The organism is Rhodopirellula sp. UH5, from assembly GCF_056839225.1.
In genome coordinates this window covers 3689043-3919728 of sequence record NZ_CM166390.1, presented here as the reverse complement: position 1 = coordinate 3919728, position 230686 = coordinate 3689043, and the positions used below count along the sequence as shown (strand labels likewise).

The 230686-nt window shown below is 57.6% G+C and carries 169 protein-coding genes, 1 tRNA gene and 4 pseudogenes (2 of these 174 only partly in view); 89 read left to right on the top strand and 85 right to left on the bottom strand.

Annotation, left to right across the window (positions count from 1 at the left end; translation table 11 throughout):
• The 3 genes from accC to UH5x_RS13995 form a co-directional block, all read right to left on the bottom strand.
• Positions 1–352, bottom strand: partial view of an acetyl-CoA carboxylase biotin carboxylase subunit gene (accC, locus tag UH5x_RS14005; RefSeq protein WP_482632744.1) — the 5' portion only. Its footprint begins 1001 nt before the window's first position; 352 of the gene's 1353 nt are visible here — the first part of the coding sequence; its start codon is at positions 350–352; the stop codon falls past the left edge of the window.
• Positions 353–355: 3 nt separating this feature from the next.
• Entirely contained in the window at positions 356–853 is a 498-nt protein-coding gene (gene accB / locus UH5x_RS14000) for an acetyl-CoA carboxylase biotin carboxyl carrier protein (RefSeq protein ID WP_047815821.1), read from the bottom strand.
• 93 nt (positions 854–946) lie between these two features.
• Positions 947–2053: a M24 family metallopeptidase gene (locus UH5x_RS13995; RefSeq protein ID WP_047815946.1), complete on the bottom strand. Its 1107-nt coding sequence runs from the start codon at positions 2051–2053 to the stop codon at positions 947–949.
• A 241-nt stretch (positions 2054–2294) separates the two neighbouring features.
• Here UH5x_RS13995 and alaS point away from each other — a divergent pair, with 241 nt between their 5' ends.
• Positions 2295–5132, top strand: coding sequence for an alanine--tRNA ligase (gene alaS / locus UH5x_RS13990; RefSeq protein ID WP_047815820.1), 2838 nt, complete (start codon positions 2295–2297; stop codon positions 5130–5132).
• A gap of 192 nt (positions 5133–5324) precedes the next feature.
• The gene (locus UH5x_RS13985; protein WP_482632743.1) at positions 5325–6362 is read left to right on the top strand and encodes a nucleoside monophosphate kinase; all 1038 of its coding nucleotides are present in this window, start codon (positions 5325–5327) and stop codon (positions 6360–6362) included.
• 550 nt (positions 6363–6912) lie between these two features.
• On the opposite strand, the gene UH5x_RS13980 is transcribed toward UH5x_RS13985, so the two are convergent.
• The 4 genes from UH5x_RS13980 to UH5x_RS13965 all read right to left on the bottom strand — a co-directional run bounded on the left by UH5x_RS13980 (position 6913) and on the right by UH5x_RS13965 (position 10579).
• Positions 6913–7974 carry a M42 family metallopeptidase gene (locus tag UH5x_RS13980; RefSeq protein WP_482635994.1) on the bottom strand — a complete coding sequence of 354 codons (1062 nt, stop codon included), beginning with the start codon at positions 7972–7974 and terminating at the stop codon, positions 6913–6915.
• 1 nt (position 7975) lies between these two features.
• Positions 7976–8404, bottom strand: coding sequence for a GNAT family N-acetyltransferase (locus UH5x_RS13975; protein ID WP_173442707.1), 429 nt, complete (start codon positions 8402–8404; stop codon positions 7976–7978).
• Positions 8405–8688: 284 nt separating this feature from the next.
• Positions 8689–9612 (bottom strand): hypothetical protein, encoded by a 924-nt coding sequence (locus UH5x_RS13970; RefSeq protein ID WP_482632742.1) that lies wholly within the window; start codon positions 9610–9612, stop codon positions 8689–8691.
• Between the two features lie 385 nt (positions 9613–9997).
• On the bottom strand, positions 9998–10579 hold the full coding sequence (locus tag UH5x_RS13965; protein ID WP_047815818.1) for a type 1 glutamine amidotransferase domain-containing protein: 582 nt from the start codon (positions 10577–10579) through the stop codon (positions 9998–10000).
• Positions 10580–10677: 98 nt separating this feature from the next.
• On the opposite strand from UH5x_RS13965, the gene tatC reads away from it, so the two are divergent.
• The 3 genes from tatC to UH5x_RS13950 all read left to right on the top strand — a co-directional run bounded on the left by tatC (position 10678) and on the right by UH5x_RS13950 (position 16108).
• Positions 10678–11823, top strand: a complete 1146-nt coding sequence (gene tatC / locus UH5x_RS13960; protein ID WP_047815817.1) for a twin-arginine translocase subunit TatC — start codon at positions 10678–10680, stop codon at positions 11821–11823.
• Positions 11824–11883: 60 nt separating this feature from the next.
• Entirely contained in the window at positions 11884–12477 is a 594-nt protein-coding gene (locus tag UH5x_RS13955) for an RNA polymerase sigma factor (RefSeq protein ID WP_348201701.1), read from the top strand.
• A 76-nt stretch (positions 12478–12553) separates the two neighbouring features.
• The gene (locus UH5x_RS13950) at positions 12554–16108 is read left to right on the top strand and encodes a serine/threonine protein kinase (RefSeq protein ID WP_482632741.1); all 3555 of its coding nucleotides are present in this window, start codon (positions 12554–12556) and stop codon (positions 16106–16108) included.
• On the opposite strand, the gene UH5x_RS13945 is transcribed toward UH5x_RS13950, so the two are convergent.
• Together UH5x_RS13945 and UH5x_RS13940 are read right to left on the bottom strand one after the other, a co-directional pair.
• Positions 16083–17567: a class I adenylate-forming enzyme family protein gene (locus UH5x_RS13945; protein ID WP_482632740.1), complete on the bottom strand. Its 1485-nt coding sequence runs from the start codon at positions 17565–17567 to the stop codon at positions 16083–16085. The two genes, UH5x_RS13950 and UH5x_RS13945, sit on opposite strands and share 26 nt — an antisense overlap.
• Complete coding sequence (locus UH5x_RS13940) at positions 17554–18363, bottom strand: TrmH family RNA methyltransferase (RefSeq protein ID WP_482632739.1); 810 nt, start codon at positions 18361–18363, stop codon at positions 17554–17556. The genes UH5x_RS13945 and UH5x_RS13940 overlap by 14 nt, the downstream gene beginning before the upstream one ends.
• A 178-nt stretch (positions 18364–18541) precedes the next feature.
• Between UH5x_RS13940 and UH5x_RS13935 the strand changes: the two genes are divergently transcribed.
• Both UH5x_RS13935 and UH5x_RS13930 read left to right on the top strand, forming a co-directional pair.
• Entirely contained in the window at positions 18542–19609 is a 1068-nt protein-coding gene (locus UH5x_RS13935; RefSeq protein ID WP_482632738.1) for a hypothetical protein, read from the top strand.
• A 106-nt stretch (positions 19610–19715) separates the two neighbouring features.
• Positions 19716–21791 (top strand): TolC family protein, encoded by a 2076-nt coding sequence (locus UH5x_RS13930; protein WP_047815815.1) that lies wholly within the window; start codon positions 19716–19718, stop codon positions 21789–21791.
• 21 nt (positions 21792–21812) lie between these two features.
• Here UH5x_RS13930 and UH5x_RS13925 read toward each other — a convergent pair whose 3' ends face one another.
• Together UH5x_RS13925 and UH5x_RS13920 are read right to left on the bottom strand one after the other, a co-directional pair.
• Positions 21813–23414 carry a DUF4332 domain-containing protein gene (locus UH5x_RS13925; RefSeq protein ID WP_482632737.1) on the bottom strand — a complete coding sequence of 534 codons (1602 nt, stop codon included), beginning with the start codon at positions 23412–23414 and terminating at the stop codon, positions 21813–21815.
• Positions 23414–23719 carry a hypothetical protein gene (locus UH5x_RS13920; RefSeq protein WP_236696432.1) on the bottom strand — a complete coding sequence of 102 codons (306 nt, stop codon included), beginning with the start codon at positions 23717–23719 and terminating at the stop codon, positions 23414–23416. The genes UH5x_RS13925 and UH5x_RS13920 overlap by 1 nt, the downstream gene beginning before the upstream one ends.
• A gap of 566 nt (positions 23720–24285) precedes the next feature.
• Here UH5x_RS13920 and UH5x_RS13915 point away from each other — a divergent pair.
• Together UH5x_RS13915 and UH5x_RS13910 are read left to right on the top strand one after the other, a co-directional pair.
• Complete coding sequence (locus UH5x_RS13915; protein ID WP_482632736.1) at positions 24286–25632, top strand: homoserine dehydrogenase; 1347 nt, start codon at positions 24286–24288, stop codon at positions 25630–25632.
• A 766-nt stretch (positions 25633–26398) separates the two neighbouring features.
• A complete protein-coding gene (locus UH5x_RS13910) occupies positions 26399–27655 on the top strand; it encodes a PQQ-binding-like beta-propeller repeat protein (RefSeq protein WP_482632735.1) in 1257 nt (418 codons plus the stop codon).
• A 48-nt stretch (positions 27656–27703) separates the two neighbouring features.
• On the opposite strand, the gene UH5x_RS13905 is transcribed toward UH5x_RS13910, so the two are convergent.
• A complete protein-coding gene (locus UH5x_RS13905) occupies positions 27704–30010 on the bottom strand; it encodes a hypothetical protein (protein ID WP_482632734.1) in 2307 nt (768 codons plus the stop codon).
• 355 nt (positions 30011–30365) lie between these two features.
• On the opposite strand from UH5x_RS13905, the gene UH5x_RS13900 reads away from it, so the two are divergent.
• Together UH5x_RS13900 and UH5x_RS13895 are read left to right on the top strand one after the other, a co-directional pair.
• The gene (locus UH5x_RS13900) at positions 30366–30728 is read left to right on the top strand and encodes a hypothetical protein (RefSeq protein WP_482632733.1); all 363 of its coding nucleotides are present in this window, start codon (positions 30366–30368) and stop codon (positions 30726–30728) included.
• A complete protein-coding gene (locus UH5x_RS13895) occupies positions 30647–31573 on the top strand; it encodes an ISAzo13 family transposase (protein ID WP_482635993.1) in 927 nt (308 codons plus the stop codon). Before UH5x_RS13900 ends, UH5x_RS13895 begins: the two co-directional genes overlap by 82 nt.
• A gap of 160 nt (positions 31574–31733) precedes the next feature.
• On the opposite strand, the gene UH5x_RS13890 is transcribed toward UH5x_RS13895, so the two are convergent.
• The 4 genes from UH5x_RS13890 to UH5x_RS13875 all read right to left on the bottom strand — a co-directional run bounded on the left by UH5x_RS13890 (position 31734) and on the right by UH5x_RS13875 (position 37935).
• Positions 31734–33134 (bottom strand): arylsulfatase, encoded by a 1401-nt coding sequence (locus tag UH5x_RS13890; protein ID WP_482632732.1) that lies wholly within the window; start codon positions 33132–33134, stop codon positions 31734–31736.
• Positions 33131–34276 (bottom strand): sialidase family protein, encoded by a 1146-nt coding sequence (locus UH5x_RS13885; RefSeq protein ID WP_482632731.1) that lies wholly within the window; start codon positions 34274–34276, stop codon positions 33131–33133. The genes UH5x_RS13890 and UH5x_RS13885 overlap by 4 nt, the downstream gene beginning before the upstream one ends.
• Positions 34277–34974: 698 nt before the next feature.
• Positions 34975–35865 (bottom strand): polysaccharide lyase, encoded by an 891-nt coding sequence (locus UH5x_RS13880; protein ID WP_482632730.1) that lies wholly within the window; start codon positions 35863–35865, stop codon positions 34975–34977.
• Between the two features lie 549 nt (positions 35866–36414).
• On the bottom strand, positions 36415–37935 hold the full coding sequence (locus tag UH5x_RS13875; RefSeq protein WP_482632729.1) for a deoxyribodipyrimidine photolyase: 1521 nt from the start codon (positions 37933–37935) through the stop codon (positions 36415–36417).
• 81 nt (positions 37936–38016) lie between these two features.
• On the opposite strand from UH5x_RS13875, the gene UH5x_RS13870 reads away from it, so the two are divergent.
• The 4 genes from UH5x_RS13870 to UH5x_RS13855 all read left to right on the top strand — a co-directional run bounded on the left by UH5x_RS13870 (position 38017) and on the right by UH5x_RS13855 (position 46611).
• Positions 38017–39285, top strand: a complete 1269-nt coding sequence (locus UH5x_RS13870; protein WP_482632728.1) for an A24 family peptidase — start codon at positions 38017–38019, stop codon at positions 39283–39285.
• 97 nt (positions 39286–39382) lie between these two features.
• A complete protein-coding gene (locus UH5x_RS13865; protein ID WP_047815804.1) occupies positions 39383–40018 on the top strand; it encodes an RNA polymerase sigma factor in 636 nt (211 codons plus the stop codon).
• Positions 40019–40559: 541 nt separating this feature from the next.
• Positions 40560–41747 (top strand): BON domain-containing protein, encoded by a 1188-nt coding sequence (locus tag UH5x_RS13860; RefSeq protein WP_047815802.1) that lies wholly within the window; start codon positions 40560–40562, stop codon positions 41745–41747.
• A gap of 265 nt (positions 41748–42012) precedes the next feature.
• A complete protein-coding gene (locus UH5x_RS13855; RefSeq protein ID WP_482632727.1) occupies positions 42013–46611 on the top strand; it encodes a hypothetical protein in 4599 nt (1532 codons plus the stop codon).
• A gap of 888 nt (positions 46612–47499) precedes the next feature.
• On the opposite strand, the gene UH5x_RS13850 is transcribed toward UH5x_RS13855, so the two are convergent.
• Together UH5x_RS13850 and UH5x_RS13845 are read right to left on the bottom strand one after the other, a co-directional pair.
• Positions 47500–48396 (bottom strand): phosphatidylserine decarboxylase, encoded by an 897-nt coding sequence (locus tag UH5x_RS13850; RefSeq protein WP_482632726.1) that lies wholly within the window; start codon positions 48394–48396, stop codon positions 47500–47502.
• 106 nt (positions 48397–48502) lie between these two features.
• Positions 48503–49897 carry a DUF3472 domain-containing protein gene (locus UH5x_RS13845; protein WP_482632725.1) on the bottom strand — a complete coding sequence of 465 codons (1395 nt, stop codon included), beginning with the start codon at positions 49895–49897 and terminating at the stop codon, positions 48503–48505.
• Positions 49898–50127: 230 nt separating this feature from the next.
• On the opposite strand from UH5x_RS13845, the gene UH5x_RS13840 reads away from it, so the two are divergent.
• A complete protein-coding gene (locus UH5x_RS13840; protein ID WP_047815937.1) occupies positions 50128–50409 on the top strand; it encodes a peptidylprolyl isomerase in 282 nt (93 codons plus the stop codon).
• A gap of 16 nt (positions 50410–50425) precedes the next feature.
• A complete protein-coding gene (locus UH5x_RS13835; RefSeq protein ID WP_482632724.1) occupies positions 50426–50968 on the top strand; it encodes an AlkZ-related protein in 543 nt (180 codons plus the stop codon).
• Between the two features lie 108 nt (positions 50969–51076).
• On the opposite strand, the gene UH5x_RS13830 is transcribed toward UH5x_RS13835, so the two are convergent.
• Together UH5x_RS13830 and UH5x_RS13825 are read right to left on the bottom strand one after the other, a co-directional pair.
• Positions 51077–52531, bottom strand: a complete 1455-nt coding sequence (locus UH5x_RS13830; RefSeq protein WP_482632723.1) for a high affinity choline transporter 1 — start codon at positions 52529–52531, stop codon at positions 51077–51079.
• 14 nt (positions 52532–52545) lie between these two features.
• Positions 52546–53712: a type III PLP-dependent enzyme gene (locus tag UH5x_RS13825; protein ID WP_047815797.1), complete on the bottom strand. Its 1167-nt coding sequence runs from the start codon at positions 53710–53712 to the stop codon at positions 52546–52548.
• Positions 53713–54468: 756 nt separating this feature from the next.
• Here UH5x_RS13825 and UH5x_RS13820 point away from each other — a divergent pair.
• Positions 54469–54972 (top strand): Fur family transcriptional regulator, encoded by a 504-nt coding sequence (locus UH5x_RS13820; protein WP_007338703.1) that lies wholly within the window; start codon positions 54469–54471, stop codon positions 54970–54972.
• 73 nt (positions 54973–55045) lie between these two features.
• Here the strand turns inward: UH5x_RS13820 and UH5x_RS13815 are convergent, their stop codons facing one another.
• The 6 genes from UH5x_RS13815 to UH5x_RS13790 all read right to left on the bottom strand — a co-directional run bounded on the left by UH5x_RS13815 (position 55046) and on the right by UH5x_RS13790 (position 60149).
• Complete coding sequence (locus UH5x_RS13815) at positions 55046–55516, bottom strand: hypothetical protein (RefSeq protein WP_047815794.1); 471 nt, start codon at positions 55514–55516, stop codon at positions 55046–55048.
• 8 nt (positions 55517–55524) lie between these two features.
• Positions 55525–55986, bottom strand: a complete 462-nt coding sequence (locus tag UH5x_RS13810; RefSeq protein WP_047815793.1) for an acyl-CoA thioesterase — start codon at positions 55984–55986, stop codon at positions 55525–55527.
• Between the two features lie 12 nt (positions 55987–55998).
• A complete protein-coding gene (gene rpsR / locus UH5x_RS13805; RefSeq protein ID WP_233215804.1) occupies positions 55999–56277 on the bottom strand; it encodes a 30S ribosomal protein S18 in 279 nt (92 codons plus the stop codon).
• 288 nt (positions 56278–56565) lie between these two features.
• A complete protein-coding gene (locus UH5x_RS13800; protein ID WP_482632722.1) occupies positions 56566–57159 on the bottom strand; it encodes a Uma2 family endonuclease in 594 nt (197 codons plus the stop codon).
• A 44-nt stretch (positions 57160–57203) separates the two neighbouring features.
• The gene (nadD, locus tag UH5x_RS13795) at positions 57204–57848 is read right to left on the bottom strand and encodes a nicotinate (nicotinamide) nucleotide adenylyltransferase (RefSeq protein ID WP_482632721.1); all 645 of its coding nucleotides are present in this window, start codon (positions 57846–57848) and stop codon (positions 57204–57206) included.
• Positions 57849–58256: 408 nt separating this feature from the next.
• Complete coding sequence (locus UH5x_RS13790) at positions 58257–60149, bottom strand: thioredoxin family protein (RefSeq protein WP_482632720.1); 1893 nt, start codon at positions 60147–60149, stop codon at positions 58257–58259.
• Between the two features lie 256 nt (positions 60150–60405).
• Between UH5x_RS13790 and UH5x_RS13785 the strand changes: the two genes are divergently transcribed.
• The 7 genes from UH5x_RS13785 to UH5x_RS13755 all read left to right on the top strand — a co-directional run bounded on the left by UH5x_RS13785 (position 60406) and on the right by UH5x_RS13755 (position 70011).
• Positions 60406–61656: an Nramp family divalent metal transporter gene (locus UH5x_RS13785; RefSeq protein WP_482635992.1), complete on the top strand. Its 1251-nt coding sequence runs from the start codon at positions 60406–60408 to the stop codon at positions 61654–61656.
• Between the two features lie 102 nt (positions 61657–61758).
• On the top strand, positions 61759–63714 hold the full coding sequence (locus tag UH5x_RS13780) for a sulfatase-like hydrolase/transferase (protein ID WP_482632719.1): 1956 nt from the start codon (positions 61759–61761) through the stop codon (positions 63712–63714).
• 452 nt (positions 63715–64166) lie between these two features.
• Positions 64167–64808: a hypothetical protein gene (locus UH5x_RS13775; protein WP_482632718.1), complete on the top strand. Its 642-nt coding sequence runs from the start codon at positions 64167–64169 to the stop codon at positions 64806–64808.
• Between the two features lie 49 nt (positions 64809–64857).
• Positions 64858–65094: a DUF1003 domain-containing protein gene (locus tag UH5x_RS13770; protein WP_482632717.1), complete on the top strand. Its 237-nt coding sequence runs from the start codon at positions 64858–64860 to the stop codon at positions 65092–65094.
• Between the two features lie 355 nt (positions 65095–65449).
• On the top strand, positions 65450–67840 hold the full coding sequence (gene priA, locus UH5x_RS13765) for a replication restart helicase PriA (RefSeq protein ID WP_047817114.1): 2391 nt from the start codon (positions 65450–65452) through the stop codon (positions 67838–67840).
• A 531-nt stretch (positions 67841–68371) separates the two neighbouring features.
• Positions 68372–68998 carry a hypothetical protein gene (locus UH5x_RS13760; RefSeq protein WP_047817113.1) on the top strand — a complete coding sequence of 209 codons (627 nt, stop codon included), beginning with the start codon at positions 68372–68374 and terminating at the stop codon, positions 68996–68998.
• Positions 68995–70011, top strand: coding sequence for a hypothetical protein (locus UH5x_RS13755; protein WP_482632716.1), 1017 nt, complete (start codon positions 68995–68997; stop codon positions 70009–70011). The genes UH5x_RS13760 and UH5x_RS13755 overlap by 4 nt, the downstream gene beginning before the upstream one ends.
• Here the strand turns inward: UH5x_RS13755 and UH5x_RS13750 are convergent.
• Positions 69959–71002, bottom strand: a complete 1044-nt coding sequence (locus UH5x_RS13750; protein WP_482632715.1) for a helix-turn-helix domain-containing protein — start codon at positions 71000–71002, stop codon at positions 69959–69961. The genes UH5x_RS13755 and UH5x_RS13750 overlap by 53 nt on opposite strands.
• 503 nt (positions 71003–71505) lie before the next feature.
• On the opposite strand from UH5x_RS13750, the gene UH5x_RS13745 reads away from it, so the two are divergent.
• The gene (locus UH5x_RS13745) at positions 71506–72420 is read left to right on the top strand and encodes an endonuclease/exonuclease/phosphatase family protein (RefSeq protein WP_236696692.1); all 915 of its coding nucleotides are present in this window, start codon (positions 71506–71508) and stop codon (positions 72418–72420) included.
• Positions 72421–72556: 136 nt separating this feature from the next.
• Positions 72557–73516, top strand: coding sequence for a GyrI-like domain-containing protein (locus UH5x_RS13740; protein WP_047817109.1), 960 nt, complete (start codon positions 72557–72559; stop codon positions 73514–73516).
• On the opposite strand, the gene UH5x_RS13735 is transcribed toward UH5x_RS13740, so the two are convergent.
• From UH5x_RS13735 to UH5x_RS13725, 3 genes are all read right to left on the bottom strand, one after another.
• Positions 73498–74217: an SIR2 family NAD-dependent protein deacylase gene (locus UH5x_RS13735; protein WP_482632714.1), complete on the bottom strand. Its 720-nt coding sequence runs from the start codon at positions 74215–74217 to the stop codon at positions 73498–73500. The genes UH5x_RS13740 and UH5x_RS13735 overlap by 19 nt on opposite strands.
• Positions 74218–74308: 91 nt before the next feature.
• Complete coding sequence (locus tag UH5x_RS13730; protein ID WP_482635991.1) at positions 74309–76603, bottom strand: ribonuclease R family protein; 2295 nt, start codon at positions 76601–76603, stop codon at positions 74309–74311.
• A 77-nt stretch (positions 76604–76680) separates the two neighbouring features.
• Positions 76681–77316: a thymidine kinase gene (locus UH5x_RS13725; protein ID WP_047817107.1), complete on the bottom strand. Its 636-nt coding sequence runs from the start codon at positions 77314–77316 to the stop codon at positions 76681–76683.
• A gap of 82 nt (positions 77317–77398) precedes the next feature.
• Between UH5x_RS13725 and uvrB the strand changes: the two genes are divergently transcribed.
• The 7 genes from uvrB to UH5x_RS13690 all read left to right on the top strand — a co-directional run bounded on the left by uvrB (position 77399) and on the right by UH5x_RS13690 (position 85484).
• Positions 77399–79525: an excinuclease ABC subunit UvrB gene (gene uvrB / locus UH5x_RS13720; protein ID WP_482632713.1), complete on the top strand. Its 2127-nt coding sequence runs from the start codon at positions 77399–77401 to the stop codon at positions 79523–79525.
• 307 nt (positions 79526–79832) lie between these two features.
• Entirely contained in the window at positions 79833–80669 is an 837-nt protein-coding gene (locus UH5x_RS13715; protein WP_482632712.1) for a glycosyltransferase, read from the top strand.
• A 104-nt stretch (positions 80670–80773) separates the two neighbouring features.
• The gene (locus UH5x_RS13710) at positions 80774–81514 is read left to right on the top strand and encodes a glycosyltransferase family 25 protein (RefSeq protein ID WP_047817103.1); all 741 of its coding nucleotides are present in this window, start codon (positions 80774–80776) and stop codon (positions 81512–81514) included.
• A 102-nt stretch (positions 81515–81616) separates the two neighbouring features.
• Entirely contained in the window at positions 81617–82597 is a 981-nt protein-coding gene (locus UH5x_RS13705) for a GDP-L-fucose synthase family protein (protein WP_482632711.1), read from the top strand.
• A complete protein-coding gene (locus UH5x_RS13700; RefSeq protein ID WP_482632710.1) occupies positions 82594–83904 on the top strand; it encodes a DegT/DnrJ/EryC1/StrS family aminotransferase in 1311 nt (436 codons plus the stop codon). Before UH5x_RS13705 ends, UH5x_RS13700 begins: the two co-directional genes overlap by 4 nt.
• Positions 83905–83907: 3 nt before the next feature.
• Entirely contained in the window at positions 83908–84846 is a 939-nt protein-coding gene (locus UH5x_RS13695) for an alpha-1,2-fucosyltransferase (protein WP_482632709.1), read from the top strand.
• 134 nt (positions 84847–84980) lie between these two features.
• Complete coding sequence (locus tag UH5x_RS13690; RefSeq protein ID WP_236696688.1) at positions 84981–85484, top strand: DinB family protein; 504 nt, start codon at positions 84981–84983, stop codon at positions 85482–85484.
• Positions 85485–85905: 421 nt separating this feature from the next.
• Here UH5x_RS13690 and UH5x_RS13685 read toward each other — a convergent pair whose 3' ends face one another.
• From UH5x_RS13685 to guaA, 5 genes are all read right to left on the bottom strand, one after another.
• The gene (locus tag UH5x_RS13685; protein ID WP_047817098.1) at positions 85906–88398 is read right to left on the bottom strand and encodes a glycogen/starch/alpha-glucan phosphorylase; all 2493 of its coding nucleotides are present in this window, start codon (positions 88396–88398) and stop codon (positions 85906–85908) included.
• Between the two features lie 601 nt (positions 88399–88999).
• On the bottom strand, positions 89000–93205 hold the full coding sequence (locus UH5x_RS13680; RefSeq protein ID WP_047817097.1) for a hypothetical protein: 4206 nt from the start codon (positions 93203–93205) through the stop codon (positions 89000–89002).
• A 127-nt stretch (positions 93206–93332) separates the two neighbouring features.
• A complete protein-coding gene (locus UH5x_RS13675) occupies positions 93333–93704 on the bottom strand; it encodes a hypothetical protein (protein WP_482632708.1) in 372 nt (123 codons plus the stop codon).
• An 87-nt stretch (positions 93705–93791) separates the two neighbouring features.
• Entirely contained in the window at positions 93792–95471 is a 1680-nt protein-coding gene (ettA, locus tag UH5x_RS13670; RefSeq protein WP_047817095.1) for an energy-dependent translational throttle protein EttA, read from the bottom strand.
• A gap of 98 nt (positions 95472–95569) precedes the next feature.
• A complete protein-coding gene (gene guaA / locus UH5x_RS13665) occupies positions 95570–97162 on the bottom strand; it encodes a glutamine-hydrolyzing GMP synthase (RefSeq protein ID WP_047817150.1) in 1593 nt (530 codons plus the stop codon).
• A gap of 266 nt (positions 97163–97428) precedes the next feature.
• On the opposite strand from guaA, the gene UH5x_RS13660 reads away from it, so the two are divergent.
• From UH5x_RS13660 to UH5x_RS13635, 6 genes are all read left to right on the top strand, one after another.
• The gene (locus UH5x_RS13660; protein ID WP_482635990.1) at positions 97429–99468 is read left to right on the top strand and encodes a c-type cytochrome domain-containing protein; all 2040 of its coding nucleotides are present in this window, start codon (positions 97429–97431) and stop codon (positions 99466–99468) included.
• An 18-nt stretch (positions 99469–99486) separates the two neighbouring features.
• The gene (gene trhO, locus UH5x_RS13655) at positions 99487–100446 is read left to right on the top strand and encodes an oxygen-dependent tRNA uridine(34) hydroxylase TrhO (protein ID WP_482635989.1); all 960 of its coding nucleotides are present in this window, start codon (positions 99487–99489) and stop codon (positions 100444–100446) included.
• 134 nt (positions 100447–100580) lie between these two features.
• Positions 100581–100853 (top strand): hypothetical protein, encoded by a 273-nt coding sequence (locus UH5x_RS13650; RefSeq protein WP_482632707.1) that lies wholly within the window; start codon positions 100581–100583, stop codon positions 100851–100853.
• Positions 100854–100939: 86 nt separating this feature from the next.
• Complete coding sequence (locus UH5x_RS13645) at positions 100940–102163, top strand: M20/M25/M40 family metallo-hydrolase (protein ID WP_482635988.1); 1224 nt, start codon at positions 100940–100942, stop codon at positions 102161–102163.
• Between the two features lie 251 nt (positions 102164–102414).
• A complete protein-coding gene (locus tag UH5x_RS13640) occupies positions 102415–103848 on the top strand; it encodes a PP2C family protein-serine/threonine phosphatase (RefSeq protein WP_482632706.1) in 1434 nt (477 codons plus the stop codon).
• 19 nt (positions 103849–103867) lie between these two features.
• Complete coding sequence (locus UH5x_RS13635) at positions 103868–104947, top strand: succinylglutamate desuccinylase/aspartoacylase family protein (RefSeq protein WP_482632705.1); 1080 nt, start codon at positions 103868–103870, stop codon at positions 104945–104947.
• 183 nt (positions 104948–105130) lie between these two features.
• Here the strand turns inward: UH5x_RS13635 and gatC are convergent, their stop codons facing one another.
• Complete coding sequence (gene gatC / locus UH5x_RS13630; protein ID WP_047817091.1) at positions 105131–105448, bottom strand: Asp-tRNA(Asn)/Glu-tRNA(Gln) amidotransferase subunit GatC; 318 nt, start codon at positions 105446–105448, stop codon at positions 105131–105133.
• Positions 105448–105720 carry a 50S ribosomal protein L28 gene (gene rpmB, locus UH5x_RS13625; protein ID WP_047817090.1) on the bottom strand — a complete coding sequence of 91 codons (273 nt, stop codon included), beginning with the start codon at positions 105718–105720 and terminating at the stop codon, positions 105448–105450. Before rpmB ends, gatC begins: the two co-directional genes overlap by 1 nt.
• A gap of 699 nt (positions 105721–106419) precedes the next feature.
• Here rpmB and UH5x_RS13620 point away from each other — a divergent pair.
• Both UH5x_RS13620 and UH5x_RS13615 read left to right on the top strand, forming a co-directional pair.
• Positions 106420–107628: a porin gene (locus tag UH5x_RS13620; protein ID WP_047817089.1), complete on the top strand. Its 1209-nt coding sequence runs from the start codon at positions 106420–106422 to the stop codon at positions 107626–107628.
• Between the two features lie 354 nt (positions 107629–107982).
• Entirely contained in the window at positions 107983–109326 is a 1344-nt protein-coding gene (locus UH5x_RS13615; RefSeq protein ID WP_482632704.1) for a porin, read from the top strand.
• An 86-nt stretch (positions 109327–109412) separates the two neighbouring features.
• On the opposite strand, the gene purB is transcribed toward UH5x_RS13615, so the two are convergent.
• Positions 109413–110849, bottom strand: a complete 1437-nt coding sequence (purB, locus tag UH5x_RS13610; protein ID WP_047817087.1) for an adenylosuccinate lyase — start codon at positions 110847–110849, stop codon at positions 109413–109415.
• 150 nt (positions 110850–110999) lie between these two features.
• On the opposite strand from purB, the gene UH5x_RS13605 reads away from it, so the two are divergent.
• On the top strand, positions 111000–113063 hold the full coding sequence (locus UH5x_RS13605) for a hypothetical protein (RefSeq protein WP_047817086.1): 2064 nt from the start codon (positions 111000–111002) through the stop codon (positions 113061–113063).
• Between the two features lie 1477 nt (positions 113064–114540).
• On the opposite strand, the gene queC is transcribed toward UH5x_RS13605, so the two are convergent.
• Complete coding sequence (gene queC / locus UH5x_RS13600; RefSeq protein ID WP_482632703.1) at positions 114541–115278, bottom strand: 7-cyano-7-deazaguanine synthase QueC; 738 nt, start codon at positions 115276–115278, stop codon at positions 114541–114543.
• Entirely contained in the window at positions 115275–116240 is a 966-nt protein-coding gene (locus tag UH5x_RS13595; protein WP_083435167.1) for a 3'-5' exoribonuclease YhaM family protein, read from the bottom strand. Before UH5x_RS13595 ends, queC begins: the two co-directional genes overlap by 4 nt.
• Positions 116241–116585: 345 nt before the next feature.
• On the opposite strand from UH5x_RS13595, the gene UH5x_RS13590 reads away from it, so the two are divergent.
• The 9 genes from UH5x_RS13590 to UH5x_RS13550 all read left to right on the top strand — a co-directional run bounded on the left by UH5x_RS13590 (position 116586) and on the right by UH5x_RS13550 (position 128219).
• Entirely contained in the window at positions 116586–118718 is a 2133-nt protein-coding gene (locus UH5x_RS13590; protein WP_482635987.1) for a protein kinase domain-containing protein, read from the top strand.
• A gap of 99 nt (positions 118719–118817) precedes the next feature.
• Entirely contained in the window at positions 118818–119720 is a 903-nt protein-coding gene (locus UH5x_RS13585; protein ID WP_482632702.1) for a hypothetical protein, read from the top strand.
• Between the two features lie 161 nt (positions 119721–119881).
• Positions 119882–121933 carry a flagellar biosynthesis protein FlhA gene (flhA, locus tag UH5x_RS13580; protein ID WP_482635986.1) on the top strand — a complete coding sequence of 684 codons (2052 nt, stop codon included), beginning with the start codon at positions 119882–119884 and terminating at the stop codon, positions 121931–121933.
• Positions 121933–123270 carry a flagellar biosynthesis GTPase FlhF gene (gene flhF, locus UH5x_RS13575; RefSeq protein ID WP_047817083.1) on the top strand — a complete coding sequence of 446 codons (1338 nt, stop codon included), beginning with the start codon at positions 121933–121935 and terminating at the stop codon, positions 123268–123270. Before flhA ends, flhF begins: the two co-directional genes overlap by 1 nt.
• Before the next feature lie 178 nt (positions 123271–123448).
• Entirely contained in the window at positions 123449–123718 is a 270-nt protein-coding gene (locus tag UH5x_RS13570; protein ID WP_236696683.1) for a hypothetical protein, read from the top strand.
• A 121-nt stretch (positions 123719–123839) separates the two neighbouring features.
• Positions 123840–124658, top strand: a complete 819-nt coding sequence (locus UH5x_RS13565; RefSeq protein WP_047817082.1) for a FliA/WhiG family RNA polymerase sigma factor — start codon at positions 123840–123842, stop codon at positions 124656–124658.
• A gap of 8 nt (positions 124659–124666) precedes the next feature.
• Positions 124667–125932, top strand: a complete 1266-nt coding sequence (locus UH5x_RS13560) for a glycosyltransferase family 4 protein (RefSeq protein WP_482632701.1) — start codon at positions 124667–124669, stop codon at positions 125930–125932.
• A gap of 379 nt (positions 125933–126311) precedes the next feature.
• Positions 126312–127256 (top strand): serine/threonine-protein kinase, encoded by a 945-nt coding sequence (locus UH5x_RS13555; RefSeq protein WP_047817080.1) that lies wholly within the window; start codon positions 126312–126314, stop codon positions 127254–127256.
• A 3-nt stretch (positions 127257–127259) separates the two neighbouring features.
• Positions 127260–128219 (top strand): acetyl-CoA carboxylase carboxyltransferase subunit alpha, encoded by a 960-nt coding sequence (locus UH5x_RS13550; RefSeq protein ID WP_047817079.1) that lies wholly within the window; start codon positions 127260–127262, stop codon positions 128217–128219.
• A 316-nt stretch (positions 128220–128535) separates the two neighbouring features.
• Here UH5x_RS13550 and UH5x_RS13545 read toward each other — a convergent pair whose 3' ends face one another.
• The gene (locus UH5x_RS13545; protein ID WP_047817078.1) at positions 128536–129348 is read right to left on the bottom strand and encodes a CvpA family protein; all 813 of its coding nucleotides are present in this window, start codon (positions 129346–129348) and stop codon (positions 128536–128538) included.
• Between UH5x_RS13545 and UH5x_RS13540 the strand changes: the two genes are divergently transcribed.
• A complete protein-coding gene (locus tag UH5x_RS13540) occupies positions 129347–130561 on the top strand; it encodes a metal-dependent hydrolase (RefSeq protein WP_482632700.1) in 1215 nt (404 codons plus the stop codon). The genes UH5x_RS13545 and UH5x_RS13540 overlap by 2 nt on opposite strands.
• A gap of 47 nt (positions 130562–130608) precedes the next feature.
• On the opposite strand, the gene dtd is transcribed toward UH5x_RS13540, so the two are convergent.
• Positions 130609–131046: a D-aminoacyl-tRNA deacylase gene (gene dtd / locus UH5x_RS13535; RefSeq protein ID WP_047817141.1), complete on the bottom strand. Its 438-nt coding sequence runs from the start codon at positions 131044–131046 to the stop codon at positions 130609–130611.
• A 92-nt stretch (positions 131047–131138) separates the two neighbouring features.
• Here dtd and UH5x_RS13530 point away from each other — a divergent pair, with 92 nt between their 5' ends.
• Positions 131139–132062 carry a DUF1559 family PulG-like putative transporter gene (locus tag UH5x_RS13530; RefSeq protein WP_047817077.1) on the top strand — a complete coding sequence of 308 codons (924 nt, stop codon included), beginning with the start codon at positions 131139–131141 and terminating at the stop codon, positions 132060–132062.
• 147 nt (positions 132063–132209) lie between these two features.
• Here UH5x_RS13530 and UH5x_RS13525 read toward each other — a convergent pair whose 3' ends face one another.
• A complete protein-coding gene (locus UH5x_RS13525) occupies positions 132210–133424 on the bottom strand; it encodes an argininosuccinate synthase (RefSeq protein ID WP_482632699.1) in 1215 nt (404 codons plus the stop codon).
• Between the two features lie 123 nt (positions 133425–133547).
• On the opposite strand from UH5x_RS13525, the gene larB reads away from it, so the two are divergent.
• On the top strand, positions 133548–134408 hold the full coding sequence (larB, locus tag UH5x_RS13520; protein WP_047817075.1) for a nickel pincer cofactor biosynthesis protein LarB: 861 nt from the start codon (positions 133548–133550) through the stop codon (positions 134406–134408).
• A 30-nt stretch (positions 134409–134438) separates the two neighbouring features.
• On the opposite strand, the gene UH5x_RS13515 is transcribed toward larB, so the two are convergent.
• Positions 134439–135530 (bottom strand): potassium channel family protein, encoded by a 1092-nt coding sequence (locus tag UH5x_RS13515; RefSeq protein ID WP_482632698.1) that lies wholly within the window; start codon positions 135528–135530, stop codon positions 134439–134441.
• Positions 135531–135698: 168 nt separating this feature from the next.
• Between UH5x_RS13515 and UH5x_RS13510 the strand changes: the two genes are divergently transcribed.
• The 4 genes from UH5x_RS13510 to UH5x_RS13495 all read left to right on the top strand — a co-directional run bounded on the left by UH5x_RS13510 (position 135699) and on the right by UH5x_RS13495 (position 139636).
• Positions 135699–136643, top strand: a complete 945-nt coding sequence (locus UH5x_RS13510; protein ID WP_047817140.1) for an NAD(P)H-hydrate dehydratase — start codon at positions 135699–135701, stop codon at positions 136641–136643.
• 78 nt (positions 136644–136721) lie between these two features.
• A complete protein-coding gene (locus UH5x_RS13505) occupies positions 136722–137693 on the top strand; it encodes a bifunctional riboflavin kinase/FAD synthetase (RefSeq protein WP_047817073.1) in 972 nt (323 codons plus the stop codon).
• Between the two features lie 15 nt (positions 137694–137708).
• On the top strand, positions 137709–138701 hold the full coding sequence (locus tag UH5x_RS13500; RefSeq protein ID WP_482635985.1) for a DHH family phosphoesterase: 993 nt from the start codon (positions 137709–137711) through the stop codon (positions 138699–138701).
• 374 nt (positions 138702–139075) lie between these two features.
• A complete protein-coding gene (locus UH5x_RS13495; protein WP_482632697.1) occupies positions 139076–139636 on the top strand; it encodes a hypothetical protein in 561 nt (186 codons plus the stop codon).
• A 412-nt stretch (positions 139637–140048) separates the two neighbouring features.
• Here the strand turns inward: UH5x_RS13495 and UH5x_RS13490 are convergent, their stop codons facing one another.
• A complete protein-coding gene (locus UH5x_RS13490; protein WP_482632696.1) occupies positions 140049–141920 on the bottom strand; it encodes an ATP-binding protein in 1872 nt (623 codons plus the stop codon).
• 334 nt (positions 141921–142254) lie between these two features.
• Between UH5x_RS13490 and UH5x_RS13485 the strand changes: the two genes are divergently transcribed.
• Positions 142255–143055, top strand: coding sequence for a tetratricopeptide repeat protein (locus UH5x_RS13485; RefSeq protein WP_047817137.1), 801 nt, complete (start codon positions 142255–142257; stop codon positions 143053–143055).
• Between the two features lie 238 nt (positions 143056–143293).
• Here the strand turns inward: UH5x_RS13485 and rsmH are convergent, their stop codons facing one another.
• From rsmH to UH5x_RS13470, 3 genes are read right to left on the bottom strand one after another with little or no spacing between them, the layout of a single operon-like run.
• Positions 143294–144268 (bottom strand): 16S rRNA (cytosine(1402)-N(4))-methyltransferase RsmH, encoded by a 975-nt coding sequence (gene rsmH / locus UH5x_RS13480; RefSeq protein ID WP_482632695.1) that lies wholly within the window; start codon positions 144266–144268, stop codon positions 143294–143296.
• Complete coding sequence (locus UH5x_RS13475) at positions 144265–145320, bottom strand: sugar phosphate isomerase/epimerase family protein (RefSeq protein WP_482635932.1); 1056 nt, start codon at positions 145318–145320, stop codon at positions 144265–144267. Before UH5x_RS13475 ends, rsmH begins: the two co-directional genes overlap by 4 nt.
• A 37-nt stretch (positions 145321–145357) precedes the next feature.
• Positions 145358–145750 (bottom strand): acyl-CoA thioesterase, encoded by a 393-nt coding sequence (locus UH5x_RS13470; protein WP_482635931.1) that lies wholly within the window; start codon positions 145748–145750, stop codon positions 145358–145360.
• A 241-nt stretch (positions 145751–145991) separates the two neighbouring features.
• Here UH5x_RS13470 and UH5x_RS13465 point away from each other — a divergent pair.
• Positions 145992–149694, top strand: a pseudogene (locus tag UH5x_RS13465) (bifunctional proline dehydrogenase/L-glutamate gamma-semialdehyde dehydrogenase).
• 7 nt (positions 149695–149701) lie between these two features.
• Positions 149702–150025, top strand: a complete 324-nt coding sequence (locus tag UH5x_RS13460; RefSeq protein ID WP_173442726.1) for a DUF167 domain-containing protein — start codon at positions 149702–149704, stop codon at positions 150023–150025.
• Between the two features lie 1029 nt (positions 150026–151054).
• On the opposite strand, the gene UH5x_RS13455 is transcribed toward UH5x_RS13460, so the two are convergent.
• From UH5x_RS13455 to UH5x_RS13435, 5 genes are all read right to left on the bottom strand, one after another.
• Positions 151055–152080: a hypothetical protein gene (locus tag UH5x_RS13455; RefSeq protein WP_482635930.1), complete on the bottom strand. Its 1026-nt coding sequence runs from the start codon at positions 152078–152080 to the stop codon at positions 151055–151057.
• A gap of 693 nt (positions 152081–152773) precedes the next feature.
• Positions 152774–153196 carry a hypothetical protein gene (locus UH5x_RS13450; protein WP_482635929.1) on the bottom strand — a complete coding sequence of 141 codons (423 nt, stop codon included), beginning with the start codon at positions 153194–153196 and terminating at the stop codon, positions 152774–152776.
• 865 nt (positions 153197–154061) lie between these two features.
• Positions 154062–156251, bottom strand: a complete 2190-nt coding sequence (locus UH5x_RS13445) for an amino acid permease (protein WP_482635928.1) — start codon at positions 156249–156251, stop codon at positions 154062–154064.
• Positions 156252–156500: 249 nt separating this feature from the next.
• Entirely contained in the window at positions 156501–158279 is a 1779-nt protein-coding gene (aspS, locus tag UH5x_RS13440) for an aspartate--tRNA ligase (RefSeq protein ID WP_482635927.1), read from the bottom strand.
• 198 nt (positions 158280–158477) lie between these two features.
• Positions 158478–159218 (bottom strand): dienelactone hydrolase family protein, encoded by a 741-nt coding sequence (locus UH5x_RS13435; protein WP_047817063.1) that lies wholly within the window; start codon positions 159216–159218, stop codon positions 158478–158480.
• A 237-nt stretch (positions 159219–159455) separates the two neighbouring features.
• Between UH5x_RS13435 and UH5x_RS13430 the strand changes: the two genes are divergently transcribed.
• Positions 159456–160190, top strand: coding sequence for a CAP domain-containing protein (locus tag UH5x_RS13430; protein ID WP_482635926.1), 735 nt, complete (start codon positions 159456–159458; stop codon positions 160188–160190).
• A gap of 1903 nt (positions 160191–162093) precedes the next feature.
• Here the strand turns inward: UH5x_RS13430 and UH5x_RS13425 are convergent.
• The 6 genes from UH5x_RS13425 to UH5x_RS13400 all read right to left on the bottom strand — a co-directional run bounded on the left by UH5x_RS13425 (position 162094) and on the right by UH5x_RS13400 (position 168275).
• On the bottom strand, positions 162094–164553 hold the full coding sequence (locus UH5x_RS13425; RefSeq protein ID WP_047815753.1) for a YidC/Oxa1 family insertase periplasmic-domain containing protein: 2460 nt from the start codon (positions 164551–164553) through the stop codon (positions 162094–162096).
• A gap of 120 nt (positions 164554–164673) precedes the next feature.
• On the bottom strand, positions 164674–165381 hold the full coding sequence (locus UH5x_RS13420; RefSeq protein ID WP_482635925.1) for a hypothetical protein: 708 nt from the start codon (positions 165379–165381) through the stop codon (positions 164674–164676).
• A 22-nt stretch (positions 165382–165403) separates the two neighbouring features.
• The gene (locus tag UH5x_RS13415; RefSeq protein WP_047815755.1) at positions 165404–166000 is read right to left on the bottom strand and encodes a peroxiredoxin; all 597 of its coding nucleotides are present in this window, start codon (positions 165998–166000) and stop codon (positions 165404–165406) included.
• A 55-nt stretch (positions 166001–166055) separates the two neighbouring features.
• The gene (locus UH5x_RS13410) at positions 166056–166367 is read right to left on the bottom strand and encodes a Dabb family protein (RefSeq protein WP_482635924.1); all 312 of its coding nucleotides are present in this window, start codon (positions 166365–166367) and stop codon (positions 166056–166058) included.
• Between the two features lie 109 nt (positions 166368–166476).
• The gene (locus UH5x_RS13405) at positions 166477–167532 is read right to left on the bottom strand and encodes a ferrochelatase (RefSeq protein WP_482635923.1); all 1056 of its coding nucleotides are present in this window, start codon (positions 167530–167532) and stop codon (positions 166477–166479) included.
• Between the two features lie 230 nt (positions 167533–167762).
• The gene (locus tag UH5x_RS13400; protein ID WP_047815758.1) at positions 167763–168275 is read right to left on the bottom strand and encodes an acetolactate synthase; all 513 of its coding nucleotides are present in this window, start codon (positions 168273–168275) and stop codon (positions 167763–167765) included.
• Positions 168276–168600: 325 nt separating this feature from the next.
• On the opposite strand from UH5x_RS13400, the gene UH5x_RS13395 reads away from it, so the two are divergent.
• From UH5x_RS13395 to UH5x_RS13385, 3 genes are all read left to right on the top strand, one after another.
• A complete protein-coding gene (locus UH5x_RS13395) occupies positions 168601–169638 on the top strand; it encodes a hypothetical protein (RefSeq protein ID WP_482635922.1) in 1038 nt (345 codons plus the stop codon).
• A gap of 438 nt (positions 169639–170076) precedes the next feature.
• Positions 170077–170262: a hypothetical protein gene (locus UH5x_RS13390; protein ID WP_236696423.1), complete on the top strand. Its 186-nt coding sequence runs from the start codon at positions 170077–170079 to the stop codon at positions 170260–170262.
• Positions 170263–170356: 94 nt separating this feature from the next.
• Positions 170357–171532 (top strand): DUF1559 domain-containing protein, encoded by a 1176-nt coding sequence (locus UH5x_RS13385; protein WP_047815927.1) that lies wholly within the window; start codon positions 170357–170359, stop codon positions 171530–171532.
• A gap of 58 nt (positions 171533–171590) precedes the next feature.
• Here the strand turns inward: UH5x_RS13385 and metX are convergent, their stop codons facing one another.
• The 3 genes from metX to UH5x_RS13370 form a co-directional block, all read right to left on the bottom strand.
• On the bottom strand, positions 171591–173402 hold the full coding sequence (gene metX / locus UH5x_RS13380; RefSeq protein WP_047815761.1) for a homoserine O-acetyltransferase MetX: 1812 nt from the start codon (positions 173400–173402) through the stop codon (positions 171591–171593).
• A gap of 101 nt (positions 173403–173503) precedes the next feature.
• On the bottom strand, positions 173504–174823 hold the full coding sequence (locus UH5x_RS13375; RefSeq protein WP_047815762.1) for an O-acetylhomoserine aminocarboxypropyltransferase/cysteine synthase family protein: 1320 nt from the start codon (positions 174821–174823) through the stop codon (positions 173504–173506).
• Between the two features lie 70 nt (positions 174824–174893).
• A complete protein-coding gene (locus UH5x_RS13370; RefSeq protein ID WP_047815763.1) occupies positions 174894–176009 on the bottom strand; it encodes a pyridoxal phosphate-dependent aminotransferase in 1116 nt (371 codons plus the stop codon).
• Positions 176010–176324: 315 nt separating this feature from the next.
• Between UH5x_RS13370 and UH5x_RS13365 the strand changes: the two genes are divergently transcribed.
• From UH5x_RS13365 to UH5x_RS13350, 4 genes are all read left to right on the top strand, one after another.
• Positions 176325–176921 carry a DUF4416 family protein gene (locus UH5x_RS13365; protein WP_047815928.1) on the top strand — a complete coding sequence of 199 codons (597 nt, stop codon included), beginning with the start codon at positions 176325–176327 and terminating at the stop codon, positions 176919–176921.
• A 152-nt stretch (positions 176922–177073) separates the two neighbouring features.
• Complete coding sequence (locus UH5x_RS13360) at positions 177074–178843, top strand: ABC transporter permease (protein ID WP_047815764.1); 1770 nt, start codon at positions 177074–177076, stop codon at positions 178841–178843.
• Between the two features lie 130 nt (positions 178844–178973).
• Positions 178974–180824 (top strand): ATP-binding cassette domain-containing protein, encoded by a 1851-nt coding sequence (locus UH5x_RS13355; protein ID WP_482635921.1) that lies wholly within the window; start codon positions 178974–178976, stop codon positions 180822–180824.
• 9 nt (positions 180825–180833) lie between these two features.
• The gene (locus UH5x_RS13350) at positions 180834–181613 is read left to right on the top strand and encodes a CPBP family intramembrane glutamic endopeptidase (RefSeq protein WP_047815766.1); all 780 of its coding nucleotides are present in this window, start codon (positions 180834–180836) and stop codon (positions 181611–181613) included.
• On the opposite strand, the gene UH5x_RS13345 is transcribed toward UH5x_RS13350, so the two are convergent.
• Positions 181550–182770, bottom strand: coding sequence for an amidohydrolase family protein (locus UH5x_RS13345; protein ID WP_482635920.1), 1221 nt, complete (start codon positions 182768–182770; stop codon positions 181550–181552). The two genes, UH5x_RS13350 and UH5x_RS13345, sit on opposite strands and share 64 nt — an antisense overlap.
• On the opposite strand from UH5x_RS13345, the gene UH5x_RS13340 reads away from it, so the two are divergent.
• Both UH5x_RS13340 and UH5x_RS13335 read left to right on the top strand, forming a co-directional pair.
• On the top strand, positions 182758–183459 hold the full coding sequence (locus UH5x_RS13340) for a DNA-3-methyladenine glycosylase (RefSeq protein WP_482635919.1): 702 nt from the start codon (positions 182758–182760) through the stop codon (positions 183457–183459). The genes UH5x_RS13345 and UH5x_RS13340 overlap by 13 nt on opposite strands.
• Before the next feature lie 91 nt (positions 183460–183550).
• A complete protein-coding gene (locus UH5x_RS13335; RefSeq protein ID WP_482635918.1) occupies positions 183551–184183 on the top strand; it encodes a phosphoesterase in 633 nt (210 codons plus the stop codon).
• Between the two features lie 62 nt (positions 184184–184245).
• Here the strand turns inward: UH5x_RS13335 and UH5x_RS13330 are convergent.
• The 3 genes and pseudogenes from UH5x_RS13330 to UH5x_RS13320 all read right to left on the bottom strand — a co-directional run.
• Positions 184246–184344, bottom strand: a pseudogene (locus tag UH5x_RS13330) (hypothetical protein); the annotation flags it as partial.
• A gap of 248 nt (positions 184345–184592) precedes the next feature.
• Positions 184593–184766, bottom strand: coding sequence for a hypothetical protein (locus UH5x_RS13325; protein WP_236696425.1), 174 nt, complete (start codon positions 184764–184766; stop codon positions 184593–184595).
• Between the two features lie 111 nt (positions 184767–184877).
• A complete protein-coding gene (locus tag UH5x_RS13320; RefSeq protein WP_047815770.1) occupies positions 184878–186110 on the bottom strand; it encodes a DUF1559 domain-containing protein in 1233 nt (410 codons plus the stop codon).
• A 748-nt stretch (positions 186111–186858) separates the two neighbouring features.
• Here UH5x_RS13320 and UH5x_RS13315 point away from each other — a divergent pair.
• Positions 186859–189564: a DEAD/DEAH box helicase gene (locus UH5x_RS13315; protein ID WP_482635917.1), complete on the top strand. Its 2706-nt coding sequence runs from the start codon at positions 186859–186861 to the stop codon at positions 189562–189564.
• On the opposite strand, the gene UH5x_RS13310 is transcribed toward UH5x_RS13315, so the two are convergent.
• The 9 genes from UH5x_RS13310 to UH5x_RS13270 all read right to left on the bottom strand — a co-directional run bounded on the left by UH5x_RS13310 (position 189551) and on the right by UH5x_RS13270 (position 205868).
• Positions 189551–190330, bottom strand: coding sequence for a hydroxypyruvate isomerase family protein (locus tag UH5x_RS13310; RefSeq protein ID WP_482635916.1), 780 nt, complete (start codon positions 190328–190330; stop codon positions 189551–189553). The two genes, UH5x_RS13315 and UH5x_RS13310, sit on opposite strands and share 14 nt — an antisense overlap.
• Positions 190327–191424: a hypothetical protein gene (locus UH5x_RS13305; protein WP_482635915.1), complete on the bottom strand. Its 1098-nt coding sequence runs from the start codon at positions 191422–191424 to the stop codon at positions 190327–190329. The genes UH5x_RS13310 and UH5x_RS13305 overlap by 4 nt, the downstream gene beginning before the upstream one ends.
• Positions 191421–193844, bottom strand: coding sequence for a hypothetical protein (locus tag UH5x_RS13300; protein WP_482635914.1), 2424 nt, complete (start codon positions 193842–193844; stop codon positions 191421–191423). Before UH5x_RS13300 ends, UH5x_RS13305 begins: the two co-directional genes overlap by 4 nt.
• Positions 193841–197779, bottom strand: coding sequence for a coiled-coil domain-containing protein (locus UH5x_RS13295; protein ID WP_482635913.1), 3939 nt, complete (start codon positions 197777–197779; stop codon positions 193841–193843). The genes UH5x_RS13300 and UH5x_RS13295 overlap by 4 nt, the downstream gene beginning before the upstream one ends.
• The gene (locus UH5x_RS13290; RefSeq protein ID WP_482635912.1) at positions 197760–199874 is read right to left on the bottom strand and encodes a BatA domain-containing protein; all 2115 of its coding nucleotides are present in this window, start codon (positions 199872–199874) and stop codon (positions 197760–197762) included. The genes UH5x_RS13295 and UH5x_RS13290 overlap by 20 nt, the downstream gene beginning before the upstream one ends.
• Positions 199871–200791 (bottom strand): DUF58 domain-containing protein, encoded by a 921-nt coding sequence (locus UH5x_RS13285; RefSeq protein ID WP_482635911.1) that lies wholly within the window; start codon positions 200789–200791, stop codon positions 199871–199873. Before UH5x_RS13285 ends, UH5x_RS13290 begins: the two co-directional genes overlap by 4 nt.
• Before the next feature lie 118 nt (positions 200792–200909).
• Complete coding sequence (locus tag UH5x_RS13280) at positions 200910–201905, bottom strand: AAA family ATPase (RefSeq protein WP_047815776.1); 996 nt, start codon at positions 201903–201905, stop codon at positions 200910–200912.
• Between the two features lie 73 nt (positions 201906–201978).
• Positions 201979–203007: a DUF4159 domain-containing protein gene (locus UH5x_RS13275; protein ID WP_482635910.1), complete on the bottom strand. Its 1029-nt coding sequence runs from the start codon at positions 203005–203007 to the stop codon at positions 201979–201981.
• Positions 203008–203126: 119 nt separating this feature from the next.
• Positions 203127–205868, bottom strand: a complete 2742-nt coding sequence (locus UH5x_RS13270) for a tetratricopeptide repeat protein (protein ID WP_482635909.1) — start codon at positions 205866–205868, stop codon at positions 203127–203129.
• A gap of 225 nt (positions 205869–206093) precedes the next feature.
• Between UH5x_RS13270 and UH5x_RS13265 the strand changes: the two genes are divergently transcribed.
• The 5 genes from UH5x_RS13265 (at position 206094) to UH5x_RS13245 (ending at position 210906) form a co-directional block, all read left to right on the top strand.
• On the top strand, positions 206094–206792 hold the full coding sequence (locus UH5x_RS13265; protein ID WP_047815932.1) for an AIM24 family protein: 699 nt from the start codon (positions 206094–206096) through the stop codon (positions 206790–206792).
• A gap of 8 nt (positions 206793–206800) precedes the next feature.
• The gene (locus UH5x_RS13260; protein ID WP_482635908.1) at positions 206801–207559 is read left to right on the top strand and encodes an exodeoxyribonuclease III; all 759 of its coding nucleotides are present in this window, start codon (positions 206801–206803) and stop codon (positions 207557–207559) included.
• Positions 207556–208257 carry a hypothetical protein gene (locus UH5x_RS13255; RefSeq protein ID WP_047815780.1) on the top strand — a complete coding sequence of 234 codons (702 nt, stop codon included), beginning with the start codon at positions 207556–207558 and terminating at the stop codon, positions 208255–208257. The genes UH5x_RS13260 and UH5x_RS13255 overlap by 4 nt, the downstream gene beginning before the upstream one ends.
• Before the next feature lie 82 nt (positions 208258–208339).
• Positions 208340–209434 carry an AAA family ATPase gene (locus UH5x_RS13250; RefSeq protein ID WP_047815781.1) on the top strand — a complete coding sequence of 365 codons (1095 nt, stop codon included), beginning with the start codon at positions 208340–208342 and terminating at the stop codon, positions 209432–209434.
• Between the two features lie 14 nt (positions 209435–209448).
• Positions 209449–210906: a DUF2201 family putative metallopeptidase gene (locus UH5x_RS13245; protein WP_482635984.1), complete on the top strand. Its 1458-nt coding sequence runs from the start codon at positions 209449–209451 to the stop codon at positions 210904–210906.
• Between the two features lie 6 nt (positions 210907–210912).
• Here the strand turns inward: UH5x_RS13245 and UH5x_RS13240 are convergent, their stop codons facing one another.
• Positions 210913–211332, bottom strand: a complete 420-nt coding sequence (locus UH5x_RS13240; RefSeq protein ID WP_047815934.1) for an RrF2 family transcriptional regulator — start codon at positions 211330–211332, stop codon at positions 210913–210915.
• A gap of 111 nt (positions 211333–211443) precedes the next feature.
• On the opposite strand from UH5x_RS13240, the gene UH5x_RS13235 reads away from it, so the two are divergent.
• The gene (locus UH5x_RS13235) at positions 211444–212781 is read left to right on the top strand and encodes a hypothetical protein (protein WP_047815782.1); all 1338 of its coding nucleotides are present in this window, start codon (positions 211444–211446) and stop codon (positions 212779–212781) included.
• 372 nt (positions 212782–213153) lie between these two features.
• Here the strand turns inward: UH5x_RS13235 and UH5x_RS13230 are convergent.
• Positions 213154–213226: transfer RNA gene (locus tag UH5x_RS13230), tRNA-Glu, on the bottom strand.
• A gap of 164 nt (positions 213227–213390) precedes the next feature.
• Entirely contained in the window at positions 213391–213603 is a 213-nt protein-coding gene (gene csrA / locus UH5x_RS13225; protein ID WP_007327053.1) for a carbon storage regulator CsrA, read from the bottom strand.
• A gap of 282 nt (positions 213604–213885) precedes the next feature.
• On the opposite strand from csrA, the gene UH5x_RS13220 reads away from it, so the two are divergent.
• The 4 genes from UH5x_RS13220 to UH5x_RS13205 all read left to right on the top strand — a co-directional run bounded on the left by UH5x_RS13220 (position 213886) and on the right by UH5x_RS13205 (position 216927).
• Positions 213886–214275 carry a hypothetical protein gene (locus tag UH5x_RS13220; RefSeq protein WP_236696693.1) on the top strand — a complete coding sequence of 130 codons (390 nt, stop codon included), beginning with the start codon at positions 213886–213888 and terminating at the stop codon, positions 214273–214275.
• Positions 214276–214536: 261 nt separating this feature from the next.
• A complete protein-coding gene (locus UH5x_RS13215) occupies positions 214537–214752 on the top strand; it encodes a hypothetical protein (protein WP_047817116.1) in 216 nt (71 codons plus the stop codon).
• Positions 214753–214870: 118 nt separating this feature from the next.
• Positions 214871–216592 carry a TlpA family protein disulfide reductase gene (locus tag UH5x_RS13210; protein ID WP_482635907.1) on the top strand — a complete coding sequence of 574 codons (1722 nt, stop codon included), beginning with the start codon at positions 214871–214873 and terminating at the stop codon, positions 216590–216592.
• A gap of 107 nt (positions 216593–216699) precedes the next feature.
• Entirely contained in the window at positions 216700–216927 is a 228-nt protein-coding gene (locus tag UH5x_RS13205) for a hypothetical protein (protein WP_047817118.1), read from the top strand.
• Between the two features lie 51 nt (positions 216928–216978).
• Here UH5x_RS13205 and UH5x_RS13200 read toward each other — a convergent pair whose 3' ends face one another.
• Positions 216979–218298 carry a replication-associated recombination protein A gene (locus UH5x_RS13200; protein ID WP_482635983.1) on the bottom strand — a complete coding sequence of 440 codons (1320 nt, stop codon included), beginning with the start codon at positions 218296–218298 and terminating at the stop codon, positions 216979–216981.
• 64 nt (positions 218299–218362) lie between these two features.
• Between UH5x_RS13200 and UH5x_RS13195 the strand changes: the two genes are divergently transcribed.
• Positions 218363–218839, top strand: coding sequence for a DUF1499 domain-containing protein (locus tag UH5x_RS13195; protein ID WP_482635906.1), 477 nt, complete (start codon positions 218363–218365; stop codon positions 218837–218839).
• A 95-nt stretch (positions 218840–218934) separates the two neighbouring features.
• Here UH5x_RS13195 and ilvE read toward each other — a convergent pair whose 3' ends face one another.
• From ilvE to UH5x_RS13175, 4 genes are all read right to left on the bottom strand, one after another.
• Complete coding sequence (gene ilvE / locus UH5x_RS13190) at positions 218935–219792, bottom strand: branched-chain-amino-acid transaminase (RefSeq protein WP_047817120.1); 858 nt, start codon at positions 219790–219792, stop codon at positions 218935–218937.
• 76 nt (positions 219793–219868) lie between these two features.
• A complete protein-coding gene (locus UH5x_RS13185) occupies positions 219869–220702 on the bottom strand; it encodes an SDR family oxidoreductase (RefSeq protein ID WP_047817121.1) in 834 nt (277 codons plus the stop codon).
• A complete protein-coding gene (locus UH5x_RS13180) occupies positions 220699–221214 on the bottom strand; it encodes a 3-hydroxyacyl-ACP dehydratase FabZ family protein (RefSeq protein ID WP_482635905.1) in 516 nt (171 codons plus the stop codon). Before UH5x_RS13180 ends, UH5x_RS13185 begins: the two co-directional genes overlap by 4 nt.
• A gap of 371 nt (positions 221215–221585) precedes the next feature.
• The gene (locus tag UH5x_RS13175; protein ID WP_482635904.1) at positions 221586–223169 is read right to left on the bottom strand and encodes a lipopolysaccharide biosynthesis protein; all 1584 of its coding nucleotides are present in this window, start codon (positions 223167–223169) and stop codon (positions 221586–221588) included.
• 299 nt (positions 223170–223468) lie between these two features.
• Between UH5x_RS13175 and UH5x_RS13170 the strand changes: the two genes are divergently transcribed.
• From UH5x_RS13170 to UH5x_RS13150, 5 genes and pseudogenes are all read left to right on the top strand, one after another.
• Positions 223469–223924: a GntR family transcriptional regulator gene (locus UH5x_RS13170; protein ID WP_482635903.1), complete on the top strand. Its 456-nt coding sequence runs from the start codon at positions 223469–223471 to the stop codon at positions 223922–223924.
• Positions 223925–224051: 127 nt separating this feature from the next.
• Positions 224052–224969 (top strand): ABC transporter ATP-binding protein, encoded by a 918-nt coding sequence (locus UH5x_RS13165; protein ID WP_482635982.1) that lies wholly within the window; start codon positions 224052–224054, stop codon positions 224967–224969.
• The gene (locus UH5x_RS13160; RefSeq protein ID WP_482635902.1) at positions 224953–227652 is read left to right on the top strand and encodes an ABC transporter permease; all 2700 of its coding nucleotides are present in this window, start codon (positions 224953–224955) and stop codon (positions 227650–227652) included. Before UH5x_RS13165 ends, UH5x_RS13160 begins: the two co-directional genes overlap by 17 nt.
• Positions 227653–227719: 67 nt before the next feature.
• A pseudogene (locus UH5x_RS13155) lies at positions 227720–227947 on the top strand (DUF1589 domain-containing protein); the annotation flags it as partial.
• Positions 227896–228129, top strand: a pseudogene (locus tag UH5x_RS13150) (hypothetical protein); the annotation flags it as partial. The pseudogenes UH5x_RS13155 and UH5x_RS13150, both read left to right, overlap by 52 nt.
• A gap of 32 nt (positions 228130–228161) precedes the next feature.
• On the opposite strand, the gene UH5x_RS13145 reads toward UH5x_RS13150, so the two are convergent.
• Together UH5x_RS13145 and UH5x_RS13140 are read right to left on the bottom strand one after the other, a co-directional pair.
• Positions 228162–229109: a DUF6263 family protein gene (locus tag UH5x_RS13145; RefSeq protein WP_482635901.1), complete on the bottom strand. Its 948-nt coding sequence runs from the start codon at positions 229107–229109 to the stop codon at positions 228162–228164.
• 124 nt (positions 229110–229233) lie between these two features.
• Positions 229234–230686: the 3' portion of a cryptochrome/photolyase family protein gene (locus UH5x_RS13140; RefSeq protein ID WP_482635900.1), read on the bottom strand. It continues 119 nt past the right edge of the window; only the last 1453 of its 1572 coding nucleotides appear in the window; its start codon lies off the right edge, out of view; the stop codon is at positions 229234–229236.

The window sequence follows — 230686 nt, the reverse complement described above, 5'->3', positions numbered from 1 at the left end:
TGTTTTTGTCGCCCAGTTTGTCCATCGCCGTTGGCGAGGGGCCAATGAATTCGAACCCGCTGCTTCGGCATTGCTCATTGAATTGAGCGTTTTCCGCCAAGAAGCCGTAGCCGGGATGGATGGCATCGACGCCGGCGACTTCTGCCGTGGCGATGATGCGATCGATTTTCAGGTAGCTGTCTGCGCTGCGGTTGGTGCCAACACAGTACGCATGGTCCGCCAATTTGACGTGCATGGAATCTTTGTCGGCTTCGCTGTAGACGGCGACCGACTCAATGCCCATTTCACGACAAGCGCGAATCACACGCAGCGCAATCTCGCCTCGATTGGCGATCAGAATTCGTTCGAACATGGATCAGCCGTCCACCTGGACGCGGAACAAAGGTTTGCCGAAATCAACGGCTTGTTGGTCGCTGACGAGCACTTCGACGATTTTTCCGCGGCACTCCGCGGGGATTTCGTTGAAGACCTTCATCGCTTCGACGATGCAAATCACGGTGTCTTCGTTGACGACATCGCCCACTTTGACAAACGCGGGGGATTCCGGGTTGGCCTTGGAATAAAAGGTGCCCACCATCGGCGAATTGATCGTGATGGTGCCGGCCGTGTCAGCCGAGGCATCGTCACCGGAGGCAGCGGGCGCCGCTGCAGCCGCAGGAGCGGCTGCGACGGGAGCTGCCGCAACGGGGGCGGGAATCATGGCTGGAGCCGTTCCACCCCGCGTCAGTTTGATGCGATCATCACCTTGTTGCAGGTCCACTTCGTTCAGTTCGTGTTGTTCCATCAACTCGACGATCTGGCGAATCCGATCGATGTCAAACACATCCCCGCCGTCGGGTGTTTCCGATTTCATACGAAGTCCGATACCTGCAAAGTCCAATGTTTTTCGAATCCAGAAGGGATCCGATCCACTCGTTTTCAGAGTGAAGAATAAGATCGCAACGTTTTACACAACAAGTCGACAATCATCGAGACCCTTCGGAAGGGTACTCAGACGTTCAAACCCATCGGCGGTGACGAGGATGTCGTCCTCGATCCGAATTCCAAATTCGCCTTCGAAGTACACGCCTGGTTCCACGGTAATCACCATCCCTTCGCGAAGCACCTCGGTGGACATCGGTCCCATGCGTGGATCCTCGTGAATTTCCAAGCCAAAACCGTGTCCGAGTCCGTGTTTGAAGGCGTCGCCCAAACCTGCTTTTTGCAGGACCTGGCGAGCGGCTCGGTCGACTTCGATGGCTTCCACCCCATCCCGAATCGCTGAAATGGCGGCTTCTTGCGATTCCAAAACGGCCTGGTAAGCGGCTTCAAATCGAGCGGCGGTCGCGGACCGAACCTCGGCTTTGTGCAGGGTTCGCGTGAGATCGCTGCAGTAACCATCGACACTTGCCCCCCAGTCGATGAGCAGGGTGCGGCAGTCCGCCAAGGCAATGTTGCGGGGGTGATAGTGGGGCAGGGCACCGTTGGGTTCGGCGCCCGCGATCACATCGAAGCTGACGCCGGAGGCACCCAGACTTCGCATGGTCGCTTCCAATTCGTGAGCGATTTGCAGCTCGGTCATCTGCGGGGTCAGCTTGTTCGTGACGCTGAGAAAACTTCGCTCGGCGATCGCGATGGCTCGCCGGATGGTGGCCAGTTCGTCGGCGTCTTTGATTGAACGCAGCGTTTCGACCAGGCCGCTGGTTTCGGTCCACTGGACTGATTCGATCTGTTCCTGCCACTGACGCAGCGTGGAAACTTGCACGTGATCGGCTTCGAACCCGATCGTTTGGAGCGACAAATCGCCCAAATATTCCGCCAGCAAAGCCACCAATGTCTGGCTGGGCGGTCGAATGGCGTTTTCTAAATTCGGGCATTCGTCGGCGATTTGCGTTTCGTAGCGACGGTCGGACAGCAAGGTGGCTTTGCCATCGGGACGGACCAGCAACCAGGTGCTGTCGCCGGTGAAACCGCTGAGATACCGCACGTTGACTTCGTTGCAGATCAAAATCGCGTCCATCGGCTGGTCCGAATTGGCGAGGGATTGCACAAGTCGTTCAATACGCTGAGTCATGAAGTCAAAATCCGTGGGTGTGGTCGAGGCGGCAAAAGGATTGAAACGGCGGTCAGCGGTGGGGGCGTTCTCCGCGCGGCCGAACGGCAGGCAACGCTCTCGTTCGGTGGCAGGTATTGTGGGCTGGGAATCGGCACCTGTCACCCGTTGGGGATCGACTGATATCATGCCGGCGATGGAACGCGAGCCCCATGGCTTCCTCCCCGATCCTTTCCCTTGTTCAAGCCACCCGCACATCCCGATGAAAACTGACGAACTCCGCGAAAAATACCTGGCGTTCTTTGAGACCAAAGGTTGCGTCCGCCAACCCAGTGACGTGCTCGTTCCGGCTTGGGATCCATCGGTTTTGTTCACCCCCGCGGGGATGAACCAGTTCAAAGACCACTTTCTGGGCAAGGTCAAACTGGATTTCACTCGCGCGACCACGTGTCAAAAGTGCTTGCGGACGGGTGACATCGAGAATGTCGGCCGGACCGCATTCCACCACACGTTCTTTGAAATGCTGGGTAACTTTTCGTTTGGCGATTATTTCAAAGAAGAAGCCATCCACTGGGCATGGGAATTTTTGACGGACAAAAAGTGGCTCGGCATTCCCGGCGAGCGACTGACGGTCACCGTTTACAAAGACGACGACGAAGCGTTCGGCATTTGGCACGATAAGATCGGGTTGCCAAACCAACGCATCACACGCATGGACGAGGATGAAAACTTCTGGCCTGCGTCGGCGCCCAGCGAAGGCCCGGACGGAGTTTGTGGTCCCTGCAGCGAAATCTATTACCAGTTGGAAGACGGCAGCGACGTCGAAATCTGGAACTTGGTGTTCACCCAGTTCAATCGCGTGGGAACGCCTCCAGACAACTTGCACCCGTTGCCCAGCAAGAACATTGACACCGGCATGGGGCTGGAACGAACCGCCAGCGTCCTGCAGGGCGTGCCAACCAACTTCCACATCGACAGCCTGTTCCCGATCGTCGAAGCGGCATCGGAAGTCTGTGGTGTGAAGTACGAATACGAGAGCGACAACGGGCGGCGACTGCGTCGGATCACCGACCACGCACGAGCCAGTGTGTTCGCGGTCCACGAAAACGTGTATCCCGGCCCCAAGGACGCTCGCTCGGTCATCCGCCGTCTGATCCGCCGTGCGGTGCTGGACGGTTATCAGATGAATCTGCGCGAGCCATTCCTGTACAAGTTGGTCGAAGCCGTTGCGGATGCGTCCAAAGCCGCATATCCAGAACTGGGGCAGACGACTCAGCGTGTCAGCGAAGCGATCGAGTCGGAAGAAAAGGCGTTTTTCTCGACAATCGATGGCGGGATGAAACGCATCCATCGTTTGTTCGAAGAGATGAACGACGAAGCATCCGTGATGGTGCCTGGTGCCGATGCCGCGGATTTGTTGACCACCTATGGCGTGCCGCCGGAGTTGGTTCAAACGCTGGCCGCCGAACAGAATTTCACGTTCGATTGGTCGGGCTTTCGCGAAGCGATGGACAAACACGCCGATGAGAGCGACGGCGGACAACGTGTGTTGTTCCAAACCGGACCCCTGGAAACTCTGAAAGAGGCTCTGCGGGAAACCCCGTTTGTGGGTTACGAACAGACAGAAGCAACGGCGATCGTCAAAGGCATCATCACTGGGGATGGCAAAGGCAAAGGAGACGACGGACAACTGCTCAGTCATCTTGATCGTCCTGAAGACGCGGTTCTGCGATTGGTGCTCGATCACTCGCCGTTTTATGGTGAATCCGGTGGCCAAGTCGGCGACATCGGCGTGATCTTCAACGACAACTTCGAGTTTGAAGTCATTGACACTCAGCGACACGCATCGTTGATCGTTCATCACGGTCGATTGGTGCGAGGCAAAATCTGCGAAGGAGAAACGTGCACTGCGAAGGTTGATGTTGAGAATCGCACGGCGCTCGCACGAGCCCACAGCGCGACTCACATTTTGCACCACGCATTGCACACACACGTTGGCCGGCACGCTGAGCAGCAGGGCAGCAAGGTCGAACCAGATCGCTTGCGATTTGACTTCACCAACCCCAAGGCCATCGACGACGAGACGTTGGTCAAAATCGAACAGGATGTGCTCAGCATGGTTGGCGAAGGCGACGAGATTCGCTGGGACACCGTGTCACTCGCCGATGCTCGTGAAGCTGGCGCGATGATGCTGTTCGGTGAAAAGTATCCCGATCCATGTCGCATGGTTTCGATGGGAACGTTCAGCCGTGAATTGTGCGGTGGGACTCACCTGACCAACACCAAGCAAGTGGGCTCGTTTGAGGTCGTGGTCGAGGAAAGCGTTTCCACGGGGACACGCCGCATCGAAGCTTTGACAGGTGATCGGGCCAAGGAACACCGCGAGCAAACTCAAGCGTTGCTGAACGAGGTGGCCGATCAATTGAATTGCGATGCCTCGGTGGCTGCCGCGGCCACGGTGGCCTTGATCGAAGAGGTTCGTCGATTGAAGAAGGAACTGTCGTCTGGCAAAGCGGCCGACTACCCCGCTGAGTTTGTCTTTGACGGCAAAGCGGCCAAAGAGGAAACGACAGACATCAGCGACTACAACGCGGTGCGTGCGGCGGTTCGTGGTTTGACCCGTCGTTTGAACGTCGCGATCACCGATGTGCTCAGTCGATTGGAGTCGTTGTTGGCGGATCGATCGAAGTTGGTCGAACAACTCAAACAAGTCACCGCCGGCGGGAAGATCTCGGCCGATGACCTGATCGCGGATGGAACCCAAGTTGGCGACACGTTGTTGATCGTTGCCGAAACACCCGGTGCCAATCCAAACATCATGCGTGGTTGGATCGACCAAATTCGCAAGAAGAGCGATACGCCGACTGCGGTGCTGTTGGCTTCGGCGATGAACGACAAAGTCATGTTGGTTGGCGGGTTGAGCCGAGATTTGGTCGATCGCGGATTGAAAGCGGGGGACTGGGTTGGTGCGGCGGCCAAGGTGGTTGGCGGCAGCGGCGGTGGACGGCCTGATATGGCCCAGGCCGGTGGCAAAGACGCCAGCAAGTTGCCCGAAGCGCTTCAGCAAGCTCGCGAAACGATGACTGAGAAACTGGGCTAAGCAGGTCGGCAGAATTCTTTCGGCATTGGAACTGTCATGGCAAACGCAACGGTTCCCACGTACAACCGGGGCCAACGCCCAAACGGCTCACATGATTCTGCCCGATCATTCCTGCCTACCTGCTTGAGAGCTCGCTCTTGCTTGCCTTTCATTTCCTGCCTCGGCCACCAAAGACGGGATGCTTTGCTCCTCATGAATGAATCAAACGAGTTGACTCCCAATACGTTCTATATCGAGGTGACCGGTGCGGGACTTCCCGAAGTGGACGGGCTCTTTGTGCCCTCCACGGCGCCGCCAGCCGAGTCGGAATCAGGCACGGTCTCCAGCTTGGGATATTGGAACGGCAAGCTGGCGTGGGATCGTGCCGATGGAAAATCCGCCCGAAGCCCTGCGTTGTCTTATTCCAACACGTATCGGTCGTGGAGGATTTGTCGGCTGGATGGGCATCTTGCCTATGACATCACTTGCGAAGATGAGTTGCCGCCGACGGACAGGCCTTGGCATGTCTACAAGAAAGGCGTGGCACCCGCACCCAAGGTTGTGATCCATCACCACGATCCACGGCAACCCTGCCCGAAACCCAATGTGGTGTTTGTGCTCGGCGGCCCTGGTGCCGGGAAGGGAACGATGTGTGAATTGGCCGAGTCGCAACTGGGGTGGACTCACCTGTCGACAGGCGACTTGTTGCGAGCTGAACGCGAAGCCAATGGACCGCATGCGGCGACCATCGAAGAGATCATCACAGCGGGGAATCTGGTCCCCAGCACGATTGTGGTGAAGCTGCTGCAAGACGCGATGGAAAAGATCACGCGACACACCGGCAACCGGAACTTCTTGCTCGATGGGTTCCCACGATCGCAGTCAAACTTGGACGCGTGGTGTGAGGTCTTCGGCCGAGAGGCCGAACTGCCCAAGATGCTGTTCTTCGAGTGCCCGTACGAGGTTCTGGAAAAACGCGTTTTGGCTCGCGCCAAGTACACCGGACGACAGGACGACAATTTGGTGAGCTTGAAGTCGAGGTTCGACACCTTCAAAAAAGAAACGCTGCCGACCGTCCAGTTTTTCAAGAGCCAAGAGCGGTGCGTCGAATTGGACACCAGTCTGGATCGCCAGGCTGTTTACCAGCTTGTCTGCGAGCAGCTTTCCGAGCACACCGATTGCACGTTGGCAAACCAACCGTTGTCCGAGAGAGCCGAGATGTTGCTCGGATTGAGACCCTTCCCGAATTGATGCGACCTCCAGACCCGTCTCACGGCGGTCCCCGCCGTGAGATGTTGGGTTTTGATTGAACGCTTCGATCCTAACCAGGCAGGCGTCTTCGGGAATGTGAGCCGTTTGGCGTTGGCCACGGTTCCCATGCGCAACCGGGTTAACGCTGGACTGCGAAATGTTTGCTATTGGCGCTCCAACAGCGGATGCAATTTTTCTTCCGGCTCCTGTCTTTCTTCATCCCTACCGGGATGAAAACTTGCGCAAACGAATGCGTTCCATAACATCAAACATTTGGCAGTCCAGGCGAACGCCCAAACGGCTCACATGGTTTTTCCTGCCAGCCTGCTTGCGTGGGCTTCTAAGCAGGTACGCAGGTGTCATCGGGTATGTGAGCCGTTGGCGTTAGCCACGGTTTTCACGCGCAACCGGGGCTAACGCCCAAACGGCTCACATGGTTGTGCCCGATCATTCCAGCCGACCTGCTTAGGATAGCGATTGCTCCTCTGCCGGGAGATCAGATTCGTCTCGGTGGAGACCACCGAGCGACAGCTTGTTCCGCCCCCTTGGATCAACCGGGGATGAAGTCGCATTCCGGCGTCAGCGATTGAGCGAACAGCGTCAGCAACTTCGCGATCGCTTCGATGTCGCCGAGGCTGATCGTTTCGACGGCCGAGTGCATGTAGCGGTTGGGGATCGCGACCAATCCGGTGGCGACGCCTGAGCCGGAGATCTGCAGCACATTGGAATCGTTGGGTGCGGCTCGCCCGAGCGCGGCGGGTTGGTAGGCGATGTCGTTGTCATCGGCCAACTTCATCAATCTCGCCGCGACTTTTGCGTTGATGTTGGGGCCACGGAAAATCACCGGGCCGCCACCAATTTTGATATCGCCTTGTTGTTGTTTGTCGATCGTTGGGCAATCCGAGGCATGCGTGACGTCGACTGCGATGGCCACGTCAGGGTTGATGCGTCCGGCGGCAGTCCTGGCTCCCCGCAGCCCGATCTCTTCTTGCACGGTCGCGACGCTGTGCAGTTCGCACTGCAACGCTTGGTCGGAGGTGGCACAACGACGGGCCGTTTCAATCACCGTCCACATGCCGGTTTTGTTGTCCATGCCGGGGCCGCTGACCAAGTCGCCCAGCAATTCACGGTAGGCGAGGTCCAACGTCACGCAGTCGCCGATGCGGACCTTTGATTTGGCTTCTTCGCCATCTTTGGCTCCGATGTCCAGCCACATCTGTTCGAGCTTGACCACTTCGCCGCGTTCTTGCTGGGACAGAAGGTGAATCGGCTTGCGACTGATGACCGCGGAGACAGGGCCGTCGTCGGTCCACACCGTCATGGACTGGCCAATCAGTTGCTGTGGGTCCCAACCGCCGATCGTTTGGGCGTACAGGAAACCTTGTTCATCGATGTGCGAGATGAGCATCCCGATTTGGTCGCAGTGACCGGCCAGCATCAATTTTGGCGTCCCGGCCTTGCCGACTCGAGCGGTCAGGTTGCCGTGCACGTCGATGGAGACTTCTTCGCTGTGCGGTTTCAGGTACTGGCTGATCAGTTTCTGAATGGGTTCTTCGTAGCCCGAAGGGCTGGGTGTCAGAATCGATTGCTTGAAAAATTCGAGCGGTTGCATTTCAGTGGTCATCGAAGTTGCGAGGACGGAGTTGGCAGAACAGGGCTTTCTTCTGGTCAGGCAACGAGTAATCGAAGCCACATGATTTGAGGAAGTCTTCGGAGGAGCTGATCGCAAGGATTTCCATCACCCCGAGAGTGCGGGCTCGTTCGATGCAGTGGCCGACTAATTTGCGTCCCAGACCCAGTCGTTGAGCTTCAGGGTGCACGGCCAAACACTGCAGTTCGGCCAGTTTTGTGCTGTAGACCTCGATCGCCGCAAAACCGATGCAGCGTGGGCCGACCATGGCGACATAGCCGTGGCGAGTCAGTTCGATGATTTCGGCTTCGGTGCGAGAGAGCAGCAGGTGCTGTGAGACGAACGGACGCATCAAAGCATGGATGGCCTGGGCGTCCAGCGGGGTGGATTGTCGGACGGTGACTTCGTCCATCGACAGCGATTCGCCGGGTGGCGAGACCGGGGGCGCGTCAACGATCGGGGCGGGATCGGGAGAGGGAGTGTCAGCCAAAGCAAGCGTCTTTCATGAACGAAGTTCCACCGGTTCAGATGCGATCAGCAGTCATCGAAAACAGAAGTTTAGCAAATGGTGGCAAACCTTCGCGGGGGCATCCCGGAATCACGCCGTGTCCCGCGCGGGAAGGGCGGCAAGTTCAGCCCCAGCAAGCGTCAGCGGAGACAAACCGGAGAGACGATCTGCACAGCGTGAGGGGGGGCTCAGGACGAGGGCAGGTCATCGACCCGCAGCAACAGAATGACATGCTGGTCGTCTTGAAGGTGATCCGCGTCCCGAAGCATTTGGCGAGCCAGTCCGAAGGTGGGTTCGGTTTCGTCCGGTTGGTGCACGGGGGCGATCAGCAGTGTCAGATGGGGATTGGCCACCCATGACAGGTTCATCTCCGGCAATTCCCAGGTCGAGCGACCGGTCGCCAAGCGTGTGGCAGCTTCGCTGCTGATGAAACGTTGCTGGACCGATCCATGCTGGACCTCGGGGCGAATTTCCAAGGTGGCTTGGCCTGGGCCAGGCCCCAAGGTTGGGGTGAGTGACAGCGACATCTGGGGCGAGTCCAACGATCGGCCTGTGAGTTTGCCGTTCTCGTGAGCCAGCACCACATGAGAACCATCCAGCACGGTGGAGACAGGAAGTTCATGTCGCTGCGACGAACGCAGGGGAATGGTTTCGACTCCCGACGGACTGCGTCCCAGCACCCCGGCGGTGGAAAGCAATCGATTGATGGGGTCATCGTTCGCAGCAAGATTGTCTTCTGCCGTCTCGGGCAACGCATCGGGAGTGGCGATCAAACCAATGCGAAATCCGTTGAGCAGCCAGGCTTCGCGAATTTTCGGTGGGAAAGCGGTTTCGTCGACATGCTGCCAGAGCGATTCATCGAGGTCTTGGGTGCTGACGTGACGAAAGTCTGCCTGCAACGAAATGGTGTTGCGGCTCTTGTGAGTCAGCTTGGAAACCTGAGTGTGCTTGGATCTGGGGTGCGACTCGTCCAGGGACCCGTCGTTCCAAGCGCCGTTTGGGAAAAGCGAGCATCCCGAACCGAGCGTCGTGATCGCCAGCAGCGCGCAAAGCGTCCACCAACACCGCATCGGTGTCGTGATGGAGACTCGTTCAGAGGAACGAAAAAGCACGCGGAAATGCCGTCCTACCAAGTCGGAAAGAACCAGGGGAGTGTCGAATGAGCCGACCCTACGAATCCGCGACAAACGATGTCAAGTCAACTCTGGCAAGGAATCGCGACGCTTCAGTTTCACAGGATGCGATCGTTCTCAAACAACCGGTCGTGAGGCGGTTCCCGCTGTGAATTTGTGCTGGTCTCGGTGGGGGACCAGAGTAGAACAATTGTCCCCAATTGTTCCGTCTCGTCGCATTCAAAAGCCGAGCAGCGCCGCATCGGTTCACACCCGAACACCGTCCGCGTAACGCTTGGAAACACGTCCACCTGGGCAGGCAAACGGTTGGGGACACCCGTTCTACTCTCGTCTTGGTGGGTGACCACCGAGCGACCGATTTCGTTCAAGCCAGCAGGGCGATGAAGTGGCGGCAGAAATCGGGCAGGTCGTCGGGGCGGCGGCTGCTGACGTGGTGCCCGTCGACGACGACGGAGGCGTCTTCGAAGATCGCCCCTGCATTGACCAGGTCATCCTTGATGCCCGGGGATCCGGTCACGCGGACGCCTCGGTAGACGCCTGCTGAAATGGGGATCCAGCCACCGTGGCAGATCGCGGCGATGGGCTTTTTCGCCGCATCAAAGTCTCGGACGAGTTGCAATACCTTGGGATCTCGCCGCAATTTGTCGGGCATGAACCCGCCAGGAACCAGCAATCCGTCAAAGGAATGGGCTTCGCAGGCCTCGATGGCCAGGTCGCTGACGCAGGGGTAGCCCAGTTTGCCGTTGTATTTTTCTCCCGCTTTCGGGCCCGCGACAAAAAATTCCGCTCCGGCTTCGATCAGGCGGAGTTTGGGGTACCACAGTTCCAAGTCCTCGTAGATTTCGCCCACAAACGACAGAACTCGTTTGCCCGTGAGGGTCTGCGGCGAAACGGAATCGACGGAAACCGAGGTCGCGGGTTTGGAAGAGGAAGTTGGATCGGTCATGAATGGCACCGTGCGAGATTGGATTGGTCAGTTAGAATGGTCCGGCACTGAGTAGTTCAGCACAATGGTACCCTCCCTCCCCTGGTGGATAGAAACTCGTGGAAGCACTGTCGCGACCCAAAGACGATTTGTTCGACAATTCGACGATGACGTTCGGGGAGCATCTCGAAGAACTCCGAGGCTCTCTGGTCAAAGCAATCATTTGGTTGTTGATCGGATTGGCTGTTGGTCTGATGTTTGCCAACCGAGTGGTGCGTTTCATCCAGGAACCGCTCAAGCAAGCGATCATCGAGTACAACGCCGATCGCGACTTGAAGGAAATGGGGCTGCCGGACCGCAAGGAAGACCCGCAAGTCAGTCGTTTCTACGAATTCCTGACGTCCAATTCTCTGGTCGCGGACGTGGTGTACACATTGCCATCGGCCAGCGTCCCGGTGCCGACGGGAATTCCGTTGGCGGAGGCGGATGCGGCCGCCGATTTAGCCGTCGAATCGGAAGCGGGCGAGGAAGCCAGTTCCGATGCCGAAACCGGGGTGGAAGACCCAGCATCGCTGGCCATTCCGGAGAGAATCACGACGGCGGAATTGATGAAATCCATGGGGACCATCCCCAACCCGGATGAATTGGTGCCCATGATCCAGCTGCGTCGCAGCGAACGCGGATTGAGCTCGTTGAAGATCGAAGAGCCCTTCATGATTTGGGTGAAAGCCGGATTGATCGTCGGCGCGGTGCTCGCTTCACCGATGATCTTCTATCACCTGTGGTCGTTTGTTGCCGCTGGGTTGCACAACCACGAACGCCGCTACGTGTATGTGTACCTGCCGTTCAGCGTGGTGCTGTTTGTCTCGGGCGTCGTGCTCGCGTTTGGGTTGGTGTTGCACTACGTGTTGACGTTCTTGCTGCAATTCAATGGTTCGATGGATGTCGCCGTGGAACCTCGGCTGACGTACTACGTCAACTTTGTGTTGATGTTGCCGCTGGGATTCGGCGTCGCGTTCCAACTGCCATTGGTGATGTTGTTCCTGCAACGCATCGATTTGGTCCAAACGGAAGACTACATCAGCAGTTGGCGAGTCGCGGTGCTGGTGATCTTTGTGATCTCGATGATTGTCACACCGGCGGACGTGACCAGCATGATCGCGCTCGCGGTACCGCTGTTGTTCTTGTACTTCCTCGGGATCGTGATGTGCGCCTACATGCCACGGGGCAGGGGACTGGGCAGCGAAGCCTACGACCCCGCCTGATTGGATCGTTATACTCGGTCGTGGAACATTAACCCTTCTCCGCGACCGAGGTCTTCCAAGTTGACTGCCATAGTGGAACCGACGACCCATCCTTCGTTGCTGATGGCAACGCGCGATGGGTCCGCGGAAGCTTGGGGACGGTTTGTCCATTTATATGGACCTTTGATCTATCGTTGGACGCGGCGAAGTGGGCTGCAGAGCAGCGATGCGGCGGATGTCACCCAAGAGGTGCTGGTGTCGGTCTCAAAGGATTTGGGCAAATTTGATCCGCAACGAGCGGACGCGACTTTTCGAGGTTGGTTGTGGACGATCACACGACGCCGAATCGCCGATGCGGCCCGACGCGCCGACGATCAACAGTTGCTCGGGTCATCGGTCGATGAAATCGTTGCTGTGACCAAGCACGATGATCCTCCGACGGACGCCAATCTGGACCAGCAAACGCTGATCCGCCGCGCCGTCGCCGTTTATCGGGATCGATTTGATCCGAAGACCTGGCATGCGTTCTGGGCAACGGTGGTGGAGGGACGACAACCGGACGAAGTCGCTGAATCAATGGGAATGAGTCGTTGGAGTGTCTACAAAGCTCGGGCAAGAATCTCGCAGCGGCTGCGGGCAGAGTTGGCAGGTTTGCTTGAAAAGTCGAGTGATTGAACCGACAGGTGTCCAATCACTCGCGATGAAAGGGTGAAGACATCCTGTTTGTCACTCCAATCTGGAATTCGCGTCGATGATCGCCACCTCCTCATCAGCCTGTTTGTCGGAACAAGAAATCCGAGCGTTCTCTGCTGGGCGACTGCCTGAACAGCGATTCGGAGACGCCTTGGAACACCTGGATGTCTGTCCTGAATGCCAGCAACGAGCCGTCGTTGGCACGGATGATTCGGACCCGTTGTTCGCGGCGTTGGCCCAGAAGTCGTCGTCGGTGGACGATCCGATTTTGGCTGAACCAGATTGCCAGGTCGCGTTGATGCGAGCCCTGACCCGTCGCGTCGGTTCGCTGGATGGTGTGATGCCACCGATTGAAGTGTTGGGGCCCTATCGGTTGATCCGTCCATTGGGATGTGGCGGCATGGGAGCGGTGTACCTCGCCGAGCATCAACGACTGCGGCGTCAGTGCGCGGTGAAGTTATTGCCGAAGGAACGAGGTCTCGATCCCGATTGGCTGCAACGCTTTGAACGAGAGATGCAGGCCGTCGCGTCCCTTCAACACCCCAATATCGTGGCGGCGACCGATGCGGGGGACGCCTGTGGTTGGCACTACTTGGTGATGGAGTACCTCGACGGACTGGATCTGGCTGCCGTCGTTCGTCGATTGGGGCCGCTCAGCACCGGCATGGCCACCACCATTATGCGAGAGGCCTGTCAGGCTCTGGCGGCGCTACACGCGGCGGGTTTGGTACATCGCGATGTCAAGCCTTCCAACGTGATGTTGACTCGAGATGGTCAAGTCAAATTGCTCGATCTGGGGTTGGTGTTTGATGGTCAAGCAGCGGCGAATTTGCGAGTCACGACCGTGGGGCATGTTTTGGGGACTTTGGTGTTCGCCGCACCGGAGCAATTGTCCAACCGGTCCACCGTGGATCAAAGGGCGGATTTGTATGGTGTCGGCGCAACTCTATTCCAATTGCTCTGTGGTGAATCGGCTCATCAATCCAATCAAGGTGTCGCAACACTGGTGATCGAAAAGACCACCCAGCCCGCTCGGTCGCTGAGCAGCGTGGTGCCGAGTGTTCCAAAGGAACTGGATCAAGTTGTCGCGGATCTGTTGCAGCGACAAGCCGCTGATCGCCCCAACTCTGCGGCCGAAGTGGCGGATTCACTCGTTCGATTTGCCGATGATCCAGAACTCAGCGACCGAAGGGGTTTGAAACGCCTGATCGCTCAAGCGTTACGAAACGATGATCCTGAACCGCCCGCTTGGTCCACAGCAGTAGTGCCTGCACCCGATCCGTCGCGGTCACCCCCACGTCGATTCAATCGAACTTGGATGTTGGGACTCGGCGGCTGCTTTTTGTGTTTGTTGGCGGCGATCGTGGTGACCATCCAGACTGACCGGGGCACGTTGGTGATCGAAAGCCCACAAGATGATCTGCAGATCGAAATTGCGCGAGGCGATCAGGCGGTGGAAGAACTCGAAGTGGAAACGGGAGGCAACGCGATCACGCTTCGCAGTGGCACCTACAACGTGCAACTGAAAGCGAAATCCGATGGGATCACGCTGAGCCACAACCAAGTGACGGTTCGAAGAGGGGAAGAAACGGTCGTCCAAGTTCATCAAAGCACGTCACCGGTCACTGAGCTGACTGCAGAGGCAGCCTCGACGGCGGGCAAAGGTAAACTGTTTCAGGGGCTCCCTTTGTCACACTGGGTGAGACAAATGGAGGTGGAACGCGACGTCGATACGTTGGTCGTTGCGATGAACGCAATCGCCGGTTTGGTTGACTCAGAAGATGTGGATGCGGCGCATGCCATTCTGCGTGCGTCCCGTCGGCTGGGTGGATGGGTCGCCGGAACCAATGACCCATCGGGTCGCTTCATGGAACAGATCAACGATCCTTTTCGGCAGATGTTTCCACAACCCGGCATTGCGGCGATCAGTCGTGAATTTCCTGAATCGAATGCAAGCAGTCGAGCCGCTTGTTTATGGTTGCTGAACAACTTCAGCACTGACGAAGCGAGCTACAACGCGTTGCACGACTGGGCCGAAGAACAAGCCGCGAAGTCCACTCCGGCACAACCGAAACGATTGCATGACCGTTTGCAGGAACTGCTTCAGGCGGCGGGAAACCTGGACTCTCAAAGTCATGCCGCGGCAATCGGTATTTCGCTTCAATTGGCGATCGCCATGCAGTTACCGCTTCGGCAAGAGCACGAGTTGGAAGAACACTTGCGAGGTCAAGTTGCAAAACTGACTGCTGAGTCGGATTTGAAGATACCTCTTAAGAAGCGGTTGGGATGGCTTCGCGATGAACTGGCGAAGTCGAATGTCGATCAGTTGTCTTCGGTGTCGTATCCATCCCTCAATCCTTGGGAAATCCTTGCCGCGATTGATCTGGGGATCGATATGAACTCCAGTTTGCTTGTCAATTCATTGCTATTTGATGTTGGCAATTGGAATTCAGGTCCTGCTCCACTGCAAAACAAGCGAAATCGAGAGTATTGGGAGCGGTTGGAATCCGAGCCAGAAACAATCGCCGATGAGACGATCGTTTGGTTGGCAACATACAATCCGCAAATGGCCGGTGGGAATCAACATCTCACGAACACGCTTTGCCGAAACGAAGGTTTCTGGATCAAAACCTTGCCGTTGATTTCACAACATACCGGTGACCCGTCGAGTTGGACGCGGCTTCTTCGGATGGTTCGCGTGCCGGAAGACGCGAAGGATGAACGCTGGAAGCCGACGCAAGGCTCTGGTGAATTCTGGGGCACCGCTTCACCGGAGTTGCACTCAGCGGTTCAACAAGCAATCGAAATTGCCGAGCAGCGCGTGCAGGACCATTTTGCAGATCGGACGCTGGAGGACCTGCGGTCGATCCAGTTGCCTGACAGTGCGGATCCATTGTATGAAGCCGAGTCCCCTGACGCCCGTTATATTGCGTTCGTCGGGGCGGTCCTCGATTCGGACGGCCGACGACAAGGTTTGTTTTGTTATGACCGGATCTTGAGCAACCTACAGCTCTTGATACCCGAAGCACTCAAGACTCGTCCAGCTTGGTCACCTGATTCAAAGCAGTTGGCGATCGGAAAGGCTGAGGGCTACGTCAGCAGCTATCCACTGGTGATCGTCAACATCGAAACGGGGGATGTTGATGAAACCGGGGTGGAAGGTGCGGGCGCTGCATGGTCGCCCGACGGACGATGGGTGGCGGTTTCCACTGCCTTTGATGGAGGTGGGACTTGGCTGGAAGGTGTGCCGATCAGTGGTCAGTTGGCGATCTGGGACACCCAAAACCGCAAACTCATTTCGGTCGTCACGGGGGAAGATGGTTCGGGGAGCATTCAGCCTCAATGGGCCCCTGAGGGCGACTACTTGGCTTGGTATCAAACCGATCGAGCAAAAACAGACAAGCGAACCGGTGGGAAGCCGAAACGCCGTTCGGATGTGTGGGGTGCTCGCGTGCAGCGGGGCAAGACGGCCGATGCCCAACCTGTTGTCGGTCAGCCGGAGTTGCTTTTGCAGGACGTTCAGAAATTTGAATGGTCCGACGATGGAAGCGGTGTCGTCGCCATTGGGAGCGATGGATTATTGGTGATTAGAAAAGTCGGCGTTGACGGATGATTGGGCGGCGTGGGGTTCCCTTGGCGGTAAGTTCGCCGGTTTCGATGGACAATGGTTCGGATAGCTCGAGTTGCTTCGCCTTGGTTCCTGGTGGAAGGATCTCGGCCAAGCATGATTCGATGGCATCGCGGCCGGGTTGGGCATCAGCGGTTGTCTGCGAATGATCACGCGAGAGCAGCAACCAAAGCTCGCCTTGGTGATGCAGCAGGACCGCTTGTTCGATTCCCTGCAACTGCAACAGTTGGCGTTCGATGGTGGCGGGAAAGACTTTGAAGCCATTGTCCAGCACGATCACATCGTCGGCTCGACCCAGGATTTGAAATTGGCCATCGTCGTGGATCTCAATCAGGTCACCGGTGTCGAGCCAACCGTCCGGTGAAATCTTCTGCCGTGTTGCGGATTCATCATCGAGGTAGCCGAGCATCACGCCCGGACCTCGGACATGCAGGCGTCCTTCTTTCACTTTGGATTCCCAACCCGCGACCAGCGGTCCGACGCGATTGGGAGTCGCGTTGTCAGGCGACGCACTGCAGATCACCGGTGACGATTCCGTGCAGCCGTAACCTTGGATGACGCCGATGTTGTTTCGTTGGCATCGCTCGAATTGCTCGGAGGACATCGCGACGCCGCCACAGCCGAGCAACCGCAAAGCTTGCAGATTGGATGGCCCCGATTCGATTCGGTTCAGAATGTCATCGATCAACACGGGCACAGCGTTGATCAATGTCGGCGAGAGCGTGTCGGGGAGCGAACGCCAGGTTGACCGGCCTCGGCCGAGACTCCATCGGCATCCCGAAAGCAACCACGTCCCCATGTCGCTGGTTCGAGCGTAGGCGTGAGCGATGGACAGCAACGACAGTCGCAGGTCCGAGGTCTGTTGGGGGACCGCCAGCAGTTTTGCCTTCGCGTTGGTCGTGAGATTGTGCTGGGAAAGCATCACGCCACGAGGTTTGGCTGTCGTGCCGCTTGTCCACAGAACCAGCGAAGGTGAGTGAAGGTCAACTTCGCGGGCGGATGCTTCAAGATTTGAGATCGCCTCACTCAGGCTGGTGGCGCAAGTGGCTGCGTGATGACTCTCGTGGTCCCAGTGCTTCTCGTGGTCCCAATGCTTCTCGTGGTCCCAGTGCAACGCTTTCGATCGTTGGACCAGGGTTTTCTGTTGAGGTTTCGGCAGGAACGCATCGATGGGGATCTCGGTGACGCCTGCAGCGATGCAGGCCAAGGACAACACCACCTCGTTGGGGTGGTTGGTGCACGAGTACGTCATGCGTTTGGGCGAGTCGCTCCAGGGCAATTCCGTTCGCAGTACGCTCGCGGTCGTGTTGACCCTGCGGGCCAGTTCACCCCAGGTGCAAGTCGCATCTCCCGTTCGGGAATCGAGCACAGCGACCTTGTCGGGTTGCTGTTTCGCTTGCTGCAACAACGCCGAGAGCAAGTGTGGGACTTCAGCCGTTTTCATGATCGGCGTCCTGTGCTCGAGTCAGCTCGTACAGGAAAATGGCCGAGGCGACTCCCACGTTGAGACTGTCCGTGTTGTTTCGCATCGGCAGCGTGCTGCGGTGGGTGGCTGCTTTGGCAACCTCGGGTGGCAAGCCCTTGGCCTCGTTGCCGACGATCAAGATCCGTCGCTTGGACGTGACCGCTTGGGGGAGATCAATCAGAGGAATCGCAGTGTCATCCAACAGGGTGGCGATCGAGGCGAATCCGGCGGTCGCCAGGTCACGCAATTGTTCGGCGGGTTGGTCAAATTGATAGAAGCGATGGCGAAACACCGACGCCATGCTGACTCGGATCACGCGTCGTGTCATCGGCGAGATTGTTCGCGGTCCCAGAAGAATGTCTCGCACGCCCAACGCAGCGGCGGAACGAAGCAGGCTGCCCACGTTTTCAGGATCGCTCAGGCCGACCAGAGCCAACGCCAATGATGGCTGGGCTGTGTCGCGAAAGTCCTCCATCGGGTGGATGGTGGGGCTGACACCATGCGCCAGCACGCCCCGGTGAAAGTCGTAGCCGGCAAGCTGTTTGCCGAGTTCCCGGGCGATCAGGTAGACGGGCACACCTTTGGGAATCAGAGGCAAGAACTTTGCTTCACGCCCCTCGTGGATCAGCACGGACCGAACCCCCAGATCGCTTTGCAACAAACGGCGTACGACCACGCTGCCTTCGGCGATGAATCCTTCCTCCGCTTCACGATGCCGCAAATCGCGGTAAGGCGAGAGCCGGGGGTCATCGAGGTCCCTCATGGTTTCGGTCAAGCGTCTGGTTCCGTTTGTGCGGGTTGTGCGGGATTTGTGTCGATCCAGCGGCGCAATTGTGCCAGGAGGCTCAACTGATTTGGAGTGAGTGTTCGTCACGACCCGAAGGATGCACGGGAAGGTCGTTGTTTGAACGAGCTTTCACTTTTTGCATGACCCGTCAAGGAAGACGACCGCAATGCTGGAATCTACATGGGATTGGTGGTTTGGTGACGCCCCCTCGCTTCGTCGCACCACGCTGAGACTCCCCTCCACGCTGAGACTCCGCTGCACGCGGGGACTTCGCTGCACACCGAGACATTTTGCCGAAATCTCGGCAAAGCGTTTGAGCGAAACGATGCGTTGGATCCGAGGGATTCAGCCAAGTCGGCGAACGTTTGCTTGGGTCTTGTCTGGGTGTCTGGTCTCGACCGCTTCGGTCAGTGTTGCTGACGATCCGTTGGCATTGACTGCCGCGGATGCCCAGGTGGCGTCGCTGCCCAGTGGCTTTTTTGCCGCGGCCGGATTCGCGATGATCAATGATGATGAAGTCGCTGACGCGGCGGAGGTTGCCGATGCGGCAAGCCAAGCGGAATCAGCGAACGCTGACGAAGCTCGCCGGCAACGTTTGCGGGACCTGCTTCGCAACGATGCGGAAACCGATCGGGCAGAAGCCAACAACGACAAGGACCGAATGTCGTTGCGGGATGAGATCATTGCCGACGCGAAAGAAGATGAAAAGGATGAGGGCGGCATGTTCTCGCAACCATTCATCAGCGAACGGTTGCCCGATGTCACCAACGGCCGCATCGAGTTGCCATCGCTGCGAGCGGTGTCGTTGGACAAGTCGTCGATTGGCAATGGTCGTTTGCCGGACGATTTTGACTCGCAAGAAGACGGGGTTGTGATCCCTCTTCCCGAGGAACCGTTTGCTCGTGGCATGGTCGCGGCCGGAGCGGTTTTGCCTTGGGCTGCACCGAACACGTATTCGCATCCGTTGTACTTCGAAGACCGAATGTTGGAACGACACGGTCACGAACGATGGGGATGCATGCAACCGATCGCCGCCGGGGCTCGGTTCTTCACGACGATTCCGATGCTGCCTTACCTGGCAACGATTCAGGAACCGTGTGACATCGTTTACAGCAAGGGCTATTTCCGAGCTGGATCATCGGCACCTTGCGTGATGCAGCGACCGCCGCTGGAACGGCGTGCTGTTGTGGTTGAAGCCGCCGCGATTGCGGGCGGAATCATCGCTCTGCCTTAGTGGCCGAGTGATTTGGTGAACGAAACTATCCGCCTCTGCGGCTGGGCACTGACAAGGATGTCGGTGCGAGCAGAGGGAACCATCCTGATATGGAATCGAGATTGCCATGGATCGGCAAACGTCTCTCTCTTTGCGCAAACAAACCCGTCGTCGTCGCTTGGCCTCATGGCTGGGCGTCGCGGTGGCGGCATCCACGCTGACCAGCGGATGCCATTGGGCGCAGAAAATCCCGGACGGTCCGCACGACACCAAGACGTCGTACCACGACCATTCGGCGATGCGGATCGAGTATCCCGAGGTGGCCCAGTGTGCCACGCCGGTTGTGTCGGCGGCGGTTTCCGCGGCTCAGCCCAACACGCTGGAAGACCCCGCGAATTTGCCCAGCGTCGAGCTGACGCTCGAACAAGCGGTTCAGCAGGCGTTGCGTTCCAGCCCGGTGCTGCGAACGATTGGTGGCACGGTGGTGAGTGCTCCAACATCCGCGACGACGGTCTTCACGCCAGGTCTGGCAAACGCCGATCCGCTGGGCGGTGTGGAAGCGGCACTGGCCAACTTTGATGCTCAGTACAGCCAATCGTTGTTCTGGAACAAAGTGGATCAGCCCCAGAACATCGCTTCGGCAGGTTTGGGAGCGGCATTCACACCGACCACCTCTCAAGCCACCCAAGCCACGTTCTCCAACGAACTGTCCAAACGCACCGCCACCGGTGCCCAGTTCGCTTTGCGGAGCAACATTGGTTACGACCGAAACAACCGACCATTTCGTCAGTTCCAAAGTGATTTCATTGGCTACCTCGAAGCGGAGTACCGTCAACCTTTGATGCGAGGTGCCGGGACAACTTACAACCGGATCGCGGGATCGGCTGGGGCCAACGGCGTGGTCGGCCAGTACAACGGAGTTTTGATCGCTCGGGTCAACGAAGACGTTGCCTTGGCTGATTTCGAGGCCGCGGTGATCCAGTTGGTTTCCGATGTGGAGCAAGCCTACTGGGACCTGACGACTTCGTACCGATTGTTGGAAGCGACCGCGAAGGGCCGGGAATCGGCGTTGCAAACGTTCCAGTACCAACAGGTGCGATTGGAAGTCGGCACGGGCCGGCGTGACGAGGAAGCTCAAGCTCGTTCGCAGTACTACCAATTCGAGGCTCAAGTCAAATCCGCTTTGGCGGGCGAGAACGGTTTGTACGCTCGCGAACAAGCCTTGCGTTATCTGATTGGCTTGCCTGCGACCGACGGTGCTTTGTTGCGTCCGACCACCGATCCACTCAACGCGAAAGTCGTGTTTGATTGGCAAAGTGCGTTGGGACAAGCGCTTGATCGCCGCGTCGAAGTGCGTCGCCAAAAGTACACGGTCAAACGCCGTGAAATGGAACTGCTGGCGTCGCGTTTGAACCGTCGACCGCAAATGGACTTCGTCGGCCAATACCGCTGGCGAGGTTTGGGAGACAACTTGATCGGACCTGGCGATCAAGGGCTCAACGACAACTTGGTCGATTCGATCACGGGCGGGAACTACCAGGAGTGGACCGCCGGCGTCGAGTTTTTGGCGCCGATCGGATTGCGTGCCGCCAGTTCCGCCGTGGCTCATGCCAAGCTGAACCTGCAACGTGAACGTGCCGTTCTGGCCGAAACCGAACTGCGGATCAGCCACGATTTGTCCGATGCGGCTCGTTCCATTGACCTGACATTTGAATTGGTGGAAACCAATTACAACCGCTACTTGGCGGATTTGCGTCAGGTGGAGGTGCTGCGTCGCCGCTATCGTGACGGGACCGACAACATCAACTTCTTGTTGCAAGCCCAGCGGCAGGTGGTCACCAGCGAATCGGAGTTCTACAGCTCGATCAGCGACTACAACCTGGCCATTCGAGATTTCCACCAAGAGAAGGGATCGTTGTTGGCTTACAACCAAGTCAACTTGACCGAGGGAGCTTGGTGCCCAGGTGCCGAACGCGATGCGTATGAGCTGGGACGATTCCTCGAACCACGTCGTCATCCCGAGAAGGTCTCCGCACCACGTCCATTGACGTCGGGGCAGTTTGATCCGACCGCGGTTCAGTCGACGATGGGAGCGACTTCCTACGAAGCCACGCAGCCTGCACCGGCAACGTCGGAAATCGCTCAGCCGGTGCCCATGGCACAAGACGGCATGATCGAAGTTGAGGTCACGCCAAGCAATTGAGCTGGCGTCTCGATCGGACGATCAGGCGGCGCGTCGCTGGGGTGACTGCCTCGCCTGATTGGTCGTGGGATTGGGGCGTTGATCCGCCTTGCTTGAATCGGTGCTCCCCGATTCGTCGCGGTGCATCGCGTTGTCGCGTTTGAGTTTGACCATCGCGTGAGCGGCGTCGCCGATCATGACTTCCAGTCGATCGATGGTCGGAGGCTCGGCACCACGAAGGTATCGGCGGCCCGAATAGGTCGCCGCGTAGGCTTCCACCGCGGCATGCAACGTCGTGGCATCGGTTTTCGCGAGTGCATCGGTGGTCATGTAGCCGGCACCCACGAGCAGTTGGACTTCACGAGCCAACATGGATGGCAGTTGGCACATCAGCATCGTCTGGCAACGCCAGGCATGCAGCGTGGCCAACGTGATCCAGCGCGTGTCCAACCGACGTGTCATCATTGTCTCGTCGGCTTTCAAAAAATCGCCCACGCTGTGAATGCCGATGCCGGCAAACCGAGCGGCGGTCTTTTTGCCGATCGACGGTGCATCCACCAGCGGATCGGTCACCTGCAAGCGGACGTTGGCTTCGGTGCTGACAAACGGCAACAGGTTCGCTTCAGCGGTTTGAGATTGACGCTCGGTTTCTTCGGCGGCCAGCAAGGATTCGCGGGCGGCGGCCAATTTGGCCTTCGTTTGGCGGTACTCCTTTTCGCGATGGTAGATCACTCGCACCCGTTGCAGGACACGCACTTCGCTGGGCAGGTGTTGTTCCACGTCGCCGGTGCGTCGGAATTCATCGATCAGCATTTGGACCTTGGCACGCTCGGTTTGGTGCGTGATCCTTCGTAGCCACAATCGGTCGGGGACCCGGATGGTCGACAGCACCGTTGGCAGGGTCAGCCCCGCGGTGGGAATGGGACGACCGCTGCGTTGTTCGGCATCGAAGGCGGCTCGTTCGATGATTCTCGCCAGACCGGTCACTGACAGACCGATCAACTGAGAAATGATGCGGCGGGAAACTTCATTCAGACCGCGTTTGGAATCGGATTCCGACGCAGCCAAGTCAAAGTTGTCCAGCAGTGTTTGGTAGTGACTGTGGGCCAAGCGAGCGGATTGCAGGATCGCTTCGCCGAGCCAGCCAGGTTGGTCGGACAATTGGAAGACGATTCGTGTCGGATCCTGTTGCCACTGAGCAAACAGATCCGCGTAATTTTGGGTGATGCACCATTCGATCGGACGGTGCAGAACCTTTTCCATCGGTGTTTGTGCTGTGTGCAGCGGCTGGATCGGGTCGGTCACGTAGTGGCTGAGGACACCGGCGGCGTGGGCGGCGTCGTCAAAACGTGATTGGTGCAGGTACCGCTGCAGTCGGTCGTACCACTGGTGAGCGACGCGAGGTGCGCCGCCCCAGTAGCCGTCATCGACGTGAACCACGTGATTTTGAAAATCACGAAAACGCACGTCGGGATCTTTGGCGCCGCTGAAATAGCGGGTGTGATGCCGTCGCAATTGGGAAACCAAACGCTTCCCCGAATCGGTTTGAACCAATTCGGTCGCGTCCAGGGCGAAGTGATGATGGGTGCTACGACAGTGGGCAGCACGCAAAATCTGACAAAGCATTTGGCCTCGATCGTTCATCAGGCAGCGTTGGTTTTGTTGAGTGTTTGGCTCAAGGGATCCACGCCGTAGGCTGCCGCTTGGCGTGACAATCGTGTTCGGAAAGCCGCACCGACCGCGCTCGGAAGCGAGTCGTAGTGCAGCACTCGTTGCACAAACGTTTGGCGTCTCAGCGGACGGAATTCGCAGTGCCCCTTGGGAGGCGGCGTGCTGCCGTATTGAGATTGCAAACGAAACACGTGGTCTCGTTCAGCAATGGCGTGGTAGAGGTCGTACAGGCGATCGATCGACAACGTGGAGGTGTCGGTCAGGGGGCCGATTGCCATCGGAGCATCCTTGCAGCGGCGGAAGCGATTGGTCGGGAAACTTCGAAACGAAAAGTTCCGAATCTGCCTCAAGTTTCTCAAAGCAATGCGCTCGGTCACAAGATCGAAAGTGCATAAATCTGGATTGGGACGACCTGAATTGCCATAACCGTCAAGGTCAACCAACGTTGTTCAACGAACTCGTCTTTCTAGCCGGATTCGCATTCGTTCGAGGCTCGGTTATGCCGAACATTACGACTAGCCGGCGTGGTCAACCGAGTGGAGGACCCGACGCTATGGCCGAGACGGACAGACGGGGGGAAATGTCGTGGTGTGGGATTGCGGCACGGAGACCCGAATGCATGTTTCTTGCGATTGAAAATGAGAACGGCGGGACAGCGTATGGGCACGTTGCTCCGCCGTTTTCTTTTGATTGCCACCCAAATCGGCTTTCTTCGCAGGCGGCTCCCTTTCTGGGGCCCGGCGAGCCCTCCTGACCGGAATCGCTGTCCGGTCCCGCAGACTTCTCGCGGATTCTGGATGCCCCCCGTGTTCAATGATCGTGGGCTCTGATTACCATCCCCCACATGAATGCAACACCCACCAAGCAAAAATCACCGGACCGGACCAACGTTGCCATCATCGGAATGGGAACTGTCGGTGCCGGAGTCGCCCAATTGTTGATCGATCACGGCGATCGAACCGCTCGGCACGCAGGCAAAACGATTTGGCTGTCCAAGGCCGTCGTCCGCGATCTCAGCAAACCCCGCGGCATCGAGCTGCCCGAAGGCGTCCTGACCGATTCGATCGACGATGTTCTGAACGACCCTGAAATCGACGTCGTCATCCAATTGATGGGCGGGCTGTCCCCGGCTCGCGAAGTCATGCTGCGGGCGATGGAAGCCGGCAAAGACATCGTCACCGCCAACAAAGCGTTGCTGGCCGAACATGGTGCTGAATTGTTCACCCGAGCACGCGAACTGGGACGCAGCATCGCGTTTGAAGCTGCCGTCGCTGGTGGGATTCCGATCATCGCGAATATCAGCCAGTGTTTGTCGGCCAACCAAATTGAATCGCTCGAAGGCATTCTCAACGGAACCAGCAACTTCATCGTCTCGCAAATGGACGAACAGGGGGCCGGCTACGACGAGACCGTCAAACGGGCTCAGGAACTGGGCTACGCCGAAGCCGATCCAGCGATGGACGTCGACGGGACCGACGCGGCTCAGAAACTGGCAATCCTGTCACACTTGGCTTTCGGAGCCACCGTGGATTGGCGGGACATCCCTCGCCAGGGCATCGATGGGCTGGATCCAGCCGATCTGGTTTACGCTCGCCAGCTCGGGTACCGAATCAAATTGCTGGCGACGGCTCGCTTGGTCGATGGCGAACTGGAATTGTCCGTTGCACCGACGTTGGTCGCCATCGGCACCCCGATGGCCGAAGTCCGCGACGCCTTCAATGCCATTCGCGTGGTGGGTGATGCGGTTGGACCCGTCTTCTATCACGGTCTGGGGGCAGGGCAGATGCCGACGGCGTCCGCTGTCGTCGCCGATGTCATCGACACTGCCGTGGGACGCACCCCGATCACGTTTGAAACCCTCGAGTACTTTTCGGCCGAGCGTCCTCCTCGAACGGCTCAGCGAGATGTCGATCGGCTGCGAGGCCGGTACTACTTGCGATTGCGAGTGGCCAACGACCCAGGAACTCTGGCCGCGATCGCCGGCGTCTTGTCCAACCAATCGATTTCCATCGCTTCGGTCATCCAGCACGAACCGAAATCGAAGGATGAAGCGAGTTCGTCGGACAACACCGTGCCGTTGGTGATCATGACTCACGAAGCCAGCGAAGGCGCTGCTTCACGAGCGACCACCGACATCGAAGCTCTGCCCGCCATCAGCGGCAGCGTCGTCCGAATGCCCGTCCGAGCCTGACTCGTTGGCGTTGCCGGGAGTCTGGCGAGAGCATCCGCCAGACACCATTTCAGGAGTTCGGACGGCATTTTGAAATGCGGGTCTCGCAACCTCTGGCAAACCTTGCCCGTTGAAAGAGGTCGTGCAGGTTAGCTTCACCCTCCCTTCGGACGTTCGAAAAATAAATGGCGGCTAGCGTCTGGGTTTCGCCCCGGATGGGGCCGTCGTGGGAGTTGGGGGCGTCCCTTGCTCACGCTTCGGGTTGTGATTGGTGGTCTTGGCCGACTCTGACGGGGCAAGAGTGCCCGTCCTACATTCGTTGAAACGTCGTTGAGGACTGAGTCGACAAGCCGTCACCATTGACGCTCTGATTGCGGATGCCAATTTTATTCCTGGATTGCACCTTGAGAGACGCTTGGCAATACGGCACCAAAAACGGCATGACTTCTAAGTCCACCGGGGCCAATGACTTTTGCCGAAATCGGACGTCCGGCTTCCCCAAAAACGCCACTGCCCAGCGAATGCAATTTGCACTTTGAAATTGTCAATTGAACTTTTTCAATCGCTCACACGCGATTCTGACACACTCTGCCCATCCCGCGTTGTGAATCGTCCAGGACAGAACATTAGCGTCCTGAAGTTTTGAGATCGTCCAGGCGGAGCCAAAAAGACAGGGCGGCTCGGTCGTCCCAATGTTCATCCACCCTACAATGACGACGATTTGTTTTTTTGACCCTCGAGAAAGCACGCGCCGGTCCAGGCTCGCTTTCGACCTTTGGTGGATTCCATGATGAACGGTTCCCGATCCGGCTTGGTGCTGCTGGCTTGCACGCTGATCCCCGCGATGAACTCAATGCAAACGGCGACTGCGGAGGACGCGTGGACCGGTTGGCTGGGGCCGCAGCGGAACGGCTGGGTGGCCGATTTTTCGCCCCCCGAGTCGTGGCCCGAGGAACTGTCTCCGGCATGGAAGATCGAAGTCGGCGAAGGTTACGGGACGCCCTTGGTCAGCGGCGACCGAGTCTACCAGCACGCTCGTCAGGGCGATCTGGAAGTGCTCGCGTGCTTCGACCTCTCGTCGGGGGACGAGATTTGGAAACGGTCTTGGCCGGTGCCCTTTGAAATCGGTGGTGGCGGTGAGCGGCACGGGGCAGGGCCCAAATCCAATCCCGTGATGGCGGACGGTCGTCTCTTCACCGCCAGCATCAACGGCGTCGTGACGGCCTGGGATGCGGAATCGGGCGAACAGATCTGGCAACGTGACGAGCGACAGCGGTTTTCAATCAATCATCCAAAATGGGGTGCCAGTTGCTCACCCGTCGTGGATGGGAATCGTCTGCTGATTCATTTGGGGAATGACGAAACCGGTGCCCTGTACGCCTTCGATGTTGCCTCGGGAGAAACAATTTGGTCGCAGGGCGACAAGCCGATTTCGTACTCGTCCCCGTTGGTGGTGGAGTTGCACGGCGTTCGCCAAGTCATCGACTGGAATCGTGACGACGTTGCCGGCGTCGATGTCGAGACCGGGGAATGGCTGTGGTCGTATTCGTTGAAGCATGTCGACCCGGACCAGAATTCGCCGACGCCAGTCCAGCATCGCGACACGATCATCATCGGTGCCGAGAACCGTGGGATTCGCTCGTTGCGTCCAACCAAGACAGACGATGGATGGAAGGTGGAGGAGGCCTGGGTGCTGGAAGACTTGGCAATGAACATGTCGACCGCGGTGATGAATGACGGTCGCCTGTTTGGTTTGTCTCACTACGACAGCGGCCGTTTGTTCTGCATCAGCCCTGACGACGGGAGCATCCTTTGGCAAGGCCGGCCGCGGCTGGGTGATCACGCCACGTTCTTGGCGATTCCCGGCCACGTGATCACGCTGACCGACAGTGGCGAATTGCGTGTCATTGATGCGGCCGCGGATGAATACCAAGTCAAGGCGACCTACTCGGTGTCCGATTCACCGACATGGGCGGCTCCCGTGTTGGGGACCAAGTACTTGCTGATCAAAGATCGCGAGCACCTCACTCGCTGGAATTGGTGAGGTGCTGCGATCGTGGTCAATGGATTTGCCAAGCAGCAATGCTGGCTCTTACTTTGCCGCCGGTTGTAGCGTCGGCACCTTGATCACGTACTGCGTGACGACCGAGTTGTCTTGCACGTACGTGGCATGCGTGTAAGAGGGAATCTGCCTTAGCAAATCAATCGCGATGGCGACCAGTTCGGCCGTTTCTTCCATGTTCGGCGTGTTGCTTGGCTCTGCATCCAAACCAGGTGGCCCTTGGTTGCGATTGATTTGCCTCACCATTGGCATCACATCCTTCATCCAGGCTTGCGCGGCGTCTGCGAATTGCAGGAGATCGATGTGTCCCGCCGCGATCAAAGGTCGGTTGAGATCGTTCAGAGGTGGTGGGAACGAGGGCGAGTTCGCTTGGACGAAGTTGGTGGCTTGTCCTTGAAACAAGGTGTAGACCGCCCAGTCAGAAGTGAGCGCCAGCCCAGGTGAAAACTGAGGGTCGGCACCGAGCATTGGAACGCCGGGCACCTGCAGGTAGACGCCGCCGGGAATCGCTGATTCCGTCGCCTCGGGCAACCCTTGTCCGGGCGGCAGACCCATCAACGGACCAAACGCCGCAAACAACGGATTGATGGTGCCAAAATAGCGACGCCAGGCGCGGCGATGTCGTTCGGCATCATTGAGCTCGTAGACGAGTGCAGGGGCGGGGAACGGCAAGGCGTCCGCGGACGGTGGGACGATGGGATGCCACTGTCGGCTTCGCTGCTCGAAGTCGAGCACAAAGGCTGCTTCCTTGCCCACCGACGGCAGGAGATCGTCTTTGGTGGCCAAGAACAATTCCGAGAGTCCGGCTGCAATCGCAGGGTCCATTTCGCTGGTCGGCGAAGCGCCCCCAGACTCGGCAGCGAGATCCATGGCCTGCTTGGCTCGCTCTTGGATCCGGTTCAACCATTTGTCCAGCGTCCCATCGTCGTCCCAGTCCGCTGCTGCACTGAACAGCGCCGGGTTCTCTCCGATGTGTTGCAACGATTTCAGAGGCTGAGCTTGGACGCGGATCGGGTTGGTGTGATGATGATATTGATAGCCAGCAATTCCACCCTTGAAAAAGAACGCAAACGTCAGTTCCTCGCCCAGGGGATTGTAAAGCCGGTTCAAATCCGCCAGCAGCATCTCAGCATCTTCATGGAGGTTGGCCAGCAACGGTTGGTAGGAAAGCGGATCCAGTTCGGAATCCGAAAGCATCTTCTCAGCGAAGGTTGGAATGAGTTGCAGGTACATGGACCATTGTGTGACCCAAGACGTTTGCTGTTTCAGCGTGCTGTTTTGATAACCCACTCCCGAGAAGGCTTTGCCGCGATTTTCTAGCAATGGCTGGAAGACATCGCGTCGATAAAGAGGTCGCTCCACTTTGGCTGGGGCAACCACCTCACGATCGTGACCCACCGACGCGTACAAGTAGCCGTCTGCAAACCCAATGCTGAGGACCACTGATTTACCAGCAGTGCGCTCGCGGATTGTGGCGAATCGCTCTTCCAGTTCAGCGATCTCTTCAGGTTCCGCGTCGACGCTCATTCGCTGGATTGCCGCGTCCCACGGGAAGTCATCTCCGGTCAGTTGCATCACCCACCTTTCATCGACCTGGCCCACATTCTGGTGGGCCAGAGAATCCAGGATGTATTGGTTTTCGGCCTCGGAGAGTTGCAGCAACTCATTCCGAAACTTTTCTTCCAGCATGTTCAGAAGTTCTCTGGTTCGCTGCTGCTCGGGCGCTCCCGACATTTTAGCCCCTGCCACAATGCGAGGGATTTGCAGGCTGTCGAGGAAGTCCTTGTTCTCGGGTGAATCCGTCAGGGAGTTGAAGGGCTCAAGTTCGTCTGAACTCGCGTCCCGATCAAGGTCGATCTCTGATAGTTGCTCCGACATCATCCTGTTGAAGGCAGCATATTGTTCGGCGAGGCTTTTGTCGGCAAACACGAAGACTTCACGCGAAGCCAGGTCCGCAATCGTGGGCAGGTAGGCTTGTCCTTCTTCACTGCTCCAAAACTCATAGGAAGAGCGAACCCAGGCGGGTGTGTCGGCGCCATCGAGATCGTTTTGGATGTCCGACAGGATTTTGTCACGAGCATCCGCGATGCCGCGTTGAACCACTGGCATCGCCAGCAATCGTTGAACCGTCGCGTTTTCAGCGACCGCATCCCACTTCAGGCGATTGTTCAGCAAAGCGTAGTAGAACGACGCGTCCTCCGAAGCGAATTGCAGCGACGGCGGCAGTCCCACTTGGATTGACGGGGCAGTGGATTGGGCGTGCGCGGCAGTGCCGTTGACGCTTGTGAACAAGGCGACCGCGAGCAACGCGATGCGAGAGCACTTCGGGAGAAGCATGTTGGACGACCTAGGAAGGGGGTGCGGAGTACTTCGGCGGAAGAACCAAATCCTAATTCAAAACCCTTGCCGCCGCAGACCGCTGGAGCGAAAGATCGCGAGCGGGCAGTTGATGGGTATCCACCTTGCGTTTGGGACTACGAACGACCTGATGCGGGCTTTGAGCAGGTCGGCAGGAATGATCAACCACAATCATGTGAGCCGTTTGGGCGTTCGCCCCGGTTGTGCGTGAAAACCGTGGCTAACGCCAACGGCTCACATACCCAATGACACCTGCGTACCTGCTTAGGACCCGTTCGGAAACAACTTCGGGAAACGTGTAAACTGATCTCGTCACTTTTCACGGAGGCCAGCGATGAAGAATGTTTACGGATTCGATGTAGAAACGCAAATGCGGAACTTGTACGAATCGCTCAGCGAGAAGGACCGACGACGGTATGCGGCCATTGAAGCGAGCAAGTTAGGGCATGGTGGGATCGCTTACATCGCCGAGTTGTTCGATTGTCATCCCGATACGATCACGCAGGGCAAGCGTGACTTGCAACACTTGCCCCATGATGAGGCCCAAGGACGAGTCCGTAAAAAAGGGGAGGCCGTCCATTTGCTAGCAAAAGCCAGCCGGGGGTCGTTGAGGCGATTGAAGCTGAAGTCAAGACGCAAACAGCTGGATCGCCGGTCCGCGACGGTCAAGTCTGGACCAACATCGGGCTGCGAGTGATTGCCTCGGCCATCGATCGACTTGGGTTTTCGCTCTCACCGGGCGTGATCGCTAATATCCTTCGTAGAAACCTGAAGCTGGGCCGTCGCAAGATTTCCAAAGACATTCCTTTGGGTGCCAGCGAGTTTCGCCAGTCACAGTTCGACCGGTTGCAGCACCTTCGCCAGGAATACGAACGACTCGGTTGGCCAATCCTGAGCGTGGACACGAAAAAGAAGGAGTTAATCGGTCAGTTTTCCCGCAGCGGACGCGCTTGGACGGATGGATCGCTTCATGCTTTTGACCATGACTTCGGGACCTACAGCAGCGATCCAAAAGCAATTCCCTACGGCGTCTACGATACAGTTGCCAACGAAGCGTTTGTATATTTGGCGACGGGCGCTGACACCGGTGAGTTAGCTGCTGATGCGGTTCGCCGGTGGTGGCATCGAATGGGACGAACCCGTTACGCCGATGCCGGGGGAATGCTGCTCTTGGCCGACTGTGGTGGCAGCAACGGCTACCGCGTTCCGCTTTATCGCGAACGTCTGCACCGCGTGGCGGTCACCCTTGGAATCCCAATTCGCGTCGCTCACCTGCCTCCGTATTGCAGCAAATACAACCCGATCGACCATCGCCTGTTCTGTCATCTCACACGAGCGATCAGCGGACGGCTCATCGAATCACTCCCATGGATGCAGACGCTGATTTCGAAAGTCTGCACTCGCACCGGCTTGAGGGTTGTCTGCGAGTTGGCTCGCAAAGTCTATCAATCTGGAATCAAGGTAGAGAAAGCATTCAAAAACAACGAACCGACTCAGCGGGACTCAAGCCTCAGCAAATTCAACTATGTTGTGCCGTGTTGAAATCCCGAAGTTGTTTCCGAACGGGTCCTTAGCGACGCACAATCAATTCCTGGCGTAGTGGATGAGGCCACGAATCCCCATGCACGGGACTCGTAGCCTCGGCGACTACGAAACCCGCCACTTATTCATCGTGCGTGGCTTACCGGAGGTGTCAGTGCGCTCACTGTCCTCGTTTCCAAAGGGCGGAGCCCCGGTAGGAGGTGCCGACTTGATAGCGAGCGTTGGGCGTGAAGGCTTGATCCATCAGCTCGCCAATCCGTTTCACGATTTTCGGATGGGCATCCGCGACGTCTGTTGTTTCACTCAGGTCGTTGGCAAGGTTGTAAAGTTCGAGGACATCACCGTTCTTCTTGGAACGGATTCCTTTCCAATCGCCCCACCGGACCGCCTGGGCATATTGGTTGCCGCGGCAGTGGCCATAGTCCCAGTAGAGCACGCGTTGCTGGTTGTTGATCGAGCCACCTTTCAGGGCGTCCAGCACCGAGATGCCATCCAGATCGGGCGGGATCGTGGTGCCGGCAAGTTGGGCAAAGGTGGGGAGCATGTCTTGGAACGCGATCACTTGATCACTGGTGCGGCCAGCGGGGGCGACGCCGGGCCAACGGGCGATGAACGGGACCCGGATTCCGCCTTCGGTGAGGTCGCGTTTGTACCCGCGCAAGGGGCCGTTGGTGTCAAAGCGTTCGTGGATGGTTCGATGGCCGCCATTGTCACTTGTGAAGATGATCAGAGTGTTTTCGCGAAGACCCAGGTCATCGATGAGTTGGGTGATCTTTCCCACGTCTTGATCAAGCATGTGGACCATGGCCGCGTATTTTTTAGACGCCAGATCCCAATCACGATCAGCATAAGGTTCGGTCGTTGGGACAGTGAATCCATCTGGGTCTTCGGTTCTCGCTGAAAAATGCGGGAGAGCATAAGCACCGTAGAAGAAAAACGGAGCGTCCTTTGATTCGCGAATGAAGTTGAGTGCTCGTTCGGTGAGCAGATCATGGGAGTAGTGTTCGCGCGATTCGGTGTTCCCGGTCAACTCCAGCCGTTGCTCGTCATCATCGAGGTACTCCGGGTAATAGTAGTGGGCATGATCCTGGTTGAGATAACCAAACCAACGGTCGAAACCCTGCGCGGTGGCCCGGCCCTCGGTGTCGGCATCTCCGAGGGACCATTTGCCAACACCGCCGCATCGGTAGCCGGCCTTTTGCAGCACTTCCGCAAGAGTCAGGTCGGAATCATGCAAGTACGTGTGATAGTGCGGGACGTTGTCACGAGCGACGGTGTGGCCGTTGTGCAGACCCGTCATCAGGACACTGCGTGCGGCAGTGCAGACGGGCCCGCCCGAGTAGGCCTGGGTGAAACGGAGGCCTTCGTCAGCGAGTCGGTCCAGGTTGGGTGTTTGGATCGTGGTCCCACCATAGGATCCAAGGTCACCATAGCCCAGGTCGTCCGCCAGGAGGAACACAATGTTCGGGCTGGGATCCGCCGCGAATCCTCGACCGCTGAAGGCCAACAGCACTAGCAGCGAACAAACGGTTCGCCCAATCGGAATGCGGGCGATGTTCATAGCTTGCTCGGGTCGACGACCGCGTGTTTGACGCCTTCCCGGTTGTACGTGTAGACCATGTTGAGCATCCCGTCGGAGGTTTGGATGATGGCCGGGTAGCTGTACTCACCGAAGTGCCGTCGGCGATCCGCGTCCTTGGGGTGAGGTCCGGTTTCATTTTCCAGGGTCAGGACAGGCTTCCAGGTTTTGCCATCGGACGAAATCGCCAAATTCAGAATCCGGCGAGGCTTCAAGTCCGGGGCGTCTTTTCGTCTCACGATGCCTTCGGAGTGGTTGTAGATCAAGACTTGTCGTCCGTCTTGAAGAGTCACCGCATCGGTGCCGGAGTTGGGATTGGGCAGTTCGGTGGCGGTGAGTGTGCTCCAGGTTTTTCCGCCGTCCTTGGACCAGCTTTCGACAATGCGTTTCTCTTTGCTGCGGCAAAGGATCTGCAGACGGTTGTCGGGATAGGTCAAGACACTGGGCTGAATCGCATGGAAGGTTTCCCCGGTCTGGATCGGCCCGATGACCTCCCAAGTCTTGCCGAGATCCTTGGTGACTTCGAAGTGAACCCGCCAGTGGGAGGATCCATCCGCGTACTCGATTTCGGTGCTCGATGGACACAGAATTGTTCCATCGGCGAGCTCAATCGGCTTGTTTTTGACTGGCCCAAGGAGGTGGCCGATCGTGTGGGCTTCGCCCAGTTTCGTTGGCCACGACCAGGTTTTGCCGCCATCTTCGGACGTCGTTAGCATGCCCCACCATTCCCGTGGATTGGGGCCAACTTTGTAGAACAACATCAACGGGCCTTCGGTGGGCTGAAACAGCACCGGGTTCCAAGTGGGATAGCGGAGCGTCGATGACTGGACTCCGTTGACGACCTCGGCCGGTTCAGTCCATTGGCCGTTCTCGTTGCGAGAGACGCGAATGCCGACATCGGGGTCACGCTCCCGAGTGCCCGCGAACCAAGCCGCGACCAGACCGGTTGGAGTCTCGACGAGGGTGGACGCATGGCTCTCTTTGGTGGGCTTGTCGGTCAGGTCGAAGATCTGTTGCGACGAAACCAACGCACCATCACCCGCGACGGCGACAGCAGGAAGTTCTTCAGCCTGGATGGAGATGGTCAGGGTGAGTGCCAAGAAGACCGCAAGTGATACTTTCATGATGCTTCGGGAGTCTCAGGTGGATGCGCGACATGATGGAATTCAAAGAGGTTGCCCTGGAAGAGCGAACCTAATCTAACCGAAACGCGGAGGCCAATTGGGGGTGTCTGTCTTGCAATGACGTGCCAAAACCAATTCACAGCATCGATCAGTAAACGCGGCCAAAGGCCACGACATGGCGGCAGGCTTTCGACATTCGCGTCAGCCGACGAAAATCCGCTCCGCGGTTGTGCCTCCTCATTTCAGTCGCGGCGCGACGGCATCCGGCCAGCCTTGGGTTTCAACCCAAGGACCATCAGCGCCCAACCATCTCCCCAGTCGCGGCGCGACGACAGTTGATCGCGTTTCGCAACCACCTGTCGCCACTCCGCGGCTTTTCAAATGGGGCGGCACAACTCAAACCTCGGGTTGAAACCCGAGGCTGGCAGATTTCACCGCTCCGCGGTTGCGTCTCCTCACTTCAGTCGCGGAGCGACGGCATCTGGCCAGCCTTGGGTTTCAACCCAAGGACCATCAGCGCCCAACCATCTCCCCAGTCGCGGCGTGACGACAGTTGATCGCCTTTCCCAACCATCTGTCGCCACTCCGCGGCTTTTCAAATGGGGCGGCACAACTCAAACCTCGGGTTGAAACCCGAGGCTGACAGATTTCACCGCTCCGCGGTTGCGCCGCGATGACGACTCACGGAAGTCTTGGATTCAGGGCAGGTCGCTGAATTTGACCGTTGAAATGATGAAATCGTCCAGCGTCAGATAGCTGGTTTCGGCGGCTGCAAAACTGGAATCGCCGCCGCCGTGAAACGGTGCCACGAACATCGATTCCGTTGTTCCGCGACCCTTGGTTCCAAATCGTAGGTCGCTTCGATCGACCACCAGCCTTGGCGGTTCGCCGTTCTCACTGGCCCACACTTGCAAGATGCCGTTTGGGTCGCTGCCCGTGTTTGTCTTGACACGCTGCGTGAGCGTGTAGTCGACACCGGTTTGAAACTTGAAACCCAGCTTCACGACGTCTCCGTACTTGCTGCGTTGATCCATGTGGTACAGATACATCGCGGCCGCCTGTTCACGATCCCAGATGAAGCGGGACGTGTAGCCTTGCCCTTCTCGCGGAACGTTTCCGCCACTCCAATGAGCACCACTTCCCAGCCCCACAATTTTCCCCGTTTTGACGAATGAGAACCCTGGTTCGAAACGGATGGTCACCCGTTGGTAAATTTCGTCGTGTGTCCCAATGGAAACAGCGGCGTTGCCGCCCGTGTGTTGGTGACCGAACTTTCCCTTGGGAAACTTCAGCCGGAGTTGATGGTCACCATGATGATCGATGATCTCCGCTCGACCGTGATAATTCGCCCACAGGACTTTGCCCCAGTCGCGGTCGGCTTTGAAGGTGACGTCTGTGTAGGGACCGATCGATTCATCGGAGAAGTCATTGCTAAGAATGATTGCTCCCCCGACCGACACGGATTTCGATTCGTTTGTCTGTGGTTGGTCCGCACGGAGTTCTCCGCCTTGGTCGATCGCTGCCGTCATGCAGACGAAGCAGAGCGTGGCAAGCTTCAGGGCTGTCTCGGAGTGGTGATTTGCGTGCACGAAGAAAGTTTCCTTGGTGTTCGGAGTTTGTGGTCCAACAAGCCACACGAGGATTTGACGCCCGATTCCTCGCGGACTTGCTTGGAGATGGCGCTTCTTCGCTCTGTGGCCAAAGGCAGAGTCAAACTCGTCGTGTTTGGGTTGCGGGGCGCATCATAGTGTCATCGGGATGGTGTCATCCACTTGTCGGGGCCCGCAACCAGTCGCGGAGCGACGACAGCCGAAAGCCTTGGGTTTTCAACCCAAGGTCAACCGTCGACACCCAGGCCCCCCCAAGTCGCGGAGCGACGGCAGTTGTTTGCCGCCCGTCGCCAGGCGATTCCCATTTCACGTGCCCGTGCGATGGTTTTCTAAACCTGTCGACCACAGTGTCCGGAAGGTGCCAGCCACTTTTCGGGTTCCTTTGGATTTTGAGGGTCGCGTCTTCTGCCGGAATTCACTTCGTTCGGTCCGTCTTCCTTGAACGGTGAAAATGTGGCGTCGGCTTCTAACCTGTGTTCCGCGCAATCACAGGCTGGAAGCCTATGCCACTTGATTTTCGCTCTGTCCTTACTTCTTGTTTGATCCGGCGAACCGTTGGAGATACTTGCTGAGCTTGAGCTTTTTGCGGGTGCTGTCGCTGGTCATGTAGCGGACGCTGCCGAAGACGGGACGCTTGGGACCCCAGGCTCGGTCGGTGCGTCCGAGCACCCAAAGGATGCCGCAGTACGAGTTTGGATCGCGACCGTCCAAGCCATACTTGTTGTTCAGGTGGATCATGAACTCGAGGGCTTCTTCGGGCGTCCTTGTCCAATGCAAAATCTTCTTTCCCCACAGCATTCGCATGTAGTTGTGCATCTCGCCGGTTGCCACCAATTCACGCTGCGCCGCGTTCCAAAGCTCATCGTGCGTTTGCGAGTTTTCAAACTCCGACAGCGTGTAGAGATGGGGCCGCTCGTCATCACGCGTTTCATTCAACGTCTTCTTCGCCCAGTCCGGCAATGATTCCAATGAGTCGTAGATGTCTGGGTTTTGGAACGACCAGTTGAATCCGATCTCTCGCCAGGTCAGCAACTGATCGAGCAAGGCTTCCGCGTTTTCGCCGACATTCCAAAAGCCATGGTTCTTGCCGTTGGGTAGGGACGTTTGGTCGGCGGACCAGCCCTCGTGTTCCAGCAACGAAGAAACCATCTCGTGCACTGAAATGTGACCGAAGTGAAGGTGAGGGCTCAGGCCCGTCGTGGCGTGTTCATCGGGTTGGTTGCGGTCGTCGTTGTACCGCGACAGTTTCTGGTTCAAGAATTCGTGCCAGCGACGGGAGGCTTCCACCGTTCCGCCGGGGGTCGCTTGGGACGGACGAACCGAATGATCGATCGGGATTTTCGACAAGCCGTCTTCGCTGAGCAGCTTTTCCAAATCAGCGGCTGGCCATTTGGAAAGGATTTTGGCCGGGAGCAATTCCTTTCGACGCTCCGCCATCGATTCGCCATCGGGGCAGGGCAGGGCAGGGTGGTCGTCCGCGGACAACGGGTTTGCGAGAGGCAAATGTTCGAGAGCGGGCAGGATGTTCTTCTGCATGAACCGGCGGTAGCTGTGTGCGACCGTGTAAGTCTTCTCCGCCGCTCGCAGTGGGAGCACGCCGTTGGAGTCGATCAATTCCAAGCGGGCGGGCAGTTTGTCTTTGACCGCGTCGATCATGTGGGGCAGAAAGAAGCACGGGTATTCGTCGGTGACGACCGTGCAAGCTCGTTTGGCCAATCGATGAAGCAGTGGCGCGCCGGCTCCCGGACGCGGTTCGACGTACGGGTAGTAGACCACCGGCAAAGATTCGGCGGCGGCCGCGTTGTCTAGCATGCCTTCGATGATGAATCGGTGGATCCGGTCGCTGGCCCATTGGTAGCGAACTCGCAGGGGTTCGAAGATCAGCAATGGTTTTTCGAACTCAAGTGCCCGATCGATCGCATGCTGCAAGGCGAAATTCCAGTGCAGTCGCCGTTGGGCGATCATCCAGTAGACGACGTAATCGCCCTCGTGCCGGGGCGGGTGGTCGTTGGCGAATTGGTGCCGCTGGGGAGGGAGCGGGGAAGTCATGGGCAGCGGTCATTGGGATGGGAGTCGTCAGTTCGGGGCTTGGCTAGTAGAGTGTGCGGACTCGCCAAGGGCCATGCAATTTTGTCGCGACGACGCTCACCGTATCGAATTCTCGCTGTCTGCTTGCTGATCGGGTATCTGCTCGCATCGGTGGCTTATGTGTGGGGGGCTGCGCTCTGGGTGACCCGTTGGCATCCTCATTTCCGGGTGACGGATCTGTTGTTACCGCGAGCCAATGACGTGGTCATCTTCACGTTTTTCTTGGTGGTTGGGGCCAGCGTCGGCAGTTTCCTGAATGTGGTCGTGTGGCGATTGCCTCAGCGTTTGAACGTCAACGGCCATTCATTCTGCCCGCGATGTCGCAACCAGCTTCGAGCTCGTGACAATGTGCCGATCTTCGGTTGGCTGTGGTTGAGAGGGCGTTGCCGAGACTGCCGGCTTCCCATTTCGTCTCGTTATCCGATCGTTGAAACGTTGGTCGGGATCACGTTCGCGGTGGTGGGGGCAACCGAATTGACGCGTTGGAGTCTGCCCTACGTGGGTGATTCCGTGCGGCCGAATTGGTTGTCGACCCCGTTCGTTGACGCGGATTTGTTGACGCTGATTTTGTATCACGTGGTGGCGCTAGCGACCGCCTGGGCGGCGGGGCTGATCCGGTTCGACGGGAATCCTTTGCCACCTCGATTGACATTGTTCGCGGCGGTGACGCTGATCGGCGGGATGTTCGCATTGCCGCAGGCGATGGTGGTTCCGTGGCAGCTTGTTGGCGATTCACTGCCGTTGATGGTTGGTTCTTGGCCGCCGACCGGATGGATGACGACCGGTGGTGACTGGTCCGTGACCTTGGTCCAGATTGGATTGCGGTTGTTGACGTCGCTGGTGGCGGCGGGCTTCTTTGCTCGCGTGCTGGCGAAGAGCTTTTGTCCTTCGGCGGACATGAAGATGGACCCGCTCGGTTCATCAACGCGGCGGCTGGTTGATTTGATGGTCTTGATCGCGGTCCCAGCGATCGTGGTGGGCTGGCAAGCGGTGATGGGGGTGATTCTGATCGCGGCGATTTTAGCGAAGATTCTCGAGATGTTTGCATTCGCTCAGTCCCGTGATTCCTTGGGCCGTTTTGCGGTCAGTTTGCCGGTTGCGACGAGCGTGCAATTGTTGCTGTGGCGGGGGCTGGTGGCGTCCCACGTTTGGCCCAGCGAGCAGGCATCGCAACTTGGTTTGATTGTTTCGTTTTTCGGGGTTCTAGCGATTCCGTTGTGGTTGGATGAAAACGGGGAATCGCTCGCTCCAATGGGCGATGAGAAGGATATCGGCGAAATCACGGACCATTTCGATGAGGACGTTCGGTAGGCTCCGGCGTTGGGGAATGCCCCAAAATGCTTTGCAACAGGGCGACTCGTTTGAGTTAAACTGATCACCCAGCGAACGATCATCAAGTTGAGGGGAAGTGGACGCAGCCAACTCGAACCGAAACGAAAACGCCACGGCGAATCCTGCGTCGGCGGACGAAGTGGCGCTGATCGAAGCGGCGTTGTCGGGTGACGCGTCCGCGTTTGAGAGCTTGGTGATCCGTCACCAGGACCGGCTGCATCACGCCATGATCCACGTCACCGGTTCGGTTCACGATGCCGAGGAAGTGACGCAAGAGGCTTTCATTCGGGCGTTCATCAAACTGGACACGTTTCAGCAAAACAGCCAGTTTTTCACGTGGCTGTATCGGGTCGCCTTCAACATCGCGTTGTCGCGAAAACGGCGTCAGAAGGTTCGTCTGTCGCTGGACCAGCAACGTGAAGAAATCGGCGAAGAAGTCGTTTGTGGGGGCGAGGCCGTGGATGCGAACATGATTCGCCAGGACGACGTTTCGTTGGTGCAAGTGGCTCTGCAGCAACTCAGTGATCAGCACCGCAGCATTCTTGTCTTGCGAGAAATGGAGGAATCTTCTTATGAGGAAATGGCGGAGATTTTGGAGCTGTCCATTGGCACCGTTCGCAGCCGTTTGAACCGGGCTCGCAAACAATTGCGGTTGGCGATTGAACAGCTGCGAGAACCCGAGTCAGAATCTTCGGGCGAACCAGGTCCCTGACACTTCTTTCCCGTTCATGGCTTACGAGGGAGACAACCATGGTCGATCCCACGCCTCAACGAAGCGTAGGCAGTCACTTCGATGTTGTGCACGATGCGCGTGGTGGTTCGGGCACAGCACGTACGAATTTGGGGGCGGATGGCACGCCGGGAAACCCGCGTCCGTTCTTGGGCATTCAGTTTCGGTGTTGCCAAACCTACGGTCGCATCTACCGAAATGATCAGCAGACCGCTTACCGGGGTGGATGCCCCAAATGTGGCGCTCGGGTGGAGGTGCCGATTGGCAGTGGGGGGACGAACAAGCGGTTTTTCACAGCTGGCTGAGTTTGGGAACGGTTTGTGGCACGCGGTCTCTTGGCAGGCTGTTCAACCCGAATTGTGTGGATTTATCCACAAAATCGGAAAAAACCTGCCGGCTAGGCCTCGTTACAACCGAAACAGTCCATAGCACCGATCGGACCGGCTGTTGGCTGGTCCTTTTTTTCCGCGAGTAACGCGGTCGGTGAATGACACCTCACAAAGGACTGTAGGGAGGCATTTCCATGCGACGCAAATATTTTGGACTGGCGCTGGCCGCGATCGCCACGCTGGGGCCTGCTCAGGCCTTTGGCGGTGATCGCGAGATCGCACAACAAGTCATGCAGCGGCTCAAAGTCAGCCGTGATGCAGGTCAACTGAAGAACTTCAACCTTGACATGAAAGTCAATGACGGAGTGGTCGTGTTCCGCGGCACCGTCGATGGCACCGAGCAACAAGACCTGGTCTTGGCGGCTTTGAAGGATGTCGATGGCGTTGTCAATGTTGTCAACGAACTCGAAGTTCTCGAAGCAAAGCTTTACAAGCCCAAGGCCGCTGCGATTGCAGCGGTGAAGCCTGCGGAAGCGTTCGACTTCAAGGGAGCTTTGGAAACCGAAGTTCAAGAAGTGGTTCCTGGTTCGGTGGCACCTGTTGCCGGCGAAGAAGCCGCTGACTCGCAAACCCGCACTGTTGCGGCTTGGGAAGATGCTGGTGGAGAAGCCGGTTCGGACGAAGCGATCACTCGTTCCGTCGCCGCTGCCTTGGGCAAAGCGAAGTCCGTCGGTCACCTGAAAGACTTCGGTGTGGACGTCAACGCTTACGACGGCATCGTGGAGATCACCGGCGAAGCTGCTTCGGCATCCCAGCGAAAACTGATCGCTGAAATCGCCCGTCATGCTCCTGGAGCACGCGGCGTCCGCGATCTGATGACCGTCAAGGCTGGATCAAACCCAGGCTTGGTTGCCACGCCTGCCACGCATCGCACCGGTGGGTTGCAGCCTTTGCCACCTGCCAATCGTCAGGTCCAAGCTCGTCCCGTTTCGTACGGGCAAATGGGCGGCCAAGTGGGCGGACAAGTGATCAATGGCGAAATGGTTGTTCCCGGCAGCATGATGACTCATGGAGCCGCCGGCATGCAGGGAGCACCAGCACCGATGGCTCAGGCACCGATGATGGGACAACCTGTTCCCATGGCGCCTGCCGCACCTGCCGGAGCACCTCGCTACGACACCCCGAACTTGCCGAACTACGCTTGGCCAGGCTACGCAGCCTATCCGAACTACGCCGCACTGACGTACCCACAGCAGTACAGCCCATCGGCGTTCCCCTACATCGGACCTTTCTACCCCTACCCACAAGTTCCTTTGGGATGGCGGAAAGTGTCGCTCGAATGGGATGACGGCTGGTGGTTCTTGGACTTCACTGACAAGTAGTCTGATAGGTGATCCAACGGATCACCTGAACAGAACGAATGAACGAAAAACCCTCGCAAGTATTCTTGCGAGGGTTTTTTCGTTGTTGGAAGTAAATTGGCGGAACGCTTGAAATCAAAGAAATAAAGGAACTGTTACGGCGAAAAGGCATCAGAAATGGAGATGCCAGCGGTTGGAATCGGATGCCTGTTCGGCGCGATTTCATGGGCGCCGCGAGTTTTGCTGACTGATAAAATTGTGTTGCACTGCATGATGCTCGGTCGCGGTGCATTCACTCGATCTATTCTTGATTTTGGTGGCTGGAATGAAGGGCGACTCCCTTTTTGAACGTTTGGTTTTGTCGCTGGTATTCCTCTTGTGTTTGGGGGCGTCAGCTCACGCTCAATTGCCGAGCGGCCTGAACCCGTCCGCGATCGCTGATGGTGCCAAAATCGTTTTGACGGACCGAGTGAACGATGCTCCGAAGGTCACGGAAGCACGGGAGTGGCAATTGCAGGATCGAGAACCGATTCAGGGACGATTGGTCCAATGGATTGGTCCAGATGATTGGATCCATCTTGAGGTACGCAGTCGAAAGTTCCAGTCGTTTCCGTTGAGGCAGTTCAGTGACTCCGATCGCGAATTCATTGAGAAGACATTGGAGCCTTGGCGGTCGCTGGTGGATCGGCTTCGCGAGGCGTTTCCCATTCGCGATGCAGGTGACCAGGCGTGGATGCAAGGTGACCGGGAGCTGAACAATGCGTCTCTGTTGTTGGTCGAAGACGACATCTCGTATTGGAACATTCAACAACAGTTGATTGCCATTCCGCTGGCGTCATTCCGGGGCGAACAACGTGATCTGATGCGCGAGCGTCTGAACGTTCTCGACAAGTTGTCGAAATGGCAAACTGCGGTTCCTGGGGTGGAGTTTCGAGCCGCATTGCTTGGCCAAGTGAACGACGCCTTTGTCTTCGGACGCATTTGGAAGCCATATGCTTCGCACCCCGTGATGGCTCGATTTCGTGTTCGCAAAAGCATGCTCGCGGAAGCTGATCGCGAACGAGCGGCGGATTGGTTGAAGACTGGAAAAGTGAAACAGGTACCAAGCCTCGAGCAAACCGATCTTTGGTGTTGGCCTGGGCGACTGGGGATGCTCGGACCTGGGAAGCCGCTTGAAATCGTCGAAGATGAGTCGGATCCTTCCAAGAGCAAGGTTGCATGGTTCGTTCCTGATCATCGACCCGAACGAGCTCGCTTTCGGAAGTATCGAATCAAACGCTGGGAGTCGCTCGGTTCGTTCACCGGTCCTTCGGAATTGGATCTGCGGCGCGTGCTCTTGGAAAGGAAGATGAATGAGCTCGATGAAGAGGTTGCTCCTACGCAAATCGCCAAGTCTTGGGATGAACGGCGGCGAAAACTGGTTGATTCTGATCCGTTTCGCTACCTCAACACGTGCGGGGCTTGGCGACTCAAAGACACCGCGTCCAATACCCGATTCACGGCGACGCTGATTGGCGAAGAACACCCGTATTACGTCTATCGGTTTGATGCCGAAAACTCGACGGTCGCCATCTTGAAAGCCGAATTGACAGAACCGTGGAGAGCGGCGGCTGAACAAAGCGTCCGGGGGCTGAACGAGTATTTCGAGGCTCACCCCAAGGAGAAGCGTCCCTCTTTGCATGCCGAGTATTTTCTCGTCCGACGTTCCCATTCCATGGTGTTGGCGATCAAACCATTGGAGATGACGAACGAGACCTCTTTGAAGGTCAAAATGGCCAACCGTGACACGCCGGTGGGGTTGCCTGTCGATCAACTGCATTTCGTGGACGCGATGGAAATGAAGTTGATGATGCTCGAAGCCGATCCAACCGCATCGACCAAGGGACTGCCGGAGCTTGCCAAAACCTCTCGCGAGGATCGGATCCAGTGGATCAAACTGCAGGAACATTTTGAGAAGAAGATCATTTTTGAAATGCAGCTTCCCTCTGCGAAAGCGATGGAAGACTGGTTGGCGAGCTGGCACAAACAGCCGTATCGGGCTCAGGTTGGTTTTGACGGCGTTGTCGTTGGTCAACACCTTGATAGTTGGATCATGCGTGATGGGACGGTCGATTTCCTGGTTGATAGGGAGCTTTTGACAGACCGTGCCAATGAACAAGCTTCCCAGCAATGGCAGGCTCTGAAGGAGCAGTTTCCTAACCAGGCCATCCCGATCGCGATTCCGACTCTGCGAATCTACGGGTTGATAGGGAAGCAACCATTGCCGCCGGCAGAGGATCTAAGCTGGAACGACAGCGATCAATTCCTGTTCACCGATGAGGAGGGGAAGCGTCAGACGATCCCTGGAACAGCCTTTTCGCACCTGGAAAAGCTTGAGCTGGAGGTGCAATTGCGTTCGGAAGCCGAAGTGCGGCAAACCGTTTCAACCGACGACGAGTACGCCGCGACGCAAGAAGTCGACCAGTTTCAAGAAAACCTCCGGCGAGAGTTGGAAGAAAAACTCCGCTATCTGCCGAAGCCGCCAAGCTTTCTGACCTGGAAGTTGGTGGACTCGAATCAGTTGTTTACCGCTAACTTTGACCGTTTTGACGGTGACGACGCGATCATGCGCGGGATGGTAGGCGGCCACTTCCGCATTGCACGCTCGTTGTTTGAGGAACACGATTGGAAGAAAATGGAGGAGATGGCCGCCGAGTTTCGTGAGCAGGGCAAAGCAGGCAGCACAGATGGGCTGGACCCGTCCACGATCACCCATCGCGTGATTCGACGGGCCGACGGTTGGACCACTTTGCCCGCCACGCCGGTCCGTGCGAATCGCTACTACATCTATTTTGAGGGCGAGAACGAATCCGTGATTCGTTTGTCTGTGGATGAACTTCATCCGGTTGACGGACCGAAGTTGCGGGGTGAGTTGTACCGACGTGAACATGGCATCGAGTGGGACGACCAGGTGGATGAGCGGTTGGCTCAGCCTGTCACGGACGACGAAATCATTGCTCGTCCTGCCACGTTGGATGCGGAATACCGCGAGCGGTTGGAATTGCTGCGTCGTGGCTTCTCACGCCAGTGGAAAGAAACACGTCTGGCACTCAGCCCCGGGCAGACGGTGCTGCAGATGTCAGTGGACGGGGCGTTCTTGTTGATCGCAGGAAACAATCCTGCCGTGGTGGATCGAAGCGGGAACATCGTCCATCGAATTCCAAGTCGATTGGACGGACAGCACCCAGTTTATCTGTCGCCGGATGGCAATCGATTGATCGGTTTTGAACGTGGGGTGCTGGCCCTTTGGGATCTGCAACAGGGAACCAAATTGGCGAGCTATCAGGCAGTGAAGCCACCCTTGGCTTCGGCGCAATCTGCCGATGGGGATCGAATCTTTTTCACGACCCACGATGGGTGGATCTACTTGTTGGATCTGGCATCGTTGGAAGTCAAGCAATCACGCATCGAGTTGCTCGATGGGGAACGAATGACTTCCGAGCTATGGTGCTCTCGCGACGGTGCGAATTTCATCGCGACCAGCAATCAAAACATGTATTTGTTGAAGGTCGATGAAACCACGGGGAAGATCGCGAATCAAGCTCAACTGACGAGGCTTCCGAAGGTCCGCGCACTGGCGGTGTTGGACAAAAGGGCCTGGGTCAGCACGGATGAGAAACCTTGGGCAATCGACTTTGGCGTCGAAGAGGGAGAGGTGGTTCATGCCACTCGTCGGCTGAGCATCGTTCCTTACTGGATGGACAACGTTCCCGTCGAAGAAGGACTCTCGCAGATTCGAGTCATGGGGATGCTGCCAGGATTGGCGGGCTCCCCAGATCCTTTTGCCTTCATCGCGAACTTCGATTTGAATGGCGATCGGATGGGGATAGTTGAATACGTGAACTGTGACTTGACTCAACCGGCCATGATCGCGGCGAGTGGAAAGGCGATGGTATTTCGTCGAGGTGATGAGTGGATTCATGCCGCCGCTCCGGAACGTATCCGTGTGTCTCGGATCCTTCGAGTCTTGGCGGAGGATCTGGTGGACCGCGACCAGATCGATCAGTTGGACGCTGCGTTTGCGTATCTGCGAACGCCCGCGATCGCGGCGGTCAGTGAATACCCCGATGAATTGAGCGAGGAGTTTCTAAGTGCGCTGGACATCGTGTCCAAAGAATATGGCTGGGTGCACGGTGGCGATGCTCGAATCCGCAAAGAGTTGTGGCTGAAGCGAGCCGGGGAACGGATGCCGCGGTCCATCGTGATTCCGATGCTGCGTGCTCAGCATCATCGAGACCTGGCTTGGGAGGCTCGCGGAACCGGTTTTGTGAACACGGTTTCGAGGGATGACATGCGAGTCTTTCATGAACAGTTGGGTGTCGCACTGGAACACCTCAAGCCGCTGCTGAAAAAACAGCAACCTGCCACACGTGTGTTCTCCCTTGCGCTCGGGATTTCAATGGGATTGTCCGCCCCAAAGAGTGCCGTGGGTGAGCTGACCAAGCGTGCCATGCAGAGTCCCGCCAAGGGAAGTTTGTCCGTGCACTCCTCGGCGGTGACTTATTTGTTACCGCGTTGGTACGGCAACCCCGGTGATTTCGAAAACTACATCGAGGCGGTCTGCGATCAATTGGGTGGTGCCGAGGGCGACGCGATGTACAGTCGGTTGATGGTCAGCACGGCTCGCTTTTACCCTCGTGGGCAACCCGCCAGTGATTTCATGCGAGTCGATCCAGAACGGGTGTTGGCCGGAATGGATGCGTACTACGCCAAAGAAAAGACAAGCGTCCATTGGTTCGAATTGGCAGAAGAGTTCTTCCAGCGGGAAGTGGATGCCGACCGACTGTCCAAGCTCCGGCAACTGATACATCGTCACCGGATCTATTTATTCAAATGGTCGCGATGAATACAAAATTCTGTTGACGTGGAAAAGTGTCAACGCGAAACCAGGTGAAGTCGTGTTTTCAGACGAACGGTTTTTTCGTTTGATGGAGAGTGAAGAACGGATTGATTGAGAAGAGAGCGTATCGTGACTCGAAGTCGTGATGGCTCAATCTTCATTGCATGTGCACTTTGCAGGTGAGAACCCCGCCCGCGGAGCGGGAGGGGTCGGAAAGCGAGCGTTCAGCGAGATTTCCGGGGGAGGGCGATCCTGGGCTGTCAAAAGGTTGGTATTGACACGGAAAATGCGACGTTGATTTTGGTCTGTCCTACGCCCCAACGGGGCAGCTCTAAGATAGCCCCAGGCATCGCCTGGGGTTTCGTGACGGAGATTCCGACACCAGCCCCAACGGGGCGGCCCTAAGAAAGACTCCCCAAAACCCGCTAGGACCGCCCCGTTGGGGCTTTGTAATCTTGGTCCCGCCACACCCAGGGCGTTGCCCTGGGCTGGCATAGGGCTGCCCCGTTGGGGCGAAGTCGAGGAACAAAACCTGCGCAGCCCAAAGCGGTGTCAATACCGACATTTTGACAGTCCAGGGCAATCCGCGCCGCTTCCCATGCTCGGCCCCCTCCCTCACGTACGCCTGAACGGCGTCGCGCGACCTCCCCAAAAACTTCGTTTCGAGAGAGGTCCTCAAATGCTGGAACCCGCTGAAACGAGGCCAAAAAGCCGGTTTGCTGTGAATCGCCCCCTCACCCGAACAGGGCCTCCATCGACCTGTTCGACCTCTCCCCCAGCAAAGCTGAGGGAGAGGTGACTTGTTGATGCGAGGCAGAAACTTGCGCGCACCAGAAACGCTGCAACCCCAAAGATTGAACAGCGCAGGGCTGGCCTCATCGGATCTCGGTGGTGTTACGGCAGGCGTGTTCCCAAGTGGTCGCCCATGCGAGCGTAGAGTTCGCGGTGTTGGCGTGAGTTTTCAATGAGGTCCGCATCGAATTGGATTCGGCCTGGTTCAAACAGGACCATCGTCGAGGAACCGCCAAATCGGAAGTAGCCTTTTTCGTCGCCCTTTGAGATGGATTCACCAGGTGAGTAGGTTTGTCGAATGCTGCCCACGCAGGTGGCACCAATCTCGAGCAACAACACCGTTCCGAAGGACTCCGTCTCGAGCGGCGTGAGGCAGCGTTTGTTGCTGGTCAGGATGTGAATGTTCTGACGCAGGGCAATTGGATTGACCGAGTACAGCGGTCCGTTGATCAAGCAGCTCTCACCAGGCACGCCGGCGGCAGGGAAGTGAAAGCGGTGGTAATCGACCGGGCACAGTCGCGAAAGCAGCAGGCTGCCGCTCGCGTAGCGATCCGCGAGGGCAGAGTCTTGCAGCAGTGTCGGCAGATCGAACATCTCGCCTTTGACAAACAGCCCTTCGCATTTCGATAGGTCGGGAACGCAAAGATGCCGGCCGTCCGCGGGGAAGACCACCGAGTTCGGATCCGCATCGATCGGGCGAGCTTCGGGTTTCAGCTTGCGAAAGAAGAACTCGTTGAAGTTGGCGAACTCACCCACGTCACGCACGAACTCATCCGCATCGAGTTCATAGTCTTGGATGAACGGAGCGATCTTGTCGCGTGTCTTCGGTTGGTCCATTCGCCAACCGTACCAATGCGAGAACAGCGTTCGTTTCACAACCAAGGAAAGCGAGAGACGCCCGGCGATGCTGCCATACGTCCAACGCAATGCTTTGTCGCCATACACCTTTTCGATGCGGTCTTCGCCGGTGTATCGGTCGTGATAGACGATTTCATCCATGAGTGGTACTTGTTTGAATGGCAGTGGACGAGGCCACGAGTCCGGTCGCACGACCCACGCGTGGGATTCTATGCTTCGTCCACTACGAGAGTGAAGTTGCGATGGATCAGCGTGGTAACTGATCCCAGTCGATCTCAGGCTGCTGGTCGGCGGTGGATTCTCGCTCGAAAAGCTGGTCAAGGGCGACGGAATCGGAGAAGAAGCCACAGTTCTTCAAGAAGAAGTGGTCGTCTTGGCTTCCACCGGCATAGTCCAGTCGATGACGACCGCGAGCGGTGTTGTCGCCGGTCAGTTTGGCTCGCGTGATTTCGTGCCACTCGCCGTTGACGTCACAGACCCATTGGTTGCCATAGTGAGCTGAACGTTGCAGGTGGCCTTGTTCTGGCGAGAAGTTTTCGAGGAAAGAGTGGAAGCCGGTCAGATGCTTGTCAGTCTTGGGGCGTCGAAAGCTGGCCACCAAACGCCATTCGTTCTTCGCTTTGTCGCCGAACCAGGACGTGTACAGCGTGTTGCCATTGCCATCGGGTTTGACTTCGGTCAGGAATCGATAGGTCTTGCCGGCTTCCCATGGGTAGCGAAAGAAGCTTTGGCCGCCGGAGCCTTCGTTGCCAAAGTCTTTGGCGATGACGTCGTCGCCTTTTGCAAGCGTTTCGACTCGGTCTTCGTCTGGGATCTCGTTGGGGTTGTCCGTGCGGAAGGGGCTCCAGATTGAAAACAGAACTCGCCGTTCCGTGGGGCTGTTGACCTGCATGCCGAAGTACCCTTCGCCGAAACCATTGGCCATGAAGTAGGTGCCCATTTGATCTTGGCCGTCGGGGACGGTGATCTCGCTGTAGGCGTACGTCAGGTCGGTTGCCTTTGGCAGGCGGTAACCCAAGTGAACCGACGGCCCGCGACGTCCCCAGTAGAACATGTTGCCGTCATTGGTCTGGATGTAGTCGAGTTGCAGATCGTCGTTGGAGGGCGTGACGACCAAGTCGGCGATGTTCACCGAGTGGTTAGTTTGGCCGTTCGTAGCAGCTGTCAGTTGCAGGTCGACCCGGACGTAGCCCGCTTCGGTAACTTCGATTTCGCCGAGCGGGTAAGTCTTTGCAGGTGCCGGGTGCAATTCGCAGGAGAGCTTGGTTTCGCCGATGCTCGCTTGGACCGTTGTGGGGTGGTTGCGGGCGTTGCCTTTCAGGCCAAGCTGAAGCGTGTCGCTTCCGCTGACATGGAAGTACACCGAATGGACTTCAGCAGGGTCACGGAGCTGGAGTGTGCCATCTCGACGGAGCGATCGACCGCCGGGTTCGGGTTGCGTGCGGAAGGCGTTGCCGCCCACCGGCACCGACCATTCTTTCGCGGAGGAGAGTCCGGGCGAAGACAACAAGGTTGCCAAGCTGATCACGAGCGTTGGGAGGACAAATCGACAATTCATGGTGTGGATCTTGAAGTACGGGCGGTTGGACAGAAGCCGAGGAACGTTTTCGCGAGTCAGGAAAGAGGCTGCGTTGGAATCCATTTGAGACCGGATTTCATCGAGCCCGCCACTCTTTCGCTCTTTTATTGGGTCTCGCGACGTTCGAACCTATCCCATATCGAAACCATTCTGCAAGCAGGTGGGAAGGTTGGCAGCAGGGGTTTTCGAACTGCATCGAGCAGGCGACGATGGTGGCCGAAGCTGGCGGACGACATTGGTCGTCTACCAGGCACCCAATCAACCCACAACGGAATCGAACCCCAGAGATCACCATGGCCACCGCAAGTGCACGACATATCCTCGTTGAAACCGAAGAAGCCTGTCAGGATCTGAAAGATCAGATCGAAAAAGGACAAGATTTCGGTGCCATCGCCGCCGAGTTTTCCTCCTGTCCCTCTGGTAAATCCGGTGGTGCGTTGGGGACGTTCAGCCCCGGCCAAATGGTCAAGGAGTTCGACGAAGTGGTGTTCAGCGGTGATTTGGGCAAAGTTCACGGCCCCGTCAAAACACAGTTTGGCTATCACTTGATCGAGATCACGCAGCGCGTCGATTGATTCAAAAGGCTGTTCCATGATCCAGACGTTTGGACAGGCTTATCAGTTTGTGCTGAAGAGCAAAGTTTGCACCGTCTTCGGCAGCAAGAACTCGCCGTACCCGTCGTTGTGGGACAACACCGATTTATCGGAGGACAAACCCAAGACGGGCGGTTGGAGCCCCAAGGTGATGGCCGTCTGGGATTGGAAGACTCGCATCCCGCAAACCTATCCCGCGGAAGTTTTCTACGGGAAGGTGAGCGGCGGCGACGCCGTGTTGATGGAGATGCAGCACTTTCGTGAGGTGCATTACGCCGAGGCGTACCAGCCCGTCCACGAATTGGATGTTCTCCCGCAAGAGATCTTTGAGCTGATCCGTTTGCAAGCGGACTACACCGGTCCGCTTCGCAAGCGAGCCATCGAGCGATTGGCGTGCACGAAGAGCCAGTTCGACACCGCACTGAAGAAGCTGCAGGTGAGCTTGAACATCGTGCGTTCCAACGACCCCAAGTTGAAGAACGACTTCTGGTTGCCCATGCGAGAAGTCCACCTCGATATCGTGCAACAGCACGAGCGATGAAGCCCGACCTCCGTAGGTCAGGTTGTACCTGACGTTCCCGCCGATGCTTTGGAACAAAGCGAGTCGGGAACCTGATCGCGAAAATAGCGAACACCCATGATCAGCAAGTCAGCGCTGCACAGCAACAGGCCGAGCGTTTTCCGACTTGTCCAGCAGCGAAACGACCACCATCGCGAGAAAGCTGGCGGCGAGCCCCATCAGTTGCGATGGGATCAAAAACTCCGTCCGCACGTATTCAAACGCTAGCCAGGTTGCCACACCGGACACGATCGATGCCATCGCTCCGAGAGTGGTCGCTCGTTTCCAATACAGCCCGACGGCCAAGGGGACCAACGCACCAACAAGCGGAACGCTGTACGCCTGCTGGATCATTTCGTACATCGTGTTGTTGCTGGTCAAAGCCTGGTGCAGAGCCAAGGCACCAAATATCAGCAGAACGATCCGTAGCCAACGCAACATGTTTTGATCGTTGAGATCGGACCGAAATGGACGAATCACATTTTCGACAATCAGACTGCTCGGCGCAAGCAGCGTTCCGCTGGCGGTGGACAGAATCGCCGACACCAATGCGCCCAAGAAGACCGTCTGAACCCAGAACGGTGTGGACTGCATGACCGCGTGCGGAAGTGTTCGCTGGACTTCACGCAAGTCTTCGCTGTTGAATTGTTGCAGGTGATCTGGATCGATCACCACCGCGGCGTAAGCGATGAACATCGGCACAAACGCGAACATGCAGTAGAACATCCCGCCCAGCAAGGTGCCCGTCATGGCGGTGCGTTCGTCTTTGGCACTGGTGACACGCTGAAAGACATCTTGTTGTGGGATCGAACCCAGGGCCGCGGTCAGGAAGCCGCCGATGTAGATCCACCACTCGGCGGATTGACCCCAGTCGGGAAAGACCTGCAGACGCCCCGATTCGCGAGCGGAATCGATGACGACGGAAACACCGCCGGCCGCATGAGCCATGTAGACCGACACCACCAACAGGCCGATGATGATCACAAACGTCTGAATCATGTCGGTGAGCGCCACTGACCACATGCCGCCCATCACGGTGTAGAAGGCGACAATGGTGAAGCCGATCGCGATGCCTTGGTTGGTGGTCAGCGCATCGTAGCCGATGCCTTTGCCCAGGACGGATATCACCAGGCCAAGTGCGGTGAGCTGAGCCGCGGCCCAGCCAAGGTACGAAGCGGAGATGACAACGGACGTCAAAACTTCGATCGAGCGACCATAGCGTTTGCGATAAAAGTCGCCAATCGTCAGCAAGTCCATTCGGTAGAAAGCTCGCGCGAAGAACAACGCCACGAGCACCAGACAGACAGAAAAACCAAACGGATCGCCGGGGATAGCACGCAGTCCCTGCCCGGCAAAGGTCGCCGAAACGGACAGCACGGTTTCGGCACCAAACCAGGTCGCAAACACGCAGGCAAAGTTCATGTACAGCGGAAGCGAACGCCCCGCGACCATGAAGTCTTGCGCATTGCCAACGCGTCGGGCTGCGAACAACCCGATCGCGATCGTGAGAAACAAGTAGGCCAGGACGGCAGCGATCAATCCCATCGGCGTGTCGTCCGTCAGTCGATGGCGACGCTGTTGGCCATTGGCAGCCCGTTGAATGGCGATGCGCTGGCCGCAGCGTAAGCACCCATCGACGGAACCAAGACCAATTCACCGACTTCCAAATCGGGGAGCCATTGATCACGCGAAACGATGTCGGTGGAGTCGCAGGTGGGGCCCGCAACCACGCACGGAACGGTCTCCCGTGAACCATCGTTTTCGACCAGCAACGGGAAGTCTGTGTGGTCGAAAATCTTGCCTGAAAACGAACCGTAGATGCCATCGTCGAGGAAGAACCAGGGCAAGTCCCAGCGACGGTTTTTGCCGATCACGCGAGTGATCAGGGTGACGCTTTCGGTGCACAGCCCGCGACCTGGTTCGGCGATCAAACGAATCGGCAAATCGCCGAACATCTCGCGTAAACCTTGCGTGATGACTTCACCGAAGGTTTCAATCGAAGGAGCGTCCTCACGATACGGGGCAGGGAATCCACCGCCGATATCCAAGACTTCCAGTTGGTGTCCCGCTTGGGTGGCTTCGTCCCAAACTGCGCGAACGCTGCGAAGCACTTCGACGTAGTCGTGCGGGTTGAGGCACTGGCTGCCGACATGGAACGAGAACCCACGAACGTTCAGGCCTTTGGACTTTGCCGCCGCCAGCAGTTCCATCGCTTCGTGCATCGGGCAACCGAACTTGGCCGACAGGTTGATTCGGCTGGACGCGCCGGTGGTCGCCAGACGCAGCAACAGGTTCACGTCCGGTGTCAGTCGGCGGATCTTTTCCGCTTCGATCGCGTTGTCAAAAACGAACCAATTCACACCGGCTTGTGCGCATTCCCAGAGGTTTGCATCGGTCTTGCATGGGTGAGTGTGCAACATCCGATCCGGCGTGAAGCCAGCCGCCAGTGCGGCCTGCAATTCGCCAGGAGAGCAGACGTCAATGAATGCGTTTTCGCCGTTGAGCGTTGACAAAAAATGCAGGTCGGGGTTGGCTTTCGCCGCATAGTAAAGATCGACACCAGGCAGGGCATTCTTCATTGCCCAGTAGGTCTCGATGGCTTTGGATCGTGACACCACCAACAAGGGAGTGCCGTGTTTCTCAGCGAGCTCTTTCGCGAGGTCAAAGGAAAGGTTCGGCTGTGCCGTTCGGGCGTTGGGTGCGCGCAGAATGGTCGATGCGATCATGCGGCTGGGGTGCCTCCAGAAGGGGACCAAGGTCAGTTGAAAAACGAAATGCAGTCAAAACTTCGAAGCCACGTGGCTTCGTCTGAGGGTTCTCGTGAACCCTGGCCGACTTCTTCTTCGCTGTTATCGAGCCGCGTCCTGGGCGCAATAACGTGTTGACCTTGGGGAGATCGCAATGGAGGTTGCGGCACCTTGCGGTATGGCAACGTTGTGCGTTTGGAGTGGGCGATTCCGCTAGGAAACGTCCTGCCAACACACTTCCGCCGCGCCCGGATTGGGCGAGACCTGGTGTCGTGCTGATTGATCCGCGGTGGGTGGCTGAGCGTCTTTTAAAACGCGAGTGAACCAGCACCGTTTTTCAATCGGTTGCGGAAGATATCGACCGCGAATCCAAAAGTCGAGAGCGGAAATGACGATTTGGATCGATTGTGTCCTTGCAGCGTGATCCACCCAGTCCTGCGGACGGAGGCCGGCCCACATGTCGGCTTTTGATGTTGCGAGTATTGCCACGGGAGTGGCGACACTGTGAATCCAGCGGGGATTTGTTGCAGCGTTTCGGGTCGGTAATGACCGGGGCGATGTTGGCACTGTGTCCGGTGCCTGACGGCACCAGCCAGGGCTGTGCCGGCCCTTCGGGCTTTGGCACGATTCGGCAGCGTTTTCGCGGGCCACAGCTCGGGACAAATCTGGACAGGGCTGCTATAGTGGCTCAGCAAGCATTTCTTCTCTCCATTGCAGCGGTCCGTTTTGTCTGACGTGTCTTCGGTTCCCGAATCTCTTGAACGTCTCGAGGTGGCTTTGACCCCTCAGGAGCGTTTTGAGGAGTATTTGCAGAGCAAAGGCCAGCGACAGACCAAGCCACGCAAGTTCTTGGTCGAGAAGATTTTCTCTCAGCACGCTCACTTTGATGCGGATGAGCTGATCGAGAAACTGCCTCGCAAAGGCGAGCCCAACTATGTCAGTTCCGCGACGGTGTATCGTTCGCTGCGTGAATTTGTCGACGCTGGGTTGCTGAATTGCTTTCAGCTCGATGGCCGCACGGTTTACGAGCTGGATTACGGCTACCCGCCCCACGATCATCTGTACTGCACGCGTTGCCGCAAACTGATCGAGTTCCGCAGCGAGGAGCTGATCGCGACGCGAGACGAAGCGGCGGCGAAGCACGGTTTTCGCGTTTCTGGACACCGAATGCTGGTCAGCGGTGTGTGCCGCGAATGTGGCAAGAACCGACGTAAAAAGCGGAAGCAAGACTTGGTTTGATGCGGCTGGTCGTGATTGGGGGCGTTGCCGATCACCTTTCGCCGATCAAGCTTGGCCGCACACGCCTCGCTGGTCAGGCTTCTTCAGGAAGCTCGGCCATCCGGATCTGTTGCAGAATCGCGTTGAAGACAGGTTCCGCGGCTTCGAAGTCGGCCAGTTCAGCTTGGAACTGAGCCAGGATGCGTCCCGCGATCGGCATTTGTTCGCGGGTCGGGGCAGGGGCGTCCAGCAGCACCACACGTGAGATCACGACCAGGTCCAAGTAGTAGAACCGCAGGTCGACGGCTCGCTCGCCTTCGGAGGCCCCAGGGAGCGTGATGTTGTCGCGTTCCAGGTCTTCGTATTGTCCCCGGAGCATCTGGTCAATTTCGCCCAGGACGACTTCGTCTTCTCGGGTGATCGGCAGTGTTTCCAACGACACGAATCCGCCACCGGGCAGGTCGAACGTGGCGCCCTGGTCGCCTTCGTCTTCGGCTCGCTCGACCAGAGTCCAGTTGTCTGGGTACAGCAGTTTCAGGCCGAAGCCTTCGAAAGTCGCGGGCATTTCTTGGTTCAGTCGTTTTGGGGGCCGGACAATCGCTGGCGAAGGTCATCGGGCACGTTGGTTTTGACCAGTTTGCCGCCCGCTTGCAGGTCGCAGCACACGGCAGTGATTTTGCCGGTGGCGATACGTCGGCCTTCGCAGGTCAATTCGAAGCGATAGCTGATACTGGATTGTCCAATCCGGTCGACGTGCAAATCAATTTGCAGGATGTCTTCAAATCGGGCGGGGCCGTGAAAGTCACAGCTGGCGGCGACTCGGGGCCAAGTCAATCGTTCCTCGGACTCATGGTGCGGCATCACGGGGATGCCGACCGAACGCAGGAACTCATGTTCGGCCGCTTCCATCATGGGGAAGAAGGCCGAAAAGTGGACGATTCCAGCCGCATCGGTGTCTCGAAACTCGACGCGGCGTTGGGTCTGATAAAGCGGAGCCCGCTGGTTGAGGGCTCCGTCAGAGGCTGGATCGTTCACTGAGTTGACGAATTATTCGCCGACGTATGGCAGCAAGGCCATGAAGCGGGCGCGTTTGATGGCTGAGGTGACAGCGTGTTGGCTGGCAGCGGTGCAACCACTCTTGCGACGGCCCATGATGCGTCCTTGGCGGTTGACCATCTTGGACAGCAATTCGAGGTCCTTGTAGTCAACGTACATCGGACGCGGACGGTGGCCATCGACGAAGATGGGGTCCTTGCGGCGGGTACGGCTGCGGACTCGGGAGCGTTTGCGGGCACGACTACGCGTGCTCATTGGACGTGGAGGCATGAAGCTTTTCGAAGGAAATCGAAGGCGAATGGACTGATTCGGCCGGAAAACCAATGTCTCCGGCTCGCCAATGGGTCCCGTGAACGCAAAAAGGTTGCGATCGCGGGCCACACAGTGTGCCGAGATCGGCGTTTCCACGCAATCCCTTTTGCCTATTCTGCCTGATAAAGCTTTTCTTGGTCGATCAGTGTCCTCACAGGGTGCGGGACCTGAAAACGGATGCTCCGTCCAGAGCAGACTCGCTGGTGAGGGGCAGACTCGCTGGCGAGGGTCGCTTTGAGCTCTGAGTCATTTCACCAACGGATCGGGGCGATCGAACTGGACCCGGTGATAAATTTCTGCCATCGACAGGTTCAGCTTCAAGGCGTCGATCCGCAATTCGTTCTCCAGTCCCCCCGCTTCACGAAGCGTCCATGTGTGGTCGTCTCCACGGGTGAATGATTCAACCGCTGGTCGATCTTGCGCGACGAGCACGTATCCTTTCAAAGATGGAATGCGTCGGTAGTGTCTCGACTTGGTGCCTCGATCGTAAGCCTCTGTGCTTTCCGAAGCGACTTCGATCAACAGAGTCGGATTTTGCAGGGTGTCCAGTTGGTCGTCGCGAAATTTGGGTTCGTCGCAAGCTACGACCACATCGGGGTAGGTGTACAAACCAGTGGCTTCAATCTGGACCCGCATGTCGCTGGGGTAAACTTCGCAGGGACCATCGAGCAGCGCGTTGCTTAGAACCCGGATTAGGTTTGTCACGATCAAGTTGTGTGCTCGCTTCGCGCCGCCCATTGCAAAGGTTTCGCCGCCGAAGTACTCGCTCTTGAACGAAGCCTTTCGTTCTTGGTCAAGGTATTCCTGTTCGGACAGCAGTGGGATCGGATTGGTCGACATAGCAGATCTCAGTTTCGACACGCGGGGAATCGCAGGCAACTTTGCTATCGTACCCGGTACATCTTTTCATTGTCGATCAACGTCGCGACCGGGTGTGGCACGCGGAACCGGATACTCCGTCCGGTTGCGATGCGATTCCGAAGGTCGCTGCTGCTGATTTCGATCTGGGGCATCTGGATCTGCGACTCGCGAATCCTTCGAATTTGCGTTTCGTCAGTCATGCCGTCCAGGATCGAGTAGTCCGGTGGAGGGTCGCCGCCGCGAGCGATCACGGCCAGGTGGCACCGTTTTAGGATTTGCTCGGGTTCTCGCCAACGATCGAACGAGGCCAACGAATCGGCCCCGATGATCAGATGCAGCTGGCGGTCTGGAAATTGTTCTTGCAAATGTTCCAGGGTCAGCAGGGTGTAGCTGACGCTGTCTTGCCGGAGTTCCCAGTCGTCGATGACGTGCCCGGATTGGCCACTGAGTGCCAATCGCAGCATTTGCAGACGGTGCTCGTTGCTGGCCACCGGCCCGTGGGGTTTGAGCGGACTGGTCGCCGTCGGGATCCAACGCACATGCTCAATCGGCAATTGTTCCAGTGCCGATTCGGCCATCCAAAGATGCCCGACATGAAGCGGGTCGAATGACCCACCCAGGATTCCGATCCCTTGAGGTGAACGGGGGGAGGTTTCAGTTGCTGACACGGAACGACCTTCAATGGTTTCTAGCTTGGTTCGCTCCCAAGCATAACTTCGTTCATGGTTCGTTTGTCTTTCTTCATCCCGGTAGGGATGTCAGATGGTAGCCGGGGGTTGCTGCGAAGCAGCGTACCCCCGGAAAACGAGACCCAAAAAAATCTCCATCCCGGCGTGGCCAATGGCCACGCCGGGATGGAGAGTGGTGGCGTGGGGGCTGCATGTCCATCGGTGGCGCTGTCGCTTACCGACGGCTACCATCTGACATCCCTACCGGGATGAAAACTTGTGCAAACGAATGCGTTCCACAACACCAACCATTTCGCAGTCCAGGCGAACGCCCAGGCGGCTCATGTGGTTGTGCCCGATCATTCCTGCCGACCTGCTGAAAGCCGGGGCGAATCTCTGTCCGGCCGACTATTGTCGATCGGCGATGTGTTTCTTTTGGTGCCGAATCAATTCGTTCAGTTCACCCATCGTCTCGCAGGTGCATTGGAAATGACAGATCAACATTTCATCGGTGGAGTCGGCACCCCAGGACACCGGCTTGGGCGGCGAGTTCGGGTTCAGCGGGTTGTTGGCTGAATTGTCATACCAAGCGTCCACGTGAAGAATCGTTCCCTTTTTCAAACGCACGGGTTCGGCAAACGAATACTTGCCTTGCCAATTGAAATCCCAATCTTTGATCCACAACAACGGCTTGGTCTCGCCCTCGGGTGACTTCGACCAGACTTTCATTTCGCGGCCAAAAATATGCATGTGTGGCACCGTGTCCAGCAGCACTGTGTCCACGGGCAACGTGTACGTCGCGCGTTGCAAATGATGACTTTCACCCGGCGGGATACGGATTCGTTTGTTGCCGACCTGGACTTCGGTGACGATCTTCTTGGCCGACGACGGGGCGAAGTAAATCCCGATCTTCGACTTGTCTTGATGTGGTTTGCCGGTCGTGACGTAGTGGATTTCCGCCACGATGTCGCTGTCCTTTGGCACAAAACGTCCCATCCCCTCGGGCAATCGTCGGGGGCTCATTCCCGGAAACCAACTGCTCAGCGTGCCTTCGGGTTCAAAGCGCGGCCCGCCAAAGCTGGAGTACCCCGGCGCTGGATCCGATTGGTCCAGTCGCCGCCCCTTTCTTTTGGTGTCCAGGAAGAAACTGGCGTGGTGAACGGACTGAGGCGTCCCCGGATGAAAATCGATCGCGTTGACCAACCGGTGTTGCTTCAAACCGGTTGGGATGACGAAGTACTGGCGAAGGTCAGGGCCGCTGGATGGGATCGAGAACGTTTCGTTCATTTCCAGAATCAAATCCGGTTCACCCAGTGGCCAACCACTCGATGGCGGAACAGGGGCCGGAAGATCCTTTGGGTCGCCTGCCGGTTTGCCATCGCGAACCCAAACGTTCAACAGAGACATTTCGTGATTGGTCAATCGCAGTTCGTCTTGGAAACGCAGGAACCCGGCGGCCGGTTTCCATGGCGGCATGAAACGCGAATGGGTCACTTCCAAAATTTGATTGGCATGGCCGCTGACGTCGTTGTAACTCAACAACGGAAACGGAGCCGATCCGTTTCGACAATGACACCCCGCGCAGTTCGCTTGGATCACCGGCGCAACATCGCGTGCGTAAGTCACCTCGCCTTCGATCGCTTTGTTTGGCGGATCCTCCAGCAGGCAACCGATGGGTTTGGTTTTTGGCACATCCACCGGACGTCGAGCGATGACTGCGCGGATCGCATCTCGCAAATAGGGTTTGGCGGCGTGATCTTTCTTGCGGCCGACTTGAACATGCCGATCGTCAATCGCACCGTTGTAAAGCATTTTGCCGGTCGGCCGAATCAACATCGCTTGGGGCGTGTGGGTCGGCGAAAGAGCCAAACGCAATTCGCCTGAGCCGTCGAACAGCACCGGGAACTCAACTCGGTAATCGACGCTATGCTTTTTCGCATCCGAACGTGTCACCGACGGATCGGAAATCACACCGACCAATTCAATGCCTTGTCCGCCGTATTCCGATGCGTAGTCATTGAGCAACGGCAGATAACCGTTGCTGATCGGACAATGCGTGGACAAGAAGACGACCGCGACGGCGTTGGTGTCGTTGGACTGTCCCAATCGAATCAAGCGACCGTCTAGGTCGAGACCTTTCAGCACGCCGGTGTGCGAAGTGTCTTGAGCCAATCCTGGATTGGAGACGAACGGCGACAGCATGCCGACCAAAAGCATGCAAACAACGTTCGCGAGTTTCAAGCCACTGCGTCGATCGCGAAACGAACCGACCGCGGTCCCTTGGATTTGATCGGGAACCATGCACCCACTTCCTGTTGGCGGCAACGGGACACGCCGAAAGGCATGCAAGACAAGGCTGGGTAGTGTACAGGACTGGCGCGCGCGATTGGGCAAAGAACGCGATAACTGCTACTGGCCATAGAAACCGCTCGCCTCACTGCTGAGGAGCGTGACCATTGGCAGCCGGCGGTTTGAGCGATGTGAACCCCTCAAATGACGTCACCAAGATGGCGGATGCCTTGGGACGTGTTCGATGTCATTCGTTACCTTAACGGGCATGAAACTTCCCAAGTTCTTTCGTCGTTTCGGTCCCGGCTTGCTCGTCACGGCAGCCTTCATCGGGCCGGGGACCGTCACCAAAGCCACGACCGCAGGTGCCAACTTTGGCCACACGCTGTTGTGGGCGGTGGGGTTCTCTGTGATCGCAACGATCATTTTTCAAGAAATGGCGTCGCGACTGGGGATCGTCACCGGGCGTGGTTTGGGAGAGGCGATCCGTCCAACCATCCCCAATGCGTTCGCCCGAGGATTGGCCATTGTGCTGGTCGTCTCGGCAATCATCATCGGAAACGCTGCTTACCAAGCGGGTAATATTGCCGGCGCCGCTGTGGGCGTTTCAGCCGCAACGGGAACGCAGCAACAAACTGTGGTGTCGATTGCGATCGGTGTCGCAGCATGGGGCATCTTGATGATCGGTCACTACCGATCGCTTCAGCGGATTTTGGTTGCGTTGGTGGTGACGATGAGCAGCGTGTTTTTGTTGACCGCGTTCAGTGTTCCAATCGACTGGCGATCGTTCGCAATGGGTTGGATCAAACCGACCATCCCGGAAGGCGGATTGAAAGAAGTCTTGGCGATCATCGGCACAACGGTCGTGCCCTACAACCTCTTTCTTCACGCCACCGCATCGGCCGAGAAATGGTCCAGCGACAAGACCGAATCCGTCAGCGACGAAACCGTTCGTGACGCGATCCAGCAAAGCCGCGGCGACACAATTCTTAGTGTGGGCTTGGGCGGATTGGTGACCGCCGCCGTGATGGCCACGGCCGCCGCCGCTTTCTTCAGGAGTGACGCCGGATTCACGAACCTTGCCGACGCCGCCCGACAGCTCGAACCGCTGCTTGGCAACCATGCACGCTGGCTGTTCGGTGTGGGGCTGTTCGCCGCGGGGTTGACCAGCACCATCACCGCGCCGCTGGCCGCCGCCTACGCCGCTGCCGGTTGTTTTGGCTGGCCCATCGATCTGAAAGACTGGCGGCTGCGAACGGTCTTCACCACCGTGATTGTGTTTGGCATTTCGTTCGCTGCCAGCGGTTCCAAGCCCACGGACATCATCACGTTTGCTCAAGTCGCCAACGGATTGCTGCTGCCTCTGCTCGCCATTTTCTTGCTCGCGGTCATGAACAATGCCACGCTACTCGGCAAGCACCGCAATCACTGGATTGCTAACACGCTCGGCGTGCTAACGGTTGTCGTCGTCACCGTTCTTGGATTGCGTAGCCTCGGCAGCGTTCTCTTCTCGGGATGATCTTTCACGGTTCGAACGCTTCCACTCGCTCGCTTGAGCGTGCCGCTGTAGTTACGATGCAGAGACCCGCATCCCCACCCTCCGAGACAGAAAGTCAACTCCATGTGGCAGGTAGCCATCCGACGATTCCAAGACACCCGCGTGCCGATGATGGTCGCACTTTTGTTGACGGCAACGCTCTTGTTTCAGACGGTTGAAGCGGGCGACCGCCCCAACATTCTCTGGCTTTCCGCAGAAGACATCAGTCCCCACATCGGTTGCTATGGTGATCCGCACGCCATCACGCCTCGCATCGATCAGCTCGCCAAGGAAGGCATTCGATACTCCAACGCGTTCACCACGGCCGGTGTTTGTGCCCCGTGCCGCAGCGGGATCATCACCGGGATGTACCAAACGACGCTTGGGACGCAGCACATGCGTTGCCAAGCGAAGCTTCCGGGAAATATCCAACCGTTTTCAACCTATTTGCGTGAGTCGGGATACTTCTGCACCAACAACTCCAAGCAGGACTATCAATTCTCGACCCCGAAAGGGTCTTGGGACCAATCGTCCAACAAGGCCCACTGGCGGAATCGACCGGATCAAGACACGCCCTTTTTTGCTGTCTTCAACTTCACGGGCTGCCACGAATCTGGAATCGAGAATGATTCGAAATACAAGTCCGTCACCAAAGGCCTTTCCGAAAGTGAACGGCAGAACGCTTCCGAGCTCTCGACGTTCCCGCCGTACTATCCGGACACGCCCGCCGCTCGTGAAGACTGGAAGCGAAACTACGAACTGATCACGGCCCTCGATCATTGGGTGGGCGGGTTGCTCGACCAACTCCATGCTGACGGATTGGACGAAGACACCATTGTGTTCTTCTGGTCCGATCATGGCGTTGGGCTCCCGCGAGCGAAGCGTTGGCTCTACGACTCGGGCACGCACATCCCATTGGTCATCCGCATCCCGGCCAAGTTTCGGTCCAACGACAAGGCCGCTGGGGTCGTCGATGACCGATTGGTGAGCTCGATCGACTTTGGTCCCACCGTCTTGAATTTGGCGGGGTTGGATGTTCCAGAGCCCATGCAAGGCAAGCCGTTCCTGAGCAGTCCCTTGAGCAAGCTAGCGGCCGTCGACCGGGATTACGTTTATGGTGCTCGCGATCGGATGGACGAACGTTACGACATCATTCGAATGGTGCGTGATCAGCGATACAAATACATCCGCAATTACGAACCGTTGAAGCCATACTTTCAATACATGAACACGCCCGAGAAAGGGCAGACGATGCGGTCGATTCGCGAGGCTGAGCAGGCCGGAACGTTGCCACAAGCAGCCATGCCTTTCTTCCGCGGAACGAAACCCACCGAAGAACTTTACGATCTCGAGAATGATCCCCATGAGATCCATGATCTCGCGTCGTCTTCTGACCACACGGAGGTGCTCCAGCGCATGCGTGCGGCGCACGAGCAGTGGGTGACCCGCACCAAGGACTTGGGGCTCATCCCAGAGCCGATCCTCGCCGAACGCGCCAGCAAACTGGGGAGTCAGTATGCCGTCCTGAGACAATCGGACGACAGCGAGCTCGCGAATCGTGTTGCCGCAGCAGCTCTCGCGGCATCCGAGGGCCCTGCAGCTCTTCCAGAAATGCGAGCCGCACTCGACGACAGAGATTCTGCGGTGCGTTATTGGGGGGCGACTGGGATCGGCAACGTTTTCGCTAGCGGCGAGATCGACAGGCTGCCGTATTTGATGGATCTGCAAGAACGGCTTGCCGACGAATCCGCGACGGTACGAGTCGCAGCGGCGCGTGCGCTTTGCCATTCCGGCAATCCCGAAGCCACGGACAAGGCTCTCTCTGACCTGGCGGAGACATTGGAGGACGGTGCGCAGTGGGAGCGACTGCAAGCTGCCATCGTGCTCGACGAGATCGATGAGAAAGCTTTGCCGGTGATCGATTCGATGCGAGAAGCACTCCAGCCAAGGCAAAAGTTTTACGCCGATGGCAAGTACACCGTCCGCGTGATCAACCGCGCTCTCAACGAATTGAACGGCACCAACCACACGGTCAAATAGCCGGCGCGATCGAAGGGCAGGGCAGGGCAAACAATCGTTCTCGGGGTTTCCGCCCCGAGCTATCAACGCGGACTCCTCCGGAGTCATTCGCGCACGTTCGCCCCGGACGGGGCCGGCGTCAGTAGCTCGGGGCGGAAGCCCCGAGACGACTGCCCGCACATCGATGACGGCCCCGTCCGGGGCGAATGTGTGCGGATTTGGCAAAGGCCAGCGGATGTCCGGTGAGCTAAAACAGGTTGTTTCGAACGAAAACTCGCCACTGTCTTTCAGTTGAGCGGCTGTTTCGGCAATGGTACGTCATGTGCACTGGATCAACGCGTTGTCCAGGCTTGGAAAGCCGATTGCTGCATCCAGGGTGTCTGGCGACTTCGGCTAACGGTCCATCCGGACCATCTTCCGGTGATGCGTTACCGATCCCATTTGCACTGCGTCACTCGCAGAGGAGACTTCCCATGTTCTTGCAAAGCCTTCGACAGGGTTTGTTCGCGTCCGTGTTCATCCTTTACGCCTCGGGGGCATCGGTTGCCATGGCTCAACATCACGGCGGAGGTGGTGGCGGAGGAGGTCATGGGGGAGGTGGCCACGGAGGAGGAGCCCCGGGCGGTGGTGGGCACGTGGGTGGCGGTCACGTCAGCGGTGGTCACGTTCGTGGCGGCGGCGTTCACGGGGGCGGCGTTTCACACAGCGGTCGTCCAGGATACTCGGGCCGTAACCATTCCAACTTTGGCTCGTCGTACGGATACTCTCGTCCCGGTTTGAGTTTGTCGATCGGGAGTGGCTATCCCTATGGATACGGCTACGGCGGTTATGGACTGGGCTACAGCAGTCTGGGCTACGGTTACGGCTACCCAAATGACTTTCGCTACTCGTCTGGCTACCGCGGCTATTCGAGTTACCCGTCGAGAACTTATGTGGTTCCATCCACGACTTATGTGGCTCCTTTGAGAACGGTCTATCAAGCTGGCTACGGGAGCAGTTCCGTTCCACCAGCAACCGCGAATGCGCCGATTGACCCAGCCACTGCGGACTTGCGTCCAGGAATGGTTCTGCCTGATGGTTCGACGGTCATCTCCGTTGATCCAGTCGCAAAGTAGCCAGAGTCTCTCGACCTTGATTCCGTTTCCATTCATTCTGTTGAATCTGGTGTTGTCATGTCTCGCCGCGATTCAAGCGCCCATCATCATGATGAGCCAGAATCGGCAGAACGAGAAAGACCGGTTGAAAGCCGACAACGATTACCGAGTGAACTTGAAGGCGGAACTCGAAATCCGCCACTTGCACTCGAAGCTGAATCTGTTGCTGACACATCAGTGGCAACGACTGCTTGAAATCCAGCAGGTTCAAACCGACTTGCTCGAAGAATTGAGCAAAGGCAAATGAGTGTTCCCCCCACCTCCGAGGTGGACGCGGACGCGACACCGAGCGGGAAACTTCATGAATGATGGGTGAAGGCATCGCCGATTCTGCGTCCGGTCATCACGGTGGTCGTTTTTGTCGTCGTTTTTGGGCTATTCCACCACGAGCGAGCGATGCTGGCCCCGTCCGGAGCGGATTGGCAGGATTGGCTCGGGAGGAGTCCGCGTTGGTAGCGCGGGGTGCAAGTCCCGAGAATGCGATTTGAGGCAGGGGAGGGGAGGGCAGGGCAGGCAAGGCGTGTGACCAGACGTGTCACGGGGGGTGGCGATGATGGATGGGTTATCTTGCGCCCGCCGGGAAGAAAAGGAGCTCACACGTTATGTTGTCTGAATCATCGTTGTCCAATCTGGGCGATCCGACTCTGAACTTTCCTCCTTTTGTCGCCGCTTCCGTGCCCGCTGACTCGTCCTCGTCTGAACCGACCCAGAACGAATTGTTCGAAACCGATCCTCCCCCTTGGGAGTTGACGGTCGGCGAAGACGTTCAGCTTGCGTCGATCGTGTTCGCTCGATCGCCGCACGGGCCCTACGATTACCGAATTCCGGACAACTTGCTGGATGTCCTTCGCCCGGGGATGCGTGTGGGCGTGCCGCTGGGGCATCGCAAAAAGCCCACTCCCGGTTGGTGCGTGTCGATTAAGACGGGCAATGCGGCGCAACAAAAGCTTCGGGATGTGGCCGAGGTCATCGATGATGAACCGCTGTGCGATGCGGCTCTGGTTCGCTTGGTGATGTTCATCGCTCATTACTACCAGGTCCCCGCTGGCCAAGTCTTTGACACGCTGATTCCCGCCAGCGTTCGCGACAACGCGGGCACGCGGAAGACAACTTACTTCCGGCCTGCACCGGGGCTGACCGAAGAGCAAATTGCCAAGTTGCCGTCCAAGCAGCAATCGGCGATGCGGTTCTTGATCGCTCAAGATCGACCGATGACCGCCGCAGAACTCGCGATCATGGCCGAGTGCACCGAAGACCCGATTCGGCGGTTGCGAAAGAAGGAGTTGTTGGTGACGGAGGTGCGCCGGGAACTCAGCCAAAACATCCGCATTCGGGCTCAGTCCAACGACGGTGAAACCAAGCAATCGCATGACCTGACGCCACAACAAGAGAACGCGTTGTCTCGGATCAACTCCGCCGTCGACAGCGGACGCGGCCGGACGTTGTTGCTGCACGGTGTGACCGGCAGCGGCAAGACCGAGGTCTACATTCAGGCGATCGAGCATGTTGTCAAGCAAGCGGGATCGGCGATCGTGTTGGTGCCCGAGATCAGCCTCACGCCTCAGACCCGTGGGCGGTTCGAAGATCGTTTCGACAACGTCGCGGTGTTGCACAGTCAGATGTCCGCGTCGGAGCGTCACTTTCATTGGCAGCGGATTCGTCGAGGGGAAGTCCAGGTCGTCATCGGGCCTCGCAGTGCCGTCTTTGCGCCGCTGCCAAATCTGGGGTTGATCGTGATCGACGAGGAACACGACACCTCCTTCAAACAAGACAAGCAGCCTCGCTATCACGCTCGCAAGGTGGCCCATGCCCGAGCGATGGCACTTGGCATCCCGCTGGTGTTGGGTTCCGCAACGCCGTCGATGGAAGCTTGGCACGCGACGCAAACCGGGCACGCGGAACTGGTCACGATGTCGGAGCGGGTCGGCAATCGTCCGATGCCCGATGTTCAACTGGTGGACTTGCGAGTCAAAGAGGAACGCGGCAAAGGAGGCGCGATCAGCCGTCCCTTGCACGCGGCGGTGCTCGAAACGCTGAAAGAAAAAGGACAAGCGATTCTGCTGCTCAACCGACGTGGTTACGCGACGACGATCCAGTGTCCGGCTTGCGGCACCGTGTGTGCGTGTCCCGATTGTGACATGCCGCTGACGCATCACCGTGATGGTGGCAAGGCGATGTGCCACTACTGCGATTACACGATCCCGACGCCGCCCTGGTGTCCGGCGTGCCGGTTCGATGGAATTCGTTATGGCGGCCTGGGCACGCAGCGATTGGAAATGGAAGCGAAGGCCCGGTTCCCCGATGCTCGCATCGCTCGGATGGACAGTGACACCATGAAGCGTGCTGGCAGTCACCAACGCGTGCTGTCGGAGTTTCGTGCTGGAGAGATTGATGTGTTGCTGGGCACGCAGATGATCGCGAAAGGGTTGGACTTTCCCAACGTGTTGCTGGTCGGTGTGATCAACGCGGACTCGGCGTTGCACTTCCCTGACTTCCGCGCCGCCGAACGGACGTTCCAGTTGGTCACTCAGGTCGCTGGTCGAACCGGGCGTGGCGATCGTGGCGGCCGCGTGATCGTGCAGACGTTCACGCCTGAACATCCAGCCATTCAGGCCGCGGCGAGGCACGACTATTTGAAGTTCGTCGAAGACGAAATGGTGAACCGCAAAAAGTTCAACTACCCGCCGCTGGGCAGTGTGGCGCGGATCATCATTCGCGGTCCACTGGAAGACAAAACCGAATCCGTGGCCGACGCGATTGTTGACCGCTTGGAAAAGGCCCGTGACCTGCTCAAAGCGGAGGTCCGCATTCTCGGTCCCGCCCCACCGCCGATCGTCAAAATCAGCGGCAAGTATCGTTTTCACTTGTTGTTGCAAGCCACGGAAGCGGCGGTTGTCGGCGAAGTCATCCGGCGTGGCTTGGCGGATTTCAAGGTGGATCCCAAGGAGGAAATTGAGTTCTTGGTCGACATCGATCCCGTCAATTTGATGTGATCGAATTTGGTCTTCGTGCGACTAACACGAGGGGGGAAGGCGTGAGCCGCCTTTCCCTCGTCGATGGGCCCCAGCACCCAATGCAAACCCGACGTGTGAACGAGGAATGAATGCACTGGACTCATTCCTCGCTACGCGTCGGGTTGCCTGGGCAGAATGCGTGATTTGAAAAGGAAACGTTCAAAACGTTTGAGCGTGGGACCGCATCGCACCCCAACGCTCGCCTGATCTGGAGTGATGTTGGTGAACCTTGGCCGCGAAGAGGTTGTGCGGCTTTGTCTGGACCTGCCTTTGGGTGTGCGGGATGTGTTCAGGGAGGGGGGGGGGGTGGGGCCCCTGCTGGGACCTCTGGTTGCTTGCGAAGACACTTGGCGAGAAGGTTGGGTGGACTCCATCCGGATGCGCAAATGAGTGGTGACAAATTTTCACGTTGCTGGATGTGTCCAAGGGTTGTTAGTGACACACGTCGGATGACTTTCTTCGCCCGTGAGGGAAGGGCCGCCTCTCACTTTGAAATGTTGGAATCGACACATGGATGTGTTGCATTGTTTTGGAACAACCGATCCGTTGTTTGACGTGATTCAGGAGATTCGACGGGACGGGGCCGAGCAAACCGTTTATGGCTACGACGAATACAGCCACCACTACCTGTTGAATTGGCAGGGGCAGCCACTCGGGGCGCTGACGGTTCAGGCGGCTGCGAATGGGCGGCTGGATTGTGAGGATCACTATCCAGCGGTCTTGTTGGAACAGCATTGCGACGAACTGATCGCGACTTGCAAGTTGCGGATTCGACGTGGACCGAGCACACCGATTCAAGCTCTTCGAACGCTGGTGCGTCGTGCTTGGGAAGATCAATTGAGCAGGGGGAAACGAATCTCGATCGTCAATGCGGACGTGCGCATGCAAGCGTTTTATCGCCGCATCGGGTTCACGTATCTGCCCGGGTTTGACTTCGTTCATCCCGATTTGCAAACGCCAAGCAACGTGTTGTTGATGGCGGTCGATGCGAGTCAGCGTTCGTATTGCCAGGACCTGTTCGATGGCATCCCAAACCAAGTGGATCAACAGCCGCTCGTGGAGATGTGCTGTGGATCGTTTGCTCAGACCGGTGCGGTTGCCAAGGTTGGCTCGTTGAGATTGGCGGCGGTGGCATGAACGGAAAAATCCTGTCTTATTCGGCGGGGTCCACGTCGTTGGACCCGTACAAGTTTCGCGTCATCGACAGTGGGCAGCCCGCTGAAAAGATGCAGCGACTGGTGAGCACCTTTCCGGCGCTCCAACCATTTTTCGTTGACCCATCGCAGTCGTTGGTGGTGGACGCCTACCCGGCATCCTTGGGCGGGATGGAATCGATGACTCGTGTCATCACCTACCTTCATCCGCCCACCTGCATTCGGGCCTTGCGACTGGCGACAGCGGAGAATCGACGGGTGGTGTTTGTTGCTCAGCCCTTGGCCGGGGCGGATTTGTTGATTCAAGCGCTGGGAACCCAAATGGATTGGCCCAGCGAACTGCTGTGGGCGACGGGCGGGTACCACTTGCCGGCTTCGTTACAGCGGAGCGTCGATGGATGGTTGGCCGAGCGAGGTTGTCGTCTGTCGGTGCTGCAGGCTTACGGGGTGGCGGAACTGGATCACACGCTGTTGGCGTCGATGCATCGCGATCAGGAGTCACGGCCGATTTACCAATTGGTCGACCCGAGATTGGAATTGGATGCGGAGCAGACCGGGGGACGGGGCGATTCGGAGTTGAGCGACCACCTTCGTTTTGGCGGAGAAGAACTACCCAACCACGATCGCATCGAATCGGTCGTCGGGGGATACCGCATTCACGGCAACCCGTCGCTTTATTGCGAGGGGGCACTGCAATGGCTGGAGCAGTGGCAACCGGAAGACTGGCTGAAACAAACCGGATACTGGACTGAACGTGGCCACGTCATCGAGCTTCAGCAACGCGCTGGACGATCATCCAGTGGATCGACGTTGAACAGTGTGAGTTGGCCGGCGATGACTTCTTTGCCAACTGGAGTTCCGTGTCAGTCAGTGGACCACTATGAGTTCATGTCACGAAACGGCATGTCATGGATGGAAAAGCCAAAGTGGAACTCGGCCGCGTTCACGCAGCCCGGCGAGCAAACGAACGTTTTGCGGGCCGCTGCAGCCGCTTGACCATCGCCAAAAGGTTTTGAAACATCCGTCGGCGAAGGGAGGCTTTGTCAACGGATTTGATCAAGGTCGTGAAGTGCTTGAACGTGGACCAGTTGGAATATTCCTCTTGGGTCAAAATCCGCGAATCTTCCCCGAACCAAAAGAGGGGATAGTCGAACTCGGGTTCAACGGTTGGTTCGGCGATGAAGCCAATTGTGCTCAGCCTTCGCTCATTCAACGGGCTTGCTGAAAACGAAACCATTTCGAAATCCGACCGATTGGGGTGCTTTGCCAGAGCAGCGACTTGAGTGAACGCGACGAGACTGAGTGACTCCGTGACCTGATACCAGGGGCGACGACACTGGTTGGTGAACTCCGTGACGGAATCGAGCAACAGGTATTGAGATTGATCCACCAAATCGTCCGCCGAGATATCCAGCCAGGCTAATTCTCCGGCCCGGAACGCGCGAAAGGACTCTGCCGTCAACGGCAGCGTGATGCTGACTCCACCGACGGTCTCGTCGTAGCAATCCAAGCGAATGCAGGCTGGATTCCTTCGCCACAATTCGACGTACCTTTGTTCGTAGCGAAAGTACACCTCGTCAATCGCTTTGTCTCGCAACAGGGCGTGCTGCTGACTTTGCGTCGAACCCCATTTTTGGATTTGAACGCTGAAGTTCTCTCGCAATTGTCGAACGATGTCGACGACCTCGGATTCGTTGCGGCACAGGCTGCCCTGATCGAAGCGGCGGTTGGTTCGGAATCGGTCGGCGATGGACCAGGGCAAATCCGCGAACGCGTCTTGGCCCGTGCCGGGGTCGATGCGAATCAATTGGTCCGATTCCATGCCCAGTGCACTGGCGATTCGGCGCATGGTACCGAGAGAAACATTTTGACCGGATTCCGCGAACTGGACGGTCCGCGAGGAAACGCCCGCCCGCATCGCGAGCTGCAGCTGCGACAACCCTAAACTTTGGCGGACTTGCTTGAGCTGAGCGTTGGCGTGAGCCATTCAAAAACCTGTGTTTCTTGTTGAAATGGAGCCCCTTTGCGCCTCTCTTGCGCACCGGGAATTCTGCCGCCCACTATTTTTCCGACAGCCAGTCGCTCCTTCCGAGGCGAATCGTTATTCGCTATGCGATTACGGGGCATCGTCTCGCATGTGAGCGACTGGCTTTTTCCTCCTGGCTCTCCCCCCTCCTGATTCACCAGGAGAAGGTTGGGATGTGCCGTCTGACTCTCGTGCGAGCGAACCAGTGTAGCTGGGCGGAGCAAGCAATCGAAGCCTGCTCGAGTTGTCTTGTTCAAGTGAGGCTTGCTGAATGGCCGAGTCCGCTTCCGATTTTGGGGCGCAGGCGAGATGGATCGATCGGATCTTTTCCAGTTGGAGAGCTGGAGGCGGATTCCAAGGGTGTGGTTGCTTTCGACTGAATGGGGGGTGGGTCCCGGGCCGAACTTTGGATGGTCGGCCTGGCGATTGATTGGTTCCCATCTGGTGGGGAGTCGATCCCGGAATTGAGCGAAGGTACCTTCCTTGGAACGATTTCGGTTTGTTCGACCCTTCCAGTTGCTGGTTTGATCAACTCGGAACGGGTTTCGTCTCGTGTCAACGCAAATGAATTGGACTTCGGTGTGGTCGTTCAAAAAACGCTGCTCATGGCAATGGTGTTTGTGCCTTTCCTGGGCACTTCGTTGGTGCGAGGGGATGACTCCCTTTTACCGATTCAGCTGAAGGTCCTGAGCTACAACATTCACCATGGTGAAGGGACAGACAGCAAGCTCGACCTCAACCGCTTGGCGAAGATCATCCAAAAAGTCGACCCCGATTTGGTCGCGTTGCAGGAAGTTGACCAAAACACTCGGCGGACCGGAGTGGTCAATCAAATCGAGGTTCTGGCCGCACAAACGGGTCTGTTTGGGCAGTTTGCGAAGCAACTGGACTATGGCGGCGGAGAGTATGGGCAGGCGATTCTATCGAAGCACCCGATCCAAGCCTTCAAGGTGCATTGGTTGCCAGGTGAACCAGATCGCGAACGGCGGATTGTTGGAGTGGCTGAATTTCAGATTCACGGAAACACTTTTCTTTTCGGGACGACGCATTTGCATCATGCTCGCGTCGACTTGCGTGAAGGACAGACGCGGGAACTCGACCGGCTTTTTGCTCAAGGCACCCTGCCGATGATTCTTGCAGGCGACTTCAACGCCTCGCCGGATTCCCAGGCGATTCAAATGCTGCAGCAGGAATGGCGAATGGCGACGTCGGAACCGATGCCTACCTTTCCTGCAGAATCGCCCACTCGACAACTGGACTATGTTGTCGTGCGTCCAGCAAATTCGTGGCGAATTGTCAAAGCAATGGTCCTGGACGAACCCCTCGCTTCAGACCATCGTCCAGTGCTGGTGGAATTGGAGTGGCTGGGCGAAAACTGAGCGGTGGGGCGTCGCAGGCGATTGGCGGAGAGGTCTGGGGCTTGGGTCGGCAGTGACATCGCAGCCTGGCTGCGTTGTCTTTTTGCTAGGATGTGCGACGCTGTTCCGCTTGTCATTCCGAAGGGACGAATTCACCATGCCCGCGTTTCATATTCAACGTTCCCAAACGATCGACGCTGATACACGCGATGTTTATGACGCGGTCAGGGACTATTCGACTTGGACCCGCTGGTCGCCTTGGTTGCAGGTGGATCCTGATGCGGAAGTGACCGTTAGCAATCCGTCAAATGAATTGGGAGCGACGTATCACTGGAAGGGGGAGCTGGTTGGTGAGGGTTCGATGACCCACCGCGAACTTCAGGCTCCGCAGAGCCGATCGGCAAACTCGTCGGTCCAAGCCGATCTGGCGTTCATCAAGCCGTTTAAGTCGCAGTCCAAAGTGGAGTTCGAAATTCATCCCGTGATGACGGATGGTCGACCGGGATCCAAGATCACCTGGCACATGCGAGGCAAGTTGCCTTGGTTTTTGTTCTGGATGCGATCGATGATGGAAATGTTCGTGGGGATGGACTACGAGCGAGGGTTGTTGATGTTCAAGCAGTTTGTCGAAACTGGCGAAGTGCTTTCGAAGCTGGAAATCAAAGGTGTGGTCAACGAACCCGACCGCATGATCATCGGGCATCGGGGAGGCTGCACGATGGATGACATCGGTTGCCACATGTCAGCGACGCTGGAGCGAGTCAAACCACACTATCGCGAAGATGATGAACGCATTCATGAATGGGCCAGCCTGTATCACACGACGTCGGACCTTCGCAAACGATGGTTCGATTACACGGCTGGTTACTTGGCCGATGCAGGCACGCGCGTTCCGGCGGACTGTGTGGCGGACACCGTGCCCGCCGGCAAGTTTCTTTTGGTCCGGCACATCGGTGACTACGCCCATCTTGGGAACGCTTGGTCGGGTGGGATTCAGTACATCCGCTACAAAAAAATGAAGATGGCCAAAGCGATGGGATGTGAGGTCTATCGCAATGACCCGGAAACCACCGAAACCAAAGATTTGATCACGGATGTTTACATTGCTTTGAAGTGATTCAGTAGCTTTGGGATTTCGATGCTGGCGGAACCACGAATGGTTTCATCGAAGGCACTCGACGCAGGTGTGTCGCCCAGGTTGACTTCGATGCGGCGGCAGTACGGGGGTGTTTGCGCCACGATGCCAGCGGCGGGATACACGACGCCCGATGTTCCAATCGCGAGGAACAAATCAGCTTGTGTGGCGGCTTTCTCGATGCTTGCCAGGCCGATCGGCATCTCGCCGAACCAGACAACATTGGGTCGCAAGCAGCCTCGCAAGTCATCGTTGTCAGGATCTTCCGGGTGCGGCGTGTCAACGCTCAGGTCTTCGGTCCAGTCAAAGACCTCTTCGGTGTAGGTGCATCGAGCTTGCAGCAATTGCCCGTGCATGGCCAGCACATTCTGGCTGCCGGCGCGTTGGTGCAGGTTGTCGATGTTCTGAGTCACCAACAGGAAATCGCCGCGTCCATGTTCAAGATGGTCGCGTTCGAATTCCGCCAGTGCGACGTGCGCTGCGTTGGCGCGAATCTCAGGGTTCAACAACGCTCGGCGACGTTGGTTGTAGAACTCTTGCACCAACTCAGGGTTGCGAGCGAATCCCTGTGGCGTGGCGACTTCTTCGACGGCGTGACCTTCCCACAATCCGTTGGCGTCACGGAAGGTTGGGATTCCGGATTCCGCAGAGATCCCGGCACCGGTGAGGATGAGAACGTTCATGGCTACGTTGGAAAAGAATCAAACCCTGTGGCACGGTGGTCCCCACCGTGAATGCAAGCATTCGGTCGTGTCGCGACTGAGAGCCTCTGACCTACCGACGCCGTCGCTTTTTCTTTTCGCGTCGGTCGGACTTTTTCTGGTGCCGGAGAGGCGACTTCTTCGACTTGCTGCCGGAGGGGCCTTTGGGATCGCTCTTGCCCGCCGAGTGGTTCTTCACGACGTCGAGGTACAACTGCCGGTCTTGCAGGTCGACTTTGCCAATTCGGACCGTCAGGTGGTCACCCAGTCGAAAGCGGTTGCCTTCTTTGAATCCCGTCAGGACTTGCCCGCGGCGTTCAAAGCGATATTGATCACTGGGCAACTCGGTGACGGGAATGAAGCCATCGACGGGAAGTTTCAAGCAGCGCGCGTGAATGCCATCGGCGAAGACCCGGCTGATCACGGCTTCGAGTGTTTCTCCCTGTTTCTTTTTCAGGAAGTGAAGCAGTTTCAACTGGATCAATTCGCGTTCGGCCTGGGCGGCATTGCGTTCGGCGTCGCTGCATTCATGCCCGAGTTTGACCAACTCCGCGAAAGATTCATCGGGAGTGGGTTTCTTCTCGATCAGTCGCTGCACCAAGCGGTGAACGCTGAGGTCAGGGTACCGGCGGATGGGGCTGGTGAAGTGACAGTAGTGTTCTTTGTCGAGCGCGTAGTGGCCTTCGCGGTGCGGCCCATAGACCGCTTTGCTCATGCTTTTGAGCACCGCAAAGTTGACGGCGTTTTCGAGCGTGGTGCCAGCGACTTTGTCCAGGACGGCTTGGATTTCGAAGCGGCTTTCGACATTGTCAATTCCCAAGCCGAGGTCTTTGACGAAGCTGGTCAGTTGCCGCAGTTTGCGGCGTTCCGGCGGTGCGTGAATACGATGCAGGAAATTGAGTTCTTGGTCGTCCAACCAAGTCGCAACAGCTTCGTTGCCGAGCAGCATGAACTCCTCGATGATCTGGTGGCTCTCGGTGTTCTCGGTTTGGTAGGCGCCTTTGACCTTGCCCATTCGATCCAGTTCGAGCTTGATGTCTGGCATGTCCATCGAAAGCGAACCGGCTTTGAATCGACGCTTGCGAATTTGCATCGCGAGCTGGTGCATGTGCGTCAGCAGTTCACAGATCGGGTCTCCCCAGTCTTTCTGGAATGCCTCGGGGGACGCGAGGAACTGATCGATTTGCTCGTAGTTGAATCGCTTGTCGCTGCGGATCGCGGCGTTGTGAACTTCGCTGTGGGTGATGGTCAGATCATCCAGCATTTCAATTTCGACCGTCTTCACCAAACGCATGCGTTCGGGCTGAAGGGAGGCGAGGTGATTGCTGATGATCTCGGGGATCATCGGAATCACGCGGTCCGGCAGGTAGACGCTGGTCCCGCGACGACGCGCTTCGACATCCAGTTTGCCAGCGGGCGGAACAAAGTGACTGACGTCGGCGATGTGCACCCACAACCGCCAGCGACCCTCTTCACGTTGCAATGAGATCGCGTCGTCGAAGTCACGTGCATCGAACGGGTCGATCGTGATCGTCAGCATGTCCGTCAGGTCCTTGCGGTCTGCCGGCACGACGTCGTCGTCGAACGCGTCGGCTTGATCGCGAGCTTCGTCGAGGACCTCTTCGGAGAACTCATCGGGCAGCGCGTATTGCCGCATGATCGTCAGGGTGTCGATCGCCGGGTTTTTGCTGCTTCCCAGACGCTCGAGGATGACGGCTTCGCCACCGCCCGTTTCTTCATCGGGGAAGTCGACGATTTCGACAAAGATCTTGTCGCCGTCTTGCAGGGGCAGACCTCGCACGTCGCCGACGCTGACGGGCGCTTCGTAGTGAACGCCGTCCAGGTAAACGACGGGACCTTCGATCGTGTCGGAACCGGGTTGGTCAGGTTGCGGGGAGGAGAAAAACGTGCCGGTGAATTGACGGCGTGCGCGCTGCAGCACCTCGACCACTTTGCCTTCGATCCCGCCCCGGCGGCTGGGTGCGATCGTCACAGCGACCAGGTCGCCTTCCAGGGCACCTGCGGTCATGCCAGGGGGAACGAAAACGTCCTCGGGAACATCCGCGTCGACACCGCCACCACCGCTGGAGGGGCGAACGAAACCGAAACCGCCGCCCATGGCACGGCGAAATGTTCCGCGAATTTGGTCCGTGGGGCCACCGACGGCCGCGGCAGCGACGACCAGGTGGTTTCCGCCGTAGATCAGCCGGCCTTCGAGGACCAATTGTTTGACCACCCGACGGACTTCGCGGTAGCCATCCGCGTCGAGTTCCAACAGGGCAGCGATTTGTTTGGGTTTGCTGGGACGGTATTCCGCCGCGTGAACGAGTCGCAGAACGCGATCGATCAATTCTTGTGAGACTTGCATGGCCCCAGAATAGTCGACCGAGGCTTGTCCGGGGTAGGACGTGTTGCCCATCGGCGGCAACGCTTCCACTGGATGGTTTAACGTTCCGATTGGCGGGGTTCGTTCGAATCCAGCAGGGGAAGTTCGTCTTCGGAGCGTTGGAAGATCGCTTCTTTGAAGTGACGGCGACAAACCGTTTGGTACCGCTCGTTGCCCCCGATCTGGACCTGCTCACCGTCGCGGATGACTTGGCCGGATTCACTCACTCGCAGCACCATCGTGGCCTTGCGACCGCAGTGACAGATCGTTTTGAGTTCCGTCAGCGTGTCGGCCCAGGCCAGCAGGTGTTCGCTGCCCTCGAACAGATTGCCTTGGAAATCGGTTCGCAGCCCGTAGGCCAAGACGGGGATGTCCAGGTCGTCGCAAACGTCGCTGAGCTGGCGCACCTGGGTTCGGGTCAAAAACTGGGCCTCGTCGACGAGCACGCAGTGAAGAGGTTGGGATCGTGTCTCTGCCCGGGCGATCTCCAACAGGTTGTCGGAGGTGGTGAACGAAACGGATTCCGATTCGATGCCAATTCGCGAGGCGACTTTGCCACTGCCAAACCGAGTGTCGATCTCGGGAGAAAGAATCAGGGTGTTCATCCCCCGTTCGCGATAGTTGTAGCTGGACTGCAACAAAACCGTGGATTTCCCGGCGTTCATCGTGGAATAGTAGAAATACAGCTTCGCCATGGCAGCGTGTTGGAAATCAGGGGCGAGAATCGGAGGCGGTGGGTCTGTGCCGGATGATTCGACAGTTTGCTAAAGTGCTGACATGAGCACCACCAAACTCGAACCGGCCGCTTTTGATTTGCACCAGCCGTTCCCGCCTTCGGGGGACCAGCCAGCCGCGATTGCCAAGTTGATCGAAGGCATCCAAAGCGGCAAGACCGCGCAGACACTGCTGGGAGCCACCGGGACCGGGAAAACGTACACGATGGCCAACGTGATCGCGTCAGTCCAGCGACCTGCGTTGATCCTCAGCCACAACAAAACGTTGGCGGCTCAGTTGTACGGGGAATTCAAAGAGTTTTTCCCCAACAATGCCGTTCATTATTTCGTCAGCTACTACGACTACTACCAACCCGAAGCCTACATTCCGCAGCGGGACGTCTACATCGAAAAGGATTCCTCGATCAACGAGGAAATCGACCGGTTGCGATTGGCCACCACCAGTTCTTTGGTCAGTCGCCGCGATGTGGTGATCGTGGCCTCGGTCAGCAGCATCTACGGTTTGGGATCGCCGGATGATTACCGGCAATTGGTCGTCGATCTGCATCAAGGTGAACAGACCCGCCGAGATCACTTGCTGTTGAAGTTTGTCGATCTGCAATACCAACGCAACGACATCCAATTTGAACGCGGGAAATTTCGTGTGCGTGGGGATTCGATCGAGCTGTGGCCCAGTTACGAAGAGTTCGCCTACCGCATCGAGATGTGGGGCGATGAGATCGAGAAGATCTCGCTGATCAAACCGACGTCGGGCGAGACCATCAAAACGGTCGAGCACCTTTACATTTATCCGTGCAAGCACTTTGTGATGCCGGAAGACCGCATCCAACGGGCGATCCGAAGTCTGCGAGAAGAGCTGGCGCAGCAGCTCGAGGTCTTTCAGTCGCAAGGGAAATTGCTGGAGGCTCAGCGATTGTCGGCGCGAACCAAATTCGATCTGGAGATGCTGGCCGAGGTTGGGCATTGTCCCGGCATCGAAAATTACTCGCGTCCGCTCTCGGGCAAAGAACCCGGTGCGACCCCGGACACGTTGTATGACTTTTTCCCCAAGGACTTCATCACCTTCGTCGACGAGTCGCATGTGACCGTGCCTCAGGTTCGGGCGATGTACGCCGGTGACCGAAGTCGAAAAATCACGTTGGTTGAACACGGGTTCCGGCTTCCGTGTGCGCTCGACAACCGGCCGCTGAAGTTCAATGAATGGGAAGAACGCACCGGGCAGATTTGCTTCGTCAGCGCAACGCCCAGCGACTATGAACTCGAACGCACCGGCGGCGAAGTGGTGGAGCAGATCATTCGCCCCACAGGCTTGCTCGATCCCGAGGTCGAGATCGTTTCGGCTCGCGGGCAAGTGACGCATCTGTTGGAACAAGTTCGCATTCGTGCGGAACGCAATGAACGCGTTCTGGTCACGGCGCTGACCAAACGTTTGGCGGAGGACTTGGCGAACTATTTCCAAGAACAAGGTGTTCGCTGCCGATGGTTGCACAGTGAATTGAACGCATTCGAGCGAGTGGATTTGTTGCAGGAACTGCGGGCTGGTTCGTTCGATTGCTTGGTCGGTGTGAACCTCCTTCGAGAGGGCCTCGACCTTCCTGAGGTTTCGTTGGTCGCGATCTTGGATGCGGACAAAGAAGGCTTCTTGCGGAGCGAAACGAGTTTGATTCAAACGATTGGTCGTGCAGCTCGGAATGCAAATTCCCGCGTGATTCTGTATGCCGACAAGGTCACCAATTCGATGCAGATGGCGATCGACGAAACCGAGCGTCGCCGTGTGATCCAGATGGAATACAACACCAAGCATGGGATTGTGCCGAAGACCGTTCTCAAGGCGATTCGCAAAGGCATCAACACCGACGCGGCCAACCACAAGGATTCGACCCGCAAGGCGCAGGACAGCGGCGAACCCACCTACATCACGATCGAGTACGTCGACAAACTCGAGCAGGAGATGTTGTCTGCGGCGGAGGACCTGGAATTCGAGCGTGCGGCAAGATTGCGAGACCGGGTGCTGCAACTCAAAGAGCACATTGGCAAACCACTCTCCGACGTAGAAATCGTCGACGAGAAATCGGCTGGCAAGTCAGGCGGCCGCGGACGCGGTCGTCGCGGGGCCAAGAAAACGGGGGCCAGCAAAGGCACCAAGATCCCGCGGCCAAAACGCGGTTGATGGTCGTCGTTGGGGCAAGTCGCTGGTTTTCTTCCACAAGCAAACGCAGTGTGACGAACTGAAAGCACGCTTGGACCTAGCGGGGGAACCGCGAATTCGGGGAGCGATTTTGACGCGTTTTTCGTGCCCAGCGACGATGGGCTGCCGGCTCAGAGCCGAAATTAACGCAAGTGCCGAAGGGTTCCGAAGATGCGAAGATCAGTCTGGTCGTGGCAGGTGGTGTTCGCTAATCTCCGCGGGAAACACATCCTTCCCGTTCTTTTGACGGGAACTCTCCCCCCCATTTCTCACCAAGGAAGGCGAGACCATGGCGACGGTTGTCTGCACTCGCTGGCTGGACGCATTCCCAGCATCGTATGTCACGGTGTTGCGAAATGCTGTGGCGGCCAATTTGAACCGTCCTCACCGTTTTGTTTGCGTCACAGACAATGTGGCTGGATTAACCGATGGGGTCGAAGGAATTCAGATGCCTGACTTGGGCATTCCTTTGGAGCGTCAGCAAAAAGGTTGTTGGCCCAAGTTGTCGATTCTGGCACCGGGGGTTTTGCCTGCCGACGAGCCAACGCTGTATTTGGACCTTGACGTGATGGTCAATCAGAACCTGGATGGGTTCTTTGGTCGTTTGGTCGCCAAGCGAGGTTTCCACGCGTTGCGAGAATGGAATCCAACGCTCTGGAGTTTGGCTCCCTTGATGATGCGTCCTGACCGTGGCGTTCAGGGATCCATTCTGGGGTTCTATCCAGGTGAACAAGCCGAGTTGTTTCGACGATTCAACGAGCACCAACAAGAGTGTTTTGAACGCTTTCACCTCGACCAAGATTTCCTGACCGAGAATGTCGATGATGTCAGCTACTGGCCGTTCGCCTGGACGGCCAGCTTCAAGTGGCATTGTCTGAAGTACTACCCCATCAACCAGGTTTTTCCCAAGGTCAAGCGTCCTGCGAAAGCCAAGGTGGTAGTCTTCCACGGCAATCCTCGGCCGATTGATGTCGTGCCAGAAGGCGACTATCGCTGGGGAACCAAACGCAAATTTGGTCACGGTCCCGTGGATTGGGTTCGTGATTACTGGTTGAGCCACGATCCAAGTTGGAGCGATGACGCAACGGATCCCGAAGAAGTCGCGTCCGAGCGGACCGCGGCCTGAGACGTCCCGCTCAAAATGGTGAGCGGATCACGTCCAATCACTTGGTAACGCATTCTCGAAATCACGACCACGCACTCGAATGGATTTCCCACGAGGTCGAAAACATGAACGTGTCTCAAGCACTCGTTGTCACGTTGCGGCGAGCGACCGCACGGCAACCTCAGGTCCAGCGGATTCTTCAAACGTGCCCGGTGCCCTGCGCGGTTCATGAAGCCGTTGACGGCAAACTGTTGCCTGCCGAAGAACTGCAGCGTTGGGTCGAGCCGCGATTGCATTCGCCTTCCTATCCGTTTTCGCTGAACGTCGGTGAAGTCGGGTGCTTTCTCAGTCATCGAGGCATCTGGCAACGCATCGTTGATGAGGGCTGGGAGCAAACGTTGATCGTCGAGGACGACATCGAATTTGAACCGGGCTTTGACGAGTCGCTGGCCTTCGCCAGTGACCATGCCAAACCGGGGGACTACGTGCAATTTCAAGTGCGTCCGTTTGCTGCTCCGCATCGCGTCATGGCACGGCAGTCCAAGTGGTCGCTGCTGTGTCCCGATGTGATTCCGCTGCGGACATCGGCCCAGCTGGTGACACGAGAAGCAGCGGAAAAGTTATTGGCCGCTTCCGAGCAGATTGATCGTCCCGTGGATGCCTTCATTCAAATGCGATGGGTCACGGGGGTTCGCGTGGTGGTGATGCAGCCCTCGTGCGTGCAGGAGGTATCCGCGAATTTGGGTGGCAGCACGATCGGTGGCGGTCGCAAAAGAATGGCGGTGACCGACCGAGTGAAACGGGAGGTCTTGCGTCCGATTTACCGTTTTCAAATCGCCACGCGTTCCCGCAAGGACGCTGCTTGAACCAGAAATTGACATTGAATCTGTTGCAAGTCGTTTCCTACAAGAACCTTCAGTCGTTGGAAACATGGAGGGTTTGACGACCTCGGAACTCAAGACGAAATCGTGCCCGAAGAAAAAGGATTTTCAGTGCGGCAAGACGAACCGATATGGATCACCGGTGCCGCGGGCATGGTCGGTGCCGCTTTAACGAAGCACCTGCAAACGGCGGGTTACACCAACCTGTTGACACCTGCGCGAAGCGAGCTGGACCTTTGCTCGGCTGACGCGGTCCAGGATTATGTTTCGCAGCATCGACCCAAGCACGCGTTTTTGCTGGCTGCAAAAGTGGGCGGGATTGTCGCGAATATCAACGACCCGGTTGGTTTCTTGGACGAGAACCTTCGCTTGGTTGTCAACCAACTCAGTGCTTGTGCCAAAGCTGGCGTGGAGAAAGTGTTGTTGCTTGGCAGCACTTGCATCTATCCCCGCGAATGTGCGCAGCCGATGGTCGAGGATTCGCTTTTGACGGGTCCACTGGAGCCAACCAACGAAGGCTATGCCCTCGCGAAAATCGCTGGCCTGCGATTGGCACAGAGCTATCAGAAACAGATGGGGATGAAGTGTGTCCTGCCGATGCCGTGCAACATTTACGGCACCGGTGACCACTTTGATCTGGCACGCTGTCATGTGCTCAGTGCGTTGGTCAAACGATTTTCTGATGCGGTGGACCAGAACGCGGAGTCGGTCACGCTTTGGGGCACCGGATCTGCCAAGCGTGAGTTCATTCATGTCGAGGACGTGGTTCGCGGCATGTTGCATCTCTTCGATGCGGAAACCGATGGGCAGATCATCAACCTTGGTCCTGGCACCGACGTCAGCATCGCCGGGTTGGCGGGCATGATCGCGGAGCAGACAGGGTTCCAAGGTCAGATCTGTTGGGACACGACTCGCCCTGATGGGATGCCTCGCAAGTGCACTGACAACACCAGACTCAAGCAATTGGGGTTTGAGCCCCGCGTTTCGCTGAATGACGGGATCGCCAGAACGATTCAGGAATACCGGCAAACACTCAGCAACAACCCTTATTCAGCGAACGCGGCATGACCCCGGAATCTCTGCAAGCCTTTGAGTTGTGGATGGATGACCATCTCGAACCCGCCTCCAGCGAATTCGGCCGATACTGGTACCCGTTGACGGTGCCCACGTTCGGGCGAGATGAAATTGCCGCGGCCATGAACTGTTTGGTCAATTACCGAACGTCGATGGGCGAGCTGACTCGCGAATTTGAAACTCAGTTCGCTCAGTACATCGGTTGTCACGACGCCGTGATGGTCAATAGCGGGTCATCCGCTGATTTGTTATTGGCTTACAACCTGGTCAATCCATCCAACCCTCGGTTGTCCGCGGGCGACGAAGTCTTGGTTCCGGCCGTGACTTGGCCGACTCAGATCTGGTCGCCGTTGATGGCTGGATTGAAGGTCACCTTGGTTGACGTTGACCCTCAAACGCTGAACGTGGACTTCGACGACATGCGTCGACGTCTGACTTCGAAATCCAAGTGCGTTTTCGCTGTGCATTTGATGGGCAACCCCATCGACATGACGAGGATGAAGCAATTCTGCGAAGAGCACGAACTGATTTTGATCGAGGACTGTTGCGAGTCACTCGGCGCCAAGTACGACGATCAACATGTCGGGAACTTTGGATTGGGCGGAAGCTTCAGTTTCTTCTTTTCCCATCACATGACCACGATGGAAGGTGGCATGGTGACTTGCCACAACGAAGAGGATGCAGACGCGCTTCGTGTTTTACGAGCCCACGGTTGGTCACGTGGATTGAAGTCGCCCGCAGGCGGAACTTCATCTGGTTCCACCAAAGCGGTGTCGAATCCCACGGTGGTGGATGATCGCTATCGATTCATCAACTGGGGATTCAACCTCCGACCCACTGAATTGCAAGCCGCGTTTGGTTTGGAGCAACTCAAGAAACTGGACGGCATGAACGATCGCCGTCGAGAATTGGCGGGACGTTTTGCAACGTACGCTGACAGTCAGTCTTGGTTTGAATGCTTTGAAACGCCCACCGCGGGCCAAGCCAGCCCATTTGCGTTGCCAATGTTGTTGAAGGGTGAGGCGGTTGGTTCGCGAACCGAATTGTTGGCGCACTTGGAACAAGCAGGCGTGGAGACTCGGCCGGTTGTGACGGGGAACTTTGCTCGTCAACCAGCGGCCCGTTTGCTCGGCGATGTCAATCCCAAGGACTATCCCGGTGCCGAATGGATCCATGAACAAGGCTTCTATCTGGGGCTCAGCCCGATGATGGATGACCTCAAACTCGAACGTCTGATCCGCACGCTCGATGAAGCGCACGCTGCGGTTGTGCGGCCGACTCAGATTCGCAAGGTGGCTTAATCGATGATCGTGACACGTTTGATCGGCGGACTTGGCAATCAATTGTTTCAGTATGCGTTTGGGCATTCCTTGGCTCGACGCACCTATCAAACGTTGCTGATCGATGACTCCGCGTTTGAGGAGTATCGCTTGCATCCACTGGCGATCAACCATTTCAGCATCTCAGCGTCACGTTTGTCGGATGTCGATCGCTCTCGGGTGCCGGGGAAGTTTCGTCGGACTCCGGTGGGACGGGCCTGGGACCAATTCGGACGACGGATGGTCCCTGGTTATGTCGGAGCACTTCCGGTTCGTCGCGAAAAACCATTCGGGTTTCGGGAGTCACTGATCACGCCAGAACGCGATCTCTACTTGGATGGGTACTGGCAGAGCGAGAAGTTCTTTCCCGGATTGAGAGAGAGCCTGCGAGAGGAATTGCGGCTGCGAGAAACGCCGTCCGAGACGACCCAGCGGTTGTCAGAGCAGATGAACACCGAAAACAGCGTCGCGATTCATGTTCGTCGCGGTGACTATGTGACCTCGACCAAAGCGAAGCAGATCTACCGGACGTTGGACGCGGACTATTACCGCAGTTGCTTGCTGGATTTGGCGGCGCGAGAAACCGATTTGAAACTCTACTTGTTTTCAAATGACGTTCCGTGGTGTGAATCCAACTTGGACGTTGGCATCCCGTTCACGCCGGTGCAGCACACCGACGGGCAAACGGCTCACGAGGATCTGCATTTGATCGCTCAGTGCCGGCATGTGGTGATCGCCAACAGCACCTTCAGTTGGTGGGGAGCGTATCTCGGACAATCTCACGCTTCTCGGCGGGTCTATTTTCCGGAGCCTTGGTTCCATTCAGGGACGCTGGATGGATCCGCGATGGGATGTGACGATTGGATTTCGGAAGCGAGTCTCGCCGAACGGTCATCGCGGGAAATTAGCCGTCGGGCTGCTTGATCGGACGAGCATTTTGGGTCTGTCCTCCCGCTCCTTCGATCTGAACACAAGCCTTGGCTTTCGATGGGATCGGCGGGCGGCTACAACAGCAGCAACGACTCGTTCCTTCTAGAGAAACAGACATGATTGGTCAAATGATTGCCGATTCCGCTCAGCTTTGCGTCGGCTATGCGGATCGGATGATGGCAGGGGTTTCCCCCGAACAATTCGCTCGCTTTGCCACTGTGGGCGGGCAGACAATCGAATCGAATCACCCAGCATTTATCCTGGGGCACTTGAGTTTGTACCCTTCGCGGGTTGTCAGCGAATTGGGGTGCGATGCCACCGCGATTGCTCCAACGGAGAAGTACGAGGCATTGTTTTCGCCTCAGGCGACATGCTTGGACGATCCCGACGGGAAGCTGTACCCGGCGATGGACGAGATTCTTTCCAAGTTTGCCGCGGGGCACGCAGCCGCGATTGAAACGCTGCTGACAGCGGATGATTCCGCGTTTGCCCCTGAAAATCCGAACGAAAGAATGAGAGCCAAGTTCGGGACGATCGGTGCAATGCACGCCTTTTATCTGGGCGGCCACATGATGATGCACATGGGCCAATTCAGCGCGTGGCGACGAGCGATGGGGCTCGGCGCGGCGTAACGTTCGCAACCCGGGAGGCCTGGCCTCTCGTGGGCCGCTTGTTTGTCTTGTTCAAACGTTGCGAAGCGGCCGCTGAAATCATTCTCAACAGCCTGAGAAGGCCACCGTGTTCGCGATTGGGACTAGTCTGGGCTGTTCAAAAGTGGGTGTTGACACAGCGTTTTCGTGGACAGTTTCTTGGCTGTTACCTCTCCCCCGACGAAGTTGGGGGAGAGGTCGGAGCGAGCGTTCAGCGAGATCCGGGTGAGGGGGCACGCGATGTGAAACGAGGCCCAAAAGCCGGTTTGCTGTGAATCGCCCCCTCACCCGAACAGGGCCTCCATCGGCCTGTTCGACCTCTCCCCCAGCAAAGCTGAGGGAGAGGTGACAAAAGTCGCACCGTGTTCGCGACCTGCAATCTCAAACATTTCGCAGTCCAGGGTTAGCTTAGCGGACGCACGTCCCAGATGTCGTCAGCGTACTGCTGGATCGTTCGGTCACTGCTGAACCACCCGCTGCCGGCCGTGTTCAGGATACTCATTTCGTTCCAGTGATCGACGTTCTGGTACGCCTTGCCAACTTCGGCTTGGGAGTCGAAGTAAGCCCGCAGGTCAGCGATCGTCACCCAAGGGTCTTGCGGGCTTCGCAAGCCACTGGTCAACAGATCGAACAAACCTGGGTTGTCAGGGTTGAAGTGCCCGCTTTCCAGCAGATTCATCACCCGGGCGATGTCATCATCGGAGGAGATGATGTCGTTGGGACGATAGTCCTTCTTCAGTTCGGTCACTTCGGAAGCATCCAATCCGAACAGGAAGAAGTTTTCCGCACCCGCGTTCTCGCGAATTTCGATGTTGGCACCGTCCAGCGTTCCGATCGTCAGCGCGCCGTTCATCATGAATTTCATGTTGCCCGTGCCGGAGGCTTCTTTGCCCGCGGTTGAAATTTGCTCGGACAACTCCGTTGCCGGGCAGATCACTTCCATCGAAGAGACCCGGTAGTTCGGGAAGAAGACCACTTTCAACAAGTCGTTGGCAGCGGGGTGGTTGTTGACTTTTTTCGCAACATCGTTGATCAGCTTCACAATCAGCTTGGCAACGTGATAGCCGGGTGCCGCTTTGCCACCGATCAACACGCAACGCGGCACCATGCCGGCTGTTTCGCCTCGCAGGATACGATCGTACAGGTGCACGATGTGCAGGACGTTGAGCAGTTGACGTTTGTATTCGTGAATCCGTTTGACTTGAACGTCGAACATGAAGGACGTGTCAAAGCGAACCCCGGTTTCGGCAACCACCAAATCGGACAAGCGAGCTTTGTTTTGTTGCTTGACGTCGATCCATTTTTTGCGGAACTCGGCGTCGGTCGCAAACGGAGCCAACTCTTTGATCTTGGTCAGGTCTTTTTGCCAACCTTCCCCAATGGTTTCGTTGAGAAGATCCCGCAGGCCTGGGTTGCAGTGCGACAACCATCGACGCTGGGTCACGCCGTTGGTTTTGTTGTTGAACTTGCGAGGCCACAGTGTGTTGAAGTGTTTGAACAGTCCTGATTCCAACAACTGCGTGTGCAGTCCGGCAACTCCGTTGACAGAGAAACTGCCGACGATGGCGAGGTAAGCCATGCGGATGTGCGGGTTGTCACCCTCTTCGATCAACGACATTTCGCGACGCATGGCAACATCGCCCGGCCATTGCTGGTCGACCAATTTCAGGAACCGAGCGTTGATCTCGTAGATGATGTCGAGCAGGCGTGGCAGCAGGCGACTGAACAGTGCCACCGACCAGCGTTCCAAGGCTTCAGGAAGCAGTGTGTGGTTGGTGTACGCCATGCAACGTGCGACCACGTCCCAGGCGTCGTCCCATTCCAAGCCGTGTTCGTCCATCAGCAACCGCATCAGCTCAGGGACGGCACAGGCGGGGTGAGTGTCATTGAGCTGGAAGCAGTTTTTGCGTCCAAAATCGCTGAAGTCTTCGCCGTGCTGTTCGACCCAACGGGCGATCACGTCTTGCAGTGAAGCTGAGACGAGGAAGTACTGCTGCTTCAGACGCAGTTCCTTGCCGTTTTCGCTGGCGTCATTGGGATACAACACCATCGAAATTTGTTCAGCATCGTTCTTTGCTGCGACGGCTTCGGGGTACGAGCCCGCGTTGAATTCGCTGAGGTTGAAGACGTCGGTCGTCGACGCTTTCCACAATCGCAGGGTGTTGACGGTGTCGTTGCGATAGCCTGGGACAGGCATGTCGAAGGGGACGGCCAAGACATCGTGAGAATCGACCAAACGAGGACGCAGGGTTCCATGTTCGTCGTAATAGTTTTCAGTGCGACCGTAAAAACGAACGCGACGGGTGTCTTCGGGGCGTTTGATTTCCCAAGGGTTGCCGTCTCGCAGCCAACGATCGGGGTCTTCGACTTGGCGTCCATCCTCGATGTGTTGATGGAACATGCCGTATTCGTAGCGGATGCCGTAACCCACCACGGGCAGTTGCAAGTTGGCGCAGCTGTCCAGGAAGCAAGCGGCCAGACGGCCGAGGCCACCGTTGCCCAAGCCGGCGTCGAGTTCTTTGTCGGCAACTTCTTCCATTCCGACACTGTAGGCTCGCAGGGCTTTGCGAACGTCTTCGTCCAGGTCGAGGTTTTCAACTGCGTTGGTGAGGGAGCGGCCGATCAAGAATTCCAGCGACAGGTAATAAACCTTGCGGTCCTCACTCAGGCAAGTTTTCTTCCATGTTTCCAGCCAGATCGGTACCAGGCGATCTCGAACGGTGATCGCCAATGCCTGGTACAGGTACTCGCTGTTTTGTTTGTCAGTTGAGTCGCCAGTGAAATCGTGTCCCAGCGTGATCGTCAAGTGACGCGCTAGTTCCGATGAAAGCTCAAGATGTGGAAACGAGGTGTCGGTCGGAGAAGCATTCGGCGGAGCGGAAAGCGTATTGGACATCGATTTTCAACGTTTCAAGGATGAGACTAGAAGCCGGGAGTATATCGGTGCGATAAAGGAGAGCCAATCTTGATCGGCACCCCGTCCGCTTCACTTGAGTGCCCCCTCTGACCTGTTGCGGATAGGCGAAAAAGGAAAGATGGGAGGTTTTGGTCGAGGTAGAGGGGCGGATCACTCCCCTGTTTTCTCTCAATGTCTTTGGTGTCGGCCGCTGACTGGGAGGCTTAGGGGCTTCATTTTGCGTGAACCGTGAATCAAAAAAATTTCGACTTTTTGAGATTCCTTTGAGTTGCCCGTCACTTTCAAGCGGTTTCGAAAACCTTCGTGATTTCAACTGGAAGCGGACCAGCGGAAGCTTTCCGCGGTCGCATTGGGAAGTGGCGCACTGAATGGCCTGTGCACTGGTGTGGCCTGTGCACTGGTGTGGCCTGTGCACGGGGTGGCCTGTGCACGGGGTGGCCTGTGCACGGGGTGGCCTGTGCACGGGGTGGCTCGCACGCGGAAGCAGCTGATCGGCTGAGCTGATTCGATGGGCTGGGCTGATTCGATCGGCTGGGCTAGTTCGATCCGCTGGCCGAAATTGCCTGAGCCGGCGGCCGGATCATGACTTTCGGCGACGGATGTGAGGCAATCGTCGGCCTTGCGTTTGGGCGGTCGAGAGTTGCGTTTGCAATTCGTCCAGCGAAAGCGGGCTGACCGGGATCGTCATCAGTTCTTGCGGGTCGATTTCGCTGATCAGGTTTCGCTTGCCAATTTTTTCCACTTCGTCTTCCAGAGCGCTCAGCCACGGCGGAAGATCCAGGCCGACGCCGACGGGAGTCCGTGAAAGTTCGTTGGCTTCCGCTTCGAGTTGTTCGAATGCGGCGCTGTGGCGGTCCGCTTCGGCATCATTCATGGCGGGTTCGACCAACGATCGCATGCGGTCGATGGTCATGGGTTGAACGAAGCGTTCTTCGATGCGGTCGGCGATGGTGGGCATGCGCATGGAATGCCGCCGTTGCAATTCTCGCAGTTTTTGAACGTACAGTTCGGCTTCGGCGGCGATGCGTTCGTTCAGGCTTTCTCGCCAACCCAGCGACGCTTGGTCGAGTCCCATCCGGACGAGGACTTCGTGGGTCCACATGATCGGTTTCAAGTTCCAGGCAACGCGTTCGTAACGCGTGCGAAGTCGCAAGAAGTCGAGGAATGTGTAGATCAGTTCGCCACGATCGCTTTGGGTCGTTGTGCTGTTGTAGTCTTGGTATTCAGCGTGGTGATCGAGCAACGATTCGAACACCAGCGTGATCCAGCGAGAGGCTTCGTTGATCTTGATCTTGCCGAGCTCGAGATCTCGGAAGAGCTGCGTGTCTTCCAGCAAGTCGTCTCCATCGGTCACGGCTCGTTCCAACCAGGATGAGACATCTTGGTGCAGCACCGCACGGACGTTGCTGAGTTGTAGAAAACCTTGTGTGAAGATTGGGTCGCCGTAACGCTGAATGAACTCGATCAAGCGTTCCCATTTCGCCGGGTCGCTGACGGCTTCGAGTGGTGACAGGCGAAGCGTTTGGCTGTGGGCCAGCCAGCTGCCCAGCATCGTTTCGGTCAACCGTTCCAGCAGGGGAATCAAGCGATCGGCGATCGCGTCTTGGTCGGTGACGCTGAGTTCGCGCGAGGCGGATGGTGATTCGGTGGGGGCAGGGGAGGGCGGTTCGCCAGCGGTGGCGTGCAGCACGGCTTCGGCGATGGAGCAGACCAGTGATCGGTACCCGGCACGATACAAACCATCAAATTCCGTCACGGCCCCGGCACCGATTGGATGCCGTTGTTCCATTTGGCGAGCGGTTTCGATCAGGCGACAGGTTTCTGCAAACAGGCCGCGTCGCGGGAGCCAGTGCAGCAAGTGCCGGAGCACGCGTTCTCTCAGCCGGGTCACGTAGATTTTGACTGGGTCGCCGCCGCGGGACAGCGGGATGTACAGCAGACTGCGGTGGAGGATCGCTTCGATGAAGACAGGGAACCGCTCACGCGCTCGTTCCGAATCGCCCGCGATCAGTGCCGAGAACAGCTCAATGGCACCGGCGTCATCCTCGGCAAACTCTTCCCCGACGTCCTCGGGAAGTTTGCCTTGGAGGGCACCCAAAGCACTGGCGATCAAGCGTCTGGCATCGGCCATTTCCACCGCGGTGGTGATGACCCGTTCCATGAGGCTGTCGCGGAGAACGCGGCGGCGATCATAGATTCGCATTGAATCTTTGTCGGTGCCGGCAGGTTTGATCTTGTAAGCACGAACATCGCTCAGCAGTTCGAGCAGGCCGATGCGGTTGGCAACTGCGCGGCGTGCCCATGCAGACAACGCTTCGATCTGTTGTTGACGACGAACGGGATCCGAGGAGTCCGCTGGTTCGACTTGGGTGCCCGCTTCGGTCGCGGAGTGGATCTCGGTCAGAGCGACGTCCGCACCGACAGCCCACATGCGAGCGAGCGACTGCAAGAAATCGAGTCGGCTGGCCAGGCGTTTCACTTCGGCTTCCAGTTCATCGACACTGCTGCTGTCGCTGCTGGTATCAAAGATGGAGCCTTCGTTGCCATCATCGGTTGTGTCGCGATAGCTGACGTTTTCGTACGCCGCATCGAACAGACCCGATTCTTCGTCGTCTTCCGGCAAATCAGTGGGGTCGTCATTGGCATTCGCCAATTCTTGTTCCCAGTTGTCGCGGCGTCGATCGCGAGGTTCTTCGTCACCGACTTCAAAGCATGGTGCTGACCAAAAGGATTCGGCGTTGGCTTCGAGGTAGTCGAAGAATTTGTTGACTCGCGGCCATAGCTCTTGCGGGGTCTCTCGCATGTGGTCGCGGAGTTGCAGCAGCCAGCGTTCGGCCAATCGAGGCAGCGAGTTGGCGCCGCTGCGAAGTCCAACCCGGTCGGCTTGGCAAAGCCAGTGAATCAACAGAGCTTGAGCGGGAATGAAGTCCTTGCGTTCCAGCAAAGCCGAGATCACCAGCATGTAGGCACGTGGTGAATCGAACAGGTCGGCGTGCGGGGCCCAAAAAGCGATGTCGCCTCGTTGGGCGCCGCCGCGGTGCCACAAACGCAGGGCTTGTGCGACCAGGCGAGCCGATTCGTACGATTCCCAGGGATCGGTTGCTTCGACGGATTCGACCGTGTGCGCGGCGAAGGTTCGCCACCACTGGGCGACTTCGCGGTACTGACGGTCCATTCGCTCGTAGGCGACTTCGTCGTCCCGCGCGGCCGCTTCGCTCCAAACACGAGCGATGTAACCAAACAGGTTTTCGATGATGTACAGCAACTCGTCGAGTCGGCTGTCGTGGATCGAGTTTTCAATCCCGGGGTACAAACTGAAGTTGCCGGTGAATCCCAGGATGTCCCAGGGGTCCATCAGGGCGCCGCATTCAATCGCGCGGCGGATGAGATCGAAGGTTTGTTCGGGGACTTCCACCGCATCGGGAAAGTGATCGGTTCGCAGGGCTCGCAGTCCCAGTGTCATCCCGCAATCGATGCGGCACATCAAACGAGCGGAGGTGGCGGGGACCACGTCGGCTTGTTTGGTCGCGGAGTCGGGGTATCCCAAGCGGGCGTAGATGCGAGCCAGTTGGACGTGTTGCAGCTGGATGGCGCGACGGCGTGCCAGAGCCGCGTTCAAGTTTTGGCGAGCGGCACCGAACGCTTGGTGGCGGGTTTTGACTTCGTCGAGCAAGCGTTGACCGTGCGAGCCACCAATCCTCGAGATTCGCCAGTTGTAGAATTCGTCGCGGAAATTGGCGATCGGCACCATCAGTGATCGCAGGGTCACATCGCTGCTGTAACAACCCGGTCCCCAACCGGAAATGCCGGATGCCATCAGCATCGTTCCGGCCAGCACCGAGGCGGCTTCTTCGAGCAGTTCCTCGCGAGGCAAGTCAGGCGTTTCGTTGACCCGTGCGAGGAGCGAATCGAGGGTCACGCTTCGAAGGATGAATCGATCGTAGCGTCCATCGGAATCGATCGCATGTTCGTCCCATCCGCCGAAGTGATAATTGGGCCGACGATTGACGGGGTGATCGAAATCATAAGCCCGCGGGTCCAGGCAGAGCTCTCGCAGTTGCTGGGGATCCATTGCGGCGGCACGCAGGATGTCCTCGGGGGCTTCATTGATCGCGAGCACGGCTCGTTCGATCAATTCGCGGTAAGGGCCGGCGGTGATGCCAGCGCCCTGGATCATTTGCGGGATCGGGCGAACGAACTCGTGGGCGTAGGGTTGGCAGGCACGGTTTTCCAGCACGGCGACCGGGCGGTAGCCGACGTAATCATTGAGCGTGCTGATGATTTGTCCCAGCCGCTCGGATTCGTCTTGGACGCTGCCGATGGTTTCGTCTTCGCGGATCTGCTGCACCATGACTTCGGCGCAGCGTCCCAGGAAGAAACCGTTGAAGATCAGTTCAGGCGGTTGGTGAAACAGCAGGTCACGGTGAAAGTCGAGGTAGGCGGGCAGCAGTCCGGACCAGAGCAAATTGGTCAGGCCGAGAGCGCGATCGACGTTGGAGAACGCGGGCGAGCTGGCTTTCAACGACAGAGCGGTTTCTTCCAGCCAATCTCGGATGATCAAGAAGGGCGGTGGTCCGTTCAGAACGTCCCCACCGGAGGCTTCGTCATGAACTTGGTTCCAAGCCAAGAAGGCCGCGGTGGGAGCGGGGCCGGACGAGAAGTTCAGGTACCCGACGAGAGCCTGGAGTGCTTTTTGAACATCCTGCGAGGGCGGCGACCAGGCTGCGGCGGCCAATTGATGGTCGGGCAGGTTGCCATTGGGTTCGCGGGACGGTGAGGCAGGCATCAAGGGAACCGAAGGAAGTTGGAAGGCGGGATGCTTGGCGGGGGCAACATCATTGTGGAGGACGTGCCTGTTGTGTCGAGGGGCACGGGAAAACGCTTGGCTTTCCCGGCCGCTCTTCAGGGTGCATTCAGCTCTTCTTCTTGGTCTTCTTGACCGCTTTCTTTGCCGATTTTTTGACGGACTTTTTAGCGGGCTTTTTAGCGGGCTTCTTGACCGATTTCTTCGCTGCCTTTTTGACAGACTTCTTGACTGATTTCTTGACCGACTTTTTGGTGGCGGCTTTGGCTTTGACGGCCTTTTTGACGCTCTTTTTCGCCGCTTTCTTCACGGACTTTTTGGCGGCCTTTTTCTTCGACAGAGCAGGCTGAGTCTTGGCTTTTTTCGTTGCCTTCTTGGTCGCTTTCTTCGCGGTTTTTTTCGAGGCGGAGGATCCGCCACCGAAAGCGGCTGCATAGCCGTCGGCGTACTTTTCGTTGGTGCCTGTGCGCAGAATCGTCATGAATTTGAAAAGGTGGAAAGGAAACAGATGGGTGAATGAAGAGAGTGCCTCCGCGAGTGTCGCGGAGGCTGCGATCGCGAAGCTGGATCAGCCCGCGTGAATGCTTTTGTATCGGGATTTGGGCGAGTCATCGTCGGCGTCTTCGCCCATGCGTTCACGACGATTGCGTTCGTAGGTGTCGAAGTTACCTTCGCACCAAACCACTTTTCCGTCGCCTTCAAACGCAAGGATATGGGTTGCAAGGCGATCGAGGAACCAGCGGTCGTGCGACGTCACGACAACGCAGCCCGCAAAGTTCGCGATCGCTTCTTCGAGGGCACGCAATGTGTCCACGTCGAGGTCGTTGGTTGGTTCGTCCAGCAGCAAGACGTTGCAGCCTTTGCGAAGCAGCGATGCCAAGTGAACTCGGTTGCGTTCTCCACCGGAGAGCACACCGACTTTCTTTTCTTGGTCGGGGCCTTTGAAGTTGAATCGCGAAACGTAGGTGCGAGCGTGCATGACGCGGCCACCCATTTCAAACGAATCGTGCCCACCACTGATCTCTTGGAAGATCGTTTTGTTGGGATCCAGTTTGTCGCGAGATTGATCGACGTAGCCGAGGTCGACGGTTTCACCGATTTTGATTTCGCCGCCGTCGACGGGTTCGCTTCCGGTCAGCATCTTGAACAGCGTCGTCTTGCCCACCCCGTTGGGGCCGATGATGCCGACGATCCCGCCGGGTGGCAAGCGAAAGTTCATGTCCGTCATCAAGGTCTTTTCGCCAAACGCTTTGTTGACGTGATGAGCTTCGATGACCAGTGATCCGAGGTGTTTGCCCGAAGGGATTTGGATTTCCAGATCGTCGGGACGATCTTCGAACTGTTCGGCGGACATTTGCTCGTAGGATTTGATCCGCGCTTTGGACTTGGCTTGGCGAGCCTTGGGGCTCATGCGGATCCATTCCAGTTCACGCGCCAAGTTCTTTTCGCGAGCCTTTTGTTGACGCTCTTCCAGGGCCATTCGTTTGGCACGATTTTCCAGCCATGCGCTGTAGTTGCCTTCGAACGGCATGCCTCGACCGCGGTCCACTTCGAGGATCCACTGAGCAACGTTGTCCAGGAAGTAGCGATCGTGGGTGACGGCCACCACGGTGCCTTGGTAGTTGGCCAGGTGTTGTTCCAACCAGGAAACGGATTCGGCATCCAAGTGGTTGGTCGGTTCGTCGAGCAGCAGCAAGTCGGGTTGGCGAATGAGCAACTGGCAGAGTGCGACGCGGCGTTTTTCGCCACCGGACAGGTTGGTGATCTCGGCGTCTTTGGGTGGCAGGTTCATCACCGCCATCGACATTTCGACGAAGCGATCGAGTTCCCACAGATTGTTGGCGTCGATGATGTCTTGCAACGTCGCCATTTCGTCGCAGAGTTTTTGCATCTCGTCGTCGTCGGTGACTTCGCCGAGCAGACCGCTGATCTCGTTGTAGCGATCGACGATGGCCTGACGTTCAGCGACGGCTTCCTGGACGTTTTCAAAGACGGTCTTGGTTGGGTCCAGGGGGGGCTCTTGTTCGAGGTAACCGACCGTGAACCCTTTGCCCAACCGTGCGGTGCCTTCGAATTCGGTGTCCATGCCTGCCATGATTTTCAGCAGGGTGGATTTACCGGCACCGTTGGGGCCGAGCACACCGATTTTGGCGCCCGGATAAAAGGCGAGGTTGACGTTTTCGAGGATCTTCCGTTGACCGTGTTTTTTGGTCAGGTCGGTGATTTGGTAAATGAATTGACCGGCCATGTTTTCGCTTGGAGGGCTGAAGGTGGAGGCGGAGAATACGGTTGCAGTTGTTTCAATTGCAAAGTGACAGAATTAGTGGTGGGATGCCGTGGCGGGCATCACTCCCATTCGATCGTCGCGGGCGGTTTGCTGCTGATGTCGTAACACACTCGGTTGACGCCTTTGACTTCGTTGATGATTCGGGTGCTGATGCGAGCCAGCAGTTCGTACGGCAGGTGACTCCAGTCCGCGGTCATGAAGTCGTCTGTGTTGACGCAGCGAACTGCGACGGCGTTGTCGTAGGTGCGGGCATCGCCCATCACACCGACGCTTTGGACTGGCAGCAAAACGGCGAACGCTTGGCTGGTTTCTCGGTACAGTCCTGCGTTTTCGATTTCTTCGACCACGATCGCGTCGGCTTCTCGCAGCACGACCAGTTTGTCTCGGGTGATCTCACCCAAGCAACGCACGGCCAATCCGGGGCCGGGGAAGGGGTGACGCCAGACGAGTTGTTCGGGCAGGCCCAGTTCCAAACCGAGTCGACGCACTTCGTCTTTGAACAAGTCTCGCAGAGGTTCGATCAATTCAAACCCCAATTCTTCAGGAAGTCCGCCGACATTGTGGTGCAGCTTGATGGTGGCGGCAGGGCCGTCCTTGTCGGCTCCGCTTTCAATCACATCGGGGTACAGCGTGCCTTGTGCCAAAAAGTGGGCGCCGTCGATTTTGGCGGCTTCGTCTTTGAAGCACTCGATGAAGGCGTGCCCGATGCGGCGGCGTTTCTCTTGTGGTTCGTCAATGCCAGCCAAATCGGTCAGGAATCGGTCTTCGGCTTCGACGATGTGCAGGTCGGTCTTGAAGTGGTTGCTGAACTCTTCCAGCACGATCTGTTGTTCGTTCTTCCGAAGCAGTCCGTTGTCGACCAGGATGCAGGAGAGCTGAGGCCCGATGGCTTTGTAGAGCAACGCGGCGACAACAGAGGAATCCACTCCACCGGACAGCCCGCAGATGACGCGTTTGTCGCCCACCTGTTTGCGAATCGATTCAATCGCGGCGTCGGCGAAGTCACCCAGTTTCCAGCTGCCATCGCAGCCGCAGACATCGATGACAAAGTTACGAAGGATTTGGCCGCCGTGTGGCGTGTGTGTGACTTCGGGGTGGAACTGCATTCCGAACACCGGACGCTCGTTGTGGCGAATCGCGGCGTAGGGGCAGGTCGATGTCTTGGCCATCGCGGTGAACTGATCGGCGATCTGTGACACCTGGTCACCGTGGCTCATCCAGACTTGTTCGGATTCTTGCATGCCCCGGAAGATCGAATCGCGATCGACGAAGTCGCACATCGCTCGGCCGTATTCGCGGCTGGGTGTGTTGTCGACTTTGCCGCCGAGGGCTTGGCAGGCGAGTTGCATTCCGTAGCAAATGCCGAGGACGGGGATGCCCAGGTCGAACAGCCCTTCGTCGCACTTCGGGGCGCCCTCTTCGTAAACACTGTTCGGGCCGCCCGAGAGGATGATGCCTTTGGGAGCCAGTTCCGCGATTCGTTCGGCGGAGATGTCGTGGCGAACAATCTGGCAATAAACGTTTTGTTCGCGAACGCGGCGGGCGATCAGTTGCGCGTATTGCGATCCAAAATCGAGTACCAGGATGCGTTGCTCGGTGAGCCAAGTCGTTTCAGCGATGGCGGGCGAGGTGGTGTTCGCAGAAGAGGTCATCGTGTTCTTGCCGGAAATTGCGGGAAAGGCCAATGCGGCAGTGTAAAAGAGCAAGGGGGAAACGGGGAAGGGCCAAGCGAGGCAGGCGGCGTGTTCGAACACGAAGATTGGGGCAGGGCAGGGCGGGTGAGGCCCACCAGGGGAGAACTGTGTGCCGGCGGAGCGACTGGGAAGGCGAATGAGACGCCATGGGATGAGTGAGTCTTTTTCGGGAAGAACTGCGTTTGTGGTCTATGATGGAGTGATTGGCAAATACTCGAACAATGATGTTGGTGACGATGATTCAGGTCGTTTCGAAAGAGATTCAGATCGTTTCGAATGGGAACGTTGGCCGGACGGCGCTTCGCGTTTTCGCCGCGGTGACGTTGGTCGCCGGGACGCTGCTGGCGACGTGTTCGTGGCAGGTTTCGACGGCGGATGCTCAAGAAACCAATTCGCGAGGGGCCGCCAAACCGCTCGATGCAAGATCACGAACCATTGTTCAGTCGGTCGAGTTGCAGGTGAAGCGTGCCGGGGCCGCGTATTCCAAAGGCGACTACGAGACCTCGGGGGAGGCTCTGCGAAAGGCGATCGGGCAAATTGATGTGGCTGGCAACGCGGCGTCGCCCGGGCTGCACGATGCGTTGCTACCGACGATGCGTCGAATCATCAACGCTCGCGCGATGCTGGAACTGGAAGGCGTGACGCTGCCACCGTTTCGGCTTCCTGCTCGTCCGGAGGCGACGGCGGATCCGATGTCTGAAGCGGATGCCTCGAGTGAGCCAGCAACGGATGGCGTCAGTTTCGTGTCGGAAGTCGCCCCGATCTTGGTCGACAAGTGCGGCGGGTGTCACATCCGTGGCAACAAGGGTGGGTTCACTTTGCAGAGCTTTGCCAAGTTGATGGAAGGTCCCTCCGAAGGGGTCGTGGTTTTCCCCGGCGATGTGATCGGCAGTCGCTTGATCGAAACGATTGAAACAGGCGACATGCCTCGTGGTGGCGGGAAAGTCAGCAAGGAACAGTTGGACACGCTGAAGCAATGGGTGATTCAGGGTGCCAGGTTTGATGGTCCCGATCCGGCCGCGATGCTCACCAGTTTGAAGGGGGGTGGGGCAGCTGCTGACACGCCTGCCGCGCCGGAACCCGATCAGCCAACGATGGTTGGCAAGCCAACCGGAAACGAAACGGTCTCGTTTTCAAAGGATGTGGCGCCACTGTTGGTTGAGAATTGCAGCGGATGCCACTTGGATGCGATGCAGACCCGTGGTGGTTTGCGAATGGACACGTTGGCTCAGATGCTTCGCGGTGGCGACAGTGGTTCGGTGATGCAGCCCGGCGACGGGGAGGCCAGTTTGTTGGTTCAGAAGCTCCGCGGCAGCGCTGGTGATCGCATGCCCGCCGGCGGTCGCCCGCCACTTTCGGACAGCGACATCGAGTTGATTTCGACTTGGATCAGCGAAGGCGCCAAGGTGGATGAGGCTTTGGTGCAAACGCCGATGAAGGTGGTCACGGCTCAGGCTTGGTTGTCCGCGGCGGCGTCTCCCGAGGTCAGTGAGCGGCGGGCCGAGATCGCGGAGTCCGATTTCCGGTTGGCGGGTGCTGACATGAGCAGGTTGCAAAAGCAGGTCACCGACCACTTTGCCGTTTGGGGCGATGTTTCGCCAGCAACGCTGGAGGCGGTGGCGGAGTCGGCTGAGGCCGCGCTCGTGCAAGCTCAGAAGTTTTTGCCCCCAGCCGATGGGACGCCCGAGGACTTTTTCCACGGCAAGGCTTCGGTTTATGTGCTGACCAAGCGATACGACTACAGCGAGTTCGCCAAGATGGTCGAGGGCCGAAGCGTCCCCGCCGATTGGCAGTCACACTGGAAATACGATGGAATCCGCGCCTACGTCGCGGTCGTGGCATCGGAGCGTGCGACCGAAGAGGAAATCGCCCAACGAGTGAAGGCGACGGTCGCCAGTCTCGCGGTGGTCAGTCGCGGGGAGGCGGTGCCGCGATGGTTTGCCGAAGGTTTGGGGACCGCGATTTCCGGCGGCGAGACCAAACGGGATCGGAATGAGAATCTGCGGAGGCAGGCGGAGTTGGTCACCGCGGTGGGCAGTTTGAAGTCGGGGAAAGACTTTTTGAACGGCAAGTTGCCGCCTGAGCGAGCGGACCGAATGGCAGTTGCGATTGCCGAGTCCTTGTTGTCGCGGCAAAATCGGAGAGGGTTGGATGCCGTGTTGCGAAATCTGCAATCGGGCCAGCCGTTTTCGCAAGCGTTTCAGACGGGCATGAACACGACACCGATTGCTTACGTGGACGCTTGGCTGCAATGGGTTCAATGAATGGGTAAGTTTTCGGCCATGACCGAATCAAACGTTTCCTCTGCTCTCTCTGATTTTGCTGACCAAGCTGCTGCGGCCGATTTGCCGGTGGCCGTTGCGGCTTTGTACTGCTTCACGCCAGTGCCGCAGTTTGAATCGCTGCGAGAACCGCTGCGCCAACGAATGTCTGGTGATGGCATCCGTGGTTCGTTGTTGTTGGCCGGTGAAGGCATCAATGGAACGATTGCAGGCCCGCGAGAGTTAATGGAACCGTTCATCGATTGGCTTCGGTCGATGGAACTGGACGATCAGGCGACGCCATTGCGTGGGATGGACGTCAAATGGTCGTACTGCGAGCAGGTTCCATTTCGAAAAACCAAGGTCCGGTTGAAACGCGAGATCGTGACGATGGGGGTGGAGGACATCAATCCACTGCGATCGGTCGGCACCTACGTTGAGCCGCAGGACTGGAATGCGTTGGTGGACGATCCTGAGGTCACGTTGATCGACACACGAAACGACTACGAGATCGAAATTGGGACATTTCAAGGAGCCGTCAATCCTGGCACGGATTCCTTTCGAGAGTTTCCTCAGTTTGTGGAGGAGAACTTGGATCCGGAAAAGCACCCCAAGGTGGCGATGTTTTGCACGGGGGGGATCCGGTGCGAAAAGTCGACCGCCTATTTGAAGGAACGCGGGTTTGAAGAGGTTTATCACCTGCGTGGCGGGATTTTGAATTATTTAGAGAAGATGCCCGAGGAAGAATCTCGTTGGCAGGGCGAATGTTTTGTGTTCGACAATCGCGTGGCGGTCGATCACCAATTGCGGGCCGGGGCGTACGAATTGTGTCATGGCTGTGGTTGGCCCTTGACCGCCGAAATGCAGCAGCATCCCGACTATGAGCGTGGGGTCGCTTGTTCTCGTTGTGCGGCGGAGGTGACCGAAGACCAGCGAAAACGTCGGCGGATGCGACAACAACAGCTCGACCAGGGCGTATAATCAGCCGGTTGATTCGGCTTCGCGCCCCAGGCGTGGTTTGTTTTGCTGGTCGGTCGATGGATGGGGCTGGTTCGATGGCGGTTGCCGCCTGTGGATTGGCTCTTCTCTTTTCTCTTGCATCTTGTGAGTTCATTTTGTCGCGTTCACTGTTTGGCTCGATTGCCGCCTTGGTTTTTGCCGTTCCCGTTTCGGCGCATCCCGGTCATGGCAGCACGGAAGGTGTGGCTCACTACGCCACCGAACCGGCGCATGTCGTTCCGATGTTGGCTTCCTTCGCTGCCAGTGGTCTGTTGTTGGCTGTCGGGTGGTTTGCCGTCAGCCGACTGAATCAGTCGCAATCGAACGCCGCGGCCCAGCCAATTCGCGTGGACGATGAAGCGGCTCGCCGCGTCCGTCGCACGCGATGATCTGCTTGTCTCGCGGGGGGTGAGGTCGCCCAACGCTCTGGCAATGAACCAATCTCACGCAAGGAACGCGGGCTCTCGCAATGAATATGAACCGAACCGATGCCTCTCAGTGGGCGGCCCTGGACGAATCGGCTGCCCTGGATCGCTATCTTCAGCTGACGCGAATCCCTGGCAAGAGCGGTGATGAAGCTGCGGTTTCCAGTTCGATCCAGGCAATGTTGGTGGAGGCGGGAGTGGATCCGGCCTGGATTCAATCCGACGATGCCGGCACCAAGACGCGTTTGAGTGGCAACACGGGGAATCTCATCGTGTCGTTGCCGGGCGATGAATCGTTGCCCCGGACTTTACTGTCCGCTCACATGGACACCGTTCCGATCTGCGTCGGATCCAATCCCGTGGTTCGCGATGACGAAGAACTGGGCCGGATCGTGGTCTCGGATGGTCCGACGGGTCTGGGGGCTGATGACCGGAGCGGTTGCGCGGTGATTCTCAGTGCCATCTTCGAACGCTTGGCTCGCCAGGCCAAGCAGCCGGATCTGCGGTTGGCTCCGGCCGTGATTCTGTTCCTGATCCAGGAAGAAGTTGGGTTGGAAGGCGCTCGTCACCTGGAAGTGTCCAAGGTGGGGCGAGTGGATCGGGCGTTCAATTTCGATGGGGGTGGGCTCGACAAGATTCGTCATGGGGCGATCGGTGGCGAGCGTGTGCAGATGACGGTTCGAGGTCATGCGGCTCATGCTGGCGTGGCACCTGAGAAGGGTGTGAGTGCAATCGTGATTGCCTCCGAAGCGATCAGCACTCTGTATCGCAATGGATGGCTGGGGTTGGTCGAGAAAGATGGACGGCGAGGGACCGCCAATGTGGGCGTTTTTCAAGGCGGGGACGCCACCAACGTGATCACACCGGAAGTCCAGTTGCGAGCCGAGGCGCGGAGTCATGACGCGGAGTTCCGGGCTGAAATTGTGGCGCAGATGAAAGCAGCGTTTGAAAACGCAGTTCAGTCAGTGACGGATGTTCAGGGCCGGGTGGGGAGTTTGGAATTCAGCAGTCGCGTGGACTACGAGGCGTTTCGATTGGCGGAAGATCATCCTTCGGTGTTGGCGGCGACTCAGTTGATCTCGCAATTGGGGCGTTCACCACAGTGCGAGGTGGCCAACGGCGGGCTGGATGCAAATTGGCTGATGCTGCATGGGATTGAGGCTGTCACGCTCGGGTGCGGTCAAGCATCCATTCACACTGTCGATGAGTACCTGATGGTCGACGAGTTCTTGGACGCCTGCCGATTGGCGGCGGAACTGATCGCTCCTGTTTGAGCCGATTTCTACGTTTGAGCAGTCCGTTGAGAGGTCTCGCGGGTGGGGTGTCATCCATGCCTGGCGGTCTGCGGTGACGAAGGTCGCTAAAATCGTGTCTCAAGAGCGTTCAATACACTAGGTTCACGGCGCACGGGGACTTACAATTTGCCAAGCAGTCTCGGTGAGGCCGTGTAAGTTCGTCGGTTGAATGTGTTCTCGGTCACCAGTTCTCGGTCACAAATCGTTTGTCAGGTTCATGGCACCCCGGAGTGAAGTTCGCTGAGCAAACCCATGTGGGGATGCGGCGTGCGAACAATCAAGATTCATTGGCGATTTTAATCGCCGAGTCCGCGGAACGTCTGAACAAGCGGGGGCACTTGTTTGTCGTCGCGGACGGGATGGGCGCCCACGCGGCGGGTGAGTTGGCGTCGAAGATTGCCAGCGATCGCATTTCGATGCACTACTACCAATCGCGGGAAGAGGCGCCCGAGCACGCCATTTCTGAGGCGGTGCATTTGGCCAATGCCGCCATTTACGAGCGTGGGCAAAGCAACCCCGAGTTCCTCAACATGGGGACGACCGCCAGTTCACTGGTTTTGGTCAATGGTGAGGCCTACGTGGCTCATGTTGGCGATTCGCGTGTTTATCGGTTACGGCGCGGGGTGTTGGAGCAGTTGACGTTTGATCACTCGTTGGTTTGGGAGATGCAAGCCAGCGGCAAAGTTCACAGTGACAGTGTTTTCAGTAAATCCATTCCCAAGAACGTGATCACTCGATCGCTGGGCCCCTCCCCAGAGGTCTTGGTGGACCTGGAAGGCCCGTTTGATCTCAAAGTGGGGGATCGTTTTCTCGTCTGCAGTGATGGGCTGACCGGGCAAATTGAAGACGACGAACTCGCGGTTTTGCTTGATTCGTTGGATGTCGACAAAGCCGCTCAGGTGATGATCGACTTGGCCAACCTGCGGGGAGGTCCCGACAACATCACGGTGATCGTGGTCGAGGTCGATGAGGAGCATCTGACCCAGAATGACGGGTCGCAGAAAAAACGTCGCCCGATCGGTGCAGACGAGGTTTCTTCGCGTGCTTTGATCGGAACCACTGCGTTTTGTTGGACGGGTGCGGTCGGGTTTGGGTTGGCTTCTGCTTTGGTGAGTCCGCGGTTTGTGGGCTCAGCGATTGTCGCATTCATTCTGGGAGCCATCTCCGCAGCGGTATGGGGCAGTGGTGTTTTCAGGCCCAACGAACGCCGGCGTCCGTTGAAAACGCGGCGGGTGCGGGGCCAGGAGGCCGGGGGCGACTCGGCGCCGGTCGCGAGCGTGCCTGGCAATCAGGCAGCAGGGCAGGGTGGTTCAGGTCAGGGTTCGATCGACACAAACTGGAGTTCCGGAGCACCGCTGGATATCGGCAGCGGTGAGACCGCGCTGGGGACCGGGCCCTACCGCAGATACAGGGCGGATTCGCACGAAGCCTTCCTTCTTCGCATGGATGATGTGATCACCCAGTTGCGGCAAACGTCAGAAGAGCGAAACTGGATGTTGGACTGGCAAAATGTTGACCAGTTGTTGCAACAAGCTCGCCAGGCCACGAAGGAAGAGGCTTGGGGGACCGCCGTGTCGTCGTATTGCGATGCGACTTTGGCAGCGATGGAGCAGTTGCGAAAACACCAAGATGATTCGGCGAGCGATACGGTCGTCGATCTTTAAGTGAGTGAAATCAGGGATCATGGATAGCCCCAAGCACGTTGGCAATTGGTCAGGGAAGGAAGTTCCTGCGGGGGAGCAGCGGAGCATTCACCTTGCCGTCAGTGAGTCGTACTCCGGAATCTCATTGCGGATTCCAATCTTTGTTCAGCGGGCGTTGAACCCGGGCCCGGTCGTGTTTGTGACCGCGGCGCTGCACGGGGACGAGTTGAATGGGACGGGCGCAGTGCGTCAGCTGATCCAGGATGAGAATCTGGAACTGAAAGCCGGGGCGCTGATTCTGGTTCCAGTGTTGAATTTGCTCGCGTTTGAGCGGCACTCACGTTATTTGCCCGATCGTCGCGATTTGAATCGCTGCTTTCCTGGTTCCTTCTCGGGATCGTTGGCTGGTCGCGTGGCGAGAACGATCTTTGATGAGATTGTTGGGCGTTCCGATTACGGGATCGATTTGCACACCGCCTCGGTTCGCCGGACGAATTACCCCAACGTCCGTGGTGATCTGAGTGATCCCAAGGTCAGTATGTTGGCGGAATCCTTCGGCACCGACGTGATCATGAATGGTCAGGGGCCCGCGGGGGCGCTTCGTCGCGAGGCCTGTTTGGCGGGGTGTCCAACGATCGTGATGGAGGGCGGCGAAGTCTGGAAGGCTGAGCCTCGGATTGTCGAGATCGCTGTTCGTGGCGTCCGAAACGTGCTCGCGAAGTTAGAAATGATCGATGGGGAGGCGGAGGTGCCCGAGGCTCGGTTTCATGTTGAAACGGCCAAGTGGGTCCGGGCGGAGAAAGGCGGTTTCCTTCAATTTCACGTCGGGCCCGGCGATTTTGTTGAAAAGGGTCAGCCGCTGGCGACCAACACAACCTTGTTGGGGTTCGAACGCAGTGTCTTGATTTCGCCGTTTGACAGCGTCGTCATTGGCATGACAACGTTGCCAGCCGTTTCGCCTGGCGAGCCTGTTTTTCACCTGGGGCGTTTGCCAGCGGGGGTCAAACCCAAGACCGTGGATCGCCAGCGAGTGTCCGACGATGGGTTGGAATCACGCGTGGTCGAAGATTTGGCCAGCAATCTGGTGGTTGTCGATCGGCCCGAGGAAGAGGCTTCGTGAGAAGGAGGCCTGGGTGCGGTCAGGTCCTGTGGGCCTGACCTGGCTGGGCGAGGTCAAGCGATGCCAGGTTGATTGATGCCGGGTTGATCGATCGGGCATCGCGGCAGGTAGGTTTGGACTGCGCAGCAAAAACGGTTCGCGAATTCATTCCGAGGGAATCTTCGCGAACTGCTTGGGCCGGATTCATTTCTTGGAAGAAGTGTTTCCCAGAACGGGAGGCACCAAAAACGTGCCATCTTGGGAAGCGGGCGCGGTTCGCGTCGCAACCTCGGCAGACAGGCTTTGGTCTGGGGTGTCGTCCCGGAATCGGTTTTCGACATCCAGCGCACTGGTCATCGGCTCGACACCGGAGGTGTCGAGTTCGGACAATTGTTCCACGAAACCGAGGATGTCCGCGATTTGCGGGCCGAAATCGGTTTGCTCTTGTTCCGTTAGCTGAAGGCGAGCCAGTCGAGCCAATTTTTGGATGTCGACGGACGCACCGTTGCCAGGACCGGACATCAGGACTTTTTACCGCCGCTGACGTCAAACGGTTTTGTTTTCACGGTTTTGCGTACGACACCGCTGCGAATGCACTGAGTGCAAATCCGCATTGATTTGTTGGTGCCGTTGGGCAAGGTCACGTGAACTTTTTGCAAGTTGGGGACAAATTTACGGCGTGTGCAACCAGTGATTTTGGTACCGACTCCGCCCAGGTACTTCGCTTTACCCCGGGTTTCAATACGGTTGCCCATTTGGACTTTCTTGCCGCACGCTTCGCATTGTCGTGCCATCTGATTCTCCGCCACCGCTTGCGGTGATTGTCATGTGTGTGGTTTTAAACGCTCAAAATCCCTGGTTCCAGGGAGAAGCCCCGCAGGATAGCGGGTGGAACGTTTTATTGAAAGCAGGATTTTCACTTCTACCGAGCGTCTTCGGTCCTGAATCATCACATTTTACCTAAACGGCATCAGGGGAACGACCGGCAGATGAGGAGTAACAGGTGCGTTGCGCACCCCGTGGACGGTTTCTGAGTGGATTTGAGGACGGGTTGGGGACGGACTCGGCAAATGCACCGATGAATTCCTCCGACGACATGATGGATTGCTTTCAACTCACTCGAAATCTTCGAGGTGATTGATTCGAATTTCGAAACGATTGCTCGGAAAATTCGATGTGCCTTCGGCGGCAGGCAGCGTGTGCGTTGAAAAAGCGATGGACTGCGTTTGTTTCATCGTTCAAGAGCGAGAGATCGGCCCTCCCCAACTGTGGGGGCACAGCTTCTGGTTCTGACGGCATCCATTTTGAATCTTGGTGACACGAAACGGCCCAATTGGATTGGGACTTCAACGGAGAAAGCAATGAAGCTTAGTAAACTAGCTCTGATCGCAGCGGTTGCATGCGGCGTTAACGCCACAAATCTGACCAGCGCTTCAGCAAATGATATTGGATTGGTCTCTTGCACCTCGTCGCTTTGCGATTGTGGTGAGCCCGTGTGTGGTTGCGAGCCTGTTGGCGGATGCAGCAACGAAGTGACTTGCGGTTGCGAAACCGTCGGTTGCTTGGGTGACTGCGGCTGCAACACAGGTTGCGACAGCGGCTGCGATTCGCTCTGCGGCGGTGGCCTCGGTAGCTGCTTGCCCGGATTGGGCGACTGCTGCTTGGACGACCCTTACACGCTGTTCGGCGATGTCTGCGGCATCGAAGTGGGCGGATGGGCGTCGATCGGCTACCACTCAAAGGCGTTGCCTTTGTTCAACAGCCGTCCCGACAACGTTCAGCTGCACCAAGCATGGTTGTACGCTGAGAAAGCCATCGACACTTCGTGCGGCTTCGACATCGGTGGACGGATCGATTACATCTACGGTACCGACGGTCCCGACACGCAAGCGTTCGGAATCGACAACGGTCACTGGGACAATCAGTGGGACAACGGTGGGGACTACGGTCACGCCATTCCTCAGCTGTACACGGAAATGGGCTACGGCGACCTGTCGGTCAAAGTCGGTCACTTCTTCACGATCATTGGTTACGAAGTCGTTGCCGCTCCTGACAACTTCTTCTACAGCCACGCTTACACGATGTACAACAGTGAGCCTTTCACCCACACCGGTGCATTGGCAACGTACAACGTTTCGGACGATCTGAGCGTCTTCGGTGGATACACCTTGGGCTGGGATAGCGGTTTCGAAGACAACGGCGACACCTACCTCGGTGGTTTCTCGGCTGGCCTGACTGACGACCTGACCCTGACCTACGCAACCACCATCGGTCGCTTCGGTGAAGACAACGCTGGTGGAGTCGAGAAGGGCTACATGCACTCGATCGTTGCTGACTACGCTGTCAGCGACAAATTGCAGTACATCTTCCAGTCGGACTTGCTGGACAGCGAAGATGCTGCTGGTGGAACCGTTCGTGACACGTTCGGCATCAACCAGTACTTGATCTACAACATCAATGACTGCTTGTCCTTGGGTGGCCGCTTCGAGTGGTACCAAAGCGAAGGTGTGTTCGACGATGGAAACAACGACGACAGCGATGTCTACGCTTTGACGACCGGTATCAACTACCGTCCTCACTCGAACGTCTTGATTCGTCCCGAAGTTCGTTGGGACTGGGTCGATGGCGACTACACCGGGATCTTGGAAAACAATGACGACGATCAAACCACCTTCGGTTTCGATACGATCTTCATGTTCTAAGCTGCCCCGAACGACGATTTCGTGAGACCCAAGAGGCCGGTTCACCGCAGAAATGCGATGAGCCGGCTTTTTTTCGTTTGCGCTCAAGATTTCAGCGGCCTTGGTCGAACGCTTGAAACTCACCGGACGAACCTCCTAACCCGCAAAGTTTAACGCTGGTCTGGATTTTCCGGTGTTTCGGGCTGGGGTTTCTATGGCGTTGGTCTCAATTGCATCGCGCCGCGGCGACGATACTTCCCAGCAAGGAATCGCCTCTACTTGGCGGTCGACACGGTTGACTGGTTTGCTGCCATGGAAGGCGGCAGTCACTGTGGACGCGGCGAATCCATTTGAAATCGATCAGGGACGAGCAAGATGAAATCGAAACGAGCTGCTTTGTGGTTGGCCCTCGGTGGCTTGGTTGGATTGGGAAGCCTCAATGGCGTTTCTGCCGCCGACCGATTTGTGGCGGACGCAAGTTACCAAGGCGGAATGCCTACCAGTCAGGCGGAAGTCCTCCCGGTGGGGCACTTTGACGCCAGCTGTGATGAATCGTGTGACACATTTCCTGAAATGGAATGTGGCTGCGGTGAGTTGGCCTGCGACGGTGGTTGCGGCGACATGAGCTGTGGCGACATGGGAGGCGGCCTGTTTGATGATGGCGGATGCGGGTTGTTTGAGTGCGACCTCGGCGATCCGTTCACGCTCTTCGGCGAAGCCTGTGGCTACTCCGTCGGTGGTTGGGTTCAAATGGGGTACCACGACAAAGCATTGCCTTTGTTCAATAATCGCCCCGACGAATACAACCTGCACCAAGCCTGGTTCTACGCCGAGAAGGCCATCGACACGTCGAATGGTTTCGACTTCGGTGGACGCATCGATTACGTCTACGGCATCGATGCTCAAGACACCCAGGCGTTTGGCATCGACAACGGCCACTGGGACACCGGTTGGGATCACGGGCAGTACGGCAGTGCACTGCCACAGGTCTACGGTGAAGTGGGCTACGGCGACCTGTCGGTGAAATTCGGCCACTTCTTCACGATCATTGGTTACGAAGTCGTTGCCGCTCCTGACAACTTCTTCTACAGCCACGCTTACACGATGGTGAACAGCGAGCCCTTCACCCACACCGGTGCTTTGGCGACTTACAACGCTGGCGATGATCTGACCCTGTATGGTGGATACACCATGGGCTGGGACAGCGGCTTTGAAGACAATGGCGACTCGTTCTTGGGCGGTGCTTCGCTGGCCATGAGTGACGATGTCACCGTCACCTACGCAACCGTTGTGGGGCGTTTTGGTGACCAGCCCGGTGGGACCACATCGCAAGGCTACATGCACTCGATCGTCACCGACGTCGCGCTGACCGATCAATTGCAATACGTTTTGCAGTCGGATTACTTGGACGCCGAAGACGGCAACGGTGGCAACTTCAAAGAAACCTATGGTCTGAACAACTACCTGATCTACACGGTCAGCGATTGCTTGGCCTTGGGCAGTCGTTTCGAGTGGTACGACGCGGACGCAGGTGTCTACAACGGCAATGTCGATGTTTACGCCATGACCTTGGGTGCCAACGTCAAACCGCACGCCAACGTCTTGATCCGCCCCGAAATTCGCTGGGATTGGGTTGACGGAGACGATGTGACTGGCATCTTGGAAAACGACCAAGATGACCAGACCACCTTCGGCATCGACACGATCTTCTTGTTCTAAGAACAGTCGATCAAAGAGGGCCTTGGATCTCGCCAGCAACATGGCGGGCCGGCGAGATCATTGCCCAGTCAAGCGGACCGTCGAAATCACACGGTGACTTCGACACTCAAATCGCTCCCACCAGAATATCTCTGGCGAATGGGGGCGATGATCGTTTCCATGAACTCGTCGACTTGTTGGGGAGCTCGCCCCACGTAAGCGTGTGGATCGATCGCGGCTTCCAGGTCGATTCCGGCGAAGTTTTCGTCGCCTTTGAGGCGTTCCAGCAGATCGTTGTCGCCAGCGTTCTGTTTGACTTCCAATGCCGCCGCTTGACTGTGCACGCGAATTTGTTCGTGCAAATCTTGACGGTCACCGCCCGCAGCGACCGCTTGCATCAAGATGTTCTCGGTCGCCATGAACGGGAGTTCGGCCCCCAAGTTTTTCGCGATCGTGGCCGGGTAGACGACCATCCCGTCGGCAACGTTTTGCATCAGCACGAGTGCTGCATCGATGGCCAGGAAGGCTTGCGGGATGACCAAGCGGCGGTTGGCGCTGTCGTCCAGGGTGCGTTCCATCCACTGCGTCGCGGCGGTCATCGCGGGACTGCTTTGCAGGCTCATGACGAACCGACCGAGTGCACAGATTCGCTCGCTCCGCATCGGGTTGCGTTTGTAGGCCATCGCCGAGCTGCCGATTTGATTCTTCTCAAATGGCTCTTCCACTTCTTTGCGGCCGGCGAGCAAGCGGATGTCGGTGGCAATTTTGTGAACGCTTTGCCCGATGCCGGACAGGGCGTCGAGCAATTGAGCGTCGACTTTGCGGGGGTAGGTTTGCCCGGTGACGGCGTAGACGGAATCGAACGAGAGTTTTTCAGCGATTCTTTTCTCGAGAGCCCGGACTTTGTCGTGGTCGCCGGAGAACAGCTCCAAGAAGCTTGCTTGAGTTCCCGTCGTGCCTTTGGCCGAGCGCGCTCGCAATGTTTCGAGTCGATGTTCAACCGCTTCGAGGTCCAGCACCAAGTCGTAGATCCACAGACAAGCTCGTTTGCCGACGGTGGTCGGTTGGGCAGGTTGAAAGTGGGTGAAGGCGAGGCAGGGCAGGTCGCGGTGCTGGGCGGCGAATTGGGCCATTTGGTCGATCGTGGCTGCCAAGCGTTTGGCTGTCAGTTGCAGGGCTTCGCGAATCAGCAGCAGGTCCGCATTGTCGGTCACGAAACAGCTGGTCGCACCGAGGTGAATGATCCCGCGGGCATCCGGGCACTGGTCGCCATAGGCGTGGACGTGAGCCATCACATCGTGGCGCAGTTTTCGCTCGTATTTGGCTGCTTCGTCCAGATTCAATTTTGTTTCGAACGCTTTCAGCTGTTCGATTTGGGCGTCGGTGATCGGGATTCCGAGTTCCTGTTCGGCCTCCGCCAGCGCGATCCAGACTTTTCGCCAGGAAGCAAATCGGCGTTGAGGTCCCCAGTGAAATGCCATTTCACGTGACGCGTAACGCTCGATCAGGGGGTTTTGGTACGGTGTTTCCTGCGTTTCGGTCATTTTGGTCTCTTGCGGGGGCACAAATCAGGCGATGGATGGTCACATCGGCATTTCGGCCCGAAATGGAAGGGTTTACGATATCGGCCGGCTGAGCCAGTCTCGCAGAGACGCGGGCTCGGATGGGTTCCGACGATTTCAGACGGATCTTGAATGAATTTTCAACGGGTGCAAGTGGCGGACAAACGAGTGATCAATCTCACACGAACATATTTTTGCAACTTCGACGGTCGACCACGGGGTCGCCGCGTCGCGATGCTCCATGCATTGACAGCCGTTCTGGCGTTGAGTTTGTTTGGATCGCATGCGTTCGCTCAAGACGCCGTGCCTGCAAAAGCAGCCGGGGCAGGGCAGGGGGCCGCGAAGCCGGTCTTGATGACAGCATTGAAATTGTTGCCCGACACGGCCGCGGGCGTGGTTCGGATTCCTGATCTGACCGTGCTGTGCAATTCGTGGCAGCAAACAACGTTGTCGGGCATCACGGATGATCCTGCGATGAAGCCGCTGATCGATGCCAATTTTGGCAGCCAAGGCGCTGTGTGGGAAAAATTGGGCGACAAGGTTGGTGTGCGTCCCAAAGAGTTGTACGAAATTGCGACTGGAGAAGTGATCGCGGTGTGGTTGCCCTTTGAAAATGACAACCGCCGTCCTTCCTCGGTTTGTGTCGTGGCTGACATTCGAGGGAAGCACGCAGGAGCGGAAGCCGTCTTGGAGCGAGTGGACCAAGATCTGAAGGCTGATGGCGCGACTCGAGCCGATGTCACTCACGCGGGCGAAACCGTTCGCGTGTACAGTCCCAAGACTCGCCCCGGGCAGCTCAAGATCGAACAGGTGGTGGTTTCGCTGACTCAGGATCGTGTGATCGCGTCGGATCGCGATTCGGTGGTGTTTGAAGTCTTGGACGCGATTTCAAACGATGGCCGGGAAGATTCCTTGGACAAAGCACCGTTGTTGCGAACCGTTTGGAAACAGGCTCTCTCTCGCAGCGAAATCGAAACCGAAGGTTCACAAGTCGAATGGTTCGTCAAACCGCTGACGATGGGCCGGATCATTCGCGACGTGGCCAAGGTCGACCGCGGCAACAAAGTTCGTATTTTGAATTTGCTCGAGAACCAAGGTTTTGACGCCGTGCAAGCTGCTGGCGGAATTGCCGTCGTGGGGCAGGGCAAGTTTGACTTGCTGCACCGAGGTTATGTGCACGCTCCTCCCGTCACCGAAGAATCCAGTCGCTACCGTTTGGCTGCTCGGATCTTGCAGTTTCCCAACACGCCACTGGAAGAGATCCCCGCTTGGGTTCCCGCCAACACGGCCAGCCTCACACGGGTGAACTGGAAGATCGAAGAAGCGTTTTGGGCGCTCGAGACCTTGGTCGACGAAGCCTTTGACAATGAGATCTTTCGGCCCAGCATCGAAGGCATCCGAGACGACGAAGAAGGACCGCAGATCGACATCGAAAAGAATGTGTTGCCAAATCTCTCGGAACACCTGTTGCTGTTGACCGACAACACACTGCCCGCGACGGTGGATTCGGAACGCGTCTTGGTCGCCATTGAAGTTCGCGATGCGAATGCAATTGGAACCGCGGTTCGCAAAGCGATGGAAGTCGAGCCCGATGTTTTCAAGGTCGACACGGTTCCCGGCGTTGAAATTTGGCAAGTCAAACACGGCAGTGGCGACGACGAACTGGATGACGAGTTCTTCGATGACCTCGGCTTCGAGGAAGAGATCGATGAACAACAGACCCCACTCTTGAACACCTGGGCCATCGCGATGGTGCCTGCCGGCAAGGGATCCAAGAAGGCACACCTGGTCTTCAGCAGCCATGTGGAATGGTTGGTCGATGTGGCGAAGCGAATGCAAACAGGGGAAGGCGAGAAGTTAGCCGACTTGGATGAAGTCAAAGACCTGTTGAAACTGACCCGAGAAATGGGAGCCGATGAAGTGGCCTTCCAACGCGTGGTTCGTCTGCGTCAATCGCTGCGAGCGAAGTACGAATTGCAACGCCAAGGCGAACTGAAGAACAGCGATTCGGTCATGGCTTCGTTGGTTCGTCGCATGTTTGAAGGCGATGAGCCCGAAGTGGAAGAGCCCATCGAGCGTCTCAACGTGAGCAAATGGCCCGCGTTCAGTGAGGTCGAGAAGTACTTCCGCAACGCGTTCGGTTTCGTCGAAACCACCAAAGACGGTTGGAACCTCAACGGATTCCTGTTGAAGTAAGCGAAACCTGCGAGAGTACAACCGTTGTCCTCAACGGTTCCGTCGGGCAAGCCCTCCACGGCCAAGCCACGTCGCAACCAAGTTCACATCAACCGCTGGCGTCACGCTGTTGGGCGATGCCGGAATGATCACGACGGCCCCGTCCGGGGCGACCTGTTGTTCTTTTCGACTCGGTCTCGGGGCTTCCGCCCCGAGCTAAGGACGACGGCCCCGTCCGGGGCGATGTGGCGCGATTGCGATGTGAGGCGGGACGATTGCAAATTGCAAGCTGGACATTGCAAATTGGCAATGGCTGATCGGTGAAATCGCGTGACTTGCCGAGCCGGAAACACTTTTTTGATTCACTCGCTGCATCCTCAGTCGGGGCGAGGTCGACGAATCGCGACCGCGTCGAAATGCACCGCTCCAGAGTAGAACCGTTGTCCTCAACGGTTCCGTCGGGCAAGCCCTCCACGGCCAAGCCACGTCGCAACCAAGCCCACTTCAACTGCTGGCATCACGTTGTTGGGCGATGCCGGAATGATCACGACGGCCCCGTCCGGGGCGACCTGTTGTTCATTTGGACTCGGTCTCGGGGCTTCCGCCCCGAGCTAAGGACGACGGCCCCGTCCGGGGCGATGTGGCGTGATTGCGATGTGAGGCGGGACGATTGCGAATTGCAAACTGGACATTGCAAATTGGCAATGGCTGATTGGTGAAATCGCGTGACTTGCCGAGCCGGAAACACTTTGCAATTCACTCGCTGCATCCTCAGTCGGGGCGAGGTCGACGAATCGCGACCGCGTTGAAATGCACCGCTCCAGAGTAGAACCGTTGTCCTCAACTGTTCCGTCGGGCAAGCCCTCCACGGCCAAGCCTCGTCGCATCCAAGTTCACATCAACCGCTGGCGTCACGCTGTTGGGCGATGCCGGAATGATCACGACGGCCCCGTCCGGGGCGACCTGTTGTTCTTTTCGACTCGGTCTCGGGGCTTCCGCCCCGAGCGAAGGACGACGGCCCCATCCGGGGCGATGTGGCGTGATTGCGATGTGAGGCGGGACGATTGCGAATTGCAAACTGGACATTGCAAATTGGCAATGGCTGATTGGTGAAATCGCGTGGCTTGCCGAGCCGGAAACACTTTGCAATTTGCATTGATCAATTTGCACTTTGCAATTCACTCGCCGCATCTCCACCAGGGCGAGGTCGACGAATCGCGACCGCGTCGAAATGCACCGCTCCAGAGTAGAACCGTTGTCCTCAACTGTTCCGTCGGGCAAGCCCTCCACGGCCAAGCCTCGTCGCATCCAAATTCACATCAACCGCTGGCGTCACGCTGTTGGGCGATGCCGGAATGACCACGACGGCCCCGTCCGGGGCGACCTGTCGTTCATTTCGACTCGGTCTCGGGGCTTCCGCCCCGAGCTAAGGACGACGGCCCCGTCCGGGGCGATGTGGCGTGATTGCGATGTGAGGCGGGGCAACCGGATCGTTGTCTCAGCCGATTGCGGGATCAGCGATTTCGTTTTCTGAGAAACCTTTGGCTCTCAACAAACACGCGTCGCACTGACCGCAGGGGCGAGCTTCGTCACCGTTGCCTTGCGGGTCGTAACAGGACAGCGTTTGCGAGTAGTCCACGCCGAGTTCAATTCCACGCTGGATGATTTCAGCCTTGGTCCAGTGCAGCAGTGGCGTGTGAATGGTGAGCGAATGCTCGTCTTCCACACCGGCTTTGGTGGCCAGGCGTGCCATCGTTTGAAACGCGTCGATGAACTCCGGACGGCAATCCGGGTAGCCGCTGTAGTCGAGGGCGTTGACACCAATGAAGATGTCTCGCGAACCCAATGTCTCGGCCACCGCCAATGCGTAGGACAAAAAGATCGTGTTGCGGGCCGGGACATAGGTCACTGGAATGTCGCCCGCGATTTTGTCGACATGATCCGATTTGGGGACGGCAATGGACGAGTCCACCAGGGCGGATCCACCAAGTTGAGCCAAGTCGATGTCGATCACGCGGTGAGACGCGACGCTCATCAAACTGGCTTGCTTGGCGGCGCGGTCCAGTTCGCCATCATGACGTTGGCCGTACCGGAAACTGATCGCGTGGACTTCGAATCCTTGGTCGCGAGCAATGGCGACGCAGGTGGCGCTATCCAGTCCACCGGACAGCAGCACCACGGCACGTCCCGCATTCGCTTGGGCGGATTCGTCTTTGGGTTGCGAGATTGAGTTCATGAGTCGCCCTTCCAAAGTTTGCGTCCGATCGAGGGGGTGTAGTTCGTCCAGTTCCCGTCAGCGGCGATGTCAGAATCGATGATTGAGGAATACGAGGCCAGCTTGGCATCGAGGTTGTCGATGTGGTGCAGGGCGACGGCTTCCAGTGTGACTGGGATTTTGGGGCTGCCGTATTCCAGCACGCCGTGGTGGCTAACGACCAAGTGTTCCAACTGATGTCGCAGACCGGTGGAAAACTTCTGGCCGGTGGCGGTTTCGGTTTCGGCAATTTTTTCGCCCAGACGCTGAACGCCGATGACGATGTGCCCAACCAATTGGCCGCGGTCGGTGTAGCTGATCTCGCCGCTGGCACGCAGTTCATCGATCTTCCCTAGGTCGTGCAGGAAGGCGCCCATCAGCAACAGGTCGGTGTCGACCTTGGCGTAACGCGGGGAAATCAGGCGGACGAGTTCCATCATGTTGACGGTGTGTTCGAGCAGTCCGCCGGGATAAGCGTGATGGTTGGAAACCGCCGCCGCGGCCTGGCGAAACGATTGAACAAACGAATCGTCGTTCAGGTAGGACTGAGCCAAGGCGTGCAGAGCGGGTTGCGAGATCGTCGCCAGCAATTCTCGCAGGCGATCGAAATTGCTGTCCGCTTGGTTGGCGTCGAAGCGGTCAAAGTCACTCTGGTCGACTTCCGCTGGGTCCATGCGTTGGATCTCGGCGAGGATCACTTGCAGGGAACCGTTGTGGACCTGTGTTCGGCCGCTGCAATGGATGTAGTCGCCACGATCGAACGTATCAAAGGTGGTTTCGTCAGCGTTCCACATCATCCCGACGATCGTGCCGGATCGATCCGACAATTTCAGCAAGATGTATTTGCCGCCCTGGCGATTGACTCGCAGTTGTTTGTCGGCGGCTTGGAACGGCTGGGCCAACGTCATTCCGTCGGTCAAATCTTGGATAGCGGTTCGTGACACGGGCTCGTCGCGGGTAGAAGGCGAATAGATGTTCGGAGCAGGGCAGGGCGGTATTCAGCGGCCAATCGTATCAAGACCCGGCATGGATTCCATGGGGACAGATTTCTGCGGGGAGAGTTGTTGCACGATGTGCCAGTGTTTACCCTGCAAGGTCGGATTCTGCTCGGCGGGGTGGGCGAGTCGACATTTGGGTCGGCAAAACGCTCCGGGGCGAGTGGGATTCATCGGATTTCCACCGCAACTCGGCATGTCATGACTGATTCCTCGTCCGAACCCGATTCCCTGCCCGAGTTTCTGGATCCGCCAGAATCCGGGGACGAATTGGGCCGACTGGGCCCTTACCGGGTGATTGAGTTGTTGGGCAGCGGCGGCATGGGGCACGTCTATCGCGCCCAGGACACGCGGTTGCAACGCACCGTGGCGCTCAAGGTGATGAACCAGCGGTTCGCGAAATCGCCGAACAGTCGCAAGCGGATCGTCGAAGAAGCCCGCTCGATGGCCGCCGTTCACCACGACAATGTGGCGACGCTGTTCGAAGTCGGTCAACGCAATGGCACGCCGTTCTTGGCAATGGAATTGCTGCAGGGAGCAACGCTGGAACAGCTGCTGCAATCCGGTCGTCGATTCACATCGGAAGAGATCATCTCGATCGCCGATCAAGTCGCCTTGGGGCTGGAAGCGGCTCATGACCGAGGGATCATTCACCGGGATATCAAACCCGCGAATTTGTGGATTCAGTCACCCAGCGAACGGGTCAAAATTCTGGATTTCGGATTGGCGGTCGGCGGATCGGCGGTGCAAGGGTTGGCCAAAGGCGACAGCGTTGTTGGGACGCCGGGGTACTTGTCGCCTGAACAGGCACGCAATGAAACGGTCGACGAACGCACCGACCTCTACTCACTCGGCGTGGTGATGTATGAAATGTTTGCTGGCAAAGTGCCGTTGTTGGCGCCCAACACCCCGACCCAGCTCGTCAATATTCTGTGCCGCGAACCGTTGCCGCTATCGCAGCGACAGCGTGACGGTGTTCCGGTCGAAGTGCCCGAACCGCTTGAGCGGCTGATCATGAGGTTGTTGTCTAAGGAACCCGGGCAGCGATACGAGACCGCGGGACATTTTCGCAAAGCATTGCGGTCCGTTTCCGACGAGATGCAAAACGCTCAACGGGCCGAATTGGCAATTCAAATCGACCCTGGTGCCGGGGCATCCAGTGGAGTGTCTGACTCCGGCGATTCGAATTCGAATGCCGCGGTCAAGTCCGTTGGCGGCAACTCGAAGTCGCTGCTCATGGTTGGCGGTCTGGCTGCCGTCGCGTTGATCGGCGGTGGTGTGTGGTGGGCGCTTCGCGATGCCGCGCCGGAGAAACAAACGGCTGTGGCGTCGGTTGCGGAGAAGGCTCCTGCTGTGCTGGCCGCTGGGTTGGGAGCATTGAAGCTGACCGGCAAGGTGATTTCCGACCCCGAAGTTCCGGTGGGGCAGATGGCTCGGTTCCGGCTTCAATTGACCAACCAGGCAGCGTCGCCCGAGACCGATCCGCGAGTCCGGTATTCGCAAGCCGGCCAGGTCGCACGCATCACGACCTTTCTGCAACAGAAAGGTCAGCTCAAACGCAAAGCTCCCGCGTTCCCGCGATCGTTCTCGCCGAAGCAGTTGCCGGCACCTGGCGAGACGCAGTCGATCGAGATTCAGTTTTTGACCACCAACATGGCGCAGGAACGATTTGACGTGATCTTTGAATTGCAATCGCCTGCGGGTGCCAGTGTCAATTCGATCGCATCCCAATTCGAAGTCATCGAGAACTTGCGATCAGGAGACCTGTTGGGTTTCGGCACGATTCGCACACGAGCAGGAATGGGAGCGGACACGTTTGTGAGTCGCGGCAGCACCGAGGACTTTGGCAAACAACCCGCTCTGGTCGTGCATCGTGCCGGCGAAGAACAAGGCAACGTGTGGGCGATCTCGTTCCTGAGGTTTGACCTTTCGCAATTGGATCCGCCTTCAGGAATGGAATCCGATTCCGTGAATTCCGTGCTGGAGCGGATCGATCGTTCGGCGTTGTTGTTGAGCATGGCTCCCGATTCACACCCCGGTGCGGGGCGAATCACCGTTCACGGTTGGCCGTCGGATTTGCCGACGCCAGACGGGACGGGAGCGTTGGATTGGAAAGAATCCGGCGAAGGCCACCTGACGTTTGAGACCAGCCCAGTGGGCGAGGGCATGGAGGGTTTGGTGCCGCTGGGGGAACTGGAATTCAATAATTCGGGGGAAGGATTGAAGGACCAACCGGACGGCATTCGTTTCATTTCCAAGGCGTTGGATGATTTTCTGCGTTCGTCGCCGGGAGTCGTGACCTTGGTGTTGTCGCAGGAAGGCTGGTTGGACGATCCCACGCGTTTTCATTCCCGAGACCGATCGCCCGAACTGGCACCCGGATTGGCGGTTCGCTGGAAAACAGAGGCAGGCGAGCCTGGTTTCTGAGGCCGGCGGTTGCCGAAGGAAACCGAATTGGGCGAGAACGAGGGGTGTTTTGAGCAGGTTCGTTTCAACTTGATGACACGACTGAGTTAGAATACGGGGATGAATCCTCCGGCCGTTTCCAACCCCAGTTCTTCGCCCGACGCTGAATTGTCGTCACGTGAAGGGCAATCCAACCCCGCCAATTCGGGCGATATGGCGTCGTCTTCGATCGGTTCGTCGGCGTTGAGTGCCTCGTCAGAAGTTCGGCTCAGTCGATCTCGGCAAACATGGACGGGGGCGGGCAGTGCGGCGGGGTTTGTGCTTCGTTACCTTCCACCGATGCGGCGGTTGTTGACCGATGTGCTGGGCAGCGAGTCCGATGCGGATCGGGCGCTGGCAATTTTGATTTCGCATTTGGTCAAATCCGGATACTCCGGGCATGCGAAAGGCCGCCTGAGAGATTTTCTGATCCTTGGTCTTCGCTCGGCGGCCAAAGCCCGAGCGTCGGAAATCGAATCCAAGGCGAAGAAGTCCAGCGAAGGAGCGACTCCCGAATCGCCGCGAGAGTTGGATTTGGATTCCGCCAAAACGGAATCACGCCCATGGCTGAGCTACTGGCGAGACGGATTGCTGCAACGGACTTGGCGAGCACTGGAACGCGAGCAGCATCGCGAGCGGACACGAGTCAACCGGACCGAGGACGCTGCCTTGGACGCCCCCTCTGCGAACGCGGAAGCCAATGTTCCCCCCCATGATTTGGTCCATGATGTCTTGCGGATGGTGACGGATCACTCGGGCGAATCGTCGGAGGTCATTGCCGGGCGAACTGCCGAACTGGCCGAGCGAAGTGTTTCCGCCGCCGAAGTGAAGCGTCAATTGCCGGTCGCGCGGTCGCTGTTCGCTCAGTTGTTGGCGGATGAGGTCTCGCTGACCTTGGAAGCCGCCGACGCGGAAGCGATTCAGGCCGAGATTCGCAAACTGGGGCTGCAAAAGGCCTTCGCTGGGTTGCAGGTCAAGGCTTAGGAACGGTCGCTGTCGGCTGAGGAACTGGCTGACTTGAACCGAATTCTTCACTTTCGACGAAAAAAAAGTTCTGATACCGTCGGGCTGGGGTGGCACCGGGATGGTGCCGCCATGAAATGAGTTCGCTCAGGCCCGAGGAACGACCGTCGATGCAGTTCTTGATGCGCTACCGAGATTTGGTTTTGCCGATTGGCATCATCATGTGTTTGGTGGTGATCCTCGTGCCATTGCCGCCGTTCTTGATGGACTTGTTGCTGGCAACCAACATCACCGTTGGTGTGATTGTGTTGCTGACCACGGTTTACGTCACCACGCCGCTTGATTTCAGCATTTTCCCCTCGTTGCTGCTGGCCACAACGCTCGCTCGATTGGTGCTCAACGTCGCCACGACGCGGTTGATTTTGACCAGCACCGAATCCGGCAGCGGGGGTGCCGCCGGCGGGGTGATCCAGGGCTTTGGCGAGTTTGTCGCTGGGGACCGGATTGAAATCGGGATCATTATCTTTGTGATCATCGTGTTGATTCAGTTCATCGTGATCACCAAGGGTGCGACTCGAATCAGTGAAGTCGCCGCCCGATTCGCGTTGGATGGGATGCCAGGTCGCCAGATGGCGATTGATGCGGACATGAACGCGGGTTTGATCGACGAAAAAGAAGCTCAACGTCGCCGCGAAGAAATCGCCAACCAAGCTGACTTTTATGGGGCGATGGATGGTGCCAGTAAGTTTGTCCGCGGGGATGCCATCGCTGGTATCGTGATCACGCTGGTCAACGTGGCGGGTGGTCTCTACATCGGTGTGATGCGATATGGCATGACCGTGTCCGAGGCCGCGGAGTTGTTCACCAAGCTGACGATCGGTGATGGTCTGGTCAGCCAGGTGCCGGCGCTGCTGATCTCGCTGGCCGCTGGTTTGTTGGTCACGCGGAGTGCTCGCAAAGCCAGTTTGCCTGAGCAGTTTTTGCAGCAGTTGTTCAGCAATCCAAAGGCACTGGCGGTCGCCGGTGGCTTTCTATCGATGTTGATCCTGACCAACTTGCCCGCGATTCCGATGGCAACCTTGGGCGCAAGTTGCATCGGGTTGGCCGTCGTGATGAATCGCCAGAACAAACAAAACGAACGAGACGAGTTGGATGCTGAAGAGGCGGAGCAAGCCGCTGCTTCTGCACCGGCTGAGAAACGAGTCGAAGACTACTTGAACGTCGACCCGATGGAGTTGGCGATTGGCTTGGGGTTGTTGTCGTTGGCGGATCCCAACCGTGGCGGCGATTTAATGCAGCGAATCACGGGGGTTCGTCACTCGATCGCAGGCGACATTGGCGTCGTGCTTCCCAAGGTCCGGATTCGTGACGACATGAATTTGCATGATTACGAATACGAGATTCGGATTGCTGGGAACCCACTGACCAAACAACGCGTGTTGCCGGATCGTTTGTTGGCCATCGACAGCGGCCACACCACGGGCGTCATCGATGGTGAACCGACCAAGGATCCAACCTTCGGTGAACCGGCCGTTTGGATCGATCCGATCCGTCGCGAACAAGCCGCGATCTATGGCTACACGACCGTGGAACCGGGGGCGGTTTTGGCCACTCACTTGCAAGAGCTGGCGCACCGTCATGCGGACGAATTGTTGAATCGAGACGCAACGAAGCATTTGATCGACGAACTGAAGACAGCTGCACCGGCCGTGGTCGACGAACTGATCCCAGGGATGTTGAAGATCAGTGACGTTCAGCAGGTCCTGCAAACACTGCTTCGCGAAGATGTGCCGATTCGACAATTGGCGATCATCTTGGAAACGCTGGGCGATCACGCAGGGCGAACGAAGGATCCGATTTGGCTGAGCGAATACGTCCGTCATCGTTTGGCGCGCACGATCAGCACACGCTACCGGGATGACATGGGCCAGCTGCACGTGGTGGCCCTGGATCCGGCCATGGAAGATCGCATTGCGGCGGGAATCGAACATACCGAGCGAGGACTTTTTGTCCGGATGAGCCCACAAGCGGTGGACTCGACTTGCGACAAAATCTCCCAAGCAGTTAAGAAACTAATCACGCTGGGCCATACCCCGGTGATTTTGGTCAGCCCGCGGATTCGTCCCGGACTTCGCCAGATCATTGCTGGTTCCATGCCCCGCGTTCGTGTGCTGTCGTACAACGAAATCACACAGGACACAAAAATCCAGTCACACGGCGTGGTGAGTGATTGATGCATATCAGAACTTTTCGAGCAGCGAATCTGCAAGCGGCTCTTGCCGACATCCGAAATCAAATGGGCCCGGAGGCTTCCGTGCTTCATACGCGGCAGGTCCGCAATGGCTGGATGGGCTGGCTTGGCCGGACTCACGTGGAAGTCACCGCGGGGTTGCATGGTGGTCCTGTTGAAGGGGCCATGAACGACAACGCAGGCAATCCTGTTCTCGCGAATTATGCGGAGGAGCCGTTGCAGCCTGCGGATGTTCGCTCTGTGAATTCAGTGGCAGCTTCGTCCGGTTACGGTGCCTCACCCACTGGCATCCCAGGGGGCTCTGGCGGTCGAAATCCAGCGGAAGCGACCTATCAAAAATTTGACGCAGCCCATCAACTTCGCTCGGGTTCCGTGACTGGATCCGAGGCAGGGCAGGGCGGTTTTTATGGTTCGGGGTATTCCTCCTCGGAGCTGACTCCGGCCGATTCCTTGTCGTTGCGGTTGTTGCAGGCTGGGGTGGAGGAGTCCACGGCTCGCCGTTGGATGGCTTCGGCGTCCAGCTTCGCCGCCGGAATCGCCGATTCGGAGTCCGCGGTTCAGAACGACCAGCGTTGGATGGAGCATTTGCAACGCGCTGTCGCGAGGGAGTTGAACCTTTGCGGTCCGATTCGAACTCAGCCCGGTGACCGGCACATCGTCGCGTTGGTCGGCCCGACGGGCGTTGGCAAGACGACGACGGTTGCCAAGTTGGCGGCCGGGTTTCGGATTGAAGCTCGCCGACGCGTGGGATTGCTGACCATCGACACGTACCGAATCGCGGCGGTCCAGCAACTCAAGGCTTACGCCGAGATCATGGACCTGCCGATGCAGGTCGTTGAAAAACCCGAACAGATGGAAACGGCGCTCAGTGCGTTGGGGGATGTGGACCTGGTCTTGATCGACACGGCTGGACGCAGTCCCCGCAGTGACGCCCGGATCGAACAGCTCTCCGAGTTCTTGCGAGCGGCGCACCCTGACGAAACACACTTGGTTCTCAGTGCGACCAGTTCGGGTGAAAGCATCCGAACGAGTTTGGAAGGTTTCGCCCCGGTGCGAGCCAACGCGGTCACGCTGACGAAACTGGACGAGACACCTTGCACTGCCGCTGTGTTAGCTGCATTGACGGGGCGTGATCGTGGCGTCGCGCCGCCACTGAGCTATTTGACCAACGGTCAGCAGGTTCCGGATGACATCGCCGTGGCAGATGCCTCTGGCTTGGTGGCACAATTATTGCCACAGATGCCTACCGCTGGATTGGGGGAGATGGGTTTTGAGACAATGGACGGGTACGAATCCTTGCCCTATGGCGAGGCGGCCTGATTTTAAGAATTTTGACTGAAGTAAGAATGAGAAGTTGGCCGATACTCTGAACTGTGACGGCACGCGATCGACGAAAGTCACTTGAGACTTTTTTTGAAGTGTCCGTTTAACGAGTTTGGGATAGAAGAAATCGACCTGTTTTTATTTTGTGGCCTGCCTCCATGGTTTGGACCCTGACGTGATCCGATCATTGGCTCTTTCGCTTGGTTCATTCGCAATGGGACTGGTTGTCCTTCGCGGGATTTGGCAGGGAGAGATGGCGGAAGACGTTGCAACGGAAGCGATCGGAACTTTGATCGTTTTCATGGGCATCGGAGGTTTGGCAGGTGCCATCGCGGATCAGTTGATTCGAGATGGAGTGGAAGACTTATATCGCAAGCGAGTGAAGTGGTTTCAGGAAGGTGTTGAGAAATCAGCATTGGAAGAGGCCGACGACCAAGACAATTGACTGCGAACCGTTGACGGCACGGATGCTGATTGACTCGCACGTTCAAACACACCAAGACTTATTTCATTGCTAGTGACCGACACGCAGCGAATTTTCGCTGGGCAGACGAAGTTAGCAATCAGTGATCATCACGGAGGATTCGATGCCGGCTACCGCAACTGCAGACGACCCGATCTTGAAGGTATGGACTTCTTTCAAATCCACCACCAAAGATTCGCCGGACTATGAGCCGCTGCGGAACCAGTTGGTCGAACGCTACATGCAATTGGTTCGCTACAACGGCGAACGCATCTGGCAGCGATTGCCTGATGGTGTGGAGCTGGATGACTTGATCAGCGCCGGCATGTTCGGCTTGATGGACGCCATCGATGCTTACGACACCGAACGCGGTGTGAAGTTCGAGACGTTCTGCGTGCCGCGGATTCGTGGAGCGATGCTCGACGAACTTCGCAAAATGGACTGGGTGCCACGCTTGGTTCGCAGCAAAGCGAGCAAGTTGGCCACCGCCACCAAGACCTTGGAAGCTCGTTTCGGTCGTGCACCGACCGTCCAAGAGTTGTCGGCTCACATGGAGATCGACATCAAGGAAGTGGAAAAGATGCAAAGCGAAGCCAACGCCGTCGGCGTCGTCTCGCTGAACAAGAAGTGGTACGAAACGGACAGCTACAAAGACGTCCGTGAAATTGACATCTTGGAAGACAAGAAGGGCGAAGACCCCACCCGCCGCGTTCAGAAAAACGATCTGATGCGTTTGGTCACCAAAGGGTTGAATCGCAACGAACGTCTGATCATCATCCTGTACTACTACGAAGAACTGACGATGAAAGAGATCGGGGCCACCTTGGACCTGTCGGAATCTCGCGTCAGCCAAATGCACACTGCCATCGTCAATCGTTTGCAACAGCAACTCGGCGTTCGTCGCCTTGAGTTCGGGGCTTAAAACCTTTCATGCGTATCGCTCATGTGATCACCCGAATGATCATTGGCGGTGCGCAAGAGAACACGCTGCACAACTGCCAGGACCTCGTTCACCTTCATGGGGACGAGGTCTTGCTCGTGACGGGGCCCGCCGTTGGTCCTGAAGGTGACTTGTTGGCCGCTCGCGTTCGCTCTGGTGCGGTCGCCGTTGACCGGTCTGGTGTTGACCGGCCTGGGGTTGATGCAGAGGGCAGGGCAGGGCGGTTTGAACTGGACGGGCTGCCAATCGAGCTGCTCGATTCCTTGCGGCGTGCGATTCATCCTGTCAACGATTGGCGTGCCGCTCGTGATTTGCGGCGAACGTTGTTGGCGTTTGATCCCGATGTCGTTCACACACACAGTGCCAAAGGCGGCTTGCTCGGCAGGCATGTGGGATGGGGCCTGAAGCGAAGGTCCACTGGCAAACGCCCGGTGGTCGTTCACACGGTCCATGGCGCGCCCTTTCATGATTACCAGTCCAGGCCGGCTCATGATTTCTTCGTGGGTTGTGAACGCTGGGCCGCATCACGTTGTCACAAACTGATCTCGGTCGCCGATGCGATGACGGACTTGATGGTGGATGCGGGTGTCGCTCCACGCCAGAAATTTGTGACGATTCACAGTGGCATGAATGTCGACCCGTTCGTTCACGCGGTGGATCATCGAGAAACGGTGCGACAGAAGTATGGTTTGGGAACGGAACATGTGGTGGTGGGCAAGATCGCTCGCCTGTTTCATCTGAAAGGCCACGTCGATCTGATTTCCGCCGCCAAACGCGTCGCGGACCGCTATCCCAACGTGCGGTTTCTGCTGGTCGGAGACGGCATCCTGCGTGCTGAACTCGAACAGCAGATTGAGTCACTGGGATTGAAAGAGCACTTCATTTTCACCGGTTTGGTGCCTCCTTCGGAGGTGCCCGCCATGATCGGTGCGATGGACATCTTGGTTCACGCTTCTTACCGAGAAGGTTTGGCACGAGCTCTTCCGCAGGCCCTGATCGCCGGGCGTCCGGCAATCAGCTACGACATCGACGGGGCTCGTGAAGTCGTGATCGACGACCAAACGGGATATCTGGTTGGGGCAGGGCAGGTCGATGACTTGGCGGATCGGATGATCCGCTTGGTTGGCGACGCCGGACTTCGTCAGCGGATGGGGCGGGAGGGCCAGGCTCGATTCACCGATGTCTTCCGGCACGAAACGATGACCCGCCGAATTCGCGAGCTGTATTCGGAATTGCGAACGGTCTGTCACAGCTAAAAGTGAGGGTTGATCGTAGTGGACGAGGCGACGAGTCCTTGGATTTGACGCCAGTTCAGGATTCGTCGCCTCGTCCACTACCCTCCGAATAAGTCGTGGCAGACCACTCGCCGCCCAGTGATCGGCCTTCTGTTGGGGGATGCCGCCCGCTGAATTCGAAGTGAATAGGCGGGGAAGGGCAGGGCGGTGCAGATTTTCTTGGCCTCGCATGCGCTGACGGCTTCGCTCCGGGCGGGATCTCGACTGCCACCCGGGGGGCTTGGGGTGTCCGGCACACGTCTTTCGGCTGTGGGGCCCGTTGGACTATCATGCCAAGCCACAAAATCGTTTTGATCGTTCAACTCGATGGTCCCGTTTCCGACAATGCCCCAGCCGCTCGATGTCCAAATCACGCGACTTTCTAGGCCCTTATCGACTCGCTCGTTTGATCCGCATCGGATCGACCGCTGAAGTTTGGGAAGCGATTGATGAAGGGGACCAGAAGCGATACGCGCTCAAGATTTTGCGGCAGTCGATGTCGAACGACAAAGCCGAGCTGGCGTCGCTCAAGCACGAATACAACGTCGGCAAAACGCTCAACAGCCCGCGGATCATCAAAATGATCGATCACCGCGTCGAGAACGGGCGGCCATTCTTGGTGCTGGAATTGTTCAGTGAAATGAACATGAAGCAGGCGCTTCGCAAGGGGCCTGACTCCCTGGCCTACATGCTCGACAAAGTCATCGAGCAAGCCGCCGAAGGCCTCTACTACATGCACACGAAGAACTGGATTCACCGCGATATCAAACCAGACAATTATCTGGTTTCGCATACCGGTGAGACCAAGCTGATTGACTTCACGATCACCGAACGGAAGCGAACCGGTTTGAGCAAGATGTTCTACAAGGCCAAGAACATCCAAGGCACACGCAGTTACATGCCTCCCGAACAAATTCGCGGGAAGTTGTGTGACGAACGCAGCGACATCTATTCGTTTGGATGTGTGCTCTTCGAAGCCTGCACAGGCAAGCCGCCTTACACCGGGCAGACTCCCAACGATTTGTTGTCGAAGCACCTGTCCGCTTCGATCCCCAGCCCGATTGTCTACAACGACAACGTGACCAAGGACTTTGCGGACTTGGTCAAAAGCATGATGGCGAAGTCGCCCGACGCCCGGCCGGAATCGGTGTGGGAGTTCTTGAAAGTCTTCCGCAACATCGAAGTTTGGCGGAAGCGTCCTCGTCGGCCGGAGGTGACCGTCTTCGACGAAGACGGTTCCATGAAATCCGCTGAGGACATGATCAAACGCCCCGAACCTACCAGCGACGAAGAAGAGGAAAACTGAGCGATGGCCGGACCCGGATTGGAATTTGAAAACGAGATCGCGGATCTGGAGGAGCAAATCGCTTCGCTAGAACGGAACACCGATCGCAGTGAAGAAATTGACTCAGCGATTCGATCGTTGCGTTTGGCTCGTGTTGCCAAACTGAAAGAGACGTACTCATCGCTGGATCCGTGGCAAACGGTCCAAGTGGCTCGTCATAAGAACCGGCCTTACACGCGTGATTACCTCAACTTAGCGTTTGACGAATTTGTCGAATTGCACGGTGACAAACACTTTGGCGACGACCGCGCGATGCTGTCCGGTTTCGCGAAGTTGGATCGATTCAAGGTGATGGTGATCGGTCACCAAAAAGGAAGGACTTACAAGGAACGTGCGGCTTGTCACTTTGGTTGCGCTCATCCGGAAGGTTATCGCAAGGCCATGGTGAAAATGAAAATGGCCGAGAAATATCGCTTGCCGGTCATTTGTTTCATTGACACGCCCGGAGCCTATCCAGGGATCGGTGCCGAGGAACGCGGCCAGGCTCAAGTGATCGCAGAGAGCATGTTCATGATGAGCGATCTGAAGACCCCGGTGATCTGCGTCGTGATCGGCGAAGGTGGATCCGGTGGTGCTCTCGGAATCGGCGTCGGCGATCGAGTCGCGGTTTTGCAGCACGCTTACTACAGCGTCATCAGCCCGGAAGGCTGTGCCGGGATTCTGTGGAAGAGTCACGAACACGCACCCAAAGCGGCCGCGGCGCTGCGGTTCACGAGCGACCATTTGTTGCGTTTGGGCGTCGTCGATGATGTGCTCGAAGAACCGCTCGGTGGCGCTCATCGTGACCACCATCAAATGGCGACTCGGATGAAGACTTATCTGTCGCGTCAGTTGTCTGAATTGGAAGCGATGCCGGTCGATCAGATGCTCCAGCAACGCTACGAAAAGTTCCGTCGGCTCGGCGTCTTCTTGGAAGAGAACTGAGGCCGACGCGAGCGGAAGTTTCGGTCGCCGAGCGAACGTCTCGGTGACGGGATGTTGGCTGGGACGGGCGGACGCCGATGGGATCGGCACGGGGAATCAGGGCGGATTTCGACCGCCCCGCAACGTCCGATAATGCCCCTTATGTTGTATTCGAGGTGTGTAAAACCCGTGTTTCAGGCGTTTTCTGCATCTGGGGTTTGGTTTCGTGACGTTGGAGATGGCTGGGGCCCCGGCGATCTCGGGCATGCCCCGCCCCGAGCATTCGCGATCGTCGCGGTTGCTTGATCGCGATCGCTTTCGCTGGCCGGTCGGGCGATCAACGACGCGGCGTTTGCCACTGCGGCGTTGCGGATTGCCGCCATGTCGGAGCCTGCTGTTGCGGGCCCGCGGCCGAGTCGATGGCCGGTGTGGTTGTGCCACCGAAACCGCCGAATGATGACTGCGATCTCAGGCCATTGGGAGTCGCATTTTGCTGGGCTTGTTGGAAGCCGTTTTGTGGTCGGAAGTGGTTCGCTGGTTGAGCGTTCGGCTGGAGCCAATTTGGGTCGACATTCGGATTGATGTTCGCTGGCGTCTGGGATTGCGAGAGCCAAGGTTCGGCTGAATCCGGTTGGTCGCCGAGTTGCTCCTCCCCAAATTGTTCCAGGTACGGTTGGACGACGCTCCGCAGTTCCGGCGGCATGATTGAGTTGGACTCGGCGAGCACGCGGGCGATCAGTCGGCCGCTCTCGCTGGCGACAATTGCGTGTTGAATTCGTTCACCAAACAGCGTGACCGCGAAGAGCGTGATGATCGTGCACAGCAGGGCTCCTTTGGCGAGTCCAAACAGGGCTCCGACTTGACGGTCAAATTCTTTCAGACGCATTCGGTCGATCATTCCGCTGACCATCCGCAGTGCGACCCAGATCACGAAAGAGGTTCCGACGAACAGGATGAACATTGCCAGGAATTGATTCCACGGCGCCGCTGCATGAATGTTCTGGCTGAACGGTTCGCGATAGTGATACGCGACGGCGTAGCTGACAACGATGGAAGCGATTGAGGCGAGTTGCCATGCAAATCCACGGATCGCGCCCAAGAGGGTTGCGCCGACCAAGATGATTGTCATCAGAATGTCGTAAGTCTGCATGAGCGCACTTTCATCGCTGCAACGGATCCGAACCGTTTTGACGCTTGTAGCAAAAGCGAAGGGGCAGGGCGAACAGCAATTTTTTTGGCGGTGGTTTTCGGATCGATCGCCGAGATCGGAGGCTCGGTTGGCGTGGCGAATTTTTCCGGTGGCGGGCGGGAGCTCGGATTTGGTAACGGCAATGGTTCTCGGTGCGCCACCGCCCTGCTCCGCCCTCGCGGCGTGGTGGGCGGTCGTGCTCGAAATTTGTTCGGACCGCCCTTCCCTGCCCGTTGCCTCTCAATCTGTTCGCGTTTCATTGGCTGGTTTCAAAACCCACATCTCGACGAGCACCGTTGTCGGGTGCGCCTATGGATATTGGGGCGTGGTCGATCAAGGGATGTCGATGGAGAGTGCGCTGTTGGCCGGCGGGCTGTGCAGTGTGTCGGGGATGTTGCCGGATTTGGACAGCGACTCAGGCGTGCCGCTTCGCGAAACGACCATGTTTCTGTCCGCGGTCGTGCCGATGCTGATGATCGATCGATGGCGTGACATGGGGCTGACCCACGAAGCGATGGCGCTGGCGGCCATGATTGTGTATGTCGCGATTCGGTTCGTCGCGGTGGAAGGGTTCCGGAAATTCACCGTTCACCGTGGGATGTGGCACAGCATTCCGGCGGCTCTGGTCGCGGGGCTGATCGCGTACATGCTGATGCCTTGTCCCAGCGAAGCGATTCGAGTCTACAAGTCAAGTGCCGTGATTGTTGGGTTCATGACCCATTTGATTTTGGACGAAATCTGGGCGTTGGATTTCAGCCGGGGATCCATGCGGGTGAAGAAGTCATTCGGCACGGCGCTCAAGTTTTTCGGAAGCAGCCCGCTCGCCAACATTTTTGTTTGGGGCCAACTCGGGTTGTTCATGTACTTGGCCTGGGGGGACCATGAGATTCTGGATCGGTTGCGGCAACGTGTCCGAATGGACAATGATCGCTACGCCGTTCCCAGTCAGGACGAGATCAATCCGGACTACACCAGTCCGTCGTTGTTTGCGCCCTGGGAGTCTCGCGAGCCGCCGCAGTGGCAACCCCGCATCACTTCGCCACAGGAGTCACCGTCGAACTTTGGATGGCCGTCTCAGGCTCAGCCGGGGGCGATTGAGCCGGACGTGACTCAGCCAGGAATGGGACAGCAGGTGGCTCGCCCCCATTGGCCCACTGCCCTGCCCCGACGTTGAGAGGCTTTCGTAGTGGACGAGGCCACGAGTCCTGCCGGTTATCTTCCTCAGAGTTCCAGGATGATTGTGACAGGGCCGTCGTTAGTGAGTGAAACGGCCATGTCGGCGGCGAAGATTCCACAGGGGACAGACATTCCAGTCTTCCGAAGTTCTTGGACGTAGTGCTCGTAGAGAGCTTTGGCTTGGCCGGGAGGCGCGGCGTCCGTGAATGCGGGGCGGCGTCCCTTGCGGCAATCAGCCAGCAAGGTGAATTGGCTGATCGCGAGCACGTCGCCACCGGCGTCGAGCACATTGCGATTCATCTTTCCGCTTTCGTCGGAGAAGATTCGCAGGCCAGCGGTCTTGTCCGCCAAGGCGGACGCGGTGGCCTCGGTGTCGTCGTGGCCGATCCCGATCAAGGCCACCAATCCACGCTCGATTTGTCCGACAATTTCGCCGTCCACTGAAACGCTGGCTTGTTGACTCCGCTGCAAAACAATTTTCATGGGGTGGTTCGTGATCCAGGTCGTGGCGAGATGGTCTAAATTGGTGGCTGGACGCACACGCGGTGCATCATTGAATTGCTGGAAAGGATCGTATGACGTTTCTGTTCACTTGCCCACACTGCCAGTCGCAAACTGAGGTGGAAGATGAGTTCAGCGGACGCACGGGCGACTGCGTCGTTTGCGGGCGTGAAATCACGATGCCTGATTTCGCTGGAGTGCGATCGCAAGCGAATCGGCCTGGGAAACGAAAAAAGTCGGCCATCTGGTTTGTTGCCGCCGGATTGGCGTTGTTGCTCATCGGGGCCGGGCTGATCGCCGCGATTCAGGTTGGCAGTCGGACGGCCACGAAAATTCGCACGGGCCGTCAACGGCTGAGCAGCATCAAGAACATGGAAAAGATCGCTTCCGCTCTGAATGCGTACGCCACTGACCATGGGGTCTACCCTGCCCCGTACACAACGGACGGGGCCGGGCGGAAGTTGCACTCGTGGCGAGTGACGATCCTGCCCTACTTGGATGAAGACGCTCTGTTCAATCAGATCGACAAAGAGGTGGCTTGGAATGAAGGGGAAAACCAAGCGATGATTTACAGTCAAACGCCGACCGTCTACCGGCATCCTGAGAGCAGCGGTTGGGGCACCGGCACCGTCTATCATTTGGTGACCGGTTCCGGAACGCTGTTCCCGAGCACCGGACCACTCGGGCCAAGGCAAGCGACGGATGGAGCCACCAAGACAATCTTGCTGGTCGAGGGCCAGATGCAATCAATGACCCAGTCGTGGATGGAACCCTACGATCTGGATGTGGCTTCGATTGGCGGCGCGATCAACCCGCCTTCAGGAAAAGGCCTGGGCGGGGCCACGGAAGGCGGTGTTTGCGTCGTGACCGTGGAAGGCAATGGGTACTTCTTGCCCGAAACGACTCCACCGCTGACGGTTCAAGCGTTGATTTCGCCTGCGGGAGGCGAACCGTTGCCAGATGACGTGCTAGACGAATGGGCATCGGCGGAACGTTGATCGCTTGACCTGCCTGTCGGCGTCATGGAACGCGAACACGCCGCCAGCAGGAGTCGATGGTCAACGAAAAACGGCGAGGGATGAACCTCGCCGTCGGCGTTGATTGGCAGCGGCTTTCGCGGCCGCTTGAGTCGGTTGGTCAGTGAATCAGAACTTGCGTGGTGAAACGCGGCCCTGGACTCGCGAAGGCAACCCTTGGATTCGCAAGAACCCTTCGGCGTCGTCTTGGTTGTACGTGCCGCCGCCTTCCATGGTCGCGATTTCTTCGTCGTACAAGCTGTTCGGGCTGGTTCGCGAAGACACCATGATGTTGCCTTTGTAGAGTTGCAGCGTGACTTCGCCGGTCACGGGACGCTGCGCCGTTTCGATGAACGACAGCAACGCGTCCATCTTGGGTGTGTACCAAAAACCGTAGTAAACCAATTCGGCGACTTCGGGAGCCATGCGGTCGCGAAGGTGCATCAGGTCGCGGTCCATGGTGAGTTGTTCGATGTACATCAACGCATCGTACAACACAGTCATGCCGGGCGACTCATAGACGCCACGGCTCTTCATGCCGACGAATCGGTTTTCCACCATGTCGATCCGGCCAACGCCATTGCGGCCCGCAATGTCGTTGAGTTGCTCAACCATTTCCAAGGCGTTGACGGCGTTTCCATCCAGCGTCTTTGGCACACCGGATTCGAAGCCGATTGTGACTTCTTCTGGTTTGTCAGGAGCAGCTTGTGGCGAAACGCCCATGCCGAATTCGACCAGCTCAACGCCGTTGACGTCGAGTTCTTCCAGTTGGCCGGCTTCATAGGAAATGTGCAGGACGTTTTCGTCACTGCTGTACGGTTTCGCGGTCGAGGCTTTGACGGGAATTCGTTTGACGTCGCAGTACTCGATCAGTTCGGTGCGGCCTGGGAAGGCGTCGCGGAACGATTTGATTCGCCACGGGGCGATCATCTCGATGTTTGGGTCGAGCGCTTCGGCTGCCAGTTGGAAACGGCATTGGTCGTTGCCCTTGCCGGTTGCTCCGTGAGCGTAGGCGGTCGCACCGACTTCGCGAGCGACTTCCAGGCAAACCTTGCTGATCAGGGGGCGAGCGATCGAGGTGCCCAGCAGATAGATTTGCTCGTACTTGGCTTGCCATGCCAACACGGGGAACGCAAAATCACGGCACAGTTCTTCCCGGACGTCGACCAAACGAGACGACTTGGCCCCGCAGGTGCGAGCCTTCTCCATGATGGCGTCGCGGTCTTCACAGGGCTGTCCAAGATCCACGTAGACGCAGTGGACTTCGTAGCCTTGGTCCTGGAGCCAGCCCAGAATGACGGACGTATCGAGACCACCGGAATAGGCTAGCACACAACTTTTCATCTCAGATCTGCATCCAAATGCGGGGGAATCGGCTATGTTTGAAGGTCTCGCATTTAAGTTGTCCGGTGCGAAACACGCAAGGACGGTCAGAAGGATCCTGGCCGGAAAGTCAAGCAGAACGCTATGAACCCACCCTCCAATCAGCCGCCCTCCCCTGCCCTGCTTCAGATTTTGCAGGACCTCGCAGCGGGGCAAACCAACGTGGAATCCGCCGTGGAATCGATCCAGGCGTGTTCACTGGGGGCCTCCGCCGAGATGCAAACCTTGCCCGGCGCGACCGTGGATTTGGGCCGCCAAGCTCGCTGTGGTTTTGGTGAAGTGATTTATGGAGAAGGCAAATCAACCGATCTGATGACTCAGATCGTGCAAATTCAGATCGCAGTCGGCCAAGGGTGCTTGATCACACGAATTGATGCGACCGCGGCGGCTCAGTTGCGGCGAGTGTTTGAAAACACGCGGTACAACCCCGCCGCTCACACGCTGCGAATCGGCTGTGGGGACGAGAGTTTGGAGCCGATTGGCATCGAAGGTCACTCGACTCACGTCGCTGTCGTCACCGCTGGCAGCACGGATGCAGGCGTGGCAGAAGAGGCCGCCGAGACCTTGGCTTGGATGGGAATTGCCTGCGAACGGATTGATGACATCGGTGTCGCGGGGCCGCAGCGATTGCTGGCCGCGGTCCCTCGATTGCGATCCGCAGCTGCCATTGTGGTGGTCGCGGGGATGGAAGGTGCCCTGCCCGCCGCACTGGCAGGTCACGTGGCAACACCGGTCATCGCAGTGCCCGCCAGCACGGGGTACGGAGCCAATTTCGCCGGGCTGACCCCGTTGATGGGCATGCTGACGTCGTGTGCCGCGAATGTGGCGGTGGTCAACATCGACGCGGGCTTCAAAGGCGGCTACTTGGCCGGTTTGATCGCCAGTGGAATCGCGAATGCCAAAGCGGAAACTTCGCCCGCGGACGAATCTTCCGAAGCAAAGTGACGAAGCAGGCGTCCTGATCGTTGGCGCCGGTCAGGCTTTGACCCCGCGATAAAGGATCTCGTGCCGTTGCACCTTGTGAGCCAAGCACAGTTCCGCAATGTCGTTTTGATGGCCAACCACGATCACGATGTCTTTGGCTTTCAAGATCAAGCTGCCGCTGGGATTCATCTGAATCGGAGCTTCGTCCCGTTTGACACCGACGATCAAAAAACCTCGGTTGCCGCGAACTTGGATGTCACCCAGCGGTTTGCCAACCAAGGGTGAGTGGGCGGTCAGTTCCAGTTCTTCCAGGCTCAATCCGATCGCGGAAAGCTCTTCGCTGATCCCGTGCGAGAGCCCATACGATTCGAGCACGGCGGAGGCTGTCGGACGAACGAGCAACTGAGTGGCACGCATGGCACCGATTGTCGCCGCCATCACAACATGGTTGGCTCCACAGCGGATCAGTTTCTTTTGAGCCGAATGGTTTTCGGCTCGCGAAACGATCTCGACCGTGTCGGCGAGATCTCTCGCTGTCACACAAATGAAGGCGTTGGCGGCATCGTCGGGCAGCAACGTGGCCAAACCTCGCGCTTGACGGATGCCGGCGGCCAGCAGCGTGTCCTCGTCCGTGGCGTTGCCGACCATGGCCAGCATCCCAGCCTGTTGGGCTTGTTCGACTCGCGATGTGCTTTCATCGACCACCACAAACGGCTGGTGAAGTTGTTGAAGTTCTTCGGCAACACGAACGCCCATTCGTCCGAAGCCGCACACGATCGTGTGCCCTCGAAGACTGGCAATGCCTTGGCTCATTTTTCGATTCCTAAGGAGGCTTTGGAGTTCGCCATCGACCAAAAACTGAATGAATCCGCCGACGGTGTAGATGGCCGCGCCGTATCCCAGAACGATGATCGCGATGGTCAGGGTTCTCAAGGCGGGGGTGTCGACTGGTTTGACTTCACTGTAGCCGACACCAAAGATCGTGATCACGACCATGTAAATCGCGTCGCTGAGCGTCCAGCCCATTTGCACGTAGGCAATGATCGCGACGGCGCAGATCGTCAGAAACACGGCCAGGCCAAGCAGGATTCGGCGAAGCGGGGTGGGCGGCATGGCAAACAGAGGTGGCGATCGAGCGGGCATCACGAGTCCAGTGAACTGGCGGTGGTGACGGCGACGTCAGCCCAAACGGCAGCGTGAACTTGGATCCCTTGAACCGCTCGGTCATTGCACGTCGTTTGCATTGTTGACTCTCTGATTGATACCTTGATCTTCATCTGCCTGCCACGATCGACAATCCCCGAGCTTGAAATGTCATCTGTTGTGACGCCAACCATTTTGACTCAGTCTACCAACCCGCCTCCGCTGCGGATTCCACGTCGGGATGTGTCCGCCCACAAAGGCAATTTTGGTCGGGTGTTGTTGGTCGGTGGTTCGCGCGGCATGGCGGGATCGGTCTCGTTGTCGTCCATCGCGGCGCTACACACAGGATCGGGGCTGGTCGCCGCAGCGGTTCCCGATTGCATTTTGGACTGCGTGGCAGGGTTCCATCCCGCGATCATGACCCATGGGATGTCGGACGACGGTCAGAAGTTTGCTGATTCGGCGTGGGAATCCTTGCGGGAACGCTTGCCCGCTCAGGCCGCCGTCGGATGTGGTCCTGGGATCTCAAGGGGACCTGGGAGTGCCACGATCGTCGCAGGTTTGCTGGCGAAAAAAGATTTGCCAGTGGTTTTGGACGCCGATGCGCTGAACATCATTGCCGAGCAGGATTGGTTGCGTGACGACCGGTTTCAGCGAAGCAGCAACGATGCGGCCTGCGTCTTGACGCCGCATCCGGGTGAACTGCAACGGTTGACGGGGGCGTCCGCGAACGACGTCGATGCGCAGCTCAAGGCGGCGGAGAAATTGACCGGGCGATTGGGATGGACCATCGTCGTCAAAGGCGGGCCATCGCACGTCGTTTCGAAAAGGGATGGCCAGCCAGGTTCCATCTGGCAAAACACGACGGGCAATCCCGGAATGGCGACCGCTGGGTGCGGCGATGTGTTGACCGGGGTGGTGACATCTCTGTTGGGGCAAGGGCTGAGCGGTTCCGATGCGGCGAGGCTAGGGGTTTGGATTCATGGCCGCAGCGGCGATGAAGCGGCGGCGCGGGTCAGTCTCGCTGGGATGACCGCGGTGCATGTTTTGGACTCACTGGCAATCGTTGCGGATGAAATGACGACGGACGCGAGTGAACGCGATGGGATCTGACGAAATCGAGGTGAATCAGGCATACTGAGCACGCTTGCCTGATTCCTTTTGGTTCCTCCCCTGCCCTGCCCCGATTGAATGACCTCCCTGATTTACTTGAGCGACCTCGCGGGCGACCCCGACCTGCATCAATCGCTTCAAGGAGGCGCGATCAGCATTGGCAACTTTGATGGGGTGCACCTGGGGCACCGTGCGTTGCTGGACCGGGTTCGACAACATGCCGAACGGGTTGGCGGCAAAGCGATCGCGATCGTGATGGACCCGCACCCCGCGTCGGTGCTGCGGCCTCACGGGGCACCGCCCAAGCTGACCACCCTGCCCCGCCGGGCGGAGCTGATGTCCGAGTTGGGGATCGATCATTTGCTGGTCTGCGAGGCAACTCGCGAATTTTTGAACCAAACCGCGGAAGAGTTCTTTCAGCGATTGATCGTGGAACAACTGTCGGGCAAAGCGATCATCGAAGGGCCGAATTTCTTCTTCGGACGCGATCGGGCTGGCAACACGACTCGTCTGAAAGAGTTGGCGGATGAACGTCAAATCGACGTCGAAATCGTGGTGCCATCGGTTCGCGACGAACGCCTGGTCAGCAGCTCACGGGTGCGTGAGGCCATCGCATCGGGCGATCTTCCGCTGGCCAATCAAATGCTCGGCAGCCGCTACTGTTTGACCGGGACCGTGACGACAGGGGAGCAACGGGGGCGAACGCTGGGGTTCCCCACCGCGAACCTGAGCGGCGTCGAAACATTGATTCCAGAAAACGGCGTGTACGCGGCTCTGGCATCATGGGAGGGAACCGTTGACGGGACCTGCCATCCTGCGGCGGTTCACATCGGTCCCAATCCGACCTTTGACGAACGCCAGGAAACCAAAATCGAAGCTCACCTGCTCGACTACGATGGTGACCTTTATGGCAAAATGCTAACGCTGACTTTGGTGAGCCAAGTGCGGGGCGTGCAGAAGTTTGCCGACGCTTCTGCTTTAAAACAACAATTGCAAATTGATTTGCAAACCGTTCGAGAGACGGTTTCATCTCTGCCATCTCAACCTTGAATGAAAGATCCGCTCGTGGGAGTCAACTGGAAAGCGTTTGTTGACCAAATCAAACACTATCAGTCGTTTGTTTTGGTCAGCCACATTCGACCCGATTGCGATGCGCTTGGCAGTGAGCTGGGGATGGCAGAAGTGTTGCGAACGGTTGGAAAAGACGTTCGCATCATCAATGCTCACCGAACTCCGCCTGCTTTGTCGTTCCTGGATCCTGCCGGCAACATCGAAGTGCTGGGCGATTCCGTCGAAGCCGAGGATGTGAAAGCGGATTGCATCATGATCCTCGACACCAGTGCGTGGGCGCAACTTGGTGACATGGGCGATGTCATCCGCGCGTCTCGCGCGGACAAGATGGTGCTTGATCATCACGTGGGGGAGGATGAGCTGGGGGCGAGGATGTACAAAGACTATCAGTCCGAAGCGACCGGTCATTTGGTGGTCCAGGCCGCGGACGCGCTCAAGGTGCCGCTGACCCGAACGATGGCGACTCCGTTGTTCGCGGCAATCGCGACGGACACCGGATGGTTTCGGTTCCCCAGTGTCACATCGGACACCTACCGAACAATCGGCCGTTTGATGGATGCAGGGGTTGTCCCCAGTGAGGTGTACGGCGATCTCTATGAACGTGACACGCTCGGGCGATTGAAACTACGCGGGTTGATTCTTTCTCGGACAACCACCGAGATGGATGGCACGCTGGTTTATACCTCCGTCCACAAAGAAGACTTTGAGTTGTGCGGCGCACAACCCAACGACACCGAAGACGCGATCAACTTGACCTTGGCCATTCGCGGCACCCAAGCCGCCGTCATCTTTGTTGGCCAGGTGCGAGGTGGCTTCAAACTGAGCTTCCGTAGTCGATGCAGCGTGGATTGCAACGAGGTCGCTCGTCAGTTCGGAGGCGGTGGTCACAAAGCCGCTGCGGGTGCGTTCTTGGAAGGCACCCTCGATGAGGTCAAAGAGCGAGTGCTGCCAGTGATGCGAGAAGCTCTCTCGGTCGCATTGGGGTAGACTGGTGTCGGGGCCATACTGATTGTCGCATCACGTTTCGCGTGATGAATCGCGTGGGAGTTTCGATGACCGGACATCGCATTGTTTGTCCTCGCTGCAAGACGACCTTGCAACTTCCTGCCGCGACGGGAGCGGTGAAGGTGAAGTGTCCGAAGTGCGAGTTGATGCTCACCGTTCGGGCTCCCGCGACGTCGGCTGTGCCCATCAGCGTTCCTCCCGAGAACTTGTTCGATAGCCTGCCCAGTTCCAGCTCCTCGGGTTCTGGCCGGTCGGCTGCGGCACCACCGAGCTCGGTCTTTCGTCCCTCGGGACCCGTGACCGTATATCAGCCACCCAAGCCTGCGAAGAAACGGGGTAGAGGGTCGAACGCTGCCGTGAAGATCATCAGCACGATCGTAGGGCTCGGGGTGCTGAGCGTCGTGCTGTGTGCAGGAGGGATTTTCGCGATCGGGTACTTGGGATCGCGGCACAGCGGTTGGACATCGGTGAGCTACAAGGGCTACACGATCAACATGCCGGCCGGCGAAGATCGAAGAGACAAGTCGCAGCAGTTCCCCGGCACAACAGTCCATGAGCTCACCGGAAGAAGAAAGGAAACTGGATCTCAGTATTCGCTGGTCGTGGCTGATTTGCCGGCGGCAATCGATCCAAGCATTCCGATTGCGGAATTGTTGCGAGATATGAGAATTCGTCTCTCGAATTCTCGTCCCGTTGCCCGGTCCGGAGTGGACGGAATGGCGGGGACCATGCAATCAGGCGTGGGCGGTATTGAAGGGTCGGACTGCGAAATCTTTGTTCACAATCGAAATTTGGTCGTTGTGATGTACTCGCCCTATTCCGAGATCCGAGACCTCGTCGGCGGCCAACGCGAGCCAAGATCCAACGAGAGTGAACTGGACAAGCCATCGGAGTTCTTTGACTCGTTGGAGTTCTAAGTGACGGCATCTCAACCTGGCGGGAATGTCTCGCTCATCAATTGTTGCTGAACCAGAGTCGGCCAAGACCACCCATCACAACCCGAAGCGTGAGCGAGGGACTCCCCCAACTCCCACGGCGGCCCCATCCGGGGCGACCGTTTGTTTTCCGGCATCGGTCTCTCGGGGCTTCCGCCCCGAGCTAAGCACGACGGCCCCATCCGGGGCGAAACCCAGACGCCAGCCACCATTTATTTTTCGAACGTGCTCCGCGACTGCCGATGCTCTTCACGCCGTTCTAAGCAGGTCGGCAGGAGTGATCAAGCACAACCATGTGAGCCGTTTGGGCGTTAGCCCCGGTTGTGCGTGAAAACCGTGGCTAACGCCAGCGGCTCACATACCCGATGACACCTGCGTACCTGCTTAACGGTCCCTACGCCTGGGTTTCGCTTCGCGAAAGTTCGTTGATGTCGGTGCCGGTGGCGGGCAAGATCATTCGGAAGCGGGCTCCGCCACTGGGGGAATCGTCAACGGTCAACGAACCCCCGTGTTCGCGAAGAATTTTGGCGCTGACGGGCAAGCCCAACCCAGTTCCGCGAGCACCTTTCTTGGATTCAAACAACGAGAAGATTTGTTCGCGGTCTTCTTTGGGGACGCCTTCGCCGTCGTCTTCAACGTCAACGATCCAGCCTTGAGCGGCATCGTAGAACGTTTTGACCAGCACTCTCTTGGTGGCCGCGTCAATCGCGTTGGTGACCAAGTTCAGAACCGCCCGGTGGATGGCTTCGCCGTCGAAGGTTGCAATTGGCAGCGTGTCTTCCGTCTCCGAAACCAGTTCGATTTCGCCCTGCCCTGCCCTGCTCTGCATGAGTTCGACCACATCATGAACGACCTCGTTGAGGTTGCCCTCTCGCAGCACCGGGTCACGTTCTTTGGAGAACGTCAGCATGTCGAGCACGAGGTTGCTGATCCGTTCTTGGTTGCGATCGACGATGGACCAACCACGACGGATGGCTTCGGTGTCATCCTTCTGCAATCCCGATTCGATCAGGTAGCTGCCACCGCGAACTCCTTGCAGGATGTTCTTGATGTGGTGTGACAGCGTCGCAATCGTCTGGCCCATCGCGGCCAGACGTTCGCCTTGCAGGAGTGCGGAGTAGTAGAACGTGTCCTCGATCGCGAGTGCGGCTTGGTGTCCGACCGCGGTGATCAACCGGAGGTGTTCATCATGGAAGCGAGTTGCCCCGCCCTTGCGAACCAGTTCTCCCGGCGTGGTGTAAGTGTCGACGTACAACATGCCAACGATTTCGTAGCGACCTTGCAGAGGAACGCAGAGGGCTTCGCGAACGCCGCCTTGCACAATCGATGCGGCGGAATCAAATCGTTCGTCGTCCAGTGCGTCGTTGGTGCGAACGCCCTGTTTGTGTTGCAGCACGTAATCCAAAATCGTATGGCTGATCTGAATTCGGTCGTGGGATTTGGACGTCGATTTGGGTTGGGGGCCATCGCTCGCCGAGTCTCGGTCGCACCTGGCAGCCGGAGTCAGTCGCTTGGTTTCAGGGTCGCGAAGCATGATGCATCCACGATCAGCCTCGACCCAGTCGAAGACCAGTTTCAAGACTCGATCCAGAACTTCGTCCAGGTCATCGGTCCGTCCCACAGCGATGGCGGTTAAGTACATCACTTCGAGCGATCGGTCGGCATCGAGTCGGCCGATGACGGGTGGCCCATGGAATTGCCCGGTTCGTTCGGGAGTGACGACCGAGGGATTCTTTCCCGCACTGCGAGCTGGATCCGCCCCCGTTTCGACTGGCGGCGGGATCGGCGGCGGCAGGGCCGTGGGCGCGGACGTTGGCTTGGGGGTGGGGACAGCGCCCGAGGAGGCTCCCTCCGGTGAGTACGGCGAGACGACTCCTTCTCGAGACAGCGACGAAACAATGTTGCTGGCGTCGCCCCCCCGGACTTGGCGAACGATGTCGACGCCGTGAGCCGCATCGAGGGCGGACACGTTGCCGGTTCCGGTGAAGATCAGCAGCGTGGAGCCGATCTCAATCCGATCGCCGCTGGTCAAAACGTGCCGAGTGATTTTGCGATTGTTGACCAGCGTTCCGTTGCTGCTGCCCAAATCGACCAGTTCGTAGCGACGGCCGGTTCCATCGCCGCGAATCTCGGCGTGACTGCGTGAGGCCTCGTTGTCGAGCAACTGCACATTGTTGCTGGATTCCCGTCCCAGTCGGGTGACGGTTGAAGCGAGCTGGAAGTGTTTTCCCTGGTCACGTCCTCGAATGACGAACAACGAAGCCATACAAAAATCAACGCGGGGCGAGAACGAGTTTCACGGACAGATTCTTAGTCTAGTTCACACAAGATAACTTGCTGCGAAGCGTTCTGTTTGGCTACCGTCCAGATCGGATCCCTTTCTGCCTGGATCCGGCTCTCCAATTGGAAGGAACCCCATTTTCCGCATGCTAGGCTCGGCGATTCCCATCGAGCGACGTTGGCCCTCACCTTGGGTGTCTCGAGGTGCGTGGCTGGGGGTATGCGCTGCTTGGTGTCTACTGGTGGGTTGCAAAACCGTGGCTCCCGTCCATGTTTGGCGTCCTCCGGAATTGACGGTGGAGCCCACACAAGTCGCTTTCATGGGCATCTCGGGACCGGATGAATGGGCCGAACCAATTGAAGAGGCTCTGTTGTCGGACCCGCCTTCTCGTTGGCAATTGATCGCAGCGGATCAATTGGAGGGGGTGGCAACCATTCGGCTGGTCTCGGGGTTCGAGGAAGAACCGAGTGACATGGCGGTCAGTTCCGCCGCCCGACGCCAGGGACTGCAATACTTGTTGCATGGCGAGATTTTGCAAGCGACCGGGCACGAAGAACGCGAAGACAAAGTCAGCCTTTCTTGGCGGTTGACCGGTTTGCAGCCCGGCACGAAATCCGCCGGGATGCCAATCACGGTGGACGAAGCGTTGATTTCACAACGCTACCCGCAACTGATGAATGTTCCTGATGTGGCGGAGCGAACCCGTCGTGCAGCAATCCTAGAGACCAAGCGATTGCTGGCCGCCAGCGTTGTTCGTCAACAGGTCGCGTTGGCCTCCCCACGCATGTTGCCTGGTAGCCGAGCGATTCGGCGCGGCAATGAACTGGCTCGATCGGGCAATTGGCCGATGGCGGAACAGGTTTGGAACCAAGTGTTGGAATCTCATCCCCGAAACCCAGCGGCACTGATCAACACGTCGATCGCAGCGGCAGCCCGGCAAGACTTCACGACGGCCAAGGAACGCATTTCCGAAGCGGTCCGCCGGTCGGCTTTTTCACCGGCGAACAAATCGCTCGCGGAAGAGACATTGGTTTGGATCGAACTGCGTCAGCGTGATTATCACAACGCGTTTGATCTGCCACCGCCACCAGAAGGCTGGCTCGTTTCTCGCGGCGAGTGACGCGGCTCAGGTGCATGAGCGAAGCGAACAGAGGCCGAGCATCAGAGTAGAACAGTTGTCCTCAACTGTTCCGTCGGGCAGCCCTCAACGGCCGGGCCTGGGCTGCGAAATGTTTGCGATTGGCATCCCTACCGGGATGAAAACTTGTGCGAACGAATGCGTTTCACAACACCGAACCTTTCGCGGCGAGACCTCGAACGAAAAACGCCGCCTGGATACCTCCGTGATTCTGCGAAAGCTACACCCGCTGGGCGACGCGGAGTTTGGCGCTGCGACTGCGAGGGTTGGCTTGGACCTCTTCGTCGGTGGGACGCAGCGGTTTTCGCGTCAGGATTTCCCAGCGGTCGTCCTCTCGGAACGCGTTCTTGACGATTCGGTCTTCCAGCGAATGAAAGCTGATGATGACGGCTCGTCCACCGGGCGCGATCCAGTCGGGAGCGGACTGCAGGGTTCGCGTCAGTCCGCCGAGTTCGTCATTGATAGCGATCCGCAGAGCCTGAAACGTACGCGTGGCAGGATGGATATCGTGGTTGCGTGAACGAGGCACACAGCGACGGCAGATCTCCACCAGCTCGCCCACTTTGGTGACCGGGTTCCGCTCGCGGGCTCGCAAGACGATCTGTTTGGCGATGCGACGACTGAATCGTTCTTCGCCAAATTGATAGATCGCGTCGGCGATTTCTTTTTCGCTGTGTTGTTGAAGCCAACGGTAAGCCGGGACTCCGTTTTCAGGATCGAACCGCAGGTCCAGTTCCGCGTCCTCGATCGTGAAGGTGAACCCTCGGTTTCGGTCGGCCAGTTGATCACTGGACAAACCCAGGTCCAGCACCAAAGCATCTGCATGGGGGAGGTCCAAGGCGTCGAGTGCTTTGGGCGAGTTCTCGTAGCTGCCAAGAAACAATTCGATTCGTGGATCGTCTTGGATCCATGCCTTCTGTTCATCACGACGAACCACCGCGGGATCGCGATCGATCGCAATCACACGTGGTGTGCCGGACGCGGTTTCTGCATCCGCCAACACCTCGGCAAGCAAACGTGTGTGCCCACCGCCACCGTAGGTGCCATCGATGACCGTCGTGGGGTTGATTTCTCGAACCCACTGCACGATCTCGTTGGGCATCACGCTGACGTGTTCTGTTTCCGCGGGGGCTGCCTCCGCGGAAGACGTTTCAGAAACTTGGTCGGTTCGATCCTCTGGCTGCGACGCTGTCACGCGGTCTCTGCCTTGATTTGCGCCAGCGATTTGGTGCAGTGCAGTGCCGATTCAATTTGGCCGTGGATCTTCTTCAGCCGTTCGGCGTCACCGCCACCGACTTCGGCGGCCACCCAGCCTTGGAAATTGATTCCCGCGAGTGCCTTGCGGACGCTGGCCCAGTCGATGTCGCCCTCGGTGACGTCGGTGAAGCGACCTTGTTCACGGGAGAACCCTTTGATGTCCAGTTTGCCGATCCGGTGTCCCAGCGTCGTCACCCACTCGGCCACGTCACCGTACTTCCAGTGATTCCCCAGGTCGAATTGGACACCGATCCAGGGTGTGTCGAAGGAGTCGATGAACTCCGCCAAAGGCTGAGCCGATTGGTTTTCGTCTCCCCCGTGGTCGTACAAGAAATGGTTCCAGACGTTTTCGATCAGGATTTTGACGCCCAGTTTCTCAGCGAGCGGGACGGCGCGATCGAGGGCTTCGAAGGCGCGCTGGCGAACTTCTTCAGCCGTGCCGTCTTTGCCGTGGCCAGGAACGATCAAGAAGGTGTTCGCTCCCAAGTCGGCGGTTTGTTGCAGCGATTCCTCGAGCAACTGCTGAGCCTTCTTGCGAGTCGCAGCTTCCGGGCTGGTGTGCGTTGTGCCCCAGTGATATCCGCCAACTGTTCCGTCGATCGTCAAACCTGTTTCCGCGGAGGCGGCGACCATGGCTTGGACGTCCATGCCGGGTGAGGTGTTGGGTTCCACGCCTTCGAATCCCGCTTCTTTGGCGATTCGGAATCGTTCGATCCAAGGGTTGGCGGCGTTCGACTTCTCAGCTCGGATCATGCCGGCTTTCAGCGATTGCTTCAGATAGCCGGTGCTGGTGGAAGAGCCCGTCTCGTTTGGTTCGGCTGCCCAAAGTGCCCTGCCCTGCCCCAGCAATCCGTTGGCGTCGGTGCTCAGCGGGGAGGGGCTGACTTGATGAGCCAAGTAGGCGGCGTATCCGACCGCGGATGCCGTTCCCAGACGGCACAGGAACTGGCGGCGGTTGCTGATCGATCGGGCGGGTTGGTCAGGACGCATTGGGAGGGCACCAAGAGGGAAGGAGTCAAAGAGGTTTTCAAGTCAACAATGCTTCGGGAACACGTTGCAATTGACCGTTCTTATCAATCACCGCCAATGTCACGGTCGCTTGCACGAGCAGTTCGTCCCCGCGGCGGATTTCATACTCATGGATGATTTTAGCTGCCGTGATCTTCGCGATTCGGGTCACGATCTGAATTTCATCATCATAACGTGCGGAGGCACGATAGCGACAATCGATGTGGACGACCACGACATACAGCCCGGCTTCTTCGACTTCGCGGTACCGCCCCCCCGCCGAGCGAAGGAATTCCGTGCGGCCGATTTCGAAATATCGCAAGTAATTTGAATGGTGAACCAATCCCATTGGGTCACATTCGTCGTAGCGGACACGTAAATGGAACACATGTTGCGGCAAATCTGGCGTCATTGCAGGCGTCTTAGGGTCGCGGCGGAATGCCATTGAGAATTCGCTGTGAAAACAGGCGGTTGCAAGTTGCGAAAGTTTAGCCGTCAATGGGCGATAGTGGTCTGTCACAGCTAAAAGTTAGGGGGATCGTAGTGGACGAGGCCACGAGTCCTTGGATTTGACGCCAGTTCAGGACTCGTGGTCTCGCCCACTACCCTAAAGATAAGCCGTGACAGACCACTAGGCGTGCCTCGTTTGTTAGATCTTCGTTTCCGCGAAAAATTCTTGTTAAGGATCGTGTCTTGAATCAGCCTGAATCAGCTTCCTCGTCAACGTTGCAGGGTTTCGACCCCACTCAAGATGCTGCCGCCGCGATTGAGTTGGCCGCCGATCTTTTGCGGGAGTCGCGAGCGCTCCAGACGCCGCAGGAACGTCGCCAGCAATCCGAGCTGGATCGCATGATTGGGCATGACGCTGACAAGGCCACGCTGGTTGAGATGACCGATCAAGCCTTTCGCACGCACACGCCGGCACGCGTGGCGGACCAGATGACTCACCTGTTGGATTTGCAGGGGATTCCCCGATTTTTCAGCCCGGTCGAGCAAGCCATGCTGAAAGGGTTTCAGTCCTTTGGCGAATACCTGCCCGGTGTGGCTGTGCCGCTGGTCAAGGAAAAGATGCGACGTGAGACGGCGAATGTGATTCTGCCTGCGGAACCAGATCTATTGACTCCGCACCTGGCCTCGCGCCAGCGTCACGGCGTGGCGATGAATGTGAACTTGCTCGGCGAAGCGATGTTGGGCGATGACGAGACGCGCAAGCGGATGCAGTCGTTTTACGAGTTGCTGCGGATGCCGGAGGTGCGATGCATCTCGGTCAAGCTCACCACGCTCTATAGCCAAGTGTCACCCTTGGCTCGCGAGCACACCATCCGGATGGTCGCCGATCGCTTGGAGCGTCTGTACCGCAACGCCAATCACATGGACGATGGCTCCAAGGCGAAAGACAAGTTCGTGTACTTGGACATGGAAGAGTACAGCGACCTGTATCTGACCGCGGATGTGTTGCGTGAGACCTTGGAACGCGACGATTTGGAATCGGTCCAAGCCGGGATCGCACTGCAAGCCTACGTGCCGGATTCCTGCTTGGTGATGCGAGACCTGATCGAGTGGTCGGCCAAACGAGTTGCGGCTGGCGGCGCGCCGCTGACGATTCGGTTGGTCAAAGGTGCAAACCTCGAAATGGAACGCGTGCATGCCTCCGTCGGTGGTTGGCAGGTGGCTCCGTACACGAACAAACACGACACCGATGCCAACTTCAAACGGATGTTGAAGGAGTTGCTCACCGCGGCGGCGGCAGGCAATCTTCGCGTCGGTGTGGCCTCCCACAACCTGTTTGACGTGGCGCTGGCCAAGATTTGGACGCAGCGTTTGGGGGCGTCCGATTCCGTCCAGTTCGAAATGCTGGAGGGCATGGCCAACCATCAACGTCGTGCGTTGACGGAACGAGATGCGGCGATGTTGCTGTATGCACCTGCCTGCCGCAAATCGGACTTCTTGCACGCAATCACGTATCTGATTCGTCGCTTGGATGAAAACACGGGCGCCGAGAACTTCTTGCGTCACGCCTATCGTTTGCAGCCCGATACACCGGACTTTGATCTGTTGGCAGGTCGATTCAAGGATGCCTTGTTGGATTGTGAGACCGTCTCGGTCCAGCCTCGACGAACTCAGAATCGACACCGGACTCCCCTGCAGCCTCCCGCGGCGGACCATTGGACTCAGTTTGTCAACGAACCCGACACCGATTGGTCGCTGCCCCACCACTCGCAGTGGGCCCAAGAAACCCTGGATCGCTGGAAACCACTTTGCGATGAACATGCGACTCGAGTGACACCAGTGTTGGTTGGTTTGCCCGCTGCAGATGCGCTCGAGGGAGACGATCGAGTCTCACCCGAATGGTTCACCACCGACGATGTTTCGCGACCAGGCGTCGTGACATGCCGATACAAAAAGGCGACTTCGCCCGCGGTGGAGCTAGCCGTTCAGGCGGCCAGTGAGTCGACTTGGGCGAAAGATCTTTCGGTCGAAGAACGCCACACGATCCTGCGTGCGGTCGCCCAACTGGCTCGCGAAAGACGCGGGGATTGGATTGGCAGCATGGTGGCCGGAGCAGGCAAAACGGTCGCCGAAGCGGATCCGGAAGTCAGCGAAGCAATTGACTTCCTGGAGTTCTATCCGCTGACCATGAAGGCCTGGGACGAGTGCTCTGGGATCCAGTGTGAACCACGCGGCGTGGTTGCTGTGATCACCCCTTGGAACTTCCCTTTGGCAATTGCCTGCGGGGGCATCGCAGCGGCGATCGCGGCGGGCAACCCGGTGGTCGTGAAACCATCGATGCAAACCTTGTTGCCAGCTTGGGTGATGTGCCAAGCATTCTGGGATGCGGGAGTTCCTCGCGACGCGTTGCAGTTTGTGATTTGTGACGACGAAGTCGCGGAGGAATGGTTGGTCAAAAATCCGATCGTCGACACCGTCATCTTGACCGGTGGCACATCGACCGCGAAACGCATGTTGGATGTGCGACCGGATCTGCACTTGTTGGCTGAAACAGGAGGCAAGAATGTCACGATCGTGACCGCGATGGCGGATCGAGACTTGGCGATCAAGCACGTGCTGCACTCGGCGTTTGGGCACAGCGGTCAAAAGTGCAGTGCCACGTCACTGTTGTTGCTCGAGAATGAAGTCTTCGATGATCCCGGATTCCGCGAAACGTTGGCGGATGCGGTGCGAAGTTTGTCGGTCGGTTCCGCATGGGATTTGCACACCCGCGTGACGCCGCTGGTTGATCCGCCGACGGACAAACTGCGACGTGGTTTGCAGGAACTCGAGGGCGGCGAATCTTGGTTGGTGATGTCTGAGCACATCGACGGCAACCCAACGCTGTACCGACCCGGCGTGAAATGGGACGTGCAACCCGGCAGCTTCACTCACACGACCGAGTTGTTTGGGCCGGTGATGGGCGTGATGCGATTCGGTCGATTGGAAGAAGCCATCGAGATTGTGCGTTCGACCGGCTATGGACTGACCAGCGGCTTGGAAAGTTTGGACGATCGCGAAATCAAGCTTTGGCGAGAATCGATCCCCGCCGGCAACCTGTACATCAACCGACCAACCACCGGGGCGATTGTATTGCGGCAACCGTTTGGCGGGGTCGGTCTTTCCGCGTACGGACCCGGTATCAAAGCCGGTGGTCCCAACTACGTGCTGGCTCTTTCGCGTGTCACGCACGTTAGCGATTGGCAACCGTCCACGGATGAAGTGGATGCATCGCACGATCAATTGGACCGCATGCGTGATTGGATTGAGCGTGGTCGCTACTCCGATGAAATGCTGGGCGATGCTCAGAAGTTTCGAATCGAACGCGCGATCACGTCGCAAGAAATTGCCAATGCGACGGATTTCGCGTTGGAACACGATACCTTTCAGTTGGTCGGCCAGGATAACATTCGTCGCTACCGATCGGTGAACGGCATGACCGTTCGGATCGAGGCAGGTGACGACATCGTCAATGCAATCGTGGCGATCTCTGCGGCGGTGTCTGTGGGGACTCAGTTCACGCTTTCCCTGTCATCGGAGCTGGAACGATCGAAGCTCAAAATGCTGGAAACGACCGCGGATTGGTTGCCTGGTTTGATCGATCCCATTGAAGAGTCAGTGGAGCAGTTGGTCGAGCGAGTCGATGCCGGCGGTGTCAGCCGGATGCGAACGCTGACTCCCGCCCTGGAATCGATTCGTCGAGCTTGTGGCCGACGATTCATCACAGTCATCGATGAACCGGTCGTGGATCATGGACGCATCGAATGCCTGCGGTACTTGAACGAGCAATCGATCTCGCACGACTATCACCGTTATGGCAACCTCGGACGTCGTTCAGCCAGTTTCTCGAAGACAGAAGGGGAATGAGTCGCCGATGAGTGAATCAAACCTCTCACTGGATCGACAGTGTGAAGGATTGACGTGGAAGTTTCGCGTGCGGGTCACTCCGAAAGCCAAGAAGGCATCCGTGGGTGGGCTGCACGATGGAGCGTTGAAAGTATCGGTTCACACGGTGCCGGAAGATGGCAAAGCCAACAAAGCGGTCATCGCTTCCCTTGCGAAATGGTTGCGCGTCAGCAAGGGCCGTGTGGCGATCGTCGCGGGCGAAACCTCTCGGCTGAAGACGATCGTGGTCGAATTCAAGTCGCAGGACGAGATGAACGCTGCCGACGCAAAGCTGAAGAACGAGTTGTCGTGATTTCGCGAAAGCGTTTATGATCTCGCTCTGATCGGATTTTGCTATTTTTTCGTGCGGGATAGTGTTGGTCGTTTTGGCTGTTTCTGGCTTCGCTCTCTTCGCCCCGGACGGGGCCGACTTCATTAGCTCGGGGCGGAAGCCCCGAGACATGGACGCAAATTCAAAAGGTCGCCCCGGACGGGGCCGTCGTGGGAAATGTTGAGTTACCTGTCGCCGACGGAGGCCCTCCGTCGGCCTGAACTGTTTGAGCGGTTCATGGTTCCAGGGCCTGACGGCCCCGGCAATGGATCTGTCGCCCCTTCGGGCCTTGTTGGGTGGCGACGAAGCCTGGCCTTTGAGGGCAGCCCGACGGAACAGTTGAGACAACTGTTCTACTCTGGCCTCGCGTTCCTCGCCCCGGACGGGGCTGTCGTGGGAAACAGAGTGGAACATTTGTCCCCAAATGTTTGCGTGAGCCGTTGCTGTCGTCGAGTCGCGTGACGCGGACGGTTGGAAGTGGGTTGGGTTGCGACGAGGCCTGGCCTTTGAGGGCTTCCCGGCGGAACAGTTGAGACAACTGTTCTACTCTGGCTTCGCGATCCTGCCTCCGGACGGGGCTGTCGTGGGAAACAGAGTAGAACATTTGTCCCCAAATGTTTGCGTGGGCCGTCGCTGTCGTCGAGTCGCGTGACGCGAACGGTTGGAAGTGGGTTGGGTTGCGACGAGGCCTGGCCTTTGAGGGCTTCCCGGCGGAACAGTTGAGACAACTGTTCTACTCTGGCTTCGCGATCCTGCCTCCGGACGGGGCTGTCGTGGGAAACAGAGTAGAACATTTGTCCCCAAATGTTTGCGTGGGCCGTCGCTGTCGTCGAGTCGCGTGACGCGAACGGTTGGAAGTGGACTTGGTTGCCGACGATGCCTGGCTGTTGAGGGTTGCCCGACGGAACAGTTGAGACAACTGTTCTACTCTGGCCTCGCGGTCATCGCCCCGGACGGGGCCGACTTCATTCGCTCGGGCCGGAAGCCCCGAGACATGGACTTGGATCCAGGTCAGTTTTTGTTTGGTGTTTCGGTGCCAATCTCGGCAATGTCCTCGCCTTCGACCAACCGGTCCAGATTTTCGATCCTCCAAAGATCTGCAACTCGCCACTGCTTCGCCCGCTCGCGATCGAGGTCCTTCCACTCATACATGACTTCGGTGTGTCGCTCCACAATCTTTGTTTCATTTCTTGTCTTGAACGTCACCGATCTCTCCGACTCAGGAACATACAACCCATTGTGTTTCGTGTAGGTGTACTCACTTTTGAAGATGGGGTTCCACGAGTTGTGCTCAAGCAAGGACACCCGCTTGCTTACGATCAGCATGGTCTCTGCGTCGAAGTAGAAAACCAACCTGCGTTTTTGTCCAACGGGCTGTTCCACCTCAATGCGAACGACCGTTTCATTCGCTGTTTCCCGAATGAGCTGTTGGTTTGCTGTGGGGCTGATTCGTTCCGATTTAATTCTCTCAAAGGCTTTTCCTGCGGGGTCCATGAACAACGGAAAGGTCACGGTTCCAAAGAGTGGAAACGTAGGGAGTCCTTCCATCATGTGGAAGTAATAGGGGGAGAATTCTTTTGGGAACTTGGCTCGGCGCAATCCGCCCGGAAATTGCCGAGCGACGAGATCTTTGCCAATCAGACGCCCAGAATAGACTTCCATTCTGCTGGCACTCTGTGCCGAATCGTTCATAAGACGCTGGGAAGAACTCTGCCCACTGGAACGCTCGTACTTTTTCAGCCCAACCACCATGTCGTCTTCTTCACTCGCCATCGTCCGTCCTTGCATCTCCAGGAAATAGGATGCGCCAGTCTCCGGCGAACTGTCCGTGAATCCGCTGTACAAGACGTCGTAGTCCCGGATCTCCGCCATGGCCGCATAATGAGCCTGGAAGTAGTGCTCGCCGGAGCCGAGTGCTGCTTCCTGTGCCGTCGCAGCAGTTGTTCTGGTAAGGAGCAAAGTTGCAAGCACCAAAAATTGCATCCGCCACGTGCAAGATTTGATGGAGCGAAGTCGCTTGGAAGGAAGACGATTCATTCTTTTGCTTTCTCAATCGTGATAACAAGAGTCAACGGAGCGGTGTGTGCTTCAATCATCTGTGAACAAACATTTGGTCTTCGAACTGAAAACCTCCACACCACGGCGGTCGTGCCGTTTAATTTCACGCTCCCTAGTCGAACGAAGCGAGCATCGGATCCAGCGCGTAACCCTCCCCGGCCCGAAGCGGGCCGCGTCTCTCAAGGTGCAATCCAGGAATGAATTTGGCATCCGCAATCAGAGCGTCAATGATGACGGCTTGTCGACTCAGTCCTCAGCGACGTTTCAACGCATGTAGGATGGGCACTTTTGCCCGTCAGAGTCGGTCAAGACCATCCATCACAACCCGAACGCGTGAGCGAGGGACTCCACCCAACTCCCACGACGGCCCCATCCGGGGCGACCGTTTGTTTTCCGGCATCGGTCTCTCGGGGCTTCCGCCCCGAGCTAAGCACGACGGCCCCATCCGGGGCGAAACCCAGACGCCAGCCACCATTTGTTCTTTGAACGTTCCAGGGGGAAGATGATGATAAACGCTAGGCAACACAGCACTTAAAAACCGCACGACCTCGAAGCTGGGCGAGGGGAGCCAGGACGTTTCAGATGAAGACTTGCGCAAACGCATAGCAAACACAATCCCAAAGATTCTGCAGCCCAGGCCAACGCTCAAACCGCTTCCAGGATGAAACTGAGTCATTCGTTTCTGCCTGCTTCGTCTGTGATTGATTTCTCGAAAATCTTATAGGACAGATCTTCGGTCACGGAATGCTCACCCCATCGAACCAGAACTCGGATGCTCGGTTGTTTTGCTTTTGGGCCGCCCGGTTCAGACAAGATGTCGCTCAGTTTCTGCGCAGTTGCCACCGAGATCTCCACCGAAGCACGGCAGAGAGAATCGGAAACATCATGCACCTTGCCGAACCCTGTTTGTCCTTCAAAGCTCCATTCGATCATAGGCTTTCCAGGCGACCTTTGTTTCTCATTCGGCTTGTCCTTGTCATCGTCATCCAAGGACCGAATGACTATCAGCGAGGATTGGAGCGATCCATCCTCGTTGGTCTTGAATAGCAACCGTGCGGGTGCAAGCTTCAGGTGCTGCTTGGGCTGGATGAGCACTTGGCAATCCACTTGAGTGTTGGTTGGCGGATGCCGCATGGATACAACCGCGAAGCACTCACCTGAATCAGGTGGTAGGTCCACATCAATGTGGCCAGCTCCAGATTGATCAAAGTCCCCGAATGAGAGGCCAACCCGCTCGTCATTGCAGTTCAATTCCAGCAGCCGATGATCCAGAGCAGGGTCAACGAACACGGGGAGCTCAAATGGATAGGACCCTGGTTTGCTGCCGTACTGCAAGGTCGCAAATGAACTGTCGAAAGAGAAGTGACCGGCAACCGCGTAGTTCAGGGTGAGCCTGAGATTGCTTACGCCCGCACCGGGTCGCTTGAACGAAACATGGACGGTTCCCTGTCCTCGCCTGAGTTGCTTTTGAGGCGTCAACGCAAGAGTGAGGCGTTTGGTTTGACCAGGCAGCAAAGGCCCCTCTTCAAACTTCGCTTCGGCACAGTTGCAGTTGAGAATGATCCCTTCGAAATGCTCCGCCGTCTCGGTGTCATTCACCACATCAACCGATATCTGCGTTGTGTCCGATGCTGGGACACTGCCGATATGAATCTTACGGCTGTTTGTGATCCTTGCGGAGCTGAGTTCAAATCGCTTCACCTCCTGGCTGAACGCCAGAGGATCTGCATTCAAGCAGAGAATGAATGCACCCAGGAACAATCTGACAAGCACAGCGGACACCCCTTACAAACAATTCAAGAAAACACTTGTTTGGTCCAACCAAATGGTTGGTGAGATAACCGCCACAGATCTCTACTGCTCAAAGTTAGGGGGGGCGAGGATAAGTCAAGTGTTTGTTTGGAAAACCAAGGGGGCATGGCACGTCAGGAGCCAGCGACTTTGTAGGCTCTTTCGTTCCTTAGCCGCGGCGGCTGATGATGATCACGGGGCAGTTGGATTCCAGGGCGACTTTTCGAGTGAAGTTGCCGAATAGCTTTCGCCGTGGTCCCAGTCGTTGAGCACCCAGGATGATCAGACCCGCTTCGCCGGCCCGATCGACGATAGTTTTGATTGGATCGTTGCTGATCACAATCTCGCGTTCGCAGACTCGACCCGCGTTCGCTCGCGTCGTTCGGTCCAGTTCTTTGCGGATTCGTTTTTGATCGCTGCGGAGCGTGTCGGTGGGGATCACTCGCAGAAATTTGACTTGCCGTTGTTGCTCGCGAGAGAGGCTGCTGAGCAATCGCGTGAGCAAGTAATCGTGGCCGCCTCGTCCGCCGACGGGCACAAGGATCTGCTGGCTCTGATCGAGTTGCCAATCCTTGGGCGCTCGCAAGACAACGACGTCACTGGAGAGTTGTCCGAGCAAACCTTCGAGCGGCGTGTCGCGAGCTTCCGCTGTGATTTCGCTCAGTCCCAGCAGCACGGATTGGCATTGGTGCAGGTCCGCCACCCGGGCAATTTCTTGCATCGGTTCGGGGGAAACGGTGGTCAACGTTTCGCAGCGAACACCGAGGCTGGATGAGGCGTGCAGGATCTCGTTCATCACCGAATGAAGCTGTGCCGAAGGGCGATGGTTGGCAACCGGGTCCCAGTCCGGAGGAGCCACCACCACGGTTTGAACCAGCACGCGACCGAGCGCGGCGGGGACCAAGGTGTCGGCCAGCGCGATCATCGCGCGAGCGTTGTTGGGGTTGGCGATGGGAACCAGCACCAAAGGGGAGTTGCCACGCAGTCGGGAGAGTTCGGGATGACTGGCGATGTTGGACACATCCGTCAATCGGGCTCGCCGAGCGAACAGAGACAGGAACAACAATCCGCCCAGAGCCAACCACATGACCGCAATGATTCCGGCTTCGGGAACCGCAATCCCTTGGAACACAGCCAGTGCCAAGCAAGCCGCGCCGCCCACCACGGGCACAAAGGGATAGCCAGGGACTCGAAACGGCGGCGGAGCAATGACGCAGCGTTGTCGCACCAGGATGGACAGCCAATGGGCGATCGCAAACGTCACCAAAAAGATCAGGCTGGAGGCGGCACCTGCGGCCGCGAGATTGGGCAGGATCTGGATCAACAAACAAACCAGTGCAATCGTGACCAGCACCGAAACCCAGGGCGAATTCGATCCTGAAGCGAGACGACTGAGGGCTGCTGGCAACGTGTTGTCACGCGACATCGCCAACGCGATTCGTGAGGCGGCAAACAGGTTGGCCTGCAGCGCCGAGAACATCGAAAGAACCGCCGCGATCAACACCAACCAGTAACCTGAGGTGCCGAGGTAATGCTTTGCGGCAAGCGCGACAACGGCCTCGGGATCCGACGCTGCCAGTTCACGAATGTTTTGGGAACTGTCGGTGCCCACCGTGGTAAGCACAAACAGCAGTGGCAAATAGATCAGCAACGCGATCACCAGCGACAGCAGCATCGCTCGCGGGATGTTCTTGGCCGGTTCGCGAACTTCGCCGCCGACCGCCGCGATCAAGTCAAACCCTTGAAGTGCGATGAAGCTGTATCCCATCGCCTGGATCAGCCCGCCCCAACCGGAGGCTAGGAATGGACGCAGTTCCTGCGTGGTCTTGAGCACCGATTGTTCGCTCAAAGCCCAGAAGCCGCCGACAATCAAAACGGAAAAGACCGCGACTTTGGCGACGTTGATCCAGGCACCACCACCGGACGATCGAAACGTCATCATCGCGCCGATCCCAACGGTTGTGGCGATGGAAACAGCAGGGACGCTCCAGGGTTCTCCCAGCCAAGAGGGAACGGAACCCTGGGTGGAGTAAAGTTCGCTCATCAAGAGCGTCGCAAAACTGCCAAAGCCGATCGCGTAGAGAACCGCAGCGACGATCGAAGCGAACCAAACGACCCAGCCCACCGTGAAAGCGGATTCGACCGAGAGAACTTTGCGGCTGAAGGTGTAGGTCCCGCCTGACTCAGGGAACTTCGACGCCATCTCCGCGAAGCTCAGTGCCGTCAAGACAGCGATGACGCCGTTGAGTCCAAACGCCAAAATCGCGGACGGCCCCGTGGTGGCGAATGCGACACCGGCCAACGCAAGGATCCCGCCGCCAACGATCGCGCCGACTCCGACGCTGGTGGCTCCGAACAAACCGAGATGACGAGTGGCAGCGATGATGCATTCCAGCGATGGAAACGAAGATCAATTCGTGGCGAAAGTCGTCAAGACTTTCGGCGACTCAACTTGCAAAACGAAACTCTTGACGAGTTTCGCTACGTGTGCAAAACGAAACTCTTGACGAGTTTCGCTACGTGTGCAAAACGAAACTCTTGACGAGTTTCGCTACGTGTGCAAAACGAAACTCTTGACGAGTTTCGCTACTTGAGTCGGTGGCTTCCATCAAGTTTTAACGGAAACGGTTCGCAGATGCAGTTCGTTGAGTTGATCCGCGTCCACTTCGCCAGGAGCGCCGGTCATCATGTCGGCGGCCTTTTGCGTTTTGGGGAACGCGATCACTTCGCGGATGTTTTCCAAACCAGCGAACAGCATCACCCAACGATCGACGCCCAAAGCGATCCCGCCGTGTGGAGGTGCACCGAATCGCAGCGCGTCGAGCAAGAAGCCGAAACGATCGCGAGCGGTTTCTTCGTCCATGCCAAGCAATTCAAACACTTGCGATTGAACCTTGCTGTCGTGAATCCGGATCGTTCCGCCGCCTGCTTCCGATCCGTTGATGACCAAGTCATAAGCTTGGGCACGGCACTTCTCAGGCGACTCTGTCAGCAGTGGCAGGTCTTCTTCGAGAGGAGCGGTGAAGGGGTGGTGCATCGCGACGTAGCGACCGGCCTCTTCGTCTTTTTCAAACATGGGGAACTCGGTCACCCAACTGCAGTTGAGCATGCCTTCTTCGAAGAGTTTCAGTTCCACGGCCAGTCGCTTGCGAAGACCCGACAGACCCTTGCAGGTGACTTCCCAGGTGTCGGCCAGGAACATCAGCAAGTCACCGGGTTCGCCGCCCATCAGATCTTTGATTTCAGCCAAGTGTTCTGGCTCAAAGTTCTTCGCAATTGGGCTCCAAAGTGTCCCGTCATCTTCGACGCGGAACCAAGCCAAGCCCTTGGCACCGAAGTCCTGTTGCACAAACGTGGTCAACTCATCGATTTGGCGTCGCGAGAACTTGAGGGCGGCGTCTTTGACGTTGATGCCCCGAACGAAGTTGCCCGCGTCGGCGGTCCCGCGGAAGACTCGGAAGTCGGTCTTGGCAGCCACCGAAGTGACATCGACGATTTCCAAACCAAAACGCAAATCGGGTGCGTCCGAGCCGAAGCGACGCATGGCTTCCGCGTAGGTCATGCGAGGCAGGGGCAGCGAAATGTCTTTGCCCAGAACCTGTTTTGCCGTTTTGGCGACCAGGCCGTCGATCAAGCCGATGATGTCTTCCGAGTCGACGAAGGACATTTCCAAGTCGAGTTGCGTGAACTCGGGTTGGCGATCGGCTCGCAAGTCTTCGTCGCGGAAGCACTTGGCGACTTGGATGTAGCGGTCGAAACCGGCGACCATCAAGATTTGTTTGTAGAGCTGCGGCGATTGAGGCAAGGCGTAGAAGTTGCTCGGATGCACGCGGCTGGGGACCAGGTAATCGCGAGCTCCCTCCGGCGTGCTGCGGCCGAGGATCGGTGTTTCGACGTCGATGAAATCGTGCTCGGCGAAGTAGTCTCGCATGCACTTGATGATTTCGCTGCGACGGATCAGCGCCTGCTGCATTTCTTTGCGACGAAGGTCCAGGAAGCGGTACTTCAGACGCAAGTCTTCGCCCGGCAAGTCGGCCTGGCCGGGGGTGAAGGGAGGTGTTTCCGAGGCCGAAAGGATTTCGAAGTGTTCGCTGCGAACTTCGATTTCGCCGGTCTCCAGTTTCGCGTTGGTTTTGCCTTCCAGGCGATCGGCGACGACACCGCGGATCAGAACCACACTCTCGTTGGGCACATGGCCGGCCTGTTTGATCAGCGATTCGCCCGCTTCGGGTGGTCCGATGACGACCTGGGTCAGCCCATATCGATCCCGCAAGTCAATGAAAACCGCTCCGCCGTGGTCTCGTTTACTGTCCACCCATCCGCACAGGGTCACGGGGGAGCCAACGTCAGATTTGCGAAGCGCGCCGCAGGTGTGAGTTCGTAACACGGGTCGAAATCAAAGGGTTCGAGGGGATGGATGCAACGGAGCCGCTGATCAGTTGCTGAGCGACGGTTCCAAAATTCGCGAAAACGAACCACAAAGGATACGCGATCGTGGCCCATTCGTAAGTGGGACAATTTTCTGGCTGGCCCCTGGTTTGGGAAGTCGTGATCGACATTCGCCCGGGGAATTGCTTTTTTGCCGCTATCGCAAGTGGCGATTGAGGTGCTGGCAAGCCATGCTGTTCAGCAGCAAGGCAAGTTCTGGATCGTAGCGATGGCCTTCGTCTCGCATGAAGGCGTGTTCGCCATTGACTTCGTGCCAGGAAAAACTGACTCCGGCGGCCGTCAGCGCATCGTAGATCAACCGGCGGCCTTCGGCGGGGATGTGTGGGTCCTGACGTCCCCAGATCATCATCATCTCGGCTTGGATTTCCGGGATGCGATCGAGGCTGTCGTCGTGCATGCCTTTGCCAAGGCTGCGTTTGTGGATGTCGGTGGCGTAAAAGCACACGCCCGCTTTGACCTCCTCGTTCATTGCTGCTCGGAAGGCGAGGTGGCCTCCCAGGCAAATGCCCACCGTGCCGACTTGCCCGGTGCAGCCTTCGTCCTGGCCGAAGAAGTCGATCACCGATCGAGCATCCGCGTCGTAGGCCGCGATTGCTTTTTCAACTTTCAGTTGGTTGCCTCGGTCGGTGCCCTCTTTGTCATACGCGAACGCTTCGCCCAGTTCGGTGTACTCGTGGTAGACATCGGGGACGGCGACCAGCAGGCCGTGCCCCGCCAACACCGCGGCCGTCCGAGCGATCGGCGCCGTCATCTGGTAGATCTCGCTGTAGAGGATCACACCGGGATAACGACCGGGGCCGTCTGGGCGAAACAGATGGGTCCGCATCGGACCGGTGGGCGTGTCGAGATCAACGTGGGTGGGGGCTTGGATTCGCATGTTGAGTTCGTGCCGTGTCAAATCAGTGGAGGGCAAACCGAAGGGGCGCCGGTGACCAGGATGGCGAGACGTTTTACCAGTTTGGTGACGATGGTGGTGAATCGTGGAACGTTTCAGGCAACGTCGTTCTGGAATGGGCATGGCGATTGCATTGGTTTTTTCGACGACGAGCGAGAGTGGGCCAACGGGTGCAGGTCGCTTGTCGGGCGGTTTGGTTTCTCGACGAGGAGTGGTGCTGTGCGTGGATGGTTGATCCTGGGATGTTTGTTTGTCAGTCCGCTGATGGCTCAGGAGGAGTCGACGGCGGTCGCTGTTGATTCCGAAGAGGACGGCCAGATGACCGTTCAAGTTGAAAAGGCGATCGTCAAACAAATCAACGATTACCGTGACAAAAAGAAGCTGGGGCGGTTGGAAGTGAACGAGGAACTGCAAGCAACCGCGAAGAAGTTTGCGGGGTTCATGGCTGAATCGGGCAAGTACGGTCACCAGGCCGATGGCAAGACCCCGGCCGAGCGTGCCGAGGCGGCGGGATATCAGTACTGCGTCGTGAGAGAGAACATTGCCTATCGCACGAACACGGGGGAAGTCACCGCGGAGAGTTTGGTTGACATCTTTGTTCCGGGATGGCTCGGTTCGCCGCCGCATCATGAGAACATTGTGGCGCAACATGTCACGCAAACAGGTGCCGCTGTCGCGACGAAGGATCAAACGACTTACTACGCGGTTCACCTGTTTGGTCGGCCCAAGTCAGCCCAGATCGAGATCTCGGTGCTGAATCAATCGGGCAAAGCCCAGACTCTGTCGATCGAGACCAATGAAAGTGTCGATGAAATCGAGATGCCGCCACGGACGACCGTAAGCATGAAACGCTGCTTTCCAACCACGTTCCGAATCGATGGCTTGGATGCGAAGACGGTGGACCAGTCGTCGGAGCTGGTTTTGACCGAGGAAGGTTGGGAGGTGGCGGAGTGAATCTCCGCCCTGCCCTGCCCCGATCGTCGTTCCAAGCAATCGGCGCATCCGCCCTCACCGCGTTGTGGTCGAGATTCATCGGCTTCGCTCTCCTCGCCCCGGACGGGGCCGACTTGGTTAGTTCGGGGCGGAAGCCCCGAGACATTGGACGCAAGTACAAAAGGTCGCCCCGGATGGGGCCGTCGTTGCTGTCGTCGCGTCGCATGACGCGGACGGTTGGCAGTGGGTTGGGTGGCGATGAGGCCCGACCTTTGAGGGCTGCCCGACGGAACAGTTGAGACAACTGTTCTACCCTGGCTTCGCTCTCCTCGCCCCGGACGGGGCCGACTTGGTTAGCTCGGGGCGGAAGCCCCGAGACATTGGACGCAAGTACAAAAGGTCGCCCCGGATGAGGCCGTCGTTGCTGTCGTCGCGTCGCGTGACGCGAACGTTTGGAAGTGGGCTTGGTTGCGATGAGGCCTGGCCTTTGAGGGCTGCTCGACGGAACAGTTGAGACAACTGTTCTACTCTGGCATCGCTCTCCTCGCCCCGGACGGGGCCGACTTGGTTAGTTCGGGGCGGAAGCCCCGAGACATTGGACGCAAGTACAAAAGGTCGCCCCGGATGGGGCCGTCGTTGCTGTCGTCGCGTCGCATGACGCGGACGGTTGGCAGTGGGCTTGGTTGCGACGAGGCCCGGCCGTTGAGGGCTGCTCGACGGAACAGTTGAGACAACTGTTCTACTCTGGCCTCGTTCTCCTCGCCCCGGACGGGGCCGACTTGGTTAGCTCGGGGCGGAAGCCCCGAGACATTGGACGCAAGTACAAAAGGTCGCCCCGGGTGGGGCCGTCGTTGCTGTCGTCGAGTCACATGACGCGAACGGTTGGAAGTGGGCTATGTTGCGATGAGGCCCGGCCTTTGAGGGCTGCTTGACGGAACAGTTGAGACAACTGTTCTACTCTGGCCTCGTTCTCCTCGCCCCGGACGGGGGCCGACTTGGTTAGTTCGGGGCGGAAGCCCCGAGACATTGGACGCAAGTACAAAAGGTCGCCCCGGATGGGGCCGTCGTTGCTGTCGTCGCGTCGCATGACGCGGACGGTTGGAAGTGGGCTTGGGTTGCGATGAGGCTTGGCCTTTGAGGGCTGCCCGACGGAACAGTTGAGACAACTGTTCTACTCTGGCCTCGTTCTCCTCGCCCCGGACGGGGCCGACTTGGTTAGCTCGGGGCGGAAGCCCCGAGACATTGGACGCAAGTACAAAAGGTCGCCCCGGGTGGGGCCGTCGTTGCTGTCGTCGAGTCACATGACGCGAACGGTTGGAAGTGGGCTATGTTGCGATGAGGCCTGGCCTTTGAGGGCTGCTCGACGGAACAGTTGAGACAACTGTTCTACTCTGGCCTCGTTCTCCTCGCCCCGGACGGGGCCGACTTGGTTAGCTCGGGGCGGAAGCCCCGAGACATTGGACGCAAGTACAAAAGGTCGCCCCGGATGAGGCCGTCGTTGCTGTCGTCGCGTCGCGTGACGCGAACGTTTGGCAGTGGGCTTGGTTGCGATGAGGCCTGGCCTTTGAGGGCTGCTCGACGGAACAGTTGAGACAACTGTTCTACTCTGGCCTCGTTCTCCTCGCCCCGGACGGGGCCGACTTGGTTAGCTCGGGGCGGAAGCCCCGAGACATTGGACGCAAGTACAAAAGGTCGCCCCGGATGGGGCCGTCGTTGCTGTCGTCGCGTCGCATGACGCGGACGTTTGGAAGTGGGTTGGGTGGCGATGAGGCCTGGCCTTTGAGGGCTGCTCGACGGAACAGTTGAGACAACTGTTCTACTCTGGCCTCGTTCTCTCCTCTTCGCTATCAGGACGCCAATAGCAAGCATTTAGCGGCCCAGGCAAACGCCCAAACAATTGGAAGTCGACTCAGTCAACAGCCCGCTAGCGGCGTTTTTTGTTGCCGGGTTTGCCGGACTTCCCGGAGGGTGGTCGTTTGCGGTCCTTGGGCAACGGGGCAGCTTCTACTTCCGGCGTTCCCAATCGCTCGCGGAGTCGATCGGCCATCGTTTTCGGTTTGCTGTCGGAATTTTTCTTTCCATTGGCGCCCGCGGAATCGTTGACTTTGCCATCGACTGTGCCGCCACCCTGCAGTGTCGCCGGGTCAAAGTGAGGCTTGGACGGAAGTGTCTTTTTGACCAAGACTCGTTCGCCGATGCCCCACAGACTGCTGGTGATGAAGTAGATGCACAGTCCAGCTGGCACGCGGAAGAAGAACAGACCCATGACCAAGGTCATGTAGTTCATCATCTTTTGCGTCATCGCGGTTTGTTCATCCGTTGCCGGTGGCATGAACATCTTTTGCTGGGCCAGGAACAGCGAGACCACGATCATCGGAAGGATGTTGAAGTACGGTCCCAACCAACCGGTGCCGCGGCCGGCCAAGTAGTCCCACATCCAGTCGCCCCAGTAGTACATCATGTCGGGAGCGGCCAGGTTCGACGCCCAGGTTGTCCAGGAAGCAAACGCGGCTTGTCGCAGTTCGATGTCCACCGACAGGGTTCGGTACAGGCCGATGAAGATTGGCAACTGCAGGAACATCGGGGCACAGCCTGCCATCGGATTGAAGCCGACGCGTTGCTGCAGTTCCCGTTGGGCTCGGACGCGAGCCTCCATGTCGTCTTTGTGCTTCTCGGCGATCTTCTTCAGTTCAGGGGCCAGCTCTTGCATGCGTTGCGCATTGATCGCCGCTTTTCGCGAAAGCGGGAACATCAGGCCTCGTACGCACAACGTCAGCAGCACGATTGCCAACGCGTAGTTGCCGACGTTGGAGAACAGGTGCAGCAGGCCGCCAAGAGGTTTGGCGACAAACGAGAACCAACCGTAATAGATGCAATCACCCAAGCCGTAGGCTTCCATCACGTCGGGTTGTTTCGGGCCCGCGAACAATCGCAGCGATTGTTTCAGGGAGGATCCCGGGGGCACATCGGCGATGGCGCTGTCGAGGTAGAAGCTGGCGTTGACCGCGCGTTCTTTGTTGTCTGGGACGGCATTGGGGTCGGCGATGATATTCGCGGCAGCGCGACGGAAGGTTTGCAGTGAGGCTTGGCCTTCCGGGGGCAACATCGCGACAGTGAAGTACTGTGCGTCGACGCCGATGTAGCTCAGGTCGCGAGCTGGTGGAGCGGAGTCGGGGGCAAACAACGTTTGGTCGTTTGCTTCGGATTCATTCTTGGCTCGTTTCAGCAACGCGTATCCCGAGACCAGTTCGTGGCCTTCTGCGGTGGTCTTGTAGACGACATCGCGAGCGGCGGAACCGCCCCAGTTGGGACTGATCTTGTTGCTGTACCACCAACCTTCCAGCGTGATGCCGTTGGCACCTTCGATTCGGTAAGCCAGTTCTTGAGCTTCCTCGGCACGGTTGTCGATTTGAACATCCATGTCCAATGAGTAGCTGTCTGGCTTCAGCGAGTAAGTTCGTTGCAGCCCCACCGATTTGCCTGAGGCCGGCTTCATCTCGGAATCGGACAGTTGCAGTTGGTAGGAAACTTGGTCGCCGTTCTGAGAGGCGTCCCAGATCAGATCGCCCGTGTCGACCATTCCCTCGATGGTTTTCTCGCCCGATTGAATTTCGCGTCGTCCCACGCGGCCCACGGTCAGCAAGCACGACAGTCGAGAGAGGTTGCCTTCGACCTCGTCATCGCCGCCGTGCTCGGCCAAGCGGACCAGGTCCAAGGGATGCTCGGACAAGGTGGTTTTGAATTCAATCGGTTTTTCGTTTCGCAGAACCGTGACCGTGGCGTCTTCGCCCGGTTTGGTTTCCAGCATCGCTTCCCGAAGCATCGACAGGTTGTTGACGTTGGTGTCGTTGAAACCGGTGATGATATCGCCCGGCTTCAGTCCGCCTGGCACGCTCGAGGCGGTTGCCAGATCAGCTGGCGTGCCGGGGCCGACCACGTTGACTCGGATGCCAAGGTCGGTGGCGGCGGGGTCCGCGGCCAAATAACCGAGGTAACCGGAGCGGACGTCGACGCGTCGATACTTCAGGCGACCGTTTTCTTTTCGTTCGGTCAGTTCGATCCGTTCAATGCCACCGCCGCGACTGTTCAGGGTGACCAGCATCACATAGCCACTGGCCGCGTCCATCGAACCGAGCGTTGACCAGGTCGGCGATTCGGGGCGAGTGATCGCGTCGGCATCCTCCGGGGCCTGTTCACTGTCGCCGGGCGCATCCGGGTCCGTGTCAGCCACCAAGTCCTCCGCTGACTCGACGGTTTCGCCATCGATTTCGGCGACCACGTCTTCCTCGGGGGGCAGTGGTGGCGCGAACATGGTCCGGAGGGACATGTAGATCAGGAAAAACGCCATCGACGAGAGGATGAACGAAAAGAGTCGGCGTTCCACAGAAATGTCGGCCAATCAGAAGGGAGGCGGGTGAGGAAGCCCGCTATTCTTGCCGCCCGACGCGTTCTTGAAAAGCCAAACTCCTTGCGTGGAGCAGCCGAGAGGCTCAAAAACGCGGCCTCATGCCGTCAAAGGCAGCGGCGTTTCGCCCAATCGTTTCAGATAAGCCTGCAGTTCGGACTCGGAAATCCCCTGTTTGGAACGATCCAGCACAATCCAGGGGCGAGCCTTGCGGATCACACCTTTTTCAAGGAATTCGCCAAACAGTCGCAGTTGCAGGTGCCCTTCGCGACGAAGATCGGTCGTGAAGGGGGCATCGGTGGGGGCCAGAAGCACCGCAATCGAGCCCGTTTCGCCATGCAACTTCACGGTCGAGATCGGCGGGCTGCCGTCGCCCAGCGTGTCGCCTTCATCAAAGATTGCCCCACAATCACCCAGGGCCGTGAGATCCAAGGTTGGATGGGTATCGAGCAGCAGGGTTTGAATCGACAGCGTGGGCTCGATCACCAAACGGGTTTCGGTGGCTTCGATCACGCGCAAAGCCAGTCGCAACGAATACTGGCTGTCGCCCTGTGGGAGAGTCACATTCCAAACATCACCGCGGATCGATTGTTCCGCGGCGACGGGAAGCGTGTCGTCTCCCACCGGCAACAGGCTGACATGCAACGAACCGTCGGGGTCACCGAAGCTGATTCCATTGGAACCTCCCGCGGTGTGGCAAACCCAATCGTGACCATCCGCATTCCAGTGCGCTGTGTAGCACTGGCCGGCGCTTTGGTCGCGGGCGGCACCAGGTGTTGGGGCCGCAAAATCTTGAAATTGCCACATGGGGATCAGCTCGTTTGTTTGCTTAGCTCTTGTATTCGGCGTCGAAGAACTCTTTGCTGCCTTCCACGTCAGCTTTGATTGTACGCGAGCCTTCTTGCCAGTTGGCAGGGCAGACTTCGCCGTTGGTTTCAAAGTACTGAAGGGCTTTGACCATTCGCATGGCTTCGTCGACGCTGCGACCGAGTGGCAGGTCGTTGACGACTTGGTGACGCACGAAGCCCTTTTGGTCGATCAAGAACAGTCCACGCAGAGCGACACCGCCGTCGAGCAGCACGTCGTAGTCACGCGAGATTTGTTTGTTCAAATCGGCGACCAAGGGGTAATCCGTCTTGCCGATGCCGCCTTCGTTGCGAGGCGTGTTGGTCCATGCCAAGTGCGTGAAGTGGCTGTCAATCGAGACACCGATGATGTTCACGCCGAGGGCTTCGAACTCTTTGGCTCGGTCGCTGAACGCGATGATTTCGGTTGGGCAAACGAAGGTGAAGTCGAGTGGCCAGAAGAACAGCAGGACGTACTTGCCCTCGTAGTCCGACAACTTGAAGTCGTCTTTGAACGTGCCATCGGGCATGACGGCGGTGGCGGTGAAGTCAGGGGCTTTTTGGGTGACCAAAACACTCATGGTGAAGCTTGCTTTCTAAAAAAGAGTGAAACGTGTTGGTGAATGGAGATCGGGATCAGTCGCGAAGGTTCGAATCGAAGACGCGAACTTCGGCCCAGTTGGGTTTTTGACGCTCGATGAATTCCAAGTGCCGGGGGGCGGTTTGGTAAGCATCGTGGGCGGCACGGTTTTCGAAAACGGTGTGCAGGGCCACGTCGTAGTCCATGTTGACCGGGCGGTCGTAGTCAGGCTCGCAGCGACCCACGGCAAAGTCCACCAACCCGGGGTGGTCGTTCAGGTAGGTTTGACAATCGTCCAGCAGCGTGTTGATGGTTTCGTCGCTGCGGTCTTTGGTCGTGAAGAAGACTTGATGGGCGAGTCGAGACATGGTGCTCACGAAGGATCGGAAAAAGGTCAGAAACGCTGCTTCGTGGACAGGACGACGAAGCCGGCGTGGCCGAAATCAAGATGGCTCGTCGGTGATTCTAGCCGCCGCATCAATTGGCTTGAACCGGTCGCCCGCCGCCAACAGGAGGTCGCCGTGGGGTGTACTGGCAGCAATCCTGCGGGCACACATCATGCCAAGCCCCCAGGTCACCCAGAGCGGGTTTTTCGTTCGAAACGCCCAGGCGTTCTTGGACCAAGCCGCAGATCATTTCGACAAAGTCAGGGTGCGTCCCCACCGACGAGGCTCGCGCCATTTTGATCCCACGCTGCTGGCAGAGCTGAGCGGCTTCTTCGTCCAAATCGAACAGCACTTCCATGTGGTCGCTGACGAAACCAATCGGCAAAATCACCAGCGTGTTCAGTTTCTGTGCTTCGTCCATCTCGACGATTGCGTCCAAGACGTCTGGTTCCAACCACGGTTGCGAGGGCGGGCCACTGCGGCTTTGGTAGACCAGGTCCCAGTCCGTCGCACCGCAGGCATTGGCAACCAGACGGCATGATTCACGCAGCTGTTTTTCGTAATCGCAGTTGTCTGCCATTCCCATCGGGATGCTGTGCGCGGTGAACAGCACCTTGGTCTCCGCCGGTGAAACACCGATTGTCTGGGCCGCTTTGGAAAGGTTGTCCGACACCGCCGCGATGAATCCTGGATGGTTGAATCCCATCCGAACCTTTTCGACCAACGGGGCGCCCTCGCCGACCTCTTCACGAGCCTGGATGATGTTTTCGCGGTACTGGCGACATCCGCTGTAGCTGCTGAACATGCTGGTGAAGAACGCCAACGATCTTTGCTTGCCGTCTGCCTTCATCTGGCGAAGAGTGTCCGCAAAGGCCGGGTCCCAGTTGCGGTTGCCCCAGTAAATCGGCAGGTCAATTCCGTTGGCGTCAAAGCGTTCTTGCAGGGCCGCGATGAGCTGACGGTTTTGCTCGTTGATCGGGCTGACGCCGCCGAAGTGTCGGTAGTGCTCCACCACTTCCATCATGCGTTCACGCGGCACATTCTTGCCTCGCAAAACGTTTTCCAAGAACGGAATCACGTCGTCCTGGCCTTCGGGGCCGCCAAAGGACACTAGTAAAAACGAATCGTAGGGAGGCAGTTCACTCATGTTGGGAAGTCACGAAGGCGGCGGTTGGACGAGATGTGCGATGGCCTTCCAAGGCCGTCGACCCTGATTCTGATGGCCTTGGAAAGTCGCCGGCATTGGTTTCGATGGCCTTGGAAGGCCATCGTACGGAGTGATCAACCAACTGTCGGGCGGCAGGCCATTAAGACGAAGTGTCAACTCCACCGTGGACTAACGGCGGCGGCTGGTTGTTGAAGCCAAGGCAAACCGACTCAGTAGATGTCTTGAGGCGGGAGGTTGTCCGCATCGAGGTCGTCTTCGGTGATGATCCGAAAGCCTTTTTCGCTGAGCGTTTTCATCGCCAAGTCGATGTTTTCCACCATGATCGCGACCGCGGGTTTGCCGTGTGGACGCACGAACAATGGGTAAGCCTGAATGATATTCAATTCGGCTTGCAGCAGCGCCGTGCAAACTCGGAGCAACGGTTGGGGGCCTTCAGGAAGTTCGACGCCGACCAAGTCGGATTCGATGATGGCCAGTCCAGCGCGTTCCAGAATTTCGCGACCGCGGTCCGCATCGCTGATCAGGAAACGAACGAACGCACATTCTGCGGCATCATTGATTGACAGGGCCACAATTCGAATCCCAGTCCCCTCGAATCGACGCACGACTTCGAGCAATTGCCCGACTCGGTTCTCGAGAAAAATGGTGAACTGACGGATCGCGGGGAATTCGCGACCGTGCATGGTTTCGAATTGCGTGTCGGCACCGGCTCCAAAGCTCATGCTCGCAATCTCTTGTTAGCGGCAAAAAGGCGTAATCGCCGGAGTCTACCGGTCGGTTCATCGCACGGCAAACCGTCTGGTTTCGCGATTTGATGCAGGGTACCGCATGGATGCAAGCATTTTCGGGTGCGAATTGGATTTCGGCGACGAAGCGAAATGATCGCTGGGCGTCCTTAGTGGTGCCAAATCGGGTGGTGCAATCGCCTGAGGTCTGCCGTGCAGCCTTAAGCGGGTGGGCTGGCGCACCGTTTGCCTCCCTTGAGTGGTGCTTTTCTATGTCCGCGGCAGTCGCGGGCACTCAACATCACCAACAAAAGGTTCCCCCATGAAATTCCTCCATCGCCAACAACCCCTGCTTCGTTCTTTGGTCGCGACCGCTGCCGTTTCTTTCCCGCTTGCCTGCACGCCAGTCGCGATGGGGCAAACGGGAGACTTTGATCCGGAGGACCGCGGCAGCAAAGTCGAAGACGATGCCTGGTACGACATCTCGGAATGGTTTGACGGAAACGACTACAACCCGACGGACGAGGCCATCGGACGCTGGGACGATGAGGTGTTCTCCTATGAGGACGCACGCACGAGCAATGACTCCGACAACGACGACCCGGTGATTCCTGCCTCTGCTTTCTATGGGGAGGACTACAACGAAAGTTATGTGACCTACGAGGATCGTGACCAGGACGGGAAATATGAACGATCCACTCGTTACATCGATCGCGACGGGGATGACTTGAACGATGCCTACGTCACCTACGACGACAAAGACAACGATGGCATGTTTGAGGATTACGACTACTCCGAGCTCGGTCACACTGCCGAGAACGCAGTCGCTCCGTCGCAAATCGCTCAATCGGTGAAGGAGGGGCTTAGTGGGACGCGGCACAAGCTGACCGGGACCGTTCTCGACCGCAAGTTGATTCAACGGGCCGGCGAGCACACGTTCATGATGGAGGTCAGAACGAAGGGTGGGAAGACGCTCTGGGTGGACCTTGGTGAACAAACAACCAGTCTGCAAATCTTCGAAGGCGATCAGGCCACGTTTTACGGACCGATGGCCAAACGAGGCAGTAAAGAGGTCTTGGTCGCGACGGCGCTCGATACACCGACTCGTAAGATGTACAAGGTGGAACGATCCGGCAGTCGCTACACGGGTGAGGTTCAGTCAACCAAGACGGCCACGGTTCGCGGGCAAGAGCATTTGGTCGTCAAGTTGAAAACCAAGAACGACAAAATGATGACCGTCGACATGGGACTCGCCTCGGAGGCAAAGAAACCGAGCGAAGGAGAAAAAGTCACCGTCACAGGGGTGCCAGTCAAAATTGGCGACCGAGTCATCCTGATCGCTGATCAAAAGCAGAGCTGATCAGGATTGTGTTCCGTTCGCCGCAAACCAGTGCACCAACTCTAAGGCGAGTGGTCTGTCTATAGAGGTCGATTGCGGTGTCTTGTTGTCCCTTGCGGGGGCCGCGCGGGGGATCGAGCGTGTTTTCGGCACGTAAGTTCCACTGGCGATCGCGCGGCTCTCGTCCGCTGCGGCCCCGCAAGCGAGGGCAATCTTCCCGAAAAATCTATAGGTTTGGGTGGTGAAATAGGCCGGGGAATGTGTCATATTTGCATGCTAATGTGAAAAGCGATTGACTTAACGCGTGCGTTGAGCATGATTCCTGCGCGTTACCCGCATTTCGCTCTTTGTCCCAATCACGCGGTTTCAATCTGCCGGGTGGTCACGTGGCCAAATGAAAAAAGAAGTTTCCCGATCTGCTAATGTCACGATCGATCTTAATTCTATGGAGTCATTTCTATGAAGTTTTGTCACTTTAAAATGCTCGGTTTGGCTGCGTTGGTGTGCGTGGCTGCAATCAGTGGTTGCACCGAATCGAAACCAGCAGCGACGTCGACCGACGAGTTGACTCAGTTCTTGAATGACAACCCCGAGCTGAAGGAGCCGAAGGACGAAGTTCCTGCATCGGATCCATCCAAGCCCTGATGTTTTGATTTGACATCCGGGTGGTGCGTTCTCGCTGGCGAGACCGCCTCTCATGCACTTTTTGATCGCTCTTTTTTCGAAGAAGGAATTTTCTATGAATGCTTCCAGAAAGCATCAGGGCTTCACGTTGGTGGAGTTGCTGGTGGTGATCGCCATCATTGGCGTTTTGGTCGGTTTGCTTTTACCGGCCGTCCAGGCTGCTCGTGAAGCCGCTCGCCGAATGAGTTGCAGCAACAACTTCAAGCAACTTGGTTTGGCAATTCACAACTATCACTCGGCTTACAACGCGATGCCGAAGCACGGTTCAGGGACCTACACCGATTATCCAACGGACAACGGGATCAACCCGCCCGGCGGAAACCGATCGGATTTGTCTGTTTTGGTAGGCATGTTGCCGTTCGTCGAGCAGCAAGGATTGTGGGAAGTGATCAGCAACCCAACGGCTTCCGGTTTCCAGGCGATGGGGCCTTGGCCCAATCGTCAATTGGCTGCCCACGCTGCTGTTCCTTATGATCCGTGGCTGACCAACATTCCTACCTTTCGTTGCCCCAGTGATCCCGGCGTTGGCTTGCCCGCTCACGGTCGTACGAACTATGCCGTGTGCCTCGGTGACTCGGGAACGTTGTGCGACGTTGGTGACACCACCGACTTGGGTAACAGTCGCGGTTTGCGGATCTATCAACAAACGGCCTGTCGCGGGGCTTTCATTCCCCGGACGCAAACCAAGTTCCGCGGGATCTTGGATGGTCTGTCCAACACCATTGCAATGGGCGAAATCATCACCGACTTGGGTGACTACGACACTCGCTCTCACGCAGTGGACAGCCCTGTTGAGGTTTGGCGTGAAAACAACGCGTTGTCGTGTCGGCAGTACATCGACGTGGACCGCCCTCAGTTCTGGCGGAACGATGGTTCCACACCATTCACCGGAGATTCAGAGCAGCGTCGCGGTTTTAAATGGGCACTCGCTCGCCCGTTGTACACGGGCTTCGTCACTGTCCTGGCTCCTAACGATGAGTTGTGTTTCCAAGGCAACCAGGAACGGGAAGGCGATGTCACGCCCAGCAGTCGTCACCAAGGTGGCGTGCATGTCCTGATGTGCGACGGTGCGGTCAAGTTCATCACGGACTCGATCGAAGCCGGCAACAGCAACAGCGCTCAGGTGCGACACGGTGGCGGATTCTTGACCCCTGGTTCGCCATCACCGTTCGGCGTCTGGGGAGCCTTGGGCACTCGCGCCGCGAAAGAAATCATCGACGCAGAATTCTGAGTTCTGGCTGTGCGAGACTTCTTGTTGGTCGTTTGAGACTTTGAGCGACGTTGGTCGCTCAGGTCGGTTGGCTCTCGCGGTGAAAAGCGATCACCGCGGTGTCGGCATTCAGATTGGGATCGTTGTCGGGTTCAATGCGTTGACCCTGGTCAACGTCCCAGAAGACTTCCTGATCGATCACGACGTTCAGTTGGCCCAGCAGGTCACGAACGTCGGCGATCGTGGGGAAGCGTCGGTTGGGCGTGTTGTGCCAATCGAAATCAAACTCGCCCGGGGCTTTGGGCGATCGCCCATGTGTCACGTAGTGATCTCTGAGTTGGCGATAGGCAAAGTTGGGGAAGCTGATGATCGCGTGTCGGCCGACTCGTAGCATCTCGTCCAGCAATTCGACAACGTTCTCGACCGCTTGCAGTGTCGCGTTGAGCACCACGTAATCGAACTGGTTGTCGATGAAGGCGGGCAGTCCGTTGTTCAGGTCGTAGTCGATCACATCGATGCCTCGCATCGCGGTCGACAACAGGTTCTCTTGAGCCACCTCGACGCCCATCAGTCGCTGTCCCGGTTCAACGTGCCGGTCGCGAATCGCGGCGAGCAATTGGCCGTTGCCACAGCCGAGGTCCAGCACGCTGGCTCCCGTGGGGATGATTTCCAAGATGGATTCTTCGTCCACGCTCAGCCTGGTCTCCGAGGGGACCTCGGGACGTGTTTCCGGGTCTCGCAATCGTTCGCGAACCAGCGGTCCGTAGGTCGCGATGTCTTTTGCGATCAGGAAGGCATCGTGCCCCGCGTTGGTGGTGATCTCGGCGTAGGTGACACGTTTGTCGAGTGCCGTCAGCGCGTTGACGACCTCGCGGGATTGAGCGGGTGGGAACAACCAATCGCTGCTGAAACTGATGAGCAAGAAATCACAGGATGCTTCGTCAAACGTTTCCATGAGCTTCAATCGCGTGCCGCCAAGGTCGAATAGGTCCATCGCCATCGACAGTGTCACGTAGCTGTTGGCATCGAAGCGTGTTGTGAACTTCTGGCCTTGATGGGCCAAGTAAGAGCCAATGCTGAAACGTTGTTCAAATTGCGAGGCAATCTGCCGTGGGTCATGACGGTCGGGATCGAATTTGGCTTCCATCGCTTCGACCGACAGGTACGTGATGTGACCGAGCATTCTCGCGATCGCGAGTCCTGTGTCGGGGCGTTGGGCTTGGTTGTAGTACTGGCCGTCGGCGTAGTGTGGGTCGGTTTGGATCGCATTGCGAGCGATGACATCAAACCCGAGTGCTTGGCTGTTCAGTCGTGGGGAGGTCGCGATGGCGATGCAGGTTTTCGCCGCGTCCGGGTAGCGATTGATCCATTGCAAGACTTGATGACCGCCCAGGGAACCGCCAACCACGGCCCGCCATTGTTGGATTCCCAGGTGGTCCGCCAATCGCTTTTGAACTTCGACGATGTCGCCGATGGTGATCCGGGGGAAGTTGGCTCCGTAGGGTTTGCCATCAGGCGAGGTGGGGTCCGCGTCGCCGGGGCCGGTGCTGCCGCGGCAGCCTCCCAAGACGTTCGGGCAGACGACGAAGAATCGATCGGTGTCCAGGGGCAAACCGGGGCCGATCAAGCCATCCCACCAACCCGGTTCGTCGTCTTGATTGTGACGTGCCGCATGGGAGTCACCTGAGACGGCATGGCAGACCAGAATCGCATTGGATGCTTCGGCGTTCAGCCTGCCCCAGGTCTCAAAGCAGCATCGAACCTCGGGAAGTTCGCCGCCGCGTTCGAGTGTCAGCGGTTGATCAAACGTCACGTACTTGGCATGCGTCAAAGGAGCGTCGGTCCGCACATCGTCGGTGCTCGACAGGTCCTCGTTGGAAAGCTCACCCATGGAAGTTTGGCTCTCGATTCGTGCTTTCCGAAACGATCTCCCGGAAGCTTTTTCGCGGGAGATGGAATGTTTCGGAGGCAACGTTTCGAATGCTTCTGCGGTTACGCGGTCGCAACGGCCAGAGCCTGTTTGAGGTCATCGAGGATATCGTCGATGTCTTCGATGCCCACCGAAACCCGGACGTACTCGGGGCTGACACCGGCGCGTCGTTGCTCGTCTTCGGTGAGTTGCTGGTGCGTGGTGCTGGCGGGGTGAATGACCAGCGTTTTTGCATCGCCGATGTTGGCCAGATGCGAGCAAAGTTGGCAAGCGTTGATGAACTTCTTGCCCGCTTCCATGCCGCCTTTGATACCAAACCCGAGGATGGCACCTTTGCCGTTGGGGAGGTATTTCTCTGCCATCGCATGATGCGTGTGCGATTTCAGGCCGGGGTAGTTGACCCATTCCACGGCGTCGTGAGCTTCCAGGAACTCAGCCACTTTCATCGCGTTTTCGCAGTGACGCGGCATGCGAAGGTGAAGGGTTTCGATGCCTTGCAAGAACAGGAACGCAGCGAAGGGGCTCATCGCTGCCCCCGTGTCACGCAACCAGTGCGTGCGGATGTGGACGTTGTAGGCGATGTTGCCCATGCCACGCAGGTGTTCTTCGAAAACCGCACCGTGGTAGGAAGGGCTGGGGGCACAGAACTCAGGCCACTTTTCGGGTTGGTCGGCCCATTTGAAGTTGCCGCTGTCGACGATGCAGCCACCGATGTGCGTGCCGTGGCCACCCAGGAACTTGGTTGTGCTGTAGATCACGATGTCGATGCCGTGCTCGATCGGACGCAGCAAGTAGGGCGTCATCACGGTGTTGTCACACAGCAGAGGGATTGCGCCGTGAGGTGCCGAGTGGGCGGCGTCCGCGATGGCTTTGAAATCGGGCACATCGTTTCTGGGGTTGCCGATGCTCTCCATGTAAACCAGTCGCGTGTTCTCATCGACCAGTTCGTGGATCTTTTCGGGGTGATCGGGATCGAAGAAGCGAACTTCGATGCCGAGGTTCTTCAGCGTTTGCGTGAACAGCGTCCAGGTGCCGCCATACAGCGACGTGCTGCTGATGATGTTTTGGCCGCTGTGAGCGATCGCCAGAACCGCCGCGGTGATCGCGGCTTGTCCCGATGCGAAGCACAGTCCCGTGGCACCGCCGTCCATCGCTGCGATGCGTTTTTCCAGCACATCGACCGTGGGGTTCATCAAGCGACTGTAGATGTTGCCGAATTCCGCCAAGCCAAACAGGGCGGCTGCGTGATCCGTGCTGTCGAATTGGTAGCTGGTGGTGGCGTAGATCGGCACCGCGCGGCTTTTGGTCGTGGGGTCAGCGACTTGTCCGGCGTGAAGAGCTCGGGTCGCCAGGCGATGATTTTGAGTCGGATCGGCGGACATGCAAAAACTCGATCGTGGGGGACTAGGAAGGGGATTTCAGCGGCAAAGACGCAGCAGGCTAACAAATCGTTCAGCGATTGTCGCCAGCCAGCTTGATCAGCTTTTCGGCACCTCGACGCAGCGTGTCATCGCTGGCCGCGAAGCTGATTCGGAAGTGGGAATCGTGTTGGCTGAAAATCTTGCCAGGAATGATCAGCAAGCCATCGGCGATGGCGCGTTCGACAAACGCTGTCCCGCCCTCGTTTCCCGGGGCTTTCGGAAACAGGTAGAAAGCGCCCCCAGGGCTGGTCAATTCAAAGTGCGGGGACAATTGTTCGACCATGAAATCGCGTTTTCGGCGGTAGTCATCGATATGGCCGTCCAGCGAGACTTCCATCGCTCGCAGGGCTCCCCACTGGGCGGGCTGCGGCGAGCAGACAAACGAATACTGTTGGATCTTGAGCATCGTCGCGATGATTTCAGGCGGCCCGTGGACGTAACCCACTCGCCAGCCTGTCATCGCATGCGATTTGCTGAAACCGTCAATCACGATCGTCTCGGGGTTGGTCGCCGCGGGCGATGCAAAATCGCCGTCGTAGAAGAATCGGCTGTAAATCTCGTCGGAAAGCAATGCGATGTTGTGCTTGGCCGCCAATTCGCCGACGTCCCGCAGGTCTTGCTCCGAAGCGGTCACCCCGGTCGGGTTGGCCGGGCTGTTGACCAGGATCATCTTGGTTTGGGGGGTGATCGCCGCTTCGATCTTGGCTGGGTCCAAGCGGAAATCGGGGTAGGAGTCGATCGTGACAGGGATTCCGCCGCACAGACTGACGAGGGCCGGGTACATCACGAAGTACGGGTCCAGGAAGATGACCTCGTCGCCGGGGTTGATCATCGACAGCATTGACAGCACCAAGCCGCCCGATGTCCCGCTGCTGATGAACACGTCTCGGTTTTGCCCGGGGTACTTGGCGTTGACCTCCGCCAGCAGCCTTTCTCGCAGCGGAGCGATGCCCTGGGTTGGCGAGTAGGCGTTTTTGCCCGAGCGAATCGCGTCGATGGTGGCGTCTTGGATTTCTTCGGGGACGTCAAAGTCCGGTTGCCCGATCGACAAGTTGATCGGGTCTTTCAGTTTCGCAGCCAGATCGAAAACTTTTCGAATTCCGCTGCTATCAAAGGAGGCCGTTCGATCCGCGATCCAAGGATGCATGGTGACTCGTTGTCAGTGATTGAGGGTTGGGGCACCGTAGCGGAAGTCGTCGAGACTTTCGGGACTTCGTCAAGGAAGTCGAAACTCTTGACGAGTTTCGCTACTCAAGCAAATCACGCTCGTTTCGCGGATCAGGATATCATTCACCTCGGGTTTCGGTAGTCCGTGTTTGAGTCTCGAGCTCCGTCGATTGACACCGCCGCCCTGCCCTGCCCAAGATTTGGGATGGCCCGCCCGGGATTATCAGAGGGTCCGTTGCGGGCGGTTGGTGAAGCGCAAAGGAAAAATCGTGCTAGGAAGGATGTTGAAAACGGGATGAGCGAAATTCGATTGATCGAGCCTGTGGTCCGTTTTTGCGCCGTGATTTCGCGACACGAAGAGGCTCGCCAGTGGGCGAAGCAGCGGTTGGCCGAACGCTGGGGTGAACTCGGTGAGCAAGGCACGCCCAGTTCGTTCGAAGCAGGAGGGTTTTACAAGCCTGAAATGGGCGATGGTTTGACCAAGGAATTGATCGGAATCGCCGAATTCGCCGATCCGGCTGGGTTGGCGGACTGGAAAAACGTCACCAACGATTGGGAAGCCGAATACGCTTCGCTGGGCCGGCATCCCGAGCCTCGGCCGTTGAATTTGGATCCCGGGTACGTCAGCCAGGCCAAGTTAGTGCTGGCGACGATCAAGGATCGCGATCACCGGATTTATCTGCGAGACGGGATCTTTGCCGAGGTCACCTTGAACTATGTTGGTGGCCGTTGGGTTCATCACCGATGGAGCTACCCGGATTATCGCATTGAAACCGTGGCCCAATTTGCGGCGGCATGCCGAGGGCGGTTGCGTCAGCATTTGAAGGCGACCGGCGGTTTTCGTGTTGGGGTCAAGAAAACCCCCGGTGCGAAGTCCGTGACTGGCTCCTGAGGCTCGTTTCGTCGGCCGGTGAGATCCTGGCGATCGCACAGGCAAACAAATCCGCCGAATCCGTGTTCTGGCTGCAAACCAAACGGGTTGGCCTCGCGTAGCAGCCTGACCGAAGGTTCTTTCCGTCCTTTTCTCGACACGAGTCGCCAAGCATGATTGCTGGGTCCGCTATTTCACTGTTCTCCGATTTTGCTGGCGTTGAATCGGGTTTGTTTCCAGTTGCCCAGGTCGGCAAGTGGCTGCCCGTGTTCGTCACCCCCCTTTGGGTTCTGTCGATTGGGTTGCTGCTCGGGGCGTTGGTGACCGCGGTGGTCCACGGCGTTTTGAGTGCCCTGTCGTTTGTGCCGGGGTTGGGGAATTTGGCAGACGACCCCAAGCGTGGCGTCACGCTGTCGCTGGTCGCCGGTGCGATTTTCTCGGCCGTGTTGTGCTACTTCTACGTGCCCCAAGGCGGTGAGAATGGCCAGCTCCTGTATCTGCCCCTGGTGACCTTGGGCATGATTTTGGGGTTTGGGTTGATCTACGGAATGTGGCATCGAACTCGATCCGAGTGGATGTCGATTCTGGGCGAAGGTGTCATCCCGTACATCTTGAGCACGCTGGGTGTGTTCGCCGTGATCGGTTTGGGATCGACGCCGTTTGTCGAAAACCCGATGGCGATTCTCGAGAGCGTTCCCGCGGTGAACTTGGTCGGTGACGGCACCGTGGTCGAAGTCGCGACCATCGCTCCCTCGTCTGACCCGGACATTCCTGAGTTCCTGCCAGCGGAGATCACTTACAACTTCCGCAACGTCGCGGAACTGCGAATCGAAAGTGACAAGCGAGTTTTCCTGGCCGATTCCGACAAAGCCGAAGCCTTCAGCCGTGCTCCCATCGAGTTGAACCCGGGCAGCACCGAAGCGGTGACCTACAAATACGAAGACCGTGAGCAGCCACCGATTCCGGGTGACCCGTCCAAGCTGCACATCTACAACCAAGAAATCGACCCGGCTCGTGTGGTCTTCACGTTCAAGAACTTGCCGCAGATTCCGCAAGCGTCGTCGATCGTGTTCTCTGCGATTGCATTCTTTTTGACGCTGACCGGATTCATGGCGCTGCGGCAAGCGGCTCCTCGGGTTTGGGCGTTGGCTCTGTCGACCGCCAAGAACGAGATGGCTCAGCCGTTGTACCTGTTGCTGTTGGCGATCGGGATCTTCGCGGTGTTGCTGTTTGGGATCTTCCCATTCAACACGCTGGGCGATGACATTCGACTGCTCAAAGACAGCGGTGTGACCATGATCATGGTATTGGGCATGTTGCTCGCCGTGTGGAGTGCCGGAACATCTGTCAGCGACGAAATTGACGGCCGAACCGCATTGACCGTGCTCAGCAAACCGGTGAGTCGACGTTCGTTCATCTTGGGCAAGTACACCGGAATCATGTTGGCCGTGTTGGTGCTGTTCGTGATACTGGCAGCGGTCTTGTTGGTGGTGATGTCTTACAAGCCGATTTATGACGCTCGAGAAACCAGTCAACAGCAGCCTCCGTGGCAAGTCGGCCATGAAGAGATCATCACGACATTGCCGATCTTGGGCCTGTATTTCATGGAAACAATGGCGATTGGTGGAATCGCGGTCGCATTGGCAACCCGTTTGCCGCTGCTGGCAAACTTCATCACGTGTTTTGCGATCTACGTGGTCGGCAACCTGCTCAGTCCGTTGGTTGCGTCGGCGAGAGAGAACACGGAATTGGTCGGATTTGTTGGTAAATTGATAGCGGTGGTGGTCCCCAATCTGAACTCATTCAACGTTCAGGCGGCGGTGGACGCAGGAAATGCGATCCCTCTGATCTACTTGGCGGCCGCTTTCAACTATCTTGTGGTGTTTGTCATTGCCATTTGGATGGTGGCGATGTTGTTGTTTGAAGATCGCGATTTGGCTTGATTGCCGCGTCTGTTGCATTGGAAGCTGGTTTGAGAAAAACGGTGACCGGTCGTGACGGATCGTCGATCGCAACGATTGCGGTCGGGATAACAAACGAACGGTGGCTAGATTTTCAACGAGGCTCGCAACGGTGAATCGCTTTTCCAGTCTGAAACAACCACGTCGCGAACCGGAAGCGGCGGGCGCACCCTTGCATTTGGTTTGCGCTGCCATTGCCGGTTTGATCATTCCGGTGTTGGTGGTGGTCTTCGGCATCATTGCGGTGCTGGTGGATGAAGGCGGTGGGTTGTCCCGTTCGCCGATTCAGTTGGGGACCCACCTTTCGATTCCGCTACCAGATTTCTTTTTGGCGCAGAACAAAGTCGTTCAGCTATTCAGCTTGGTGGGATTGTCATTGGCAATCGCGGTCGTGTTCTGCCTCGCCGTTTGGTTGCACCGACGCTCGGCCGACGCCCGGTCCAGACGCGTGATTAAAATGCTGCACTCTCGAACGTTGAAGCAAAGCTTGCGGCGGGCGGAAGTGGAAGGCGCTGCTGCCCAGCGTGAACGCGCTCGTTTGATCATCGGCCGGCATCTGCCCGAGGTCGGTCGAGGTCTCTCGCTGTGGTACCGCTCGATCCCACGCAGTGTGCTGATGTTGATCGGTTGCGTGACGCTGGCGTTGTTGGTCAACGTTTGGTTGGCGATTCTTGCGGTGATCAGTGGCGTGGCGCTGTGGCGTTTCTACGCGAAGCTCCGCAATCCCGATTGGTTGGAGCTCTCCCGTTTTGAAATCCCTCAGATTCGTGAGCGGTTGATTGGTTTGATCGGCGACGCGCCCATGATGGCGAGGTTGCAAGCGGGCGGTTTGGCCAATCAAGCTTACGAAGCGGAACTGGATGCACTGGATCGGCGGATTGCTGGCGATGACGCCCGACGAGGGCGATTGTGGCCGGTGATGATGATGGCCGGTGGCGTCGCGATCGCAGTCATGCTGCTGGGTTTGGGGCTGAACACACTGCAGGGTGAACAAGGTTTGAGCCTGCCTTCCGCATTGGTGCTCGGGTTGTCGTTGACCGGCGCGGCGTTGGCTGCGGCACGCTTGAGTGAACTCAAACGGCAACTCCGTCGCAGCAGCAAAGCTTGCGAATCGGTCTACTTGTATCTGCAACCCAACAGCGAAGTTTCGCCTAGCGAACAACGTGTTGGATTGGGCGGGCTTCGAGATTGCGTGACGATGGAAGACGTTTCGCTGCAAGATTCCGCCGGCAAAGCAATCTTGCGTGACTTGAGTTTGTCGTTGCAACCGAAGTCGCTGGTGGCTTTCCTCGGTACGGAAGAGGTTTCGACGCGTGCCCTGCTGGAATTGCTGATGGGGTTTGGTCGCCCGCATCGAGGCAAAGTTCAGATTGATGGCATCTCCTTGTTGGACGTTCACCCCCAGGCCCTCGCGAAAAACGTGATGTGGATCGGGCCCGATGGGCCGCTTTGGGAAGGTTCGTTGCGAGAGAATTTGATGGCGGGAGTCGACCGCAGTGTCGACAACCGTGACATGGTCGAAACCCTCGAGCGACTTGGGATCTACGAGCGGATCACTCGACTGCCCGAAGGCTTGGAGACGATCATTGAGCCAGGTTCCAATTTGGGATCCGGCGATGATTCGGAGTCGTTGGGAACCGATGTTCGCTACGCGGTTGGGATCGCCCGTGCGATGTTGCACCGGCCGCCGATTGTTCTTGCCAAAGAGCCCCCTGCCCCGACCGAACATGTCAACGAAGATCCCTGCTTGATTGCACTGCGTGAATTGGCGGATGCTGGCTCGTTGGTGGTCATGTTGCCTCACCGGTTGAAGACGTTACGTTCTTGTGATCGGGTGATGTTGCTCAATGGCCCCAACTTGGTGGGCGAGGGGCGACACACCGAGTTGCTGAATTCCAGCGATCTGTATCGCCATTTGAACTATTTGTTGTTCAATCCCTACCGACACCGAAGCCCATCCTGAGAGAGGCGTGTGACGCAAACCAACGAGGACGACGAACAAACCCCCGACGACGTCTTTCGAACTGCCGTCGCGGTCGAAGCCGGGTTGGGTGCCCTGGCGTTGATTCTTGGATACCTGCTGGGGCCGAGCGCCCGGGATTTGGTTCCGCCGCTGAACGAAACCGCTGTGCCGGCGGTGGTGGGTGGCATCGGGCTGGGGATCGTTGCGACCATCCCGCTGCTGTTGTTTGTCGCCGTGTTGCGGCGGATCAAACACCCCGCCATCGAAGAGCTTGACAAACTCGGGGATCACCCGATGATCGGTCTGATGCTGCGGCTGAATGGCTGGGAGTTGTTTGCGATCAGCCTGTGCGCGGGCGTTGGCGAAGAATTGTTGTTTCGCGGTTGGTTGTTGCCTTGGTTGGCCGGAGACGCTGCGTCCCTGGCTCCTGACCTGGAGGCTCCATCGCGCTGGTGGGCCTATGGTGGATGGCTGGGGAGTTTGCCCAACTCCGTCACCGAATTCGCATGGCCAGACGAAAGCCTGATGGCCTGGTGGTCTCGTGTGGGCGGCTGGGAATTGACCGCGGCTTGGTTGGTTTCTTCATTTGCCTTCGGGATGTTTCATCCGATCACCAAGCTCTACATCGCCATCACTGCCTTGATGGGGTTGTACTTTGGAGCGTTGTTGATCGTCAGTGGAAACCTGTTGATCCCGATCACCGCTCACGCCCTGTACGATGCGGTTCAGTTATGGGGTGCCGGGCGAGCGGAAGAAGAAGAGTCGGATGAAAAGTCCGACCAAAGCTGATCGACTCGATCGGCTTGTGTGGCAACGGTGATGAAGTTTACCGGCATGCCAATCGCCAGCCTTCCATGGGTCGTGGATCGACCCAGTGCATCGGCACCGTTGGCAGTCGCCATGCGGAGAACCTCCGTTGGGATCAGGTCCTGGCGATGGCGGAGCAAGTGCTGGATCTCACTCCAAAGATTCAGGTCCGGGTTGCTGGCTCGGGAGTCCGTTCCGAGCGCCACGTTGATCCCAGCGGCTTGCAGTTCCGCGACGGGGTGTTGGGAGTGCCCAAAGAAATGATGGGTTCGCGGGCAGTACACCACGCTGCAATTCGGATGCGATGCGATGCGTTGGATTTCGCTTTCGTTCAGGTCGTTTCCATGAACGATCAACGTGCGAGGTGCTTTGGCGAGCAAGTCGATCAGATGCACCAACGGCGAAGGTGCTGCCCATGGAAAGAACTGGTCGACCGGCAACCCCAAGGCTTGCAGTGATTCAGCAAATGGTCCGGTCCCATGATTCAGTAAGTCTCGTTCAGCGGGGGATTCCGCCACGTGCATCGCCAAGGGAACCCGGTTTCGCTTGGCGGTTTCAATGCAGTGGTTGAGCAACGGCAGCGGGGTCGAGTAAGGAGCATGCGGGCTGATGGCGGCAGCACTGGCTTGCAAGTCTGGCGAGGCATTCCTTTCGAGGTGTTGTTCCGCCTGGGCCATCCGTTCGTCGCCCCGTGCTTGGCTCAGCCCGAGCACTTCGGCGAACGCGATTGTGCTGCTGGGGATCGTTTCCAGTGGCGTGGTCACGATGTCGGCGATCAATTGGGTTCCCGATGCGATTGCTTCCGCGTGCCCTTTCAGAACATGTTTCTGTCGCGTGTTGGTATCCACCATCCCACGGGTCGCGATCACTTCACGAATCCAATCAGCCAGTTCCATGCCGGCCTGCCCGATCGGTTGAACCAAGTCGCTGAATTCGAGATGCGTGTGCGCGTTGACCAGCCCCGGTAAAATCGCAACGTCGCCCAGGTCAACCAGGTCGCCTTCGACTTGGGAATCTTGAAACGGGCTGATCAAGGTCATGATTCCCGAGTCAACCACGATCATCCCATTGGGGATTGGATCGCCATCGATGGGCAGCAACCAGCGTGCGCGATAGGTTTGTTTCGATGAATGGTGCAAGGCAGAATCAGGTCAATGCGAATGACAAAGGAGACCGACAACTCGAATGGGAGGCGACGGAGTCGTTGCCGCCCAGGTTCTTTGATCGTCGCCCCGAGGTCGTTGCACGCCAGTTGCTGGGATGCGGGTTCGCTCGGCAGATCGCGGGCACCTGGATCGGCGGATGGATCGTGGAAACGGAAGCCTACCTGTCCCGGCGCGATGCTGCGAGTCACAGTGCACGCGGTGCAAAGCCGGGAAACGCGTCCATGTTTGGGCGGCCTGGCACATTGTATGTCTATCCCATTCACGCCAAGCATTGTGTGAATTTGGTCACCGGGTCGGTCGGTCGCGGGTCTGCGGTTTTGATCCGGGCCCTGGAGCCCGTTTGGGGAATTGACCGCATGGTGAATCACCGTGGTTTGTTGACGGAAGGGGCTCCCGATGGCAGGTCGCTGACAACCGGACCCGGGCGATTGTGTCAGTCCCTGGCGATCGATCGTCGATGCGACGGAGTGGATCCAATTGCCGATGAAAGCTGGCGTGTGTTCTCGGGCCCCAGTGTTCCACGCAATGGCATCACCACCACGCCCCGGATTGGAATTTCGCAGTCCGTTGAGTTGCCGCTGCGGTTCTTTGTGGATGGGAATCGGTGCGTGAGTGGCTTGGCTCGCCAGCATCGCCGTCCCCGTCGGGATTCGCTCCAGTGAGAATTCGCTACACTGCGACCGACCCATCGGTGGCCGGTTCGACGGCCCGGGGTGTCTGAACCGTCAGTTTGTCCATGACTTCCATAACAGCATGTCTTCCAACGCCACCACTGAAGAACACGTCCTTGTGATCCCCGCGACCTTGATCGAATCGATTGGGCAACTGGAGGGATTTGATCGCGACGTGGATCGATTCTTGCAGCCCATTTTAGCGAGCGATGAATTGTCCTACCGGCCTCGCAGCGCGATGGAGCTTGATCCCAGTTTCAAGCAGTTGATTCCCTACGTCGTGATGCAGTGGACGGATCCAGCGGACGGCAGCGTCAAATGGTTTCAGTACACTCGCGGTGGCGGTTCGGGCGAAAAACGCTTGCACGCCAAACGCAGCATTGGCGTTGGGGGGCATATCAGCCAGGAAGATGCGGGAGGCGACGAAGATCCCTACACGATCGGCATGCGTCGTGAACTGGACGAGGAAGTCACGATCGGTGCTTCCTACGTCGATCAACGCGAAGGACTGCTCTACGACCCCAGCAACGAAGTTGGCCGGGTGCACTTAGGTGTTGTCCACCGATTCATTCTGGACCAACCGCATGTCACCAGCAATGAACCCGAACTCGCCGAAGGCCAATTCGTTTCCGTCGATGTGCTTCGACAAGAACGCGAGCACTTGGAAACCTGGAGCCAGCTCACTTTGGACGCGCTGTTCCCAGCGACGGTGTAGTCGAGAGATGAAAAAAACTGCCGCCATGAACGGTTCATGACGGCAGCATCTCCCATCAAAACATGAACGCCGCCCTGGTGGCGACTGGAGGGGGGGACCACGTCACGATGGTCCCGTCCGTCGGAGCACAGTTCGCGATTGGGCGAGAGCACGGTGGTCATTTGGGAGTACGGTGGCATGCAATCGTGCCAACGATAGCCACGTCCCCAAACGGCTTGTTTGGTCAACCCAGCCGTCGCCAAAACTGCGGGCGATTGAGCGTTTGGGGCAGGCCCCAAAAAAGCGGCCAGCAATTGCTGACCGCTTTTTTCAATTTGCGAACCGTGCATTCAGGTCCTCGCGTTCAATCAACAAGATGAGTGACTGCGAGAGCTTTCGTGCTCCGGCCAGTGCTCTTTTGAGCCCCGTGTTACTTCGTGCCTTCGTAGCCTTCGGTGATGGCATCGGCCTCTGCCAGTGCGGCTTCGTATTCGGCAATTTTTTCAGCGTCGGAATTATCAACAATGTTGCTGTTGCCGGAATCGCATCCGAGAGGAGCCAGGAACAAGCCAAGCAGTCCGAGAGTCAGCGTCCAATTTTTCATCGTTCAATCCAAAAGTGAGAGAAAATAAGCTGTCGAAATGAACAACTGCACTCCCATCTGTCAAAGATGGGAATGCAGTTGCGAAGTCAGTTGAGTGCAAGGGCAGCGAAATCAGAACTCGCCGTCGATCACTTCTTTTGCGGAACGCGATCCAAGAGCGCCCCAAAGTCCGTATGGGCTTGCACTGCCTGCTGTTGGCGATCCCGCGCGATCAGAGACCTGCGGTGCGTTCTTGTTGCCGGCTTCGATCGATTCGGTGATGAACTTGACCGCCCCGTCGCCCATCAGCACGTGAACACCACCTTGGTGACGGCTCGAAGGAGGTGAAACCACGTCGCGGTGGTCGGTGCCTTCCGAGCAAAGCTGCGCGTTGGGGGCCAAGACCGTTGTCATCTGGGAGTACGGAGGCATGTAGTCGTGCCAACGGAATCCGCGTCCCCAAACCGATTGCTTCGAAACAGTGTTCGACCAGAACAACGGGCGTTCGGGATCGATGTAAGGTTCGGCGTACGAAGGGTTCAATCGGCATTCATTCTTTTCACTCGGGGCAGCGTGCGCGCCGGTGTTGGTTGCCACAGTGGTGCGTTTGTCGTTGTCGCCCAAGTCAGTTGCGATTTCTCCGCACATGATCGTGTTGGACAAACCATCCAGCGTGTCGCGGAATTTCATGTGACGTCCCGTGACAAACATGCCTCGGTGCGATGCATTCGAAGCGTTGGCGTGGGAGGTGTCCGAAATGTAGGGCAGCTTGCCACCTTCGCCGACTTCGTCGACATCCAGGTAGGAGTCACGGGAATACACGGCCGAGTCACCATGGCAGGCGGCGTAGTTGGTGCGTCCAAGCGATGGCAACCCAGTTCCCGGATCGCTGGGGCAACGAAGACCAGGAAGTTCGGTTGCCCACGGTGGGTATTGAACACGATCAGGGAACGGCCCCATCGATTGCCACGCGGGACTCCGGACGGAGCCATCGGAGTTGACGCTCAGCGGATTGGAGATCTGTTCCCACAAGCCCTGTTGCTCAACGAAGGGAAGCAAACCAACCAAGTAAGACAGGCGGTAGTTGGAGGAGATGTCTCCGTTTGGACCGCTGTCCCAAGGGTCACGCCCACCAACGGCGTAGGTTCCGGAGCCTTGCACAGGAAGGTTGTTGAATGCCGAATGGTAGTTGTGAACAGCCAAGCCGATTTGCTTGAAATTGTTACTGCAACTCATTCTGCGGGCAGCTTCGCGAGCGGCCTGGACGGCTGGCAGCAACAAGCCGACCAGTACGCCAATGATTGCGATCACCACGAGCAATTCCACCAGAGTGAAACCGCGGGGGCGGGAAATACGTGTGTTCATCAAAACCTCTATGGAACAAAAAAAGGATGGGATTGCCCTGGCTCTGAAAATTCAGTCTTGAATTCGGAGGGGCAAAGGCGATCGTTTCGGTGGGGCTTGGAGCCACCTCCCTGGCCGATTGCGTGTTGATCTGCTGCTCTTCTGGGGAAGGCGAACACGCGAATCTAGAAAGAGCCAACGGGTTATTATCTAACACACGCTCATTGTGAGGGTGTTGATGAAACTTTTGATACCAGGTGTTTTTTTCGAAATGATTGTCCTCGCCACCTGCATTTCTCTTGCGTGTACTTCTGGCGGTTGTTGCTGCTGCACTGGAAGGGTGGGTTGCGTTCGCGGAATCCCGATCAGATTCTCGTTTTTCTCCTATTGCAAAATCGGTGATTCAACTACTCTTCGGGGCCACAGAAGTCGGCGGCGTGCAAAGTGACGTCGCGATCGGCTTTTCTGCGACAGGTCTTCAGTGTGATCCTCTCGGCAACGACCCGAGAGGCGATCCAATCCGTCGAGCGTCTTGATTGATCGCTTGAGGCGGATTCTTTCTAGTGAATGAGAAGCGGCGTCGCGGTTGTGTCGGAATGCAAGGGTTCGAAAGTCAGGAGTGACTGATCGAACCGACGAGCAACCAGGTTCAAGGCTCTGAACGAGTCTTCTGGTTTGGCATTCCATCCTTACCAATTCTGCCGCGACCTTGACCGCCTGCGAATCAGCAAGCTGGGTGCGGCTACCTTTTTACCGCACGAGATTTTTGATGTCTGATCATCCCGCTTCCAAGGAAACGTTGGTCGATCCCACGTCCGAGTTGAACTCGCAAGAACAAACTCTGGACACGTTTGAGATGTCGACCACGGAGACTGTGGTCGATCTTTCCGCCCAGTGGGCCACCCAGTATGCCAACGCTGTGATCGATCCGAGCGAAGTTGCTTCACCAACCGTCGACGAATCACTGTTGTATTACCAAGCCGATTGCACCGAAGAAACTTCGGATGCACCCGTGGAGGTCCAATCTGAATTGTCTGTTGAGCCCGTTCAAGTGGAAGTCGCTGAACTGGAACAACCGATTCAGGATCCACCCGCTCTGCAAGAGCAGTCGGTCGCATCGGAGCCAGAAGTGGTGGCAGAATCGCAACCAGAACCACAACCTGTGGTCGAACCAGAGCCAGTGGTTTCGCAGCCGACGCTCGAGTCCGTTGTTCAGCCGGAGCCTGTTGCACAGCCTGAGGCCGTTGCACAGCCCGAGCCTGTTGTTCAGTCGGAACCTGTTGTTCAGCAGGAGCTGGTGGAAGAGCAGCAGCCCGTTGCATCGCCCGAACCGATCGCTCAACCCGAACCGATCGTTCAACAAGTGCCCGTGGCAGAGCCCGAACCTGTTGCACAGCCAGAACCTGTCGCCGCAGCAGCTCCTGTCGCCGCTGCAGTGCCTGCTGCCGAAGTGGTGGCGGTTCCCAAGCAAGAATTGGACGTCAAACCCGTCGAGCCAGTCGCTCAGCCAGTGGCGCCTGTTCGAGAAGAAACGAACCCGCCCGCTCAGTCCAGTGAAAGTGCGAAGGCAGAAGTGTCTCCGCAGTCAAACGAGCCCGCCGAGCCCTTGTTTCGCGACCTGGATTTGCGCAAAGAAGTGCAAAAGGCAGTGGCGGCTTCCGGGTACGACAAACCCACTCCAATCCAAGCTGAGATCATTCCCTACATGCTGGATGGTCGCGACGTTTTGGCTCAGTCGCAAACCGGTACCGGCAAGACAGCTGCCTTCGCGCTGCCGATCTTGTCGCGAGTGGACGTTCGCAACCGTCGTCCGCAGGTGCTCGTGCTGGCACCCACGCGAGAATTGGCGATTCAAGTCGCTCGTTCGTTCACCAAGTACGGTGCCGATCTGGAGGGTTTCCAAGTCGCAGCGATCTACGGTGGTCAAGACTACGAACCGCAGTTGCGTCAACTCCGGCGTGGCGTCCAAGTTGTGGTGGGGACACCCGGTCGAGTGATCGATCACGTCAAGCGTGGCACATTGGACCTTGGTTCGCTCGACTGCCTCGTGCTCGACGAAGCCGACGAGATGCTCAACATGGGATTCTTGGAGGACGTGCAATTCGTCCTTGAAAAAACTCCTGACGGACGCCAAGTCGCTTTGTTCTCAGCGACGTTGCCCAAGCCCATTCGCAAGATCGCGGATGAGTACTTGAACGATCCCGCTCGGATCACGATCAAATCCAAGACCATCACGGCAGCATCGGTTCGGCAGCGAGCACTGTTTGTCTCGCCACGCGACAAGACCGATGCCTTGGCTCGCCTCTTGGAAGTGGAAGACACCGATGGCGTGATCGTCTTCACCAAGACAAAGGATTCCACCCTCAGCGTTGCTGAGAAATTGAGCCAGCAAGGTTTCTCCGCCGTCGCACTCAACGGCGACATGCCGCAAAAAGTTCGTGAACGGACCATTGATCAGCTCAAACGGGGGCAGCTCGATGTGTTGGTTGCCACCGATGTGGCCGCTCGAGGTCTGGACGTTCCGCGAATCAGTCACGTGTTCAACTATGATTTGCCGCATGACAGCGAATCGTATGTGCACCGCATCGGGCGGACTGGACGTGCCGGACGCAGTGGAGAAGCAATCATCTTCCTGACCAACGCTCAGCGTCGTCAGCTTCGCTTCATTGAGAACACAACCAAGCAGCCCATTGAAGTCGTCGATCTTCCGACGGTGGCCGACATCAACAACGCTCGTGTCCGTCGATTCAAGCAACGCATCACCGATGTCTCCGCTGACCAAGATCTGACTGTCTTCAAGGACATGATCGCTCAGTACGCTGAGGAAACCGGCAAATCGATGGACATGATCGCCGCCGCGTTGGCCGAAATGAGCCAAGACGGACGTCCGTTCTTGTTGAAAGAACGCCCCAAGAAACAACGTGAGCGTCCCGAACGCGACAATTCTCGCGGCCGGGACTCGTTCGATTCGAACGACCGATCCGGCAATCGTGGATCCTTCGGCGATGATCGCCCTCGTCGCCCCAAAGGCCGTCCATTGACGCCCGTCAAAGAAGGCATGACCCGCTATCGTCTCGATGTGGGTTGGCAAGACGGAGTCAAACCCGGCAACATCGTCGGTGCGGTTGCCAACGAAGCTGGCATCGATGGCGAGTTCATCGGTCCAATCAACATTCGTGATTCGCACACGTTGATCGACCTGCCCGAAGGCATGCCATCGGACATCTATCAAACGCTTCGTAAAACGTGGGTCGCCGGGAAACGGTTGAACCTCGAAGAGGCCGGCGATGTGGTGGATGACAACGAAGGCGACGGTGCTCGCAGTAACTTCCGCAAGAACAAATTCTCCGGCGGCGGAGATTCGCGTGGCAAGAGTTTCAGCGGTGGAAAGCGTTCGTTCGGCAACAAGTCCCGCAACAATGGAAGCACCGCTCCGAGTGCGAAACGCGGCAAGAAGAAATTCAAACCTTCTTGATCCAGGACGCCGCGTTGCGAAGTCCCGCGGCGGCATCGTTCACCGGCCAATACTCCAGTCCAACGTGGCCGGAGTAGCCGGTGTCCGCGATCGCCGCGAAGATGGACGGGTAATGCAATTCGCCGTGGTCGAGTTCATGTCGACCGGGATTGCCGGCGGCATGAAAGTGAGCGATCGCGTGGATGTTCTGTGTTGAATTCGCGATCACGTGGCCTTCACTGATCTGCTGGTGATAGATGTCAAACGTCACCTTCACGTTCGGGCTGCCAACTTCTTCGATGATCGAGAACGCTTCGTCACTGCGGACCAGGTAGTACCCCGCGTGATCGATCCGTTCGTTGAGTGGTTCAATCGCCAGAACCACGCCCGAATCTTCCAACATCGACGCGGCTTCTTTCAAGCCCGCGATCAGGCAGTCTCGTTGTTCAGCACGATCGACACCCGGGCGTGCGTCACCGACTTGTGAGATCAGCACCGGGCAGTTCAGTTGCTTGGCCGCTGCAATGGAGTCCTTCACACCCGCTAGGTACTCAGCTCGCGTGGAAGGATCAACCAGGCTCACAAACTTCGTGCAAATCGCTGCAAGCTGCAGTTGCAATTCTTCCCGAGCTTGATTGATCGCGTCCAGGTCCTTGTCCCACCACTTCCAGAATTCGAAGGCGGGGTAGCCACACTCAGCGACCAATTTCATCGCCTCCACGGTGGACAGGTTTTCGAGGACAGCGTCCACGCAGACAGAGGCTTTCAATCGGGCGGGGGAGTTCATGGAGGCGAGTTGCTTTCAACTTCGTGGTAGAGTTCGGCGAGCGGGACCAGGATTGTTTCCAGGTGGTCCGCCCATTGGTTGTCAGGAAAGGCGGCGGGATCGGAAAGTCGCTGCATGCGAAGTGCATCCAGTTGGTCTTCCAGTTCGTCGCGACGTCGGAGTTGATCGTCGGTCCAATTCAGTGAGTTGGCAACCGGGGCGATCGTCATTCGCCCCGCCTGTTTTCCGTCGAGCTTTGCCAGTTGTTCTGGAGTGAGCACCTGTTTGCGAAGATCGTCGGCTTGCGACCCAAGCCCATCGCCGTTGTCATCGATCAAGGCATGTTCCGTCGCGATGCGATGTTCCGCTTCGTAGAACAGTTCGACGTCTTTGCTCGCTCTCACAAACGCTTCGCGAATCGAGACGGCATCGTCGTGATCGAGATCGGAATCGAGGGACGCCAGGGCTTCTGCAAAGTACTGCCCGAACCTCGCGAAATTCTGTTCGTTGCCGCTCTTGGTTGCCGTCACGATGATTCGATTGGGACCCGACAAAGCGTTGATGAACGGGCCGCTCGACGAGGCGTTGTTGACGATCACGACGGGACGCTTGAAACCCGCCAGCCAGCCCTTCATTTGATCCGCCGAAACGTCCGGCCCTCGCAAATTGAACTTGGCGACGTTGCGAGCAAACGTGCCATGCCCGATCAAGGAAATCCACAGCGGTCGCGGCGAATCGGTTTCGAAACCCTGCAAGGCTTTCTCAAGCAACTGCAGGTCATCCAGTTCGCTTTTTGTGGACGCGTCCCCAATCCGAACCGCGTTCAGCTTTGCTGTTTTCGCAAGTTGCATCCACGTGCCGGACCACTCGCGAAAAACGGGCTCGTAGTTTTCCTCACCGGCGGCGCCCACCACGACGATCAGGTCGCCACGATTGATTTCGGTTGCCTCCAGTTCGGGGGCGTTCGAGTCGTCGCCAACTTCGAGTTTTGCGGCCGGTTCGATGGTGGATGTGTCTTGCCCCCATGCCAACGTCGATGCGGGCAGGCACAGTGCCGTCGTGAGGCAAAGCTTGGTCCACTTTTGGCGGTGCAGGATTTTCGATCGGTTGTTCATGCGAGTCCCTTCCATCGTCGAAGTCCCCATTCGCCACAGAGACACGCCATTGCGAGTAGCATCACCCATGTTTGGTGCCAAAGTGGATAGACCCAAGTTTCGGTCACCGGTATTTCTCGATTGGGAAGGTCGCTGACAAAGTTGCCCAGATCAGAAACTCGCAGGACTTCTCCGCCCGTGGATTCGGCCAGGTTGCTGAGCCAAGTTTCGTTCCATGACAGTCGTTGGGTTTCTTCCATGCCAGGATCGCTGACCCAGCCGCCTTCGTCGTTTCCGATGAAGCTTTGATCCGCCGCTTTCGCATCGGCCGACACGGTGAATCGACCGGATACACGAGAAACGAAGTTTGCGGTGTAGGTTCCCAGTTCATTTGCATCCGGCCGAGCGGTGAGCGGGATCGCGACGCCATCTTCGCCGGTCACGTTCAGTGTCACGGTTGCATTTTCCATTGGCAGATACGATTCGTCTCGCACCAAGACTCGCAGGTGGGTCGACCCGGTCGAGCCCTCGGGTTGAATCGTCAGTTCCACCCGGCGAGGGACTTCGCCGACCAACCAGCGTGCCATCTGACGCCACGCCTGCGCGGGATCGTCGCTGGCTTCGGTGGGGGTTTCGTTCTGGTCCTTTTGCATTGACCAACGCCAGAAATCGCCGATCGGCATCGCGGCCGTTCGCCCTTTTCCAAATCGCTGGGTGACGAAAGCGGGGGCGGACTGGCCGGACGCTGATTCCAACTGAGCCAGTTCGATGGCGCCCGGTTTGATGTCGCCCACTTCATGCGTGACTCGAAACGGTGGCATCTTTGACAGCCGCATTTTTTCAGCGGTTTCAGTTTCGCGGAGGCGTTGCCAAGGCTGCAGCATGCCTTCGCGTGTGATCGACCACTTGCCGCTGGGAGCCGGTTGGTCGGATCGATTTCGCGGAGCATAAACGGGGGAAAGTTCGCCCAGCGGAGTCTTGCCAAAGGAGTCGTCATTGAACGATTCTTGGCCGCCCAGCATCAGCAAACCGCCTCCCCGCAGGCTCACGAATTGTCGCAGCAGCAGCATTTGGTCCTGAGTGAAAAACTCCGGTTCGATGTCGTCCAGGATGATCCCGTGGTAGCCGAACAGTTCTTCGGGCGTTTCAGGAAACCCTTTGCTGAGTTCTTCGGATTCCTTCACACCCAATCGGATCATGACGGCTTCGTCGTACTGCTCGCGAGTTTCTTCCTCGTCTTCTCCCAGACCCGCGAACAAGGGGTTGCTGCTGTTAACGCCTTTGTCGCGGAAGCTGAATTTGGGTTCCTTGTCAGCGATCCGAAGCAGTCCCACCAGCTGAGTTTCCGCGTCGCTTTGCAACGCACGCCGAAGGAATTTGAACTCCCAGTTGGGACGTCCGGCCAGGTACAGAATTCGAAACGGGCCGCGCCGAGGTTGGACGTCGATCCAACGCTGGTTGTTTCGCAGAGTGGCTTCATCGCCCGAGGATCCTTCCAACCACGCGTTGCCTTCCTCGATTTGCGATCGAATCGATTGGCGTTGTGATGGCGCAAACGCCAGCACGCGATAGAACTGAGTGCCCGCCTGTTCGGGACGAAAGCGAAACGTGACGGATTGCAGTTCGCCGTCTTCTTCGATGGTGACGGTCTGCTCTTCGACGGAAGTTCCGGATGCGTTCAGCAATTGAACAACGACTTCTTGGTTTTTGATCCCCGTCGCCATCACGTCGGCGCGAACGGTCATCGGCGAGGTCTCAAAATCACTTTGAGTCACACTGACTCGTTCCAATCGCAAATCCGTCGGTGTGGTTGGGCTGTCGGGGAGCACCGGAAAGATTGGAAAGGGAAAACCCATGCTCCCAATTTTTGCGGCGGCGGAGTCCGTGAGGTTGCCATCACTGAACAGCAACGCACCGGCCACGGGGCGTCCTTCCAGTCGCTGTGACAACGCATCGATCGAGGTTTGCAGCGACGACTGCATGCCGTTGAAGTCCAGGGTGTCGATGTCGGCGAGGCGACTCAGTCGAGCATCGGCTCCGAACAAACGAACATCGAAGGTTTGTTCCAGTTGAACTCGCCAAGGGGAATCGTTTGCCAATTCGTTGGCAAACTTCTGCCCCCGTGAAAGTCCTTCCTCGTCGTCTTGAAGCTGCATGCTCTGGCTGGTGTCGACCAGGATCGGAAACAGGTTGGCTTGTGGACGCGGTCGTTCGCCCCGCCACATCGGCTGAAGCAAACACATCAGCATCAATGCGACGGCGATCAGTTTCAGTGTCGCTGCGAGCACGCGAATCGGGGTGCTCGCGCGAGACCGGGTGTAGGACCAACCGATCGCAGCGGCCAACACGACCGCCAGAATTCCTGCTGGAACGATCCATTCTGGGGCACCCCAGATCAAATGTTGGGCCCAGTTGTCAGACGAGTTGAGAGCGTCGTTCAAAGCCCACTCCCAATTCGTTCGTAGTAACGACGCACCGCTTCGGAGTACTGGTCCGGAACCGGATCACGATCGATTGGAACCAGCGATTGCTTCTTCGCACTGCGCCGCATGTATTCCTCCGCGAGATCACGTTTGAGTTCACGCATGGGTTCGACAATCATTTCCTCCACCAGATCCCATTGAGGTGGTTTGGATTCACGGCGAATCTCTTCCCGCATGTCACGGGCTCGTTCCCGAATCCGTGTGGCACGGGACCGCAGTTCGGGGTCGGAGACCATCTCCTCGATGTCACGCAAACCATCGGACCATTCGCGAAATCCTTCGCCGGTCAGCGGTGACGTGAAGTTGCTGGGAGAGGACGGAGCTTGGGCCGCTGATGGATTGGCTCCGCCGGGTTGCCCCGGTGTGGGCGACATGGAGGGAGATTGCGATTCGCCTGGTTGTGCCTGACCCTCTTGGGGTTGGCCTGGCTGCGTTTGCGAACCGGGGCGAAGTCCAGGAGGTCCTGGCGGACGCTCGGAAGATTCTTGTGGTTCGCTGCCTTCGGCTGGTTCACCCTGAGTCGGTTCGGCTGGAACTTGTCCCTCTGGAGCTTGTCCGCCCTGCCCTGCACCGCCCTGCCCTGGTGAGTTTGACTGGGAAGGCGAGCCCGATGGTGTGGGTTGGCCACCTTCGGATTCACCCGGTGGTTGTTCACCTTGCGGTTGCCCGGGCCCGCCTTGGCCCGGTTGGTTTTCTTCGCTGGGTTGCGGTTGGCCGGGTTGGGGTTGGCCTTCACCAGGCTGCCCGTCTCGAGTTTCATCCCCGCCAGGCTCACGTTCTGCTGTCTCCGAAGCTCCGCCCTGCCCTGCCCCGTTGGGATCGTCCGAGCGTGCTTGTTGGACTTCGTCTTCGACGGCAGATTCCAATTGCTCGGCCAGATTCGCGGCGCGTTGCAATCCTTCCGCTTCGTTGCCCAGCACACTCTCAGCGGCGGCTTCGATCTGCTCGCTCAATTCTTCGATCGCGTCCCCAGCCTGCCCTGCCATCTGCTGGGACTGGGTGTCAAAGCCACGCTGGAGAAGTTGGCTGGCGGCATCGAGTCGTTCTTCTGCCCGACGTTGTTGCGTTTCGCGAAAAGCGTCGTACAGGTTTTGAGCCAACAATGGCTCGGACTCCTCTGCTTCCTGAACGACTTCTTCGATGTCCTCCATCAGTTCCGTCAGAGCTTCACGTTGCTCACTCAGGGCTTCTTTCAGTTCTTCGCGACTGCCACTGGAACGCAGTCCAGGCGAATCGCTGGGGGCATCCATCTCAGACAGTTGTTCTTCGATTTCCTGTTGTCCTGTGTTCAGGTCGCGAGCCCGGTCACGCATCGACTGCATCGCTTCATTGAATTGACCGGCGGCTTGTTCGCGAATTTCTTCTCGAACGGATTCCAGTTCACGTTCGGCGCGTTTGCCGCTGGACAAGGCCGTCGCTGCGTCCTGTTGTTCCATCGCTTCACCCGCCTCGCGAATGTTTTCACGTGTCTGTTCCAGTTGTTCGCTGGCTTCTTGCATGTTGGATGCATTTTCGGGTGAGTTCATGCGTTCCATCAGTTCGTCGGTTTGACGAAGCATGTCCTGCTGCTGTTCACGGAGTCGTTCCAGTTGCCGGCGGAGTTCCTCCTTTTCTTGTTCTTCGTCGGCCAATTGCAACGCGGACTGAAGCTGCGCGAGTTCCTCGTTGAGGTCTTGTTGGCGACGCGCCAGTTCACCCAGACGACTGAGCACCTGACGCGTTTCGCGTTGAGCTTGCTGCTCGGGCGTCATCTGAGCTTGTTGTTGTGTTTCGTAGCGGTCCTGTTCCTGATCCAGCTCGAGTTCGTCGAGTTGCTGTTGTTTGCGTTGTTGGCCCGCGGATCCCTGGCTGGGTTGCTGTTGCGAACGCGAAACTTCGAATTCGCTGGCTCGCATCCGAAGCAGGCCCGCGTAAGCGGATTGTTCCGCCACAACAGCGGCGGACAGCGGTTCGCGATCGTTGGTCTCGATCGCTCGATTCAGTTCGGCAACCGCCGTCAGCATGGATTGCCGGACATTGGCGGCGTGCTGCTTGGATTCGGCTTCGGTGAGTTCCTGAGCCAGTTCGTCCAGTTGAGCGATCACGTCTTGTTGAGAATCGGCGATCACGCGAACGTCGGCCGTGGTTTGCTCGTTCCATCGGACAGTCGATTGCAATGACTTCCAAGTGGCTTGGATGATTTGCTTTTGAGTTTCGATCAGCTCTTCGGCTTGTTGTTCTTGCTCGCTCGGTTCCGATGGTTCCGAAGGTTGACTGGCTTGAGGATCGCCTTCGCGGAAGATTTCTTCGAACCGTCGGACCTCGGCGAAGTACAAATCGCTCTGCGTGCGACGGACGTTGGTTTCCGAGGATTCATTGGCGACCTTGTCTTCGGCCCAGAACGAATACGACAGCAAATCGTCCGGTTTGGCCTCGAGCGATTCCATGTCGACCATGTGCTGGATCGTTTGCTTCTGGTTGGCGGCGATGTTCTCGGCCAACACAATGTCTTGCGGCGGTTTGCCTGCGAAGGTCAACGAAACGCCCGCGCGAGCGAGTCCGTGATCGTCTCGGACTTCCGCCGCGATCAGGAACTCTTCCAATGCTGAGACGGAAACATCGCCACCGATCGTGGGGCGAATCTTGGCCGACTGATTGGGGAGCATTCGAACGATGAACTGAGTCGAGAGCTGGTTCGTGCGATCTTTGTCGTCTTTCAGCCCGACGTCGTATCGTTCGCTTTCTTCCACTTTGATTGCGACGGACCACCACAGGGGACGCTCGGGGGCTTGGGTCATCTCCAAGGGAGAGGAGTCTTCGTAGTTGGCTTCGTTTTTCTTGTATGGCTTGGGGAAGAGTCGAGCCGACGTGACTGGTTTGTTGAGTCGAACCCACCAGGTGACTTCGCTGCCTTTGGCCACCGAGACCCGCACCGTGTCTTCGATGCGGCGGTTTTCCAGTCCGGTGAACTCGGGGTAAACGATCGCGGCGTCGCTTCGACTGACAGCCGGGTATTCGAATACTTCGACGCGGTACTCTTCGCTTGACCAGTGAGGCAGCGCGACTCGGTAGGTGAACGATTCGTCGACCTCGGGAACCAGACCGCCCCAGATGGGGTCGGCCATGCTCCGTCGCATCGGCAGACGAGCGACTCGAGGTTCGAGCGGGGTTTCGGGGAGAGTTTGGTCGGTGTCGGCAAGTTGTTCGATCGGTTGATGGTCGATGGCCGTGAGGACCAGTTCCGGCTCAACAGCGGATTGGCGACCAATCCAGTCGGCTTGGAATTCCGCGGTGACCAACAAGTTGGTGCCGCGTTCGATTTCCGTGCTGCCAGGCTGGATCACCACATCGGGTTTGGGCAACACGACCGAAGAGGCAGTGGCGGAAGTGTCCGGTTTGGCGAGTAGAAAGAAGGCGGCCAAGGCAAGTGTCGCGAGTGTTCCCGACAAGCCAAACAATCGGTTGACCCAAAGCCAACGCGAAGACACGACATCGGGCCAATTGTTCCGACGCGCATGCTCGCGAGCCTCACGCATCACCCGTTGATTCAGGTAACTGTCGGGGTGTTGGGCAACGGAGTCATCGACGGCCGTGATCAGGCGTTGGTCGAGGTCCGGGTAGCGATGTTCGATTTCTCTCGCCACGGACTGCACGTTCCGAATTCGCAAGCGAGCCGCGATCAAACAAACCAACGCTGCGATCACCAGCGTCGAGACGATCGCGATTGAACTGGAGAGAGAGGACGTTGAAAACGTCATCGACGAAAGCAAAGCGAACGTCCGCTGGGTCGACACCAGCCACACCAGGACGATCAAGGCGATCGTCCAAGCCAGCCAGCCGAGCGATTGCCAGAAACGCAGTCGTCGCATCCGACGAATCACGGGATCGATGCAATCAAGCAATTCGTTTCGCATAGCGTCCTCCCCAAAGGGTTTCGATCACCAACAGTCCGATCGCAGCGAGCAACAACCATTGCCACAAACGTTGGTTGCTTTCCAATTCACGATCTCGCAGTTGCAGCGTCGCTTGAGTCAGTTTTTCAGCCGTGGCTGCTTCGCCCAAGCCAATGCCCAATCGCTCGAGCGTGTCTTCGTCCATCGCATCCGTTTGGCTCTCGGATTCTGACAGGTTGCTGGCGAATGGGATGGGCTCTTCATCGGGTAATTTCAGTCGATAGACGCCTGGACGATCAACGAAGTCAGCGTCCGAAGCTTGCTCGTAAGGCGAGGACTCACCGTCCGAGCGAAGCAGTTCCGCGCCTTCAGTTGGTGGCCAGGGAAGCGGCGTTCCGACCACGTGGCCAGCCACAGACGTAGCCGCTCGCTCGTTGCCAGCGAACATCTGCGCGATCAAGGGAATGAACTTGGTCGACAAAGCCAATTGGCTCGATGATGGTTGCCAGCCCGTTGTTAGCAACCAGATGTTGCCAGACTGCGCCAATGCCGGTGCACCAGAATCGAAAGTTGCCAAAACGTTCCAGTCGGCCGCTTCGAGTCCCGATACATTTCGGTGATTCCAAAATTGAATCTTGCTGAAATCGTTGAACTGCGGATCCGCCATGGAAGCGAACAAGGGCGACGAGAAATCAACTCGCGACCACATGGCGTAGTCATCGATTTTGGCTTCCTGGGTGGAAAGCGAATCGTCGTCTGTGATCGATGCAATGCAATTCAAAACATTCGACGCACTGTCGGATTCATCCATCACGAACAGCACTCGGCCGCCAGCTTCGGTGTAGGTTCGAAGGGTTTGGGAGAATGAGTCGGTGTTGGCGACCTCGCCGACCACAACCAGCGGGCATTCACGCGGATCCAAGTCGGATGGCAATTGCGCGACCACGACCGTTTCCATCGAGACCGTTCGCGTCGCGTTGTCGAGTGGAACGCGTTCGAGGTAATAAAACAAACTTTCGCGAGGATCGTCTTCAGACTCCCCGACATACAGCAGCCGATACGAACGCTTTTCCGGAGCGACCCAGTGAATCGTGTTGTCAAACGGTGAGTCGTCGCCTGACAAGACAATCGCGGTGGCGGAATCGGATGGTTGGTTCATGCGGACAATCTGCGTTGCGTCCGCCTCGACCTGAATCGTTTGCTTGTCGCTCGTGTCTTTCCATTGCAGCGTCAAATCAAACTGCGAAGCGAGCTTGGAATTGACGACTCGGACGGGCAACTTTCGATCGGGTTCATTGCCGGTTGAATCTTGCAAGTTCTCCATCGTTTGGTCGTTCATCACGATTGCGGTGGCATTGCCTTGTTCGGCGGGGACCACTCGGCGGATATCCAGTGTGACCTGTTCAGGCCATGTGTTTTGCTGCAATGCATCGATCTTGGAACCGTCTTGCAGATCTGAGATCAACACGATGCTGGCTGGGCCTGGGGGCTGATTTCGCGTCGCCGGTTCAGCTTCATTGGAATCGTTCTCGGCCGGAGCTCGTGATTCGGTCGGCCACTGAGCCCAATCCGCGGTTTCGCGAAGAGCGGATCCGAGATCAGTGGCTCGCCAAGTGGGTTGGATTTCCTTCAACGCCTGCAAGGCGAGAGCACTCTGGCGTTCATCGGATGTTGCCGCGAGCGATGTTTCCCAGATTCGATCGGTTTCGGTGTCGAACACAAACACCGCGAATTGGTCTTGAGCGGAAAGGTCCGTTAGAACCTCTTCGGCTTTCTTGACCGCCTGGTCCCAGAGGTCCTCCCGCTGCATGCTGGCGCTGCGGTCGATCAACACCGCGATTCGGCGGACGGGAGTGTCGCTGAATTGGTCGGAGGCGCCGCGGAGGAACGGTCGGGCGAACGCGGCGGCCAACAGCAGCAAAGCCAAGGCTCGAAGGAGCAGCAACGGCCACTGATCCAATCGGCTGCGGCGGGTCAGCCGTGGCGGGACCTCTCGCAGGAACATCACCGAGCTGAATGGCAACGCACCCTTGGGATGTTGCCGAATCAGGTGGAACAAAATTGGTGCGGCGACGGCCAGTGCACCGGCCAGGAAAAACGGGGCGAGCATGCTCATCCGGAAGTGCCTCCTGAGCTCAGCATGCCGGATCGGCTGGCACCCACGCAGCGCCGTTGGTGAGCGGAGACAAAGTCAGACAGCGACTCTTGCAGAGGACGGTCGGTGGTGCTGGTGTAAATCGCCGCGCCCACCGCATTGCAGATCGACTCAACTGCCTCGGCGTGTTCTTGGAAGGCAGCTTGGTAAGCTTTGCGAGTCGCGTCCGGATCGACTTGGATTTTGCGTCCGGTTTCCATGTCCACCAACACCTTGGATTCATCCACCGAAAGATGGACTTCGTTGGGATCCAGGATCCTCAGCACGATCACTTCGTGTTGTCGCGACCGCAACAATGCGAGAGAACGTTGCAGTTCTTCGGTGGGCGAGAGCATGTCGCTGATCAGCACGACCAAACCACGGCGGCGGGTGATGGCGGCGATTTGAGAAATCGGTCCGTTGATGTCGGTTCCGGATCCCGATGTTGGACGTGCCAGGCAACCGAGGATCTGGCGAAGATGGCCAACGCGGCTGCGAGCAGGGACGACGTCCGCGATCGCTTCATCAAACGTCATCAAACCAACATGGTCACGTTGCAAAGTCAGGAAGTAGGCGAGCGTGGCGGCCAATGTTCTCGCGTATTCCATCTTGGTGTATTCGAGCGATCCGTAGCCCATCGATTGGCTTTGATCGACCAACAGGTAACAACGGCGGTTCGTTTCGTCTTCGAACTTCTTGATGTAGTAGCGATCGGTGCGGGCGAACAGTTTCCAATCCAGCCCTCGCGGGTCGTCGCCGGGTGAGTAGGCTCGGTATTCGCTGAATTCGACCGAGGCCCCGTGCAAGGGGCTGCGATGCAAGCCACCAAAGAAGCCCTCGACAACCAGTTTCGACCGCAACTGGAGATTTTTGATCCGCATCAATGCGTGCGGGTCCATCGAGGCAGCGGTGTCACCCGGGACGCGCGAAGACCCCGGGGGGGTGCCCCGTGACGAGTCCGGATGGCCATGGGTGGCTTTCCGTGACGAGCGAGATTGACGTTGGAACCAGCTCAATTCAGACTTCCGTGGGGATTTCTTGAAGAAGTCGTGTGACCAGGTTTTCAACATTGAAACCTTCGGCCTCGGCTCGATAGCTCAGCAGGACTCGGTGTCGAAGCGTGGGGTGGGCGAGAGCCTGGATGTCTTCGGTTCGGACGTGAGCGTGGCCGTTGAGGAGTGCTCTTGCCTTGGCACCGAGCACCAACGTTTGAGCGGCTCGAAGGCCTGCGCCCCAAGAAGCGTATTGGTTGACGAAGTCAGGCGTTCCGTCTCGTCCGGGCCGTGTCGCGGCGACCAAACGCACGGCGTAGGCGGCGATCGATTCCGCGATCGGAACGCGTCGGACCGCGGCATGAAAACGGGCGACGTCTTCGCCGGTGAAGATTGGCTGGATCGGTTCGGGCTTGGTCGATGTCGTTTGCAGGACCACCGCCAATTCATCTTTGGGTGGCAAGTAATCGATCAACACATTGAACAGGAAGCGATCGAGTTGGGCTTCGGGCAGCGGGTAGGTGCCCTCCATCTCAATCGGGTTTTGGGTTGCCAGCACGAAGAACGGTTCCTCCAGTTCAAATCGCTGGCCCCCCGCGGTGACTTGGTGTTCCTGCATCGCTTCGAGCAACGCGGCCTGCGTCTTGGGCGGCGTCCGGTTGATTTCGTCCGCCAAGATCACGTTGGCGAAGATTGGTCCTTTGACGAATTGCAGTTTGCGGTGACCGTCGGCGGACTGTTCCAGAATTTCTGTGCCGGTGATGTCCGCTGGCATCAAGTCAGGCGTGAACTGAATCCGCTGGAAATTCAAGTGAAAGATTTTCGCGACGCTGCTGACCAGCAACGTTTTCGCGAGCCCCGGTGCTCCGGTGATCAAGCAGTGACCGCCTGCGAACAGGCAGATCAGGAGCTGCTCGATGACTTCTTCTTGGCCAATGATGACCTTGGAAAGCTCTTGGACGATCCGCTCTCGTCCTTCGCGAATTTGCTCCACCACTTGGGCTTCGTCTTCGTGGGTCATGGTATCCGTTGTCATGAAGTGCAATCGGGTTGGAGGAGCGTCGGAACCGTCGGTGGTTGAGACAAGGAGGGACTCAGTGGGTCATCGCGTAGGTCACGATGTTGATTCCCATCGGATAGGCTTTCTTGACGGAGAACTCATCGAAGTACCATTGGTCTTCGCCTTCCCGTTCCCAGCCGTCGCCCAGGTCGGTGTTGTGGCAAATGAAAACCATGATGCGGTCTTCGTCGTCGGTGATGGCTCGGTAGTGAGGGACACTGGTATCGCTTCCATCACGCGACCATTCCCACGATCCCACGCTGCCGTCGGCGCCACGTCTGGCGGAGTTGATCGCGGGGACTTGCGGCTTTTCTTTGAGGTCGTACACGATGTGAAAGATCTCGTGTTCCAAAGGGACTTCAAAAGGATCCCGATCGGGGAACACGCGTTTGAGTTCGCTGCGCAGATTTTCGTATTGGGAATCGCCCCAGAAGTCATCCACCATCAGGAAGCCGCCGTTGAGGCAATACTTGCGAAGAGCTTTCACCTCCGCGTCTGAAAAGACGAGGCCGCCGGGTTCGATGATGTAGATGAACGGGTAGTCAAACAATTCCTCGTCGGTCAAGCGGATGACCACCGGATCGGGATTGACCTTCAGAGATGTGAGTTGCTGCAGACGCAGCGAGAAGTTGAGATCGCTGTCGGGATAGTCGGTCCAGCATCCTCCGCCGCCTCGACCGCGACCGCCGTAGGAATCGTATTCAATCCGAGCGAACGTGAAGCTGTCTTGAGGGAATCGTGAATCGACTTCCCAGGTTGGCACCCCGTTGCGATCAGAGGGAAGCGATCGGTTGCGACGTCCCCAGAATCCACGCTGCGCGAACGCAGCCCCACCCATCAAGAGGATCAACGCAGCCAGGATCCAACGACGATGGCCAAACGGTTTGCGAGAGAAAGTTGCAGGGGTGGATGGCTGGTGAATTTGTTTGACGTAGCCAGGAGCAGCGTCTTCGGAATGCGTCGTCACCTCTCCCCCAATTTCATTGGAGGAGAGGTCGAGCACGCCCTTCAGGCGTTGCTCGGGTGAGGGGGCCTCCGCGCGACTTGGGGCGTTGAGTGGCATTGCGGATTGATCCGCCATGGGATCGGCCCCCTCACCCGGACGACGGCTGAACGCCGCGTCCGACCTCTCCCCCGACGATGATCGGGGGAGAGGTGACAGCGGGCTGAGATTGGTAGGGGTCACAACGCTTCCTCCTCTTCGATGGCGGGCACCTTCACGGCCTCAGGATTTTCCACGTCCGCTGGGTCCGCCGCAGCCGGATCGCTACGCGAGACCGCATGATGCAGTTTCCAAAGCAAGCGGTGAGCGTCGCGGTAACGGGGGGCCAATTCCAACGCCATCAGTGCATGGTGTTTCGCGGGGAAGGACTCGTTCTGGTGGTCGTACGCGTTGGCCAGACGAAAATGCAGCGCTGCCGGGTCCACCAGATCCAATTCCAGCAACGCCGACAAAGCCTCCACCGCCAAATCATGGCGATCGAGCTTTTCGGCAGCGACGGCGGATGCGAGGTGAAATTCAGGCAACAAGGGCTGGATCGCGAGCGCCTGCTGCGAAGCGTCCAGAACGTTTTCCCATTGCTCTTCCGATTGGCCAATGTTGATCCAACGCCGCAAAGCCGGCAAAGCATCGCTGGATTGTGCCAAATTGTCTTGGATTGCACGAATTTCTTGGCGGTCCTGCCCCAATTCGCGGTGGGTGCGAGCCAGCCATTCCAGCGGGCCATCGCGTTCGCCCGTCAGCACGCCCAATTGCTGCATCCGCGAAAGCGGGATGAGTGCTTGTTTCCACTGCCCTGCCTCGATCGCGCTTTTTGCTAGTTCTCTCAGTCCCCAGTAATTGGTCGGGTTGGCTCGAGTCCATCCTTTCCAGGTCGCCAAATCGCCGGCTTCGGGCAGCGTGTCTCGCGACCAGTCGACCAGTGCCCCGAACTGGTTGGCTCGTGCTTTGGCATACGCATCGAACTGCGTGTCCAAGCGTTGCAGCGATCCCATGTGCCGAGTCAGTGCGTCGTTGATTGGAATGCCCGCGGCCAAATCATCCAGCACGGCCAGCAATGCCTCCTGGCCATGTTGTTCGATCAAGAATTCAATCACCAAGGACGATTCGTAGTAGGCAAACTGCAGCGCTGTCGCGGAGGGGGGCGACAAAAACGCGGCACTCAGGTCACTGACCGGTGTCAGTTCATCGGAGAGCAGCATTGATCGATACTGAGGCGACATCTTTTCGCCCCAGGAAGGATTGCGTTGGCGTTCTTCGTAAACGGAGATGCCTTCGCTGAGCCAACGCGGCATTCGGTTCTTGGTTTTTTCCAGCGTGACCACGTGACAAAACTCGTGCCACAAAACACTCTTCCAGTTGGAGGGGCGTTCGCCTTGCGAGGCGGGGCTGTTGGCGGTGATGACTCGGCCGAAGCAAACTCCCAAGTACCCTGCCCCGCCCGGCAAACCAAACGTGCGAATGGCAAAGTCATTTTGGTGCGGGAAGATCTCCACCAAGATCGGCTTGTCCGGCATGACGTCGTACTTCTCGCACAAGATACGCTTGGCATCCAAAAGCAATTCCAGGACGGCGTCGCCGTAAAGCTTGGCTTCTTTGGCGTCCATGCGGACTTGGATGCCGTCTTGTTTCAGCACGGAAAACTTCGACGTCCGGTCGCGAAGCGTCATCAAGTTGTAGGCCACGACGTTGTAGGGATCGGACTTGGCGACTTCACCAGCGATTTCCCAGCCGATCTCTTCCTCGCCCAATCGCAGCATGTCTTGGGCGAGTTGAAAACTGGCGGCGATGTGCAGTGGGTCGGCGCTCAGGGCTAGATTCTGATACTCGGCTCCTTCCGCAAAGCGATACTTCTCAGAGAGTTTCTTGCCGATCAAGTGATCGACGTTGGGGTTCTGTTCCCAGGTCGAGAGCGCGGCGGCACGCATCAGTTTTTCGACATCGTATTGGCCGTTCAAGTGAGCGATGACGGCGAGCAAGGCCCATGCCGACGGTTCATGCAGGTTGATTTGCAGCATCTGATTCGCGATGTCTTTGGCATCGTCGTATCGTTCTCGATCAATCGCTCGTTCCGCCAACCACTGCAGCGAAGGCAGGTGTTGCGGGTTGATTTGAAGCGCCGTGGCGATCTGTTCGGCAGCTGCCTGCCCATCGCTGGATTCCAATGCTTTGGCCAGTAAATGGTGCAGTTCAGGCGTCTCTTCCCCCAGTTTCAACGCTTGCTGAAGCGTGTCGGCGGCGACTTGAAAATCGCCTTTTCGAATGGCCAGTTCGGCTGTGGCCAGGTAGGCGTCGAGGTACTCTGGATCACGCTCTCGAACCCGGTCGTAGAACATCTCCAGGACTTTGCGTGCGTCTTCGCCACGACCGGTGAGGAAACGCCCCGCGGCAACCAGATTGTCTCGGGTGATGTATCCCGCGAAGGCGCGTTGCATTTGGGCGAACAAGTCCGCTTCTGCTTGTCCGACTTCATCTTGCAGGCCATTGAAACGCAGCACATCGAGTCCCATGTACCGCAGCGCGATGCTGGTCGGATATCGCTGCAGCGCAGCGCGATAAGTTTGCAGGGCGTCGGCGTGGTTACCCTGAGTCAGTTGGCACTGGATCAACAACCGCGGCCAACGTTCGCTCCAGACACCTCGCTCGACCTCGAAGGCGGCGGTTGCCGCAGCAGCGTCGTACTGGCCATTGCGAAATTGTTGGACCGCCTCGTCGTAGCTGGCTGCCAAACCGGTTGTCGGCATGCCCAGCGTCCCGAGCAGGGTGCAGGCAATGACAATGCAAAGCACCAGCGTGGAGGCGCCTTGTTGGCGGTCGCAACCCGGGGCGCGGACCCGTGATTGAGAACGCGGGCTGAGCACGCGATGTTCGTCGCGTTGGATGTCAACAAGGAAGCCAGATGCATTCACTAGGACAGGTCTCATGCTTTGGTGCGCGGGTGGGAGGCGTCTCGTTCGAAAATCCTCGCAGGTTGATTCTACGCTCTCAGCAACCTGCTCGCACGAATGAGGCCCATTCGGTGCTCATCCGATCTCAAAGGAACCGCTACACTGCCTCCTGTGGGGTGCCTCCCTCGTGCGTTGAATGGCGTTTGTGGCGTGCACACCGACGTTTGCCCTTTGTATCAAGATGAATTGAAGGATCTCGCGATGAGTGAAAGACGCTATTCCCTCGAACGCTTCCTGGAGAAAACCCGGGACAAGGACCTCAACCAGGGGCTGTTCGAGCTGGAGTCGGACCGCATGCTCGACATCAACCTCAATGGGGAGGTCTGGACAAAAATGGGGTCGATGGTCGCTTACACCGGCAATGTGAAGTTCGAACGCGAAGGCATTCTGTCGCAAGGTTTGGGCAATTTGCTGAAGAAGGCCGTCTCCGGCGAAGGCACCGCGCTCACCAAAGTCAGCGGCAAGGGATCTGTTTTCTGCGCCGACGCCGGCAAGAAGATCACGATTCTTGAGCTGCAAAACGAAGCGATTTGTGTCAACGGAAACGACCTCCTCGCGTTCGAAATGTCATTGAACTACAACATCAAAATGATGAAGAAGATGACCGCGATGTTGGCCGGCGGGTTGTTCAATATCCGCCTGGAAGGCACGGGCATGGTGGCGATTACCAGCCACTACGATCCGATCACATTGCCGGTCACACCTCATCAGCCCGTCGTGACGGACCCGAATGCAACCGTGCTGTGGTCCGGGCAGCTCGAACCTCAACTCAAAACCGACGTGCAGTTCAAAACCATGCTCGGTCGCGGTTCAGGTGAATCGTTGCAGTTTCTTTTCCAGGGACATGGCTTTGTGGTGGTTCAACCCTACGAAGAAGTTGTGTTTCAAAATCAAGGTTGATCGAAACGTTGAAACTGATCTCATGGAACGTCAACGGCATCCGTGCCTCAATGAACAAGGGTTTTCGCGAATTTGTCGAGAGCGAACTGCCCGATGTGCTGTGTCTGCAAGAGACGAAGGCGGAACCCGAACAAGTCGATTTATCATGGGCGGATGAGTTGGGGTACCACCAGTTTTGGAACACGGCGACCAAGAAAGGTTACTCCGGTGTTTCGACCTGGAGTCGCGTGCAGCCATCCAGGGTCACCAAGGGGTTGGACCTCGAGGAGCATGACAACGAAGGCCGCGTGCTGACAACGACGTTCGATGACTTTCACTTGGTCAATGTCTACACGCCGAACTCCCAGCGAGGCCTGGCTCGATTGGAGTACCGGATGCAGTGGGACGAAGCCTTTCTGGACTACGTTAAGAAACTGAATCGTCGCAAACCGGTTTTGTTCTGCGGGGACGTCAACTGCGCCCACCAGGAAATCGATTTGGCGAACCCCAAGTCCAATCGAAAAAACGCAGGCTTCAGCGATCAAGAGCGAGCGGGATTGGACGCGGTCACTGCGGCGGGGTTTGTTGACTCATTCCGACAATTCCACGATGGCCCAGGGCACTATTCTTGGTGGACGTATCGCAGCGATGCTCGAGCCCGGAACATTGGCTGGCGTTTGGATTACTTCTGGGTCGCCAAGAAGTTCTGGGATCACGTCGCCGATGCACGAATCCGATGCGAGATCCTTGGTTCGGACCACTGCCCCGTTGAGTTGACGTTGAAGTGAAGTTGCCCCTGCCCTCGGTGCGAAAGCTCTTTCGGGAGCACTTCTCAGGTGATTCACCGATTTGGATCGATCCAGGGCAACGTGCGGCTCTGATCAAGGCCTGGCGGGCCAAGCTGGGAAAGATCGAGGGTGTGAGGCTGACCACTCATCCCGGCGATCGCGATTCGCGGTCGCCGACCTGGGTGCGGTTCACCATTCCTGATCCGAATGCGTCGCAGACCTATTACCGGTCTGATGAGCTGCGTTTGGAACGCAACGACGAAGGCGAATTGGTGTGCGCGTTTGGGAAGTTCAATCGCGAAGTCACCGGATTGATCAGCGATTTTGACGAGCTGGAGAGTTTGGTGGCGGAGGTGCTTCGTCGATACATCAAGCGTCATGCAGGGGAAGCCAAGCGGGCAAAAGTCCGCACGATGAAGTCCAAAGCGATCGTCGCTCGGGTCAAGGCACTGGCCAAGGAAGAACAATTTGACTTCGCGACCAGCATGGACACGCAGAAACTGCGTCTGTTTGTGAAGTTGTCGAGCCAGCACATGATCGAGATCCACATCCCGTTCACGCGATTCGAAAAGGTCCTGCCTCAACTGCAAGAAACCATCCGCACACTCCGGTCGCTGTACGAGGACGGGTTGCGATTCAAGATGATCGGATTCATGCAGGCCGATTGGCGAACGGAATGGGTTCGGTACGAAGACTGATTTTCGAGCCCAGCTGAAAAGGGGCTGCCCCCTTTTCGGATTGGCTTTTCATTTTGATTCCCACTTTGATTGAGACATTCCCTTGGCTGTTCGAGTTGATGTTCACGAGTTGATTCAGTTGCTCGAAATCACTCCGCCGGACCAAAACATCATGTTGGTCGGGAAGCACGGGATCGGGAAATCTCAGATCATCGCGGAACATTTTTTGTCGCGAGGGATGAAAGTCGTGCCGTTTTTTCTGGGGCAAATGAGCGATCCCGGCGATCTGATTGGTTTGCTGCACAAAGATGAAACGACTGGCCGGAGTGAGTTTTTGCCTCCGTTTTGGTGGCCGGTTGATGATGAACCGGTCGTGCTGTTCTTGGACGAACTCAATCGGGCTCGGCCGGAAATCTTGCAATCCGTGATGGAGTTGGCGCTGAACAAAACCCTGGCAGGCAAGCGGTTGCCGGCCGGCAGCGTGATCATCTCAGCGGTCAACGAAGGCGATGAATACCAGCTCACCGATTTGGATCCCGCACTCGTTTCGCGTTTCAATCTGTACCAGTTCGCGCCGACGGTGGACGATTGGTTGCTGTGGGCGGACCAACACAAGGTCGATGGTCGTGTCACCGGGTTTGTGCAACAGCAGCCTCAGTACTTGGACGGCGAAGGGATCGCACCCGCCGCCCAAGACGTGGATTCGATGTCGGGGCTGGTCAAAACACCCGACCGCCGCGGTTGGGCTCGCGTGTCCGCGATTCTATGCGGCGTCGACACGATCGAACCGGTGCATGTCAAGCTGATCGCCGGCGTCGTGGGGTCACCCGCCGCGATGGCGTTCCGAAGAAGCCTCGCATCGCGGTTGCCGGTGACACCGGATCAAGTGTTGTTGCAGTTCACCAAGCACCGCAAAGCGATCGAGAAGATGGCTTTGGGAGAGCTGTTGATGTTGAACGAGCAGTTGCTGGTTCACTTGGTGGGCGATCCGTACAGCGAGGTGGATCGAACCAAAGCTCTCAAGGGCATGCTGGGCTACCTGAAGCTGCTTCGTAAACGGAAGCTGGATGAAGCAGTCGCTCACTTGGTTTCGATGACTGATCAACCGAAGTACGAACCTGCGATGGAGTTCTTTGCGGAGTCGATGGAGCTGACAACTTTGTTGACCCAGTATGTCGAGGGGATCCGAATTCAGTGAGCGACATGGCTTCCGTGAACAACACAGCAGCCTCCGGCGGATCGGATTCGAAACGAGATGCGAAGGCGCGAGAGCGAATCACTCGCGTTGTCGAAAGTTGGTACCTCGTTGATCCGTTGTTGTTTGTGGCCTGGACGTTGCACGAGGTGGTGCCCGTGCCAGAGATCGCAACGCTTCGAGTCGCTCATGGTCGCGTTGAATTCAATCCCGCGTTCATTTCGTCGCTCAAGCGAGACGAGTTGGCGGACGTGCTGCGGTTTGAAGCGATGCGAATCCTGTTGGGGCATCCGTACGCCAGGCGGCAACCCAAGACCGAGCTGTCGTATTCGGCCAGCAATTTGACGGTGCAAGAGTGCCTGCGAAGCAAGCTTCCTATGCCGCGTCCACGCGAGGTGTTGGGCAGTGAGACGCACGACCATCAGTACTTTGAGTACTACTATCGACAGCTCGCAGAGCGGGAAGGCGACCAGGCCAATGAGTCCGAAGAGGACGATCCTAAGCCCGATGATTCGGAGGGGGCATTGCCCGGCGAGGGCGTGGAGGATGCCGATGAGAATCCCAACGAGAACGGGAGTGAACCTGGCGAAGCCGGGAGTGACGTGGCCGCCGAACAAGAGACTGACTCAAGTGAAAAGTCGTCGGATCAGGAAGGGAGCGAGGAGGAGTCCCTGATGGAGTCCGAAGAGCCCTCCCTCGATTCGCCTCGCTCGGACGAGGCCCCGGATGCCACGGCGGCTAGCGACTTGGAGTCCTACGTCGACCCCCACCAAACCGGTGCTGAGAATGCGGATCAGTGGGACGCGGATGATCTGCTTCACGAAGAGATCAAGTCTGCCGTCGCGGATGCCGCTGAGAACGGAGGTTGGGGGACCTTGCCTGGGCATGCGCAAGAGCGATTGCTTGCGACGCTTCGCCCGCCGCTGGATTACCGATCGATCTTGCGTCAGTTTCGGCAAAGTGTTCTGTCGGTCGATCGGCGACTGACTCGCATGCGACCGAGTCGTCGTTATGGATTTGCCCAAATGGGAAGCCGGTACGACTTCACCACACGGTTGCTGTTCGCCGTGGATGTGTCGGGGTCGATGGGCCACCGTGATCTGCAGAACGGTTTTTCGATCATCAATCGGTTCTTTCAGTACGGCATCCGCTCCATCGACGTCATCTGGTTTGACACCGAGGTCCGCTGCGAACCGTTGACGTTTCGATCGGCGCGGCGCGATGTCAGCGTGACCGGTCGAGGTGGCACCCACCTCAGCTGTGTGACCCAGTTCATCGACGAGCAGCGTGGCTATGATGGCGTGGTCGTGTTCACCGATGGCGATTCGCCCTCCCCCAGGCTTCCCCGCAATCGGCAGACGCGAATTCTATGGTTGTTCAACACGCAGGCGGCGTTTCGAAAATCAGCTTCGGATTTGAAGCCTCTGGGCAGCGTTGCGTTTCTAAAACCTTCGCGGGCAACGCCGGGATTCTAGCCGGGGTCAGCTTTCGCAAAGCGGCATGATCGGGCTGGCTGAGTTGACCAAGTCGTCGATCGTGACTCCTCGGAAGGCCTCCTCGGTGGCCGCGTAGGCGCGATCCAGTTCCGCGTGCAGCGGACAAAGTTCGGTGTGCGATTTCAATCCAAGTGGGCACTTTCGAATGCGTTGAAGCGGAGCGACTGTGTTGATAACGTCGAGGATGGTGAGCGTGTCCGTCGGCACACACAGTTCGTATCCACCGCCGGGGCCCGGGCGGGAACGGACCAATCCGGCGGCTGCCAAATCTTGCAGCACTCGCGTGAGGTATCGCCGAGGGACCTTGGTTTGTTCGGCAAGGTGGTCCGCGGAGGCGGGTTTCCCGATCTGGCTGCCCATGCAGGCGATGGCGCGAAGGGCGTATTCGGCAGTTTTGGAAAGCATGTTTGTTTGATGTGATTTTGAAATCTGCATGTTGAAATGCAGATATGGATTCTGTACAGTCAGGTGTACGAATGAGAGTTTAAGCTGGAACCCACTTACGAGCAATCTTGAATGGTATCGCTTCATTTCAAAGGTGCCGCTCAGCCGGGCCACCATCTTCGCCTTTCTGCCGGAAGCCAGCGATTGGTTTGCGGCGGACTGCTGTGTTTGTTTGCCTGGATGGCAGCCCCCGCCTGGGGGCAGCCTGATTTTGAGCGGCCGCCGATTGATTACCTAAACGCGGAGGTGAACGATCCGGTTGCCAAGCTGGCAAAACGGATTGAGGCGGGCGAAGTGGCGCTCCAGAGCGATCCAAAGTTCGGCTATTTGCCATCGGTGCTGGACGCCTTGGACGTGCCGCTCAGTTCGCAAACGCTGGTGTTTTCGAAGACCAGTTTGCAACTGCACCGGATCTCACCGCGACGGCCCCGAGCGTTGTATTTCAATGACGATGTCTACGTCGGTTATTGCCAGCATGGCGATGTTTTGGAATTCGCTTCCACGGATGCGAAGCAGGGCGCAATCTTTTACACGCTGTCACAGTCGGTCAAGAAAGAGCCTGAGTTCGTGCGAGACCGAGGGGGGTGTTTGTCGTGCCATGCTTCGTCGCGAACACAGAATGTGCCTGGGTTTCTGGTCCGCAGTGTCTTCGCGGATGCCGCTGGTCGTCCCAAATTGGGCAGTGGGACATTCACCACCGATCACAGCAGTCCTTTTGAAGATCGCTGGGGCGGTTGGTACGTCACCGGGACCCATGGTTCGATGCGTCACATGGGCAACGTGATTTGCACAGATGAAGCTCACCTGCTCGATCGCGAAAGCGGTGCGAATCAAGACGATTTGGAATCCTACTTTCGGACGGAATCTTATCTGACGCCGCACAGCGACATTGTGGCGTTGATGGTGTTGGAGCATCAAACGCAGATGCACAACGCGATCACGGCGGCCAATTTCGAAACCCGGCAGGCGCTTCACCAGTCCTACCAAATGAACGAACTGCTCGAGCGAGAGCCTGATTTCATCAGCGAGAGCGCCACGCGGCGGATTGAGTCGTCCGCGGACCGGGTGTTGAAGTACTTGTTGATGTGTGACGAGTTCCAGCTGACGGATTCGGTCGCTGGGACGACAACCTTTGCCAAAGAATTCGCTTCGCTGGGCCCGCGTGATTCAGAACAGCGGTCGCTGCGAGATTTCGATTTGGAAACGCGGCTGTTTCGCTACCCGTGCAGCTATCTGATTTACTCCGATTCCTTCGCGGCGTTGCCTGTTGAAGTGCGTTCACGCGTGCTGGAGAAGCTCAGGCGGATCCTGCACGGCGAGGACCAGTCTGAGGCCTACCAGCATCTGACCAGCACGATGCGACAGGAGATTCTGGAAATCCTGGAAGCGACGCACCCCGATTTTCAGTGAACCTGTGGTGGGGCTCCGGTTCGGCGGATTTCCACCTGTCACGCCTCTCCTGAAACGCAGCTTGGGGAGAGCTCGAGCGACGCCGTTCAGGTGTCCGCGAGGGTGAGGGTCGAGCATGGGGAGCGGCGCGGATGGCCCTCCCCCGGAAATCTCGCTGAACGCTCGCTTTCCGACCCCTCCCGCTGCACGCACCGGGGTCTGCAAGTCACTGCTGGATCGGCATGGATGAACTGCACGCCCTTCAAGCTGGGAGGGTGGAATCGATCGCCCTGCGAAATGTCTGGAAAGGGCCAGTGCGTCGATGCGGCATCAATTCTGCTGACAAGGCAAAAAAATAAGTCGTTTGCCTTTTCAGGCAAACGACTTATTCAGTGACCCCTACGGGACTCGAACCCGTGTTACCGCCGTGAAAGGGCGATGTCCTAGACCGCTAGACGAAGGGGCCGGTCGGTTTGCCAACAAAAGCTGGCGTGCCAACGAGGCGAGTATCAAACCAAGATCGCCTGAAGGCGTCAAGGGTTCCAGAGGCTCGTTTTGCCTGACGAGAACAAAAAACTTGTCAGGAGGCCGAATGTGCCTTCACGAACGCGCTGTGTGCGGGAGTTCGACCTAAGAAACGTCGTTGGAATCCGCTGGGGCGTTCGCATCGAACGCTTCGTTGTTCCGTTGAATCGCATCGTAGACTTCACGCCGGTGAACTGGCACTTCGCGAGGAGCCTCCACGCCGAGGCGGACTTTGTCTCCACGGATTTCCACCACAACGATTTTGATATCGTTGTTGATGACGATGCTTTCGTTTTTCTTTCGCGAGAGTACCAACATGGCTCATTCCTTTTTGCGGCCGCCTGCCTCCTAGTAACAACTGCCTAGTCAACGACGAATAGTGGACAGGTTGTGGAAGGGAGTACGGACAGGGATCCTTGGTCCAACAACTCTAGGACAAAAAACGATCCGGTCAAGGAAATCCGGGTTGACAAACAGTGAAAAATCTTGTGCTCGTCGCCTCGTAGAGGGGTGGCGATTGCAAAAACACCGTATTTGCTTGCAAATACGAAGTGTCGCGTTCTCGATTCATCCCCTCCTCCTTTTGCGATTTTATTTGCGATGGCTGCTGTTTTTTCATTCCAAGCGTACGTTTACGGCACTGACCGGGGGGCTTTTGACGTGTCCATGGAGACCGTCGCGGACCGCTTTGACAACTTGGAAGGACTGTTTTTCGAGTGGGATGGTTCGTTCACCTGGGCCAATCAGGCCCAGGGCTGGCAGATCGATGGCACCGTTTACGACAACGGTCAGGCCATTCAGTACGTTGACCTGCATGGCCGCGGTTCATCGTTGGAAGGGCGCAAAATTCTGCTGGAACGTCTCCACGCACTGTTTTTGACCTTGGGCGAACCGGAATCGATCTCACTGCTGCGTTTGCCCGAAAGGGCGTGGCAAGATTTACAAGCTTTTGAAAAAGATGTCTTCCAAACCGCCAGTGTTGATCAGTGAAACTCCACGGCGTCCCTTTCCTGAGAAATCAATCGGAAACGGGGTTGCTCGCTTTTCACCGCGAAATGGCCCGTAATCGCTTGCTGTTGTGAGATTCGGTTGAATGAGTTGGAACGATTTTTCTGGTTTTCAGCGTTTTGGCATCCTGGTTGCATAACACTCCTGCCAGACGCCAATGCCTCGGATGGAGGCAGACGAGTCGGTGCCGGCGTCAGTGTGGTACCGAGACTAAAGAAAAGCCCCGTTTCAGGAAGAACCGCTATGTTGACCGAAACCATGCCGTCGCTCGAAAACGTCTCGATGATCTCAGCTGCGTCGCAAAATGAGACTTCGCCGTCGGACGCTGAGATCACTCGCCGCGTGATGAAGATCCGCAGCAGTTGGAGTGTCGCCGAGCGTTTGCGTCGTCGTCGTGAAGCAGATGATCGCTTCGCTGACTTGCTCGACACGTTGTCTTCTGATCACACCGCCGCCTGAAATCCTGTGAGGGTGGCGAGACCTGCTCTCGCCCGACGCACGGATCCGAATGAACGGTATTCGAACTGGGCTCTTGCCCGGTAGAATGTCAGCTTTGATTCTTCAAGGATGACATTGGATGATTGGACCTCACATGGCTTTCGTGATTGCTCGCCTCCCAAAGACCGTTTGGGCTGGTGTGGTTGCGATTCTGTTGACCCCAGTTGTTGGAGGCTGCACCAGGCAACCTCCTGCTGAGTCAATCGAAAACGCCGATGCGACTGAATATGCTGATCCGGCTGACATTGGTCAGCCGACTGGTTCCTCCCTGCCCAACGCCGGGCAACGCAACGAGGAGCAACGCGGTGAGGTCACGCCAGTTCATGAAGTCGAGCCAGGCAGTCAGGCCGCCACTTCTGAAAAGACCGCCCCCATCCAGGTTCCACGAACGATCACGTCTGGGACGAGCGGGCAAGCGAAGCAGTTGGCACATGAACTGAGCCCAGAGAAGCTGCGAACGTTCCTGTCCGAAGCGGACATTGAGATGCGGATGATCGTCAGTGGAGAGTCAGGGATTGAGGATGAAGCCACCGCCATTGGCGAATTGAAACGCATCGTTTCGCTGAAACGCGAAGCATCTCGGCGGTTGATCGAACACGCAGAATCATCGCCCAGGGATCAGGCGATTGGCCGGCGAGGCGAATTGCAGTCGCTCTCGCATCTGGCTGCCATGGGGGATCTGAAATCGGCTGAGAGTCTGCAACAGTTGGCAGAGGAGCTGCAAAACGATTCTGATCCAGACGTTCGTTCGGACAGTCAGCTTGTGCTCATCGGTTTTGCGATCGAAAACCTGCGGAACGGAAAATCGGAGGCGGCAACCAAGGTCGTTTCTCAGATCGACCGGCTGTTGCAATCCAGTTCTGCTCCCGACGCGGCAACGTTGATGGTGATGGGCCAGGCCAGAGACACGTTGATGCAGTTCGATCATGTCGAGGAAGCGTCTCGCGTGCGTTCCATGATCTTAGAAGAGTTCGTGGAGCCGATCGAAAATGGTGCTGGCGAAGCGAGCGAGATGGTGGGACTCGCTGACATGGCGCGTCAGATTGCTGGTCCAAGTTTGCAAGTCAGCGAAGCGACCCGTCGCGTTCAAGACCTGATGCAACAATTCATCACGGAAGCGAACGAGAACACGACCGCAGCAGATTCAGCGGTCTCGCCGAGCGATTGGAAGGAAGCCATTCAAACGTTGGCGGATGAACAGCCCGACCTGCTGACCACTCAGTTTTTAGCCGCTGCCAGTCTGGAGGCAGAAACCGTCGGTCGCGAAGACTTGATGTCGGTGACCTACCAGGTCTTGGACGACAAGTTTGCTTCCCTGCAGGACGATCGCGGGCGTGAGGCCCGGGCGGCAATTCAAGCTCGAGACAATCGTGAGAAGATTCTCGGCAAGGCATTCGATCCTGATTTGCCGAGCACGAAGGGCGATGAGCTCTCGCTGGAGAGTTATCGCGGGAAGGTGGTTTTGATGCCGTTTTGGTCCGCCGCATTCCCGGACTCGCTGATGGTTGTCGACAACCTCCAAGAGATCGCTCGCCAGTACCCGGAGAAGGTTGCGATTGTGGGGATGAATCTGGATGTTCAGTCGACAGACGTTCCAGCGTTTGAGTCTCGCAATAAAATCTCGTTCCCGAGTTTTCGCAGTGTTTCCGACCCGGAGGCGTCCGTCGCAAACTCGATTGCCTATCGGTTTGGGGCCGTTTCATTGCTGTTCGTGGCTGTGATTGACCAAGCGGGCGAGGTTCAGGCCCTCGAATTTTCTGGGCGAGATTTGACGCCGGTTGTCGAAAACCTTTTGCGATGAATTAAGCTGGGCGGTTGGACGAGTTCCATGAGGCAATGAGAAACCTCTCGTCTTTGTCGACTTGTTTGTGTCGGCTCGTCTTAGTCACTGTCTGCTAGGTTGCGATCATGCAATTCATCGAACTCACCGGCAAATCGTTGTTGGATGTCATCAACGAAGGCGAAATTGATATGGGCCAGCTGCATGAGGCTGGCGTCAACGGCGACTCCATTCTGAGGATCAACAAGTTCGGCGAAATCGAACTGAGAGACAAACAGGAATGGGTTTTGGTCGGCGGTCTGCTGGGGAATTTTGAGGACCGCCTGCGGAAGATCACGCAGTTGGATTGGCTGTAGCGTCGAATGACCCATTGAATGAGGTGGCGAGTCAGAGGCGAGCAGCCGCGATCATTCCGTCTCTCTTCCCAGCTGCTCGCGGATTTTTTGCAAGCGTTGGCTGAGTTCTGATTCAAACCCGCGCTCAACCGGTTCGTAGTAACGTCGGTCGACGCCGAGGTAGTCCAGCTCTGCCACACCGGCATCCGTGTTGTGTGCCGATTGGTAGCCATCGCCGTGGCCCAGTTCTTCGGCACCGGAGTAGTGACCGCACCGGAGCATTTTCGGAACAGGGATGACCTGTCGATCTCGTACGTCGCGGCGTGCGGCGCTGATCGCCGTGGTCGCGGCGTTGCTTTTCGGGGCCAGGCTCAGGTAAGCGACTGTTTGGCTCAGCGTGAGTTGAGCTTCGGGAAGACCGATCATCTCACAGGCCTGCATGGCACTGACCGCAAGCATCAACGCTTGGGGGTCCGCGTTGCCGATGTCTTCGCTGGCCAAGATCACCAACCGTCGGCAGAGGAAGCGAATGTCTTCGCCGCCTTCCAACATCCGAGCGAGCCAGTACAGGGAGGCGTCGACGTCGCTGCCGCGGATGCTTTTGATGAGCGCGCTGGCCAGGTCGTAGTGATCGTCGCCGGTGGCATCGTAGCCCGCGATGCGGCCGGTCATGGATTCAGCAACATCTTCTCGCGAGATGGTTGCCGCTGGATCTTCGTGGCTGTGCACGGCCACTTCGAGTGCCGTGAGTGCTTTGCGAGCGTCGCCGTCGGCGGCGGCAGCGAGGTACTCGATCGCATCCTCGGCAATCTTGACGTTCTGGTTTCCCAGTCCGCATTCCCGGTCGGTGATGGCGCGCTTCAGCAGCGTTCGCATGTCGTCCACCGAAACGGGTTCCAGCCCGAACAGTTGGCTGCGGCTGATCAGTGCGGCGTTGACAGCGAAGTAGGGGTTGCTGGTCGTGGCTCCGATCAGCGAGATGATGCCCGATTCCACATCGGCCAGCAGAGCGTCTTGTTGGGACTTGTTGAAACGATGGATCTCATCGATGAACAGCAACGGTCTCGGGTCGCCTGCGGAAACTCGGTCGCGTGCTTTGGCCAGCACTTCGCGAACGTCTTTGACGCCGCTGCTGATTGCGTTGAGGGTGACCAGTTCGCTGTTCTGTTCTGACGCGATCAGGTGAGCGAGCGTGGTTTTGCCGGTGCCCGGTGGACCGTGCAGCAGGATCGAGCCGATGCGACCGCTGGCGATCAATCGCCGGAGCAGTTTCCCTTCACCTAGGATGTGTTGCTGGCCGACAAACTCGGATAGCTTCTTGGGACGCATTCGCGCAGCCAAGGGTTGAGCAGCGAACAGGTGGTCAGCTTCTTGATCGGCAAACAGGTCCATGGTCGACATGACAATTCAAAGTGATCGGCGGGATGACCGCTCGCAGAAAAGAACGAGAAGAGCAATGACAGGAACGGTGATCGCTGGAGTGGTGACGTTGGCAATTGTTGCACGAGTTGTCACGCTCGTCGACGATTGGGGGCGAGATTGGACGAACAACCACGCCAAGTGGGATGATTCCGCCACGGATCCGGGAAAGCGACCGTTGCGATTGCCGAAGCCAATCGCCGAAGTGCGTCGTGATTTAGAAACCTGGGTGGAGTCGGAACCGATCTGGCAAGTGGAATCGATCGCGGACGACTCCGTTGACGCACCGGTCGCCGGTCAAACCCAGGCCATCCATTTGACGCGTCGAACCAAGTGGCTGCGGTTCGTCGACGATGTCCACGTGCAATTGACGGAGGAAGTGTCTCCCACCGGTGAGGTGGTCACTCGGGTCGACGCGGAAAGTCAATCTCGCGTCGGCAAAGGGGACCTGGGGCAGAACCCTCGCAACCTCCAACATCTCCGCGAAGCATTCTCAGCGGAGGAAGGGATTTGACCGTATCGGAACTCGTCAAGAGTTTCGGAAATGTCGTAGCGAAACTCGTCAAGAGTTTCGGTGTTGGGTGTTGGCCGAAAGTCTTGGCGACTTCGTCAGCGAGCCACAAATGCGCGGAAGGCTGCGTTGAGTTTTTGCGTCATTGGGCCGGGTTTGCCGTCGCCGATGACTCGGCCATCGAGTTTGACCGCGGGGATGACTTCGGCGGCGCTGCCGGTCAGGAAGCATTCGTCGGCGACAAAGATGTCGTGACGGGTCATCGCTTCCTCCGCCACTTCGATCCCATTTTCGCGAGCCAAGTCGATCACCGTGTTGCGGGTGATGCCTTCCAAGATGCCTGCGTCGATCGGAGGTGTGATCAAACGGCCGCCGCGGACAATGAAGATGTTGTCCCCGGTGCACTCGGCGACTTCGCCTTTGGTGTTCAACATCACCGCTTCGATGCATCCGGCCCGGATGGCTTCGATCTTGGCCATGATGTTGTTGAGGTAGTTCAGCGACTTCACGCGAGGGCTGAGTGCGGCCGGGTGATTGCGGATCGTGGAGGCTGTGATCAGCTCCAAGCCTTCGGTGTAGAACTTTTCCGGGTACAGCGAAATCGTGTCCGCGATGATGATCACTTGGGGATCTTCGCAGGAAAACGGGTTGAGCCCCAACTGGTTGCCGCCACGCGTGACGACCAAGCGGATGTAGCCTTCCGTCAGGCCGTTCTTGGCAACGGTCTCGTTCACCGCTGTTGTCAGGGCGTCGATCTCGATGGGGATGTCCAGCATGATCGCACGAGCGCTCTCGTAGAGTCGCGTCATGTGGTCTTCGAGAGCGAACACTTTGCCCGAGTAGATCCGCATGCCTTCGAACACGCCGTCACCGTACAGCAGCCCATGATCGTAAACGCTGATCTTGGCGTCTTCGCGTGAGAAGTATTGCCCGTTGATGTAGATGGCTTGGGTCATGCCCGAAAACTCAAATTTGGAAAGGTGCGATTGGTGTGAAGGCGAATCTGGGGATGTTTCGTTTGCGAGATGGTGCTCAGTCAACGGAGGCGTTCGTGACCGCGCCGACCACTTCCGCATCAAAGTAGTTGATCGACATGCCCGCATCGACCACGATCGATTGCGCGGTGATGCCGCTGCTGCGTGGAGACAACAAAAACGCCGCGGTGGACGCGACTTCGTTCGTCGTCACTGCTTCCCCACGGGGGATGACTTTTTCCGCGTACAGGTACGAATCAACATAGCCGGGGATGCCTGCCGAGGCGCTGGTTTTCAGCAGGCCGGCCGCGACCGCGTTGAAGCGGACTTGGCTGAACCGGCTGAACGATTTGGTCAGAAAGGCCAGTGATGATTCGAGGGCCGCTTTGATCGGGGCCATGAAGCCATAGCTTTCGCTGGCCATTCGCGTGGTGCTGATTCCAATCGTGACCACGCTGGCGTCACTGGCCAGTCGGTCTTTGATGGCGTTGCAAACCGCGACCAGAGAAAAAGCCGAGATATCGATCGCTTGCAGGAATTGACGTCGCGTTGTTTCGTGAAACGGACGGATGCCATCGCTGTAGTCGGCAAAGGCGATCGCGTGCACCATCCCGGCGAGCGTCACATTGTCTCGCTCCAGTTCGGCGGCCATCGCGTCAATGTCGGATTGTTGTTCCACGTCGCAAATGATCAGGCGGCGACCAGACAGCAATTTGGCCAAGCTTTCGCGGCGAGACTCACTGCGGACGGCGTAGATCACCTCCCCGCCGGCCTGTTCAATTTGCTTGGCAATCGCAAACGCGACGCTCTTTTTGTTGGCGACTCCCATCACCAGGAATGTCTTGTCGGTCATCCCCAGGAAGTCGAACGCGGCGGTGTTTTCGGTGCTCACGATTTTGCATCCACGTCAAGGGCTGGGCTGGGCTGCGCTGGCGTGATGCTGCACGCAAACTCCAGTCGCGTGGTGACTTTTCCATTGAGCAGCATTTTGCCGGTCATGAAAAACGCGTTGGAAAGTCGCTCCTTCAGCGTCACGTGAATGTCGACGGTGTCCCCGGGGCGGACCATGTTTTTGAACTTCACGCTGTCCATGCGAGTCACCACGGGGACAAATTCGCCCACGTCGGGCGTGTGTTCGGACAGCAGAATCGCACCCGCTTGCAGGCAGCATTCACACTGAATCACTCCGGGGACCAGTGGGTAACCCGGGAAGTGTCCTTGCACAAAGAACTCGTCGGCCGAGAACGTTTTGCGGGCGTGAAGCGTGTTTTCGGTGATTTCCAGCACCTCGTCCAGCAACAGCATGGGCGAGCGGTGGGGGATTTTGGCCTCGATTTCATCGGGGCCGAGATGCCGAGCGTCGGTGGAGTCGTTGGGAGCGTTCATCCCCGTATCAAACGCCATTTTTGGGGCGATCGTCAAGGCCGTCGAAAGAGGGTTTGTCCGCGTTCGCGGAGGAACGCCCGCACGGTGTGCGATGATCGGCAATATCGAGCCAACCGTGATTCACGCCGGCAGGGATACAAGTGCGAATTGTGCCGCGAAAGGTTCGCGTGGAATAGCAGTGATTCGTCGACATCGCCCCGGATGGGGCCGTCTTCCGTAGCTCGGGGCGGAAGCCCCGAGATTGCTTCACGTTAGATGCAATCATTGAAAAAGTTCAATTGACAAATGCAAAGTGCAAAATGCTGTTGGGATGAACGGGCCGCAAGCAATTTAAAATTGTCAATTGTCAATTTAACCTTTTCAATCGAATCGCCGCAAAGCTTTTAGGCTCAACCCAGCGGCATCAGCTTCGAGCGAACCTTCTCGGGCAGGCTGTTCAGCCAACGGTGGCGGGTGGCGTCGTCATTCCAAGCCATCAACCCGATCGCGATTGCGAACAGCAATGCGACGTACGGCGAAAACAGCAGGCTGACCGGAAGCAGCGACAGCACCACCAGAGTCAGGTCCAGTTTGTAGCCGCAACCGATCATGGCCAGCCACACGCCGGTCATCACGACCCCGTGAGAACAAAGCGTCGCGATCACGGCTCCTTGCAGACCCAGCATCGGCAGCAACCACGCGTTGAGTGCCAAGTTGCTGGTCAGGCCCGCTGCCATTGCGACGGGAATCCATTTTCCTTTTTCAACCGTCCAAAGGTAGTTCTGCCCAACGGTCACCAGTGCTGCCCAAGTGCAGAAGCACAGTGCCATCGGCATCAGTGTCATCCCGTCGGTGTAGCGGCCTTGCAGCAGAACGTTGAAGATCCAAGGCCCCAGCAGAATGGCCACCGCACTGCCGCTGGTGAACACGATCGAAACCGCCAGCAACGCGTCTCGCAATCGTGTCTGCACTGCTTCAAAGCGTTTGGCTTCCCAGTCCGCCGACAGATACGGCAGCATCACACCGCCGATCATCGTTCCCAGGCTGAGCAATAGCATCGGGATGATTCGTCCCGAGTGGTACTGCCCCACCGCGGCTTGTCCTGCGATCTCCGCCGACAACGTTTCGGTCGCCGGGATGAAGTGCAGGATCATGTAGCGATCCGAAAGCTCAAACAGATTGCCGATCAAGTTCATCAGCCAGAGCGCCGTTGCGTACGGCGCGAGCCTGCGAATCATGTCCCACAAACCGAAGGGAAGGTCATCGTCAGGTGATTGCGTTTCGGGCTCTTGAGCAGAATTCGTGATTGCGTCGTTGGAGTCCGAGATCTGCTGGGCTGATTCCCAGGAACGAATCAGAGACCACAGGCCAGGGATCGATGCGATCAAGCAGGATGCGGCGAACATCCACACGACCCCCGTGAACGACCCGCCGGAGATCAACCAAGCGACGCTCAACAGCGTGAAGCCGACGCCCTGCATGAACTGCATGCATGAGACCATGCGGACTTGTCGCAAGGAACCGTTGAGGTCGCTGACAAAGTTGTAGGCGATCATCCCCACCACGGCTCCGGCAACGCCGTAGATCAGCCGGTTGTCTTGCGGTTGCAAGAAAACGATCCAGCCAAACCAATCGGGAAGCCACAACATGGTTGTGACGAAAATCGTGGTGCATGTCAGGGTCCCGATCGCGATCCGACGCACAAACGGTGTGAGCGACTTCTTAAGACGGAAGTGTTCGGTGAATCGTGGCAGCACGCCGGGGATTCCCAGCAGCATCACCGGGGTGATCAACGTGATGAATCCGAACGCCATCGACCAACGTCCGACATCTGTGTCGTCCATCAAGCGGCAGAACGCCATCCCGCGAATGAAGCCGATGCCCCGGCCGAGCACTGTCATCGCCAGCATCACGATCATGCCGATCGCCAGCGAGTCGACTCGAAAGGCCGAACGGGTTGTGGTGGGTTGAGTGGCTGAGTCGGCGGTCGACATCGGCAATTGGCTTCGGTGATCAGATGGATGGTGGCGGATGACGCGAGCGGAGCAGATTCGCGTGGACGCTGTTTGAATGCGAGGTTTTGAAAGGGTGGCTCGCTGATTGGTGGCACCCTGTTCACTTCGTTGGCCAAGGAGAAAGATCGATGGATCAGGCGGGTCTCAAGTCCGGTCGAAACGGTTGTGTCGATATTTTTGGCTGGAAATCATTGACCGAACCCCTTGGTGTGCTATCGTGTTAGCACACAGGTTCGGTGCGGCGTCTGCTGCCTCGAACTCCTTCTCAGGAGACGCCCATGTTCTTTTCCATTGATGCGGCCAGCGACGTGCCGATCTACGAGCAGATCGTTCGGCAGGTCAAGCTGGCTGTTGCCGATGGCACGCTGGTTGGTGGCCAAATGCTTCCCAGTGTGCGTCAGCTTTCTCGCGACATCGCGCTGAATCCCAACACGATCGCGCGAGCTTATCGCGAGTTGCAAACCCAAGAGATTCTCAAACCGCTGCGTGGTCGCGGGATGGTGGTTCGTCGCGATGCGATGGATGCCTGCACGGCCGCCCGCGATGACTTGGTGGGGGACGGTGTTCGCCGTGCTTTGGCCGATGCGATTGCTGGCGGGATGTCACCGGATCAATTGCGGTCGCTCTTTGAATCCGAGCTTTCGCGATTGAGTGCAGCCTCCACGAAGTCCAACTCGGACGAATCAAGCCTTGAATCTGTTTCTTCCTCCAACAACGAGCCGAGCCATGAATGAATTGGATTCTGTCGGGCGTGAGCCAACGACACGGGAAGCTTCTGACATTGCCTCGAATCGCCCAGCGTATGATTCGCACCAGGCTCGGCCGAATGTTGAACCAGGGGGCATCATTCAAGTCGATCGAGTGAGCAAGCGGTTTCGAAACACGGTTGCTTTGGACAACGTCAGTTTGCGTGTTCCGGCGGGGACGGTGTTCGCTTTGCTAGGTGAAAACGGTGCTGGCAAGACAACCTTGATTCGAATTTTGACCGGTTTTCAAAAGCCGGATTCGGGAGCGGCATCGATCCTGGGACATGACTGCGGACAGCACTCCGAGGAGATCAGGCGAAAGATCGGATACGTGTCTGACTCGCCGGCACTTTACGAGTGGATGACTCCGCCGGAGATCGGGTGGTTCGTCAGTGCGTTTTACGATGAAGGTTTTATCCCCCGGTATCGCGAATTGATCGAAGAGTTTCAGGTGCCGCCGGCGACGAAGATCAAATCGATGAGCAAAGGCCAGCGAGCCAAAGTGGCCCTGGCGCTCGCGACCGCTCACGACCCGGAACTGTTGATCTTGGATGAACCGACCAGTGGGTTGGATCCGATGGTCCGCCGTCAGTTCTTGGAATCGATGGTCGACCGCGCTGCTGCGGGGCGAACGGTGTTGCTATCGAGTCACCACATCAATGAAGTCGAACGAGTTGCGGACATGGTGGCGATGATTCATGGCGGCCAAGTCAAATTGGTTCAGTCGATGAATGACCTGAAGTTGCACACTCGAATTGTGACGGCGACGATGGATGACGCTCACGTCGAGTCGCCGGATTTGCCAGGGCGTGTGCTGAGCGAAACGAATAGCGGCCGTCAGAGACGCTGGGTGATCACGGATTGGAACGACGCCGGGGAACTGCGCTGGGGACCTGATGAAGGTGTGCGTCAATTCCATGTCAGCGTGCCAACGCTGGAAGAGGTCTTTATTGCGGTTTGCGGTCAACCCCTGCGGGATGAACCTTCGGTTTTTGATCGTCGTCAGGAGGTGAACGATGGCCACTTCGCTTGATGCTTTTGTTTACCCAGCTGTTTCGCGTCCTCGATCAGCGTTTCAGCATTTGGTTTGGAAAGACTTTCGGATGCTGCAGCCGCTGTTGTTGGCGGGTGTCATCGGCACGGCGGCGTTGTTCTTGCTGGCGGTCCTTCGTGCCGCGATCGATCCGGCCTCGGATCCGAGCCTGACAACGCTTTCCGTGTTGTGGGTGTTGTTGCCGAACTTGGTGGCACTCGGAATTCCGCCGATCTCGCTGGGCACGGAGAACGAAGAACGAACCCTGGATTGGTTGCGGACGTTGCCGGTGACATGGTCGCAAGTGTTGTTGTCCAAGTTATTGGTCGGGTTCGCCGCCTGGGCACTGGCGGTCTTGATCGCCACAGCCTGCTTTGTGCTTTCTTGGGTCGTGTTGCGGGGCGAGTGGGACTGGGGCGAGATCGGACGGATCTCTGGTTCGGAATCGATTTTCGAGTTGATGGTTTACGGAGTGGGCTTGTTGATCTGTGGCTGGATCGCGGCGTTGATCGTTCGCAATCCGGTTGGTTCGGTGATGTTGGTGATCCCGTTGATCGTGGGCCTGACCTTATTGTGGAACTACTCGATCGCCGGATTGGTGAGCACACATTTCCATCATGGAGTCACGTTTTTGGAGGCGACCGCTGGTCAGCGTGTTGCCATTTTGTGTTTTGCTGTGGTTTGTCTCGTTGCATTGGGGGCCGTGATCGCCGGTTTGGCTCGCCATCGCTTGGCCGGTGCGAGCGATCACCGTTGGCAGGCTCCAGCGGTGGCCTCGACTTCGGCTTGGCAACCAAGCGTGGTGCAAGTGGCTTGGCATGCCAAACCGCGTCCGTTCCGCGCGTTGCTTTGGCAACAGGTTCGGCAGACTCGTTTGGTCATTGGTGTCGCTTGCTCTCTCTCGATGTTCGCAGTGGTTTGGGGCCTGGTGGGAGGAGATTCTGGTATCCAGAGAGCGTTGATTGTCTTGGGATGGCCGGCGGCACAGCTGATGCTGGGAGTCGCCACGTTCCATGGAGATCGACGGGGAATGCGGCAAGGGTTCTTCGCCGACCGTGGGTGGTCACCCAACCTGATTTGGTTGACTCGATTGATCCCCACCGCCTTGGCGTCGCTATTCCTGATGATGGTGTTCCCGTTTGCTTCGGGCCTCGATTTGTATTTCGGGATGCAGTATGGAGCTGCAACCTCGTTGCAAGCCTTTGGGTTCAGCGTGGTTGTGCAAACCCTTCTTTTCTTGATCGGTGTTTTGACGGGGCAATGGGGCCGCCGTCCATCGCTGGCGTTCTTTGGTGCACCTGTGGTGGCTCTGCTCTGGATGCTACCCGCGTCTGGCCTGCTCGCGTTCTACGGAGGCTACACCAGTCTGTTGTGGCTGGCGGCCGGGGTGTTGCTGTTCGCAACTCGGCGTTTGACACCCTTTGTGATGGAAGGTGTTTCTTCGGCTGCTGTGTGGGGACGAGGGCTGGCCTATTGCATGCTGGCTTTGGGAGTGATGAGCCTGTGTCTGTTCACTCATCGCTGGTGGACAACGCCGCCGGAAATGCCGCAGTGGCGCAAAGAGATGCTGGCAATCGTTCAGGAGCCGGTTACGCCTGAAGTCATCGAGTCCACGATTGGTGTGTTGCCAGGGACTCGGAATCTCGAATTGAATGCGGATGTTTATCCGCTCGATCGGTTTGACGAGGGCATGAAGAAGATCATGCTGCAAACGGAATTTCCAAATGTGGGCACCGCAGACGCAGGCAAGATGCAATTCACTATCCGTTTGCATCCGAGCTTTCATCAGTCTGGTTTGGCGGCGGTCGAGGCGGTCCACTTCAGCCGAGCCGAACAACTGAGGGAGCTGACGCTTCGATTGAATGAGGAACTGAAGTCTGACACGATAATGGGGGAGTCCGTCTCGCAAACTGATCTTTACAAGTTGTGCGTGAGCGACCCGATCTCTGGCATGGGACAAGCCATTAGGAATGAACCGTACCGCTATGTCGCTCCGCTATATTTTGAGTGGCAACCGTTGCGCCGCAAAGCGTTGGAGGTGGCCGTCAAGTGGTCAAGGCTGTCTCGGGAGCAGGCACCGAAGTTTGGCGCTTTGGCTGAATTGCTCAACAATGCGGAATCCAATGAATGGATCGTGATCGCGGGTTTAAGGCAAATTGCCTACGATCAGAACCTATTCAGCGATCGCCCTCTCCCGCAGAGCGAAGAGGATCAATTGGATCGTGAGGTCTTCGTGCGAGTGGTGGATCAACTATGCAGCGAAGAGCTTCGTCGTGAGAGTCGCCGAAGATGCCTGATCGCCGAGTGGCAGCGTTTTCAGACGGGAGAGTGGAGCGGCTGGTTGGATGATGAGCTGGGAAACGAGAAGCCGTTCTTGGAGGCTCCGCTCTCGGACCCGCTGTATCGTTTGGGGATCGAGCAAACGCGGTTCGAACGGAAACTCGATGTCGCGGTTCGCAATACCCTGGATCAGCTTGAGGACGGATTGCCCGAGTGGGACGATCCTGAGCTGACCGAGCAACGGCTGCTTTGGGGGGAGTTGTTGAAGGACCGTCGCAACGGCGAAAACTCACTCGGTCACCAAGAAGTCGCATCACCGCCTCGAGCTCCCGTCTTCTATCGAGAGCAAGACTTGTTGATCGACGACCTGCGTCAGATGGCAGACCGCTTGCGTGCACCGTAGGAGATGATCGAAGCAAGGTAGGCCAGGTTTCACCTCGCACTCGAGCCGATGCTTTGGCACAAAGCGAGGCGAGTCACAATTTGGTTCTCGAGTTCGAACGAGTACCGTCCAATCACCCCGCCAGGTAGGACCTGGCCTACGGGGGAGAGGAGTCTGCCGAGATTGGCGGCGACGCTCTAGCTACGTAGGCCAGGTTTCACCTGGCGCACGAGCCGATGCTTTGGCACAAAGCGAGGCGAGTCGCAATGTTGGTCTCGAGTTCGAACGAGTACCGTCCAATCACCCCGCCAGGTAGGACCTGGCCTACGGGGGAGAGGAGTCTGCCGAGACTGGCGGCGACGCTCTAGCTACGTAGGCCAGGTTTCACCTCGCACTCGAGCCGATGCTTTGGCACAAAGCGAGGCGAGTCGCAATGTTGGTCTCGAGTTCGACCAGTACCGTCCAATCACCCCGCCAGGTGGAACCTGGCCTACATAGGAAGGAAATCTCAGGAGCGAATCGTGACGCGATCAGCGTTGGCTGCTCTTTTTGGTGGCAACCGACGTGGGGCTGTCTTCGGGCAGCAATTCCTCGGACATCTTGGCGCGGTATTCCATCATGCTGCCAGGGCCTTGGAAGCCGACGACGGACTCGTCCCAGTTCAATTCTTTGCTGAGCAAGTAGCCGTTGTCGACATCAAAACGCAGCGTTCCGTTGCTGAGTTGCTGGATGACTTGTGCCCGCAAGGATTCTTCTTCGATCGGAGTCAGCGTTTCGCTTTTCACGCTCAGCGTTGCGACACCGGCTTTGACCTTCTTCAGCGTGTACAGCTGGCGGATTTTAATTTGCTTGACGAATCCGTCTTCGGTCCGTGCTTGGATCTCGGAGGGAACGGCCCATGACTCGCCAATCTTGACGGGTTTGTCAGGCAGTGCCAGCGCCAGTGTTCCCATTCCCAGCGAGGACTTGGAACCCGCATGATCTTCGCGGCGAACCTCTTGGCCTTGTTGGTTGATCGTCACGGTGGCCAGTGGGGTCCCGATTTGCGAGGCGACCACGCTGAAGATTTTGGGTGGTTCTTCCCCGCTGGTGCTGTCCCATTGAACTTCTTCGGCGTCGCCGTTTTGCTGGGTCATGGCGACGGATTCGATCGAATGATCGAACGTCATTTCGGAATCGCTGGCTTCCGCGACGGTCCAGGCTCGAGTGCTGGTCGTATGAACATTCGCGATTTCTTCGGAACCGTTGATCCGAGTCTTTGTTTTCGCGATGTGCGTGACCTCGTAACGCAGCGTTTGGCCGGGCTGAAGGGAGTGTTTCAGTGTGTAGGTTTCGCCGGACGTGTCTTCGGATTGCTCGAGAACCGATGATTCCTTTGCATTTCCGACCGAGTGGGGTACCAGAACGCTCTGTGTTCCCAGGCAGGCCAGTCCAATCAAAGCGAGACGACGGGACGTGGGAGGGATTCGCAGCAACATCGCGGTGGGCTCCAGTCAGAGAGTATTCGGTGGGAAGGGATCAACAGTGTTCGCCGATACCAAATGCCGGGGGGCACCGCCAGAGGAATATTCTGTGATCGATCGGGGATCGGGGCGTTGTCCATCATTCGCGTTGAAGACCAATCTGGCCGCTGCGGATTGCTGTGGCGCGAGCGCGAATGTCGGTCCATTCCGATTGGCTTTTGCGATCGAGGTTCTTCAGTTGCAGCGTCATGCGATGGTTGCTTTGGAATTGTTGCTTGTGGCGATCGAGAAAGTCCCAGTACAGAGTCGTGAATGGGCAGGCGTCGTCCCCGGTTGATTTCGCTGGATCGTAGCGGCAGTTTTTGCAGTGGTTGCTCATGCGGTTGATGTATTTGCCGGTGGCGCAGTAGGGTTTGGTCGCCATCAGGCCGCCGTCGCCGTACTGGCTCATGCCAAGTGCATTGGGAAGGCTGACCCAATCGATCGCATCGGCATACATCGCCATGTGCCAATGATGGAATCGCAACGGGTGCGTGCCATAAAGTTGAGCAAACAATCCAAGCACCATCAGTCGCTGGATATGGTGCGCGTAGGCCGTGTCGACCAGCAATCGCATTGCATCGGCCACGCAGGCCATGTCGGTGTTTCCGTCCCAGAAGAACGGCGGAACATCTTGTTCTGAGTCGCAGTGAAGAGCGTTGCGTTCTTCGTAGTCTGGCATCCGGTTCCAATAGACTCCGCGGACGTACTCTCGCCACCCAAGGATTTGTCGTACAAAACCCTCCACGCAGTTCAGCGGTGCGACACCGTCTTCATAAGCCTTCACTGCTGCATCGACGACCTCTTTCGGCGACAGCAGGTGCAAGTTGATTGAATGAGACAGTCGCGAATGATAGAGAAAGGTTTCGCCTTCCCACATCGCATCTTGGTAGGTGCCGAACAGAGGCAAGCGATGTTCAATGAAATCATCGAGCGATTTCAACGCCTCGTCGCGGCAAACGGGCAGATCGAACCGGTCGACTTTGCCGGGATGGTCTTCGAAGCGATCTCGCACCATCGCGATCACTTCGCGTGTGATCGCGTCAGGTTCGAAAGAGGGCGTCGGCGGAACTTCTTTCGGTCCGCCTTTGCCGAAAGTCTTGCGATTGTCTTGGTCGAAGTTCCATTGACCGCCTTCGGGTGCACCTTCTTCGTCGAGCAGGATGCTGTGCTCCTTTCGCATCGTTCGATAGAACGGTTCCATCACCATCGATTTGCGACCCGATGCCCATTCGTCAAACCGTTCGGGGGAACAGTAGAAATGATTGTCGGCGAGAAACTCGAGCGGCACGTCCTCCTGTTCGGCGGTGGATTGGAGTTGTTCGCGAACGCGGTAGTCACCCGGAGCAACGACCAAGATTTTTTCGACCGAGTGTGCCGAGAGCGTTTTCCGCAGAACGCTGGCAAATGAACTTTCGCGAGCCTTTCGTCGATCGCCGGTCAGTTCGTGGTAGAGCACATCGAATCCTCGCTGGATCAACTCCTCGCGAAAGTGCCGCATCGGACTGAAAAATCCGACCAGGCGAGTTTGATGGCACCAAACATGGGTGGCT

Coding starts and splice junctions, on each gene's coding strand:
- UH5x_RS13735 (WP_482632714.1), bottom strand. CDS start 74,217: ATGAACGTTCTCATCCTCACCGGTGCCGGGATCTCTGCGGAATCCGGA.
- UH5x_RS13825 (WP_047815797.1), bottom strand. CDS start 53,712: ATGATCGCATCGACCATTCTGCGCGCACCCAACGCCCGAACGGCACAG.
- UH5x_RS13275 (WP_482635910.1), bottom strand. CDS start 203,007: ATGCCACTCAACGCCCCAAGTCGCGCGGAGGCCCCCTCACCCGAGCAA.
- UH5x_RS13405 (WP_482635923.1), bottom strand. CDS start 167,532: ATGAGTGAACTGCCTCCCTACGATTCGTTTTTACTAGTGTCCTTTGGC.
- UH5x_RS13965 (WP_047815818.1), bottom strand. CDS start 10,579: ATGACCGATCCAACTTCCTCTTCCAAACCCGCGACCTCGGTTTCCGTC.
- alaS (WP_047815820.1), top strand. CDS start 2,295: ATGAAAACTGACGAACTCCGCGAAAAATACCTGGCGTTCTTTGAGACC.
- UH5x_RS13410 (WP_482635924.1), bottom strand. CDS start 166,367: ATGTCTCGACTCGCCCATCAAGTCTTCTTCACGACCAAAGACCGCAGC.
- UH5x_RS13555 (WP_047817080.1), top strand. CDS start 126,312: ATGTCCAAATCACGCGACTTTCTAGGCCCTTATCGACTCGCTCGTTTG.
- UH5x_RS13890 (WP_482632732.1), bottom strand. CDS start 33,134: ATGAACATCGCCCGCATTCCGATTGGGCGAACCGTTTGTTCGCTGCTA.
- priA (WP_047817114.1), top strand. CDS start 65,450: ATGTTGTCTGAATCATCGTTGTCCAATCTGGGCGATCCGACTCTGAAC.
- UH5x_RS13290 (WP_482635912.1), bottom strand. CDS start 199,874: ATGAGCATGCTCGCCCCGTTTTTCCTGGCCGGTGCACTGGCCGTCGCC.
- UH5x_RS13935 (WP_482632738.1), top strand. CDS start 18,542: ATGCTGGAATCTACATGGGATTGGTGGTTTGGTGACGCCCCCTCGCTT.
- UH5x_RS13980 (WP_482635994.1), bottom strand. CDS start 7,974: ATGCAACCGCTCGAATTTTTCAAGCAATCGATTCTGACACCCAGCCCT.
- UH5x_RS13460 (WP_173442726.1), top strand. CDS start 149,702: ATGAGTGAATCAAACCTCTCACTGGATCGACAGTGTGAAGGATTGACG.
- UH5x_RS13395 (WP_482635922.1), top strand. CDS start 168,601: ATGAAATTCCTCCATCGCCAACAACCCCTGCTTCGTTCTTTGGTCGCG.
- UH5x_RS13455 (WP_482635930.1), bottom strand. CDS start 152,080: ATGAATCGTCTTCCTTCCAAGCGACTTCGCTCCATCAAATCTTGCACG.
- UH5x_RS13420 (WP_482635925.1), bottom strand. CDS start 165,381: ATGTGGCAATTTCAAGATTTTGCGGCCCCAACACCTGGTGCCGCCCGC.
- UH5x_RS13390 (WP_236696423.1), top strand. CDS start 170,077: ATGAAGTTTTGTCACTTTAAAATGCTCGGTTTGGCTGCGTTGGTGTGC.
- gatC (WP_047817091.1), bottom strand. CDS start 105,448: ATGTCCGGTCCTGGCAACGGTGCGTCCGTCGACATCCAAAAATTGGCT.
- UH5x_RS13660 (WP_482635990.1), top strand. CDS start 97,429: ATGTTGGTGACGATGATTCAGGTCGTTTCGAAAGAGATTCAGATCGTT.
- UH5x_RS13885 (WP_482632731.1), bottom strand. CDS start 34,276: ATGAAAGTATCACTTGCGGTCTTCTTGGCACTCACCCTGACCATCTCC.
- UH5x_RS13205 (WP_047817118.1), top strand. CDS start 216,700: ATGCAATTCATCGAACTCACCGGCAAATCGTTGTTGGATGTCATCAAC.
- UH5x_RS13685 (WP_047817098.1), bottom strand. CDS start 88,398: ATGTCCAATACGCTTTCCGCTCCGCCGAATGCTTCTCCGACCGACACC.
- csrA (WP_007327053.1), bottom strand. CDS start 213,603: ATGTTGGTACTCTCGCGAAAGAAAAACGAAAGCATCGTCATCAACAAC.
- UH5x_RS13790 (WP_482632720.1), bottom strand. CDS start 60,149: ATGGTTCCCGATCAAATCCAAGGGACCGCGGTCGGTTCGTTTCGCGAT.
- trhO (WP_482635989.1), top strand. CDS start 99,487: ATGACCGAATCAAACGTTTCCTCTGCTCTCTCTGATTTTGCTGACCAA.
- UH5x_RS13170 (WP_482635903.1), top strand. CDS start 223,469: ATGTTCTTTTCCATTGATGCGGCCAGCGACGTGCCGATCTACGAGCAG.
- uvrB (WP_482632713.1), top strand. CDS start 77,399: ATGAGCACCACCAAACTCGAACCGGCCGCTTTTGATTTGCACCAGCCG.
- UH5x_RS13750 (WP_482632715.1), bottom strand. CDS start 71,002: ATGGCTCACGCCAACGCTCAGCTCAAGCAAGTCCGCCAAAGTTTAGGG.
- UH5x_RS13975 (WP_173442707.1), bottom strand. CDS start 8,404: ATGGACGAAGTCACCGTCCGACAATCCACCCCGCTGGACGCCCAGGCC.
- UH5x_RS13305 (WP_482635915.1), bottom strand. CDS start 191,424: ATGAACAACCGATCGAAAATCCTGCACCGCCAAAAGTGGACCAAGCTT.
- UH5x_RS13530 (WP_047817077.1), top strand. CDS start 131,139: ATGACGTTTCTGTTCACTTGCCCACACTGCCAGTCGCAAACTGAGGTG.
- flhA (WP_482635986.1), top strand. CDS start 119,882: ATGCGCTACCGAGATTTGGTTTTGCCGATTGGCATCATCATGTGTTTG.
- UH5x_RS13265 (WP_047815932.1), top strand. CDS start 206,094: ATGAGTGAAAGACGCTATTCCCTCGAACGCTTCCTGGAGAAAACCCGG.
- UH5x_RS13220 (WP_236696693.1), top strand. CDS start 213,886: ATGGCTGCTGTTTTTTCATTCCAAGCGTACGTTTACGGCACTGACCGG.
- UH5x_RS13690 (WP_236696688.1), top strand. CDS start 84,981: ATGATTGCCGATTCCGCTCAGCTTTGCGTCGGCTATGCGGATCGGATG.
- UH5x_RS13835 (WP_482632724.1), top strand. CDS start 50,426: ATGATCCAGACGTTTGGACAGGCTTATCAGTTTGTGCTGAAGAGCAAA.
- UH5x_RS13195 (WP_482635906.1), top strand. CDS start 218,363: ATGACAGGAACGGTGATCGCTGGAGTGGTGACGTTGGCAATTGTTGCA.
- UH5x_RS13325 (WP_236696425.1), bottom strand. CDS start 184,766: ATGAAAAATTGGACGCTGACTCTCGGACTGCTTGGCTTGTTCCTGGCT.
- UH5x_RS13490 (WP_482632696.1), bottom strand. CDS start 141,920: ATGGCTTCGTTGTTCGTCATTCGAGGACGTGACCAGGGAAAACACTTC.
- UH5x_RS13860 (WP_047815802.1), top strand. CDS start 40,560: ATGCGACGCAAATATTTTGGACTGGCGCTGGCCGCGATCGCCACGCTG.
- purB (WP_047817087.1), bottom strand. CDS start 110,849: ATGACCGAAACGCAGGAAACACCGTACCAAAACCCCCTGATCGAGCGT.
- UH5x_RS13710 (WP_047817103.1), top strand. CDS start 80,774: ATGAACGTGTCTCAAGCACTCGTTGTCACGTTGCGGCGAGCGACCGCA.
- UH5x_RS13235 (WP_047815782.1), top strand. CDS start 211,444: ATGGTATCGCTTCATTTCAAAGGTGCCGCTCAGCCGGGCCACCATCTT.
- UH5x_RS13785 (WP_482635992.1), top strand. CDS start 60,406: ATGAAACTTCCCAAGTTCTTTCGTCGTTTCGGTCCCGGCTTGCTCGTC.
- UH5x_RS13850 (WP_482632726.1), bottom strand. CDS start 48,396: ATGGATGAAATCGTCTATCACGACCGATACACCGGCGAAGACCGCATC.
- UH5x_RS13560 (WP_482632701.1), top strand. CDS start 124,667: ATGCGTATCGCTCATGTGATCACCCGAATGATCATTGGCGGTGCGCAA.
- UH5x_RS13615 (WP_482632704.1), top strand. CDS start 107,983: ATGAAATCGAAACGAGCTGCTTTGTGGTTGGCCCTCGGTGGCTTGGTT.
- ettA (WP_047817095.1), bottom strand. CDS start 95,471: ATGGCCGGTCAATTCATTTACCAAATCACCGACCTGACCAAAAAACAC.
- UH5x_RS13995 (WP_047815946.1), bottom strand. CDS start 2,053: ATGACTCAGCGTATTGAACGACTTGTGCAATCCCTCGCCAATTCGGAC.
- UH5x_RS13470 (WP_482635931.1), bottom strand. CDS start 145,750: ATGACGCCAGATTTGCCGCAACATGTGTTCCATTTACGTGTCCGCTAC.
- UH5x_RS13715 (WP_482632712.1), top strand. CDS start 79,833: ATGGCGACGGTTGTCTGCACTCGCTGGCTGGACGCATTCCCAGCATCG.
- ilvE (WP_047817120.1), bottom strand. CDS start 219,792: ATGACCCAAGCCATCTACATCAACGGGCAATACTTCTCACGCGAAGAC.
- UH5x_RS13360 (WP_047815764.1), top strand. CDS start 177,074: ATGATTGCTGGGTCCGCTATTTCACTGTTCTCCGATTTTGCTGGCGTT.
- UH5x_RS13920 (WP_236696432.1), bottom strand. CDS start 23,719: ATGGCAATCGGCCCCCTGACCGACACCTCCACGTTGTCGATCGATCGC.
- larB (WP_047817075.1), top strand. CDS start 133,548: ATGAACCCACCCTCCAATCAGCCGCCCTCCCCTGCCCTGCTTCAGATT.
- UH5x_RS13505 (WP_047817073.1), top strand. CDS start 136,722: ATGACCTCCCTGATTTACTTGAGCGACCTCGCGGGCGACCCCGACCTG.
- UH5x_RS13160 (WP_482635902.1), top strand. CDS start 224,953: ATGGCCACTTCGCTTGATGCTTTTGTTTACCCAGCTGTTTCGCGTCCT.
- UH5x_RS13215 (WP_047817116.1), top strand. CDS start 214,537: ATGTTGACCGAAACCATGCCGTCGCTCGAAAACGTCTCGATGATCTCA.
- UH5x_RS13635 (WP_482632705.1), top strand. CDS start 103,868: ATGGATAGCCCCAAGCACGTTGGCAATTGGTCAGGGAAGGAAGTTCCT.
- UH5x_RS13335 (WP_482635918.1), top strand. CDS start 183,551: ATGTCTTCCAACGCCACCACTGAAGAACACGTCCTTGTGATCCCCGCG.
- UH5x_RS13370 (WP_047815763.1), bottom strand. CDS start 176,009: ATGCATCCTTGGATCGCGGATCGAACGGCCTCCTTTGATAGCAGCGGA.
- UH5x_RS13320 (WP_047815770.1), bottom strand. CDS start 186,110: ATGAACACACGTATTTCCCGCCCCCGCGGTTTCACTCTGGTGGAATTG.
- UH5x_RS13800 (WP_482632722.1), bottom strand. CDS start 57,159: ATGTCGACCAATCCGATCCCACTGCTGTCCGAACAGGAATACCTTGAC.
- UH5x_RS13780 (WP_482632719.1), top strand. CDS start 61,759: ATGTGGCAGGTAGCCATCCGACGATTCCAAGACACCCGCGTGCCGATG.
- UH5x_RS13905 (WP_482632734.1), bottom strand. CDS start 30,010: ATGCTTCTCCCGAAGTGCTCTCGCATCGCGTTGCTCGCGGTCGCCTTG.
- dtd (WP_047817141.1), bottom strand. CDS start 131,046: ATGAAAATTGTTTTGCAGCGGAGTCAACAAGCCAGCGTTTCAGTGGAC.
- rpmB (WP_047817090.1), bottom strand. CDS start 105,720: ATGGCACGACAATGCGAAGCGTGCGGCAAGAAAGTCCAAATGGGCAAC.
- queC (WP_482632703.1), bottom strand. CDS start 115,278: ATGAACTCAATCTCGCAACCCAAAGACGAATCCGCCCAAGCGAATGCG.
- UH5x_RS13365 (WP_047815928.1), top strand. CDS start 176,325: ATGAGCGAAATTCGATTGATCGAGCCTGTGGTCCGTTTTTGCGCCGTG.
- UH5x_RS13700 (WP_482632710.1), top strand. CDS start 82,594: ATGACCCCGGAATCTCTGCAAGCCTTTGAGTTGTGGATGGATGACCAT.
- UH5x_RS13475 (WP_482635932.1), bottom strand. CDS start 145,320: ATGCGTCCTGACCAACCCGCCCGATCGATCAGCAACCGCCGCCAGTTC.
- UH5x_RS13285 (WP_482635911.1), bottom strand. CDS start 200,791: ATGGACCCGCACGCATTGATGCGGATCAAAAATCTCCAGTTGCGGTCG.
- UH5x_RS13605 (WP_047817086.1), top strand. CDS start 111,000: ATGAATTTTCAACGGGTGCAAGTGGCGGACAAACGAGTGATCAATCTC.
- UH5x_RS13755 (WP_482632716.1), top strand. CDS start 68,995: ATGAACGGAAAAATCCTGTCTTATTCGGCGGGGTCCACGTCGTTGGAC.
- UH5x_RS13485 (WP_047817137.1), top strand. CDS start 142,255: ATGGGCATCTCGGGACCGGATGAATGGGCCGAACCAATTGAAGAGGCT.
- UH5x_RS13270 (WP_482635909.1), bottom strand. CDS start 205,868: ATGAGACCTGTCCTAGTGAATGCATCTGGCTTCCTTGTTGACATCCAA.
- UH5x_RS13725 (WP_047817107.1), bottom strand. CDS start 77,316: ATGGCGAAGCTGTATTTCTACTATTCCACGATGAACGCCGGGAAATCC.
- UH5x_RS13945 (WP_482632740.1), bottom strand. CDS start 17,567: ATGAAAACGGCTGAAGTCCCACACTTGCTCTCGGCGTTGTTGCAGCAA.
- flhF (WP_047817083.1), top strand. CDS start 121,933: ATGCATATCAGAACTTTTCGAGCAGCGAATCTGCAAGCGGCTCTTGCC.
- UH5x_RS13210 (WP_482635907.1), top strand. CDS start 214,871: ATGATTGGACCTCACATGGCTTTCGTGATTGCTCGCCTCCCAAAGACC.
- UH5x_RS13510 (WP_047817140.1), top strand. CDS start 135,699: ATGTCATCTGTTGTGACGCCAACCATTTTGACTCAGTCTACCAACCCG.
- UH5x_RS13175 (WP_482635904.1), bottom strand. CDS start 223,169: ATGTCGACCGCCGACTCAGCCACTCAACCCACCACAACCCGTTCGGCC.
- UH5x_RS13550 (WP_047817079.1), top strand. CDS start 127,260: ATGGCCGGACCCGGATTGGAATTTGAAAACGAGATCGCGGATCTGGAG.
- UH5x_RS13200 (WP_482635983.1), bottom strand. CDS start 218,298: ATGGACCTGTTTGCCGATCAAGAAGCTGACCACCTGTTCGCTGCTCAA.
- UH5x_RS13415 (WP_047815755.1), bottom strand. CDS start 166,000: ATGAGTGTTTTGGTCACCCAAAAAGCCCCTGACTTCACCGCCACCGCC.
- UH5x_RS13295 (WP_482635913.1), bottom strand. CDS start 197,779: ATGCGAAACGAATTGCTTGATTGCATCGATCCCGTGATTCGTCGGATG.
- metX (WP_047815761.1), bottom strand. CDS start 173,402: ATGGGTGAGCTTTCCAACGAGGACCTGTCGAGCACCGACGATGTGCGG.
- UH5x_RS13680 (WP_047817097.1), bottom strand. CDS start 93,205: ATGCCTGCCTCACCGTCCCGCGAACCCAATGGCAACCTGCCCGACCAT.
- UH5x_RS13840 (WP_047815937.1), top strand. CDS start 50,128: ATGGCCACCGCAAGTGCACGACATATCCTCGTTGAAACCGAAGAAGCC.
- UH5x_RS13545 (WP_047817078.1), bottom strand. CDS start 129,348: ATGCAGACTTACGACATTCTGATGACAATCATCTTGGTCGGCGCAACC.
- UH5x_RS13845 (WP_482632725.1), bottom strand. CDS start 49,897: ATGGATTCCAACGCAGCCTCTTTCCTGACTCGCGAAAACGTTCCTCGG.
- UH5x_RS13280 (WP_047815776.1), bottom strand. CDS start 201,905: ATGACCCACGAAGACGAAGCCCAAGTGGTGGAGCAAATTCGCGAAGGA.
- UH5x_RS13385 (WP_047815927.1), top strand. CDS start 170,357: ATGAATGCTTCCAGAAAGCATCAGGGCTTCACGTTGGTGGAGTTGCTG.
- UH5x_RS13900 (WP_482632733.1), top strand. CDS start 30,366: ATGAAGAATGTTTACGGATTCGATGTAGAAACGCAAATGCGGAACTTG.
- UH5x_RS13730 (WP_482635991.1), bottom strand. CDS start 76,603: ATGCAAGTCTCACAAGAATTGATCGATCGCGTTCTGCGACTCGTTCAC.
- UH5x_RS13435 (WP_047817063.1), bottom strand. CDS start 159,218: ATGCGAATCCAAGCCCCCACCCACGTTGATCTCGACACGCCCACCGGT.
- UH5x_RS13675 (WP_482632708.1), bottom strand. CDS start 93,704: ATGACGATTCTGCGCACAGGCACCAACGAAAAGTACGCCGACGGCTAT.
- UH5x_RS13315 (WP_482635917.1), top strand. CDS start 186,859: ATGTCTGATCATCCCGCTTCCAAGGAAACGTTGGTCGATCCCACGTCC.
- accB (WP_047815821.1), bottom strand. CDS start 853: ATGAAATCGGAAACACCCGACGGCGGGGATGTGTTTGACATCGATCGG.
- UH5x_RS13950 (WP_482632741.1), top strand. CDS start 12,554: ATGATCGCCACCTCCTCATCAGCCTGTTTGTCGGAACAAGAAATCCGA.
- UH5x_RS13925 (WP_482632737.1), bottom strand. CDS start 23,414: ATGAACGATCGAGGCCAAATGCTTTGTCAGATTTTGCGTGCTGCCCAC.
- UH5x_RS13985 (WP_482632743.1), top strand. CDS start 5,325: ATGAATGAATCAAACGAGTTGACTCCCAATACGTTCTATATCGAGGTG.
- UH5x_RS13525 (WP_482632699.1), bottom strand. CDS start 133,424: ATGAAAAGTTGTGTGCTAGCCTATTCCGGTGGTCTCGATACGTCCGTC.
- UH5x_RS13930 (WP_047815815.1), top strand. CDS start 19,716: ATGGATCGGCAAACGTCTCTCTCTTTGCGCAAACAAACCCGTCGTCGT.
- UH5x_RS13540 (WP_482632700.1), top strand. CDS start 129,347: ATGAGCGCACTTTCATCGCTGCAACGGATCCGAACCGTTTTGACGCTT.
- UH5x_RS13910 (WP_482632735.1), top strand. CDS start 26,399: ATGATGAACGGTTCCCGATCCGGCTTGGTGCTGCTGGCTTGCACGCTG.
- UH5x_RS13775 (WP_482632718.1), top strand. CDS start 64,167: ATGTTCTTGCAAAGCCTTCGACAGGGTTTGTTCGCGTCCGTGTTCATC.
- UH5x_RS13740 (WP_047817109.1), top strand. CDS start 72,557: ATGCCCGCGTTTCATATTCAACGTTCCCAAACGATCGACGCTGATACA.
- UH5x_RS13145 (WP_482635901.1), bottom strand. CDS start 229,109: ATGTTGCTGCGAATCCCTCCCACGTCCCGTCGTCTCGCTTTGATTGGA.
- UH5x_RS13815 (WP_047815794.1), bottom strand. CDS start 55,516: ATGCCCGCGACTTTCGAAGGCTTCGGCCTGAAACTGCTGTACCCAGAC.
- UH5x_RS13400 (WP_047815758.1), bottom strand. CDS start 168,275: ATGAGCTTTGGAGCCGGTGCCGACACGCAATTCGAAACCATGCACGGT.
- UH5x_RS13760 (WP_047817113.1), top strand. CDS start 68,372: ATGGATGTGTTGCATTGTTTTGGAACAACCGATCCGTTGTTTGACGTG.
- UH5x_RS13645 (WP_482635988.1), top strand. CDS start 100,940: ATGAACCGAACCGATGCCTCTCAGTGGGCGGCCCTGGACGAATCGGCT.
- UH5x_RS13240 (WP_047815934.1), bottom strand. CDS start 211,332: ATGCTTTCCAAAACTGCCGAATACGCCCTTCGCGCCATCGCCTGCATG.
- UH5x_RS13180 (WP_482635905.1), bottom strand. CDS start 221,214: ATGGCGTTTGATACGGGGATGAACGCTCCCAACGACTCCACCGACGCT.
- UH5x_RS13875 (WP_482632729.1), bottom strand. CDS start 37,935: ATGACTTCCCCGCTCCCTCCCCAGCGGCACCAATTCGCCAACGACCAC.
- rpsR (WP_233215804.1), bottom strand. CDS start 56,277: ATGCCTCCACGTCCAATGAGCACGCGTAGTCGTGCCCGCAAACGCTCC.
- UH5x_RS13830 (WP_482632723.1), bottom strand. CDS start 52,531: ATGGGATTGATCGCTGCCGTCCTGGCCTACTTGTTTCTCACGATCGCG.
- UH5x_RS13515 (WP_482632698.1), bottom strand. CDS start 135,530: ATGCCCGCTCGATCGCCACCTCTGTTTGCCATGCCGCCCACCCCGCTT.
- UH5x_RS13375 (WP_047815762.1), bottom strand. CDS start 174,823: ATGTCCGCCGATCCGACTCAAAATCATCGCCTGGCGACCCGAGCTCTT.
- UH5x_RS13695 (WP_482632709.1), top strand. CDS start 83,908: ATGATCGTGACACGTTTGATCGGCGGACTTGGCAATCAATTGTTTCAG.
- UH5x_RS13915 (WP_482632736.1), top strand. CDS start 24,286: ATGAATGCAACACCCACCAAGCAAAAATCACCGGACCGGACCAACGTT.
- guaA (WP_047817150.1), bottom strand. CDS start 97,162: ATGACCTCTTCTGCGAACACCACCTCGCCCGCCATCGCTGAAACGACT.
- UH5x_RS13310 (WP_482635916.1), bottom strand. CDS start 190,330: ATGAACTCCCCCGCCCGATTGAAAGCCTCTGTCTGCGTGGACGCTGTC.
- UH5x_RS13340 (WP_482635919.1), top strand. CDS start 182,758: ATGAATGGTGCAAGGCAGAATCAGGTCAATGCGAATGACAAAGGAGAC.
- UH5x_RS13585 (WP_482632702.1), top strand. CDS start 118,818: ATGAATCCTCCGGCCGTTTCCAACCCCAGTTCTTCGCCCGACGCTGAA.